Source organism: Streptomyces sp. NPDC101225, from assembly GCF_044767585.1.
Taxonomy (GTDB): domain Bacteria; phylum Actinomycetota; class Actinomycetes; order Streptomycetales; family Streptomycetaceae; genus Streptomyces.
The window spans coordinates 87,665-312,388 of sequence record NZ_JBIWOE010000003.1 but is presented as its reverse complement, the minus strand read 5'-3'; the positions used below and the strand labels follow the sequence as shown (position 1 = coordinate 312,388).

The following is a 224,724-nucleotide window of genomic DNA, read 5'->3' as shown; positions in this document are numbered from 1 at the left end:
CGCCACCCGCGACCGGCGCATACTGGGGTGCGCCAGGCCGGCAGGCCGACAGCCGTAACGAGCCCTACGAAAGGCACAGGTGAATGAGCGAGTCGCAGCTGTGGCACGACGTGGACGACTACTTCACCACCCAGCTCTCGCCGAACGACGAGGCCCTCGACGCGGCCGTGCGCGACAGTGAGGCGGCCGGCCTCCCGCCGGTCGCGGTCACCGCGCCGCAGGGCAAGTTCCTGCAGCTCCTCGCCCAGATCCAGGGCGCCCGTACCGTCCTGGAGATCGGCACCCTCGGCGGCTACAGCACGATCTGGCTGGCCCGCGCGCTGCCCGGGGACGGCCGTCTGGTCTCGCTGGAGTACAGCGCCCGGCACGCCGAGGTCGCCACCCGCAACATCGCCCGCGCGGGCCTCGACCGGATCGCCGAGGTGCGCGTGGGACCCGCCCTGGAGTCGCTGCCCAAGCTGGCCGACGAGAACCCCGCCCCCTTCGACCTGGTCTTCATCGACGCCGACAAGGGCAACAACCCGCACTACGTCGACTGGGCGCTGCGCCTGACGCGCGCGGGCAGCCTGATCGTCGTCGACAACGTCGTACGCGGCGGCAGGGTCGCCGACGCGGGCAGCACCGACCTGGACGTCGTCGGCAGCCGCGCCGCCGTCGAACTGATCGCCCGCCACCCGAGGCTGAGCGGCACCGCGCTGCAGACGGTGGGCAGCAAGGGCCACGACGGCTTCGCGCTCGCACGCGTGCTGGCGTGACCCCGGCCGGCCGCCACCGGAGCGCCGCCGCTCAGAACTCGTGGTAGAAGCCGATGTTGACGCTGCGCGGCGCGCTGCGGTCCTGCACGACGATCTCGCCGTTGCCGCCGCGGGGCAGTGCCACGGTCCCGCCGTAGACGAGGGTCTGGGCGTACTCCCCCACGACCAGGCGGACTTCGGAGGAGGGGTCGGGCTGCGAGCCACGCAGCCAGGTGACCTGCCAGATGCCCTCCGGGCCGCACTGGAACTCCAGGTGGACCCGTGAGACGAACAGCCAGTCGTCGGGCGTCACCAGGCGGCACACGGCCTTGTCCCGGCCCACCCGCAGCACGGCACCGGGCTCGCTCGGCGCATCGGCCATCAGCATGCCTGCCGTGGCCCCCTCTTCCCCGGAGACGGTGGCCATGGTCAGTTCGAGCACGCGCTGCTCCTCATGAAGTGTCGTGACACAGCGGCCGCATACTAAATCGCCCGAGCACATCGCGTCCGGCACAATGGAGTCATGACCGAGCGAAAGCCACCGGGTGTCCCGTTCGAGTCCTGGGTCGACAAGCAGATCCGTGACGCCGAGGGGCGCGGAGAGTTCGCCCGACTGCCCGGCGCGGGCAAGCCGTTGCCCGCCGACACCGCGTACGACGAACTGTGGTGGATCAAGGGGAAGATGGCCCGCGAGGGCCTCTCCGTGCTGCCACCGGGCCTCGCCCTGCGCAAGGAGGCCGAGGACGCGCTCGCGGCGGCGTACGCGGCCCCCTCGGAGCGGATCGCGCGGAAGATCGTCACCGAGGTCAACGCCAAGATCCGCGACATGATGTTCAAGCCGCCGCCCGGCCCCCCGCTGGGTATGAAGCCCTACGACGTCGAAGAGGTCGTACGGCAGTGGCGGGAGCGCCGGGCGCCGGATGCGGACGGGTCGTCCGCGTAGTCACTGGCTGTGCAGGAGCCGTTCCGCCAGCTCGCGGTAGTCGCGCAGGGCCAGCCGGAGCTGTTCGGTGTCGGAGGGGGTGGCCTTGTCCGCCTCGCCGTCCTGCCAGGAGGTGCGCAGGGTGCGGCGGCGCCGGGTGAGCGCCTCCGTGAAGCGGCCGGCGATCTCCTCGACCACGTGGTCGGCCTCCTCGACGGCCTGCCGGGGACCGTCGACGAACCCGGAGACGGCGTTGCGCAGCCGCAGTTCGAGCTTGTCGCACTCGTCGTGGGGCAGCAGACCCGTGCCGGTGCCGGTGCTTGCGCGGTGCCCGCGCCCGGCGGAGCTCTCGCGCCCGGTGCGGTCGTCGCGCTGGGCGGCGCCGGCACTCTCGGTGAGGTCGTCGCGCTCGGTGAGGTCGTCGCGCTCGGTGGTGGCGGTGCGCCCGGTAGTGCCGGGGCGCTCGGTGGTGGCCGTGCGCCCGGTGGTGCCGGGGCGCTCGGTGGTACCGGGGCGCTCGGTGGTGCCGGGGCGGTCGGGTTTCTCGATGTCCCGCGTCGACCTGGTGCCGGGAGCCTGCGTCTCGGTGCCGGCCGCCTCGTGCGGGGTGGGTGCCACGGTCCTGTCGTGGCCCTGCGTGGTCTCGCGGTCCGGGGCGTCGCCCGCACCGCGTCCGGTCGTCGCGTCCGTCATCTCGCTCAACTCCCCTTCGCGTGTCGTCGGTTGAAGGCCCAGGGCAGCGGGCTGCGGCTCTCCCGGCGGCCGTCCGCCCGGTCCGCGCTCCGCGCCGTCGCCTTCTCGGTCCGGTCCGTGCGGTCGGTCCTGGCGCCGTGCCGGTCCGGGGCCGTCAGCTCCTCGAACAGCGCACGGGCCTCGACCATGGCCTCGCGCATCTCCTCCGTGTCGGCCCGGTCGCCGTCCTGCCCGCTCGCGCCCGCGACGCGGTGGACGTGCCGGTAGCCCTCTACGTGGTGGGCGTGGTGGACGGAGAGCGCGGCGAGCTGCTCCTCGTACTGCGCGCCGTTGGGGAAGCCGCGCGTCTCGGCCAGCTCGGCGAGCAGCCGGTCCGCCTCGGCCACCGCCTCCCGCGGCGTGTCGACGAAGCGCTCCTGCGCGGCCGTCCAACGGTCCGTGAACTGCTCGCGCTGCGCCGGGTCCAGCGGCCGCTCGCGCAGCGAGCCGTGCCGTTCCACGCGCCCGCCGAGCTCCTGCTCGGCCGCCTTGGTGTCCCCGTCGTGCCGGGCCAGCGTCCGGTCGTACTCGGGGCCGAAGCGCCGCTTCAGGTCCCGGCCGCCGTGCGAGCCGCGTGCTCGCATGCCGAGGACGGCCGCGACGACGGCCACGGCCGCCACGATCACGATCAGAGCAATGATCAAGCCTGTGGACATGATGCCTTCCGATGGGTCGGCTCGGTCGGCCCAACGGGCCGGTTCTCCGTCCGGGTTGCCCGCACGTCCCCGCTCAAACGGCGGCACCGGGACTCCGCGGACGGCGGGCCGGCCCCGCACCGCCGGGGCACGGACCCCCGGGGCCGCCCATATTCGGTTGCGGCGCGTGCCGGACGCCTCCCGACAATGGCGGGCATGACCTGGACCGTCGCCCCCGAGCCCTACGACTCCCCCGCCGCCCTCGCGCTGTGGCGGGCGTACTACACCGAGGTCAGCGACCGGTGGTATCTGCTGCACGAGCGGCGGCACACCGACCCGGACGAGCTGGAGCGGGAGATCGCCGCCCGCCCGGGGCGCGAACTGACGCCACCCACCGGGCAGTTGCTCGTCGCGCGGTACGGGGGCGAGCCGGCCGGCACGGCGGGAGTGCGGCTGCTGGACGCGGTGACCGCCGAGCTGACCCGGGTGTTCGTGGCCGAGGCCCGGCGCGGCACGGGCGGCGCCCCGCTGCTCGTGCGGGCCGCCGAGGACGCCGCCCGGGATCTCGGCGCCGGGGCCGTCGTCCTCGACACCCGCGGCGACCTCGTCGAGGCGCGCGCCCTGTACGCGCGGCTCGGCTACACGGAGACCGGGCCGCACAACGACGACGTCTACGCCGAGCACTGGTTCCGCAAGGACCTCACACGGCCTGCTCCGGCGCCCCGCTGCGCGGCTGCTCACGATCCGAGCCGCACAGCTCGTCGTTGAGCTCCCCGACCAGCTGGATGAGGTCGGTGGGCCGGTCCGGGCCCCACCAGTCGCCGAGGAGTTCCGCCAGCGACTGCTCACGCGCCTGGTGGAGCCGTTCGGCCACCGCCCGGCCCCGGGCGGTGAGGACCAGGTCCAGGCCCTCGCGACGGGCCAGGCGGCGCTCCTCGACCTGGCGCGCGGCGGCGATGACGACCTGCATCGGCAGCGAGGTGCGTTCGGCGAGCACGGCAGGCTCGGCCCAGCCGTACTTCTTGATCCTCAGCAGCAGCCAGCTCGACGCCGGCTGCAGGTCGTAGCCCGCCCGCTCGGTGATCTTCACGTAGACCTCCCGGCGGCCCTCGCGGATGCCGAGCACCGACAGCGCGCGGCACACCTCGTCCGCGGAGGAGCGTTCGACCGGGTTGCTGGCGAGCGTCTCCGTGATGTCGGGCGCGGTGACCGAGCCGCGCAGCTTGTCCTCCTTGAGGAACCAGGCCAGCACGAAGCCGAGCAGGGCGACCGGGGCGGCGTACAGGAAGACGTCGGTGATCGACTGCGCGTACGCGTGCAGGGCGGCCGGGCGCAGCGCGGGCGGCAGCGAGCCGATGCCGCGCGGGTCGGCCTTGAGCGCGTCCGGCGACACGCCGCCGGGCAGCCGGACGCCCTCGAAGGCGGCCGCCAGCTTGTCGCCGAGGCGGCTCGCGAAGACGGTGCCGAAGATGGCCACGCCGAACGAGGCGCCGATGGAGCGGAAGAAGGTGGCGCCCGAGGTGGCGACGCCGAGGTCCTCGTAGGTGACCGCGTTCTGCACGATGAGCACCAGCACCTGCATGACCAGGCCGAGGCCGAGGCCGAAGACGAAGAAGTCCACGCTCATGGCGGCGGTGGAGCTGTTCTCGTCCAGCCGGTGCAGGAGCAGCAGCCCGATCGTGGTGACGGCCGTACCGGTGATCGGGAACACCTTCCAGCGGCCGGTGCGGCTGACGATCTGCCCGGACGCGGTGGACGACAGCAGCAGGCCGAAGACCATCGGCAGCATGTGCACGCCGGACATGGTCGGCGTGACGCCCTGGACGACCTGGAGGAAGGTCGGCAGGTAGGTCATCGCGCCGAACATGGCGAAGCCGACGATGAAGCTGATGATCGCGGAGAGCGTGAAGGTGCGGATGCGGAACAGCTTGAGCGGCAGCACCGGTTCGGCCGCCCGGCGCTCCACGGCGACGAACGCCACACCCAGCACGACGCCCAGCACGATCAGCCCGATGATCTGCGGCGAGGCCCAGCCCCAGGTCGTCCCGCCGAGCGAGGCGACCAGGATCAGGCAGGTGGCGACCGCGGCGATGAGCAGGGTGCCGAGGTAGTCGATGACGTGCCGCGCCGACCTGCGCGGGATGTGCAGGACGGTCGCGATCACGGCGAGCGCGACCACGCCGACCGGCAGGTTGACGTAGAAGACCCAGCGCCAGGAGAGGTGTTCGGTGAACAGGCCGCCCAGCAGCGGCCCCAGGACGCTCGTCGCGCCGAAGACGGCTCCGAACAGCCCTTGGTAGCGGCCGCGTTCACGGGGCGGGACGATGTCCCCGACGATCGCCATCGACAGCACCATCAGCCCGCCGCCGCCCAGGCCCTGCACCGCCCGGAACGCGATCAGCTCGGGCATGTTCTGTGCCATTCCGCACAGCGCCGAGCCGATCAGGAAGATCACGATCGCGGTCTGGAACAGCTTCTTGCGCCCGTACTGGTCGCCCAGCTTGCCCCACAGCGGGGTCGCGGCCGTCGAGGCCAGCAGATACGCGGTGACCACCCAGGACAGGTGCTCCAGGCCGCCGAGGTCGCTGACGATGGTGGGCAGCGCGGTCGACACGATGGTCTGGTCGAGGGCGGCGAGCAGCATCCCGAGGAGCAGCGCGCCGATCGAGACCAGCACGTTCCCGGGCACGTGCTCCTGGGCGGCGCTGCCGCGCTGCGGGGGCTCGGCGGGTGGCTGTGCGTCTCGCACATCTCCCGTCATACCGTGCGCATCCCCGGCCATGAAGACCTCCCGACGCTCTCGTTACACGTCCATGGTGATCGGTGTGACCGGTTATGGCCTGTCGAGTCCCCTTGGAAGGCGATATTCCGGGGGCCGGTGACAAGGGCGGCCAAATGATCTGGATAACCTCTGGAGTTCGTGGGGGGAGCGTGTGAAGGGAGGGACGGACACGTGACAGACCCGACAGGTCACCGGTGCCCGCAGTGCGGTGCGCCCAGGGGTGCGGACCACACCCCGTCCTGCGGCTGCACACGGCAGGCGTCCGACGCCCTGCGCGACGCCCGCACGGCCGAGCAGGCCGCGGCGGAGGACTTCGATCCGCTGCGCATACGGCCGTACGTGGAACTGGAGCACGACGAGGCCGCGCACGCGGCGGCACCCGTCGCGGCGGCCGAGGCGACGATGCCGCTGCGGGCCGTCTCCGGCGAGGCACCGAGCCCCGGCGATCTGCGCCTGTTCGAGGGGGCGGGCCCCGAGACCGCGTACGCCCGCGCGGAGGAGGCGGCAAGGCGGCCGCGCGGCAGAGGCCGCCTCGTGCTGCTCGGCGCCTGCGGGGCCGTGGTGGCGGTGGTGGCGGCGGCCGGGCTGGCGAGCGGGCTGTTCTCCTACGACAAGCCGTCGCGGGACGGCGCGCTGCCCGAGGACGTACGGGCGAGCGTGCCGGACGCGTCGACGAGTGCGGCGTCCGCGCCCTCGCCCGAGAACGCGGTCCCGGTCCGGCCGTCCGCGTCGTCGTCCGCCACGCCGGCGCCGACCGGCAGTACGAGTCCCTCGCTCTCGGCGTCCCCGTCCGCGTCCGCGTCCTCCTCGGCGAGCACCTCGCCGAACCCGTCCGGCTCGGCCGGCCGGGCCTCCCCCACGGCCACCGCCACACCCAGCCTGACGCCCGGCCTGCAGCCGACCTCGGCCCCCGTCCTGCGCCCCGGCTCGCAGGGCCCGGAGGTGACGGAACTCGAACTGCGCCTGACCCAGCTCGGCCTCTACACGAGGAAGCCGCGCGGCTTCTACGACAAGTGGGTCGAGAGCGCGGTCGGCCGGTACCAGTGGGCCCGCGGCATCCAGGGGGACGAGCAGGGGGTCTACGGAGCCGAGACCCGGGCACGACTGGAGTCGGAGACCCGCAAGCCGTAGCCAGGGGCCAGGGTCAGGGCCAGGGGCCAGGGTCAGGGCCAGGGGCCCCGGACCAGGGGTTGGGGGCCCGGACCAGGGGCCGGGGGCAGGGGCCCCCGGGGGCGGCCGGGCCGTGCCGTCTACCGCACGTACAGCTCGATCGTCCCGTTCGCCGCCGCCTCCACCCGCACCCGGGTGAGATCCGGCACCACGACGTCGGGCTCATGCAGATCGGCGCGGGGCCCGACGCCGACCACCCGCATCCCCGCCGAGCGCCCGGCCAGGATCCCCGCGGCGGAGTCCTCGAAGACGACGCAGTCGGCCGGGTCGACGCCCAGCTCCGCGGCGCCCTTGAGGAAGCCCTCGGGGTCCGGCTTGCTCGCGCCGACCGACTCGGCGGTCACGCGCACGCCGGGCAGCCCGAGACCGGCGGCGGTCATCCGCGCCGTCGCGAGGGCCTCGTCGGCCGAGGTGACCAGGGCGTGCGGCAGGCCGTGCAGGGAGGCCAGGAACTCGGGGGCGCCGGGGACGGCGACGACACCCTCCGTGTCGGCGGTCTCCTCGGCGAGCATGCGCGCGTTGTCGGCGCGGTTGTGCTCCACGGGGCGGTCGGGCAGCAGCAGCGCCATGGAGGCGTAGCCCTGGCGCCCGTGCACCACCTTCATGACCTCGCCCGCGTCCAGTCCGTGCCGCTCGGCCCAGCGCCGCCAGACGCGCTCGACGACGGCGTCGGAGTTCACGAGGGTGCCGTCCATGTCCAGCAGAAGGGCACGGGCGGTGAGGACGGTGGGCACGGTGGTGACCGTCATCGGCAGCTCCAAGACGCAGCGGCGGGGGGCGCGGGCGGGACCCGGGCGGGGCCCGGGAAGACAAAGCGCCCCGCCCGCCGGTCAGGGAAAACGGGCGGGAGCTACTTTGTTTCTCTACGGTACAAAACCTGGCCGGGATGCGCCACCGCTTCCGGCGACAGTTCACCCGCCGTTCAGCTCAGCCGGCCACCGCCTCCCACAGGCTCCACACCCCGAGCACCGTCATCAGCAGCGCCGCGATCTTGGTGAGGAGCGCCAGCGGCACCCGCTTCATCAGGGCCTTCCCGCCGACGATCCCGAGACCGGCCACGACCCACAGCCCCAGCACGGCGCCGAGGCCGACGGAGAGCGGGTCGTCGTAGCGGGCGGCCAGGTTCGCCGTCATGATCTGCGTCAGATCCCCGAACTCGGCGACCAGGATGAGCATGAACCCGGCGCTCGCGACCTTCCAGAAGGTCTGGTTCTCGGGCTTGCGGACCTCCTCGTCGTCCTCGCCCTTCTTCGTCAGCAGCACCGCGGCGCCGCCCAGGAACAGGACGCCCGTCAGCGCGTGCACGATCTGCTGCGGCAGCAGCGTCAGCACGCTGCCGGCCGCGACCGCCAGCACGACGTGCAGCAGGAAGGCCGCGGCGATGCCGGCGAAGACGTACGAGGCGCGATAGCGGGTGCCGAGCACGAGTCCGGCCAGGGCGGTCTTGTCCGGCAGCTCGGCCAGGAAGATCACGCCGAACACGAGCGCGGTGACGGTGATGCTGATCAAGATTCCTCAATCGGTCGGGGCTGCCCCACCGAGAGTGCGTGATCGAAGAGGACACCTCGGCACGGCAGCACACACGGATGTGCACTGCTCTGCCGAAGGTCTCGCTGGCCGGTCCTGATCAGGACCTGCCTCCGGGCGCCGGCTCAGACGAGCTGAGCAGTGTGTCGACGGTCCGGCGAAGAGCTACTCCCCTTCTGCGCCGCCCATGGTACGCGACAGAAGTTCGAACCCGAACCTTGTCGTGTCATGAACACGTCACTAGCTTCTAACCGAACACTCACTCTCCCGCAACACGGCGCGGCGAGCATTCCCTCGCTCGCCCGCCAACGCCCCCACACAGCAAGGGAGTTCGCATGTCGAAAGTCTACGCGCGTCGACGCCTCAGCATACTCGTCGCGCTCACCGGCATGGTGGCCTCGGTCGGACTCTTCAACGGCCCGACCGCCTCCGCCGCCCTCCCCACCCCGGTGAGCGCCGCCACCGCCCGCAGCTACCTCGCCTCCCTCACCGTGGCCGCCGAGAACCGCACCGGCTACAGCCGCAGCCTCTTCCCGACCTGGGACACCATCAGCGGCACCTGCAACACCCGCGAGTGGATCCTCAAGCGCGACGGCACGAACGTCGTCACCAACTCCGCCTGCACCGCCACCAGCGGCAGCTGGTACTCCCCCTACGACGGCGCCACCTGGACCGCCGCCTCCGACGTCGACATCGACCACCTGGTCCCACTCGCCGAGGCCTGGGACTCCGGGGCCGGCAAGTGGACCACCGCCCAGCGCGAAGCCTTCGCCAACGACGTCACCCGCCCCCAGCTCCTCGCCGTCACGGACAACGTCAACCAGTCCAAGGGCGACCGGGACCCCGCCGACTGGATCCCGCCCCGGTCCGCGTACGTCTGCACCTACGTCCGCGCCTGGGTCCAGGTGAAGCACTACTACAAGCTCTCGGTCGACTCCGCCGAGAAGACGGCACTCACGAACTACCTGTCGTCCTGCTGATCGTTACGCACCGGACCTCCCCGCCCACCTCCGTCGTTCCGTACCGTACGGGTCGACGGAGGAGGGTGATCACGTGACCGAACTGCGCCTGGGTCCACTGCTGAGGTACGCCGACGGCTCGACCGCGACCGTATGGGTCGAGGCGAGCCGCCCGTGCACCGCCGAGGTGCGCTGCGCGGACGGCGCCCGCGGCGAGGCGCGCACCTTCCAGGTGGCGGGCCACCACTACGCGCTGGTGCCGGTCACCGGGCTGACCCCGGGCACGACCACACCGTACGAGGTGGTCCTGGACGGCACGCACGTGTGGCCGCTGCCGGACTCCTCCTTCCCGCCCTCCGTCATCCGCACCTCGCTGGAGAGCCGCGACCTCCGCGTCTGCTTCGGCTCCTGCCGCTGGGCCGCGCCCGACGCCGACGTGCACGACCCCGTCGGCCCGGACGCCCTCGACACCCTCGCCGGGCGCATCGCGGCCGACCCGGACGGCGAACGGCCGGACGTGCTCCTGCTCCTCGGCGACCAGGTCTACGCCGACGAGACCTCCGAGGAGACCCGGCGCTGGCTGGCCGCACGACGCGACCTGAGCGACCCGCCCGGCAGCGAGGTCGCGGACTACGAGGAGTACACCCGGCTCTACTACGAGTCCTGGCTCGACCCCGAGATCCGCTGGCTGCTGTCCACCGTGCCGAGCTGCATGATCTTCGACGACCACGACGTCATCGACGACTGGAACACCTCCGCCGCATGGCTGGAGGACATGCGGGCCACGCCGTGGTGGCGGGAGCGCCTGCTCAGCGGGCTGATGTCGTACTGGGTGCACCAGCATCTCGGCAACCTCTCACCGGCCGAGCTCGCCGCCGATCCGCTCTACGCGGCGGTGCGCGAGGCCCCCGACGCCACCGACGAGCTGCGCGCCTTCGCCTGCAGGGCGGACGCCGACGCCACCTCCGTGCGCTGGAGCTACCGGCGCGACTTCGGCCGCGTACGGCTGCTGATGGTGGACAGCCGGGCGGCCCGCGTCCTCCAGGAGGACGGCCGCTCGATGCTCCACCCGGGAGAGGCCGCATGGCTGCGCGAGCAGACACTGGCCGAGCGCGACTCCTACGACCACCTCCTCGTCGGCACCTCGCTGCCCTGGCTGCTGCCGCACCTCGTGCACGACGCCGAGGCATGGGACGCGGCCCTGTCCCGCGGGGAGCGCGGAGAACGCTGGGCGCGGTTCGGGGAGAAGCTGCGGCGCACGGCCGACCTGGAGCACTGGGCGGCCTTCCCGTCCTCCTTCGCCGCGCTGGCCGGCCTGTTCGCCGAGGCGGGTTCCGGGCCGGAGGCGCCCGCGAGCGTGCTGGTCCTGTCGGGAGACGTCCATCACGCCTACGTGGCCGAGCCGAGATGGCCGAACGGCGGGCCGGACGCCCGCGTCCTCCAGCTGACCTGCTCACCCGTCCACAACTCCGTTCCCGGGTACATGCGTTGGGGCTTCCGCTTCGGCTGGAGCGCGCCGGCCCGCGCCCTCGGCCGCCGCCTCGCCCGGCACGGCCGGTGCGAGCGGCCGCCGGTCACGTGGCGCAAGAAGGGCGGACCCTGGTTCGGCAACCAGCTCATGACGCTGACGCTGCGGGGCCGTTCGGCACGGCTGCGGCTGGAACAGGCCCGCGGGGCCGGGACGCTGGTGACGGTGGCGGACACGACGCTGACGCCGGAGTGAGGCACCGGCGTGAACGATCTGTGCCGATCACACGTGCCCCCCATGAATCTCCTGCCACACTCCGGGCGTACGCTGTATGGCTGTCATGGCCGCCCCCGCCGCTCCCTCGCGACGTCGCGGCACAGGGAGGCCCACGGGGGAGTCACGGGGAGTAAGCGGTGCTGGAGAGTGTGGAGTCGCTGACCGGCGGCCCCTGGATCTACGCGATGGTCGCCCTGTCGGTCCTGCTCGACGTGTTCCTGCCGGTACTGCCCAGCGGGGTGCTGGTGATCACGGCGGCCACGGCGGCGGCCGCCGGCTCGGCGACCGGCAAGGTGCCGCACGGGGTCCCCGACATCCTGACGCTGACGTCCTGCGCGGCCGTCGCCTCCGTCCTCGGCGACCTGGTGGCCTACCGGCTCGCCTGGCGCGGCGGCGAACGCCTGGACCGGGCGATCGCCCGCTCACGCCGGCTCACCGGCGCGCAGGAACGTCTCGGCGCGGCACTCGCCCGCGGCGGCGGCGCCCTGGTCGTCCTCGCCCGCTTCGCCCCGGCCGGCCGCTCGGTCGTCTCGCTCGGCGCCGGCGCCGCCCACCGCCGCGTCCGCGACTTCCTCCCCTGGTCCGCCCTGGCCGGCGTGACCTGGGCCGTCTACAGCGTGGCCCTCGGCTACTACGGCGGCCAGTGGCTCGGCACGACCTGGCTGGCGACGGGCGTATCGGTCCTGGCCCTGTTCGCCGCGGGGGCGGGCGCGGCCTTCGTCGTACGCCGCCCGGCGAAGGCCTGACGGCACCCGAGGACGCCGGCCTCAGGCCCGCACCTTCTGGCCGCGCACCTCCAGCCCCGCCAGCAACTCGGCCGTCGCCTCCGCGACGGCGGCGACCGCCTGCTCGAAGACCTCCTGGTTGTGGGCGGCGGGGGCCCGGAAACCGGAGACCTTGCGGACGTACTGGAGGGCCGCGGCCCTGATCTCCTCCTCGGTCGCCTCCTCGGGCAACGCGGGCGGGCGAAGTGTCTTGATGCTTCGGCACATGACACCAGTCTCGCCCAACTCCCGCGCGCCTGCGATGATCCTTTGCCAGGCGGCCACCGACGAGGCGGCCGCCGTCAGCCGCGCGTCCGGCGGCCCGGGCGACCCCGGCCGGGCCATGGCGCGCTACGACGCCTGCCCGGCACGGACCAGGTCCTCCGCGCGGCCGGGCGGCTCGGCATCGGCGTACCGGTGGCGCAGCGGGTCGTACGGGAACCGAGGGACAACACCCGCGGCTGATGTCGAGACCGGTCCGGCGGCTCCGTCCCAGGCGCGGGCGGGCCGCCGCGGCCCCACCACCCCCGGACAAGGGAGATCCAGCGTGGCGATTCAGCGGATGGACAACGTTCTCGTCGTGGTCGAGGACCTGGAGGCCGTGATCGCGTTCTTCGTCGCACTCGGCATGGAGGAGGAGGGCAGGTTCCCGCTCGACGAACGCTGGGCGGGGCGCGTCATCGGGCTGGAGGACGTCCGCCAGGAGGTCGCCATGCTGCGCATCCCGGGCGCCCCCGGCCGCATCGAGCTCGCGAGGTTCCACACGCCGAAGGCGGTCGCCGGCGTCCCGGACGACGCCCCCTCGAACACGCGTGGCATCCGCCGCGTGATGTTCGCCGTCGACGACATCGACGACACCGTCGCCCGCCTGCGCGCCCACGGCGCCGAACTCGTCGGCACGATCGAGCAGTTCGAGAACGTCTACCGGCTCTGCTACGTCCGCGGCCCCGAGGGCATCGTCGTCGGGCTGGCGGAGGAGCTCGGCTGACAACTCGTTCGCGTGAACCCCGGGAAGGAACTCGCATCCCAAAATCGAACAGGCGTAGCATTGCGTCGTGGCAGCGACCTATGACTTTCCGAGTGACCTCCTGGCCGGTCAGGAGGAGCTGCACCAGGTCCGGGCCGAGCTGTCGGCCCTGCTCAAGCGGCTCCCCTGGTCGGTGGTGCCGCTGGACGGCTTCAGCGACGAGAGCGGCTGGCGCAAGATCGAGCGCCCCGCCTCCCCGGGCTGGACGGCCGACGAACAGGCCGAGGTGGAAAAGCTCCGGCAGCGCGAGCACGAACTCGCCGTCTTCGTCAGCACCCACCGCTTCTGGGCGCAGATCACGGGCGCCGACCGCGTCGACGCCCGGACGAGACTGAAGCACGCCCGCGAGACCTGACACAGGAGGACCCCGGCCGCGATCGGCCGGGGTCCTCCTCCGGTGTGGGCGCGGACGGTTTCGAACCGCCGACATCCTGCTTGTAAGGCAGGCGCTCTACCACTGAGCTACGCACCCGTGACAGGCCGACAGCCTACCTTGCCGCGGCCGGTGCCCCGCAAACCCGTATCAGGCCCGGTCAATGCGGGGGTTTACCCCACCCCGGATCCGGGAGCGGCCCGGATCCCGCTGCCGTCTCCCGGTCCGTACGTTCTAAGTGCCTTCATCGTCAGCACGTTCCGAAACGCCTCACGTCGGCGTCACATCAGCGTCTCAGGGGAGATCGTCATGGTCCGTTCCGTCACCGCCCGCGCGGCCCTCGCCGCCGGGGTCGTCGTGGTTCTTGCCGGGGCCGTCGCCGGCTGTGGCGCGTCCGCGGGGGACGACAAGGATCCCGATCACCGGTCGTTCGCGCTGTCGGGGCACACCCTCACCGTCGACTCGGACGACTCGGCGCTGGAGATCGTCGCCGCGGACGGGAATCCGCGGGGGAAGGTCGAGGTCACGCGCTGGTTCCAGGGGTCGGTCGTGTTCGGCAAGGATCCCAAGGTGTCCTGGTCCATGAAGGACGACCGGCTGACGCTGCGGATGAGGTGCTCCGGTGTCGTCGCCGACTGCTCGGCCAAGCACCGGATCGAGGTGCCGCGCGGGGTCACCGTGCAGGTGCGGGACGGCGACGGGAGCGTACGGGCGCGGGGCTTCGAGGACGCGCTGAGCGTGCGTACGGGCGACGGCTCCGTGCACGTCACGGACTCCTCCGGCCCGCTCGACGTGCACACCGGCGACGGGTCCGTGCACGCGGAGGTCTCCTCGCGGAAGGTGCGCACCGAGACCGGTGACGGCTCCGTGCACCTCGAACTGGGGGCCGTACCCGACCTGGTGGACTCCGTCAGCCACGACGGCTCGGTGACCGTCACGCTGCCCGAGGCCACCTACCGGGTGACCACGAGGACCGGCGACGGCTCGGTGGACGTGTCGGTGCCGCGCTCCGACTCCAGCGGGCACGTGGTGTCCGCGCGGACCGGCGACGGAAAGGTCACGGTCCGGACGGCGAACTGACCGGCCTGTGTGTTCGTCCTCAACCGGTGGGAGAATGAAGCGAGGCACCGGCCAGGACGGATGACAGCACAGGAGAGGGATGTGACGGCGACACCTTCGCAGCCGTACCGGCCGTCGGTGCCGCGCGCACACCGTCGGGCGTTCGCACACGGTCAGGCGCTCAGGGACACCCTCGCTCTGGTCGGGCTGCCGCTGCTGGCCGCGCCGGCGCTGGCCGCCGCGTTCGCCGGCGGCGGCACCCGGCGCTGGTTCGGCGGCCGGGCCGAGAGCCAGCGGGCGGAGGCGCAGGCCGCGAAGGACGCCGCGGCGGCCGCGTTCTACGAGCTGGACACCGCCCAGCGCGATCTGCGGATCTCGATCGAGACGATCGTGGCGGTGGACGACTCCCCCGCCGCCCGGCGCGTGGTCACCGACTTCGAGGCGCTGGGGCGGCGGATCGACGAGGTCAGCCATCGGTACATCGAGGCGGTCGACGCGTACGACCTCGACCGTGACGACCTGGAGGCCGCGGCCGCGGCGCAGGCGCGCACCGCGCTCACCCGGGCCAAGGACGAGCTGACGGACGTCAAGCGGGAGCTGGATCGTTTCGGTGACGGTCTCGGGCCGCTGCTCGGCAAGGCCGAGACCCAGCTCGCCCGGCTCGCTCCGGCGGTCGAGCGGGCCCGGCAGGGGCTGCTCGCCGCGTCCAACGCCCTGGACGCCGTACGGGAGACGGGGCTGAAGGCGGACGATCTCGCGGCCCGGCTCGCCGCGCTCGCCCCCGAGCTGACCCTGCTCAACCAGGGGGCGGGGCAGCACGGGGTGCCGCAGACGGTGGAGCGGGCCGAGCGCGTGGCGCGGGAGGCCGCGGCGGTCCGGGCGGAGGCCGAGCGGCTGCCGGCGAAGGCCGCGGAGATCGACCACCGGCTCGTGTCGTTGCGTACGCGCGCGCAGGCGCTGACGACGCGCGCCGGGCAGGTGGATCCGGTGCTGAGCGAGTTGCGGCGGCGGTTCGTGGCCGCGTGCTGGCAGGACCTGCAGCATGTGCCGGAGCGGGCCGGGGAGAACGTCCGGCAGGCCGAGCTGAAGCTGAAGGAGGCGCAGGCCGCGCGGGACGAGCAGCGCTGGCCGGACGCGACCTCGCTGCTGTCGACGGTGCGGGCGCTGCTGAACACCACGGACGAGTCGGTGTCGGCGGCGCGTGACCGGCTGCAGCGGCTCAACGCGGTGCAGAAGGACCCGCAGCAGGAGATCGAGCGCACCCGCTTCGCGATCCGCGACGCGCAGCGCCTGGCGATGACGGGGCGCAGCACGCCGGACCCGGAGCATGCGCGTCCGCTGGACGACGCGGTGGCGCGGCTGGACCGGGCGATCGCGGGTCTGGAGGGGCGCCATCCGGACTACTGGCACTTCCTGACGGAGACGGATGCGGTGCGGCAGACGGCGGCGCGGGTGGTCTCGCAGATCCGGGAGGAGCGCGGGGGCGGGCACTGAGCCGGCGCGCCGGGCAGCGCCGTGCCGGGTGTCGTGGGCCGGTGCGCCGTTCCGGTCGCGGTGCCGGGGCGTGTTTCGAAGGCGGCGTCGTCCGTCCGCCGGGCAGGCGGGAGCTTCGCAGCGGACATCCCTTAGCTGCGGTAGGCGTAGTAGGCGGCGTTCGGGTTTGCGGCGATGACGCTCGACAGCGACCGCCGGTAGGTGTCGTAGCTGTGGTAGGTCATGTAGGGCATGCCGCTCGCGCTGCGGTAGGTGGTCATCATCGAGTGGTCCTTGGCCCCGTCCTTGTCGAAGTCGATCTGCAGCACGTCGCCGACGTCCATCTGGTACGCGTAGGCGAGCGCAGTGGTCCGCTTCGTGGTCTGCGTGAACCAGGACCACTCGTTGACGCCGATCCAGGTGTCGGAGTCGGCGGCCTTCTTGGAGTACCAGGTGCCGTAGTCCGTGGTCGAGTGCGTCACCTGCTTCCAGCCGCCGGCGTGGAGGGACTGGCTGAGGAAGTTGGTGCAGTCCCCGCCGTCGGCGTTGTACTGACGGTAGGCGGTGTTGTAGTTCTTCCAGTACTTCTCGGCGTACGCGGCCATCGCCGTGTACCGGTACCTGGCGCCGCTGCCGAGCCTCTTGGCCTTCGCGGGGGCGGGGTGGGTGAGGGCGGAGCGGGGTGCGTCGATCACGTCGTCCGGGCGGACCACGGCTCCCAGGCCCACCGGGAGGGGCGCGTTGACGGGGCGGGGGCCCTGGCCGGTGAGGCGTTCGCCGGTGAGCTGCCAGGTCCCGTCCTGGCGTGCGGCGAAGGTGAGTTCGTGGTGGGCGACGAAGGCCGTGGTGTCGGGTTCGTCGCCGCGGATCCTCGCGTACGTCAGGGTGGTGCTCTCGGTGACCTGGACGGCGGCGACGCGTCCCTGCAGGCGGATGCTGTCGACGGTGACCTCGGTGTCGGAGCCGGTGTAGGCCTCGCCGAGGGAGGCGAGGCGGGAGCGGGTGCCGTGCAGGGACGTCAGGGCGGCGGTCTCGGAGGTGGACTCCGCGGCCGACAGCGGCAGGCCGCCGGCGGTCGTCGGGGCCTTGCGTGCGGTCGGGGCACCTGCGACGAGGGCCTTCGTGCGGTTGGTGAGCAGGGCGTTCGCGGCGCGGCCGAAGCTGTCGGTGGTCGCCGCCGTCAGGGCCGGTGCCGGCTCGGCCGCGTGGGCGGCCGGCAGGGGCAGCAGGGTGGCGGACAGGGACACGGCGGCGAGGGCGGCGCAACGGCCGGTGCCCGCGACGGTCTTGCTCGGTCTCACTGGGTCTCTCCTTGCGGTGGGGGTGTTTCACCTCACGACCGTCGGCCGGTCGGGCGACTGCGGGGGGGCGAGGCGGCGCCTGCCCTTTCCCTGCGCTGTCCCGGTCACGCGCGAAAGCTACCAGCGATCTTCGCGAAATCTCCGTATCCGAATCCCGCAACGGGATTCACCCGGCGATCGGTTCGGCACTTGAGGGCCGTGGGATGCGGATCGCGTCTGCCGCTCGCGCGCCCGGCTAGTCTGGTGGCATGCCTCGCTATGAGTACCGCTGCCGGACCTGCGGCGACACGTTCGAGATGAGCCGGCCGATGGCGGAGTCGTCCGCCCCCGCGGTGTGCCCCGCCGGGCATGCGGACACGGTCAAGCTGCTGTCGACGGTGGCCGTGGGCGGAACCACGTCCGCCCCGGCCGCGGCGCCGAGGGGCGGCGGGGGCGGTTGCTGTGGTGGCGGGTGCTGCGGTTAGGGCGCGACACGCCCTGGGTGCAGTGACCCGGGGCGTTGCCGACGCGGGAGACCCCGGGGGGCGCACCCGCGTCCGCGCGCGGGGGGCGCACCCGCGTCCGCGCGCGGGGGGCGCACCCGCGTCCGCGCGGCGGCGGCCGTACGCCGGCCCCGGGCCCCGCGCCCCGGGCCCCCTAGGACGCGGCCGCCCGGGTCTCCGTCAGGAACTGCCGGAGGATGCGTTCTCCTGCCAGCACTCCACGCTCGGGCAGTGCCGTGACGGCCGGGGCCGTCCAGTCCGCCTCGGCCAGTTCGCCGTGGCCCGGGCGCCAGCCCTTGTCGGCGGCGAGGAGCAGGTCGGCGTCGAGGAGGGAGTCGCCGGCGGCCAGGGTCAGGTGGGCGCCCGTACGGCGGGCGACCTCCCTCATCGCGGCGCTCTTGGTGAGCGGCTTGGGGACGGCGTAGATCTTGCGGCCCTGGAGCGAGACCGTCCAGCCGCGGTTCTCCGCCCAGACCGCGAGCTCCTTGAGCCAGTCCTCGGGCAGCAGTTCGCGCTCGACGACGAGGTAGGCGAAGAGGTCCTCGGCGATCCGGTGCTTGCGCACCCACGCCGGGTCCGCGGTCGCCAGCAGCCGCTCGCGCACCTCCTCCAGCGGCGCGCACCGCTCGGCGAGGCGTGCGGTCACCCGGGCGTGCCAGTCGGGGTCGGAGACGCCGTCCACCATCAGATGGCCGCCGTTGGCGCAGATCGCGTACGTCGGCTGCGGTCCCGGCAGATTGATGCGCTGGTACTGCTTGCGGGTCCGGGTCGTCGTCGGCACGAACACGGCCGCGTCACCGAGGTCGGTCAGCAGCCCGGCCGCCGTCTCCGTCATGAACGACAGCGGCCTGCTCTCGTGCACCTCCACGCACAGCAGCCGGGGCGCCCGGGCGTCCGGCATGGTCAGCGCGAGGGCCGCCGCGGAGTAGATCAGCGTACGGTCGAGGTCGCTCGCCACCAGCACCGGCATCAGACGTTCACCGCCCTGCCGTCGGCACCCGTCGCGCCGCGGGTGTAGCGGGGGTGGATCAACCCCACGCAGGTGTACGGGAATTCGCCGACCTCCTCGACGGGGACACCGCGCTGTTCGGCCAGCAGCCGTACGTGGTCCAGGTCGGCGCCCGCGCCGGCGCGGGCCAGGATCTTCCACGGCACCCGGCGCAGCAGCACCCGTGTGGTCTCGCCGACGCCCGGCTTGACCAGGTTCACGTCGTGGATGCCGTACTCCTCGCTGATGCGTTCCACGGCCGCCCACCCCTCCCAGCTCGGGGTGCGGTCGCCGGACAGCAGCTCCTTGGCCTGTGTGTCGACGGCGTCCGCGACCTCGGGGAAGCGGGCGGCGACGGCGTCCAGGAAGCCCACCGAGACGTCGGCGCCCGCGAGTTCGCGGTAGAACTTGGCGCCGTGGAAGTCGTGCGGGCCGACCAGGTCCGCGCGCAGCACGGTGCGCGAGATCAGGCCCGAGACGGTCGAGTTGAGGCAGGCGGAGGGGATCAGGAAGTCCTCCCGGGTGCCGTACGTCCGCACGCAGGAGCCGGGGTCGGCCAGGACCGCGATCTCCGGGTCGAACCCGGTGATGCCGTCGGACGCCTCGAACTCCTCGATCGCGGCGGTCAATTCACGGGTGATCGCGCCCTTGCCGGTCCAGCCGTCGACGAACACGACGTCGGCCGGGTCGTGGTGGGCGGCCAGCCAGCGCAGGGCGTTGGCGTCGAGGCCGCGGCCGCGCACGATGGAGACGGCGTAGTGCGGCAGGTCCAGTCCGTGCCGGAACTGCGCCCAGCGCCGCATCAGGACGCCCACGGGGGTGCCGGCGCGGGCGAGCGACACCAGGACGGGCCGGGCCGTGGAGGTCCCCCCGCCGGGGCGGTGCCGGGAGTGGGGGCGCTCGGCGAGCACGATCTCGGTGACGGCGCCCACCGCCTGCGCCAGCCGGCCGGCGGTCGCCTCCAGCGCCGTCTGGTACAGCTCCTGGTACTGCTCGCTCGGCTGGTACTCGACGGGCAGCGACTCGGCGTAGTGCGCGCCACCGCTCTGAATGGCCTCCTCCCGCTCCTCGGTCGGCGCCTCCAGCGTCACGTCCGAGAGGTCCTGGAGCAGCCAGCCGACCTCCTCGGGCGCGTACGAGGAGAAGGCGGGGCCGCGGAGGGGCTCGGGCAGCATGGCGGGCCTTTCGGGGACGTACGAGGGCACGACCGCGAGGACGACGTGCGGGGTGTGCTCCGCCAGCCGGGCCAACAGGCCGTCCGGCGCGTGCAGTTCGGGGGTGTCGGCGGTGGAGTCGACCACGGCGGCCACGGCGTCGAACCCGGCGCCGGCGACGTTGTAGGCGTACCGTTCGCCGGGGCCGTCGGCGGGGTCGTCGTGCGCGGGGAAGACGATGCGGCTGCGTATCGCGTAGCCGGGGTCGTCCACGGCGAGGACCGGTGAGCGGGTGGTCGTGGAGTACCGCACCTCGGCGTCGACGACCTGCTCCAGCTCGCGGGCGAGCCGCAGCGGCGCGTACATCAGCTCCTCGAAGCCGAGGACCAGCACGCGGCGTGCGTCCACCGGGAGCGCCTCCGCGAGACGGGCGGCCATGGCGGGGAGCGCGGTTTCGAGACGGGCCCGGTGGGCGGGGGTGAAGCCGTGCCGGCCGCCGTCCGGGAGGTTGCGCGGCCAGTTCAGCTCCACACGCGTGGCCGGGTGCGGGCGTGTGGGGGCCGGTCGCGCAGTTCCCAGCGACCCTGGGGGGTTGCCGTCGGGGTCGGCGGCCACGCCGGCGTCTTTCAGGGGGGCGGGGAGCTGCGCGACCGGCCACGACGCACCCGCAGCGGACGAACCGCCCGACCCGGCACCGGCAGACTCGTACCGGGCCACCAGCTCCCGCCCCTTCTCCAGCACCCCCTCCGGCAGCCGCACCGTCCCGGACGCGGCGGCCACCAGGTCGACCCGCGCGCCGATCTCCGCCGCGAAGTCCGCGAGCCGCCCCGTGTCGGCGGACGACCGCATGTCCACCAGGGCCACCACAACGTACCGCTGGCGCGGATACCGCTCGTGCAGGTCCCGGACGGTGTTCAGCACCGTGTTGCCCGTGGAGAACTCGTCGTCGACCAGCACCAGCGGCCCGTCCCCCGCCAGCAGCGCGGGATCCTGGGGCAGCAGCAGGTGGGACGTGGCGTGCGAGTGCGACTCCTCGAAGCCGCCGGCGGCCGCCACTCCGGCGACCGGGCGGCGTGTGGAGTGCAGATAGGGCGCGAGGCCCAGACCGTCGGCGACCGAGTGGCCGAGACCCGTCGCGGTCTCCGCGTACCCGAGGACGACCGCCGCGCGGGCCTCCTCACCGAGCAGGTACCGCACCCGGCGGCCGAGCGTGAAGCCGTGTCCGTACACGACGGACGGCGACTGCGGTACGTGCTTGCCGAGCACGTGGGAGACCAGCAGATGGGCCCGCTTGGGGTTGCGCCGCAGCGCCAGCCCGAGCAGGTCGGTCAGCCTGTCGTCCCCCATGAGTTCGACGCCGAGCCGCTCCGCGACCCAGCTGCCGGACCAGACCCCGTTGTTCACCGCGTTGATCATGCGTCCCTAGGTAGTGAGGCTCAGCCGGTCACGCCGGCGGCGAGCAGGTCCACGAAGCTGACGTCCTCGCGTGCGACGCCGAACACCTCGGCCCGCAGCATGGTCCGCTCGGCCCACGCGCGATGCGGCTTCACCTCGTTCATCTTGTTCGTGTACGCCGATCTCAGCACACCCCCGCCGCCGCGCCCGGGCCGCAGGATGTCGACGGCGTCCCCGAACTCCTCGTGGCTGACCACGGACAGCGCGTGCACGGGCAGGACGTGGGAGGGGTGGATGCAGGTCTTGCCGAGCAGGCCGTTGGCCTGGTCCAGGGAGATCTCCCGCAGCAGCCCGTCCATGGCGTGCTCGATCAGTTTCTCGCGCAGCTCGACGGCCTGCCCCTCGAGGAAGGGACTGGTCCGCAGCATCGGCTTGAACATGCGCTCCGGGACCCGGAAGTACTCCCACACCGGACCCGTCACCGTGAATCCGGTGCCGTCGACCCGGCCCAGCAGATTCACCACGTCGGAGATCACGGAGGCCACGACATGGATGTCGTACGCGGTCATGTCGGGGGCCCGGCGCAGGCCGTACGAGGAGCAGAAGTCGGTCACGCCGAGCCGCAGCGCGAGCACGCGGTCGCGGTACTTGTCGACGACGCGGGCGATGCCCTCCAGGCTCTCCACCCGCGACTCGCGGTAGAGCAGCTCGGGCGACTCCAGCACCGGCATCGCGAACAGCCGCCGCCCGCTCGCGGCCTCGGCGCTCGCCAGGGCCTCCAGGAAGGGGATGCCGCGCTCCTCGGTGAACTTGGGGAACACGAAGCCGGACAGCACCCGCACCGACGGCCCGAGCCGATCGACGAGGTAGGGGATCTGCTCGGGGGTGCGGACCCGGACGAACAGCAGCGGGAGGCCGGCGTCGTCCCGCGCGTCCAGCTCGGCGAACTGGCGGACGAGGTTCTCCTCGCCCGCGACCACGTCCGCGTCGTCGATCGAGTCCTCCAGGCACAGCACCATCGAGACCACGCCGTGCGCCGCCTGCTTGAGGATGTCGTCGGCGAGGCGCGGGCGGGTGCTCGGGCTGTAGAGGGTGGCCCCCAGGGCCGCGGCGAGCAGCCGGGCCGGGAAGTTCGCGTCGAACTCGCACGGCTGCTGGTGGAAGAGGCGCTGCCGCACCTCAGGGGCGATGTGCCCGAAATGACGCATTGGACTCCCCCGTGGCGCAAGGTAAAGCTGTGGATTCGTAAAGAGGTGGCCGGTAATAGTACGTAGAGATCCATGTCGGGGGTTCCCGCCGGGCATGAATTTCTGGTAACTCGGCCATGGCGGCGGCGCTGCGGGGCACCGCCGAAGGGGCCGCGGTGCGGGCACCCCGCATTGTCGTGACCAGGACCGAGAGGGCAGGATGACCGCATGACGCACGCGATGCTGAAGGGGTCGAACGTCCCGCTCGAGGCCGGCACGGTCCGGGCGGTGCTGCGCTGGACGCCCGGGCAGGGGGTCCCCGACGTCGACGCCTCCGCGCTGCTCCTGGGCCCCGACGGCCGTGTGCGCTCCGACGAGGACTTCGTCTTCTACAACCAGCCCCGGCACCCCTCCGGGAAGGCGAGGTGGCTCGGCAAGAAAAGGGTCGCCGACGGCCTCACCGACACGATCCAGACGGATCTGGCGGGAGTCGAGTCCGACGTGAGCCGGATTCTGCTGGTCGCATCGGCCGACGACGTCACCTTCGACCGGGTGCAGGGGCTGCGCATCCTGCTGTACGACGCGGCGGGCTCCGAGGACGAGGCGCTGCTGCTTTTCGACATCAAGCCCCAGACCGGCCAGGAGACGGCCCTGATCTGCGGGGAGCTCTACCGCCGGGACGGGCTGTGGAAGTTCCGCGCGCTGGGCGAGGGCTACTCCAACGGCCTGAAGGGACTGGCCACGGAGTTCGGCATCTCGGTGGACGAGTCGGAGGCCGCGGCCGGCTCCACGCAGGCTCCGCCGGCCACCACGGCCGGGCCCGAGTTCGCCCAGCCGCTGCCCCCGGAGCAGCCGACCGCGGTCCCGCCCCAGCCGGCGTACGGCTATCCGCAGCCGCCGCTCGCCACCCAGCCCGCCTACGGCTATCCGCAGCCCGCGGCGGCCGCGGCGGGCACCCAGTCCGGCTACGGCTACCCGCCCCCGGTCACCTCGGCCCCGGACCCGGACTTCCGGCTGCCGCCCCAGGGCCCGCAGTTCATCGGCCGCTGACCGGCCTCCCCGGCGGGGCGCGGGGAACCGCGCGACCGGCCACGGACGGCCCGCGGCGGCCGGTGTCCCCCGCGGGGGGTCAGCGGTCCGCCGTGGACTTGTAGCCCCGGCCCCACTGCAGCCCCCACCCGTACAGGCGGTCCAGTTCGGCCTGGAAGCCGTAGACGAACTTCACCTCGCGGCGGACGACCAGCTCGCCCTTGACGTTCTCGATCATCACGACCGCGCACGAGCGGGCCTGCGGGTGGCGTTCGTCGAGGTGGATCTCGACGCGCGGGCCGTTGCTCGGGTACAGCGTGACGATCGCGTGCGTGCGGTCGAAGGCCGGTGTCTGGTCGTAGATGTAGACGAAGACCAGCAGGCGCTTGATCTGCTCCCGGTGGTCGAGGTTGACGTACATCGTCTCGCCGGACGCCGATCCGAACCGGTCGTCGCCGCTGAGCTTGACGTACGGCGCCGCGTTGACGTCCCCGAAGTAGCCGCCGAGGGGCTGCACGACCCCCTTCGTGCCGTCCATGAGCTCGTACAGGCAGCCCAGGTCGAGGTCGACGTTGACCATGCTCTGGCCGTGGCCCATGATCTCGGCGGGCTTGAGCGCCTTGAAGGGGTGGCGGAACAGGGACTCCCGCGGGGAGCCGCCTATGTCCGAGGTCCGCATCCGCCAGCTGAGGTTGACCCGCAGATGGCCCGTGGCCGCTCCCTGTTTGGTGAGCGAGACCTGATGGTGCCGTTTGGTCAGCTCGATGGAGTTGGTGGCCGCGCTGCCCGAGTCGAAGTCGGCGTCGCGTCCACGCCAGAGTCCGTCGAAGAAACCCATTCCCGCCCCCACCCTCACCCGGATCCCGGCGGACCCGGCCGTCCCTCGAAAGTACCGGCGGGGCGGCCGGAGGCCGGCCGCCCCGCACAGAGCGTTCCCTCACCCGCCGGTGCGACACACCCGACGGGCGAAGCGGGCTGGATCGAACCCGGTGGAGAGGCCGTGCCCTACAGCGGGGCCGAGACCTCGGCCTTCTCGTCCGAGCCCGCGTTTCCCTCGGATTCCGCCAGGGCGCGGTTGCGGCGGACGGAGGACCAGAAGGACCAGGCGATCAGGATGACGCCGACGAGGCCGGTGATGACCTCGTTGATCTCGTACTGGATGGTGACCATCAGGATCACCGCCAGGGCGCCGATCGCGTAGTGCGCGCCGTGCTCCAGGTAGACGTAGTCGTCCAGGGTGCCCTGGCGGACCAGGTAGACGGTCAGCGAGCGGACGTACATCGCGCCGATGCCCAGGCCCAGCGCCATCAGCACGATGTCGTTGGTGATGGCGAAGGCGCCGATCACGCCGTCGAAGGAGAACGAGGCGTCCAGGACCTCCAGGTAGAGGAACATGAAGAAGGCGGCCTGGCCGGCCAGCACGATCGGCGGCTTCTTCCGGCCGGTGCGCTCGGCCTCCTCCTCCGCCTCGTGCTCGCGCTCCTCCTCTTCCTCCAGCCGGTCCTCGAAGAAGCCCGACAGGCCGCCCACCACCATGTAGGTGATCAGGCCGGCGATGCCGGCGATCAGGACCGTCTGCGCCTTGTCGACGTGGCCGCCGCCGTGCTGGTGGGCGTGGGTGGCGAAGGTGAAGGAGGTGATCAGCAGGACGACCAGGGCGATGCACACCGACAGCATGTCGACCTTGCCGAGCTTGGCCAGCGGCCGCTCGATCCAGCGCAGCCACTGGATGTCCCGTTCCTCGAAGATGAAGTCGAGGAAGATCATCAGCAGGAACATGCCGCCGAAGGCCGCGATCGCCGGGTGGGCGTCGGTGACCAGCTCCTGGTAGCGGTCCTTGTTGTTCAGCGCGAGGTCGACGGCCTCGACGGGGCCCATCTTGGCCGTGATCGCGACGATGACGACCGGGAAGACCAGCCGCATGCCGAAGACGGCGATGAGCACGCCGACGGTGAGGAAGATCTTCTGCCAGAAGGCATTCATCTTCTTCAGGATCCCGGCGTTGACCACCGCGTTGTCGAACGAGAGGGAGATCTCCAGGACGGCCAGGATCGCCACGATCCCGAAGGCCTCCCACCCCCCGTAGAAGACCGCCGCGACCAGACCGAGCGCGGTAATCGCGAACGACCAGCCGAAGGTTTTCAGAAGCACTGGCTACCCAATCCTGTAGGTACGGGTCTCCCCCGCGCCGTACTCGGCTTTACGAAACATTGACTCCGAAGTCTAGAGCGATGCCCCGCAGGCCGGACGCGTACCCCTGACCTACTGCACGGAACTTCCATTCGCCCTGGTAGCGATAGAGCTCACCGAAGATCATCGCGGTCTCGGTGGAGGCGTCCTCGCTGAGGTCGTAGCGCGCGAGCTCCTGGCCGTCGGCCTGGTTGACGACGCGGATGAACGCGTTGCTGACCTGCCCGAAGGTCTGGCCGCGCTCGTCGGCCATGTGGATCGAGACCGGGAAGACGATCTTGTCGCACTGGGCGGGCACCTGGCCGAGCTCGACCAGGATCGACTCGTCGTCGCCCTCGCCCTCACCGGTGAGGTTGTCGCCCGTGTGCTCCACCGAGCCCTCGGGGCTCTTGAGCTGGTTGTAGAAGACGAAGTACTCGTCGCCCAGCACCCGCCCGCCGTTGCACAGCAGGGCACTGGCGTCCAGGTCGAAGGGTGCGCCCGTGGTGGAGCGCGCGTCCCAGCCGAGCCCGATCATCACCTGCGTGAGGTTGGGTGCGGCCTTGGACAGGGAGACGTTGCCCCCCTTGGCGAGCGTGACGCCCATGATGCTGGTCCTCCCCGAGATGGTGCTTTTTCCGTTGTCCTGCGCGGCCGGCGCCGCACGCAAACGGTGCGGCGCCGGCCGGTGCGAGCCTGTGACGTGGCCGTCCGGCTCAGACGTTCACGCCGAAGTCCTGCGCGATGCCGCGCAGGCCCGAGGCGTAGCCCTGGCCGATGGCGCGGAACTTCCACTCCGCACCGTGCCGGTACAGCTCGCCGAAGACCATGGCGGTCTCCGTCGAGGCGTCCTCGGAGAGGTCGTACCGCGCGATCTCCGTCTCGCCAGCCTGGTTGACGACGCGGATGAACGCGTTGCGCACCTGGCCGAACGACTGCTGGCGGTTCTCGGCGTCGTAGATCGAGACCGGGAAAACGATCTTCTCGATGTCCGCGGGGACGGCGGCGAGATTGATCTTGATCTGCTCGTCGTCGCCCTCGCCCTCACCGGTGATGTTGTCACCGGTGTGCTCGACCGATCCGTCGGGGCTCTTGAGGTTGTTGAAGAAGACGAAGTTGGCGTCGCTGCCGACCTTGCCCGAGGCGTTCAGCAGCAGGGCGCTGGCGTCCAGGTCGAAGTCGGTGCCGGTCGTGGTGCGGACGTCCCACCCCAGACCGACGATGACCGCGGTCAGGCCCGGGGCCTCCTTGGTCAGCGAAACGTTGCCGCCCTTGCTGAGGCTGACTCCCACGAGTCCCTCCATTGGTGTCCAGGGGCGGAGCGCCCCGCCGTGCGTATGACATCGGATCAACGAGTCGATCCTAGTGAGGGGTTCCCGAACCACGCAGGGCTTGACGCCGAAGAATCACAGGGTGTCGAGCGCCTTGACGTACTCGTTCAGGTCACGGGCGTCCGGCAGCGCGTTGACGACGGTCCAGCGGACCACGCCCTCCTTGTCGATGACGAAGGTGCCGCGCACCGCGCAGCCCTTGTCCTCGGCGAAGACGCCGTAGGCGCGGCTGGCCTCGCCGTGCGGCCAGAAGTCGCTCAGCAGCGGGTACTCCAGGCCCTCCTGCTCGGCGAAGACGCGCAGGGTGTGGATGGAGTCGTTGGAGACGGCGAGCACCTGGGTGTCGCGGTCGGCGAACTTCGGCAGGTTGTCGCGCACCTCGCACAGCTCACCGGTGCACACGCCGGTGAAGGCGAACGGGTAGAAGAGCAGGACCACGTTCTTCCGGCCGCGGAAGTCGGAGAGCTTCACCGTGGCGCCGTGGTTGTCCTTGAGCTCGAAGTCGGGGGCCTTGTCGCCGACCTGGATGGCCATCGCAGTACGTCCCTTTCGGTGGGGCTGTTCGGGTGGCACCCACCCTACGCAGCGATCACCGGGGTACGACGGACGGGCCGGGCGGCAGGCCCGGCCCGTCCGGCGAGGTCACCTCTTGGACTTGGCCGCCTTCGGCGTCACCAGCCGGCTGCCGCTCCAGTCCTTGCCCACGCTGACGCTCTTGGAGGCGGACAGTCCCGCCGTCGTCGCGGCTTCGGAGATGTCGCTCGGCTCCACGTAGCCGTCACGGCCGGTCTTCGGCGTGAGGAGCAGGATCGAGCCACCCTCTTCGATGTACGTGGTGGCGTCCACCAGCGCATCCGTCAGGTCGCCGTCGTCGTCGCGGAACCAGAGCACCACGGCATCGGCGACGTCGTCGTAGTCCTCGTCCACGAGGTCGCTGCCGATGACTTCCTCGATGGACTCGCGGAGTTCCTGGTCTACGTCGTCGTCGTAGCCGATCTCCTGGACCACCTGCTCGGGCTGGAACCCCAGCCTCACGGCAGGGCTCGTCTCCGCGTGGTCCGCGGTCGCGCTCACGGGTTGCCTCCTGATCATGTCTTGGACGGGTTTCCCTCCACACTCCCTGGGAGCTTGGAGGAGTCTCAGCCACGCGCGTGCGCGAAGCATTGGCCGTAGTCCACACGGGCGGGACGGATCGCGCAAGTACCCAGCCGTTCAGACCGCCGAAACGGTGACGATCCTGGCCGTCTCACCGCAACTCCAGGCACGAGGCCGCCGCCCCGCGTGAGCTACACCACACCTTTGTGCCCCCTTTGCGGCTTTGGGAACCCGAAGTCGCTGAGGCGGACCTCGGTTACCTCGCAGTAGAGATGACGTTTGCCCGCCCGAGGTACACGATGGGGAACGGTGCAGGCATACCGACATACAGCTCGAACAGCCCTCTGACAGGTAAGGATCAGCGTGGCTTCCGGATCCGATCGCAACCCGATCATCATTGGCGGCCTTCCGAGTCAGGTTCCTGACTTCGACCCCGAGGAGACCCAGGAGTGGCTCGACTCCCTCGACGCCGCCGTCGACCAGCGAGGCCGTGAGCGTGCCCGCTATCTGATGCTGCGGCTGATCGAACGCGCCCGCGAGAAGCGCGTGGCCGTGCCCGAGATGCGCAGCACGGACTACGTCAACACGATCGCGACCAAGGACGAGCCGTTCTTCCCGGGCAACGAGGAGATCGAGCGCAGGATCCTGAACGCCACCCGGTGGAACGCGGCCGTCATGGTCTCGCGCGCCCAGCGCCCCGGCATCGGCGTCGGCGGCCACATCGCGACCTTCGCCTCCTCGGCGTCGCTGTACGACGTGGGCTTCAACCACTTCTTCCGCGGCAAGGACGACGGCCTCGGCGGTGACCAGGTCTTCTTCCAGGGGCACGCCTCTCCGGGCATCTACGCCCGCGCCTACCTGCTCGACCGGCTCAGCGCGGCGCAGCTGGACGGTTTCCGCCAGGAGAAGTCGAAGTACCCCGACGGCCTGTCCAGCTATCCGCACCCGCGCTCGATGCCGGACTTCTGGGAGTTCCCGACGGTCTCCATGGGCCTCGGCCCGATCGGCGCCGTCTACCAGGCGCGGATGAACCGCTACATGCATGCGCGCGGGATCGCCGACACCTCGCAGTCGCACGTGTGGGCCTTCCTCGGCGACGGCGAGATGGACGAGCCGGAGTCGCTCGGCCAGCTGTCCATCGCCGCCCGCGAGGGCCTGGACAACCTGACCTTCGTGGTCAACTGCAACCTGCAGCGCCTGGACGGCCCGGTACGCGGCAACGGCAAGATCATCCAGGAGCTGGAGTCGGTCTTCCGCGGCGCCGGCTGGAACGTGATCAAGCTCATCTGGGACCGCTCCTGGGACCCGCTGCTCGCCCAGGACCGCGACGGCCTGCTCGTGAACCGGATGAACACGACGCCGGACGGCCAGTTCCAGACGTACGCCACCGAGTCGGGCGCGTACATCCGCGACCACTTCTTCGGCGACGACCAGCGGCTGCGCGCGATGGTCGAGAACATGACCGACGACCAGATCCTGCACCTGGGGCGCGGCGGTCACGACCACCGGAAGATCTTCGCGGCGTTCTCGGCGGCCAAGGCCCACAAGGGCCAGCCGACGGTGATCCTGGCCAAGACGATCAAGGGCTGGACGCTGGGCCCGAACTTCGAGGGCCGCAACGCCACGCACCAGATGAAGAAGCTGACGGTCGGCGACCTCAAGGGCTTCCGCGACCGGCTGCACCTGCCGATCTCCGACAAGGAGCTGGAGAGCGGGGCGCCGCCGTACTACCACCCGGGGCGCGACTCCGAGGAGATCCAGTACATGCACGACCGCCGCAAGGGCTGCGGCGGCTACGTCCCCACGCGCGTGGTGCGCTCCGAGCCGCTCGCGCTGCCGGACGACAAGGCGTACGCATCCGTGAAGAAGGGGTCCGGTCAGCAGTCCATCGCCACGACGATGGCCTTCGTGCGGCTGCTCAAGGACCTCATGCGGGACAAGGAGATCGGCAAGCGGTTCGTATTGATCGCGCCCGACGAGTACCGCACCTTCGGCATGGACTCGTTCTTCCCGAGCGCGAAGATCTACAACCCGCTCGGCCAGCAGTACGAGTCGGTGGACCGCGAGCTCCTGCTCGCCTACAAGGAGTCGCCGACCGGCCAGATGCTGCACGACGGCATCTCGGAGGCGGGCTGCACGGCCTCGCTGATCGCGGCGGGCTCGGCCTACGCCACGCACGGCGAGCCGCTGATCCCGGTCTACGTCTTCTACTCGATGTTCGGATTCCAGCGCACCGGCGACCAGTTCTGGCAGATGGCCGACCAGCTGGCGCGCGGCTTCGTGCTGGGTGCGACCGCCGGGCGTACGACGCTGACCGGTGAGGGGCTGCAGCACGCGGACGGCCACTCGCAGCTGCTCGCCTCGACCAACCCGGCCTGCGTCGCCTACGACCCGGCGTACGCGTACGAGATCGCGTACATCGTGCAGGACGGTCTGCGCCGGATGTACGGCGGCTCCGAGGAGCACCCGCACGGCGAGGACGTCTTCTACTACCTCACCGTCTACAACGAACCCATCCAGCACCCGGCCGAGCCGGCGGACGTCGACGTCGAGGGCATCGTCAAGGGCGTCCACCGCATCGCCGAGGGCACGGCGGGATCGGTCCCGGCGCAGGTCATCGCGTCCGGCGTGGCCGTGCCGTGGGCGGTCGAGGCGCAGCGCATCCTCGCCGAGGACTGGAACGTCCGGGCCGGCGTCTGGTCGGCGACGTCCTGGAACGAGCTGCGGCGCGAGGCCGTCGAGGCCGAGCGGTACAACCTGCTGCACCCGGAGGAGGAGCAGCGGGTGCCGTACGTGACCCGGAAGCTGAGCGGGGCCGAGGGCCCGTTCGTGGCCGTCTCCGACTGGATGCGATCGGTCCCGGACCAGATCGCACGGTGGGTGCCGGGGACGTACCAGTCGCTGGGCGCCGACGGGTTCGGCTTCGCGGACACCCGCGGCGCGGCGCGGCGCTTCTTCCACATCGACGCGGAGTCGATCGTGGTGGCGGTGCTGACGGAGCTGGCCCGCGAGGGCAAGGTCGACCGCTCGGTGCTCAAGCAGGCGATCGACCGGTACCAGCTGCTCGACGTGACGGCGGCGGACCCGGGGGCCGCCGGCGGCGACGCGTAACCGCGGTGTCCCGCTCCGGCCGGCGGCCGGAGCGGGACGCGGTGGCGTGAAGGGCGGCGGACGTGCGGGTCCGCCGCCCTTCACGTTTTCCTTACGATGCGGGCATGGAGCAAGAAACGGCGCAAGCACGCTGGGAACACCACACCCAGCGGCCTCTGCTGGCGCTCGCGTTGGTGTTCGCCGTCGCCTACGCCGTGCCGATCGTGGACAGTTCGGCGGGCCATTCGCTGACCGCGGCCTGCACGGTGGTGGAGTGGATGGTGTGGGGCGCGTTCGCCGCGGACTACCTGGCGCGGCTCGCGCTCGCGGGCGACCGCAAGGCGTTCGTCCGCAGGCACTGGCTGGATTTGTGCGCCGTGGTGGTGCCGATCCTCCAGCCCCTGCGGCTGCTGCGGCTGGTCGCGACGCTGCTGCTGGTGGGGCGGCGGGCCCGGATGGCCGAGCAGATCAGGCTGACGACCTACGTCGCCGGGGCGGTCGTGGGACTGCTGATGTTCGGCTCGCTGGCCGTGCTCTCGGCGGAGCGGGACGCGCCCGACGGGAACATCCGGACGCTGGGTGACGCCCTGTGGTGGTCGTTCACGACGATGACGACCGTGGGGTACGGGGACCACGCGCCGACGACCGGTCTGGGCCGGGTGATCGCCGTCGGGCTGATGCTGTCCGGGATCGCGCTGCTCGGTGTGGTGACCGCGAACATCGCCGCGTGGTTCCTCGCCCGGTTCGAGAAGGACGACGTGGAGGAGCGGCGGCAGACGGAGGCCATCGAGGCGCTGACCGAGGAGGTACGGGCACTGCGGGCCGAGGTGGCGGAGCTGAGGGCGGCGCCCGTCGAGCGGGTCGAGGGATGAGAGCGGGGCCCCCGGTCGTCCCACCGGGGGCCCTTCCCTCTCACACGCCCCGGGTCACAGCGGCCCGTTGCCCGGGGTGGCCGCTCCCGCGAGCCAGATGATCGCCAGGAGCGTGTCGATGGCGCCCAGCACCAGGGCGACCAAGGCCGGAACGGGACCGGAGCGTACCCATTGGCGGCCCATCGCGAGCCGGCCGCAGACCATCGCCACGGGGCCGAGGATGATCCCCAGCACGAAGAATCCCGCGACCGCGCAGATGACTCCGATGATTCCGAGCGTTGCGCGATCCGGCCCGGACCGTGACCACGTCCGGCCACGCGAACGGGGGTGCCTGCGCGTTCCTCGTCCGAAGCCCGCCATCATCAACTCCCTGAACCCCGGGGTCTGTTCGGGGTTCCCACAGCGGGTACCCCCGATCCGCTCCCCCATCCCCGGGCCGCCGGCGCGCCGCCCCCCTCCGGCGGCGCGCCGCGGCACCGGTCGCCCGCAGATCCGTACGGATGTGCCGGCGGAACGTGCCGTACGGCGGGTGTGACCACTGTGACCTGCGGTGCGCTGCCGGAGCGGCGGATCTTTAGCCTCTTCACCCTGATAGGCGAAGTCGGTTCGAGATCCGCCGAGTTGTACGGGAATGCGCCCTCATCGTGCGCCGGCTCAGATGTGGGCGGCGCCCGCACCCGCCTCCGCGTTCTCGCCCCGCCTGGTGAGCAGGGCGACGAAGACCGCCACGGTCGCGACACCGCACGCGACCAGTGACGCGAGGCTCATGCCGGAGATGAACGTGTCGTGCGCGACGTCCGCGATCCTGGCGGCGATCGTGTCCGGGGTGCCCTTGGCGACCGGGGCGACGCCGACCTGGACCGCCTCGGAGGCCTGGCCCAGCTGCGCCGGGGTCAGCCGCGGGAGCCCGGCGTCCTGCCAGTTGCCCGCCAGGTCGCTGTCGACCTTGGAGGCCATGACGGCGCCCAGCACCGCCGTACCGAGACTGCCGCCGATCTGCATCGCCGCCTGCTGGAGACCGCCGGCGACGCCGGAGAGCTCCATCGGCGCGTTGCCGACGATGACCTCGGTGGCGCCGACCATCACCGGCGCGAGGCCGAAACCGAGCAGGGCGAACCAGACCGACATCACGGCGCTGCCGGTGTCGGCCTGGAGCGTCGACATGCCGTACATGGCGACCGCGGTCGCGATCATGCCGCCGGCCAGCGGGACACGCGGGCCGAGCTTGGTGATCGCGACGCCCGCCAGCGGCGAGGCGACGATCATCATGCCGGTGAGCGGCAGCAGGTGCAGGCCGGCGTCGATGGGGCTCATCCCGTGCACGTTCTGCAGGTAGAACGTCACGAAGAACAGGCCGCCCATGAACGCGATGGCCATCAGGATCATCAGCACCACGCCCGCCGACAGCGGGACCGAGCGGAACAGGCCGAGCGGGATCAGCGGCTCGGCGACCTTCGTCTCCCAGAAGGAGAAGAGGACGAAACCGACCGCCGAGGCCCCGATGAAGGCCCATGTCCTTCCATCGCCCCAGCCCCACGCCGGGGCCTTGATCAGGGCCCAGACCAGGCAGAACATCGCGCCCGAGAGCAGGGCGATGCCCAGCAGGTCGAAGGAGCGCGGGGCCTTCTCGGCGCGGTGGTCGCGCAGGATCAGCAGGCCCAGGACCAGCGCGAGGGCGCCGACCGGGACGTTGATGAAGAACACCGACTGCCAGTTGACGTGCTCGACCAGGACGCCGCCGAGGATCGGGCCGCCCGCGGTGGAGGCGCCGATGACCATGCCCCAGATGCCGATGGCCATGTTCAGCTTCTCGGCCGGGAAGGTCGCGCGCAGCAGGCCGAGCGCGGCCGGCATCAGCAGCGCGCCGAACAGGCCCTGCAGGACGCGGAAGGTGACGACCGCGGCGATGCTGCTGGACAGCCCGATGGCGCCGGAGGCCGCGGCGAAGCCGCTCACACCGATCAGGAAGGTCTGGCGGTGCCCGAAGCGGTCGCCGAGCTTGCCCGCGGTGATCAGGGAGACCGCGAGGGCCAGGAAGTACCCGTTGGTGATCCACTGGACGTCGGCGAAGCTCGCCTTGAGGTCCTTCTGGATGGCCGGGTTGGCGATGGCCACGATGGTGCCGTCGAGGGCCACCATCATGACCCCGACGGCGACGGTTATGAGCGTGAACCAGGGGTGGCCGCGCAGCCCGGAGGCCCGCGACGCGTCCGACGGGGCTGCCGGTGCCCTGTCCCCCGACCCCGTCGTGTCGATGGTGGTCTGACTAGTCATGCGATCGAGGCTAATGACAGCCGCTGACAATTGACAAACCAAATCACACGTCAGTAACTGACGCGTATGGAAACACTCCGCCAACGCAAGAAGCAGCGCACCCGGGACGCGCTGCTGCGGGCCGCCGTCGAACTGTTCACCACACGCGGTTACGAGCGGACGACCGTCGACGAGATCGCCGAGGCCGTCGACGTCTCGCAGCGCACCTTCTTCCGCTACTTCGCCGGCAAGGAGGAGGCCGCCCTCGCCCTCCAGGAGCTGGCCGTGGCGCGGTTCGTCGAGGCCGTGCGCGAGCGGCCGGCCGGCGAGGCGCCCATGGAGGCGCTGCGCCAGGCGGTCCTGGAGGGGTGGGACACGCTCGGCGAGGTCATCGAATCCGTCGTCCCGGTCGAGCTGTATCTGCGCATGTACCGGGTGATCGAGTCGACACCGGTCCTGCTCGCCGCCCACCTGCGGCGCAACGAGGAGGTCGAGGACACACTGGCACGCGTGCTCGCCGGTCGCGAGGGCGTCGACGTGGACGCCGATCCGCGGCCGCGGCTGGCGGTGGCGGTGTTCGGCGGGGTGATGCGGGTGACGGAGCGGCGCTGGAGCGCGGGCGGGGAGCTCGGTCTGGACGCGATGCGCGCGTTGACGATCGCGTACCTCGAACAGGTGGGACCCGCGCTTACACAGAACTGGCGGACAACCTGATACACATACGGACACGCCGAGCCGCTCGCCGCGTTATCGAAACGTGATCCCTGTCACTCGGCTCACGCGAGACCCTCCCGTTCTTTTAGTGTGTCCTCCCAGTGACTTCTTTCGAAACTCCCCCGCAACTGAGCGTCGGGCGAGCACTGCTCGCCCTGGCGGTCGTGTTCGTCATGCTGGCCACGACCGGCTGGACGGCGCTGCGCAGCCACCGCGCGCAGACCCCGCTCCGGGCGTCGGTCTCCTCCTGGCAGCACGGCCACCTCCACGGACACCACCTGCCGGACCCCGACGCCTCCCCCGCCCGCCTGGCCCGTTTCTTCGCCTCGCTCACCGCACAGGAGCGCGCGCATCTCGCGCGCCGCTACGCGCTGGCGGTCGGCAACATGAACGGCGCCCCGGTCGAGCTGCGCTACCGCGCCAACCACCACGCGCTCGCCGAGCAGCGCAAGGTCGAGCTCAAGCGCATGCACGACAGCCGCCTGTCGCCCGCCGGGCAGCAGGAGGCGGGCCGCCGTATGCACCGCTACGAGGCGCTGATGAGCGGCGACCGGCACATCCTCGCCTTCGACCCCGCGGGATCGGGGCGGGTCGCGGAGGTGTTCGGAGACCTCGGCACGGCCGAGCGCGTGTCGGTCGTCGTCCCCGGCGTCGACACCGACCTGCTCACCTTCCAGAAGACCAACCGCCAGTACTCGGCGCCGGTCGGCATGGCCCAGTCGCTCTACGGCGCCGAGCAGGAGGCGAGCCCGTCCACGCGCACCGCCGTGATCGCCTGGGCCGACTACACCGCGCCCGCCGGGCTCGGCATCGAGTCGGCGACGGCGATGCGCGCCGAGGACGGCGCGGTGCGGCTCAACGCCCTCGTGCGCGGCCTGCCCGGCAAGGCGCCGGTGTCGCTGTTCTGCCACAGCTACGGCTCCGTGGTGTGCGGGCTCGCCGCGCACGAGCTGCCGCGCCGGGTGGCCGACATCGCGGTGGCCGCCAGCCCCGGCATGCGCGTGAAGAACGCCTCCCACCTGCACACCTCCGCCCAGGTGTGGGCGATGCGGGACGCCACGGACTGGATCCAGGACGTGCCGTACATGGAGGTCGGCGGGCTGGGCCACGGGGCCGACCCGGTGTCGGCCGGGTTCGGGGCGCGGGTGCTGTCGGCGCAAGGCGCGAAGGGGCATGCCGGCTACTTCGAGCCGGGCACGCGGAGTCTTGAGAACTTCGCCGAGATCGGAGTTGGCGCATACCGCTCGGTGCACTGTGCACGGAACGACGGTGCGTGCCGGACGGGTTTGTCCGGCGCCGCCGCCGTCGGACGCGCGTAGAGGCGCAGAAACTGCGGTCCGCGCAGGATGGCGACGAAAGAGCAGGACCCGCATACGATGAGCCGCATGGGTGACGTACTGGCCGGATTTCATGCCGCCTGGGAGTTCGAGTCCGACTCCGTGCTCATCCGTTACGAACGGGGGATTCGAACACCCAAGCTCTTCCAGGCACTGGGTGAGCGTCATGTTCCGATCGAGGCGATCTCCGGGGTGACGCTGGCCCCCGGCAGACGCGGCACGGTCGTCCTGCGCGCCGAGCTGCGTCCCGGCGCCGATCCGCTCCTGGAGGCGGCCGCGGGACAGCTGAAGGAAGGGTGCGATCCCTACCGGCTGGTGCTGCCCGCCGAGCGCGAGACCCTCGCCGAGTACTACGCCGACGAGCTGCGGACCCGGCTGAAGGACGACGGCGAGCCCGCCGAGCGTCATCTGGTGGACCCTCCCGAGCCGCCCCGGCAGTTCAAGGCGTACGACGCGAAGGCCTCCTTCGACGGCAGGACGGTGAACTTCCGCTGGTTCTGGACGGGCGCGTCCTCGGCGAAGTGGAAGGCCGGCGACCAGAGCTTCCCGGTCGCCGAGCTGAGCGGGGTGGAGTGGCGCTCGCCCGAGGCCTTCGAGGGACATCTGCGGCTGATACGCCGCGAGGGGACGGCGGCGCCCGCGCAGCCCGACCAGGATCCGGCCGCCGTGGTCTTCGGGCTCGGGTACGGGCCCGTCCACGAGTCGCTTCCGTTCGCCGCCGCGGTCCTGGCCGCGGTGCGGCGGAACGCAGCCGCGGCCGTGCCCGCCGGGCCGGCGCGGCGCGACCCCGCCGACATCGCCGACCGCATCCGCCACCTGGGCGAACTGCATCAGGCGGGCCTGGTCACGGACGAGGAGTTCTCGGCGAAGAAGGCCGAGCTGCTGGCCGAGCTCTAGGGGGTGTGACGCCCTGGCAGTTCCGGGGCCCGGTCACTCCCTGCCCGCGGACGTGAACGTCATGTCCGCGTACCGTTCGCCCGCGACCCCGGCCGCGATCGGCTCCAGGAGGGCCAGTTCCGCCTCCGTGAGGGCGAGGTGGGTGGCCGCCGCGTTCTCCTCGACGCGGGTGGGCTTGCGGGTGCCGGGGATCGGGATCACCGGCAGGCCGTGGACGGCCGCCTGCCGCTGGACCCAGGCCAGGGCGATCTGGGCCGGCGAGGCGCCGTGGGCCTCGGCCAACGAGCGCACCGGCTCCAGCAGGGCCGCGTTCGCGGCGGCGTTGTCCCCCGTGAAGCGGGGCTGCTGACGGCGGAAGTCGTCCGCGGTGAGCTCCTTGTCGGCGTTGGTGAAGGAGCCGGTGAGGAAGCCGCGGCCGAGCGGGGAGTACGGCACCAGCGCCACACCCAGCTCGCGGGCGGCCGGCACCACGTTCGCCTCGATGTCCCGGCTGAACAGCGACCACTCGGACTGGACCGCGGCGATGGGGTGCACGGCCTGGGCCGCGCGCAGCTCCCGCGCCGTGACCTCGCTCAGGCCCAGGTGCTTGACCTTGCCCTCGCGCACCAGCTCGGCCATGGTGGCGACGGTCTCCTCGATCGGCACGTTCACATCGCGCCGGTGCATGTAGTAGAGGTCGATCACGTCGACGTCCAGGCGCCTCAGGCTGGCCTCGACGGCCTGCCGGATGTAGGGCGCGTCGTTGCGGATGACGCGGCGGGTCGGGTCGTCCGCCGGGATCGACAGGGCGAACTTGGTCGCGATGACCAGCCGGTCGCGGTGGGCCTTGAAGAACGGCGACAGGAACTTCTCGTTCTCGCCCATGCCGTAGGCGTCCGCGGTGTCGTACAGCGTGACGCCCAGCTCCAGGGCCCGCTCCAGGGTGGCGCGCGACGCCTTCGCGTCGACCGGGCCGTAGGCGAAGCTCATGCCCATGCAGCCGAGGCCCTGTACGCCGACCTCCGGGCCGGTCGCGCCGAGCCGTGCGGTCGGGATCGTGCGGTGCGTCATCGAACCTTCTCTGCCTCGTGGGCGCGGGCGCGGTCGGCGTCCGCGTAGAAACTGATCTTCCGGTCGAGCACCGCGAGGGTGTCCTGGAGCTCGGCGATCCGGGTCAGCACGTCCCGGCGGGTGGCCTCCAGCAGCTCGAAGCGCTCGCCGAACGTGTGGTCGCCCGCGCGCACCAGCTCCGCGTACCGCACCATGTCGGCGACCGGCATGCCGGTCAGCCGGAGTTTGCCGACGAGGTCCAGCCAGTCGAGGTCGCGGTTGCTGTAGCGCCGCTGTCCGGTGTGCGAGCGGTCGACGTGCGGCATCAGACCGATCCGCTCGTACCAGCGCAGGGTGTGCGCGGTCAGCCCGGTGAAGGCGACGACCTCGCTGATCGTGTAGCTGTCCTGCCCCTCGGGGCGCCTGTGCGGGTGGGGTGGGGCGCCGCAGGCGTCGGTCCTGGTGGGCGTGGTCTCCATCACCGTCATGCCCTCAACGCTATGGCCTTGGAGTGCACTCCAAGCAAGCGGAACAGGTAAGAAATCGGCGGGGTGCTCCCCCGGGACCGGCCATCGCCCCCCTGGGTGCTCCCGGGCCGCCGGGCCGCTTAGGCTCGTCGGCATGTCCTTGCAGAGCCTCGCGTTGATCGAAAACTGGCCGGTTCCCGCTGCCGCGGCGGGCGTGGTGCGTGCCGACGGGACGGTCCCCGGCACCCACGGCCCCGTCGACCGGCGCTTTCCGCTGGCCTCGGTCACCAAGCCGCTCGCAGCGTACGCCGCCCTCGTCGCGTACGAGGAGGGGGCGATCGAGCTCGACGAGCCGGCCGGGCCGGCCGGCTCCACGGTGCGCCATCTGCTCGCCCACACCTCGGGCCTCGCCTTCGACGAGCACCGGGTGACGGCCCCGCCCGGCGAGCGCCGGCTGTACTCGAACGCCGGCTTCGAGCAGCTCGGCGACCACATCGCCAAGGCGGCGGACATCCCGTTCGCGGAGTATCTGCGCCAGGCGGTGCTGGAGCCGCTCGGCATGACGGGGACGTCGCTGGAGGGCTCCCCGGCGAAGGACGGCGTCTCGACGGTGGCGGACCTGCTGCGGTTCGCGGCCGAGATCCAGGCACCGCGCCTGCTCGACCCGCGCACGGTCGCCGAGGCGATGACGGTGCAGTACCCGGGCACCAAGGGCGTCCTGCCGGGCTACGGCCACCAGAACCCCAACGACTGGGGCCTCGGCTTCGAGATCCGCGACTCCAAGTCGCCGCACTGGACGGGCGCTTCCTCCTCGCCGCGCACCTTCGGCCACTTCGGCCAGTCGGGCACGTTCCTGTGGATCGACCCCGACGCGGGGCTCGCGTGCGCGGCTTTGACGGACCGGGACTTCGGGCCGTGGGCGGTCGAGGCGTGGCCGACGTTCACGGATGCGGTGCTCTCGGAGCTGCGGTGAGGGTCCGCCGTTCGCCGCGGCGGCGTCAGGGCGCCGCCGTCATCTCCCACATCAGCAGCTCCGCCTCGGTCAGCGCCTCCGCCTCCAGGTGCTCGGCGTCCGTGATGCGGGCCGCGTCGCCCTCGGCCAGCCGCTCGGCGCCGAGCGCCACCTCGCCGCGGACGACGTGGACGTAGACGTGGGCGGCGTCCGGGACCGCGGTGCGCTCCCCGGCCCGCAGGCGACGGACGTGCAGCATCGCGCCGGCCTCCGGGACCGCGTACGGCGTCGAGTCGGCGATGCCGCGGACGATCTCGTAGCCGGGGTCGCCGCCCGGCTCGCGGGGGGCCAGCCACATCTGCACGAAGACCAGCGGCCGGTCGTCGTCGTTGCGCTCCACGTGCCGTACGCCGGCCGCGGAGCTGAGGCGCTGCACGTCGCCGGGGCGCACCACGGTCCGGTGGCCCGCGGAGTCACGGTGCGTCAGTTCGCCCTCGACCACCCAGGTGACGATCTCCGTGTGGCTGTGCGGATGCTCGTCGAAGCCCGCGCCCGGGGCCAGGCGCTCCTCGTTGCAGGCGATCACCGCGCCGAAGCGGAGGTTGTCGGGGTCGTAGTGGGGGCCGAAGGAGAAGGCGTGCCGGGACTCGATGCCGGCCGCCGCGTCACCTCCCGGGTAGCGCTCCGCGGCGCGCCGTACGTCCATCACGCACCCCACGGTAGCGGCGCGCGCACCGCGCCGTGGGGCGCACCGGCGACCCGGCGACGCGCACTCCCGTCCGGATAAGGCAGTCTTGTCCCGTGCCCGAACCCGAAACGAGCAAGCCCGAAACCGTTGCTCCCGATGTGCACCCGCATGCCGGAACCCTGAAGCGACTGGAGAAGTCCTCCGGTTCTCTCGCCGCGCAGGCCATCGCGCGCATGGACGAGACGCTGTCGTGGTACCGGGCGATGCCGCCGGAGAACCGTTCCTGGATCGGGTTGGTCGCCCAGGCCGGAATCGCCGCCTTCACCGAGTGGTTCCGGCATCCCGACGCGCCCCAGGCGATCTCGACGGACGTGTTCGGCACGGCTCCGCGCGAGCTGACCCGGGCGATCACCCTGCGCCAGACCGTGGAGATGGTGCGCACCACCATCGAGGTGATGGAGAGCGCCATCGACGAGGTGGCCGCTCCGGGCGACGAGCGCGTGCTGCGCGAGGCACTGCTCGTCTACGCCCGCGAGATCGCCTTCGCCACCGCCCAGGTCTACGCCCAGGCCGCCGAGGCACGCGGTGCCTGGGACGCCCGGCTGGAGTCCCTCGTGGTCAACGCCGTGCTCAGCGGTGAGGCCGACGAGGGCGCGGTCAGCAGGGCCGCCGCCCTGGGCTGGAACGCGCCCGAGCACGTCTGCGTCGTCCTGGGCACCGCCCCCGACGGCGACTCCGAGCTGACCGTGGAGGCGATCCGGCGGGCCGCCCGGCACGCCAAGCTCCAGGTGCTCACCGGCGTGCTCGGCGACCGCCTCGTGGTCATCGCCGGCGGCAGCGACAATCCCCTCGGCGTGGCCAAGTCGCTGATCGGGCCGTACGCCGCCGGGCCCGTCGTGGCCGGGCCCGTGGTGGCCGATCTGCTCACCGCGACCCGCTCCGCGCAGGCCGCCGCCGCCGGCCTCAAGGCCTGTTTCGCCTGGCAGGACGCCCCGCGGCCGGTGCTCGCCGACGATCTGCTGCCGGAGCGCGCCATCGCCGGCGATCCGAGCGCACGCGAGCAGCTGGTGGAGGAGATCTACAGACCACTGGAGGAGGCCGGATCGGCTCTCCTGGAGACGCTCTCGGTCTATCTGGAGCAGGCGAGCAGTCTGGAGGGCGCCGCCCGGATGCTCTTCGTTCACCCCAACACCGTGCGCTACCGGCTCCGACGTGTGACTGACGTCACCGGTTGGTCGCCTTCCGATGTACGCTCCGCGTTCACGCTGCGGATCGCGCTGATCCTGGGGCGTCTGGCCGACGGAGATCTCCCGGCCTAGGCTTTTGTCGGGGGTCCACAAAACCCCCTCGTGTTCTTCGTCCCTGTCCCCACGGGCGGCTTGGGCCGCCCTCAAGAGAGAGTGTGAGAGTGCTCGTACTCGTCGCTCCCGGCCAGGGCGCCCAGACGCCCGGCTTCCTGACTCCCTGGCTCGAACTGCCCGGTGCCACCGACCGCGTCGGTGCCTGGTCGGACGCCATCGGACTGGACCTCGCCCACTACGGCACCCAGGCCGACGCGGACGCCATCCGCGACACCGCGGTGGCCCAGCCGCTGCTGGTCGCCGCCGGCATGCTGTCCGCCGCGGCACTCGGTGCCGTGACGCCCGGCGCCGTCGCCGGTCACAGCGTCGGCGAGATCACCGCGGCGGCCTTCGCCGGCGTCCTCAACGACACGGCCGCGCTGACCCTCGTACGCAAGCGCGGTCTGGCGATGGCCGAGGCGGCCGCGATCACCGGGACCGGGATGTCGGCGCTGCTGGGCGGCGACCCGGAGGTCTCCGTCGCGCACCTGGAGAAGCTCGGCCTGACTCCGGCGAACGTCAACGGCGCGGGCCAGATCGTCGCCGCGGGCACGCTGGAGCAGCTCGCCGCGCTGAACGAGGACAAGCCCGAGGGCGTGCGCAAGGTCGTCCCGCTGAAGGTCGCCGGCGCCTTCCACACGCACCACATGGCCCCCGCGGTCGACACGCTCGCCGAGGCCGCCAAGGAGCTCGAGCCCGCCGACCCGCGGCTCACCTACGTCTCCAACAAGGACGGGCGGACCGTCGCCACCGGCGCCGAGATCGTCGAGCGGCTGGTCGGCCAGGTCGCCAACCCGGTCCGCTGGGACCTGTGCATGGAGACCTTCAAGGAGCTCGGCGCGACCGCGATCATCGAGGTCTCCCCCGGCGGCACGCTGGTCGGCCTCGCCAAGCGCGCGCTGCCGGGTGTGCAGACCCTGGCGCTGAAGACCCCCGACGACCTCGACGCGGCCCGCGCGCTCATCGCCGCAGCATCTGATTCCGCTGCCGGCGCGGCGGGCGCCGAAGCCTGAGCCTAAGGAGCCGTACGAACATGTCGAAGATCAAGCCCAGCAAGGGCGCCCCGTACGCGCGCATCCTCGGCGTGGGCGGCTACCGTCCGACCCGGGTGGTGCCGAACGAGGTGATCCTCGAGAAGATCGACTCGTCCGACGAGTGGATCCGTTCGCGCTCCGGCATCGAGACCCGCCACTGGGCCTCGGACGAGGAGACCGTGGCCGCGATGTCGATCGAGGCCTCCGGCAAGGCGATCGCCGATGCCGGTATCTCCGCCGAGCAGATCGGCGGCGTGATCGTCTCGACCGTGTCGCACTTCAAGCAGACCCCGGCCGTGGCGACGGAGATCGCCGACAAGCTCGGCACGGCCAAGGCCGCCGCCTTCGACATCTCTGCGGGCTGCGCCGGCTTCGGTTACGGCCTCACGCTCGCCAAGGGCATGATCGTCGAAGGGTCCGCCGAGTACGTCCTCGTCATCGGCGTGGAGCGGCTGTCGGACCTCACCGACCTCGAGGACCGGGCCACCGCCTTCCTGTTCGGCGACGGCGCGGGCGCCGTCGTGGTGGGCCCGGCCAAGGAGCCCGCGATCGGCCCGACGGTCTGGGGCTCCGAGGGCGACAAGTCGGAGACCATCAAGCAGACCGTGCCGTGGACCGAGTACGACAGCTCCACGGGCAAGTTCCCTGCGATCACGCAGGAGGGCCAGGCGGTGTTCCGCTGGGCCGTGTTCGAGATGGCGAAGGTCGCCCAGCAGGCGCTGGACGCGGCCGGAATCACCCCGGACGACCTGGACGTCTTCATTCCCCACCAGGCCAACGAGCGGATCATCGACTCGATGGTGAAGACGCTGAAACTGCCGGAGCACGTCACGGTCGCGCGTGACGTACGCACCACCGGCAACACCTCGGCCGCCTCGATTCCGCTCGCGATGGAGCGGCTCCTGGCGACCGGCGAGGCGAAGAGCGGCGACACCGCGCTCGTCATCGGCTTCGGGGCGGGTCTCGTGTACGCCGCGACGGTCGTTACTCTCCCCTAGGCACTCCGTGCCGGACCGACACCCGGTCCGGCCCGGGACACCCAGCCAAACCCTCTGGACCACAAAGAAGGAGCGCCTGACATGGCCGCCACTCAGGAAGAGATCGTCGCCGGTCTCGCCGACATCGTGAACGAGATCGCCGGCATCCCGGTTGAGGACGTCCAGCTGGACAAGTCCTTCACCGACGACCTGGACGTCGACTCGCTGTCCATGGTCGAGGTCGTCGTCGCCGCCGAAGAGCGCTTCGACGTCAAGATCCCCGACGAGGACGTCAAGAACCTCAAGACTGTCGGCGACGCGACCGACTACATCCTCAAGCACCAGGCCTGATCTTCCAGGTCCGGTTGCCTTGCCCCGCCACCCGGCGGTGGCGCCGCTGAATCCCGATCCGTTGGAGAAAGAATTCCCGTGAGCCCGACCAATCGCACCGTGGTCGTCACCGGTATCGGCGCAACCACACCGCTGGGTGGCGACGCAGCCTCTACCTGGGAAGGCCTGATCGCCGGCAAGTCCGGTGTCAAGCCGCTCGAGCAGGAGTGGGCCGCCGAGCAGGCGGTCCGCATCGCCGCGCCTGTCGCCGTGGAACCGACCGAGGTCATTCCCCGGCCGCAGGCCCGCCGGCTGGACCGCTCGGCGCAGTTCGCGCTGATCGCGGCCAAGGAGGCCTGGGCGGACGCCGGCTTCACCGACAAGGCGGGCGAGGACAGCCACGTCGCCCCCGAACGGCTCGGTGCGGTCATCGCCTCCGGAATCGGCGGCGTGACCACGCTGCTGGACCAGTACGACGTGCTCAAGGAGAAGGGCGTCCGCCGCGTCTCCCCGCACACCGTCCCGATGCTGATGCCGAACAGCCCCTCGGCCAACGTGGGCCTGCTCGTGGGCGCCCGTGCGGGCGTGCACACGCCGGTCTCGGCGTGCGCGTCGGGTGCCGAGGCCATCGGCTACGCCATCGAGATGATCCGCACCGGCCGCGCCGACGTCGTCGTCGCGGGTGGCACGGAGGCGGCGATCCACCCGCTGCCCATCGCCGCGTTCGGCAACATGATGGCGATGTCCAAGAACAACGAGGACCCCGAGGGTGCCTCGCGTCCCTACGACGTCGACCGGGACGGCTTCGTCCTCGGCGAGGGGGCCGGCGTCCTGGTCCTGGAGTCCGCCGAGCACGCCGCGGGGCGCGGTGCCCGGGTGTACGCCGAGGCGGTCGGCCAGGGCATCTCCGCCGACAGTCACGACATAGTGCAGCCGGAGCCCGAGGGCAAGGGCATCTCGCACGCCCTGCAGAACCTGCTGGAGCGCACCGACCTGAACGCGGCCGAGATCGTGCACGTCAACGCGCACGCCACCTCGACACCCGCCGGTGACGTGGCCGAACTGAAGGCGCTGCGCAAGGTCTTCGGCGACGACGCCGACCACATGGCGGTCTCCGCGACGAAGTCGATGACGGGTCACCTGCTGGGCGGCGCGGGCGGCGTGGAGTCCGTGGCGACGATCCTCGCGCTGTACCACCGGATCGCTCCGCCGACCATCAACGTCGAGAACCTCGACCCGGAGGCCGAGGCCAACGCGGACATCGTCCGCGGCGAGGCCCGCAAGCTGCCCGTCGAGGGCCGGATCGCCGCGCTGAACGACTCGTTCGGCTTCGGCGGCCACAACGTGGTGCTGGCCTTCCGCACCATCTGAGCGGCGCCCGCGGCGAACCGAAGGGCCCCCACCGGACGGTGGGGGCCCTTCGCGTGTGCGTGCCTCAGACGACCTGGTGCAGCCAGCGCACCGGTGCTCCCTCGCCCGCGTATCTGAAAGGTTCCAACTCGTCGTCCCACGGCTTGCCCAGGAGCTTGGCGATCTCGGCCTCGAGGTCGGTCTCGCCCTGCCGGGCACGGCTCAGGGCGGCGCGCAGGCGGTCCTCGGGGATCAGGATGTCGCCGTGGATGCCGGTGACGGCGTGGAAGATGCCGAGGTCAGGGGTGCAGCTGTAGCGCTCGCCCTCCGCGGTGGGGCAGGGCTCGGCGGTCACCTCGAAGCGCAGCAGATGCCAGCCGCGCAGCGCGGAGGCCAGTTTGGAGGCCGTGCCGGCCTCGCCCTGCCAGGAGAACTCCGAGCGCCAGGTACCGGGCGCGGCGGGCTGCCGGATCCAGTCGAGGTTGACGCGCGTGCCGAGCACTCCGGCGACGGCCCATTCGACGTGCGGGCACAGCGCGCGCGGCGCGGAGTGCACGTACAGAACCCCACGTGTCGTCACCGGCACCTCCGGGCAGAGCAGGTCGATCTGGCGAACTGGCGGACGCGTGGCCGGGCAGCCACGTTGAGGGCGAGGCTACCGTGCGGCGGCGCAAGGAGTGTGACGTACCGTCGGTCCCGATGCGCTGAAACGTCCGCCATTCACCCGGCAGGACGCTTGTACGGGGGTGAACCGTTCCAGGAGGGCGCGGAGCGGGAACCCTCGCACGTTGTCATGAAGGGACACGTCCGTACGACTACCGAGGGGATCTCCGGCGCATGCGGAAGACAAGCCACCGCTCACGGACCGTTCTCGCCGCCGTGGCGGCGATCGTGCTGGGCCTCGCCGGGTGCGACGCCGTCGGTGGCAACTCCTCCGGACCGGCGAGTGCCTCGGCGCACAGGGCGAAGCCGGCCCCCGTGTGGGACGTCAGCCCCCGCTCCATCGCCGCCGTCGGCGACTCCATCACGCGCGGCTTCGACGCCTGTACGGTCCTGTCCGACTGCCCCGAGGTCTCCTGGGCGACCGGCACCAGCTCCGACGTGGACAGCCTCGCGGTCCGGCTGCTGGGCAGGGCCCGCGCGGCGGAGCACAGCTGGAACTACGCGGTGACGGGGGCCCGTATGGCGGATCTGCCCGGCCAGATGGCCCAGGCGGCGACACGCCGGCCCCAGCTGGTGACCGTGATGGCGGGGGCGAACGACGCCTGCCGGGCCAGCACCTCGGCCATGACCTCGGTGGAGAGCTTCCGCGCCGACTTCGAGGACGCGCTGAGCACGCTGCGTGAGTCCCTGCCCAAGACACAGGTCTACGTGGCGAGCGTGCCGAACCTCAAGCGGCTGTGGTCGCAGGGGCGCACCAACCCGCTGGGCAAGCAGGTGTGGAAGCTCGGCATCTGCCCCTCGATGCTGAGCGACGCGGACGCCCTGGACTCGGCGGCGATGCTGCGGCGGGACACGGTGCAGAAGCGGGTGGAGGCGTACAACACGGCCCTGAAGGAGGTCTGCGCGAAGGACGTCCGGTGCCGCTTCGACGACGACGCGGTCTACGACTACCGCTTCGGCACGGAGCAGTTGAGCAAGTGGGACTGGTTCCACCCCAGTGTGAACGGCCAGGCCCGGCTGGCGGAGATCGCCTACCGCAAGGTCACCGCGAAGAGGTCCTGAGGCAGGCGCGGCACAGGGGCGTGACTTAAAGTTCCGAACATGAACGAACTCTTCGGCACACTTTCCGACGGCGCTCCGGTCCACCGCTGGACCCTGGAGCGGGCGGGCATACGGGTCGGGATCCTGTCGTACGGCGGGATCGTGCAGTCGCTGGAGGTCCCGGACCGGGACGGGCGCGCCGCGAACGTGGTGCTGGGGTTCGCCGACCTGGACGGCTATCTCACGCACCCGGAGCCGTACCTGGGCGCCCTGATCGGCCGGTACGCCAACCGGATCGCGGGCGGCCGCTTCCCGCTGGACGGCGCCCTCTACGCGCTCGCGCAGAACAACGGCCCCAACTCCCTGCACGGCGGCGACGGCGGCTTCGACAAGCGGGTGTGGGACGTGACGCCGGAGGGGGCGCACGGGCTGCGGCTGAGCCGCGTCAGCCCGCACGGCGAGGAGGGCTTCCCGGGCCGGCTGGAGGTCTCCGCGACGTACACGCTGGAGGCGGACGGCGCGCTGGCGCTCTCCTACGAGGCGGTGACGGACGCGCCGACCGTGGTGAACCTGACCAACCACAGCTACTTCAACCTCGGCGGCTCGGGCAACGCGGGCGGGCACGAACTTCGGCTCGCCGCCTCCCGCTTCACCCCGGTCGACGAGAACCTGATCCCGAGCGGCGGCCTCGCCGACGTGACGGGCACCCGCTTCGACTTCCGTCAGGCGCGGAAGACCGGCGGGGGCTACGACCACAACTTCGCGCTCGACGGCGGGGTCACCGACACCCCCCGGGAGGTCGCCGAGCTGCACGACCCCGCGTCCGGGCGAAAGGTGACCGTGGAGACCACCGAACCCGGCCTGCAGCTCTACACCGCGGACCACCTGGGCGAGCCCTTCGCCCCCGGCGACGGCATCGCGCTGGAGACCCAGCACTACCCGGACTCCCCGAACCGGCCGGACTTCCCGAGCACGGTGCTGCGGCCGGGCGAGGTGTTCCGGTCCCGCACGACGTACCGGTTCGGCATCCGCTGACCGTGCGGTGCACCTCGCGAGCCCCGGCCCAGGGGTCAGGTCCCGGGCCGGGGCTGTTCGTGGGGAGGCTTGTCCCGGATCAGACGTTAATCGTCACCGTGATCCTGCGGTCCGTGATCGAGCGTCCGACCTGGATCTCGTACGAACCCTTCACAAACGACCAGGCGTGGGCCGCCTCGTCCCAGACCTCGAACGCGCGGCGCGGCAGCTCGACGACCGCCTCGGCGCTCTCGCCGGGCCCGGCCTGGACGCCCGCGAAGCCGGCGAGGCGGCGCGCCGGGCGGGCGGGGTCCGGCTGCACCGGGGCCAGATAGATCTGGACGACCTCGCGGCCCGGACGCTCACCGGTGTTGCGCAGGCGGACCTTGGCGGTGGTGCCGTCGACCTCGACGGAGTCGTAGGTCCAGTCGGTGTAGCCGAGGCCGTGGCCGAAGGGGTACGAGGGGGTCCTGCCCGCCTTCTCCCAGGCGCGGTAGCCGATGAAGAGGTCTTCCGTGTAGGGGAGTTCGCCGTTCTCCGGGACCACCCGGGTGACCGGGGCGTCGGCGAGGGAGCCCCAGGTGGTGGGCAGGCGGCCGCCCGGCTCGTGCGCCCCGGTGAGGACCTCCGCGAGGGCCGCGCCGCCCTCCTGGCCGGGGAACCAGCTGAGCAGGACCGCGGCCACGTCCTCGCGCCAGGGCAGTTCCACCGGGGAGCCGGAGTTGACCACCACGACGGTGCGGGGGTTGGCGGCGGCGACCGCGCGGACCAGGTCGTCCTGGCGTCCGGGGAGGGCGAGGTCCGTGCGGTCGAAGCCCTCGGACTCCACCCGCTCCGTGGTGGCGACCACCACGACGGCCGTGTCGGCGGCGCGGGCGGCGGCCACGGCCTCGGCGATCAGCTCGTCGGCGTCGCGCTGCGGCTCCTGGTGGCACAGGGCGAAGGCGACGACCTTGAAGGGCATGTCGTCCGGCAGCGCGACGACGAAGGTGAGGGAGACCTCGACCGGTTCGCCCGCGGTGAGTTCGGCCTCGGCGCGGGCCACCGGGGCGCCGAAGAACGCCTCGAAGCGGTCGCCGTCCTCGGCGGGATGCTGGACGTCGTCGTAGTACGTCGTGCCCGCCACGGTGAGGGTGAAGTGCCCGCTGCCCTTGGTGCCGAAGGTGTGCGGGCCGCTCTCGCGCGGGGTGAAGGTGCCGGTCAGCTCGACGGTGTGCAGCCGGTCGTGGGTGACGCCCTCGGGGAGGTCCGAACCCATCCACTGGATCGCGCCGTTGGGGGCCGAGCCGGTGCCGATGACGTTCCCCGCCACGTCCCGGCACACGGCCCGCAGCGCGAACCCCTTGTCGGCGACGGCGAGTTCGGTGGCGGGGTCGGCGCCGACGGCGTAGCTGAGCGCGCCCTCGGGCAGGGCGGCGACGAGGCCGTCGAGCGGGGAGACGACGCGGGCGGGGAAGACGGTGGCGGAACCGCCGCCGAGGACACGGGCGTCACGGGCGGCGGCGCCGACGAGGGCGACCGTGCCCGGCTTCAGCGGAAGCGCCGCGTCGTCGTTCTTCACGAGGACGAAGGCGCGGCGGGCGATCTCGCGGGCCAGCGCGGTGCCGTCGACGGCCCCCGGCGGTTCGCTGACGGCCGGCTCGGCGCTCTCCAGGGCGCCGACGCGGGCGGCGAGCCGCAGCACGTTGCGTACGGCCTCGTCGACGAGCGCCTCCTCGACCCTGCCGTCCCGCACGGCCTGCGCGAGGGGCGGGCCGTAGACGGTGTGCGGGCCGGGCATGGCGACGTCGAGGCCGCCCCGGATCGCGCCGGTCGTGGAGCGGGCGGCCGTCCAGTCCGAGACGTTGTAGCCGTCGAAGCCCCATTCGCCGCGCAGGACCTCGTTCACCAGGTGGCGGTGTTCGCTCATGGTCGTGCCGTTGACCGTGTTGTAGGCGGTCATGACGCCCCAGGGGCGGGCGTTGCCGACGATGAACTCGAAGGGGGCGAGATACAGCTCGCGCAGTGCGCGCTCGGAGACCAGGTTGTTGACGGTGAAGCGGTCGGTCTCGGCGTCGTTGGCGACGAAGTGCTTCACGGTGGTGCCGACACCGCCCGCCTGCACGCCGTTCACGTAGGCCGCGCCGATCACGCCGGTCAGATACGGGTCCTCGCTGTACGCCTCGAAGTGGCGGCCGCCGAGCGGGGACCGGTGGAGGTTGACGGTCGGGGCGAGGAGCACGTGCACACCCTTGCGGCGGGCCTCCTGCGCGAGCAGGGTGCCGGCGCGGCGGGCGAGGTCCGGGTCCCAGGTGGCGGCGAGCGCGGTCGGGGACGGCAGCGCCACGGACGGGTCGTCGGCGGTCCAGCGCACCCCCCGGACGCCGATCGGGCCGTCGGACATGACGAGGGACCTCAGGCCGATCTCCGGCAGCGCGGGCAGCGACCAGGTGTCCTGGCCGGCCAGCAGCCGTGTCTTCGCGTCCAGGTCCAGCTTGCCGAGCGCCGCCTCGACGGCCACCTCGCGCGCCTGGTCGGCCGGAGAGGTTCCAGGGTTTCCCGCCATCGGGCTGCCTCCTCGTCGAGTCCTGTCGTGCTGGGACACATCGTGCACCCGGTACCTGTAACGCGGTAGGTTTCGTTATCGTGCCGTAATATGAGAGGGTCGGGGATGCCGTACGGTGACGCCATGAACGCCAGGGTCCGGAGCGAGGAGCGGCGCGCGGAGATCGTCCGGGCGGCGCTGGAGGTGATCGCCGAGCGCGGTTACCGCGGCACCAGCCTGGCCGCGGTCGCCGAGCGGGTCGGGCTCACCCAGCAGGGGCTGCTGCACCACTACCCGTCCAAGGAGGCGCTGCTGGTCGCCGTGCTCAAGGAGCGCGACCAGTGGGACGCGGTGCCGGCCACGCAGTGGCGCGTCGACCTGCTCGCCTCGCTGGTGGAGTACAACGCGATGCGGCCCGGCATCATCCAGACCTTCTCCGCGCTGCTGGGCGAGAGCGTCACCGAGGGGCATCCGGCGCGGGAGTACTTCACCGACCGCTACCGCCGGGTGCGCGCGAGCATGGCGGGGGTGCTGCGCGCCGAGTACGGCGAGCGGCTGCCGAACGGCCTCACGCCGGAGCGCACGGCCCCGCTCCTCGTCGCGGTCATGGACGGCCTGCAGTACCAGTGGCTGCTGGACCCGGAGGCGGTGGACATGCCGGGCGCGTTCCGGGACTTCCTCGCGCTGCTGGGCGAGGAGACCTGACCGCCCCCTACTGGTGCCAGACGACGGCGAGGGTCTTGCTGACCGCGCACACGGCGGCGAAGGCGATCGCCCAGCCCGCCGCCCCGGCGGCCCACAGCGCCACCACGCCGGCCCCGAACCAGAGCAGTTCGAAGCCGACGCGGACCGCGCCGCGCGTCTTGTACGTGGCCTTCTGCGAGCCGAACAGCGCCCACAGCACGACGAGTACGGCCGGGGCGCCGAGGCCCAGCAGCCAGCCGAGCGGGGCCGCCACGTCTCGCGTGAAGCCCCAGACGCCGACGGCCGCGAGGGCGCCGAGCTCGATGAGGAAGAGGACGCCGAGGTTCGCAGCCTTCATGGCGGAAGTATCACCCGGAAGGGATCACTCCGCGGCGGGCACGGCGGCGACGACCTCGATCTCGATCCGCGCCTCGGGGCGGAAGAGCCGCGCGGCCTCGAAGGTCATGCTCGTCGGCGGTGTCCCGGTGAGGAACTCCCGCCGCACGGCGCCGTACTCCTGGAGCCCGCCGATGTCGGTCAGGTACGAGCGGATGCTGATGACATGGTCCAGGGTCGCGCCGTGCGCCGCGAGCAGTGCGACGAGGCCCTCGAAGATGCCCCGCGTCTGCGCGGCGAGCGTGTCGCCCTCGGCGATCTGGCCGGAGACGAACAACAGGGCGCTGCCGTCGGCGTGTTCGACGCGGGCGACCTGCGAGTAGGAGGGACTGGCGGGCTGCGGCGCGGCGGGCGGACTGTCCAGGGTGACCTTCATGCGCCGACGCTAGGCGGGCGCCGCCCGATGCCACAAGCGAATGTCTAGCATGGCTGCCATGCCGAAGACGCATGACGAACCGGATCTGTCCACCCTGTGGCTGCGGGTGTTCCTGGAGGTCGCCCGGACCGGTTCGTTCACGGTGGCGGCGCGGCGGCTCGGCTGGACCCAGTCCGCCGTCTCGCGCCAGGTCGCCACGCTGGAAGCGGCGTTGGGCGGGGCACAGCTCTTCGACCGGCTGCCGCGCGGCGTACGCCTCACGGAGGCCGGCCGCGTGCTCGTCCCGTACGCGGAGACGGTCGCCGGCACGCTGCACGCCGCGGCCCGCGATCTCAGGGCGCTGCGTGAGGTGGCGGGCGGACGGCTGCGGTTCGGGGCGTTCGCCACGGCCGACGCTGCCCTGGTGCCGCACGCGCTGGCCGCGTTCCGCACCCGCCACCCCCAGGTCCGGATCTCCCGCGAGGAGGGCTTCACGGCCGGGCTGCTGGACCGTCTGACCGCGGGCCACCTCGACCTGGCGGTCGTCTCGACGACCGGCGGCGCGCCGCTGGACGCCTACGAACTCCACCACCTCCTCGACGAGTCGCTGTACGTCGCCGTCCCCGCCGGCCACCCCCTGGCCGCCCGCCCGCAGCCGGTGCGTCTCGGCCAATTCGCCGACGCCGACTGGATATCCGGCAGCCCTCAGCCCGAGGGCACCCTCCTGGACGCGGCCCTGCGCCAGGGCTTCCGCCCGCGTGTGACGCATGTCGTCGGCGAGTGGACCGCCAAGCAGGGCTACGTCGCCGCCGGCCTGGGCGTCACCCTGGTCCCGGCCCTGGCCGCCGAGTCCGTGCGCCCGGACGTCGCCCTGCTGCCGGTGCTCGACGAGGGCGCCCCGGCACGGGCCGTGTACGCGGCGACCGTACGGGGCCGGTCGGCGTCCCCGGCCGCGGCGGCGTTCGTCGAGGCGCTGCGGGCGGCGGTGGCCAGGATTCCCACCTGCCTCAACGGCCCCATGGCGTAGACCACTTCACGCGGGTGATACTCCGACCGTCCGCACCACGCTCCCCCACGACGGCGACGGAAGGACCCGAAGGCCTTGAACTGCCTACGCGTTCGGATCGGCATCCTCGGACTCACCCTCATGGCGGGCTTCGCGGCCCCGGCGACCACGGCGACGGCCGAGGCCGCCCCCTCCCCCACCGTCGAGGAGCAGCGGCTCGACAAAGCGGCACCGCGCGAGATCCTCCACCGCTCCGGCTTCGACGACGCGGCACCGCGCCTGGCGGCCGGGTTGGGCACGGCGCGCTCCTACCGCGACGCCCGCCGCCTGGTCGTGCGCGAGGGATCGGCGCTGTGGCGGCGGGCCGTGGACCGGGCGCAGGGCCGGGGCCCGGCGGGCGGCGATCTCAGCCGCGACGACGACCGCCCGCTGTACTGGGCGCGGCTCGGCCTGACGAGGGACGTGCGCACCTGGGCGCCGAGGTTCGCCCTGACCGACGCCCAACGCGCCCGCCTGCTGGACGCGTTGGAGCGGACCTCACGAGGGCAGCGGGACATCCGCCTCCCGCGCGGCAGGGCGGTCGGGCGGATCCTGGTCACCGGCTTCGACCCCTTCACCCTGGACCGGGACATCCGTATCTCCAACCCCTCCGGAGCCACCGCGCTCGCCCTCGACGGCACGGTGGTCCGGACCGCGCACGGTCCGGCGCGGATCGAGACGGTCGTGTTCCCGGTGCGCTGGCAGGACTTCGCGGAAGGGACCGTGGAACGGACGCTGCGGCCCTACCTCGGGAAGGTGGACCTCTTCACCACCGTCAGCCAGGGACGGGTCGGCCAGTTCGACGTCGAGCGGACCAACGGGGCCTGGCGGGGCGGGTTCCCGGACAACGACGACGTCAGCCGCACGGAGACCGTCCCGGTGACCGACCCGGCCACGCAGCCGCAGTGGACGACGACGACCCTGCCGTACCGGCAGATCGTGGCGGCGGACACGGGGCGCTTCCCGGTGTACGACCACACGGAGGTCACCGAGATCCCGGCGGGCGGCACCGATCCCGTCGTACGGCCGAACGGGCCGACGCCCGGGTCGACGGCGCGGGCCGGGGGCGGCGGCGACTACCTCTCCAACGAGATCGCCTATCGCGCGACGCTGCTGCGGGACCGGCTGGGGCTGCACGACGCGCTGCCGGGCGGCCATGTGCACACGCCCGTGCTGCAGTTCGCGAGCGGGAACACGACGGAGATCACCGATCCCGAGTTCGTGCGCAACCGGCTGGACATCGTCGCGCAGGCCCGGGCGATCATCACCGTGGCGGCGGACACGACCTTCGGGAGGTGACCGTCGGGACGTGAGCGTCAGGACGTGACCCGCTCGTCCTCGATCCCGCCCCTGTCGGTCTCCTCGCCCAGCAGCTCCCGTGCCAGCAGCGTGGCCCCCGCGACCGCGCCCGGCATCAGGAACACCGCGACGAAGGGGACCAGGAAGGCGAGTCCGAGGGGCGTTCCGAAGCCCCAGACCAGGGTCCTGCGGGAGCGCAGCAGGCCGAGGCGCGCGCGCAGTTCGACACCGCGCCGCTGCAGGGCCACCGCGGTGAGCTCCTCGGTGAGGAAGAAGCCGGTGACGAAGAAGCCGATCACCGGGACGACGGTCTGCCCGACGAACGGGAGGAAGCCCAGGGCGAAGAGCAGGATGCCCCAGAGCAGGGCGCGGACCACGATCCGCAGGCTGTCGCGGCCCGAGATCCACAGTTCGCGCCACAGGGGGAGGCCGGATGCGGGGGCGGTGCCGTCCGGGGAGACGTCCCGGTCGACCTTCTCGGAGAGGTTCTCGTAGAAGGGCTGGCCGATCAGCAGCGTGATCGCGGTGAACGTGACGACCGCGAGGAGCAGGCCGAGGGCGAACAGGACGGCGGTGAGGAATCCGCGGAACAGCCCCTGCCACGGACTCGCCCAGCCGTCCGCGAACGGCGTCGCCCAGGCGACCCCGTCCTCCCCCCACAACCCGAGCGCGACCAGCGCCGCCGCGTACAGCACGAGGGTTATCAGGCCGGGCAGCAGCCCGAACCCGTACTGCTTCCCGTGCCGGGCCACCCACCGCTGGCCCTTCAGGAGATAGGTGAAGCCGGCCCCGAGATCGCGCATGGGGGGAACTCTACCCAGGCCGCGCCGTCACACCCGGGCCAGGTCAGACCGGCGTGACGGCGACCACGACCCCCTGCTCCGCCGCGGGCGACACCGCCGCGGACACCCGCACCGCGCCCGCCCGCACGACCCGCCCCGCCCGGGCCGCCACGGCGAGCAGCGCCGGCTGGACCCGCTCCAGCCCCGACACCAGCATCTCCTCCCCCGCCACCAGCAGCGGCCGCGCCGCCTTCGTGGTGGCGGCCGCCGCCTCCGCGAGATCGGCCAGCGGCGGAAGCGAGGCCCGCACCAGCCCCGCCCCGGCGGCGGCCGACCGCTCCGCCAGGGCCACCTGCAACGGCATCAGCGGAGCCAGCGCGGCCGTCAACGCGTCCGCGACGCGCCGCAGTTCGGGCGAGGAGTCACGCAGCACGTCCGCCGCCGCGCGCAGCACCGGCGTCACGGCGAGCAGCGCCCCCGCGGCGACACCCGCCGCCGCCGGCAGCAGCGGCGAGGTCGCCTCGACCAGGTCGCCCAGCGCGTCCGCGAACTCCTCGACGGCCGGCTCCACCGCGTCCAGGACCGGCAGCAGGCTGTCGCCGAGCGCGGTCAGCAGCGCCTGCGCCGGTTCGCTCACCGGATGCACCGCCAGCGGCGCCCCGCTCGTGCCCAGCCGGGTCAGGGTGTCGACGATCCGGTAGAACGCCTCCTGCGCCTGGGGCGACGCGCTCGCCTCGGCCAGCTCCGCGGTGGTCTCGCGCAGCACGCGCAGCACCTCGGTGCCCGAACCGTCCCGCGGGTCGAAGGTGTTGATGGCGATCTTCGTGATGTTCCCGGCCGTGTCCAGGAGCTGGCCGGTGATGTCGGTGGTGCTGCGGGCCATGCGCAGCATGTCGTCCCTGCTCGGGAGCGAAGGGATCGTTGCCATGGGCACTCCTCGCCTCACGGTCGGCGGCCGGCGGTCGACCTCAGGATGCCCCTGTTCACAGCCCGGGATGTGGCGTCCGAGGCGTCCGTGACCCGAACTCCCGGTTGGTGCGGTTGAGTCGATCCGGCCCGCCTCGCCGTACGGATCTACGTGCTGCCCGGCGCAGGTGAACGGCGGCCGAGGGTGAGGAGAACGGATGACGCGAGAGATTCACGGCACCGTCGCGACCGGCTTCGAAGCGGTGCGGGAGGAGTTCGCCGCGTTCGTCGCGGGGGAACTGCCGGACTACGAAGGACAGCTGTGCGCCCATGTGCACGGGCGCAAGGTCGTCGACCTGTGGGCGGGCGAGGGCAACGACGGCGAGTCCCTGTACGGCGTGCTCACCGCCACGCAGGGCGCCGCCCACCTGGTCGTCGCGCTGCTCGTGCAGGACGGCACACTCGAACTCGACCGCAGGGTGACCTACTACTGGCCGGAGTTCGGGGCGGAGGGCAAGGCGGCGCTGACCCTGCGCGACCTGCTCACCCAGCGCGCCGGACTCATCGGCCTCGACGGCGGCTTCACCGAGTCCGAGCTGTCCGACGACCGCGTGATCGCCGAACGGCTCGCCGACCAGCGGCCGTTCTGGCGTCCGGGCGCGGCCTTCGGCCACCACGCGCTCGTCATCGGCGCGCTCACCGGAGAGGTGGTCCGCCGGGCCACCGGCCACACCCTCCAGGAGGTCTACGAGGAGCGGGTCCGGGCGCCGTACGCCCTGGACTTCCACCTGGGACTGCCCGAGGCCCTGGAGCCGCGCTTCCGGTCCGTGCTGCCGATGGCGCCGACGCCCAAGCAGCGGGCCGTGCTGGACGCGACGCCGCAGGGGCCGCACATGCTCGCCTCGATCGCCTTCAACACGCATGTGCCCGGGGCGGGTGATCCCGCGGACCAGCCCAACTCCCGTCGTGTGCGCGCCAGGGGACCGGCGTCGGCGGGCGCGGTGGCCGCGGCGCGCGGGCTCGCCGGGCTGTACGCCGCGGCGATCAGCGAGGTGGCCGGCCGGCCGCCGCTGCTGAAGCCGGACACCGTCGCCGAGGTCGGCCAGATCCACTCGGTCGGCCACGACCTGGTGACCCGCACCCATCTGGCCTTCGGCCTCGGCTTCCAGGCGACGGCCGAGACCTGGTACCCGTTCCTGGGGGCGGGGGCGTTCGGGCACAGCGGGGCGGGCGGGGCGCAGGCGTTCGCGGACCCGCGCAGCGGCCTGGCCTACGGCTACACCCGGCGGCGCCGCGCCTGCCCGGAGGGGGCGGCCCCGGAGAACGAGCGGCTGGTACGCGCGGCGCACACGGCGGCACTGGGCGCCTGATCCGGTACGGCACGCCACCACGGGGCCGCATCGCACGGCAGAGGCCGCACCCCACGTCCAAGGGCGCGGCCCCCGTCGTACGCAACGACGGTCTCAGACCAGCGTCACGGTGATGTTGCCGCGGGTCGCCTTCGAGTACGGGCAGACCTGGTGGGCCTTCTCGAGGAGGCTGCGCGCGGCGGTGGCGCCGACGTTCGGGATGCGGGCCGAGATCTCGACGATGATGCCGAAGCCGTCGTCGTTCTTGCCGATGCCGACCTTGGCGGTGACCGTCGAGCCGGAGACGTCGGCGTTCTCCTGGCGGGCGACGACGCCCAGCGCGCCCTGGAAGCAGGCGCTGTAGCCGGCCGCGAACAGCTGCTCCGGGTTGGTGCCGGCGCCGCTGCCGCCCATCTCCCTGGGCGGGTTCACGACGACGTCGAGCGTGCCGTCCTCGGTGGCGACCCGGCCGTCGCGACCGTTCTCGGCGGTGGCGACGGCGGTGTAGAGGACGTCGGTCTGCTGGATGGACATGCGGTTGTCTTCCTCCTCGGGTCCGCCGCGACTCGCGCCCACGATCGACGACGGTTTCGGAAAGAAGTTACCGCATGCCGGAAACCGGGAGAAGGGTTCAGAGCTTGACGATCATCTTCCCGGTGTTGTCGCCGCGCAGGACGCCGAGGAAGGCCTCCAGGTTGTTGCCGATCCCCTCGACGACGGTCTCGCGGTACTTCAGCTGCCCCGAGGCGACCCAGGGGCCCACCTCCTGGACGAACTGGGGCTGCAGGTCGTAGTGGTCGCCGACCAGGACGCCCTCGACGCGGAGCCGGTTCTGCAGGATCTTGACCATGTTGCGCGGGCCGGGGGCCGGCTCGGTCGCGTTGTACTGCGAGATCATGCCGCAGATCACGGCCCGGCCGCGCAGGTTGAGCGCGCCGATCGCGGCCTCCAGGTGCTCGCCGCCGACGTTGTCGAAGTAGACGTCGATGCCGTCCGGGGCGGCCTGCTTCAGCTGCTCGCGCACCGGGCCGTTCTTGTAGTTGAAGGCGGCGTCGAAGCCGTACTCCTCGACGAGCAGCTTGACCTTCTCGTCGGAGCCCGCGGAGCCGACGACCCGCGAGGCGCCCTTCAGCCGGGCGATCTGGCCGACCTGGCTGCCGACGGCGCCCGCGGCGCCGGAGACGAAGACCGCGTCGCCCTCCTTGAAGGCGCCGACCCGCAGCAGGCCCGCGTACGCCGTCAGGCCCGTCATGCCGAGGACGCCGAGATACGTGCTCAGCGGCGCGGCCTGCGGGTCGACCCTGACGGCGTTCTTGGCGTCCATGACCGCGTACTCGCGCCAGCCGAAGACGTGCAGGACGTGGTCGCCGGCCGCCAGGCCCTCGGCGTTCGAGGCGACGACCTCGCCGACCGCGCCGCCCTGCATGACCTTGCCGAGCTCGAAGGGGGCGACGTAGGACTTGGCGTCGCTCATCCGGCCGCGCATGTACGGGTCGACCGAGAGGTACTTGTTCCGCACCAGCACCTGACCGGGACCGGGCGTCGGGACCTCGGTCTCGACCAGGGCGAAGTCCTCGGGCTTGGGCCAGCCGACGGGACGGCTGAGCAGGTGCCATTCGCGGTTGATCATGTCGGGCGCCTTTCCGGGCGTGGGGGAAATGTTTCAGTACCTGAAACAACAATGCGCCTGAATATTTCATGTTGTCAAGTAAAGAGGTATCCTGGTGCCATGCCCACGCCTGAGAAGACCCGCCGCCCCGACGCGCTGACCATGGAGGTCGTCGAGCTGATCGGCACCGTGGTGGCCCGGTTCTACGCGGACTACGAGGAGGCGGCCGGCGAGCACACGCTGACCGGCGCCCAGGCGCGGCTGCTGAGCCTGCTGTCGCTGGAGCCGCTGCCGATGCGGAAGCTGGCGCAGAAGCTGAAGTGCGAGCCGTCGAACGTCACCGGGATCGTGGACCGCCTGGAGTCGCGCGGCCTCGTCGAGCGGCGCCCGGACCCGGCCGACCGCCGCGTGAAGCTGGCCGCCGCGACGGACGACGGCCTGCGGGTCGCCCGCGAACTGCGCGACGGCCTCCGCTTCGCCCGCGAGCCGCTGGCCGGCCTGTCGGACGAGGAGCGCCGGTCCTTGCGGGATCTGCTGCGGCGGATGCTGGCGGCGTAGCCGTCCGGCGCTCGCGGCGGCACCGTGCGCTGCACCGGCCGTCAACCGGGGGCCGTCGCCCCCGGACCCCCGCTCCGGCTCTGGACGGGCACCGTCCTCGCACGCCGGACGGGCCGACCCGCCCGGGCACGGTCTCCAGGCCGGGCCGCCTCAGCTGCACCACCACAGGAACCGCTTGCAGGTGTGGGTCGGCGCGGGCGTCGGGGTCGGGGCCGCCGTGCTGGGGGCCGCCGTCGGGGTCGGGGCCGGGGCGGGACGCGTGGCCGCCGGGGGCGTCGTCGCGGGGGCCGGGTCCGCCGTCGCCGTGGCGGACTCCGCGTCCTTGCCGGCCTTGTCCTTCTCGGCCGTGTCCGTGGCCGACTTCGACGGGGAGGGGGACGCGCCCGCGGACGGGGCGTCCGTCGCCGCGCCCGCCGTGCCGTCGCCCGCCTCGGTGCCGGCCGTCTCCCACGCCGCCGCGCCCTCCGGCGACTCGTCCCGGGCCGCGGCCGGCCGGGGGGTGGAGAAGGGCGCGTCGACGCCCAGTTCGGCGAGGCTGAGGCCACCGGCGGCAAGCGCGCAGGCCACGGTGATCAGCAGGATCCGGCGGCGCCGACGGCGATGGGCGGCGGCTTTGCGGTCACGGCGGCTGGCGGCACCCGCGGGCCCGCCGGCGGCCCGGCCACCGCGCCCGCGGCCCCGTCCCTGCGCGCGCCGCGCGGCCGCACGGCCCACCGGCGCGTCGGTGTCGTCCGCGTCCGCGCCGGAGTCCTCGCCGTCCTCCTCGCCGGAGGCGTCACCCCCCGCGCCGCCGTACGAGCTCTCGGGAACCGCCCCGTACCCCGCGCCCCCGTGCTCGCGCACGCCGTCGCGCCCCGCGTGCGCGCGGAGTTCTTCGAGCTGCGCGCCGCACCCCGGGCAGGCGAGGGCGCCGTTGAGGTGCCGTCGGCACGGGTGGCAGTAATCCATGACGCCGGAAGACTAAGTTCCTCCCGGGTCACGGTCATAGCCACAGCTGTGAAAGTTGTGTGCGGAACTACCCGTTCCGGCGCGGCGAGTTGAGCTCGTCGGGCAGGGCGTGTCGGGCATCTCCCCCGAGGGCGTCGAAACCGCCGCCGCACAGCGCACCGAAAGCGGTGTCGAAACCGTTATGCGTTCGACCCATTGACACCCCCACCGCCCCGTCCTTACTGTCACGCCAGCATTTCGAACGTGTGACGAAATATCGAACACACGTGGCGAGACATCGACGAGACGCCGAACCAGCGAGGGACAACTGCCGTGCGCATCACCGGAATCAGCACACACGTGGTCGGGACGCCCTGGCGCAACCTGACCTACGTCCAGGTGCACACCGACGAAGGGATCACGGGAGTCGGCGAGACCCGCATGCTGGGCCACACCGACGCGCTGATCGGCTATCTGCGGGAGGCGGAGGCCAACCACATTCTGGGCTCCGACCCGTTCGCCGTGGAAGACCTCGTCCGCCGGATGAAGTACGGCGACTACGGCCGGGCCGGCGAGATCGTGATGTCCGGCATCGCGGTGATCGAGACGGCCTGCTGGGACATCAAGGGCAAGGCCCTCGGCGTGCCGGTCTGGCAGCTGCTGGGCGGCAAGGTGACCGACAAGGTCAAGGCGTACGCCAACGGCTGGTACACCACCGAGCGCACGCCCGAGGCGTACCACAAGGCCGCCCAGGGCGTCATGGAGCGCGGCTACCGGGCCCTGAAGATCGACCCCTTCGGCACCGGGCACTTCGAACTCGACCACCAGCAGACCCTCTACGCCGTCTCCCTCATCGAGGCCGTGCGCGACGCCATCGGGCCCGAGGCCGAGCTGATGCTGGAGATGCACGGCCGCTTCTCCCCCGCCACCGCGGTCCGGCTGGCGAGGGAGCTCGCCCCCTTCAAGCCCGCCTGGCTGGAGGAGCCCGTACCGCCGGAGAACCTCAAGGCGCTGGAGAAGGTCGCCGCCAAGGTCGACATGCCGGTCGCCACCGGTGAGCGCATCCACGACCGCATCGAGTTCCGCGAGCTGTTCGAGAGCCAGGCCGTCGACATCATCCAGCCGGACGTCGGCCACATCGGCGGTATCTGGGAGACCCGCAAGCTCGCCGCGACCGCCGAGACCCACTACATGCTCGTCGCGCCGCACAACGTGGGCGGGTCCGTGCTCACCGCCGCCTCGCTCCAGGTCGGCTTCACCTCCCCCAACTTCAAGATCCTGGAGCACTTCAACGACTTCGCGGACGCGGAGATCAAGAAGGTGGTCAAGGGCGCCCCGCAGGTGGACCCGGAGGACGGCTGCTTCCACCTCTCCCACGCCCCCGGCCTCGGCGTCGAGCTGGACGTCGACGCGGCGGCCGAGTTCCCGCAGCAGCAGGCCCGCTTCGACCTGTGGGCCGAGGGCTGGGAGAAGCGCAGCCCGAAGGGCGACCGGTGAGCACCGCCGTCGTCGTCGACGGACCCGGCGAGCACCGGCTCACCGGTCACACGCCCGGTGACCCCGGCCCCGGCGAGGCCCTCGTCCGCGTCCACGCCGTGGGCATCTGCGGCAGCGACCGCGAGGTGTACCAGGGCACCCGGCCCGAGGGGTACGTGCGGTACCCGCTCACGCCCGGCCACGAGTGGTCCGGGACGGTGGCGGCGGCCGGCACCGGGGTGCCGCAGAGTCTCGTGGGCCGCAAGGTCGTCGGCGAGGGATTCCGCAACTGCCAGGTGTGCGACCGCTGCCACGCGGGCGAGACCACGCTGTGCACCGCGGGGTACGAGGAGACCGGGTTCACCCGGCCGGGCGCGATGGCCGGCACGCTCACCCTGCCGGCCCGGCTGCTGCACGTCCTGCCGGACGACGCCGACCTGACGGCCGCCGCCCTGCTGGAGCCCGCCGCCTGCATCGCCGCGGCCGCGCTCAAGGCGAACGTCCGGCCCGGTGAGCGGGTCGGCGTCGTGGGGACGGGCACCCTCGGCATGTTCGCCGTCCAGTTCCTGAGGGCGAGCTCCCCCGCGCGGCTCCTCGTCGTGGGCACCCGCCCGGACCGCGCGGAGCTGTCGAGACGGTTCGGCGCCACCGGGTTCCGCACCAAGGACCAGGAGCTGCCCGGCGACCTCGACGTGGTGATCGAGACCGCCGGCTCCGCGGACGCGGCCCGCACCGCCGCCGGCCTGCTCAGGCGCGGCGGGCGCCTGGTCCTGACGGGCATCCCGGCGCCCGGCGCCGAGGGCCTCGACCCGACCGGCCTGGTCGTCCGGCAACTGGAGGTGCACACCGTCTTCGGGGCGCCGCCGGACGCCTGGGCGCACACGGTGCGGGTGTTCGCGGCCGGTCTGCTCGATCCGCTGCCGCTCGTCACGCACGAACTGCCGCTGGACGCCTTCCCGCAGGCCATCGAGCTGGTCGGGTCCGGTGATCCGAAGGTGGGCAAGGTGCTGCTCCGCCCCTAGCCGTACGCCGGTACGGGGGCGACCTGACGGTCCCCGTACCGGCGTACACCCGGTCCCCTTTTTTTCGCCCAGAGCCGCGAACCTTGTCCGAAATATCGAACACGAAGGACAGCTTGTGACGACCGACGCTTCCGCCACGGCGGCCCGCCGGCCCGGTGAGCAGGCGCTCACCGCGCTCGGCCTGGGCGCGCCCGCCCTCGACCCCGCCGACGCCTCGCCGCACACCTTCCCCGGCGGCGGCCGCTGGCGCACCGAGATCCCCTCGTGCGAGGGTCCCGAAGCGCTGGCCGTCGTGCTCAAGGAGTCCGCGCGCCTGGACGTGCCGATCCACCGGATCAGCCAGGGCAGCGGCGTATGGATGCTGACCGACGCCGAGATCACCGAGATGGTCGAGGCCACGGCCGAACGCGACATCGAGCTCTGCCTGTTCACCGGCCCGCGCGGCAGCTGGGACATCGGCGCCTCCGTGCGGTCCGACTCGCGGGGGGCCGGACTGCGCGCACGGGGCCACGACGCCGTCGCCGGCTGCGTCGAAGACGCCGTACGCGCCACGGAGTTGGGCGTCAAGTGCCTGCTCGTCGCCGACGAGGGCGTGCTGTGGACACTGCACCGGGCCCGCGCCGCCGGGATCGTCCCGGCCGACACCACCCTGAAGGTCTCCGCGCTCATCGGGCCGGTCAACCCGGCCAGTTACGCGGTCTTCGAGCATCTGGGCGCCGACTCGGTCAACGTGCCGAGCGACCTGACGCTCGATCACCTCACCGAGATACGACGGGTGTCCGCCGCCCCCATGGACATGTACATCGAGGCCCCCGACGACCTCGGCGGCTACGTCCGGATGTACGAGGTCGCCGAGCTGATCCGGCGCGGCGCACCGCTCTACCTGAAGTTCGGCCTGTCCAGGGCTCCCGGCATCTACCCGTGGGGCACCCATCTGCGGGACGTGACCCTGGACACCGCCCGGGAGCGGGTACGGCGGGGTCGCCTGGCGCTCGACCTGCTGGCCCGGCACGGGGCCGACGGGGACATGGCGCCGTCGGGTTCCCGGCTCCCGGGTTCCCTCAACCGGTTCCCCGTCGACGGTGCCGCCGGATGACCGACGGGGGCCGCCGGCCGTACGCGGCTGGTCGCGCCCACGCGGCGGAGCCGCAGATCGAAAGCAGCCCCGCGCCCCGTCGGGGCGCCTCACACCGACCTCGCCCAGACATACCAACGAAGAGAAGAACAGGGACGATCACTATGCGCACTCGTAGAAGCGCCCTCACCCTCATGGCCGGAGCCGCCTCGCTCGCGCTCACCCTGACCGCCTGCGGTCAGAACAGCGAGGGCGGCAGCAAGGAGGAGGCGGGCAGCGCCAAGGGCGGCACCATCGGCATCGCGATGCCGACCAAGTCCTCCGAGCGCTGGATAGCCGACGGCAACAACGTCGTCAAGGACCTCCAGGCCAAGGGCTACAAGACCAAGCTGGTCTACGGCGAGGACGACCCCGACCAGCAGGTCTCGCAGATCGAGAACCTCATCACGCAGGGCGTCAAGGGCCTGATCGTCGCGGCCATCGACAACAAGTCCCTGAACAACGTGCTCCAGCAGGCCGCCGACGCGAAGATCCCGGTGATCTCCTACGACCGCCTGATCCTCGGCACCAAGAACGTCGACTACTACGCGTCCTTCGACAACACCAAGGTCGGCGAGCTCCAGGCCAACTACATCGTCGACAAGCTGGGCCTGAAGAACGGCAAGGGCCCCTTCAACATCGAGTTGTTCGCCGGCTCCAACGACGACAACAACACCAAGTACTTCTTCAACGGCGCGATGAGCGTGCTGCAGCCCTACATCGACAAGAAGAAGCTGGTCGTCAAGTCCGGCCAGACCCAGCTCACCAAGGTCACCACGCTGCGCTGGGACGGCACCACCGCCCAGCACCGCATGGAGGACATTCTCACCTCGTCGTACAAGAGCGGCAGGGTCGACGCGGTGCTCTCGCCCTACGACGGCATCTCCATCGGCATCATCTCCGCGCTGAAGTCCGACGGTTACGGCTCCGCGAGCAAGCCGCTGCCGGTCATCACCGGCCAGGACGCCGAGCTCGCCTCGGTGAAGTCGATCATCGCCGGCCAGCAGACGCAGACCGTCTACAAGGACACCCGCAAGCTGGCCGACGTCGCCGCGGGCATGGTCGACGACGTGCTCAACGGCAAGAAGCCCGAGGTCAACGACACCAAGACCTACGACAACGGCACCAAGGTCGTCCCGGCGATGCTGCTCCAGCCGGTGAGCGTCGACAAGACCAACTACCAGAAGGAACTGGTCGACACCGGCTACTACAAGGCGAGCGAGCTTCAGTAGCCCCGGTCGTTGTCGGTCACACCTACGGATGGAAAGGGCACGACCATGGCGGGACCCGTCCTGGAAATGCGCTCGATCGTCAAGACCTTTCCCGGCGTCAAGGCACTGTCGGACGTCACACTGACGGTCCGTCAGGGCGAGGTCCATGCCATCTGCGGCGAGAACGGCGCCGGGAAGTCCACCTTGATGAAGGTGCTCTCCGGCGTCCATCCGCACGGCACGTACGAGGGCGACATCCTCTTCGAGGGTGAGGTCTGCGAGTTCCGGGACATCCGGGCGAGCGAGCAGCGCGGCATCGTGATCATCCATCAGGAACTGGCGCTGGTGCCCTTCCTGTCGATCGCGGAGAACATCTTCCTCGGCAACGAGCACGCCTCGCGCGGACTGATCAACTGGAGGCAGACGCTGAAGCACGCCACCGAGGTGCTGCGCCGGGTCGGTCTGTCCGACCACCCGGAGACCCGCATCGCCGACATCGGCGTGGGCAAGCAGCAGCTGGTGGAGATCGCCAAGGCGCTCTCCAAGAAGGTGAAGCTGCTCATCCTCGACGAGCCGACCGCGGCGCTGAACGACGAGGACAGCGGCAAACTCCTGGATCTCATCCTGGAGCTGAAGAAGCAGGGCATCACCTCGATCATCATCTCCCACAAGCTGAACGAGATCCGCAAGGTCGCCGACTCGGTGACGATCATCCGCGACGGCAGGTCGATCGAGACGCTCGACGTGAAGGCGCCGGAGACCACCGAGGACCGGATCATCTCGGGCATGGTCGGCCGCGACCTCGACCACCGCTTCCCCGACCGCACGCCGTACGAGGGCGAGGTGGACGCGGCCCCGGCGCTGGAGATCCGCAACTGGACCGTGCACCACCCGATCGACCAGCACCGCAAGGTCGTCGACGACGTGTCGGTCCATGTGCGGCGCGGCGAGATCGTCGGCATCGCGGGCCTGATGGGGGCGGGCCGCACCGAGCTGGCGATGAGCGTCTTCGGGCGCACCTACGGCCGGCACGCGAGCGGCACGGTCCTCAAGGACGGCACGGAGATCCGCACCAAGACCGTCGCGGAGGCGGTCGGGCACGGCATCGCGTACGTCACCGAGGACCGCAAGCACTACGGCCTCAACCTCATCGACACCATCAACCGCAACATCTCGCTGACCGCGCTGGACAAGGTCGCCCGGCGGGGTGTGGTCGACGAGCACGAGGAGCGGCAGGTCGCCGAGCGCTTCCGCAGGTCGATGAACATCAAGGCGCCGACCGTCTTCGAGCCGGCCGGCAAGCTCTCGGGCGGCAACCAGCAGAAGGTCGTCCTCAGCAAGTGGATCTTCGCGGGCCCCGAGGTGCTGATCCTGGACGAGCCGACCCGCGGCATCGACGTGGGCGCCAAGTACGAGATCTACACGGTCATCGACCAGCTGGCCGCCGAGGGCAAGGCGGTCGTCTTCATCTCCTCCGAGCTGCCCGAACTGCTCGGCATGTGCGACCGCATCTACACCATGGCCGCCGGGCGGCTCACGGGTGAGGTTCCGCGGGCCGAGGCCACGCAGGAAGTGCTGATGCGCCAGATGACGAAGGACAAAGAGGTAACCCGATGAGCACGGATGTGACGGACAAGGTCCCGGCCCCGGCGCCGCCCGGCAGGAGCGGGGGTTCGGGCTCCGAGGGCCTGCTGCAGCTGATGCTGGGCGGCCTCAGGCGCAACATGCGCCAGTACGGCATGCTGATCGCGCTCGGGCTGATCGTGGTCCTGTTCCAGGTGTGGACCGGCGGCGACCTGCTGCTGCCGCGCAACGTCTCCAACCTGGTGCTGCAGAACAGCTACATCCTGATCCTCGCGATCGGCATGATGCTCGTGATCATCGCGGGCCACATCGACCTGTCGGTCGGCTCGCTGACGGCGTTCGTGGGCGCCTTCGCGGCCGTGCTGACGGTGCAGCACAGCGTGGCATGGCCGATCGCCCTCGTCCTGTCCCTGCTGGTGGGCGCGGCCGCGGGCTCGGTGCAGGGCTATCTGATCGCGTACTTCGGCATACCGTCCTTCATCGTGACCCTGGCGGGCATGCTGCTCTTCCGCGGTCTGACGGAGATCTTCCTGCAGGGCCAGACCCTCGGCCCGTTCCCGGGAGGTCTGCAGAAGCTCGGCAACGGCTTCCTGCCGGAGGTCGGCCCGAAGACCAACTACCACAACCTCACGCTGCTGCTGGGCTTCGCGCTGCTGGCCTTCGTGATCTACCAGGAGATCCGCGACCGCAGGCGTGAGCAGGAGTTCTCGCTGGACGTGCTGCCGCGCAACGCCTTCCTGCTCAAGCTCGCGGCCATCACCGCCGCGGTCCTGGCGGTCACCCTGCTGCTCGCCAGCTACCAGGGCGCGCCGATCATCCTGATCATCCTCGGTGTGCTGGTGGTCGGCTACGGCTACGTCATGCGCAACGCGGTCTTCGGCCGCCACATCTACGCCATCGGCGGCAACCTGCCGGCGGCCAAGCTGTCCGGCGTCAAGGACAAGAAGGTCACCTTCCTTGTCTTCCTGAACATGGGCGTGCTCGCGGCCCTGGCGGGTCTGGTGGTCGCCGCCCGCCTGAACGCGGCGTCTCCGAAGGCGGGCCTGAACTTCGAACTCGAGGCCATCGCCTCGTCGTTCATCGGTGGCGCGTCCATGAGCGGCGGTGTGGGCACCGTCCTCGGCGCGATCATCGGTGGCCTCGTCCTCGGCGTGCTGAACAACGGCATGAACCTCCTCAGCGTCGGCACCGACTGGCAGCAGGTCATCAAGGGCCTCGCCCTGCTGGCCGCGGTCGGCTTCGACGTGTGGAACAAGCGCAAGTCCGGTTCGTAGTACGTCAGCTCGGGCCCCGTCGGCACGGCGGGACCCCACCCTTCACGGGAGCCGCACATGGAACTGAACAGACGCACAGTCATCGCGGGCGCCGCGGCGGCGGGCATCGCCGCCACCACGCTCGGCACGGGCACGGCCGAGGCCTCCTCCCGGGGCCGGGGACCGGTCAAGGAGCTCTTCGGCACGCTGGACGACGGCACCAAGGTCCACCGCTGGTCCCTGGAGAACGGCGGCACCCGGCTGAAGGTCCTCTCCTACGGCGGCATCATCCAGTCCCTGGAGATCCCCGACCGCCACGGCCGCCACGCCAACGTCTCGCTCGGCTACGACAACCTCGCGGCCTACGTCGCCGGCACCACCTTCTTCGGTGCCACGATCGGCCGCTACGGCAACCGCATCGCCAAGGGCCAGTTCACCCTGGACGGCAAGAAGTACCAGCTCAGCGTCAACGACGGGGTGAACAGCCTGCACGGCGGCGCCAAGGGCTTCAACACCAAGGTCTGGGACGTGGAGGGCTTCACCTCCGGCTCCGACGTCGGCCTGCACCTGTACTACACCAGCGTCGACGGCGAGATGGGCTACCCCGGCACTCTCAGGACCAAGGTCACCTTCACGCTGAACCGGCACGGCGACTGGCGCATCGACTACGAGGCCACCACCGACCGGCCGACCGTGGTGAACCTCACCAACCACACGTACTGGAACCTCGCCGGCGAGGGCAACGGCACGATCGAGGACCACGAGCTCACGATCGCCGCCTCCCGCTACACGCCCACCGACACGGGCCTGATCCCCACGGGCGAACTGGCGGCCGTCGCCGGCACCCCCTTCGACTTCCGCCGGGGCAAGCCGGTCGGCCGGGACATCCGCGCCGGCCACCCCCAACAGGTGCAGGCCAAGGGCTTCGACCACAACTGGGTCCTGGACAAGGGCGTCACCGCCCGGCCCGAGCACATCGCCACCCTGCGCGACCCGCGCTCCGGCCGCACCCTGAAGATCGCCACCGACCAGCCCGGCGTGCAGTTCTACTCCGGGAACTTCCTCGACGGCACCCTCGTCGGCACCTCCGGCCGCACCTACCGGCAGGGCGACGGAATGTGCCTGGAGACACAGCACTTCCCCGACTCCCCGAACGAGCCGTCGTGGCCCACCACGGTGCTGCGTCCGGGGCAGACGTACCGGACGACGACGGTGCACTCGTTCGGCGTGTGACACCCGGCACCCGCGCGGGGACGACGGGCGAGGCCGTCCGGTTCCCGAAGTCACACTAGTTTCACATCCGTTGAACAGCGCCACGCACCTCTTCGTATGTAGGGGTGGCCCGCGCTCCCCCGCGCGGGCCACCCGAAACACGACGGGCCCGGCTGCGACCGCCGGGCCCGCCTCATACGGAGGTTCCATGCCCGACAACGTCACCTCGCTGTTCCGCAGCACCGCGGCACACAGCCCTTCGATGGCGGCGTTGACGCGGGAGGGCGGCGACGGGACGGGTCCGGTCGACTTCTGCATTCCCTGCAATCCCTACTTCCCCACCCCGGCGATGTTCGAGGACATGGCGGTCCGGCTGCGCGAGATCGTCACGTACTACCCGAGCAGCGCCGACACGATCACCGCCGAGCTGTGCAACCTGCTGCAGCTGCCTCCGCAGTGCGTGGCGATGGGCAACGGCTCGACGGAACTGATCACCTGGATCGACCACCTGATGGTCCGTGAGTCCCTCGCCGTCCCCGTCCCCACCTTCGGCCGCTGGACCGACCAGCCGATGGAGACCGGCAAGCGGGTCGACATGTTCCCGCTCCAGGAGTCCAGCGGTTTCGCGCTGGACCTCGCCCAGTACGCCGAGTTCATCCGCAAGCGCGGCACCCGGGTCGCGGTGATCTGCAACCCGAACAACCCCGACGGCGGCTTTCTGCCGCGGCACGCGCTGGTGCAGTTCATGGACGCCATGGCCGACCTGGACCTGATCGTCGTCGACGAGTCGTTCCTGGAGTTCGCGGACGCGGAGGCCGAACCGTCGGTGGTCCAGGACGCGATGATCCGCCCGAACGTCGTGGTGCTGCGCAGCCTCGGCAAGAACTTCGGCCTGCACGGCATACGCTTCGGCTACCTGGTCGCCAACCCCGCCCTCGCGGGCCGGGTCCGCTCGATGCTCCCCAAGTGGAACCTCAACTCCTTCGCCGAGCACGTGGTGTTCATGCTGAAGGAGCACGGCGCCGAGTACGCGCAGAGTCTCCAGCAGGTGCGCCGCGACCGCCTGGACATGGCGAGCCAGCTCTCCGCGCTGCCCGGCCTGACCGTCTACCCCTCCCAGGGCAACTTCCTCTTCGTACGCCTCCCCGTGGGCGCCGAAGGCACGGTGGTCCGGGACCGGATGCTCACCGAGCACCGCGTCCTGGTCCGTGAGTGCGGCAACAAGATCGGTTCGTCCAGCCGCTTCCTGAGGCTCGTGGTGCGCCCCCAGGTGGATGTGCGTCGCCTGGTGTCCGGCCTGGAACAGGTGCTCTACGGGACCAGGAGGGGAGCCGCCGTGCCCGAGCTGGGCACAGGGACCAGCTACAGCTCGGGCACGGCGGCCGTGGACCGCCTGGTCAGCGCCACCAACGGGGCCGGTGTGCACGGTCTCGCGGCGATGGCCGGCGGTGTGCCCGCGGAGGCGGGCATGCCGATCACGGCGGCCGCGCAGCACCAGGCGCTCGATCAGGGGGTGCCCGTGCCGATGGCCGCCCAGACGGCCCAGACGGGTCCGCAGCCCGTGGTCGGCATCCCCGCGCCGATGCCCGCCCCCGCCCCGATGCCGCAGGCCCCCGCCCCCGCACCCGCGCCCGCACCGGCGCCGATGCCTGCGCCGATGGCCCCCGCCGTGCCGACCGGCCCGACCCCGCCCGGCGTCCCGGCCCGCGGCGGTCTCACGGCAGCCCAGGTCCGGGGCACCACCGGCCCCCCGCAGGACCTCTCCCCCGCCCCCGCGACCGGCTGGCCCAACGCCCAGAGCTGGCCGAACGCGGCGGGGATGGGACAGACCGGCTGACGCACTAGCGGAGCGCCTCGCCGCGCACCGCGTGCAGCAGCGAGGCACCCAGAGGCAGGTCGTGGCAGGCCGTGAGCTCGAAGCCCGCCGCGGCCAGCAGCCGTCGGTAGTGGTGCTCGTCCCGTTCCCGGCCGCCCACGTTGCACAGCATGTGGACGTCCCAGGCCACCGCCGGGGACGGGACCCCCTCCCGCCCCGGCAACAGGCGCTCCACCACGAGGAGCCGGGCGCCCGGACGCATCGCCCGCGCGCACCGGCGCAGGATGGTCAGGCAGCGGTCGTCGTCCCAGTCGTGCAGGACCCGGGAGAGGAGGTAGACGTCGCCGCCGGCCGGCACCTCCTCGGTGAAGTCACCGGGCACGAAGGAGCAGCGCCCCTCCAGGCCCAGCGCGGCCAGCTCCGTCCGGGCCGCCGCCAGCGCCTGCGGGCGTTCCAGCAGCACGCCGTCCACGTCGGGGTGCGCCCGCAGCACACGGGCGAGCAGCGCGCCGTTGCCACCGCCGACGTCGACCACGCGCCGTACGCCGCGGAAGTCCACCAGCGCGGGAACGGGCGTGAACATCTCCGCGCTCGCCGCCATCGCACGGTGGAACAGCGCTCCCAGCTCGGGGCGTTCGGCGAGGTAGGGGAAGTGGTGCTGCCCGTACCGGTGGGCGAAGGCCTCCTGGCCGGTGCGTACGGAGTGGGTGAGGCCGGCGAAGGAGTCGTAGAACAGGCCGCCGTACAGCAGCGCGAGCGGATGCAGGGAGAACTCGGCTCCGGTGCGCAGGAGTTGGCCGAGGGCGGTGAGGTGGTAGGTGCTGTCGGCCGACGTCAGCAGGCCCAGGGAGGCCAGATAGCGCAGCAGCCGTCGTAGCGCGTCCGGGTCGGTGCCGGTGAGGCCGGCCAGGACGTCGGCGCCCAGGCCCGGCCGCTCGGCGAGGTGGTCGGCGATCCGCAGTGCGGCCATGGTCGCGACGGCCTGGGTGGCCCAGGCGCCGGTCAGCACGCCGAGCAGGGAGACCGCCGGGTCCGGCAGCGGCTCGTGCCGGCCGGGCAGGCGCACCTCGAAGCGCTGATGGCGCCTGCTGCGGAAGTACAGGACGGTCACGTCCTCGTGGCCGTTGTAGCCGCCGCCGTCGGGCACCGCGCCGCCCCGCTCCTGAAGCAGCGTGCGCAGCCCGGCCGGCACCACCGCTCCCGGCGAGGTCAGCGCGAAGGCGTGGTGCGCCTCGTGCCCGGCGGCGCGCTCGTCGGCGGCGACGGCCTCCAGCGGGGAGCCGGGCGGTACCGGCAACGCGAAGATCTCGACGCTGCGCCCGCCGACGGCCACGTGCACGATGCCGACCGGGCTCTCGCCGACGACGGCGCCGTAGCGCCGGGACAGCCGCTCGCGGACCACCACGCTCGGGGTGACGGGCCCCGGCTCCAGGCCACGGGCGCGCAGTTCCTCGCACAGCCCGTCCAGGGAGTCGGGGAAGACGAGCACGGCGGTGTGGTCGAAGACGAGGTGCCGCGCGACGTCGGCCCGGTCCCGCGCGCTCAGCTCGGGCAGCAGCTCGCCCAGGACCTGGTCCGTGTCGTGGGTGCGGACATGGTCGGCCGCGCGCCCGATCCGCTCCAGGTCGGCTTCGGCCAGGCGTGCTTGTACGACAGGGAGGTTCAATGAGGTTCCCGGTGATCGTGGGGGTGCGTGTACCGCGGCGCGTGGTCCGCGGGTCAGATGCCGGTGTAGTTCTCGGCGAAGTGGTCCTGGTGGGCGCGGGAGGTGCGCAGACTCTCCAGGCGGGCGTGCTGGAGGGCCCGCCCGTAGCGGGCCTCGGCGTCGTCACCGGACGGGCCGTGCAGCAGGCCGCTCATCCAGTGCGAGAACTCATGGGCCCGCCAGACGCGGGGCAGACAGTCGGCGGCGTACCCCTCCAGACGGCCCTCGTCCCCGTGGGCCAGGGCCTCCTCGAACGCCCGGGCCAGCCGTTCGGCCTGGAGCACGGCGAGGTTGGCGCCCTTGGCGGCCGAGGGACTGATCAGCCCGGCGGCGTCCCCGGCCAGCCACAGCCGCCCGGCGCCCGGATGCTGCAGCACGTCGGAGCGCAGGTCGACGACGGCCCGCTCCAGGACGCGGCCGGCCGTGAGCGGCCCGAACTCGGCGGTGCGCATCCGCGTCGCGAGCTCGGCCCAGATCCGGTCCTCGTCCCACTCGGCGGGGTCGGTGCCGCGTGGGCACTGGAGGTAGTAGCGGGTGACGGTCCGCGTACGCGCCATGTGGCCCGCGAACCCCCGCTCGTGCAGGGCGTACCCGACGGCCGGGAGGCTGGGCGGGGCCGCGGCCAGCACGGCCAGCCAGGAGACGCCGTGGTCCCGGCGGGCCGTGGCCACCCCCTGCGCGGTGAGGGCCCGGCGGGCGACGCCCCGGTGCCCGTCGCAGCCGGCGACGTAGCGTCCGGTCACGTCCGCGGCGCCGCGCACCCGCACCCGGCCCGCCGAGATCTCCTCGGCCTCGGCCCCGAACCGGAGTTCGCCGCCGCGCCGCAGATACTCGGCCACCAGGTCCCGCACCAGATCCTGCTGGGGGTAGACGGTGTGCACCTCGCCCTGCCCGAGCCGCCCGTAGTCGAGCGTGAACTCGCCCCGTCCGCTGCGGAACAGACAGGTTCCGTGCTCCCGTCCCCGGGCCCGCACCCCGGCGTCCAGGCCGTTGTCCGCGAGCACCCGCACGGAGTGGGCCGCGAGGAAACCGGCCCTGGCCCGCCCCTCCACGGCCTCGCGGCCCCGGCGCTCCAGGATCACGCAGTCGACGCCCCGGTCCAGCAGCAGATTCCCCAGGACCAGTCCCGCGGGACCGGCCCCGACGATCACCACACCGAACTGTTCCCCCGTGTCGAACCGTTTCCCCATGCCCGCCTCTGAAGTTGTGCTTTCGGCCAAAGGGTTTCATATCACCCTGTTCTTCACCGAACGCACACACATAAGGCCGATTAGCCCGTAAGGGTGGAGCACCGGCCGCCGGCCCGTATGCCACCGGCCAACCACCGCTCCGGCCCGGCGGGTTGACGCCGGGCCGGGCGCCGGGCGTTCCCGAGCGGGCGCCCGACCGGGGCGGACCGCGGCGCGCGGGCCGCCCCTCGGCCGTGCGTCAGGCGGCCGGGCACTCCTTCCACGCGAGGTGGTAGACCGTGCTGATGTCACCGTCCGTCGAGTCCATGGTCATGAAGCTGACCTTGTCCGGGGAGGTGGAGCCGGCCGCCACCCGCAGCTCCGTGTTGATGTTGAAGTTGCGCTGGACCCCGCAGGGCGCCCAGACCAGTTGGGCCCAGTCGGTGGAGTCGGTGGCCTGCCAGTTGTCGTCGTAGGGGCCGTTGAAGGGATGGCTCTTCTGCGCGGTGTTCGGTGAGCCCTGGAAGTAGTACGAGGCCTTCTGCGTGCCGCTCGCGCCGGGCTGCAGCGAGGCGAAGCCCCGGTAGTCGGCGCTGGCGATCGCGTAGGTGAAGCCCTGCGGGACGTGCACGACCAGGTTGAGCTGGCAGTTTCTGCGGAACGCCGTGGGATCGGAACCGCCGCCCGCCTGGGCGAGGTACGCGCTGTAGGTGACGGTGAAGGCCGTGTTGTCCTCGGAGACGGCGACCGCGGTCGTGCCCTGCGGGCAGCCCGAGCCGTTCACCGTGGCGACCTTGATGATGATCTTGTCCGGGGGCGGGTCCTCGAACCCGCCGGAAGGGTTGTGCGCGGGTATCGCGGTGGTGAGCAGAGCGGCTACCGCACCGCTCAGCAGGAGTCCACCAGCCATGATCTCTCCGGCTTCTGTGAGTGGGGGGTGACGTGCCCGCGGCCTATGGAGAACCCGTGAGGCTCCTGTGAAGACCGGAGGCGAACGCATCGTAGGAAAGCGCGGAACCGGCGGTCAGGGCGAACTCAAGCCATTCACCGCCGTGGATTTCACAGAGCGTCCGTGTGAGCGAACTCCATGGAAAAAATGGGGGTGTTGAGACATCCACCACCTCCCGGACGGCCACGGCCACGACCACGGCCCGGCGCCGGGCGCCTGGACGAAGGCGGCGGAGTAACGGAGGCTCAGGCGCCGACGGGCTGCGGCTCCGCGGCGGGTTCGGGCATGCCCGCCCTCTCCCTGCGGTGGGCGCGGACCGAGTGGATCAGGGCGACCGCCCACAGCGCCAGCAGGACGGCGTACACGCACACGGCCGGCGCACCGGACGCGGCGCCCCAGGCGTCCAGCAGGGTGCGGGCGTTGAGCAGCACGATGAGCCCGCCGACCGCCGAGCCCAGGATGCGCGGGGCGACGAAGCGGGCCAGCCAGGCGGCGACCGGGGCGATGGCCGTGCCGCCGAGGAGGAACGCGAGCACCCACGGCCAGTTCACCCCGTGCGAGCCGAGGGAGAACAGGAAGCCCAGGCTCGCGGCGACGGCCACCAGCGCCTTGCTGGCGTCGACGGAGCCGATCACCTTGCGCGGTTCGAGCCGCCCGCTGGCCAGCAGGGCGGGGGTGCCGATCAGTCCCCAGCCGCCCCCGCCGGTGGCGCCGAGGAAGCCGGCGGCGAGGCCGACCGGGACGAGGAACCGTTTGCCCAGGGGCCGGCCGAGCTTGCCGCGCGGCACCCCGTGCACGGTGAAGTGGTAGGCCACGTAGAGACCGAGTGTGAGCAGGATCACGGCCATCACCGGCTCCGCGACCGCCGTCGACATCTCCGCCAGCAGGGTCGCCCCCGCGAACGCCCCCACCGCCCCCGGCACCCCGATGCGCGCCACGACCTTCCAGTCGACGTTCCCGAACCGCGCGTGCGAGACGCCCGACACCAGCCCGGTGCCTATCTGCGCGAAGTGGACGACGGCCGAGGCCGCGGCCGGGCTCGCCCCCAGCCCCAGCAGCAGCACGGTGGAGATCACCCCGTGCGCCATCCCGAGGCTGCCGTCCACCAGCTGGGCACCCAGCCCCGCGAGAGCGAGCAGGATCAGCGTCTGCATAGGAGGTCCCGTCGTGTGTCGTCGTCCCGTTGATTCCCTGGTTTTCCCATCGGCCTAGTAGGAATCAACGCCTCCTGATGCTAGGACGTCAAGCTGAGGACACCCTTTGAGACGGCGGCGGTGAGCCGGCGCGCCCGGCGGCTACGGGTTCTCCCAGGCCGCCGGCTCCGCCGCCAGCATGCGGACCTGGTCCGGAAGGGCGTCGGCTGCGATGTCGGCGACGGTGACGCCCTCCAGGATGCGGCGCACATTGGCGCGCAGGGCGATCCACAGGGGGAGCAGGGGCTGGGCGGAGCCGGTGTACTCCAGGCCCGTGGGACGCTCGCCGCGGACGGAGACGATCGGGCCGTCGACGGCGCGGATGACGTCCGCGACCGTGATCTTCGACGCCTCGCGCGCGAGGCGGTAGCCGCCGTTGCCGCCGCGCCGGCTGTCGACGACGCCGGCCCGCCGCAGGTCGCCGAGGATGCCCTCGAGGAACTTGTGCGGAATGTCCTGCGCGGCGGCGATCGCCTCCGCCTTCACCGGTCCGCCGTCCTGCCGAACGGCGAGTTCAAGAACCGCCCGTACCGCGTAATCCGCCCGTGCCGAGATCCTCATACGACCATTGTGCTGGCTGGGGCCGTACCCGAAGACCGCGTGCGCGCCCGACGGCCGGCCCCACAAGCAGGGGCCGTGCTCCTACGCCAGCCGGATCACGTTCCACGACAGCGGTTCGAGTGTGGTGCTGAGGGTGCCGTCCGTGAGGGCGGTGCCCTCGGCCGCGTGGGGCTCGACGCGGCCGGGGTCGTCGAGGGTGTTGCGCGCGTCCGGGTCACCGTCCGCCAGGACGCTGTGCTCGACCACCGACGTCAGGTCCAGGCGGTTCAGTGCGATGTCGAGGGGCAGGGACTCGGTGCGGCTGCGGTTGACGGCGAAGACGGTGACGCTGCCGTCCTCCGCCCGGACCGCGGTGGCGTGCAGCAGGTCCGTCTCGCCGTACTTCTTCGTCTCGTACGTCGGGGAGTCGACCCGCACGTCGAGGACCTGGCCCAGGCCGTGCCGGGCGGCCTGCGCGAAGGGGAAGAAGGTCGTCTGGCGCCAGGCCGGGCCGCCCGGCTCGGTCATGATCGGGGCGATGACGTTGACGAGCTGGGCGAGGCAGGCGACGGTGACGCGGTCCGCGTGCCGGAGCAGGGCGATGAGCAGCGAGCCGAAGACGACGGCGTCGGTGACGCTGTAGTTGTCCTCCAGCAGGCGCGGCGCCTCGGGCCAGTCGTGCTGCTCGAACGTCTTGGCGCGCGCCTCCCACTCGGGCAGGTACCAGACGTTCCACTCGTCGAAGGAGAGGTTGATCCTCTTCTTCGACTTCAGCCGCGCCCCGACGTGGTCGGCGGTGGCGACGACGTTCTCGATGAAGGACTCCATGTCGACGGCCGAGGCCAGGAAGGAGTCGACGTCGCCGTCCTCGGGCCAGTAGTAGGCGTGCAGGGAGACGTAGTCGACGAGGTCGTACGTCTCCCTCAGGACCGTCGCCTCCCACTCGGCGAAGGTCGGCATCGCCTGGCTGGAGGAGCCGCACGCGACCAGTTCGACGCCCGGGTCGGCCTGGCGCATCGCGCGGGCGGTCTCGGCGGCGACGCGGCCGTACTCCTCGGCGGTCTTGTGACCGGTCTGCCAGGGGCCGTCCATCTCGTTGCCCAGGCACCACAGCCTGATCCCGAAGGGGTCCTTGTCGCCGTGGGAGACGCGGAGGTCCGAAAGGGCCGTGCCCTCGGGGTGGTTGGCGTACTCCTGGAGCTCCAGGGCCTCGGCGACGCCCCGTGTGCCGAGGTTGACCGCCATCATGGGCTCGGCCCGGGGGCCGAGCCTGCGCAGGAAGGCGATGTACTCGGAGAGGCCGAAGCGGTTGGTCTCGGTGGAGTGCCAGGCGAGGTCGAGGCGGCGGGGGCGCTCCTCGGCGGGGCCGACGGAGTCCTCCCACCGGTAGCCCGAGACGAAGTTTCCGCCAGGGTAGCGGACCGCGGTGACGCCCAGTTCGCGGACGAGGTCCAGCACGTCCTGGCGCAGGCCGGCCTCGTCGGCGGCCGGGTGGCCCGGTTCGAAGATGCCGGTGTAGACGCAGCGTCCGAGGTGTTCGACGAAGGATCCGAAGAGACGGGGGCTGACCTCGCCGACGGTGAAGGCGGGGTCGAGGGTGAAGCGGGCGCTGTGCATGGTGGCCTTTCGCAGAGGGTGGTTCCGGTTCGATTGCGTGTGCGGCTGCGGGGGCGGGGGCGTTCGGGCCGGCCGTGCCCCCGCACGCCCTTTACTGGCCGGCCAGGCCCGTGTGGGCGCTTGTCGTCATGCGCTCGCACCTTCCTGCGCGGCGGTGTGGCCGTCCATGGGGTTCTTCATGGCGGGGAGCTCGCCGAACTGCTCCCTCATCCGCATCCGCCGCGCGGCCGCGGCGGGCCTGGCCGAGCCCATCGTCGAGGAGACGACGATCGGGCCGAGGTCCTGGGCGAGGATGCCGGCCGACCCGGCGAACCCCGCCTTCGGCTCGGTGGCCTGGTGGTCCATGGCGGACACGTACGCGTGCCGCGGGGTGAGCTTCCGGTACGCGGGCGTGGACAGCGTCGGCGTGTACGCCGGGATGTGGCCGCCGGCCGCCCACTGGAGGGCGTGCTTGACGACGTGCGCCGCGAGCCGGTGCGCGCCCTCGTCGGCGGCGCCGCCGCGGCCGGCCTGGTGCGGCAGGACGAACGAGTGCGACTCGGCGCGGGTGGCCCGTCCGCCGAAGACGGGCCGCAGCGGGGTGGCCCCGCAGTCGGTGCCCGCGCCGGGACGACGTAGCCGTCGGTGACCGGCATCGCGATCATGTCGGAGCCGTCGCCGCCGCTGAAGAGGTTCCAGTACCGCACCCGGGTGTCCGCACCGGACGCGAGTGCGTCGGCGCCGGCGCCGAGTGCGGCGAAGCCGGAGCTGCCGGCGACGGCGACTCCGCCGGCGGCTGCCAGGAGGTGCCTGCGGCTGAGGTCAGGTCGTCCCATTGCCTTGCCCTATCCGTGCGAGTTGCCTGCCCTGTCCGTGCGAGATCCCGTGCCCGTCCGGGATACGGGGGTGAGGTGATGCTGTTCGATATGTCGAATTATGCTCGTAACTTCGAACGGGACCGTAAGGAGGAAGCGCTTGCCAGTCAATGCTTCGGACATGACTTTCCGGCCAGGGAGGTCGTTCCGGCTTCAATTTCCGGCGCAGGATCACCTGACGTGGACCGGACCGGCCGCGTAGTCTCGGACCGCCTGTTGAGCGGCGGGAGGCGTCGGAAGGGGGGAACGGTGGACATCGCGGGCGCGCGGAGGAAGGCGGTCCGGATCGCTGCTGGACTGCGGCGCTCGCGGCGGGTGACCGGAATGCGGGAGTTGACCGAGGGCCTCGGCGCCGCCGTCCGGGCGAGACCCGAACCGCCGTCCGGCTCCCATGACCTGTGCCGGGTGCTGTGCAAGGAGATGAGCGCGCTGCGCGGCGGACGGCCCGTCGAGCTGCGCTTCGAGCGCTTCCCCGACGAGATAGAGGTCACCGGGCTCTGGGTGGAGTTCCAGGACTTCGACCTGGTCATCGTCGAGGAGCGGGCCGAGGCGGTGCAGCAACTGGTCATCCTGGGGCACGAGTTGTGGCATCTGCACGCCGGGCACAGCCACCATCACGTGGCCGGGGCGGCGCTGGCGGGCCGGAGCGCGTGGACCGACGTGGCGCTGTCCGTGGCGGCGCGCGACGGCTCCCGGGTGGCCGACGAGGCCGAGGCCGACGACTTCGGGCACCGGCTCGCCGCCGCGTTCCGGCCACTGCTGTCCGGGCGGGACGCGGAGGCGCCGCTCGACCCCTTCCAGCGGTCCCTGGGGTACCGGGGGCGCAGGGGCACGGCGCGGTGACGCCGGGCGCGTCACCACTCGCCTGGTCCCCCGCGGCGTTCGTCAACGAGTTCTACCCGTCCTTCTGGTGGATCCCGGCCGGCGTCCTGATCGCCGCCCTGGCCATCAAACTGCCCACCATCGTCCGGTTGTGGAGCGACCCGCTGCTGCGCGCCGTGGGCGGTGTGCTGCTGCTGGCCTGCGCGGTGTTCGTGTCCGTGGCGCCGTCGACGATCGCCTGGGTCAACCGGGTCACGGGCGTGCCCAACATCTCGGCGCCCTGGGTGTATTCGCTGCTGACCGCGTTCTGCGGCTCCTGCCTGCTGCTGATCATCGCCTGGCGCAACGGCCTGGGCGACCGCTCCGCCTCGACCGTGCGCGCCGTGCGCTGGGTGGTCGCGGGTTCCCTCGGGGTGATCGTCGCGCTGTGGGCGCTGTTCGCGCTCGCGGACGCGCCCGTGGAGCGGCTGCGCGACCTGGACACGTACTACGCCGACACGCCGTACATGCGCGAGATGATCCTGCTCTACCTGCTCGCGCAGACCGCGGCGACCGTGATCACCTCGGGGCTGATCTGGAACTGGATCCGCACCGACGGGCTCGACGCGTGGCTGCGCTGGGGCCTGAAGTTCCTCGGCGTCGGCTACGCCGCCCAGCTCTCCTTCTACGCCGTCAAACTCCCCGCCGTGGTGGCCCGCTGGTTCGGGCGGGACCTGGACTGGCTGAGCACCGGCGCGGCGCCGCCCCTGGCCTGTCTCTCCGCGATCCTGATCGCGATCGGCTTCATCCTGCCGCACGCCGGCCAGTACCTGCACGAACGCTGGCGCGTCCGCCTGGCCCACCACAGGCTGCGCCCGCTCTACGTCCTCATGCGCACCGTCGACGGCGGCGGCATCTCGTTCGTCCTGCGCACCGCACCCGAACTGCGGCTCATCCGCCGGGAGACGTTCATCCGCGACGTCCTGCTCCCGCTGGCCCGGCACATCGACGAGGACCGGCGCCGCCGGACGTACCGGACCGCCCTCGCCCTCGGCCACACCCCCGGGGACGCCAAGGCGCTCGCGTCCGCGGCCGCGATCCAGGACGCGGTGGAGAGCCGGCGCCGGTCACCGCGGGCCGAGCCCGCCCACGACCCCGACACCACGGATCTGCTCCACGACATCGCCACGGTCTCCCGCGCCTTGCGGCGGACGGAGGAACTGACGGCGATACGGGGGCGGTTGGCGGCGGACGGTGCGGCGGGACGGGAGCACGGCGACGCTCCCGCCCTGCCCTGACGTGCCGCCGCGTGCAGTTCCGTGCCGCCGGGGGGGCGGCTCCCTGCCGCCGCGGGCCGCTCAGCCGGTGAACGGCGGCTGGGGCAGGCCCTTTCCGGCGCCGGGGACGACCAGGAGGGAACCGGCCACCGGGTGGGGCCGGTCGAGACCCACGCGGGCCGTCGTGATGTACAGGTCCGTCAGGTCCGCGCCGCCGAAGGCGCAGGCCGTGACGCGGGGCGTCGGCAGTTCGATCACCCGGTCGAGCTCGCCGTCGGGGGTGTAGCGGCGCACCGCACCGCCGTCCCACAAGGCGACCCACACGCAGCCGTCGGCGTCCACGGTCAGCCCGTCGGGGAAGCCGGCGCCCTCCTCGACCTGGGCGAACCGGCGCCGGTCCACGACACGGCCGTCCTCGTGGTGGAAGACGTCGACCTGCCGGGTCGGCGAGTCGACGTAGTACATCAGCCGGCCGTCGGGGCTCCAGCCGGTGCCGTTGCTGACGGCCACGTCGTCGAGGACGGTCACGGCGGCGCCGTCCCCGGTGATCCGGGACAGCGTGCCGCCGCCCGGCGCCTCGTCGTAGCGCATGGTGCCGGCCCAGAGGGAGCCGTCGGGGGCGACGGCGGCGTCGTTGCCGCGCCGGCCGGGCACGGGTTCGTGGTGCAGCCAGCGGAAGGTGCCGTCGGGGTCGACGAGCCCGACGCCGTCGCGCAGGTTCAGCACGAGCCCGCCGCCGGCCCGCGGCTTCGCGGCGCCGACGTGCTGCTCGGTGGTGCGGACGCCGCGGCGCCCGGAAGCCGGCTCGTACGTGTGCACGCGCGAGCCGAGGATGTCCACCCAGATCAGCCGCTCCCGGACGGCGTCCCAGGTGGGCCCCTCCCCCAGGCCGGCCTCGGCCGGTACCGCCACCTCGAACCTGTGCGTCATGCCAGGCTCCGGTGACCGAGCCGCTCCGAGAGCTCGACGGCGCCCTTCGCGGCGAGCTGCTCCAGCTCGGCGCGCCGCTCGTCGCTCCAGCGGATCATGGGGACGGAGATGGAGAGGGCGGCGACGACCTGCCCGGTGCGGTCCCGCACCGGCGCGGCCACGCAGCTGACGTCCGGGTTGGACTCACGGCTCTCGACCGCGATCCCGCGCTGCCGGATCTGCGCGAGGGCCTCGCGCAGGGCACCCGGCTCGGTGATGCTGTTGGGTGTCATCGCGACGAGCTCGGCGTCGTCCGGAATGCGCGAGGTGAGCTCCGGCTCCGGAAGGGAGGCCAGCAGCATCTTGCCCACGGAGGTGCAGTGCGCCGGGAGCCGGCGCCCCGCGGCGGACACCATACGCACCGCATGGGTGGAGTCCACCTTGGCGATGTAGATGACGTCGGTGCCCTCCAGGATGGCCACGTGCACGGTCTCGTCGCAGGTCTCGGCGACGGACCGGGCGACCTGCTGGCCCTCGGCGGCGAGGTCCAGCTGCTCGGCGTACCGGCTGCCGAGCTGGTACGGCCGCACCCCGAGGCGGTAGCGTCCCGGCTGCCCGGGCACCTGCACGATGTAGGACCGGGCGGCGAGCGTGGTCACCAGCTCGTGCACGGTGGTGCGCGGCAGCTGCAGCCTGCGCACGATGTCGGGGGCGGAGAGCGTCCCGTCCCCGTCGAGGAAGAGCTCGAGAATGTCGAGAGCCCGGGTCACGGCAGGTACGAGGCGTCCCACGACCGGTCCCCTCCCTTGGTATCTGAGGCGTCTATGTTCGAGATTTCAACAGACGATCGGCATGACGAACACAGGCTAGTCATAGAGCGTTTGCCCCGGCAATGGTTCTGCGGATCCCGAGCATTCCGGTGACCCCGGGAACCGGCCAGAATGCCTGACAGCACGGTTCTCCCCGACCGTCCCGACATGATCGGAGTGCCCGTGGAGGTGCTGGTGACAGGGGGCAGCGGGTTCGTCGGCTGCCACCTGGTGAAGCGTCTGCTGGAGCGCGGGCACCGGGTCCGCACCACCGTCCGCAGCACGGCGGACGCCCGCAAGGTGGCGCCCCTGGAGAGCCTCCGGGAGCGGTTTCCCGGGCAGCTTGACCTGTTCGAGGCCGATCTTCTCGCGGACGGCGCGTTCGACGAGGCGATGGAGGGGTGTGAGGTCGTCTTCCATGTCGCCTCGCCCTTTCTGATGCCGGAGAAGATCAAGGACGGGCGGCGGGACGTCGTCGAGCCCGCGCTCGCCGGGACGCGGAACGTGGTCGGGAGTGTGGAGCGGACGCCCGGTGTGCGCAGGTTCGTGTTCACCTCCACCGTGGGCGCCGTCTTCGGTGACTACGCCGACGTGCTGGAGATGGAGGGGCAGGTGTTGCGGGAGAGGTACGTCAACACCACCAGCACCGTCGAGAACAATCCGTACCACTACGCCAAGACCGTCGCGGAGCTGGCCGCCTGGGAGGCCGCGAAGGCGCAGGACCGGTGGCGCATGGTCGCCGTGAACGCCGGCCTCGTGCTCGGGCCCTCCCTCACCCCCGCCTCGCAGTCGGGCAGCCTCTTCCTCCTCGACGAGCTCTTCAAGGGCTACTTCTGCTACGGCGCCCCCGACTTCAGCTTCACCACGGTCGACGTCCGGGACCTGGCCGACGCCCACATCGCCGCGGCCGAGCGGCCGGACGCGCAGGGGCGGTACATCGTCGCGGCGGAACGGATGACCTCCTTCCACGAGATGGCACGCATCATCCGGGGGCGGTACCCCGGAAACCTGCGGCTGCCGCGAACCCGCCTGCCGCACTGGCCCGTTCGCCTCCTCGGCCCCGCCTTCGGGCTGAGCCAGGACTACATCCGCAAGCACCTCGGCATCCGCTTCGAGGTCGACAACGGCCGGAGCGTGAGCGAACTGGGCATCCGCTATCGCCCCGTGGCGGAGACCTTGCTCGATCACTACGCGGCCTGGCGGGCACAGCGCGCCTCCCGGTAGCCCCGGTCACCGGCGCCCCGCCTCCCCCAGCACTCCCCTCAACCGCTGCGCCCTCAGCACCAGTTCCAGCTCGAAGCGGCGGTCGGGGTCGTCGATCTCGTCGCCCCAGAGCTCGCGGATCTGACGCAGGCGGTAGCGGACCGTCTGCGGATGGACGCCCAGCCGGGCGGCCACCTCCGGCGCCCCGCCCCGCGTCTCCAGCCACGCCAGCAGCGTCTGCGCGAGCCGGCGCCCGTGCGTCGGCCCGCAGTGGGTCAGCGGCGCGAGGCACCGCAGCGCCAGATCGTCGAGCAGCTCCTCGGGCTGGAGCAGCACCAGCGCCTCCGTGTGCTCGGTGCAGTACAGGACGTCCCCGGCGGGGAGCAGATCCCGTTCCATCAGACGGACCGCCGCCTCGGCCCAGCGCAGCGACTTCGCCGCGTCGGCCAGCGGTACGGGCGGTCCGATCGCCCCGGACCAGCCGGTCAGCGCCCGGTGCAGTAATTCGGGCCGGCCCGCCGCGTCCGGTTCGGGGACGACCATGCGGGGCTGCTCGTACTCCATGTCGAGCAGCACGCCCTGTCCGACGGCGGGCGCGACCGCCTCCCGCGCCGGACGCAGCAGCACCCCGACCGCGACCTTGCGCGGCAGCTGCCAGCCGACCCGCGCGGCCCGCTCGGTGAGCGCCTCGGCCGGATCGCCCCGGTGGTGTTCGGCCAGCAGCAGCTCCATCAACCGCCGCTGCAGCCGCAGCCGTTCACCGGCCTGGCGGGCGGCCGCCTCGGCGTAACCCCGTACGGACTGATCGACCAGGCCGTCCAGATACTCGTACCCCGCGTCGACGAGCTCGTACATCGCGGGCGGCGGGATCTCGACGCGCTGGCCGATCTCGGCGAAGCGGCGCCAGGCCAGGCGGACGCCCAAGCGGTAGATCGCCTGCAGCGAGTCCAGGGAGCGGCCGTGCAGGCCCTCGCCCCGCCCGAACTCCTGGAACACGCCCGGCGGGACCGAGGGGCGGCCCTCCGACCGTTCCAGGTGCTGGACGAAGACCTCGATGGCGCGCCGGATGCCGACCAGGGCCATCGGCTCGCCGGACTCGTCGAGGACGACGGGCAGGTGGGGGTACTCGCGGCGGATCTCGCTCAGGATCTCCTCGGCGAGCGAGGGCGCCTCCGCCATGGCGATCGCGGCGAAACGGCGGACCTGGAGACGCGGGACGTCGTGCCAGGCCGAGCGGCTCGTCAGGGCCGGGGAGCGGGCGGGCGCCACCGTCAACTCCCCTGCCGGGCTTGCTCGTAGGTGATCAAGGGGGTGTTGGGCTGGTCGGGGGTCGCGTCGAGCAGCGCGACGATGCCGAGGGCCGCACCCACGGCGAGGGCCGCGGCGGCCAGGACGGTCAACGCGGCGGCGAGCAGTCTGGACATCGCAGGGTCAGCCTCTCTGTCCGAAAGGTCGTCCCCACCCGGCGGTCCCACACCTGCCTGTCGAGCCAGTCTCGACAAGCATTGACACCGCGTCAAGAGGCGCCTACGGTCTCCGGCCACATGGAGCGGCCCGAACTGGAGACATCCACCCCCCTGGAGTCCGGATGCGCCGTACAGCCTCCCCTCTTTCGCTGATCCTTCTGGGACTCGGCGTGTTCTTGCTGGTCCTGGCGCCGATGCTGGTCTGGTACGTGGAGCCGCGGGCCGCCGTGAACCCGATCGACATCGACACCACGGCCGTCTACCGCGGCACCGGCAGCTACTTCGACACCGACGCGGTGGAGACCCTGCACGACCAGCGGATCACGGTCACCCAGCAGGTGCGCGGCAACGTCGAGGACAGCGAGAAGAGCGGGCGGGCGGTGTGGGACGTGACGACGGCGGTCGACACCGACAAGTCGCTGCCGGCCGCCGATCCGCACGACGCGCTGGAGTTCTTCCTGAACCGGTGGGTGACCGACCGGCGCACCAACCAGCCGGTGCACTGCTGCCAGGAGAACCCGTACTTCGAGGGCGACTCCTATCTGAAGTTCCCCTTCGACGTGCACAAACGCTCCTACACCTGGTGGGACAACTCCCTCGGCGACACGGTCGTCCTGCACTACGCGGGCACCAGGAAGATCCAGGGCTACCGGGGGTACCGCTTCACCGGCTCGGTCTCGCCGACGAAGATCGGCACCCGGCTGGTGCCGGGCGCGATCGTCGGGCAGCAGAACAAGCCGCAGGTGCTGGCCGAGGAGTGGTACTCCAACCACGGCGTGCAGCTCGTCGTCGACCAGCGCACCGGCCGGGTGCTCTACGCCCAGGTCGGCCCGCGTCGCACGCTGCGCGCGCCGGGGTCGGCGAAGGACGCGGTCGTGCTGCTGGACAGCCGGAAGCTGGCGTTCACCACGGCGACGCAGAAGGACCAGGTGAAGCAGGCCAAGACGGAGAGCGGCCGGCTGCGCATGGTGGGGCGGACGTTGCCGGTCGGCGCCGCTGTGGCCGGATTCGTCCTGGCGGCAGTGGGTGTGGTTCTGGTGGTAAGAGGGCGCAAAGGTCGCCATCGTCCCGACAAGGGAGGAACTTCACCGGCTCAGCTCACGAAGTGACATGACGTCAGTTCTAATAAAGCCGCAAATTGTCACCCCGGTGAGTAGCCGTGGAGAACGGGTGGGCGAAAACTGTCCAACCCCACCCGAGCACAGGCTGTCCACATGCCCCGCCCATGAAGAACTCAGTCCCCCCACAGCAAGTCCGGAAACCACCGCTGAGTTCCGCACCCTGAGACGAGTTGGAGCACCCATGCCCCAGCACGTGCCTTCCCCTCCCCCACTCACGAACGCACTCGAGCGGGGGGACCGTCGCACCGATCACCTCCGGGCGGCGCAGCACCGTCCGGTACACCCCCCACAACCGCGCCGAATCGTTTTTCTCGCCCACCGTGATCTGGACAATCCGGCCGCCGGCGGCTCCGAGCTGCTGGTCGACCGGCTGGCCGACGGGCTCACCGCCCTCGGTCACCAGGTGACGCTGATCTGCGGCGGTCCCGCGGTGTTCCGGGACTACCGGGTCGTGTCCGCCGGCGGGGAGTTCGGCCACTATCTGCGCGCACGCTCCGCCTTCGCCCGTCAGGTCGGCGAGACCGATCTGCTGGTCGAGGTCTGCAACGGGATGCCGTACCTGGCACCTCTGTGGCACCGGGGCCCCACCCTGTGCCTGGTCAACCACGTCCACTCCGACCTGTGGAAGATGCGGTTCGGCGGGCCCCTGCTGCCCGCCGCCCGGCTCGGCCGAAGACTTGAGCAGTGGGCGCTGACCGGTGCCCAGCACCGGAGCCTGCTGGTCGCCGTCTCCCCCTCGACGGCGCATGCCCTGCGGGGAATCGGCGTGGAACGGGACCGGATCCGGGTCGTCCACAACGGCGTGGAGGAGCCGGGGCCGCGCGCCGACCGTTGCCCCGAGCCGCTGTTCGTGGCGGTCGGCCGCCTCGTCGAGTACAAGCGGATCGATCTGCTGCTCAGACTCTGGGAACGGGTGCGGCCCGTCACCGGCGGCCGGCTGGTGATCGTGGGCGACGGGCCCGAGCGGGCCGGTCTGGAGCGACTGGCCGGGCCCGGCGTGGAGTTCGCGGGCCATGTCTCCGAGGCGGAGAAGCACCGGCTGCTGTGCGCGGCATGGCTGCTGCTGCACCCGTCCGCCGTGGAGGGATGGGGTCTCGTCGTCACCGAGGCGGCCGCCCGGGAGACCCCGACGATCGCCTTCGACGTGCCGGGGCTGCGGGACTCCGTCGTGGACGGGGAGACGGGTGTGCTCGCGCACGGCGAGTCCTCCTTCGCCGCCGCCTGGTGCACGCTGTCCCTGTCCGGGGCACGGCGGGAGGCGATGGGCAAGGCCGCGCGGGACCGCGCGGCGCGCTATCGCTGGCACCGGACGGTGAGACAGTTCCGGGCCGTGGCCGCCGAGGCGGTGCGGGGCTGGGCGCCATGACGCCCCTGCGCCGGGTCGGTGCGGCCGGTGCACGGCTGCGGGCCCGTCGTGGCCTGTCGCGCAGTTCCCCCCGCCCCCGAAGGGGCGCTGCCGGGGGCCCGTCCATGAAGGACCCCTCCTTTCGGCGTTCGCTCGCTCTGTGGCGTGCCTTCCGGCACGAGCAGGACGATCCGCAGAGGTGCTACGCGCTGCTGGCCCGTGACGCCGTCGATCAGGTCGAGGGCTACGGCGGGGCCGTCCACGAGCGGACCGTCGTCGACGTCGGCGGGGGCGGGGGGTACTTCACCGAGGAGTTCCGGCGGCGGGGCGCGCACGCGTATCTCTTCGAGCCCGACGTGCGGGAGCTGGGTGAGAAGCCGCCCGACGGGACCGTCATCGCGGACGGCTATCTGCTGCCGCTGTCCGACGGGGCCGCCGACGTGACCTTCTCGTCGAACGTGCTGGAGCACGTGGCCGATCCGCAGACGTTCCTGAGCGAACTCGCCCGGGTGACGCGGCCCGGCGGGCTCATCTACGTCTCCTTCACCAACTGGCTGTCCCCGTGGGGCGGTCACGAGTGGGCCCCCTGGCACTACTTCGGTGCCGAGCGGGCCCGCGCCCGCTATCTGCGCCGTACCGGAAGACCCGCCAAGCACACCCTCGGCGAGAACCTCTTCGCCGTGCACATCGGCACGACCCTGCGGCAGGTCCGCGCCCGCGACGACGTCGCCATCGTCTCGGCACGCTCCCGCTACTGGCCCCTTCTCGCCGAGACGGTCGTCAAGGCGCCCGGCCTCCGCGAGGTGGCCACCTGGAACCTCCTTCTCATCCTCCGGCGGTGTCCCCCATGACGACCACGGTCCAGGCTCCTCCCCCGGCAGCCGTCCCCACCTCCACGGCCGCCTCGGGCCCGCCGGAGGGCCCGCGGTCGCGGCGCTGGCTGCTGGGGTTCTGGGCCGTGGCGTTCGTGCTGTTCGCGGCGGTGCATCCGGGCCGCCAGACCTTCGACACCAAGCTCGGTGTCACGGTCGACCCGGGTGCCTTCTTCTCCGACCTGGGGCAGCTCTGGCACGACCAGGGCTCCTTCGGCGGGATCCAGGACCAGTACGCCGGCTACCTCTGGCCGATGCTGCCCTTCTACTGGCTGGCGCACGTCCTGCACCTGCCGGTGTGGCTGGCGGAGCGGCTGTGGATGTCGCTGCTGGTGTCCGTCGCCTTCTGGGGTGCGCTGCGGCTGGCCGAGCGGCTCACCGTGGGCAGCCGCGGGTCCCGGCTGCTCGCCGCGGTGGCGTACGCCCTGTGGCCGGTGTTCACCATCGTCGTCGGGTCCACGTCGGCGGCCGTGCTGCCCGGCGCCTTCCTGCCCTGGGTGCTGCTGCCGCTGACCGACGAGCGCTACTCGGCACGGGTCGCGGCCCTGCGCTCGGCGCTCGTCGTGCCGTTCATGGGCGGCGTCAACGGCGCCTCGACGCTGGCCTCGCTGCTTCCGGTCGGGCTCCATCTCCTGTCCCGCCCGCCCGGACCACGCCGGCGCAAGCTGATCGCCTGGTGGGTGCCGGGCGTGATCGTGGCGACGGCCTGGTGGTGGATACCGCTGCTGATGCTCGGCGTCTACGGCGAGAACTTCCTTCCGTACGTGGAGAGTTCGCAGACCACGACGTCCACGATGGCGGCGACGGAGGGGCTGCGCGGGGCCGGCAACTGGGTCGCGTACCTGCATTTCGGCGAGGCGTGGCTGCCGGCCGGCTGGACCGTCGCCTCCTCGGTCGTCGTCATCGTCTGCTCGGCGCTGGCGGCCGGCCTGGGGCTCGCCGGCCTCGCCCGACGCGACATGCCGGAACGGCGGTGGCTGGTGCTGACGGTGATCTCCGTCGTGCTGGTGCTGTTCGCCGGGTACGGCGGCGCGTTCGGCGCGCCCTTCCACGGGACCGTGCAGGACTGGCTGAACGGCTGGCTGGTCCCCTTCCGCAACATCTACAAGTTCCAGACCGGCCTCGCGCTGGCCCTGGTCCTGGGTCTCGCCCATCTGGTGGGCGTGGCGGCCGTGCGGCGCGGCGCGCGGCCGGTGCGCGGGCGCCGCTTCGCCCCGCTGATCGCGGCCGTCCTGATCCTGCCGGGCCTCATGTGGCCGTACCTCAACGGCTCCCTGCTCGGCCCCGGCTCCTTCCAGGAACTCCCCACGTACTGGAAGACCACCGCCGACTGGCTGCAGAAGTACTCCCCCGACTCCCGCGCGCTGGTGGTGCCCGCCACCGCGCACGGCCTCTACAGCTGGGGCGCGCCGATCGACGAGCCCCTCGACGTCCTCGCGAAGTCACGCTGGGCGCAACGTGACTTCGTCCCCTTCGGCACCCCGGGCAACCGGCGCACGATGGACGCCGTGGAGCAGGCCCTGGCCACCGGGAGCGATGTCCCGGGCCTGGCCGACTACTTGAGCCGGGCGGGCATCCACTACGTCGTCGTACGCAACGACCTCGACCCCACCCAGGCCGACACGGTGCCGACCTCGACCGTGAAGCGGACGCTGGAGCAGTCCGGCTACGAGCGGGTGACGGGCTTCGGCCCGGTGATGACCGGCGGCGTCATCGCCCATGACGCGCCGCTCCAGGTGGAGGGGCTGTATCCGCGGCAGCGGGCGGTCGAGATCTACCAGCCGTCCGGTACGGACGTGCCACGGCCGGGCCAGGCGCATCTGCTGCCCGTGTCCGACACGGCCGTCGTCTCCGGCGGACCCGAGTCGCTGCTGCCCCTCGCCGCCGAGCTGCGCGGCCGGCCGGCCGTGCTGACCGGCGACAACCACCCCGGCCTCGGCACGCCGCCGCTGCAGATCACCGGCGACGGGCTGCGCCGCGCGGACACGCGGTTCGGGCTGGTCACCGCCAACACGTCCTACACGTACACGAGTTCGCAGCGCAACGCGCCGAACGCCGTGCAGGACGCGGGGCGGAAGCCGCACCAGATCCTGCCCGTCACGGGCCTCGGCCACCAGACGGTCGCCCAGCTGCGCGGCGCCCGCTCCGTGACGGCGTCCTCCAGCGGCAACTGGCTCTTCCACCTCCCCCAGTACGACCCGGTGAACGCCTTCGACGGCAACCCGGACACGGCGTGGGCGGAGGGCTCGCCGGGTTCGGCGGACGGGCAGTGGCTGCGTATCGCCTTCACGGACCCCTACGCGATGCCGTCCTCGTTCAAGGTGACCCCGCTGCCGCAGGAGAGCGTGCGCTCGGCGGCGACCAAGGTGCGGGTGGAGACCGAGAAGGGGGCGGTGACCAGCTTCCTGCGCCCGAACGGCCAGACGCAGAGCGTCAAGGCGCCCAAGGGCACGACGCGTTGGATGAAACTGACGATCACCGAGTCGGTGGCCCGCCGCACCGGTCTGACCGGCGCGGGCTTCTCGGAGATCGGCCTGCCCCATGTGCGGGTGACCCGCCTGCTGCGGCTACCCACGGACGCGGCGTCCACCGACGCCGCCGCCGAGCAGGTCTCGCTGCACCGCGCCGCCGACCCCACCGGCCTCTCCGCGACGGGCATGGAGGCGGGCCTGCACCGCCGCTTCTCCACGGCCACGGCGGGGACCTTCGGGATCCGGGCGAGCGCGGTGCCGGTACCCGGCGAGGCGCTCGACAGGCTGCTCTACGAGGTCGCCCCCGACCAGCAGAACCGCATCGTGGCGACCGCCGACTCGACGGCGCCGCTGGGCGCGGGCGTGTCGGCGCGCAACCTCACCGACGGCGATCTGACGACGGCGTGGATCGCCGGGGACCGCCCCACGATCCATCTCGGCTGGAGCGGGAAACAGCCGATCGGCGAGGTGGTCCTGGCCCCGGCGGGCGGACTGTCCACCCGCCCGACCCAGGTGGACATCAGCTCACCGGACGGCGCGACGATCGCCGGCGTCGACGACAACGGCGTGGTCCGCTTCGACCCGATCACCACCGACCACCTGGACATCACGATCACCCGGACCGCGCCGCTGACCCTGCACAACCCGGTCGCCGACGAGGACCTCCAGCTGCCGGTGGGGCTGACCGAGGCCTACGTCCCGGCCCTGGACCGGTACCGCACCCCGCAGCCGAGCGACAGCCGGACCTTCTCGCTGCCGTGCGGGCGGGGACCGGACGTGGCGGTGGACGGCGAGCTGTACCAGACGGGCGTGAAGGGGACCGTACGGGACCTGCGCGAGCACCGGCAGGTGACGGTGACGCTCTGTCAGCGGGGCCGTGGCGACACGGGGTTGGAGCTGTCCGCGGGCAGCCACCGGCTGGAGGCCGGGGACGCCGGGCCGCTCGTCCTGACGGATGTCACGCTGACCCGCGGCACGGTCGCCGGGCCCACCGCCGCGCCCCGGCGGCTGACGATCAGGGACTGGCTGGGCGACCGCCGCGAGGTGGCCGTCGGCTCCGGCGCGGCCGTCTACCTGACGACGTACGAGAACTTCAACGACGGCTGGCGGGCCACCCTGGGCGGCAAGGAGCTGACCCCGGTCCGCCTCGACGGCTGGCAGCAGGGCTGGCGCATCCCGGCGGGAGCGGGCGGCACCGTCAAGCTGACGTACGGGCCCGCGACGACCTACCAGGGCGGGCTGATCGGCGGCGCGGCCGGTCTCGCGGTCCTGGTGGGCCTGGTCGTGTGGCGCCGGCGCGCGCCGAACCCCGACCCGCTCCAGCCGGTGCCGCCGCTGCCCGGGCTGTGGCTCGGCACGGTGGCGCTGACGGCGGTGGGCGTCGTGATCGCCGGGTGGCTCGCGCTGCTGGTGCCCGCGCTGGCGCTGCTCGCCCGCCGGCGGCACGCCCTGCTGGTGCCGATCGCGTTCGCCGCCCTCGCGGGGGCCGGCATCGCGGCGGCGACGGGCGCCGGCGAGCCGGCGGGCGCGGGCCGCGGCGCGTTCGGGCACGCCGCTCAACTGCTGGCGCTGATCGGGCTGTTCGCGGGCGTGGCGAGCGTACGGGAGCCCGGCGAGGGACCGGGCTCCACGGCGGTGCTGCCCTTCGTGCCCGGACCGGACCCAACACCCGCCCCCGAGGCACCAACCCGCCCGAGGAAGGGCGATCCGGCATGACCGCACTCGACCATCCCGCCCGCGCGGACGGTCCGGCCCGTCCGCCCGGCCGTATCCCCTTCCCCGTCGTGGACGAGGTCGCCCGGCACTGCCTCCAGGAGGAGGAGCCGGAGACCGTCCACATCGAGGTGCACCTGCCGGGACACCTCGACCGCGAGCGGCTGCGCGCCGCGTTCGGGGCGGCGCTGCGCCGGCACCCGCGCATCCTGATGCGCGAGGCCGCCGGCCGCTGGTACCGGCGCCGCTACGAGTGGGAACTGACCGCCGACCCGGAGGTGGAGGTGGTGAGCTTCCCCGCCGCGGACCGCCGCGCCCTCAGGGACGCCCGGACCCGGGCGCTGACGGCGGCTCCCCCGCTGTCCCTCTCGCCGCCGATACGCCTGGAGGTGGTCGAGGGGGCGGGCCCGGCGGAGGGCAGCGAGGCCACCGACGGCGTCGGCGTACCGCCCCACCGGCCCGACGAGCCGCCGCCGTCCCGGCCCAGGGGCACCGTCCTCTTCCTCACCATCAACCACACCGCCCTCGACGGCCCCGCCTGCCTCCGCGTGCTCGCGACCGCCGCCGAGATCTACGGCGGCCGCGACAACTCCCCCGCCGCACCCCCCGTACGCACGCCGGACGCCCCCCACGACCTCGGCGACACCCCCTCCAACTGGTCCCCGCCGGCCCGCGTCGCCCCCGGCACGCCCGAGCCCTCCCCCGGCAACGGCCTGCTCGTCACCGAGCTGCCCCTCCCGCACCGCCCCAAGGGCTCCCCGTACACCGTGAACGACCAGCTCATGGTCACCACCGCCCGCACGGTCGCGCACTGGAACCGCGAACACGGCGCCCGCCCGCGCCCGCTGCGCATCACCATGCCCGTGGACGACCGCCCCCGGGACGCCACGATGCCCATCGGCAACGGCACCCGGCTGGTGGAAGTCACCTTCGCTCCGGAGGAGTTGACGGCCGACGGCCCCGAGGGCACGTCCGCCCTGCTGCGCCGCACGGCCACCCGCACCCGCGCCCTGAAGTCCCTCCCCCGCCCCCAGCTCGGCCACGGCGCCGCCCTGCTGACCGCGCCGGTCACCCCCGTGGCCTGGCGCGCCGCCCTCACCCGCGGCCTGCGCAGGGCCGCCGCGCCCTGGACGTCCACCACCCTGCTCAGCAACATCGGCCGCATCCCCTACCCGCTGGACTTCGGCGAGGAGGCGGGCCGCGCGCACGCGGTCTGGTTCTCGGCGCCCGCGCGCATGCCCCGCGGCCTCACCGTCACCACCGCCTCCACCGCAGGCCGCCTCCACGTCGCCCTGCGCTGGTCCCGCGCCCTGCTCAGCCACGGCGACGGCGCCCATCTGCGGGACCTGTTCGAGCACCACCTGCACTCCACGGAGGTGACCCCGTGACCACCGCCCCCGTGCACCACCCGGACCTGCGCGACTTCTACGAGGATCCCGCCGTCCCCGTCGCCTCCGGCCCCTCCCGCAGCCTCCGCCAGGCCCGCATGCTGGCCGCCGCCCTCGGACCGGCCGGGCGCACCCCGTGCACCGTCCTCGACGTCGGCTGCGGAGACGGCACGGCGGCCGCCACCGCGGCCCCGCTGCTGCGCGGCCATCGCGTCGTCGGCGTCGACTGGTCCCAGGACGCCCTGGACCGCGCCCGCACCCGCCTGGCGTACGCCGTCCGCGGTGAACTCACCGGCGGCGGGCTGCCGTTCCGGTCCGGCTGCGCCGACGCCGTGCTGTTCAGCGAGGTCGTCGAGCACCTGGTCGACCCCGACTCGGCCCTGGACGAGATCCGGCGGGTCCTGCGCCCGGGAGGCCATCTGATGCTCTCCACCCCGAACCTGGCCGCCTGGTACAACCGCGCCCTGCTGCTGGCCGGGGTGCAGCCCGTGTTCTCCGAGGTCAGCCTGCGCGCCGTGCACGGCCGGCCGGGCCGGGAGGTGGTGGGGCACCTGCGGCTCTACACCGCCCGCGCACTGCGGGAGTTCGTCACCGCGACCGGCTTCGAGGTCGTCGGGCTGAAGGGCGCGCCCTTCCACGGTGTGCCGCGCCCGCTGCGCGCCCTCGACCGGCTGGCCTGCTGCAGACCACCCCTCGCCTCGATCCTTCTCCTGCACGCGCGGAAGACCTAGGGGGCACACCATGTGGTGGGGAGTGGCCGCGGCCCTGATGGCGAACACCCTGTACAGCCTCGGTTTCGTCCTGGAGAAACGGGCGCTCACCTCCCTGCCGGAGGTGACGATCCATCAGCCCGCCCGGCTGCTGCGGCTGGTGCTCGGCAGCCCGCTGTGGATCGGCGGATCACTGGCGCTGGCCGCCGGCTTCGGCGCGCAGCTCGTCGTCTACCGCACCCTGCCGATCGCCGCCGCCCAGGGCATCTTCGTCTCCGGCCTGGTCCTGCTGGTGCTGCTCTCGGCCCGGCTGCTGGGTGAGGAGACCACGGGCCGGGAGCGCTACGCCCTCGGCGCGATCCTCGCCGCGCTGCTCATGGTCGTGCTGTCGCTGAAGGAGGGCGGCCCGGGCGCCGACACGGTCAGCCGCAGCGCACCGTATCCGCTGATCCTGCTGGTGTGCGTGCCGTCGCTGGCCTGCGGGGTGTGGCTCTACGGCTCCGCGGAGCGCCGTACCCGCAAACGGCACCGCGCGCCGACCACCGGCGTGGAGTACGGGGTGGCCGTCGGCCTGCTGTACGGGGTCAGCTCGCTCGCCATCAAGGGGGTGTCGAGCTATCTGACGTACCTGGCGTCCGGCGGGGTGGGGCGCGCGGTGGCGGGCGTGCTGCGCTCCCCGTACCCCTATCTCCTGCTGTTCACCGGCGCGTTCGGCCTGGTGATGTCGCAGGCCGCGCTGCAGCGCTGCCGGGCCTCGCTGATCGTGCCGGTGTGCACGACCGTGACCTGCCTGTTCACGGCGGTGCTCGGCACGCTCTCGTTCGGCGAGGCGCTGCCGCACGACCCGCTGCGGCTCTCGCTGCGCCTGGCGGGCACCCTGCTGGCCGTCTCCGTTCTGCTGACCATGCCCAAACACGACTCACAGGAACCTCAACCCCCCATCCTGACCAAGGAGTTGACTCCTCCATGAAGCCCGACGACCCGCTGCTGCGCATCCTGGCGTGTCCGCTCGACAAGGGCCCGCTGCACCTGCTCGTGCCGGACGGGCCGACGGGCGACGAGGCCCTCTACAACCCGCGCCTGCACCGCCGTTACCCGATCGTCGACGGCATCCCGCAGCTGCTGCCCGCGTCCGGGGAGCAGGTGTCGGACGACGAGCACGAGGCCCTGCTGGAGCGGATGGCCCGGTGATGTCCCCCACCCTGGCGGCCCGCCTGGCCCCCCTGCTGCCCACCCGTCTGGTGGCCGCCGCCGCCCGCGCGGTCTACCCGCGCTTCGAGCCCGAGCTGGCCCGGCTGGCCGACCTGTGTCCCTCCGGCTGCGGCACCGCCGTGGACGTCGGCGGCTGGTACGGCCCGTGGACCCGGCGCCTGGCCGGCCGGGCGCGCCGGGTGGTCACGGTGGAACCGGTGCCGCACCTGGCGGACCTGCTGTCCGCCACCGCCCCGGCCAACGTCCGCGTCGTCCGGGCCGCCGCCTCCGACCGCCCCGGCACCGCCCGCCTCTGGCTGCCGCCGGACGACGCCGGCGACCGGGGCGTGTCCTCCCTGGTCCGCCGCGACATCCACGCCCATGCCCTGCACGTCTCCTGCATCACCCTCGACGAACTCGGCCTGCGCGACGTCGGCTTCATCAAGATCGACGTGGACGGCAGCGAGCTCGCGGTGCTGCGTGGGGCGACCGGCCTGCTGGCCCGCGACCGCCCGGCCCTCTTCGTGGAGCTGGAGTCGCGCATCCAGCCGATCGCCCCCGTCGTCACCTATCTCTCCCTGCTCCGCTACGACGGCTGGGTGCTGCCCGGCTCGGCGTGGGTGCCGCTGGCGAAGTTCCCGCTGGAGGAGCACCAGGCCGCCGCCTCGCACGTCGTCTCCCAGGGCCTGCTGGGCCGCGTCCTGCCCTTCCGCAGCCACCTGCGCTACGTCAACTCCGTCCTCTTCCTCCCGGACGGCCGACGCCCCGGTGCCGGTCCCATGGGCGACCATGGGTCCCATGCCGTCCGCCAAGCGCCCCGCTAGCCCCTTCACCCCGCTCGACTTCCAGCTGGTCCTGCTGCGCCGCATGGCCGACCACAATCCGGACCTGGTGGAGGACGCCCGGCACGCACTGGGCGTCTCCATCGCCGCCATGAGAGAGGCCAACAAGCGCTGGCAGGCGATGCTGCACTCCCCTCGCGGGCGTGCGGCCGCCTCCCGCTACCGCTCGGTGCTCGGCGCCCCCGAGTCCGTGCTCGGCCGCCGGATCGGCGACCTGGACTGCGAGGCCCTGCTGTGGCCCGTCCCCCTCTGGCCGGACCTGCGCTTCGAGGTCCTCCTCGCACCGAACGGCGCCGTGTGGAACGAGTGGCTGATCCGCGCCCCCGGCGCCCCGGGACCGGACCTGAAGACGCTCGACGACCTCACCCCGTGGTCCTGCACGGTCGACGAGGTGGCCCGTGCCTTCGCCCCCGCCCGCCCCCTGGAGGGCACGGCCCCCACCCGCTGGGGCCTGGCCTTCACCGCGCCGGACGCGCAGGGGGTGCCGCGGAAGGCGGCGGCCGAGTTCACCTGGGGACTGCTGCAGCGGACGGCGACCGGCGCCTGATCCCCGTGGGCGGCCGCCTCCCGTGCCGCTACGCCGCGGCCGCCAGGATCGCGTCCCGGACCACGGCCACCGAACCGGGATGCAGCCCGAGGAACAGGTTCGGCTCGACGAGCTCCAGCTCCATCAGCACCGGCCGCCCGTCCTGCCCGTCGACGATGTCCGCGCGCGCGTACAGCAGCTCCGCGGCCTCCGGTACGGCGGCCAGCGCGCCTTCGGCGACCGCGAGCTCCGCCGGCGCCGGGCTCCACGGGACGAGGTCGGGGTGGGCCACCTTGTCGGCGTCGTAGGCGGTGCCCGGCGCCAGCACGGCGCCCTTGCGGGAGGCGTGCAGGAACCGGCCGCCGAAGAACTGCAGCGCCCGCTCCCCGCTGACGTCGATGCCGGCCAGATACGGCTGCACCATCGCGGTCAGCCCCTCCTCGTGCAGACGCGCGAGGTGCCGTAGGGCCGTGTCGTGGCCGTCCGGCCGGTACCGCGCGGCGTACCGCGCGCCCGCGCCCGAGGCCGGCTTGATGACGTACTCGTGGTCGACGGGCAGGTCGGGCGCGTCGCCGGGCGCGAGGTAACGGGTGGCCACGACGGGCACGCCCGCCGCGGCGAGATCCCCGAGGTAGCGCTTGTCGGTGTTCCAGCGCACCACCTCGGCCGGATTGGCGAGCCGGGTGGCCGCGGCGGTCTTCTGCGCCCACGCCACGAACTCGCCCGCGCGCCAGCTGTAGTCCCAGGTCGACCGGATGACGACGAGGTCGAACCCGCCCCAGTCGGTGTCAGGGTCGTCCCAGGGCGCGGCCACGGCGTTGGCCCCGGCCGCCCGCAGCTCCCGCACCAGCAGCGGAAGGTCACGGTCCTTGCCGGGCCGGGGCCCGGGATCGTAGGTGGCGAGTGCGACGCGGGGCACGGCGGTCTCCAGTCTCGTACGTCATCCGGTACGTCCTCGGGCGGCGGCTCGCCTCGCAGGCTAACCGGGCCCCCGCAACCGGACCAACCGGATTGACCTTCCCCTTCGGTGAAGCCCCAGCATCGGCGGCAGGAACGCGGAGAGGACTGTGCGGTGCGGACGGACATGCTCACGATCGGCGCCTTCGCGCGGGCCAGCCGCCTGTCGCCGAAGGCGCTGCGCCTGTACGACGAGCTGGAGCTGCTGCGCCCGGCCCGGGTCGACCCCCACTCCGGCTACCGCTACTACGCGGTGGAGCAGCTGGAGCGGGCCCGGCTGGTGGCCTGGCTGCGGCGGCTGGGCATGCCGCTCGCCGGTATCCGTGAGGTCTGCGCCCTCGGCCCGGCGGACGCGGCGCGGGCGATCCGCGCCCACTGGTCGCAGGTCGAGGCGGAGACGGCACAGCGGCGGGATCTGGCCGCGTTCCTCGTGGATCACCTGCTGGACGAGTCGAGGAAGGACATCACCATGCTTGAGCTGCGTCATCGCGCCCACTCGGACCGGGGCCGGGTCCGCCCCGCCAACCAGGACACGGCGTACGCGGGCACCCGGCTGCTCGCCGTCGCCGACGGGTTCGGCCCCGCGGGCGCGCCCGCGAGCGGCGCCGCCGTGCGGGCGCTGCGGGTCCTGGACCGGGAGGAACTGCCCGCGGGCGACGTCCTCAACCTCCTTCAGGACGCCGTGCGGGGCGCGACGGAGGCGGTCCGGGAGGCGACGGAGGGCACCGACGCCAACGGCACGACCCTGACCGCCCTGCTGTGGACGGGCTCCCGCCTCGCCCTGGTCCACATCGGCGACAGCCGCGTCTATCTGCTCCGCGACGGGGCCCTGTTCCGCATCACCCACGACCACACCGTGGTCCAGTCGCTGATCGACGAGGGGCGTCTGACGCCGGAGGAGGCCACCGCCCACCCCCAGCGCTCCCTGCTGCTCAAGGCCCTGGGGACGGCCGCCCCGGACCTGCGTCTGCAGGACGCGGAACCCGGCGACCGCTACCTCCTGTGCTCCGACGGCCTCCCGGCCGTCCTCCCCGACGCACGCATACGGCGGCTGCTCGCCGCCGGGACCCCGGACGAGACCGTACGGGCCCTGGTGGACGCGGCGAACGAGGCCGGCGGTCCGGACAACGTGAGCTGCGTGGTGGCGGACGTGGTGCGGACCGACGCCTGAGCGTCGGCGGCGGGCCGGCTGGTGTAGGAACGGAGGTGTCGTTCCCGCACCAGCCGCCCCGCACGGATGGAGTGCTTCGCGTGTCCCCTCTCTTTCCCGCCCTGGAGAGCCCGAGCGAGGTGGTCGCCCTCACCTTCGCCGACCGCACCCTGAGCTACGCGGAGCTCGCCGCCGCGACCGGCGCCCTGGCCGCCCGGCTCCCGCTCGGGGGCCGGGTCGCCGTGTGGGCCACCCCGGCGCTGGAGACCGCCGTGGCGGTGGTCGCGGCGCTGCGGGCCAAGGTGGCCGCGGTGCCGCTGAACCCGAGGTCGGGCGAGAGGGAACTGGGGCACATCGTGTCCGACAGCGCGCCCTCCGCGGTGCTGGCGGCCGCGGGGGACGTGCTCCCCGCGGCGCTGCGGGGTCTGCCGCGGATCGAGGTGGACGTGCACGGCGGCGGAGGTCCCGCCCCCGCGCCGTCCGCCGCCGACGAGGACCCCGCCCTGATCGTCTACACCTCCGGCACCACCGGCCCGCCCAAGGGTGCGGTGCTGCCCCGCCGGGCGATCGCCACCACGCTGGACGCGCTCGCCGACGCCTGGCAGTGGACCGGTGACGACGTGCTCGTGCACGGACTGCCGCTGTTCCATGTGCACGGCCTGGTGCTGGGCGTCCTGGGCCCGCTCCGGCGCGGCGGCTCCGTCCGGCATCTGGGCCGCTTCTCCACCGAGGGCGTGGCGCGCGAGCTGAACGGCGGCGCGACCATGCTGTTCGGGGTGCCCACGATGTACCACCGGATCGCCCAGGCGCTGCCGCGGGAGCCGGAGCTGGCCGAGGCGCTGGGCCGGGCCCGGCTGCTCGTCTCCGGCTCCGCCGCCCTCCCGGTCCACGACCACGAGCGCATCACGGCCGCGACCGGGCGGCGGATCGTCGAGCGGTACGGCATGACCGAGACCCTGATGAACACCAGCGTGCGCGCGGACGGCGAGGCCCGCGCCGGAACGGTCGGCGTACCGCTGCCGGGCGTCGAGCTGCGGCTCGTGGAGGAGGACGGGTCGCCGATCACCTCGTACGACGCGGAGACGGTGGGCGAGATCCAGGTGCGCGGCCCGAACCTGTTCACCGGCTACCTCAACCGGCCCGACGCGACCGCCGCGGCCTTCACCCCGGACGGCTGGTTCCGCACCGGGGACATGGCGGTGCGCGACCCCGACGGCTACGTCCGGATCGTCGGCCGCAAGGCCACCGACCTGATCAAGAGCGGGGGTTACAAGATCGGTGCGGGCGAGATCGAGAACGCCCTGCTGGAGCATCCCGGGGTGCGGGAGGCGGCCGTCACCGGGGAGCCGGACGCGGACCTCGGTGAGCGGATCGTGGCGTGGGTGGTGCCGGCCGACCCCCAGGCGCCGCCGAGCGCGCAGGAGCTGGCGGACCATGTGGCCGGCCGGCTCGCCCCGCACAAGCGCCCGCGCGTCGTCCACCACCTCGGGGCGCTGCCCCGCAACGACCTGGGGAAGATCATGAAGCGGGCGCTGACCCGTGACTGAGCGCCTGTCCGCCCGTGCCTTCCTGAAGCTGGTCGCGGACGACTCCACCTTCGCCGAACTCCCCGGCCCGGCACGGGAGTCCGCGCCCGACGGGCCGCTCGCCTGGGAGGGCTACGACGCCTCGCGCGCCCGCGCCGCCGAGCGCACCGGCGAGCAGGAATCCGTCGTGTGCGGCACCGCGAGCGTCGCGGGCACGCGGGCGGTGCTCCTCTCCTTCGAGTTCGGTTTCCTCGGCGGCTCGCTCGGTGAGCGCACCGGCGACCGGCTGGAGGCGGCGTACCGCCACGCCCGTGAACACCGGCTGCCGGTGGTCCCGTTGGTGGCGACGGGGGGCAGCCGGATGCAGGAGGGCATGCTCGCGCTCGCCCAGCTGCAGCGGGTGGCGCGCCAGTCGCAGCTCACCCGGGAGGCGGGGCTCGCGCAGATCGCCGTGGTGCGGGACCCGACGACCGGTGGCGGCTGGGCCACCCTGGGCGCGGGCGCCGACGTGGTCCTCGCCCTGCCCGGTGCCCAGGTCGGCTTCGCCGGCTCCCGGGTACGGCCGCCGGACGCGGATGCGGCCGCGTACACCGCCGAGGCGCAGGTCGCGGCGGGGTCGGCGGACGCGGTGGTCCCCGCGGCGGAACTGCGGGAGACGCTGGGCACCTGGCTCCGGCTGGTGACGTCGCCGGCGCGCGAGGCGCCCGTGCCCGCGGCCCTCGGCGCGGGCGGTCTCCCGGAGTCCGGCCGGGAGGCCGTGCGGCGGGCCCGCTCTCCGCTGCGCCCGCGTGCGCAGGCGTATCTGGACGCCACTTTCCGCCGGCGCACCGTCCTCGGCGGCGACCGCTGCGGCGGCACCGACCCCGAGGGCATGCTCTGCGGCTTCGGCGACCACGAGGGCCGTGGCGTCGCCTACGCCGCCCAGACCGGGACCGCGACCCGCCCCGCCGGCTACCGCACCGCCGCCCGGCTGATCCGCCTCGCGGACCGGCTCGGCATCCCGGTGCTGACGCTGGTGGACACCCCGGGCGCGGCCAACGACGCGGAGGCGGAGCGGCAGGGCGCGGGGGCCGCGATCGCGGAGGTGTTCGCCGCGGTGGCGGCCGCCCGCACGCCGGTCACGACGCTCGTCATCGGCGAGGGCGGTTCGGGCGGCGCGCTGGCGCTGGCCGCGCCGGGCAACACCTGGGCCACCCCGGACAGTTACTTCTCGGTCATCGCCCCCGAGGCGGCGGCCGCCATCCTGAAGCGGCCGCCCGCCCGGGTCGGCTCCACCGCGGACCAGCTCCGCCTGCGTCCGCAGGACCTGGTGGAGCTGGGTGTCGTCCGGGGCGTCGTAGGGGTCAGCGCACCCCCACCGCCCGGATGATCTCCTGCGTCACCGAGCCGCCGCGGTCGTCGTGCGCCGAGGCCCGCAGGGAGATGTACGAGGCGTCGCGCGGCACGGCCAGCGTGCCGCGGCCGCCGGTGAGCGCCACCGCCCGCCACGACGTGCCGTCGTCGTACGACACCTGGAGCTTCCGGTCGCCGATCGTGCCGGTGCCGGGCGCGCCCCGCACGTACTGCGCGAAGACCCTCACCGGCAGCCGCCTCCCGCCGGGCACGTTCCCCGCGAGGTCCGTGCCGACGTCCAGGCCGAGGTTGATCAGGGGCAGGAGGGTCCAGCGGTCGGCGGGCGTGGCCGCGGATCTGACGGTCCACTCGGCGTGGCCCCGGGTGGACAGCTTCCAGCGGCCGGCGTCGAGTGCCGTGTCCGTGACGACCTTGTAGGTGTGCTCGTCGGCGGGCGCGTCGTAGACGTACGCGCCGGAGCCGGTGCGCCGGTCGACGAGCGCCCCGTCGAGCTGGACCTCGGTGGACTGCGTCATACCGCTGCCGTCGCTCCACACGTCCCCGAACCCGGTGTGGTCGGGCCCCGAGTCGCCCCAGCCGGGTGTGTTGAACTGGAGCTGGTTCCCGGCGCGTTGCTGCCCCCAGCCGAGCCCGGTGCCGAGCCAGGGGTGCCAGACGGGCCGGAACCAGTTGAGGGTCCGGTGCGTGCCGCCGTCGTAGTCGACGAGTCCGCCGCGCTCCTCGAGGGCGCCGTCGGCGGCCGTCACCGACTCGTGCCAGAGCTGCCCGGGGCCGGTGGACACGTAGTCGGTGCGTTCGGCCGGGTAGTCGATCCGCTCCTGGAACCCGAGGCCGATGGGGAAGGTGTCGGTGATCGAGTACCGGAACTCGCCGCCGTCCACCGGCTTCGCGGCGTGGAACCGCGTCCTCAGCGTGGCGAGGTCGTGGCCGCCGGGCGCGTAGGTCAGGTCGCGGTCCGGCACGGCTTGCCGGTGCCCCTGCGCGAGGTCGTAGACGTACGGGGTGTCGCGCGTGCCCGTCATGACGGCGCGGCCGGCCGCCCGCAGCCGCGCCGCGTCGGCGGCGTCGACCGTGGCGATCTGCAGCGGCCGGTCGCTGTTGTCGGCGCCGCCCCACCAGGTGTTGAGCCGGCCGGCGACGTCGTCCGTCACGAACAGCGCCTTGGCGCCCGCGTCCTGCGCGGCCTGGGCGAGGGCGGCGGGATCGGCGCCGTCGGCGAGCCGGGCCAGCACCGCCTTGCCGCGCACCCCCGCGAAGGGGCCGTCGCCCACGTCCACGAGGGGCAGTGCGGTGTGTCCCTCGATGAGCGTGCCGCCCGCCTGGACGACGGCCTCCGCGACGCCCTCGACCGTCAGCAGCGGCTTGCCCAGCCGCCACACGGTCCGGTACTCGAAGCCGCCCCGGGTGACCTTCGCGGTCGGCGCCGCGAAGATGCTGTCGTACGTCACGGGCACCTGGACGGCACCGAACAGGTCGGAGCCGTTCGCGTGGCGGTCGTACTCCATGAGCAGCTGCCGGGTCTCGGTACGCCGGCCGACCGCGGCCCTGACCTCCCTCAGCCTGCGTCCGTCGAGGGTGACGTCGCGGTCCCGGTCGAGGGTGATCTCGGGCGCCGCGAGGAAGCCGAGCCCGAGCGAGTCGGCGCCGTGGCTGCCGTGCACGTCGAGGAAGGAGGTCAGGCTGTACGTCCCCGGCCGCAGCCGCAGCGTGAGCGTGCCGGAGTCGCCGACGTGCGCCGGCGTCGCGTCCGCGCCCTCGGCCAGCCGCTGCACCGCGAGGTCGGCGGGGGTCGCGGCTCCGTCGCGGTCCTTCACATGGACGGTGAGCGTGTACCGCTCCTCCTCCTTGACCAGCCCGAACACGGTGTGCGCGACGGGCGTCCCGGCGACGGAGGCCACGATCTGCCCGCTGGTGTTCCCCACCGCGGCCTTCGAGCCGTCACCGGTGACGGTCGTGGACGCGGTGCCGTGCGCCGGGACGGTGAGGGCGGTGTCGGCGAGCGTGGCGACACCCGCCGGGGCGCCCTGGGCCGACAGGTTCACCTCCACCGCCTCGTCGGAGGAGTTGGCGTAGGTGACGGTCTTGGTGACCGGTGTGTTCGCGGCGTAGGGCCAGCTGTAGAACCCGAGGTCGGCGCTGCCGGTGGCGGTGATGCCGGCCTGGACGGCCGCGGGTACGCTCACCCGGCCCGCGCCGAGCAGATAGGCGGACGCGTCCAGCCGCGCGGAGGTCGACATCAGGGCGTCCTTGAGCTGCGCGCCGTTCCAGTCGGGGTGTTCCTGGGCGAGCAGGGCGGCGACTCCGGCGACGTGGGGCGTCGCCATCGACGTACCGCTCATGGTGGTGTAGTAGCCGCTGCCGTCGACGAGTTGGGAACGGGCGGCGAGGATGTCGACGCCGGGTGCGCAGAGGTCGGGCTTGAGGGCGTTGTCGCCGTGGCGCGGCCCGGCGCTGGTGAAGTAGGCGGCCTGGTCGCCGGCGTCGACGGCCCCGACGGTGAGCGCGGCGTCGGCGGCGCCGGGCGAGCCGATGGAGGAGGGGGCGCCGGTGTTGCCCGCGGCGATCACGAAGAGGGCGCCGGTCTCCTTGGAGAGGGTGTCGACGGCCTGCGCCATGGGGTCGGTGCCGTCGCTGGGCTCGGTGGAGCCGAGGCTCATGGAGACGATCCTGGCGTGCACGTCCCGCGCGGCCCACTGCATCCCGGCGATGATCTGGGACTCGCTGCCCGATCCCTGGTCGTCGAGCACCTTGCCGACGGCGAGGGTGGCCTCCGGGGCGACGCCCCGCTCCTTGCCGCCGGAGGCGGCCCCGCTGCCGCCGACGGTCGACGTGACGTGCGTGCCATGGCCGTTGCGGTCGGCCACGTCCTCGCCCTCGACGAACGACCGGGTGACGGAGACACGCTGGGCGAGGTCGGGGTGGGAGGTGTCGACGCCCGAGTCGAGGACGGCGACGGTGACCCCCTTGCCGGTGAGTCCGGCGTCCCAGGCGGTCGGCGTCCCGATCTGCGCGTTGCTCTCGGCCATGTCGGCGGTGACGCGCCCGTCGAGCCACAGCCCCTTGACGCCGTCCTGCCGGGTGAACGCCCGCCAGAACCCGCGCCCCTTGTCGGCCTCGACGGCGGCCCCCCGCACACTGGCCAGGGTCCGCGTCCGCTCGGCCTCGCGGGGCGTGACGGCCTTCGCCCCCTTCGCGTACGTCACGATCAGCGGCAGCTCGCCGGTCTTCTGGTCGGTGAGTTCCTGGCGTATCAACTCGCTGACGTCGAACAGCCGTTGATCGAGGGTGTGGGCCCGCAGATAGGGACGTGCCTCGTCCGGTACGACGGTGATCTCGCCGTTCGCGCTCCGGGTGCGGACGGCGCCCGTCGCCCCCGGGGGACGTTCCACGGACACCGTCTTCCTGCCGTGCCCGAGATCGGTGACGGTCACCTTGTCGCCGGTGACGAGGGTGACGGTACGGGCGGCGGCCGCCGGGAGTGCGGTCCGGGACACGGCCGGTGCGGTCCCGGCCGCCGCCCCCGAACCGGCCGGCAACACGGCGATCACGAGCCCCGCCGACAGGAGGACCGCCCCGCGTCTGACTGGTCGTCTGCTCATCCACGCCTCTCTTCGTCCCGCTGCTGTCCGCTGCGTCGAGCGCCGTCGCGTGCTGCGAAGAGTCTCGGGGGGCTTGTGGTGGATGGGGGGTGCGCGGGTTTGGCGGATGGGCGCATTGGCGGTTTCCCGCCAGGCTCGCCGAAGCGGCACGACCGAATCCGCTGCCGCACCCAACACCCGTCTCAGCAGGGGAGTTCGACCCCCGACACCCGATCCCCGCCCCGGACGGACGGCGGGTGCCCGGCCCCGGCCAACCGCCGCGCGCTCCAGACTCCCCGGCGCACCCGCGCCCACGGGCGGGCCGGCCGGCTCCACCGTCGCGGCGCCCGGCGGGCCGCGAGAGACCGCGTCCTCGCCGGCACCCTGCGGGAGGCGGTCCGGCCCTGTAACCAGCCCGGCCCTATAACCAGCCCCGACGCACTTATCCGGGATTTACATCGGTATATAAGCCGCAAAACCCCCATTCAGCGGCACCCCCGCCCGGCCCCCCATAAAAGGCGCGCCACACCCCCGCAGCCGCACGATGCCTATGAGGCCCGCCGCCCGGCGGCACCTTCACGGTCTGCGCTCTCGGGAGGACCTTGTATGACCGCCAGTCTGGAGCAGCTGCGACGCTGCCATTTCGCCGTCGACCTGGGGGCGGCCCGGACCCGTGTCTACGTCAAGGGTTCCGGCCTCGTCGTCGACCAGCCGTCCGCCGCCGCCGTGAACACGCGCACCGGCGCCCTCATCGCGGTGGGCGAGTTCGCCGAGAAGATGAAGGGCCGCACTCCCGAGTACATCCGTGTCGTCCGCCCGGTCTCCGGCGGCACGGTCGTCGACATCGAGATGGCGCAGCGCATGCTGCGGCAACTGCTCGGCGACAAGATGCGCCGCGCCCTGCGCCGCAAGCCCTTCCTGCGCGCCGCGGCCTGCACCCCGCACGACGCCGACCCGCTGGCCCGGCGGGCGGCGGTCGAGACGCTCGTCGGGCTCGGCGCGCGCCGTGTGGAGCTCGTGGACACGCTCATCGCGGCCGCCGTGGGGTGCGGACTGCCCGTGGAGCAGCCCGAGGCCACCATGATCATGGTGTGCGGGGCGGCGACCACCCAGGTCGCCGTGCTCTCGCTCGGCTCGATCGTCACCGCCGAGCGCATTCCCGTCGGCGGTGAGGCCGTCGACCACGCGATCGTCCAGCACCTGCGCCACGAGCACGAGTTGATGCTGCCCAGCCAGTCCGTACGGCCGCTGCAGATCGCCCTGTCCGGCAACGGCCTCACCCGCCAGGGACCGGAGTCCACCGAGATCCACGGGCGGGACGTGGCCACCGGACTCGCCCGCAGCGTGCGGGTCGACACCGCCGCGGTGCGCGACGCGATCGAGACCCCGCTGACCGCCGTGCTCGACGGCATCGGCCGGGTGCTGCGCGGCTGCCCGCCCGACCTGGTCGCCGACCTCGTCGACAGCGGGATCACGATGGTGGGCGGCAGCGCGCTGCTGCCGGGCCTGGACCAGATGCTGCGCCAGGCCACCAAGCTGCCCGTGCACATCGCCGAACGGCCCGACATCTGCGCCGTCCAGGGTCTGGGCTACATGGTGGAGGGCAAGATCGAGCCGCTGACGCTCGAACCGATCGCCGGCAGATGAGCGGCGGAAGCCGCACGGCATGGCCGGCACCCGCCTCCCGCCGCTGATCGAGGCCGTGCTCAGCGTCGGTACCGACCTCGAACTGCGCGCCACCCTCCAGCACATCGTGGACAGCGCGGCCGAACTGACCGGCGCCCGCCACGCGGCGCTCGACACGGTCGACCCCGGCCGGGACGGCCTCACCGGCATCCGCACCGCGGGAGCCGTGCCACGCTGCCCCGAGAGCCTGCGCGTGCCCATCCGCGTCCAGGACGAGCACTTCGGCGACCTGCACCTCGCCGGGAAGCGGCAGGCCGCGCCCTTCACCACCGAGGACGAGCAGCTGCTGCACGTCCTCGCCACCCAGGCCGGCATCGCCATCGGCAACGCCCGTCTCTACGAGGCCGCCCGGCAGCGCGAGCGCTGGATCGAGGGCGCCGCGGCCGTCACCACCGCCCTGCTGAGCGGCGAGAGCGCGGCCGACGCGCTGACGACCGTCGCCGAACGCGCCCGGATCCTCGCCGACGCGGCGGCGGGCGTGATCCTGCAGCGCACCGACGAGGGCGGCATGGAGATCGTGACCGCGTCGACATACCAGGACCCCGGCGACATCGTGGGTGCCGTCATCCGGCCCGGCAGCCCGGTCCTCGAGCAACTCCTGGGCGGGGAGCCGGTGTTCATCGACGACTCGGCGACCGACCCCCGCATGACCACGCATGTAAGGCACCGGTTCGGGCCCAGCATGATGCTGCCGCTGCAGGCGGACGGGCGGCTCATCGGTACGCTCGCCCTGCCCCGCCGCCGTGGCGACCGGCCGTACACCGCCGTCGAGCGCCTGCTGGCCTGCCAGTTCGCCTACCAGGCGGCCGCCGCCCTCGTCCTCGCCGACGCGCAGCACGGCCGCGAGCGCCTCGCCGTCTACGAGGACCGCGACCGCATCGCCCGCGACCTGCACGACCTCGTCGTCCAACGGCTGTTCGCCACCGGCATGATGCTGGAGTCCACCCAGCGCAGAAGCCCCGGCGGCGACGTCCGGGAGACCCTCGCGCGGGCCGTCGAGGAGCTCCGGTCCACCGTCCAGGAGGTCCGTACGGCGATCTTCTCCCTCCAGCAGCCGCCCGCCGAGGCGCCGGCCACCCTCCGCGGCAGGGTGCTCCGCGAGACGGCGGGCGCGGCGGCCGTGCTCGGCTTCCAGCCGTCCACGCGGTTCACCGGGCCCGTCGACAGCCTCGTCCCGGGCCAGGTCGCGACCCGCCTGCTCGCCGCCCTGCGCCGGGCCCTCGCCACCGCCTCCCGCCGCCCCGGCGTCTCCCGGGTCGAGGTCGCCGTGGACGTGACGGCCGGGCTGGCGGACGGCCGCGCCGGCGTACGGCTGACGGTGCGTGACGACGGCGCGCGGGAGGACGGCGCACCGGCCGACGGCGCCGGCAGGACCGTGACGTGGCAGGCCCCGCTGTGACCGGTGGTGCCCGACGGGCGTGCGCGGTCAGCGGGCGGCCCGGCGGCGGACCGCGGTGCCGCCGGGCCCGGTGTGCACGCGGACGAGGCCCGCGACGAGGTCGGCCACGAGCGGCCCGCGTCCGCCGCGGGCCCCGGGGAGCGGCCGGCCTTCCGTGTCCGGGTTTACCGGGCGAAGACCCGGGCACTGCGAAGGGAAGCACCGCCGGGTCCCCGCGGAGCCGGGTCCACGGTGACTCTCCGGCCGGCAGCCGGCGGCGGCAGGGCACGCGACGTCACGAGGGCGGGCAATCGGAAGGACGTCACGCACGTGAAGGACGCAGTCGGGGACCATCGAGGCGGGACATGACCTCAGCGACGCACACACCGCTCACGAAGCGGCTGACCGTCCTGGCCATCGACGGCCGCGTGGACGCGGGCCGGGCCGTGCTGACGCCCCGCGGGGAACTCGTCGACGGGTGCGCGGACACACTGTCCAGAACGCTGAAGGACCTGCCGGCGGACACCAGCCGCCTCGACATGGACATGGGCAGGGTCGTCTTCATGGACACCGCGGGCCTGCAGTTCCTGGACCTGCTGGGCTCCTACGGCCACCGGCACCGGATACCGGTGCGGACCGCGCACTGGAACGGCCAGCCGCGCCGCATCCTGGAGCTCGCCGGCCTCGACACCACGGACCCCCTGCACCGCACGGCGCCCGCGGCCGCCCGGGAATCCGGCACCCCCGCCGCCTCGGCGGTCGCCCTGGAGCGCGAGGAACAGCTGGCCTCGCTGCGGGAGGAGGTGCGTCAGCTGCGCCGGGCGATCTCCTCCCGCCCGGTCATCGACCAGGCGCGCGGCGTCCTGATGGCCACCCACTCCTGCACGTCGGACCAGGCGTGGAACATCCTGCGCGAGGCATCCCAGCTCTCCAACACCAAGCTGCGCACGGTCGCCGACGCGGTCACGGCCGCCGCGGGGGGCGAGGGCACGCCGCCGCCCGGGCAACTGCGTGTGGCCCTGCGCACCGCGATCGCACACTGCCTGGGCTGAGCCCGCGCCGACCCGACCGGGCCGCTTCGGCACCATCGGCGAACGGCGTCTTCCGGCCACGCCCAGGGTCGTCGATCAGTACGGCAGCACCCGCCCCGACGGCGTCCTGCGGTCGATCGGGGTGTCGCGGGGCGCACTGGGCCGGCGAATGACGCGGACACGGATCTGGCGGTTCATGACGCCCTCCTCGAGCCTCTCGGCCTACTGGCTGATGTGAACCAGCCTGGTCCGCGCGGCCCTCCGGCACATCGTGCCCACGGAGGCATCCGCTCTGCCTCCGCGGCAGGAGCGGGCCCGCCGTCCGCTACTCCCCGGGGAGGAGACGCCCCCTAGGCGTCTCTCCCTCTCTTCTTCTCCTGCGATCCGGTCCCTGTAACCCCCCGACCGTTCAACGATCGTTTTTTGGCCGATAAACGATCGTTGAGAGAGGCGAAAGTGCCTCTAGGCTGCGAGGCGCCGCACGAAGCTGTCGACCCGGGCTCAGGGAACGCATGACGAAGCACATGGTGGAGCCGCCCACGCACCTCCCCGAGACCCTTCGGCGTCTCGAGGCACTCGCCGACGAGCAGGGCCTGACCCGGTCCGACGTGCTCGACCCGCGCGAACTGGCCGCCAGCACGGCCCTGTCCGAAAGCACCGTGCGCACCCTGCTGGCGGGCGGTACCACTCCGGCCGACAAGGTCAACGACCGGGTCTGCGCCCGTCTCAGGTCGCTCGCGGACGCCCATCTCGCCCGAACAGGCGGCCGGATGTCGGATCTCGCCGCCGCCGTCCGCGAGCATCTGGGTGTCTCCGAGTACTGGGCCCGTCAGGTCTGCGCCGGCAAGAAGGTGCCGAGCGTCGAATTCCTGCACGGCCTGGTGGAGTTCTTCGGTGTCGAGGGCGGCGAGGCGTTCTTCACCGCCCCGGCCCCCGACGCCCTCGAACGCGTCCTGCTGCCCGCCCTGCGGAGGTTGGAGCGCCGGTCCGAACAGCCGGACCCGGTACGGGCCCTGATGGACCGCTACGGAGTGCGGGCCGCGGACCTGCGGCGCCACGGCGCGATGACCCCGGAGCAGCTGGACCGCCTGCTGGAGGGTGTCATCCGCTCCGCGGTCCCGCACGAGGCGCCGGCGCACGAGACGCTGGAGAGGGACAGCCTGCGATGACCACCCGGGCGATGAAGTCCCTGCTCTCCGCGCTGGGCCGGGAGGCGTCGAAGTCGATCCCGCGGCCCTCGGAGCCGCGGACCGTGATGGAGGGGTTCTGCCGCGCCATGAGCGTGCGCGTCGACCGCCCCGTGCAGCTGGTGTTCCGGGCCTTCCCACCGGAGATCCCCGTGTCGGGCATGCGCCTGGACTGCGGGGACCGGTCCATCATCGTGGTCGAGGAGAGCACCGTCCCCGAGGCCCAACTGGTCATCCTGGGCCATGAGTTGTGGCACGAGGAGCAGGGTTCCTGCGAGGACCACGCGGTCGGCCCGGCGGCCGCCCGGGCCCTCGACCGCGGCCAGGCCCCCGAGATGCTGCGGCGGGCCGCCCGGCAGATCCTCGCCTCCGAGGAAGTGCCCCGCGAGGTCTGCCGTACGGTGGCGGCCCGCTCGGCCTGCGCCGACGACCACGAGGTGGACGCCGAGACCTTCGGCCTGCTGTTCGCCCGTGAGGTGCGCACCTGGATGAACGGCCGGTACGCGCAGGGACCGGTCACGCCGGCCACCGTGGAGGGCCGTATCAACCTGTCGCTGAGCAACCGCGGCGGGCGCCTGCTCTGATGGACCACTTCCACATCCCCTACGCCGTGCCGACCGCGCTGCTGGCGACGGCGCTGCTGGTCAAGCTCCCGACGTTCGTCCGCGCCTGGCGCGACCCCGACGTACGGGCCACCACCCTGCTGCTGACCTGGGCGACGGCCGTCCTGGTCGTCATCACCCCCGTCAACATCCAGCGGCTCAACGAGCTGACGGGTGTCCCCAACATCGCCTCGCCCTGGGCCTATTCGTTCCTCACCGCGTTCTGCGCCACCGGCCTGACGATGATCATCCGCTGGCGCGAGGAGCCCTCGGACCGCCGCCGGCGCCGGATGCGGCGCATCTACTGGATCTACGCCGGCGTGGTCGTCGCCCTGTGGGGGACCTTCCTGCTGGCGCACGCGCCCGAGCCGCGGATCTACGACCTGGACACCTACTACGCCGGCACCCCGTGGATGCGCGAGCACATCCTGCTCTACCTGACCGCGCACATGGTGTCGTCGCTGGTCGCCGCCTCCATGCTGTGGAAGTGGTTCCCGGAGATCGAGAACCGCTGGCTGCGCACGGGCGTCGTCCTGCTCCAACTCGGCTTCGCCTGCGGCCTGCTCTTCGACGCGGTGAAGCTCACGGCGATCGGCGCCCGCTGGTCGGGCACCGACTGGGACGTCCTCAGCACCCGGGCGGCTCCGCCCTTCGCCCTGCTGGAGGCCGCCCTGGTGGCCCTCGGATTCCTGGTGCCGCAGGTGGGCCCCTTCTTCCAGAGGTGGGTCCGCGACCAGCGTGAACACCTGCGGCTACGGCCGCTGTCGCGGGCCGTGCACGTCCTGGGGGCGTCCGCGGCACCGGCCCGCCTCGGCCTCTGGGCCCCGCTGGACCTGCGCCTGATGCAGCGCCGCCAGCGTATCCACGACGCGCTGCGCCTGCTCAACCCGCACTTCGACCAGGGCCTCTACCGGCGCGCCTACGAGGCCGCGCTGCGCGAGCACGACGAGGTGAGGGCGCGCGGTACCGCCGGTGCCGTCGCGGTTCTCGCCGCCGTCGACGCCCGGCGGGCGGGAGCGCCGGGCGCGACCGGCGCCGGCTCCGCACCGACCGGCACGCTGGTGACCGGCGACCTCGAGTCCGTCTCCCGGGCGCTGCGCCGCCCGCACACCGTCGACGCCCTCCGGCGACGGCTGAACAGCACAGAAAGCACGAGCACCCATGCCTGACAGCCCCACCGCCCGCCGGCCCCGTGCCGTCGTCGTCGGCGGCAGCATCTCCGGCCTGTTCGCGGCGGCGGCGCTCGCCGAGTTCGCCGACGTCACCGTCGTCGAGCGCGACACGCTTCCCGAGGGGCCCGAGCCCCGCCGCGGCGTCCCCCAGGCCCGGCACGCGCACCTCGTGTGGACCGGCGGGGTAACCGCGTTCGACGAACTGCTGCCCGGCCTCGTGCGGGAGATCGTCGACGCCGGCGCCCATCTGCCGCACATCATGGGCGACATGGTCTCCCGGGCCCCCAACGAGGTCTGGTTCCGCCGCTTCACCTCCACCGAGCACCGCATCCTGGTGTGCTCGCGCGATCTGCTCGACGCGGTGGTCCGGGCCCGCGTCCTCGGCGACGACCGCATCACGCTCCGCGGGAGCACCACCGCCCTGTCCCTGGAGGGCGACGCCGCCCGGGTCCGCGGCGTCCGGGTCCGCACCGGCGACGAGGACCTCACGCTCGCCGCGGACCTCGTCGTGGACGCCTCCGGCCGCGGTTCCCAGGCCCCGCGCTGGCTGACCGAACTCGGCCTGCCCCAGGTCACCGAGCGCGAGGTCAACGCCGGGGTCGCCTACGCCACCCGCCTCTACCGGGCCCCGGGCCGGGCGGCCGGCGCCTTCCCGATCGTCAACGTCCAGGCCAACCCGGCGAAGGCGCCGGGACGGGGCGGCATCATCCTGCCCGTCGAGGACGGCCGCTGGATCGTCACCCTCTCCGGCACCCGCGGCGGCGAACCCGGCGCCGACGCCGACGCCTTCGCGGACTTCGCCCTCACCCTCGGCGACCCCGTGATCGGCGAACTGATCAAGGACGCCGAGCCGCTCGGCGGCGTCGCCACCACCCGCAGCACCGCCAACCGCCGCCGCTACTACGAGAAGATGCGGCCCTGGCCCGACGGCTTCACGGTCCTCGGCGACGCGATCGCCGGCTACAACCCGGTCTACGGCCACGGTGTCACCGTCGCCGCCCAGTGCGCGCTCGCCGTCCGCGCCGTCCTGCGCTCCACCGCGCTCACCGCCCCCGGCACCGCCCGCCGCCTGCAGCGTGCCGCGGCCCGCCCGGTCGGTGCCGCCTGGAACCTCGCCGTCGGCCAGGACGTGTTCTATCCGGGTGCCGCGACCGCGCCCCCGACCGCGGTGGAACGCGGCCTGGCCCGGTTCATCGACCGCGCGGTCGCCACCGGCGCCCGCAGCCCCCGCGCGCTGGGCGCCCTGCTGGACGTCATGAGCCTGTCGAAGCCGGCGCCCCGCCTCTTCTCGCCGGACATGCTGATCCCCCTGCTCCTCGGCCCGCGCACCCCGCACCTCCAGGACCCGCCGCTGACCGACGAGGAACGCCGTTCGACCGCCCCCTGACCGGCTTTGCGTCCGTGCCGGGGGTTGCCGGGGACCGGCCGCCGGGGCGCACACTGGAGCCATGCCCAGACGCCCGCCCCCGGGCACCGTCCCGTGGCACCGTGCCCTGCGGACGCTCGCGCGCCTGCATCACCACCCGGCACCGGCCCGCCCCTCGCGCCCGGCCCAGCTGCACGGCCTGCTCACGGTCCTGGACGAGGCGGTGAGCGCGCAGACGCCGGCCGACGCGGCGGTGGCGGCCTGCGGCGAACCGGGACCGGTCTCCCGCCAGACGGCGCGCTCCTGCGGGCAGCAGAGCATCACCCTGCACCGGCTGCGCGCCCGGCTGCAGGACCTGCACCTGACCGAGCCGGACCTGGTGGCGGTCCAGGCGCACGCGGCCCGGCTGCTGGCCTTCGACCTGTGGATGCTGCGCGAGTCCCTCAACCTGGCCTTCACCCTCCACCCCACCCCGCGCACCGAGGCCGCCCGGCTGCGCCTCAACGGCCTGGGCCGCCATGCCGACGACCTGCGGCGGCTGCGCGACGGCCTGCGCGCCGAAACGGCGTAACTCGCCGCGCGCACAGGCCACCCGGGTGCCACACCCCGCCCAACGGCCGTCCGCGCCACGGCTTTCCCTCAACTCCGGCTGCCCGCAGGTCCGTTGCCGAGCGCCCCGGCCCGCCCGCGGACGCTCCGCCCGGCGAACCCCGCCGACGTCCCTGATGAACACCGGCGCGCCCTGGGGTTATTTGGGGTGTTTGTCACTAATCTCCGGTGGCTGTAAGGAGTCGATCCTTCACGTCTCGCATCTGCCTCTTCACCGGAGATGACATGCACAAGCTCCACAAGGCCGCCGTCCTGCTCGCCGCCCTCGGCAGCGTCGGCATCCTGGCCGCCGGCACCGCACACGCCGACGGCACGGGCCAGGGCGGCGGCGTCGGCGCCGGCGGCCGGCTCAGCGTCCAGCAGAGCACCACCTGCCGGTCCCACGACCTGAACATCGACGTCCTCGGCACGGTCGGGCTGCTCGACGGCGTGCTCGGCAACGGCCTCAACGGCGAGGGCGACCCGGCGGCCCAGAACGCCCAGCTCGGCTCGAAGATGGGCTGCGACAACCGGGCCTTCTGACCGGGGCCCGGCACGTCACCGGATGACACAGGCGGTCGGCCACGGGGCCGGCCGCCTGTCGGGCGCTCGGCACGCGGCGGCCCGTTGCCGGGCCCGGCCGCGGTCAGCCCGCTGACGGGGGCAGCCGGGTGAGGGTCGTCCCGTACGTCCCGCACGGCGAGCCGGCCCCGGTGGACGTGGGAGACAGGGGGGCGGTGCCGCCCGTACAGGTGTGGTGGTCGGGGACGAAGGCCGCGCTGGGCTTCTCGCGGAGGACACGGGTGCCGGCCACCCGGAGCGCGAGCTCGCCGGGGCGGCGCACGGCCGGACCGTGGTAGCCGATCGCGCCGTGCGCGATCCGGTAGTGCGCCGTGACGGCGCCGGTGGCACGCAGCTCCACGGACCGGCCGTGGAGCGTCCCCGTCTCCCGGGCCCCGCTGCCGTGGCCGACGACCAGGGCGCGGTCGGGCCGGAACGTGTACGTGCGGCCCTCGCCGGTCAACCACACCGGCCCCGCTTCGAGCGTCAGGCGCTGCCGGGCCGAGGACACCCGCCGACCGCCGAGGAGGCACGGGTCGTTCTTCCGGCCGGACGAGCCGGACGAGCCGGAGGAGCCGGAGGAGCCGGAGGAGCCGGAGGAGCCGGCCGGCCCGGAGGGTCCGGGCGCCGTGGAGGCGCCCTGTCCGTCCGGCAGCGGACGTGCGGCCGCCGCGGGCGCCGGCGGCCGCCAGAGGCGGTAGTCGTACGGGACCGCGGCGACCGCCGCCGCGAGGGGAAGCGCCGCCGGCGGACCGAGCGCCGCCGGCACGAGCACGGGGTGGCGCGGGACGTCCCGCACGGCACGCACGGCGCCGCCCCCCTGCCGCCGCCGGCGTACCAGGTACGGCCGGACCGCGGCACCGAGCACGCCCGCGGGCAGCGCGGCGACCGCACCCCAGGCGACGGCCTCGTGCAGATGAAGGACCGCATAGGCATCGGGCCGGAACGCGCCCGGGCCGCAGGCGCCCGAAGCGGCGTCGGTCACGGCGACGCACAGGAGGGTCCCCCGGCTGACGTAGTGGCCCAGCGTGCCGAGGACCGCGGCGACGGTCACGGCCGAACCGCAGGTCGGTTCCGGCCCGCGGGAACGGTCCCGCCGTCGCGCCGGGACCGGGCCGGACCGCGCGGGCGCAGGCGGTGGGCCGGCGGCCCCGGTGTCTGCGGTCACCCGGGTGTCTGCCCGGCCGGCCCGTCGCCCACCACCGCCGCGGCCATGAGTTCGGCCCTGTCCTGAGGCATGCCGCCGTGGCGTACGAGCGTGTGCGCGACGATGCGCCGTACCTCGCGCCACTGCTCGGGGGCGAGGCGGGCCGCCGCGGCCGCTTCGCCCGTCGAACGGGCACCCGGCGCTTCCTCCCCGGCACGGGGCTCGGCCGCCGGACGGGTGAAGAGGCCGCGGACCAGCCCGCGCGACGCGCCGACCGCCTTCTCCCCCAGATACGCCCCCACGGCGGACGCCGCGGCCAGCAGGACCGGCGTCAGCAGTTCCTGGGCACCCGGCGTGCCGAACCGCAGGAGCCCGCCTGCCTCCGACCCGCGGCCGGGCGCCAGCGCCCGCTCCGGATCACTGAAGTACGCCGCGCACAGCATGACGAACGCCCGGCGTTCGGCCGCGACCTGTTCCGGCGCCACGGAGGCGGCCCGGTCGAGCATGCCCCGTGCGGCTTCCACCACGTCCACCGCTCCGGAGTCGTACACATGACGCGATGTCTTCACGCCGCCCCCTGACCCGAGTTGCCGCGGGGCCGGGCAGCGGTCCCCGGCCCGGATCGCCTGCTCGCCCCTGGAGCAGCCGACCTTAGGGGCGAGGCGACACAGGGCCGGAGGAACTCAAAAAACGGCGATGCCCCATATCGGGATGATGTATGGGCCTTCGGCGCGCCGCGGGCCGCGGGCGGTGGTGCGCGGCGGGAAGCCCACGACCAGGCGGTTTCACTTCCTCGTGGGTGCCGCGACCAGGAGAAGAAGGACGGTGCCGCCCGCGGTCACCAGGACGTCCCGCGCCGCGTGGACCATCAGGCTGGACCGCTTTTTCACCGCCCAGTGCGACCCCGCGTAAAGAGGCACATCCGTCACGAGTTCCTCGTCGTATGCGAAGGAAAGACCTTCTATCTCACCGGCACCCCGCCGCCCGCCCGGCAGCCGCCACCGACCCGTGCAGGAACCGAGCTGTGTGCAGTGCACCTGGCCCAGCGTCTTCGCGGGATCGCCCGCCACGAACCGGTGGACGTCCCTCGCCGCGAACACCGTGGGGACGGCGAGGGCGCACAGGAAGACGAGCGACACGGCACCGCGCCAGGTCTTCAGGGCTCTCATCGGGACGGCACCCCACCGCCGACCGCCCATGCCCGACTCCCCTTCCGTCCCGTCCGCGGGTGACCCTCGACACGCCGAGGGTCGCACGGAAGGGCGGTGTGACGGGAGGGGCGGACTGCCGGGCCTGGTCCATGGCCGCACCCACGCCCACCGCTCGTACGGGGTCGTGCCGGCGGCCATGTGGGGTGTACGCGCGGGCAGTTGCCGCCGACCGGGCAAGGGCGTGACGTTTGCTCAGGTCAGATCGATTCTGCTCGCGTGGCGCGTGGTGGGGCGGGTGGGACTCGAACCCACGGCCGACGGATTATGAGTCCGCTGCTCTAACCGGCTGAGCTACCGCCCCATAGCGGCGTGTCGCGCACATTTGTGCGCGCCGTCTGCCGCAGCATAGCCGCTCATACGATCTCCTGCTTCGTATGGTCGACTTCGCCTGCCCTTGAGGACTCCGCCGTGACCTGCACGGTTCCCGGGCGCGAGGGCCGGACATGAAAAAGGACCCCGGAGGGGTCCTCGTTCAGCATGCTCCCCCGACTGGACTCGAACCAGTAACCTGCCGGTTAACAGCCGGCTGCTCTGCCAATTGAGCTACGGAGGACCGAGCTCCCCCGACTGGACTCGAACCAGTAACCTGCCGGTTAACAGCCGGCTGCTCTGCCAATTGAGCTACGGAGGAATGCCTCGTTGCATCGAACGTACCTACCTGGGTATTCGCCAGGGGGCGGGCGCTCGCTGCGACACATACATTAGCGCAAGCAGGGGGGTGCTCCGCCAATCGGTTCCCCCGGCACCGACACCGCGCCAGAGACCTGCACGAGGAGAGGGTGGCCGCCATGCGCTACAAGCTGACGTTCGTCGTCGGACTGGCCCTTGGTTACGTACTGGGCACGCGCGCCGGGCGCGAGCGCTACGAGCAGCTGAAGAAGTCGGCACGTCAGGTCGCGCAGAACCCCGCGGTCCGCAACACCGCGGAGTCGGCGGCGCAGCAGGGGCGCGAGTTCGCGGGCAAGGCGTACCACGTGGTGAGCGACAAGGTCGGGGACCGCGTGCCGGAATCGGTGGCCCAGCGGGTGCGCTCGCTGCGCGAGCGCGGCGGCGACGGCGCGGCGCAGGACGACTGGGGCACCAGCAACACCTAGGGGTGCACCCGGCCCTGGACGGGCCGTCCGCGGCACATGGTTTCTCCTCGGCTGCGAGGGGCCTGTGACGCCCCGCGCCCGCACGCCGCACGGCCCATAGAATTTTCGTCATGGGGATAGTCGCCGGGCTGGACAGTGCGCCCGATTTCACTCGTATCGTCGTCTGCGATTCGGACACGGGTGCCGTGCTCAGGCAGGGGTACGCCCCGCACCCGGTCGAGGGCGCGGACGGCGGGGGCGCCCGGCCCTCGGACGTCGACCCGCAGGCCTGGCTGCTGTCCCTGGGTGAGGCGGCCGGCGGCGGACTTCTCGAAGGCGTGCAGGCCATCGGCGTGTCGGCGCAGGCGAACGCGCTCGTGCCGCTCGACTCCCAGGGCGGCACGGTGCGGCCCGCGATCGTCGGCGGGGACAAGCGGGCGCAGGTCGCGGCGGCCGATCTGATCGACGCGCTCGGCGGGCGCGAGGCGTGGGCGCAGGCGGTGGGGAGCGTGCCGCAGGCCGCGCAGCCGGTGACCAAGCTGCGCTGGCTGGCGAAGAGCGAGCCCGACGCCGCCCTGCGCACCGCGATCCTGATGCAGGCCCACGACTGGCTGGTGTGGCAGCTGCTGGGGCGGCCGGTGCGCCGGACCACCGACCGGGGCGGCGCCTCCGGAACCGGGTACTGGTCGGCGGCCACCGGTTCCTACCGGACCGACCTGGTCGAGCTGGCGCTCGGCCACCAGGTCATGCTGCCCGAGGTGATCGGCCCGGCCGAGGCGGCCGGTACGACGCCCGAGGGGCTGCTGATCTCGGCGGGGACGGGCGAGACCATGGCCGCCGCGTTCGGGCTGGGTATCGGGCTCGGTGACGCGGTGGTGTCGCTCGGCGCCTCCGGGTCCGTCATGGCGGTGCACCCCGAGGCGCTCTTCGACAGCAGCGGGATGATCACCTCCCTCGCCGACGCGACCGGTATGCATCTGCCCGTCGTCACCACGCTGAACGCCGTACGGGCCCTGCGCGGGACGGCCGAACTGCTCGGGCTGCCCGACCTGGAGAGCCTGTCCGACCTGGCGCTGAAGTCGACGCCCGGCTCGCACGGACTCGTCCTTCTTCCGTATCTGGAGGGCGAGCGGACGCCGAGCCTGCCGCACACCGCGGGCACGCTCGCCGGGCTGCGGCGGGAGTCGATGAAGGCGGAGCACCTGGCGCGGGCGGCGTTCGAGGGCATGCTGTGCGGGCTCGCGGACGCGCTGGACGTGCTGCGCGGCCGGGGTGTCGAGGTGCGGCGGATCTTCCTGCTGGGGGCGGCCGCCGAGCTGCCCGCCGTGCAGGCGGTGGCGCCGATGCTGTTCGGGGCGCAGGTCGTGGTGGTGCAGCCCGCGGACTACGCGGCCATCGGCGCCGCCCGGCAGGCGGCCTGGGCGCTCGGCGCCTCGCAGGGCACCCTCGATCCGCGCAATCCGCCGGCCTGGCAGGGCGCCGCGGCACAGGTCCTCGAACCGGGCGACGAGCTGGCGGTGGGTCAGGCGGTGCGGCAGCAGTACGTCTCCGTGAGGGACCAGACACACCCCGGAGCTTTCCGCCCGTAAGACGGTAAAGCGCACTGCTGTCGGCTTAATCGGTTGAGGTAACGCGGGTGGAGTGTCCGACGATAGGAGCCTCGGGCATCAAGCCCGCCCCATCGCCGACTCCGAGAGACGTAGCGTGCTCATACGACTACTGCGGACCTATCTGAGGCCCTACAAGAAACCCATCGCCCTGCTGGTGCTGCTGCAGTTCCTGCAGACCTGCGCCACCCTGTACCTGCCCACGCTGAACGCGCACATCATCGACAACGGCGTCGTGAAGGGTGACACCGGCTACATCCTCTCCTTCGGCGCCCTGATGATCGGCATCTCGCTGGCGCAGGTCGTGTGCAACATCGGTGCCGTCTACTTCGGCGCCCGGACCGCCGCGGCGCTCGGCCGGGACGTCCGGGCCGCCGTCTTCGACCGGGTGCAGTCCTTCTCCTCGCGGGAGGTCGGCCACTTCGGCGCGCCCTCGCTGATCACCCGTACCACCAACGACGTGCAGCAGGTCCAGATGCTGGCCCTGATGACGTTCACGCTCATGGTGTCCGCGCCGATCATGTGCGTGGGCGGCATCGTGCTGGCGCTCGGCCTGGACGTGCCGCTGTCCGCGGTGCTGGTCGCGGTGGTGCCGACCCTGGGCATCTGCGTGACGCTCATCGTGCGCCGGCTGCGCCCGCTGTTCCGGTCCATGCAGACCCGGCTGGACACGGTCAACCGGGTGCTGCGCGAGCAGATCACCGGCAACCGCGTCATCCGCGCCTTCGTCCGGGACGAGTACGAGAAGGACCGGTTCCGGAAGTCCAACGCCGATCTCACCGAGATGTCGCTGAAGACCGGCAACATGCTCGCGCTGATGTTCCCGATCGTGATGACGGTGGTGAACCTGTCGTCGATCGCGGTGGTGTGGTTCGGCGCGCACCGCATCGACAGCGGCGGGATGCAGATCGGCGACCTGACCGCCTTCCTCGCCTACCTGATGCAGATCGTCATGTCCGTGATGATGGCCACCTTCATGTTCATGATGGTGCCGCGCGCGGAGGTGTGCGCCGAGCGGATCCAGGAGGTCCTGGGGACCTCCTCCAGCGTGGTGCCGCCGGTGGCGCCGGTCACGGAGCTGCGCCGGCACGGGCACCTGGAGGTCCGGGGGGCCGGGTTCCGCTATCCCGGCGCCGAGGAGCCCGTGCTCAGGGCGATCGACCTGGTGGCCCGGCCCGGCGAGGTGACCGCCGTGATCGGCTCGACCGGCAGCGGCAAGTCCACGCTGCTCGGACTGGTCCCCCGGCTGTTCGACGCGACCGACGGCGAGGTCCTGGTCGACGGCACGGACGTGGCCTCCCTCGAACCGAAGCTGCTGGCCAGGACGGTCGGCCTCGTACCGCAGAAGCCGTACCTGTTCGCGGGCACGGTGGCGACCAATCTGCGCTACGGCAATCCGGACGCCACGGACGAGGAGCTGTGGCACGCGCTGGAGGTCGCGCAGGCCAAGGACTTCGTCAGCCGGCTGGAGGGCGGGCTCGACGCGCCCGTCGCGCAGGGCGGCACGAACGTCTCCGGCGGGCAGCGGCAGCGGCTCGCCATCGCCCGCACGCTCGTCCAGCGCCCGGAGATCTACCTCTTCGACGACTCCTTCTCCGCCCTCGACTACGCCACCGACGCTGCGCTGCGGGCGGCGCTCGCCGAGGAGACCGCGGAGGCGACCGTGGTGATCGTCGCCCAGCGGGTGGCGACCATCCGGGACGCCGACCGGATCGTGGTCCTCGACGAGGGCCGGGTCGTCGGCACGGGCCGCCATCACGAGCTGATGGCCGACAACGAGACGTACCGGGAGATCGTGCTCTCCCAGCTGACGGAAGCGGAGGCTGCCTGATGGCCGGGCCGATGGCGCGGATGATGGGCCAGGGCGGCGGTCCCGACAACCGCTCGATGGACTTCAAGGTGTCGGGCAAACGCCTGATCGCCCAGTTCAAGCCGGAACGTCTCACCATCTGCGTGCTGCTGCTGTGCGTGGTGGTCAGCGTGGGCCTCAACGTGATCGGGCCGAAGATCCTCGGCAAGGCCACGGACCTGGTCTTCTCCGGCATCATCGGGCGGCAGATGCCGGCCGGTGCGAGCAAGGAGCAGGTCCTCGACTCGATGCGGGCGCGCGGCCAGGGCCAGATCGCCGACATGCTGCGCGGCACCGACTTCACCCCGGGCCAGGGCATCGACTTCGACGCCGTGGGCCGCGTACTGCTGCTGGCGCTGTGCACGTTCGCCGTCGCCGGTCTGCTGATGGCGGTGGCGACCCGGCTGGTCAACCGGACGGTCAACCGGACGATGTTCCGGATGCGCGAGGACGTGCAGACGAAGCTGTCGCGCCTTCCGCTGTCGTACTTCGACAAGCGGCAGCGCGGTGAGGTGCTGTCCCGGGCGACCAACGACATCGACAACATCGGGCAGACGCTGCAGCAGTCGATGGGGCAGCTGATCAACTCGCTGCTGACGATCATCGGTGTGCTCGCGGTGATGTTCTGGGTGTCGTGGCTGCTGGCGCTGGTCGCGCTGGTGACCGTGCCGCTGTCGTTCCTCGTCGCCACACGCGTGGGCAAGCGCTCGCAGCCGCACTTCGTGCAGCAGTGGCGCTCCACCGGCAAGCTCAACGCCCACGTCGAGGAGATGTACACCGGCCACACGCTGGTGAAGGTGTTCGGCCGGCAGGACGAGTCGGCGCGGCAGTTCGCCGAGCAGAACGACGCGCTGTACGAGGCCGGGTTCAAGGCGCAGTTCAACAGCGGGATCATGCAGCCGCTGATGATGTGCGTGTCGAACCTCAACTACGTGCTGGTGGCGGTCGTCGGCGGTCTGCGGGTCGCCTCGGGTGCGCTGTCCATCGGTGATGTGCAGGCCTTCATCCAGTACTCGCGGCAGTTCTCGATGCCGCTGACGCAGGTCGCGTCGATGGCGAACCTGGTGCAGTCGGGCGTCGCGTCGGCCGAGCGGATCTTCGAACTCCTGGACGCGGAGGAGCAGGAGGCGGATCCGGTCGAGGGCCGGCGGCCCGAGGAGCTGCGGGGGCGGGTGGAGCTGCAGAACATCTCCTTCCGCTACGAACCCGACAAGCCGCTGATCGAGAACCTGTCCCTGAAGGCCGAACCGGGGCACACGGTCGCGATCGTCGGCCCGACGGGCGCCGGCAAGACCACCCTGGTGAACCTGCTCATGCGGTTCTACGACGTCTCCGGCGGGCGGATCACCCTCGACGGCGTCGACATCGCGTCCATGTCCCGGGACGAACTGCGCTCCGGGATCGGCATGGTGCTGCAGGACACCTGGCTGTTCGGCGGCACGATCGCGGAGAACATCGCGTACGGGGCGTCCCGGGACGTCACCAGGGGCGAGATCGAGGAGGCGGCGCGGGCCGCGCACGCCGACCGGTTCGTGCGGACGCTGCCCGACGGGTACGACACCGTGATCGACGACGAGGGCACGGGGGTCAGCGCCGGCGAGAAGCAGCTCATCACCATCGCGCGGGCGTTCCTGTCCGACCCGGTGATCCTGGTGCTCGACGAGGCCACCAGCTCGGTCGACACCCGGACCGAGGTGCTGATCCAGAAGGCGATGGCCAAACTCGCGCACGGGCGTACGTCGTTCGTGATCGCGCACCGGCTGTCGACCATCCGGGACGCGGACACGATCCTCGTCATGGAGAACGGCTCGATCGTCGAGCAGGGCGCGCACGACGACCTGCTGGCCGCGGACGGGGCGTACGCGCGGCTGTACAAGGCGCAGTTCGCCCAGGCGGTGGCCGAGATCGACTAGCGGTGCCGGTCGATCGGGTGTGACGGGGGGGCCGCCGGGAGGCGGCCCCCTTCTCAGTCCAGGTATCCGCGCAGCTGGTCCGCGAAGGCGTGGTCGCGGAGCTTGTTCAGGGTCTTCGACTCGATCTGCCGTATGCGCTCCCGTGTCACTCCGAAGATGCGGCCTATCTCCTCCAGCGTGCGCGGGCGGCCGTCGGCCAGGCCGTAGCGGAGCTGGACGACCTTGCGCTCACGCTCGCCGAGCGTGGACAGCACGGCCTCCAGGTGCTCCCTGAGCAGCAGGAACGCCGCCGACTCCACCGGTGAGGTCGCGTCGCCGTCCTCGATCAGGTCGCCGAGGGCCACGTCGTCCTCCTCGCCCACGGGGGCGTGCAGGGAGACGGGTTCCTGGGCCAGCCGCAGCACCTCGCTGACCCGCTCGGGCGGCAGGTCGAGATGGGCGGCGACCTCTTCCGGGGTCGGCTCGTAGCCCCGTTCCTGCAGCATGCGGCGCTGGACGCGGACGACCCGGTTGATCAGTTCGACGACATGGACCGGGACGCGGATGGTGCGGGCCTGGTCGGCGAGGGCCCGGGACATGGCCTGGCGGATCCACCAGGTCGCGTACGTGGAGAACTTGTAGCCGCGGGCGTAGTCGAACTTCTCGACTGCCCTGATGAGGCCGAGGTTGCCCTCCTGGACCAGGTCCAGCATGGTCAGGCCGCGGCCGACGTAGCGCTTGGCCACGGAGACCACCAGGCGCAGGTTCGCCTCGATGAGGCGGCGCTTGGCCATCCGGCCCATGACCACCAGACGGTCGAGGTCGAGGGTCAACTGGCCGTCGAGACTGGGGGTGTTGCTCAGCTTCTCCTCGGCGAACAGGCCGGCCTCGACCCGGCGGGCGAGTTCGACCTCCTCGGCCGCGGTGAGCAGCGGGATCCGGCCGATCTCGCGCAGGTACTGGCGGAACAGGTCGGAGGACGGGCCGCCGGTGTCGGCGCGGACGCGCTCCACGACGGGCGGCTCCACCGGCTCGGTGGACTCGCCCTCCAGCGCCCCGGTGGGCGGTTCGGCCGGCTCGGGCGAGCCTTCCGGGTCCGCCTCGGGGTGGTGCATGACACGGGTCTGCGGGGGGACCGCGACCAGGACGTCGGTCTCGGCGTCCGGCTCCGTGTCCGTGCTGGTGTCGGTCTGGGTGAGGGTCTGGGTCTGCACGGGGGCGACCTCCAGGATGATCGCTGCAGAGGTGAGCGGCAGCGGTACGTCGGGGGCGGAGTCTGCGGCCACGCCGCTGTCCGTCCCGTACGCGATGAGCGGAACCGCGGGGTTGTGGGACCCGTGTGGGACGGATCGGCCGCGCTCCGAGGACTCAGGCACCGCACCCCAGTGTGGAGTACGACACATCGCCGCCACGAGGGGCGTGCGGTGACTTTTTGCAATCGGGCCGTGACCGCGCGGTTACCCAGGCGTTCGGCGGTGCTCAGAGCGCAGCGGCTCCGTGCTCCCGCAGCGTTTGGTCGTACTGCTGGAGTACCCACAATTCGTTCTGAACCGCAGCCAACTGCGCCGGATCTCCGCCCGCGGAGGCCCGGGCCATCTGCGACTGGACGTCGCGGATGCGGCGCTCCACGGCGCGGCGCCTGACCTGGACCAGCACCGTGCCCGCGTACACCTCGTCGACGGTGCGGCGCATGATCGGCTCGACGGCGAGCTCGGTGACCATGGCGCGTACCGCGTCGTCGGGCGCGGCCTCGCGGACCCGGACCAGGTACTCCTGGGGGTCCCGCGTGCCGTCCTCCGCGCCGCCCGCCTCCATGATCGCCAGGCGTACGGCGGCGTAGGGTGCGGCGGTGAACTCGTCGACGCCGTACGCGTCGAAGGCCGGGGAGACCAACTCCGGTTGCTGGAGGGCCAGTTTGAGCAGTTCGCGTTCGGTGGCGTAGACGGGGTTGCGGAGGTTGAGGGCGGGCCCGGCGTTCCTGGGGCGGGGGGCTGCCTCGTACGCCTGCGGGCCGCGGGCCGCCGGGGCCGGGCCGCCCTTGCCGCCGCGGTCGCGGGCCCAACGGGCCAGCTGCGCCACCCGCTTGACCACGAACTGGGTGTCGAGGATGCCGAGCAGGCCGGCCAGTTGCACGGCGACCTCGTGCTGGGCGCCGCTGTTCTTGATGCGGGCGACGATCGGGGCCGCCTCGTCCAGGGCCGCGGCCCGGCCGGCGGGGGTGTCGAGGTCGTAGCGGACGACGATCTGGCGCAGCGCGAACTCGAAGAGCGGGGTGCGGGGTTCGACCAGGTCCGTCACCGCGTCGTCGCCCTTCGCCAGACGCAGCTCACAGGGGTCCATGCCGTCCGGCGCGATCGCGATGTAGGTCTCGGCGGCGAACTTCTGGTCGTCCTCGAAGGCGCGCAGGGCCGCCTTCTGGCCGGCCGCGTCGCCGTCGAAGGTGAAGATCACCCGCGCGCTGCCGTTGTCCATCAGCAGCCGGCGCAGGATCTTGATGTGGTCGCCGCCGAAGGCCGTGCCGCAGGTGGCGATCGCCGTCGTCACGCCGGCCAGGTGGCAGGCCATGACGTCGGTGTAGCCCTCGACCACCACCGCGCGCGACGCCTTGGCGATGTCCTTCTTGGCGAGGTCGATGCCGTACAGGACCTGGGACTTCTTGTAGATCGCGGTGTCGGGGGTGTTGAGGTACTTGGGGCCGTTGTCCGCCTCGTACAGCTTGCGGGCGCCGAAGCCGACGACGTCGCCGCCGATGTCGCGGATCGGCCACATCAGCCGGCCGCGGAAGCGGTCGATGGGGCCGCGGCGGCCCTCCTGGGCGAGGCCGGAGAGGACCAGCTCCTTGTCCGTGAAGCCCTTGCCGCGCAGAAAGCGGGTGAGGTGGTCCCAGCCCTGGGGGCTGTAGCCGACGGAGAAGTGCTCGGCGGCCGCCTGGTCGAAGCCGCGCTCGGCGAGGAACGCGCGGCCGGTGTCGGCCTCGGGGCTGGTGGCCAGCTGCTCCACGTACCACTGCGCGGCGATCTTGTGGGCCTCGACCAGGCGGATGCGTTCGCCGCGCTGGTGGGAGGGGTTGTACCCGCCCTCCTCGTAGCGCAGCGTGATGCCGGCCTGCGCGGCCAGGCGCTCGACCGCCTCGGAGAAGGAGAGGTGGTCGACCTTCATCACGAACGTGATGGTGTCGCCGCCCTCCTGGCAGCCGAAGCAGTGGAAGAGTCCCTTGCCCGGGCTGACCTGGAAGGACGGCGACTTCTCGTCGTGGAACGGGCACAGGCCCTTGAGGTTGCCCCCGCCCGCGTTGCGCAGCTGGAGGTACTCGGACACCACGGCGTCGATCGGGACCGCGTCCCGTACCGCCTTCACGTCCTCGTCGTTGATCCGTCCTGCCACGTGGTGATTCTACGGGGCACAACCGACACTCCTGACGGGGACGGACCGGCGCCTAGGAGGCGAGGCCTGCGAGCGGAACGTGCGGGTCCGCCAGCGCCTCCGTGTCCACCCGTGCCTGCGAGCGGATCAGCTGCTGGACGGGGTCCTTGACGTCCCACACGTTCACGTTCATCCCGGCCAGCACCCGGCCGTCCTTGATCCAGAACGCGATGAACTCACGCTTCGCGGCGTCTCCCCGGATCACCACTTCGTCGTACGAGCCCGGGGGCGCCCAGCCGTTGTACTCCATCCCCAGGTCGTACTGGTCCGAGAAGAAATAGGGCACGCGGTCGTAGGTGACGTCCCGGCCGAGCATGGCGCGGGCGGCCGCCGGGCCACCGTTGAGGGCGTTGGCCCAGTGCTCGACGCGCAGACGGGTGCCGAACAGGGCGTGCGGGAAGGAGACGACGTCGCCGGCCGCGTAGATGTCGGGGTCGGAGGTGCGCAGCCGCTCGTCGACCACGATGCCGCCGCCGTGCTCGCGGCCGGCGATCTCCAGGCCCGCCGCCTCCGCGAGGCCGGTGCGCGGGGCCGCGCCGATCGCCGCCAGGACGTCGTGGGCGGGGTGCTCCTCGCCGTCGTCCGTGCGGGCGGCCAGCACCATGCCGTCCTGGCCCACGATCTCGGTGAGCTGCACGCCGAAGTGGAAGCGGACGCCGTGCTCGCGGTGCAGGTCGGCGAAGAGGCTGCCGAGCTCCGGGCCGAGGACGGCGTGCAGCGGGGTCTGCGCGGGCTCGACGACGGTCACCTCGGCTCCGTACTCGCGGGCCGCCGCCGCGACCTCCAGGCCGATCCAGCCGGCCCCGGCGATCACGAGGTGGCCGTTGTCCCGGCCGAGGGCGGCCAGCACGCCCTTGAGCCGCTCGGCGTGGGCGAGGCGGCGCAGGTGGTGGACGCCCGCGAGGTCGGTGCCCGGGACGTCCAGCCGGCGCGGCTCCGCTCCCGTGGCCAGCAGCAGCCTGTCGTAGCGGACCAGTGTGCCGTCCTCGCCGAAGCGGACCGTCTTCGCCGTGCGGTCGATGGCCTCGACGGTCTCGCCGAGGTGCAGTTCGATGTCGTTGCGGGCGTACCAGGCCGGTTCGTGGACGAAGACGCTGTCGCGCTCCTCCTTGCCCAGCAGGTAGCCCTTGGACAGGGGCGGGCGCTCGTAGGGGTGGTCGCGTTCGTCGCAGATCAGTATCACGCGCCCGCTGAAGCCCTCCGCCCGGAGCGTCTCGGCCGCCTTCGCGCCGGCGAGGCCGCCTCCGACGATGACGAATGTCTGATCCGCGTCGACCACTTGATGCCTCCTACGGGGTGTCTGAGGGGTGTCCCCTCGGATAACACAGCGGGTGCCGCCACCTGCGAGCGTCCCGCACGCAGCGTGATGGGGGAAGAGGGAGTGGCCCGATCAGGCCACGCAGGGTCACATTCGGGTGTGTTCGGTGTCACCCGCGTCCCGCCGGTCTCACGGGTTCCCCGTCAGGCGCGCGTGAAGCGACCGGGCCGAGGCGTCCGTGAGGGAGGCGATCTGGTCCACGACGACACGCTTGCGGGCGCGGTCGTCGCCGGCCTGGTCGAACAGGGCGCGGAACTGCGGGTCCAGGCCGTCCGGGGCGCGGCGGGTGAGCGCCTCGGCCAGCTCGGCCACCACGATCCGCTGGTCGGCCCGCAGCCGCTCCTGCTCGGCGCGCTGCATGACGTACCGGTCCGCGACGGCCTTGAGGACCGCGCACTCCAGCCGCGTCCGGTGCGGGACGACGAGCTCGGCACCGTAGCGGGTCAGGCGCCCGGAGCCGTACCGCGCGCGCGTGGCGGCCTCGGCGGCGAGGCAGAAGCGGCCGATGAGCTGGCTGGTGGCGTCCTTGAGGCGGGCCTGGGCGACGGCCGAGCCGTCGTAGCCGTGCGGCCACCACTCCTGGTCCTGGAGGCGGTCGAGGGCGGCGGACAGCTCGGCGGGGTCGGTGTGCGCGGGCGCGTAGCGGCCGACGGCGACGGCGAAGACCGCCTGCCGTTCGGGCTCGGCGTGCAGGCAGTTGGGGTCGATGTGGCCGGCGTGCAGGCCGTCCTCGACGTCGTGCACCGAGTACGCCACGTCGTCCGACCAGTCCATGACCTGGGCCTCGAAGGTGGCGCGGGGGCCGGGGGCCTCCTTGCGGACCCAGTCGAAGACGGGGCGGTCGTCCTCGTAGACACCGAACTTCCGCGAGCCGGGGTCGGCGGGGTGGGCGCCGCGCGGCCACGGGTACTTGGTGGCCGCGTCGAGGGTGGCGCGGGTGAGGTTGAGGCCGACGGAGCGGGAGCCCGCGTCGGTGAAGCGCTTGGGCTCGATACGGGTGAGCAGCCGCAGCGACTGGGCGTTGCCCTCGAAGCCGCCGACGTCCTCGGCGAACTCGTTGAGCGCCTGTTCGCCGTTGTGCCCGAAGGGCGGATGGCCCAGGTCGTGGGAGAGGCAGGCGGCCTCCACCAGGTCGGGGTCGCAGCCCAGGGCCGCGCCCAGCTCGCGGCCGACCTGGGCGCACTCCAGGGAGTGGGTGAGCCGCGTCCGCGGACTGGCGTCCCATGCCTGGCTGCGGGTCCCGGGGGTGACCACCTGGGTCTTGCCGGCCAGCCGGCGCAGGGCGGCGGAGTGCAGCACCCGTGCGCGGTCGCGCTGGAAGGCGGTGCGTCCGGGGCGCTTGTCGGGCTCCGGCACCCAGCGCTCCACCGCGGGCGCGTCGTACCCGGGCGGCGGGACGTGGTTCTCGTGAGCCTGCGGTGCGATGCCTGCGATGCCTTCCATGCCCCCGACAGTAGAGCCCGGGGCCGACAATCGGGACGTCAGTGACCGTTTCAGGCCGAGGCGAGCTCGGGGTGCGTCACCGTGCCGGGCGTCGCCGACGCCTGGTCGTAGCGGTGCAGGACGAGGCGGGCCATCGCCGGGTGGGTGCCCAGCGGGGCCGAGGCGAGCCACGGGGCCGCCTGGGCGCACTCGGTCGCGAAGCGGCCCGGTGCCGCGAAGTAGGAGGCGACGGCGACCCGGTGACGGCCGGCGGCGGCCAGGGCGCGCAGCGCGTCCGGGACGGTCGGCGCGGCGGTGCTCGCGTAGGCGGGGACCACCGGGACACCCAGGCGGTCGGCGAGCAGCTGGGCCGTGCGGCCGGTGTCCACCTTCGACTCCGGGTCGCGCGAGCCGGCGGCCGCGAGGATCACCGCGCTCCCGCGGCGCGCCGCCTCGTCCGTTCGGGTGCGCCAGCCGGCCTCGACGAGCCGGGAGTACAGGGCCTCCACGAGCAGCGGATGCGGGCCGAGGGCGCCGGCCACGCGTGTGTGTGCGGCGGACGCGGCGGCCATCCGGGGGATGTCCCGCTTGATGTGGTGGCCGCGGCCGAGCAGCAGCGGGACGAGGACGGCCTCGCCGGTGCCCAGGGAGGCGAGGGTGTCGGGGAGGAGCGGTTCGTTCAGTTCGATGTGGCCGAGGTGGACGGGCAGGCCGGGGCGCTCGTCCCGGATCCGGTCCAGGAGCGCGTGGACGGTCTGCAGTGCGCGCGGGTCGCGGCTGCCGTGTGCCACCACCACGAGGGCGGGAGGGCCGGGGCGCCGCCTGCCGCTGAGCGAGACGAGGCTGAGCTGGCTGGCGAGCTGCGTGCTGATCCGGTCCATGAGATGGGCCGTGCTGCCGAGGTGCGCCGCCGGGAACTGCACGGCCGCACCCGGCTCGGTCATGGACTCGTCGCGAGGAGGGTTCGACGGCGTCATGGACCAAGGATCGGTGCCGCAGGTTGCCGATCCGTTGCGCGAGAATGACGGACGTTTTCCGGCCGTTCACCGTGCGACCTGTGGGGTTTGTGAGCCGGTCCGACCTGGGCTTTCACTCTCCGGGTGAGACCGGTCACTCGGCGTGCGCGTGAACCGCGCGGCCTGACAGGACGTCTTTGGCTGTCGACACACGGGCTTCGCAGGCCACACGGGAGGGAACCGTCCGATGCGCCGACCCACGTTGCGCAGACCGCTGCCCCGCACGCGTACCGGCCGACGGCGGCTGGTCCAGGCCGTGATGGCCGGATGTGTGCTGGCCCTGCTGCCGGCGACCTGGATGTACACGGTCACGGGCGACCGGCTGCGGACCGCGGAGGACGTGCCGCGCACCGAGGTCGCCGTCGTCTTCGGCGCGGGACTGTGGGACGGCGAGCCCTCCCCCTACCTCGCCCACCGCCTGGACGCGGCCGCGCGGCTGTACCGCGCGCACCGCGTCGAGGTCGTCCTGGTCACCGGCGACAACAGCCGTGAGGACTACGACGAGCCCGACGCCATGCGCGGGTACCTGACCCGGCACGGCGTCCCCGACGGGCGGATCGTCAGCGACTACGCCGGCTTCGACACCTGGGACTCCTGCGTGCGCGCGAAGAGGATCTTCGGCGTCGACCGGGCCGTGCTGATCAGCCAGGGCTTCCACATCCGGCGGGCGGTCGCGCTGTGCCAGGCGGCGGGTGTGCGGTCGTACGGCGTCGGGGTGCCGGACAAGCACGACGTGACCTGGTACTACGGCGGCACGCGGGAGATCTTCGCGGCGGGCAAGGCGGCTCTTGACGCGGTGTTCCGGCCGGACCCGCGCTTCCTCGGGCCGAAGGAGACGGGCGTGCCGGCGGCGCTGGCGAGCGCCCGGTGACGAGGCGGGCCCCGCGCCCCTCACGCCGGGCGGACGGCAGCGGGGAGGCCGCCGTCCCGACGGCGTAACAGGGGGCCGTCCCGCACGTAACACGGCCGAAGCACGCTGGGGCCCATGCAGACCACCGCGACGCCCACGCACTGCCCGTACTGCGCCCTGCAGTGCGGGATGAATCTGACACCCGTGCCCCGGGAGCACCTCCCGGGCCGTCCGGGCGCAGGCGGAGGGACGGTCGAGGTGAGCGAGCGCGCGGATTTCCCGGTGAACCGGGGCGCGCTGTGCGGCAAGGGCCGTACGGCGCCGGACGTGCTGTCGTCCCGGGTGCGCCTGACCTCCCCGCTGGTGCGCTCCGGGGGCACGCTCACGCCCGCCACCTGGGACGAGGCGCTGGACCGGATCGCCGAGGAGCTGCGCCGGACGCGTACGGAACATGGCCCGGACGCGGTCGGCGTCTTCGGCGGAGGCGGTCTGACCAACGAGAAGGCGTACGCCCTGGGCAAGTTCGCCCGGGTGGTGCTCGGCACCTCGCAGATCGACTACAACGGGCGCTTCTGCATGTCGTCGGCGGCGGCCGCCGGCACGAAGGCCTTCGGGCTGGACCGCGGGCTGCCCTTCCCGCTGGAGGACATCCCGAGGACCGGCTGCGTGATCCTCGTCGGGTCGAACCTCGCCGAGACCATGCCTCCGGCGCTGCGGTTCTTCCGCGAACTCCGGGAGAACGGCGGCACCTTGGTCGTCGTCGACCCCCGCCGCACGAAGACCGCCGAGCAGGCCGACCTGCACCTCGCGCCCCGCCCGGGCACGGACCTCGCCCTCGCGCTCGGCCTGCTGCACCTGGTCGTGGCCGAGGGGCGGGTCGACGAGGCGTACGTCCAGGACCGCACGGCCGGCTGGGAGGAGGCGCGGGCCGCGGCGATGGCGCACTGGCCCGAGTACGTGGAACGGATCACGGGGGTGTCCGTTCCCGAACTGCGCGAGGCGGTCCGGCTGTTCTGCGAGCCCGAGGCCGCGATGGTGCTGACCGCGCGCGGGCCCGAGCAGCAGGCCAAGGGCACCGACACGGTGGGCGCGTGGATCAACCTGTGCCTGGCCACCGGCCGGGCCGGGCGTCCGCTGTCCGGGTACGGCTGCCTGACCGGGCAGGGCAACGGGCAGGGCGGACGCGAACACGGCCAGAAGTCCGACCAGCTGCCCGGCTACCGCCGGCTGGACGATCCTCAGGCACGGCGTCATGTGGCCGAGGTGTGGGGCGTGGACCCCGACAGCCTGCCCGGACCGGGCCGCAGCGCCTACGAGTTGCTCGACGCCCTGGGTACGGACATCAGGTCGCTGCTGCTGATGGGGTCGAACCCGGTGGTGTCGGCGCCGCGCGCCGCGCATGTCGAAGAGCGCCTCAGGTCGCTCGGCTTCCTCGCCGTCTGCGACGTCGTGCTGTCCGAGACGGCGGCTCTCGCGGACGTCGTGCTGCCCGTGACGCAGTGGGCGGAGGAGACCGGCACGACCACCAGCCTCGAAGGGCGCGTCCTGCTGCGCCGGCAGGCCGTCAGCGCCCCCGACGGCATCCGCGGCGACCTGGAGGTCCTGCACGAACTGGCCGGCCGGCTCGGCGTGCAGAAGGGCTTCCCGACCGACGCCGAGGAGGTCTTCGAGGAACTGCGCCGGGCCAGCGCGGGCGGACCCGCCGACTACTCCGGCATCACCTACCGCAGGCTGGTGGAGGAGAACGGGGTGTTCTGGCCCTGCCCCGGGCGGGCGCCGGCCGACGAGGGGGCCGCGGACGCCGTCCACCCCGGCACCCCGCGCCTGTTCCTCGACCGGTTCGCCACCCCGGACGGCCGGGCCCGGTTCGTCCCCGTCTCGCACCGGGCGTCCGCCGAGGAGCCGGACGAGGAGTACCCGGTGCTGCTGACCACGGGCCGGGTGGTCGCCCAGTACCAGTCCGGCGCCCAGACCCGCCGCGTGGCGGAGCTGAACGCCGCCGCGCCGGGCCCGTTCGTGGAGCTGCACCCGCGGCTGGCGGCGCGGCTCGGGGCGGCCGAGGGCGACCCGGTCGCGGTGGTCTCCCGCCGGGGCCGCGCGGTGGCGCCGGCCCGCATCACCACCTCGATCCGCCCGGACACGGTCTTCATGCCCTTCCACTGGCCGGGCGAGGGCCGCGCCAACACCCTGACCAACCCGGCGCTCGACCCGACCTCGCGGATGCCGGAGTTCAAGGCGTGCGCGGTGCGGCTGGAGGCCGTGCGGACGTGAGGGTCACCTGAGCCGCCAGTCGCCGCTCCCGATCGGCTTCCCGCGGGCGCGCAGGCGTGCGGCGACGGCGGGGGCGGCCACGTAGACCCAGGCGCGCACCGGCGGCCTCGCGCCGTCGCGCCGTACCTCGCGCTCGACGCGCTCGTAGAGGTTGTGCGGGTCGCCGGGCGCGTACTCCTCCAGCCGGTCGAGGTCCGCCAGCAGTTCCTCGTGGGCCCGGGGCAGTGCGGTCACCAGCTCGCCGTGCACGACACCGCCGCGCTCCTCGACGGCGTACGGGTAGCCCGGTCCGTCGTAGAGCACCGCGCCGTCGAGCCGTCCCGGCTCCTCGGACCGGGTGCGGCCGCGCAGGAACAGGTCGTGGTTGGCCTCGTTGCGGAGCAGGGTGCCGTAGACGAAGAAACGGAGACTCACAAAAACGATTCTCTCTCCTCACATACCTCCTCGTACGCGCTCTGGACCTTGATCTGTCATGGCCTCTTAAATCTCAGTCAACAAGCGCCTCCGTCCCCCCACGCGCCCTCCGGCGCCTTTTCGAGGAGATCCATGAGCCGGATACGTATCGACGTCCGGGGCTCCCGTCGTCTCGCCGCTCTCGGCGTGGCCGCGACGACCGCCACCCTGCTGGCCGCCGCACTCTCCCCCACCGCCGTCGCCGACGACCGGCCCACCAGGGCGGGCGCGATCGAGAACGCGGCGTCGGTGCTGCTGCAGCACGCCGCGAGCCTCGGGCTCACCTCCGACGAGGGCACGAAGGTGCGGGACGTGATCGTCGACAGCGATGGCGCACAGCATGTGCGCTACGAACGGACGTACCGTCAGCTGCCGGTGCTGGGCGGCGACTTCGTGGTCCACATGGCGCCCGACGGCGCCTACCGCAGCGCCGACCGCGCGACGCGGGGCACGATATCCCTCGCCTCCACCGACCCGTCCATATCGAAGCCGAGGGCGGCCGGCCTCGCGGCGAACGCGCTGCGTGCGGTCAACCTCGGCGAGACGCTGAAGAAGCTGACTGCCAGGCCCCGGCTGGTCGTCGACGCCCTGCACGGGGCGCCGAAGCTGGCCTGGCGGACGAACGTCGTGGCGCAGGACTCGATGGGCAACCCGGTCTCCCGCACCGTCCTCACCGACGCGCGCACCGGCTCGCAGATCGACGCCTGGGACGACATCGAGACGGCGACGGGCGACGGCAGGTCGCTCTACAGCGGCACGGTCGCGCTGGAGACGACGCGGTCGGGGTCGACGTACCAGCTCAAGGACCCGACGCGGGGCGGCACTTACACGGGTGACGCGGCCGGTCAGTCGGACCTGTGCATCCTGACCAGCATCTGCATCAGCCGCGCCCCCTCCACGGTGTTCACCGACGCGGACGACCACTGGGGCGACGGCACCACCTCCGACCGCGCCTCTGCCGCCGTGGACGCCCAGTACGGCACCGACATGACCTGGGACTTCTACAAGAACGTCTTCGGCCGCGACGGCATCGGCAACGACGGCAAGGGCTCGTACAACCGCGTCCACTACGGCAACAAGTACAACAACGCCTTCTGGGACGACACCTGCTTCTGCATGACCTACGGCGACGGCGACGGCACGACGCTCGGGCCGCTGGTCGGGCTGGACGTGGCCGGCCACGAGATGACACACGGCGTCACCTCCAAGACGGCGGGGCTGACGTACTCGGGCGAGTCCGGCGGCCTGAACGAGGCGACGTCCGACATCCTCGGCACGCTGGTGGAGTGGTACGCGGACAACCCCTCCGACCCCGGCGACTACCTGATCGGCGAGAAGATCGTCCGCTCCGGCTTCGGCGGCGACGCGCTGCGCTACATGGACAAGCCGTCCAGGGACGGCCGGTCCGCGGACTACTGGAGCAGCTCGGTCGGCAACCTCGACGTCCACTACTCCTCCGGGGTCGCGAACCACTTCGCGTACCTGCTGGCCGAGGGCAGCGGCGCGAAGACCGTCAACGGCGTCAGCTACGACTCCCCCACGTACGACGGCACGTCGGTGAAGGGCATCGGCCGCGCCAAGCTGGGCCAGATCTGGTACCGCGCGCTGACGGTCTACATGACGTCGTCGACGAACTACGCGGGGGCGCGCACCGCGACGCTGAACGCCGCGAAGGATCTCTACGGGGCGGGCAGCGCGGAGTACGCCGCGGTGGGCGCGGCGTGGAGCGCGGTCAACGTGAACTGACCGGCCGGCGGCGGAAACACGGCGGCGGCGCGGCTCCGGGCCGCACCGGCGCCGCGACCGCGAAGACGCCCGCCGACGAGCTCGCCCCCGACCCGGCACCGCTCCCCCGCCTGATCGCGGCCCCGGTCCGGCGGCCCGGCGGCCTCCGCCCCGGCAACCTCCGCACCCGGCGGAGTGCGGGCGGGGAGGGCTGGGGCGGGCTGCGGAAGAGGGCCGGTGCGGGGACGAGGCCGGTCCTGCCGTCGCTAGCGCCCGTACGGCCGCTTCTCCCGCGCCTCCCTCAACCCCCTGCCCCACCAGACCAGTTGGTCCAGCATCACCTTCGCCGCCGCGTCCGCCGCCGTGGGGTCCTTCAGGCGTCCCCCGTCGAAGGCCGAGCGGGCGTTGTGGAAGGACACCGTGTCGCGCAGCGACACCGCGTGCAGCTCGGCGAAGACCTGGCGCAGGTGCTCGACCGCGCGCAGGCCGCCGGAGACACCGCCGTAGGAGGCGAGGGCGACGGGCTTGGCGCGCCATTCGGCAAAGTGCCAGTCGATGAGGTTCTTGAGGCCCGCCGGATAGGAGTGGTTGTACTCGGGGGTGAGGACCACGAAGGCGTCCGCGGCGGCCAGTTGGGGGGTGACGGCGGACAGCGCCGCGGTCGCCTCGGGGGTCGGGGCGAGGGTCGTGGGCAGGTGGGTGCCGGCCACGTCGACCACCTCGACGGCCAGGTCGTCGCGGTCGCGCATGCGGTCGAGGAGCCAGTCGGCGACGACCGGCCCGAACCGGCCGTGCCGGTTGCTGCCGACGACGAGGGTGACGGCCAGGGGGGCTTCGGGGGCTTCGGGGGCTTCGGTGATCTTCATGCACCACACCCTCCGACCTCAAGCTTCCTTGAGGTCAAGCCCGTGCCGTGAGAGCCGGGTCACCCGTTCACCCGCGCGCCCTGCGCCCAACGGGTGCTCTTCGGGCAGGGGCCCACGGACCCCGGTGACCTGCGGGAAGTCCGCCCGAACGCCCTCCTCGCGCACCCGCCTGACACCCATTCACCACATTTCCGGCACCCCCTCAGGGAGCGGTTCCGGCCCACTGCCACTTACCTCGGAGGGGCAGAGGACACCGAAGGACACCGAAGACAGCTCGAAGGAGCACCGATGCGACGTACCGCCCGTCTGCTGACCGGCACCGCGCTCGCCGTCGCCGCCGCGGGCTTCGTGGCCGCGCCCGCCTACGCGGGCGGCACCGGCAGCCTCGAGGTGTTCCCGTACTCGGCCGTGCCCGGCGGCGAGGTCACGGTCAACACCGCGGACTGCGCGGCCGGTACGGCGACGGGCGACGCGGGCGCGCTGGGCGCGGGCCCCTTCACCCTGGCGCCGAGCGCGCACGAGGACGAGGCGATCGGACGGTTCCGGGTGCCCTCGAGCGCGCAGCCCGGCACGTACGAGATCGTCGCGAAGTGCGCCGAGGGCGGCCGGCAGGTGAAGGGCGACCTGGTGGTGACCCTGGCCGCGGCGCGCGGACAGGCGCCCCACGGAAGTGTGAAGACGGGGGTCGGCGGCGCTCTGGGCCCCGATCCCGTGCAGACCGCGGCCGGCGTGGCGGCTCTCGCCGTCGCCGCCGCGGGCGGTACCTGGCTCCTGCATCGCCGGGCGAGAGGCGACGGGATCTGACGGACACCCTCCGCTGTCCGTCAGCCGGTACCGCTTGTCCCTCCCCCTCCGGGTCCGACGCCCCTCGCGGCCCGGAGGGGGAACGGGTCCCCCCGGACGGGTCCGCCCGTCCCGTCCTTCTGCCGTCTGGAGGCACGCGTGCGCCGCATCAGCAACACCGCGATAGGTGCCGTGACCGTGGCCGCCCTGTGCGCGGGCGCGTGGCTGCTGAGCACGGACGCCCGCACGCACGCGCCGCCGCAGCCCTCCGCCGCCGAGGCCCGCACCGGCCCCGGCGGCGAACCGCCCGCCGCGACGGCGCTGCCGCCCTCGGCGCCGAACCGCATCCGCATCCCGTCGATCCACGTGAACGCCCCGCTCGTGGGGCTCGCGCTCACCCGCGACGGCAGCCTCGACGTGCCGCCCGCCGCGAAGCCGAACCTCGCCGGCTGGTACGAGGCCGGCACCACCCCCGGCGAGCGGGGCACCGCCGTCGTCGCCGGCCACGTCGACAACGCCGACGGGCCCGCCGTCTTCTACGACCTCGGTGCCGTGCGGAAGGGCAGCCGCATCGAGGTGGACCGGTCCGACGGCGGCATGGCCGTCTTCTCCGTCGACGCGGTCCAGGTCTACGACGCCCGCCACTTCCCCGACCGGAAGGTCTACGGCCCCGCGAGCCGCCCCGAACTCCGCGTGATCACCTGCGGCGGCGGCTACTCACGGGCCACGGGCTACGAGGGAAACGTCGTCGTCTTCGCCCACCTCACCGGCACCCGCTGACGACCGCCGCCCCGGGCGCACTCACCGCCCGCCCCCGGCGGCGACCGCCGCCGCGATCGTGCGCGCGCAGTCCAGGGCCTCGGTGTGCGTGGTGTCGACCTCGATGTCGTAGGTCACGCCCTTGTGGACCAGGGCCGCCTGCCTCCCGGCCATGCCGGGTGGGCGGTCGCCCCGGGTGAGTTCGCGGGCCGCGGCGGTCCCGGGAGCGCAGTGGACGCCGGTCCAGAGCACGTGCAGGCCGTCCAGGGCCGTGCGCCACCGGTCCTGGGAGTCGGCGCCGCCGAGGAAGACGTCGTCGACGAGGACGCGGGCGCCCGCGCGGGCCGTCGCCGCGACGCCCGCCCGCCAGGCCGACTCCAGCCTGCGGAACTCCGCTCCGACGCTCACCTCCCCGTCCGGTGCGAAGTCGATCCCGGCGAGCGAGTCCCGCAGGGACGCGGGCAGCTGGCCGACGAACGTGTCGATCGCGAAGGCCAGCCACGGCTCGGGCAGGACCACCTGAAGGCACCGCACGATCCCGGACTTGCCGGAGCTCGATCCGCCGTTGAGCACGATCACCTGGGGAGTCATCGTGTCACCGTAGCGGCCTCACACCGCCCTCCGGCGCCTCCGCCAAACCCTCACACCAGGCCCCCGCGTCCGAGGAGGGCAGCGTTCCCCGCGGGAAACAGCGGTGATGCCGCCGGGTAACACCGGCACCGCAGGCTCCTGGACATGACCTCGAATACGCGTGTGGTGGTGATCGGCGCCGGCCTCGCGGGCGTCCGTCTCGCCCGGCGGCTCGGTGAGCTCGGCACGCCCGTGACGCTGATCGGCGAGGAGGAGCACCGCCCGTACAACCGGGTGCTGCTCGCCGAGGTGCTGGCCGGGCGCTACAGCCCGGATGTCATCGCGCTGCCCGCGCCCGCGGAGCTCGTCCGCGGGCGGGTCACGGGCATCGGCCGCGAGGTGAGAGCCGTGCACCTCGCGGACGGCTCGAAGATCGCATACGACGCACTGGTCCTGGCGACCGGCTCGAACCCCGTGCTCCCGCCCCTGCGCGGCCTGTTCAGGGACGCCCACCGGCACAGTGCGCCGGACCACGTGCTGCCCGAGGGCGTGCACGCGTTCCGGACCATGGACGACTGCCTGGGCCTGTCCAAGGCGGTTCGGCCCGGTGTGCGCGCCGTCGTCATCGGCGGCGGGCTCCTCGGGGTCTCCGCCGCCCGTGCGCTCGCCCGGCGCGGCGCCCAGGTCGTGCTCGCCCAGCAGGGCGAGCGGCTCATGGAGCGTCAGCTCGACCCGAACGCCTCGAAGCTCGTCGAGCGGCACCTGGCGGACCTCGGCGTCGAGGTGCACACCGAGTGCCGCGTGCGCGACGTGCGCTGCGTGGCGGGCGCGGTCCGCTCGGTCGAGATGCACGACGGGTACGCCCTCGACGCCGACCTGGTGGTCCTGGCCTGCGGAGTCCACCCGCGGGTCGGCCTCGCGCAGGACGCGGGGCTGGAGGTCCGCAAGGGAGTCGTCGTCGACGACGAACTGCGCACCTCCGACCCGCGCATCCGGGCGATCGGCGACTGCGCCCAGCACGACGGCACGGTGTACGGCCTCGCCACTCCGGCCCTGGAACAGGCCGAGGTCCTCGCCGAGTCGCTCTCCGGCCGGACGCACGCCCGCTACACCGGCACCCGCGCGCTGACCCGGCTGACCCTGGCCGGCGAGGGCTTCTTCGACCTCGCCGCCTTCGGCGAGACCGAGGCGCGTCCCGGGGACGACGTCGTCCAGCTCGCGGACGCCACCCGTGGCACCTACCGCAAGGTCGTCGTCCGCGACGACCGCCTCATCGGCGGGGTTCTCGTCGGCGAACTCGGCAGCGTCGGCGCGCTCGCCCGCGCCTGGGAGGGAGCGGAACCGCTCCCCGACGACGGCCCGCTGCTCCACCTGCTCACCCATGACGGAGGCTCCTGAATGACCGCCGCCCCGGAGGCCACGGAGGCCACCCCCACGATCGTGCTCGTCGGCCACGGCATGGTCGGCCAGCGTTTCCTCGAAGCGCTCGCCGAGCGGGGCCTGACCGCCACGCACCGCGTGGTCGTGCTCTGCGAGGAGCCGCGCCCCGCCTACGACCGGGTCGCCCTCACCTCGTACTTCTCGGGCCGCAGCCCCGAGGAACTCTCCATGACCGACATGGAGTTCATCAACGGCCACGGCATCGAGCTGTACGTCGGCGACCCGGCCGAGACGCTCGACCGCGAGGCGAGGACGGTCACGGCCCGCTCCGGCAGGGTCTTCGCCTACGACACCCTGGTGCTGGCCACCGGCTCGTACCCGTTCGTGCCGCCGGTCCCCAACAAGGACGCCGAGGGCTGCTTCGTCTACCGCACGATCGAGGACCTGCTCGCCATCGAGGAGTACGCGAAGAGCCGGGCGACGGTCGGCGCGGTGGTCGGCGGCGGCCTGCTGGGCCTGGAGGCGGCCGGCGCCCTGAAGGGGCTCGGACTCACCTCCCACATCGTGGAGTTCGCGCCGCGCCTGATGCCGGTGCAGGTGGACGACGGCGGCGGCGCGGCCCTGCTGCGCACCATCGAGGAGATGGGCCTGAGCGTGCACACGGGCGTGGGCACGCAGGAGGTCGTCGTCGACGAGAGCGGTGCCGTCACCGGCATGAAGCTCTCCGACGGCTCCGAACTCGCCACCGACATGGTGGTGTTCAGCGCCGGTGTGCGGCCGCGGGACCAGCTCGCCCGCGCCTCGGGCCTCACCGTCGGCGAGCGCGGCGGCATCGCCGTCGACGAGCAGTGCCGTACGGTCTGCGACCCGCACGTCTTCGCGATCGGCGAGTGCGCGCTGGCCTGCGACGGCCGGGTCTACGGCCTGGTGGCCCCCGGCTACGAGCAGGCCGAGACGGCCGCCGCCACGATCGCCTCGGACGAGGCGGCTTTCACCGGCGCCGACCTCTCCACCAAGCTCAAGCTCCTCGGCGTGGACGTCGCGTCCTTCGGCGACGCGCACGGCACCACCGAGGACTGCCTGGACGTCGTCTACTCCGACTCCCGCGCGGGCCTCTACAAGAAGCTCGTCGTCGGACGCGACGGCACGCTGCTCGGCGGCATCCTGGTCGGCGACGCGGAGGCGTACGGCACCCTGCGGGCCCTGACCGGATCGGTCCCTCCCCTCTCCCCCGAGTCGCTCGTCCTGCCCGCGGGGGCGGGCTCGGGGGCCCAGCTCGGCCCGTCGGCGCTGCCCGACGAGGCGGTCGTCTGCTCCTGCCACAACGTCTCCAAGGGCGCGATCCGCGGCGCGGTGACGGAGCACTCCTGCACCACCGTGCCCGAGGTGAAGAAGTGCACCAAGGCCGGCACCGGCTGCGGCAGTTGCGTCAAGGTGCTCGGCCAGCTGGTCACCGCCGAGCTGGAGGCGGGCGGCATCGAGGTCGACAAGGGCCTGTGCGGCTGCTTCGCGCAGACCCGCGAGGAGCTCTACGAGATCGTCCTCGCCCTGCGCGTCAACACCTACCAGGACCTGCTCGACCGCTACGGCCGCGACGGCGCCCGGGGCGGCGAGGGCTGCGAGATCTGCAAGCCGGCGATCGGCTCGATCATCGCCTCCCTCGCTCCCACGATCGGCGCCAGCGGCTACGTCCTGGACGGCGAGCAGGCGGCGCTCCAGGACAGCAACGACCACTTCCTCGCCAACCTCCAGAAGAACGGCTCGTACTCGGTCGTCCCGCGCATCCCCGGCGGTGAGATCACCCCGGAGGGCCTGATCACGATCGGCGAGATCGCCCGGGACTTCGGCCTCTACACGAAGATCACCGGTGGCCAGCGGATCGACATGTTCGGCGCCCGGGTCGAGCAGCTTCCGCTGATCTGGATGCGGTTGGTGGACGCCGGCTTCGAGTCGGGCCACGCCTACGGCAAGGCGCTGCGCACGGTGAAGTCCTGCGTGGGCCGGACGTGGTGCCGCTACGGCGTCCAGGACTCCGTCCGCATGGCGATCGACCTGGAGCTGCGCTACCGGGGGCTGCGTTCGCCGCACAAGCTCAAGTCGGCCGTCTCCGGGTGCGCCCGCGAGTGCGCCGAGGCCCAGTCGAAGGACTTCGGCGTGATCGCCACCGTGGGCGGCTGGAACCTCTACGTCGGCGGCAACGGCGGCGCGACCCCGCGCCACGCGGACCTCCTCGCCCAGGACCTGACGGACGCCGAACTGGTGCGTCTCATCGACCGGTTCCTGATGTTCTACATCCGCACCGCCGACCGCCTGGAGCGCACCGCGACCTGGCTGGAGCGCCTCCCCGGCGGCCTGGACCACGTACGCGACGTGGTGGTGAGGGACTCCCTCGGCATCTGCGAGGAACTGGAGTCGCTGATGGCCGACCACGTGGCGAACTACGCCGACGAGTGGGCGACCACCATCAACAACCCCGACAAGCTGGCCCGGTTCGTGTCGTTCGTGAACGCGCCCGACGCCCCCGACCCGGTCGTCGGCTTCGTCCCCGAGCGCGACCAGATCAAGCCCGACCTGCCGCTGCTGTCCATCGGCCTGCGCCCCGCCGACAGCCTCCTGGAAGGAAGCGCCCAGCGATGACCCTGGCACCCGAGACCACCGATCTGAAGATCGAGATCCGGCTGGAGGACGGCTGGCTGGAGGTCTGCGACCTCACCCGGCTGGTTCCCGGACGCGGGGTGGCCGCCCTGCTGCCCGACGGCCGCCAGGCCGCCCTCTTCCGCGACCGCGACGGCAAGCTGTACGCGATCGACAACCGCGACCCCTTCGGCGGCGCCGCGGTCCTCTCCCGCGGCCTGACCGGCTCCCACCAGGGCCGCCCCTACGTCGCCTCCCCCCTGCTCAAGCAGCGCTTCGACCTGCTGTCGGGGCAGTGCCTGGACGACGCGTCGGTGCGGGTGGCGACGTACGAGGTGCGGGCGGCCTGACGGGCCGCCTCGTCCGACGGGCCGTCGACCGGTCCGGCAGGCTCACGCCCTCAGCCGGTCGTACACCACGCCGGTCAGCCGCTCGGACGCGGCCCAAAGGCGCTCCCCCATCGCGTCGTCGAGCGTCCAGGGCGCCCGCCACGACGGTGCGGGCGCCCCGCGCCACATCAGGAACGAGGGCCCGGTGAAGGAGTCGGGCCGCACGCCGGGCGCCGTCGCGGCGTAGAGGGCGGGCAGCGCGCCGGCCTCCGCCGACTGCGCGAAGGCGCGGTTGCCGAGTTCCATCATCCGGCCGACGAGCCGGCGCCCCTCCATCCGGGGCGCGGTGGACTGGAGATTGGTGGCCGCGTAGCCGGGGTGGGCGGCGGCCGCCACCACGTCGGCGCCGTGCGCCGCCAGCCGGCGCGCGAACTCGTGCGTGAAGAGCAGGTTGGCGGACTTCGAGCGGCCGTAGGCGATCCAACGCCGGTAGCGGTGCTCGCTGTTGAGGTCGTCGAGGTCGATGTTGGCCAGCGCGTGCATCTCGCTGGAGACGGTCACCACCCGGGCGCCCGGCGTCGCCAGCAGCAGCGGCAGCAGCCGTCCGGTGAGCGCGAAGTGCCCGAGGTGGTTGACCCCGAACTGCGTCTCGAACCCGTCCGCGGTCGTCCCGTACGGCAGCGCCATCACCCCGGCGTTGTTGACCAGCACGTCGATCCGGTCGTAGGGGAAGCGCTCCGCGAACGCGCGTACGCGGCCCAGGTCGCCGAGGTCGAGCCGCCCGAACCCGACCTCGGCGCCCGGCACGTCGGTCACGAGCGCGTCGCCCGCGGCGGTCCCCCGTGCCTCGCTCCGGCACGCGAGCACCACGCGCGCCCCCTTGCGGGCGAGTTCCCGGGCGGTGACGTAGCCGAGCCCGCTGTTCGCCCCCGTGACGACGGCGACGCGGCCGGTCTGGTCGGGGATGTCCTCGGTGGTCCAGCCGGGCATGGCCTGGCTCCCTTCGGGGTGCACGAACGGTGCCTTCCTCTGTCCTGCGTCCTGGCGCACGGCGGTCCGCCGTGACACAGAACTTTTTCCGCTGCGGGCGCATCGAACCCAGTGACCACCATCCACCCATTCGCCCGATGGAGGGGGAAACGCCATGCCAGTGCGCTCTCGACACTTCACCCGGCGCGGGGCGGCCGTCTCACTGACCGCCGCACTCACCGCGCTCGCCACCGCCGGCCTCACCTGGAACGCCTCGGCGACGACCGCGGCCCGGACGGCCGCGAGCAGCGTGCACACCTGCACCGTAGGTGACCTGTATCTCTCGCTGGGCCGCAAGGAAGGCGCGGCGGGCTCGCTGTACCAGCCGATCACGTTCACCAACACCGGCCGCGGCAGCTGCGCGCTGCGCGGATACCCGGGCGTCAGCGTGCTGGACTCCCAGCACGGGCAGATCGGCGCGGCGGCCACCCGCAGCGGCCGTTCCTACGCCACCGTCGTGCTCGCACCGGGCCACTCCGCCTCCGCGGTCATCCGCACCACGAACGGCCCGGTCGGCGGCGCGTGCCGGCCCACCGGCACCTATCTGCGCGTCTACCCGCCGGCCTCCTACCAGCCGGTGCTCATACCGGCCCACTGGAAGGTCTGCTCGGGCACCTTCCAGGTCGGTCCGGTCAACACCCAGGGCGCCTTCTGAGCGACCCGGGACGAGCACCGCGAAGGGGCGGCACCTCCGCACAGGTGCCGCCCCTCCTTTCGTGAACCGGAACCGCCGTCCATCGGTCTTGAGGGTCGGGGACGGACGGCGGCTCCGGGGTCCGGGGAGGGTCAGCGGTGGTCGCTGCCCTCGGACTGCGTGGCCGCGCGCCCGGCCTCCAGGCGCGCCACCGGGATCCGGAACGGCGAGCAGGAGACGTAGTCCAGGCCCGCCTGGTGGAAGAAGTGGACCGACTCCGGGTCGCCGCCGTGCTCGCCGCAGACGCCGAGCTTCAGGTCGGGGCGGGTCTCCCGGCCGGCCTTCGCCGCCAGCGTGACCAGCGAGCCGACGCCGTCCTTGTCGATCGTCTCGAACGGGCTGACGCCGAAGATGCCCTTCTCCAGGTACGCGGTGAAGAAGCTCGCCTCCACGTCGTCCCGGCTGAAGCCCCACACCGTCTGGGTGAGGTCGTTGGTGCCGAAGGAGAAGAACTCGGCGGCCTCCGCGATCTGGCCGGCCGTCAGGGCGGCGCGCGGCAGCTCGATCATCGTGCCGATGGCGAGCTTGAGGCGCGTGCCGGTCGCGGCCTCGACCTCGGCGATGACCTGGTCGGCCTCCTCGCGGACGATCTCCAGCTCCTGGACGGTGCCGACGAGGGGGATCATGATCTCGGCGCGCGGGTCGCCCTTGGCGGCCTTGCGCTCGGCGGCCGCCTCCGCGATGGCGCGGACCTGCATGGTGAACAGGCCGGGAATGACCAGGCCGAGGCGGACGCCGCGCAGGCCCAGCATCGGGTTCTGCTCGTGCAGCCGGTGCACGGCCTGGAGCAGGCGCAGGTCGTTCTCGTGGGACTCCTGGCGGGACTCGGCGAGGGCCACCCGCACCGACAGCTCGGTGATGTCCGGCAGGAACTCGTGCAGCGGCGGGTCCAGCAGGCGGACGGTGACGGGCAGGCCGTCCATCGCCGAGAACAGCTCGACGAAGTCCTTCTTCTGCAGCGGCAGCAGCGCCTTCAGGCTCTCCTGCCGCTCCTCCTCCGTGTCGGCCAGGATGAGGCGCTCGACCAGCTCACGCCGGTCGCCGAGGAACATGTGCTCGGTACGGCACAGGCCGATGCCCTGGGCACCGAAGCGGCGGGCGCGCAGCGCGTCCTCGGCGTTGTCGGCGTTGGCGCGCACCCGCAGCCGGCGCTTGCGGTCGGCGAACGCCATGATCCGGTGCACGGCCTCGACCAGCTCGTCGGCGTCCTGGGCACCGGCGTGCATCCGGCCCTCGAAGTACTCGACGACGGGGGACGGGACGACCGGGACCTCGCCCAGGTAGACCTTGCCGCTGGAGCCGTCGATGGAGATGAGGTCGCCCTCCTCCACCACGCGCCCGCCGGGCACGGTCATCCGCCGCCGCTTGGTGTCGACCTCGAGCTCCTCGGCGCCGCACACACAGGTCTTGCCCATGCCGCGCGCGACGACGGCCGCGTGGGAGGTCTTGCCGCCGCGGCTGGTGAGGATGCCCTCGGCCGCGATCATGCCGTCGAGGTCGTCGGGGTTGGTCTCGCGGCGGACCAGGATGACCTTCTCGCCGGAGCGGGACCACTTGACGGCGGTGTAGGAGTCGAAGACCGCCTTGCCGACCGCGGCACCGGGCGAGGCGGCGATGCCCCGGCCGACCTGCTCGGTCTTCGCCTCGTCGTCGAAGCGCGGGAACATCAGCTGGGCGAGCTGCGCGCCGGAGACGCGCTGGAGCGCCTCGGTCTCGTCGATCAGGCCCTGGTCCACCAGCTGGGTCGCGATCCGGAAGGCGGCGCCCGCGGTGCGCTTGCCGACGCGGGTCTGCAGCATCCACAGCCGGCCGCGCTCGATGGTGAACTCGATGTCACAGAGATCCTTGTAGTGGTTCTCCAGGGTCTCCATGATCTGCATCAGCTGGTCGTACGACTTCTTGTCGATCTGCTCCAGCTCCGCGAGCGGGACGGTGTTGCGGATGCCCGCGACCACGTCCTCGCCCTGCGCGTTCTGCAGGTAGTCGCCGTAGACGCCCTGATGGCCGGAGGCGGGGTCGCGGGTGAAGGCGACGCCGGTGCCGGAGTCGGGGCCGAGGTTGCCGAACACCATGGAGCAGACGTTGACGGCCGTGCCGAGGTCGCCGGGGATGCGCTCCTGGCGGCGGTAGAGCTTGGCGCGGTCGGTGTTCCAGGAGTCGAAGACCGCGTGGATGGCGAGGTCCATCTGCTCGCGCGGGTCCTGCGGGAAGTCCCGGCCGGCCTCCTTCTTGACGATCTTCTTGAAGGTGGTGACCAGCTTCTTGAGGTCGGCGGCCTCCAGTTCGGTGTCGACCGTGACCTTCTTGGCGTCCTTGGCCTTGTCGAGGGCCTCCTCGAAGAGCTCGCCGTCGACGCCGAGGACCGTCTTGCCGAACATCTGGATGAGGCGGCGGTAGGAGTCCCAGGCGAAGCGGTCGTCGCCGGCCTGCCGGGCCAGGCCCTGCACGGACTTGTCGGAGAGCCCGATGTTCAGGACGGTGTCCATCATGCCCGGCATGGAGAACTTGGCGCCGGAGCGGACGGAGACCAGCAGCGGGTCGTCGGCCTGGCCGAGCTTCTTGCCCATGCGGGCCTCGAGGGCGTCGAGGTGCGCACTCACCTCGTCACGCAGTGCCGCCGGCTCCTCGCCGCTGTCGAGGTAGACCTTGCAGGCTTCCGTCGTGATCGTGAAGCCGGGGGGAACGGGGAGTCCCAGGTTGGTCATCTCGGCGAGGTTCGCGCCCTTGCCACCCAGGAGGTCCTTGAGGTCCTTGTTTCCCTCGGTGAAGTCGTAGACGAACTTCGCTACGTGGGGTTCTTTGTTTTCCGACACGGTCTCGGCTCCCTCGAGGACGCGGTGGCTGCCCTGACGGCGAGGAACATACCCAGATCGAAGGCGTCTGGGTACGTCTACGCACGCGTCATGCGCCTGTAACCACTCGTCCGCCAGCGGATCGAAAGTCAAAGCTTGGCAAGCGAAGAAGCCTCGATGTTTTCACCTCTTGAACACACCAAGGCCCACAGGCGCACTTTTGCGCTCACCTGAGCAGCCTTTCGCCCGTCTGATTTCGATCGATGAACGATCAGGGGGTGGCACCGAGTGCCACACCTTCGTGAAGTGCAGCCGGTCAAGATCCGCTCATCTGAGCGCCACCCTTATCAAGGGTGGCAAGAATCACGCTCCCACAGACGGCCGGATACCACCATGCGGACGGCTCCCGAGACGGAGCGCGGGACGGAAACAGGGACGTCACACGCCCATCGCCCGCAGCCGCTCCTCCGCCCGTTCCGGGGCGTACAGGTGCTCCACGACCAGCGCACCCGCCCCCACCAGCCCCGCCCGCTCCCCCAGCCGCGAGATGACCACGTCGAGGTGGGCCGTGGAGCGAGGCAGCGCCCGCCGGTACAGCAGTTCCCGCACGCCCGTGAGGAAGGGGGTTCCGGCCAAATCCCCCGCGATCATCAGCACCCCGGGGTTCAGGAGCGTGACGACGATCGCCAGGACGTCGCCGACCTGCCGCCCGGCCTCCCGCGCCAGCCCGACCGCCTCGGGGTGCCCGGCCGCCAGCAGATCCCGTACGTCCGCTCCCGAGGCCGCGGGCACCCCGGCCTCCCGCAGCCGCCGCGCGACGGCGCCACCGCTCGCGACGGCGGCCAGGCAGCCGCGGGAGCCGCACCGGCACAGCGCCTCCGCGCCCACCCGGATGTGCCCGATGTCCCCGGCGCCGCCGTCGATGCCCCGGTAGATCGACCCGCCGACCACCACTCCGGCGCCGATGCCGGTCGACACCTTGACCAGGACGAACGCCGAGCAGTCCGGGTGCGAGGCGCGCTGCTCGCCGTACGCCATGAGGTTCGCGTCGTTGTCCACCAGCACCGGCACCGGCCCGGCGCCCGCGTGCTCGCCGAAGGAGGCGGCCAGCCGGCCTCTTATGTCGTAGCCGCCCCAGCCGGGCATGATCGGCGGCTGCACGACCCGGCCGGTCTCGCTGTCGACGGGCCCGGGCACCGCGAGCCCGATCCCGCAGACGGCCTCCGCACGCTGCCCGGCCTTCTCCAGCAGCTCGGCGAACCAGCCGCCGAGTCGGCCGAGCACGGCCTCGGGGCCGTCCTCGATCACGAGCGTCCCCGAGTGCTCGGCGAGGATCTCGCCGCTCAGGGAGAGGACGGCCGCACGGGCGTGCCGGGTGTCGAGGTCGGCGGCGAGGACGACGGCGTGCTCGTCGTCGAACTCCAGCGTGATGGAGGGGCGGCCGCCGAGGGGCGAACCGACCGGGCCGCCGGCACCCTCGCGCAGCCAGCCCGCGCGGAAGAGGCGGTCGAGGCGCTGGCCGACGGTGGCCCGGGAGAGGCCGGTGGCCTGCTGGAGTGCTCCGCGCGTGGTCGCGCGTCCGCTTCGTACCAGTTCGAGCAGATCGCCGGCGCGAGCCTGGCCCCGTCCCGTCATGCGCACCCCCTTGTGCTCATCAAGCCTGCATTACATAGTGAGTTTTGCATGTTAAGTAGACGTAACTCTACGATGGCCGCGACCGTACCGATCTGCCGGACGTCTTTTCGGGGAGCCCCGCGTGAATCGCACTGCCCAACTCGCCGGCCGCGCCGCGGCACCCTTCATTGCATACGATCCGCCGCCGGCGCCGGGTTCGCCGCACGACCGGGCGGTGCGCGTCCTGGAGGACAACTGGACGGGGACGTCCACCGTCCCCTCGCGCAGCCTGTACCCGCACCAGTGGTCGTGGGACTCCGCGTTCATCGCGATCGGCCTGCGGCACGTGTCGCCGTTACGGGCGCAGACCGAGCTGGAGACACTGCTGGGCGCCCAGTGGGAGGACGGGCGCGTCCCGCACATCGTCTTCAACCCCTCCGTCCCCCTCGACGCGTACTTCCCGAGCCCCGACTTCTGGCGCTCCTCGACCGCGGGGCGCCCGGCGGGCGCCCCGCGCACCGTACAGACCTCCGGCATCGTGCAGCCACCGGTGCACGCGCTGGCGGCCTGGCTGGTGCACCGCGCCGACCCGGGGCTGTCCCGTGCGCGCGGCTTCCTGGCCCGGGTGTACCCGCGGCTCGCGGCCTGGCACCGCTATCTGCTGCACCGGCGGGACCTCGGCGGGGGCGGGCTCGCGTCCGTCGTGCACCCCTGGGAGCAGGGCATGGACAACAGCCCCTGCTGGGACGCCCCGCTGAGCCGCGTCACGCCCGCCCCGGCCCGCTCCTTCCGCCGTGCCGACCTCGACCACGGGGCCGCCGAGGACCGGCCGACGGATCTGGACTACGGACGGTACGTACGGCTGGCGGCGGACTACAGGGAGCGCGCGTACGCCGACGGCGGCGGACAGTTCGCGGTGGAGGATCCCGCCTTCAACGCCCTGCTCATCGCCTCCGAGCACGCGCTCGCGCGGATCGCCGGGGAGCTGGGCGCCACGGCGACGGCCCGGCACGCGCGCGCGGAACGTCTGACGGCGGCCCTGGTGGAGCGGCTGTGGGACCCGGCGAGCGGGATGTTCCTGTGCCGGGACCTGCGCTCCCCCACCGGCGCCCTGATCCCCGAGCGCGGTGTCTCCGGCCTCGTACCGCTGCTGCTGCCCGGCCTGCCGCGGCACGTCGTCGCGGCGCTGCTGCGCACCCTGGGCGGCCCGCACTTCGGGGTCGGCGCCGTCACCCGGCTCGTGCCCAGCCACGACCTCCTCGGCGAGACCTTCGACCGGCACCGCTACTGGCGCGGTCCCGCCTGGTTCAACACGAGCTGGCTGCTGGAGCGCGGGCTGCGCACGCACGGCGAGCGGGACCGGGCCGACGCCCTGCGCGACGCCGTCCTCGACCTCGCGGCCGCCTCCGGGTTCGCGGAGTACGTGGACCCGTACACCGGCGAGGCATGCGGCGCGAGCGGGTTCGGCTGGACCGCCGCGCTCGCGCTGGATCTGCTCCACGAGCGCCCCGGACACGGCGTGTCCCCCGCGGGCGCCGGCACGTTCGACAGGAGTGACAGGGCAGTCACGGGAGGGGACCGGGGATGACGGACCGACAGCATCTGCTCGTGCACGGCGCGACGTTCGCGGCCGTCGGCGACGGCGGCGACATCAGCGGGGTGCGGGGATCCGGCTCGCCCGACGGGCTGTTCGTCCGCGACGCCCGGCATCTGAGCCGCTGGCAGCTGACGGTCGACGGCGCGGTGCCGCAGACGCTCACCCCGGTCGCGGACGGGGACACCACGCGCTGCGTGCTCGTCCCGCGCGGCGGCCGCCAGGAACCGCCCGCGTACACGGTCTTCCGTGAGCAGGCCCTCGGAGACGGCGCGTTCGTGGAGTCCCTGCGGGTGACCAGCAACCGCCCGGTGCCGACGACGGTCCGCCTCGCGGTCACCGCGGACGCCGACTTCACCGACCAGTTCGAGCTGCGCTCCGACTACCGCACCTACGCCAAGACCGGTGCCGTCCGCTCCCGCCAGGTCCTCGACGACGGCGTGGAGTTCGGCTACCGGCGCGGCGAGTGGCTCTCCCGTACGACGGTGACGGCCGAGCCCGCGCCGGACGGCGTCGAGGAGACCGGCACCGGCGCCCGCCGCCTCGTGTGGGCCCTGGACCTGGAGGCGCACGGCACGACGGAGCTGCTGCTGCGGGTCGCGGCCCGCCCGCACGGGGCGACGAGCGGGCCGCGGGTCCCGGCGTCCCCGAGCGCCGCGAACGACGAACTCCTCGCCCTGGAGGGCGAGTTCGTGGAGGGCGTGTCCTTCCCGACCGGCTGGCCCGAGCTGGCGGCGGCCTGCGCCCGGGGACTCGCCGACCTCGCCTCCCTCCAGGTCACCGCGACCGGCCCGGACGGCGAGGAGCTGCGGGTGCCGGCGGCGGGGGCGCCGTGGTTCCTGACCCTGCTGGGCCGTGACGCCCTGCTCACCTCGCTGTTCGCGCTCCCCTACCGCCCGCAGCTGGCCGCCGCCACCCTCCCCGCCCTCGCCGCCGCCCAGGCCACCGAGACCGGCGCGGACTCGGTGTCCCAGCCCGGCAAGATCGTGCACGAGGTGCGCCACGGCGAGCTGGCGCACTTCGGGCAGGTGCCGTACGGGCGCTACTACGGCTCCGTGGACGCGACGCCGCTCTTCCTCGTCCTGCTGGGCGCCTACGTCGAGCAGACCGGGGACGCGGCGCTCGCCCGCAGGCTGGAGTCCCACGCCCGCGCGGCCGTCGGCTGGATGCTCGACCACGGCGGACTGACCTCGCGCGGCTATCTGGTCTACCGCGCCGACCAGGGCGGCCTCGCCAACCAGAACTGGAAGGACTCCCCCGGCGCGATCTGCTCCGCCGACGGCACCCGGGCCTGCGGCGCCGTGACGGCGGCCGCGGCGCAGGGGTACGCCTACGACGCGCTGCGCCGCACGGCGTGGCTCGCGCGCACGGTGTGGGAGGACGAGACGTACGCGGCGCTGCTGGAGCAGGCCGCCGGCGATCTGCGCGACCGGTTCCAGCGGGACTTCTGGATGCCGGACCGCTCGTTCTTCGCCCTCGCCCTCGACGGCGACGGCCACCAGGTCGACGCGCTGGCCTCCGACGCCGGGCATCTGCTGTGGTCGGGGCTGCTGGACAAGGAGTACGGGGAGGCCGTGGGGCGGCGGCTGCTGGAGCCGGACTTCTTCTCGGGCTGGGGTGTTCGGACGCTGGCCGCGGGACAGGCGGCGTACCACCCGCTGTCGTACCACCGGGGTTCGGTGTGGCCGCACGACAACGCCCTGATCACGCTCGGGCTCGCCCGGTACGGGCTGCACGACGAGGCACGCACCGTGGCCCACGCGCTGGTGGACGCGGCGACGGCCGCGGGGCACCGGCTGCCGGAGGTCCTTGCGGGGTACGGGCGGGACACGCACGCGGAGCCGGTGCCGTATCCGCACGCGTGCGTACGGGAGTCGCGGTCGGCGGCGGCGCCCCTCGCTCTGCTGACGGCGGTCGGCGGCGCCTAGGAGTCGGTGCGATCGGTGCGTGGGCGGCTGCGGGTGCGTCGTGGCTCGTCGCGCGGTTCCCCGCGCCCCTGAACGGCGCTCGCCGAACCGTTGGCAAGGCGTTTGCCCGGTGTTTGCCGTCGGCCGCTGAACAGGGGCCCGGTACCGGCCGTACGGACTGGTGGCGGGTCCCAGCCTCCCCAGCGTGGCCCGCCACTCCGCTTCACGGGCCACGCACGGAAGGACCTTCGGGTTGTCCCAGGACACGAGCACGCGCAAGACGACCGATGTGGCAGGGGCACCCGAGGACGCGTCCGAGGCGACCACGAGGCGAGAACCCGGCAAGGAGCTGGTCCTCGCCGCCAGGACGGCTCCCCCCGCCCCGACGCTCCTCTCCCGCCTCCGCGCCCTTCCCCGTCCGCACCCCCGGCGGGCCTGGCGGCGCTGGAAGGCCGCGCACCCCGGGCCGGCTCAGGTCATCGGCATCGCGGCGACGGCGCTCGCCCTGGTCCTCGTCGTCGCGGCGCTCGTGATGCCCAACCGGTGGGAGACCTTCCGCACGGCCGAGTTCGTCCGGCTGCCGGTGGAGGCGCTCCTCGGGGCGGCCGTGCTGACCGCTCTGCCGCGCAGGCCGCGGCTGGTCGCGGGCGTGCTGTTCGGGCTGGCGCTCGGCGTGCTGACCGTGCTGAACCTGCTGGACATCGGCTTCTACCAGTACCTCGGCCGCGGCTTCAACATCATCCTGGACTGGCCGCTGCTCACCGACGCGCAGTCGTACCTGGGCGACACGCTCGGCAGGGGAACGGCCGAACTCGCCGCAATCGGCGCCGTCCTGCTCGTCGCGCTCATCCTCGCGGTGATGGTGCTCGCGGTGGTCCGCGTCGGCGGCCTGGTGGGCCGCAACCCGGGCCACTCGACCCGCGCCCTGCTCGTGCTGAGCGCGTTCTGGATGGTGTGCGCGAGCCTGAACCTGCAGAACGCCGGCGTGCCGCTGTCGGCCGAGCACACCGTCACGATGCTCAAGTACCGGGCGGAACGGGTCCGGGACGCGATCCGGGACGAGGCCGCCTTCGGCAGGACGGCGCGGGCGGACACCTTCGGCAACACGCCGCCCAGCCAGCTGGTGCCGGATCTGCGCGGCAAGGACATGGTCTTCACGTTCATCGAGAGCTACGGCCGCAGTGCGATCGAGGACCCGGTCGAGGCGCCCGGCGTCGACGCGACGCTCGACGCCCGCACCGAGGCGCTGGCCAAGGTGGGCTTCCACGCCAAGAGCGGCTGGCTGACGTCGGCGACGTACGGCGGCAGCAGCTGGCTCGGCCACTCCACGACCATGTCGGGCCTGTGGATCAACAACCAGAGCCGCTACCGGACCGTCACCGCGGGCAACGGCGAGCACCTCACCCTCACCAAGGCGTTCCAGAAGACGGGCGCCTTCGACACGGTCGGCGTCATGCCGGGCGTGCAGAAGGGCTGGCCGGAGGCGAGGTGGTACGGCCTCGACAAGGTCTACAACGCCTTCCAGCTGGGCTACCGGGGACCGAAGTTCAGCTGGTCGACGATGCCCGACCAGTACGCCCTGGAGCAGTTCCAGCAGCGGGTGCACAGCAAGAAGCCGGCCGACGGCAAGTCGCGGATGTCGTTCGTCATCCTGACCTCCAGCCACCAGCCGTGGGCCCCGATCCCCACGATGGTCCCCTGGGACCGGCTGGGCGACGGCAAGGTCTTCGACGCCGTCCACGACGCGGGCAAGAAGCCGTCCGACATCATCACCAGCTCGCCCAAGTCGCAGGCGGAGTACGGCAAGTCGGTCCAGTACTCGGTGACGGCCCTGACCGAGTGGCTGGAGCGCTACGGCAAGGACAACACCGTCCTGGTCTTCCTCGGCGACCACCAGCCCATCGCCCGCGTCAGCGGCAACCACGCCAACCGGGACGTCCCGATCTCCATCGTCGCCAAGGACCCCAAGGTCCTCGACAAGATCGCCGACTGGGGCTGGACCGACGGCCTCCGCCCCGCCCACGACGCCCCGGTCTGGAAGATGAGCGCCTTCCGCGACAAGTTCCTGACGGCCTACGGCTCGACCCCGCACCCGACGAAGGGCTGACAGCAGGCGCCGCGGGTCCGAGGGGCGCGGCAAACCGCGCGACCGCCCCCACCGACCCGCGCCCGCCGCACCACGCAACGACCCCGGCGGCTTCGCGCACCTCCGCGGACTGCAACCGCTCAGCCGTCCGCTCGGCAGCACTCCGTGCCCAGCGGCCACTGCTCACGCCCCCGGCGGCCCCGCGCGCCCCGCAGGCACGACGCGCAGCCGCCGGACGTCACACGCACTCGCCCGGCGCCACCACACCGAGCAGGAACCGCCCCCGCACGGCCGCCGCGGGCCTGCCTCAGCCGCCGGAGGTGTCCAGCTCCGCGTCCTCGCCCACGCCCGCGCAGTCGTAGGGGTCCTTCAGCCAGCCGTCCGGCAGCACGACCCGGTTGTTCCCGGACGTCCGCCCGCGCGGCCCGTCCGCACCGGCCGGCCACGTCTGATCCAGATCCAGCTCGTCCAGCCCGGAGCGCAGTTCCGCCAGCGAGGAGGTGATCGCGAGCCGCTTGCGCATCTCGCTGCCGACCGCGAACCCCTTCAGGTACCAGGCGACGTGCTTGCGGAAGTCGACGACGCCCTTCGACTCGTCCCCGATCCACTCGCCGAGCAACCCGGCGTGCCGCACCATGACGTCGGCCACCTCGCGCAGCGAAGGCCGGGCCACGTCCTGCGCCCGTCCCTCGAAGGCCGCCACCAGATCGGCGAACAGCCAGGGCCGCCCCAGGCACCCCCGGCCCACGACCACCCCGTCGCACCCGGTCTCCCGCACCATCCGCAGCGCGTCCTGCGCCGACCAGATGTCGCCGTTGCCGAGCACCGGAATCTCCGGCACGTGCTCCTTCAGGCGCGCGATGGCCGACCAGTCCGCCGTGCCGCCGTAGTGCTGGGCAGCCGTACGGCCGTGCAGCGCGATCGCCGTCACGCCCTCCTCGACGGCGATCCGCCCGGCGTCGAGATACGTGAGGTGGTCGTCGTCGATGCCCTTGCGCATCTTCATGGTGACGGGACGATCACCGGCCCCCGACACGGCCTCCCGCAGAATCGCGCGCAGCAGATGGCGTTTGTACGGCAGCGCCGACCCGCCGCCCTTCCGTGTCACCTTCGGCACCGGGCACCCGAAGTTCAGGTCGATGTGGTCGGCCAGGTCCTCCTCGGCGATCATGCGGACGGCCTTGCCGACGGTGGCCGGGTCGACGCCGTACAGCTGGATGGACCGCGGCTTCTCACTGGCGTCGAAGTGGATGAGCTGCATGGTCTTCTCGTTGCGCTCGACCAGCGCCCGGGTCGTGATCATCTCGCTCACGAACAGGCCCTTGCCGCCGCTGAACTCCCTGCACAGGGTGCGGAAAGGCGCGTTGGTGATCCCGGCCATGGGGGCGAGCACGACTGGCGGCGTGACGGCGTGCGGACCGATGGACAGCGGGTGGGACATCAGCGGACTCCGGACGGCATACGGCGGTGATCGGGCACGGGCAAGCGTCCATTGTCCACCAGAAGCCATGATCTTGTAACGGTCATTAGTTAGACGCACTATCGAAACAGTCGTACGATGACAGGCATGCCAGAGCTCAGCCCCCGACGACGTCTCCTGGTGCTCGCGATCTGCTGCATGAGCCTGCTGATCGTGAGCCTCGACACCACCGCCCTGAACGTCGCCCTGCCGTCGATGCAGCAGGAACTGGACGCCCCCACCTCGGGACTCCAGTGGACGATCGACGCCTACACCCTGGTCCTGGCCTCGCTGCTGATGCTCGCGGGCTCCACCGGTGACCGGGTGGGCCGCAAGAAGGTCTTCATGGCGGGCCTGGTCGTCTTCTCCATCGGCTCGCTGCTCTGCTCCCTCGCCCCCAGCCTGGACGCGCTGGTGGCGTTCCGCATGGTCCAGGCGGTGGGCGGCTCGATGCTCAACCCGGTCGCGATGTCGATCATCACCAACACCTTCACGGACCCCCGTGAGCGGGCCCGCGCGATCGGCGTGTGGGGCGCGGTCGTCGGCATATCGATGGCCGCCGGCCCGCTGGTCGGCGGTCTGCTGGTGGAGTCGGTCGGCTGGCGCTCGATCTTCTGGGTCAACCTGCCGGTGGGCCTGGCCGCGCTGCTGCTCACCCTGCGCTTCGTGCCCGACTCCCGTGCGCCCAAGGCCCGCCGCCCCGACCCGGTCGGCCAGCTCCTGGTCATCGCGCTGTTCGGCTCCCTGACGTACGCGATCATCGAGGCGCCGGACTCCGGCACCGGTTCCATCCTGCCGTTCGTCCTCATCGCGGCGGCCGCGCTGGCCGGACTGCTCCGGTACGAGCCGCGCCGCGACGAACCCCTCATCGACCTGCGCTTCTTCCACTCCGTGCCGTTCAGCGGCGCGACGGTGATAGCGATCAGCGCCTTCGCCTCGCTCGGCGGCTTCCTGTTCCTGTCGACGCTGTACCTGCAGAACGTGCGCGGGCTGACCGCGCTGCACGCCGGCCTGTGGATGCTGCCGATGGCGGTGCCGATGTTCCTGTGCGCGCCCCTGTCCGGACGGCTGGTCGGCAGTCGCGGGCCGCGGCTGCCGCTGGTGATCGCGGGGATCGCGATGACCGTGAGCGCGGTGCTGTTCGCGGCGTTCGACGCGGAGACGTCCGACGTGACGCTGTTCGTGGGGTACGTGCTGTTCGGTGTCGGCTTCGGGTTCGTGAACGCGCCGATCACCAACACGGCCGTGTCCGGGATGCCGCGGGCCCAGGCGGGGGTCGCCGCGGCGGTCGCCTCCACCAGCCGCCAGCTGGGGCAGACGCTCGGGGTCGCCGTCGTCGGCGCGCTGCTCGCCTCCGGCGTGGCGGGCCCCTCGTACCGGTCGCGGTTCGTGGCGGCGTCCGTGCCGGGGTGGTGGGTGCTGGTCGCCTGCGGCGCGGCGGTGCTGGTGCTCGGTGTCGTGACCAGTGGCCGCTGGGCACGGGGTACTGCCGAGCGGACGGCCGAGCGGTTGCAGTCCGCGGAGGTGCGCGAAGCGGCCGGGGTCGTGGCGTAGCCCGCCGGGTGCGGGCCGGTGGGGAGCCGGCCGCGCAGTTCCCCGCGCCCCTGAAAACCACAGCCCGCCCGCCTTCGCGAGTGGCCACGCGCAGCCGCCGGGGCGTCACCTCGCACGGCACACGCGGGCCGGTGGGGCCCGTCGCGCAGGCCCCCGCGCCCCCCAAACCACAGCCCGCCCGCCTTCGCGAGTGGCCGCGCGCAGCCGCCGCCCGGGGGGGGAGGGCCGGGTGGATCGGTGCCGGCGCCTCACGGAGCGGCAGTCAGCCGACTCGGGTGGTCGGCTTCTCCCGTGCTATGCGCCGGAGCTTCTCCAGCCGCTCCCTCGACACCTCGTCCACCGGCGCGTACGTCACCAGCCTGGGGCCCGCTTCCGGGCCGAGCCACAGATCGGTGTGGTCGACCGTGATGCGGCCCACGTAGCGGTTGTCGAACTCCTTGCGCTTGCTGCGGTGGGCGACGACCTCATGGCGGTCCCACATCGCGCAGAAGTCCGGGGACTCCGCGCGCAGCCGCTTCAGCAGCATCTTCCAGGCGGGTTCGGCGAGATGACCCGCCATCGTGGCGCGGAAGCGGGCGGCCATCAGGCGCTGGGCCTCGTCGAGGCGGACGATCGACGCGCGCCAGTCGGCGTTGGTGTAGGACAGGACCATGCAGTTGCGGTCCTCGGCCGGCACCTCGTCCAGGTCGCACAGCAGCAGACCGTACGTGCGGTTGTAGGCCAGGATGTCGTAGCGGCTGTTCTGCACGCAGGCCGGGACCGGCTCCAGCTGATCCAGGATCGCGCGCACCCCGGGTGTGATCGACGGGCAGTCCCTCGCCGGGGTCGGGTCGACCTGTCCCGCCAGCCGGAAGAGGTGGGCCCGCTCGCTGGGGTCCAGGAAGAGCGTGCGGGCCAGGGCGTCCAGGACCTGCACGGAGACCTGGATGTCGCGGGCCTGCTCCAGCCACGTGTACCAGGTGACGCCGACGGCGGCGAGGTGCGCGACCTCCTCCCGGCGCAGACCCGGCGTGCGGCGCCGGCGGCCCCGGGGCAGGCCGACCTGCTCGGGGGTGATGTGCTCGCGCCGGTGCCGCAGGAAGGCGGCGAGTTCGTGCCGCCGTACCGAACCGGCGTCCCTGGTCGCGGGGGTGTCCGGGCTGCGTACCGCCTCGTCCTGGGCCATGGTCGTCATCCCTCCAGACTGCCGCCGCACGGACCCTGTTGCCAGGTACTCCTGCTACCAGGATAAGAAGACTCTGGTACCCGTCTGGGGCCGGCCGCAGGCTCGGGAACGTGACCGAAACCATCACCACACCCACCGTACGGACGCCGGCCGCGACACCGTCGCTCGGCGGCCTCGGACTCTTCACCGTGCTGCTGGCAGCGGCACTGCCACTCATCGACTTCTTCATCGTCAACGTCGCCCTGCCCACCATCGGCCAGGACCTGCACGCGAGCGAGTCCGTCCTCGAACTGGTCGTCGCCGGATACGGGCTCGCCTACGCCGTCCTGCTCGTCCTCGGCGGACGGCTGGGCGACCTGTTCGGGCGGCGCCGCTTCTTCCTCGGCGGCATGGCCGCCTTCGGCCTGACCTCGCTGGCGTGCGGGCTCGCGCCCAGTGCCTGGACGCTCGTCGCGGCCCGCGTCGCCCAGGGCGCCGCGGCGGCCGCGATGCTGCCGCAGGTGCTCGCCACCATCCAGTCGGCGACGGCCGGACCGCGCCGGGCCAAGGCCATGGGGCTCTACGGCGCCACGGCCGGGCTGTCCATGGTGGCGGGGCAGATCCTCGGCGGGATCCTGGTGGCCGCCGACCTCTGGGGCACCGGCTGGCGCTCGGTGTTCTTGGTGAACGTGCCCGTGGTCGTCGTCGGCCTGGTGCTGGCCGTGCGCGGGGTGCCCGAGACCCGCTCGCAGCACCCGGAGCCGGTGGACGGGCCCGGCACGGTCCTGCTCACCGCCTCCCTGCTCGCCCTGCTCGCTCCGCTCACCGAGGGCCGCTCGGCGGGCTGGCCGCTGTGGACGTGGCTGTCGCTGGCCGCCTTCCCCTTCGTGGCGGCGGCGTTCTACGCGGTCGAGCGCCGGGCGGACCGGCGGGGCCGTACGCCGCTGGTGCCGCCGAGCCTGTTCGCCCTCACCTCGCTGCGCCGCGGGCTGGTGATGATCGTCCCGTTCTCCGTCGGCTTCAGCGGGTTCATGTTCGTGATCGCCGTCGCCCTGCAACGGGGCGCGGGGCTCGGGCCGGTGCCCGCGGGGCTGGCGCTCGCGCCCATGGCGGTCGTCTTCTTCTTCGTCTCGCTCGCCGGACCGCGGCTCGTCGCCCGGTACGGCACCCGGGTGGTGACCGCCGGCGCGGTGGTCCAGGGACTCGGTGTCGGGCTGATGGCGCTGGCCGCCTGGCGGGCCTGGCCGGACCTCGGCCTCACCGAACTGCTCCCCGGCGCGGCGCTCGCGGGTGCCGGCCAGGCGCTCCAGCTGCCCATCGTCTTCCGGGTCGTCCTCTCCGAGGTGCCGGGCGCGCGGGCCGGTGTCGGCAGCGGCGTGATGATGACCACCCAGCAGTCGGCACTGGCGCTCGGGGTGGCCGCCCTGGGCACCCTCTTCCTCTCCCTCGTCCCGGCCCACGGGATGCGGAACGCGCTGGTCACGACGCTCCTGGTGCAGCTGGCCTGTGTGGCGCTGACCGGGCTGCTGAGCCTGCGGCTGCCGCGGACCATCGGGTGAGCGCGGGCCCGCGGGCCCGGCGGCGGTGGCGGGGAGCCGCTCACGGATTGGCCAACTCGCTGTGAAGAAAACCCTGTTGATGTTGGTCTTGCTGCACACTCCTGTGTCGGAGGCGAGGCAGCATGCTGGAGATCAAGACGAGCAAGGTGAGCCGCTGGGACCAGCACGGACGTGAGCACGTCGTCCGGGTGCAGCGGACCGGAGTGCAGCGCACGATCAGATGTGACACCTGCGGCTGGCGCAAGGCCGCGCAGTTCCTGCCCTGGCTGAAGGCGCAGGAGCACCTGGCCGAGGCCCACCAGGCGACGGTGGACCCGGCCGACGCATAGGGCCGCCCGGCGGACGGGGCCGCTCTCCGGCCGATGACATTCCGTCGCCGCGGCAGTCGTAGAAGGCGTAGACGGTACGACGACCACGCACCGGAAGGCCGCCCATGAGCGCTCTGCACGACATCCTGAACCGGCACGTCGAGGCGGGCACCCTGCCCGGTGCCGTGGCCCTGGTGGCCCGCGGTGACGACGTCGAGGCGGTGACCGTCGGGTCGGTGGACACCGACGGCACCGCACCGATGACCCGGGACTCGATCTTCCGGATCGCCTCGATCACCAAGCCGATCACGGCCGCGGCGGTGCTGATGCTGCTCGACGACGGCGTGCTCGAACTGGACTCGCCCATCGCGAAGTGGCTGCCGGAACTGGCGGCGCCGGTGGTGGTGCGCACCCCGTCGAGCCCCGTCGAGGACGTCGTCCCGGCGGCGCGGCCGATCACGGTCGAGGACCTGCTCAGCTCCCGCACCGGCTGGGGCTTCCCCGCCGACTTCACGCTCCCCGCGGTGCAGTCGCTGTTCACGGTGCAGAAGGACGGCCGCACCCTTCGGTCCTGGCCGGAGGCGGGCGCCTGGCTGGGCCTGCTCGCCCGGGTGCCGATGCTGCACCACCCAGGTGAGGCCTGGCTCTACGGCACTTCGTCCGACCTCCAGGGCATTCTGATCGCCCGCGCCGCGGGCCGGAGCCTTCCCGACTTCCTCGCGGACCGGATCTTCGAGCCGCTGGGCATGACGGACACGGCGTTCGAGGTGCCGCCGTCGAAACGGCACCGCTTCACCACGGCGTACTCGACGAACCCGGACGGCACCCTCGAGCTGTTCGACACCCCGGACGGCGAGTTCAGCAGCGTCCCCGCCTTCCACTCGGGTGGCGGCGGCCTGGTCTCCACGGCCGACGACTGGCTGTCCTTCGCCCGCCTGCTGTTGCGCTCCGGCATCACCCCGGACGGCCGCCGGCTGCTCTCCCCCACGTCGGTGAGCCGCATGACCACGAACCACCTGACGGCCGCGCAGCGCGACAGCGTGCAGCTCTTCCTCGAGGGCCAGGGCTGGGGCTACGGCGGCCAGGTCGACGTCACCCCGGCCGACCCCTGGAACGTCCCCGGCCGCTACGGCTGGGTGGGCGGCACGGGCACCACGGCCCACGTCGTCCCGCCGACGGCGACCGTCTCCGTCCTGCTCACCCAGGCAGCCATGCAGAACCCGACCCCGACCCCGCTGATGCGCGACTTCTGGCGGTACGTGGCGGGCGGCTAGGGGGTGACACGCCCTAGGTCTGTTGCGCAAGGCCCTACGCCCGCAGCCCCCGCACCACCAGGTCCACCACGGCCTCGAACTCTCCCTCCACGCCCGGCAATTCCCACTCGTTCGCATAGCAGGGGTCGTGGAAGCGGCCCGTCGCCTGGAACAGGGCGCGCGCCGCCACCGCCGGGTCCGCGACCGTGAACGTCCCCGCCTCCGCGCCGGCGCGGACGATGCGGGTGAGCTGGGCGGTCAGCTCCGTGATGTGGTCGCCGACCACCTGGCCGGACTCACCGACCAGGACCGAGTACGTGGCGAAGAGTTCCGGATCGGCGCCCGCCTTGCGGCGCTTGGCGGCGAAGAGGGCCGCGCACCACTCGCGCAGCCGGGCCTCCGGGTCGCGTTCGGCGTCCGCGGCGATACCGGCCAGGACCTCCGTCGTGCGGTCCAGCCACCGCTTCGTCACCGCTTCCCGCAGCGCCGCCTTGGTACGGAAGTGGCGGTAGACGCTGCCGTGGCTGACGCCGAGTGCGCGGGCCACGTCCACCACGGTCGCCTTGGCGGGTCCGTGGCGGCGCAGCACCTCCTCGGTCGCTTCGAGGATGCGCTCGGCGGTCAGCGTCTGCGGAGTCGGTGACATGGCCCAGACCGTACCTGGCGAGGCACTCAGTGCTCGGTCCCGAGGTGTGCCATCTGCGCGGACGGATAGCGGTCGCCCGCCGCCGCGCCCGCCGGGACGGCCTCCTCGATCGCCGTCAGGTCGGCCTCGTCCAGTGTCACGTCCAGCGCGCCCAGCGACTCGGTCAGCCGCTCCCGGGTCCGTGCGCCGACCAGCGGCACGATGTCCTCGCCGCGGGAGAGCACCCAGGCGATGGCGATCTGCGCGACGGTCACGCCCTTGTCGTCGGCGATCTTCCGCAGCGCCTCGACGAGGTCCAGGTTGTGCCGCAGGTTCTCGCCCTGGAAGCGCGGCGCCCTGGCCCGGAAGTCGGTCGCCGCGAGCTGCCGGTCACGGCTGAAGTGGCCGGAGATCAGGCCCCGGGAGAGCACACCGTAGGCCGTGATGCCGATGCCCAGCTCCCGCGTGGCCGGCAGGATCTCCCGCTCGATGTCGCGTGTGATGATCGCGTACTCGATCTGCAGGTCGGAGATGGGCGCGGTGGCGGCGGCCCGCCGGATGTCGGCCGCGCCCGCCTCGCTCAGGCCGATGTGCCGCACGTACCCCTTCTCGACCAGCTCCGCGATCGCGCCGACGGTCTCCTCGATCGGCACGTCCGGGTCGACCCGGGCGATCCGGTAGACGTCGATGTGGTCGACGCCGAGCCGCTGGAGCGAGTACGCGGCGAAGTTCCGCACCGCGGCGGGCCGGCCGTCGTAGCCGCTCCAGCCGCCGTCCGGGTCGCGCAGGGCGCCGAACTTCACGCTGGTCAGGGCGCGTTCACGCAGCCGGGCGGGGGCCGTGCGCAACGCCTCGCCGAGCAGCATCTCGTTGTGGCCCATGGCGTAGAAGTCGCCGGTGTCGAGCAGCGTCACGCCCCGGTCGAGGGCGGCGTGGACGGTGGCGATGGACTCCGCCCGGTCCGCGTCGCCGTACAGCGCGGACATGCCCATGCAGCCGAGGCCGAGGGCGGAGACCTGGGGGCCGGTGGTTCCGAGCTTGCGTGTCTGGATCGTCATGCCGTCCACCCTGCCATGACAGATGACAGATTTCAATATCTGTCATTCCAACTTTCCCAGCCTGGTCCAGACCTATTGACGGGAGGTCTGGACCACGAGCACTGTCATGCCTACGACACCTGTGCGTACCCGCCCCGACCCCCACCGGGAGGCCCCGCATGATCCGCCGCACAGCCCGCCTGCTCGCCGCCGCCCTCGCCGCGGCGGTCCTCACCCCGCTCACCTCGATCGCCACCGCGCCCGCCGCCTCCGCCGCCGACTCCTGCGCGGTGAAGTCCAGGCCCGCCGGCAAGGTCCTCCAGGGCTACTGGGAGAACTGGGACGGCTCCGCCAACGGGGTCCACCCGCCCTTCGGCTGGACCCCGATCACCGACTCCCGTATCGCCGCGCACGGTTACAACGTGATCAACGCGGCCTTCCCCGTGATCCGTTCGGACGGAACGGCCCTGTGGGAGGACGGCATGGACTCGGGCGTGAAGGTGGCGACACCCGCGGAGATGTGCGCGGCCAAGGCCGCGGGCGAGACGATCCTGATGTCGATCGGCGGCGCGACGGCGGGCATCGACCTCAACTCCACCGCCGTGGCGGACAAGTTCGTCTCGACGATCGTCCCGATCCTGAAGAAGTACAACTTCGACGGCATCGACATCGACATCGAGACCGGCCTGACCGGCAGCGGCAGCATCTCCCAACTGTCCGCCTCCCAGGCCAACCTGATCCGCATCATCGACGGCATCCTGGCGCGGATGCCCTCCACCTTCGGCCTCACGATGGCCCCGGAGACGGCCTACGTCACCGGCGGCAGCATCGTCTACGGCTCGATCTGGGGCGCGTACCTGCCGATCGTGAAGAAGTACGCGGACAACGGCCGCCTGTGGTGGCTGAACATGCAGTACTACAACGGCAGCATGTACGGCTGCTCCGGCGACTCCTACTCGGCCGGCACCGTGCAGGGCTTCACCGCCCAGACCGACTGCCTCGCCAAGGGCCTCGTGGTGCAGGGCACGACGATCAAGGTGCCCTACGACAAGCAGGTCCCCGGTCTGCCCGCGCAGCCGGGGGCGGGCGGTGGCTACATGTCGCCGTCCCTGGTCTCCCAGGCCTGGAAGCACTACGGCACCTCGCTCAAGGGCCTGATGACCTGGTCCGTCAACTGGGACGGCTCGAAGAACTGGACCTTCGGCGACAACGTCAGGTCGCTGCAGGGCCGCTAACGCGCCGTCAGCGCCAGCTTCGCACCCAGCGCCAGGAACGACCCCGCGAAGCTCCGCCGCAGCCACGTCATCACCCTCGGCCGCGAGGTGACGTGGCTGCGGACACGGGCGGCGAGCACCCCGTAGACGGCGAAGACGACGAACGTCGCCAGCATGAACACACCGCTCAGGCCCAGCATCCGCGGCAGGGCGTGCGGGGCGGACGGGTCCACGAACTGCGGCAGGAACGCGAGGAAGAAGACCGTCAGCTTCGGGTTGAGCAGATTGATCAGCACGCCCCGCACGATCACGCGCCCGGCGGACACCGGCGCGGCCTCCTGGTCGACGTCGATCGTCCGCTTGTCCCGCAGGGTCGCCACGGCCATGTGGAGGAGATAGGCCACACCCGCGTACTTGAGTGTCTGGAAGGCGGCGGCACTCGCGTTCAGCAGCGCGGCCATCCCCGTGACCGTGGCCAGGATGTGCGGCACGATCCCGAGCGTGCAGGCGAAGGCCGCGACGACGCTCGCCCGCCGTCCTCGCGAGAGCCCGGCGGCGAGGGTGTAGACGACACCGGTGCCGGGGGTGGCGACGACGACCAGGGTGGTGAGGAGGAAGGCGAGGCTCATGGAGCCAGCCTGACCATGGAGCGGCCCCCGATACAGGACCAATGCGGGGCCTGTATCGGGGGCCACCCACTCCCTAGGCGCCGATCAGGTGGCTCGCCAGGTACCCCTCGATCTGGTCCAGCGACACGCGTTCCTGCTTCATCGAGTCGCGCTCGCGGACGGTCACGGCGTTGTCGTCCAGCGTGTCGAAGTCGACGGTGACGCAGAACGGCGTGCCGATCTCGTCCTGGCGGCGGTAGCGGCGGCCGATGGCGCCGGCGTCGTCGAACTCGATGTTCCAGTGCTGGCGCAGCGCCTGCGCGAGCCCCTTGGCCTTCGGGGACAGCTCCGGGTTGCGCGACAGCGGAAGGACGGCGACCTTGACGGGGGCGAGGCGGTGGTCCAGGCGCAGCACCGTGCGCTTCTCCATCTTGCCCTTGGCGTTCGGCGCCTCGTCCTCGACGTAGGCGTCGAGCAGGAAGGCGAGCATCGCCCGGCCGACACCGGCCGCCGGCTCGATGACGTACGGAGTCCAGCGCTCGCCGGCCTCCTGGTCGAAGTAGGAGAGATCCTGGCCGGATGCCTTGGAGTGGGCGTTCAGGTCGTAGTCCGTGCGGTTGGCGACGCCCTCCAGCTCACCCCACTCGCTGCCACCGAACTGGAAGCGGTACTCGATGTCGGCGGTGCGCTTGGAGTAGTGGGAGAGCTTCTCCTTGGGGTGCTCGTACCACCGCATGTTCTCCTCGCGCAGGCCCAGGCCGGTGTACCAGTTCCAGCGCTGCTCCATCCAGTACTCCTGCCACTTCTCGTCCTCGCCCGGCTTGACGAAGAACTCCATCTCCATCTGCTCGAACTCGCGGGTGCGGAAGATGAAGTTGCCGGGCGTGATCTCGTTGCGGAAGGACTTGCCCATCTGCGCGATGCCGAACGGCGGCTTGCGGCGCGAAGTGGTCTGCACCTGGCCGAAGTTGGTGAAGATGCCCTGAGCGGTCTCGGGGCGCAGGTAGGCGATGGAGCCGGAGTCCTGGGTGGGGCCGAGGTGCGTCGACAGCAGACCCGAGAACTGCTTGGGCTCGGTGAACTGGCCCTTGTTGCCGCAGTTCGGGCAGTTCACGTCCGCCAGGCCGTTCTCCGGCAGGCGCTTGTGCTTGGCCTCGTAGGCCTCCTCCAGGTGGTCCGCGCGGAACCGCTTGTGGCAGGAGGTGCACTCGGTGAGCGGGTCCGTGAAGGTGGCGACGTGGCCGGAGGCGACCCAGACCTCGGGGGCCAGGATCACGGACGAGTCGAGACCGACCACGTCCTCGCGCGAGGTCACCATGTAGCGCCACCACTGACGCTTCAGGTTCTCCTTGAGCTCGACACCCAGCGGCCCGTAGTCCCAGGCGGCGCGCTGGCCGCCGTAGATCTCACTGCACGGGAATACGAAGCCACGGCGCTTGCTCAGGCTGACGATGGTGTCGATCTTGTCGGCGGCCACGGTGCTCTCTTCATTACGACGACGGACGACGAAGCGAGGCGCTTCACAGCGAATGCTTCAGGGTACCGGCGGGGGCTGCCCCTCAATCAAATCGGTCCGACTTCGCCGCTTGTTGACAACGGTTTCCATGTTAGTTGAAAATGAATGTCATGAACGTACGACGACGCCTCATACCCATCGCCGCGGCCGCCGCCACGGCCCTCGGTCTCGCCACCCTCTCCGCCTGCTCGACCGAGAGTTCCGCCGCGGGCGGCACGGACAGGTTCGACGTCGTCGCGTCGTTCTATCCGCTGACCTTCCTCGCGGAGCGGATCGGCGGCTCCCACGTCCACGTCACCTCCCTGACCCAGCCCGGCCAGGAGCCCCACGACCTGGAGATCAGCGCCCGGCAGACCGCGCGGCTCCAGACGTCGGACGCGGTGCTCTACCTCAAGAACCTCCAGCCCTCCGTCGACGACGCGGTGGCCCAGTCCGAGGTCAGGACCAAGATCGACGCCGCCTCCTTCACCTCGCTGGAGGAGCACGGCAACGAGGTCGGCGGGCACGCCGCCGCCCACGACCACTCCGCGAACGAGGAGAGCTCCGGCCTCGACCCCCACATCTGGCTCGACCCGGTCCGGTACGCCGAGGTCGCCAAGGGCGTCGGCAGGGCCTTCGAGAAGGCCGACCCGAAGCACGCGGCGGACTACCGGAAGAACACCGCCGCCCTGGTGAAGCGGCTCGACAACCTGAACACGCGGTTCGCCGACGGGCTCGCGCACACCAAGTCCAAGGTCTTCATCACCACGCACGCCGCCTTCGGCTACCTCGCCGAGCGCTACGGCCTGACCGAGGAGGCCATCAACGGCCTCGACCCCGAGTCCGAGCCGAGCGCGGCCCGGGTGAAGGCGCTGGAGAAGATGGCGAAGGCCGACGGCGTGACCACCGTCTTCTACGAGACGCTCGTCAGCGACAGCACCGCGCGGACCCTCGCCTCCGACACCGGGCTGCGGACGGACGTGCTCGACCCGATCGAGGGCATCACCCCCAAGTCCCGCGGCAAGGACTACTTCTCCGTCCAGGAGGCCAACCTCAAGGCCCTGCAGCAGGCTCTGGGCACCTCATGAGCGGGGACGGCACGGCCGGCGGACCCGTCGTGTCCCTGCGCGGCGTACGGGCCGAGCTGGGCTCGCGCCCCGTCCTGCGCGGCATCGACCTGAGCGTGCGCCGCGGGGAGGTGGTCGCGCTGCTCGGCGCGAACGGCTCCGGCAAGTCGACGGCGGTCCGCACGCTCATCGGGCAGGTACCGGTGAGCGCGGGCGAGATCGAGCTGTTCGGCACCCCGCGCAGGCGGTTCGGGGACTGGGCCCGGGTCGGGTACGTCCCGCAGCGCACCACCGCCGCGAGCGGGGTCCCGGCCACCGTCACCGAGATCGTGTCGTCCGGGCGGCTGTCCCGGGCCCGCTTCGGCGTGCTGCGCAGGGCCGACCGCGCGGCGGTGCGGCGGGCCCTGGAGCTGGTCGGCATGGCGGACCGGGCGAAGGACTCCGTGAACGCCCTCTCCGGCGGCCAGCACCAGCGCGTGCTGATCGCCCGCGCGCTCGCCGCCGAGCCGGAACTGCTGATCATGGACGAGCCGATGGCGGGCGTGGACCTGGCCAGCCAGGAGGTCCTGGCGCGGACGCTGCGCGCCGAGGTCGCCCAGGGCGCGACCGTGCTGCTCGTCCTGCATGAACTCGGGCCCCTGGAGCCCCTGATCGACCGGGCCGTGGTCCTGCGCGACGGCTGCGTGCTGCACGACGGCCCGCCCCCGCGGGCGGTGGGGCACCATGCCCTGCCCGGCCACGACCACGTACACCCCCACGCGCCGACCCGTACAGGACTGCTGAGCTGATGGACCTCCTCGACTACGCCTTCATGCAGCGGGCCCTGCTCGCCGCCGTCCTGGTCGGCGTCACCGCCCCCGCGATCGGCATCTACCTCGTGCAGCGCCGCCAGGCCCTGATGGGCGACGGCATCGGCCATGTGGCGATGACCGGCGTCGGCCTCGGCTTCCTGCTCTCCGCGTCCCCGGTCTGGATGGCCACCGCCGTCTCCGTCCTCGGCGCGGTCCTCATGGAGCTCATCCGCTGGTACGGCCGCACCCGCGGCGACATCGCCCTGGCGATGCTCTTCTACGGCGGCATGGCCGGCGGCGTGATGTTCATCAACCTCGCACCCGGCGGTTCCAACGCGAACCTGACGTCGTACCTCTTCGGATCCCTGTCCACGGTCTCCCCGTCGGACGTCACCGCCATCTGCCTGCTCGCGGGCTTCGTGGTGCTGGTCACCCTGGGACTGCGCCGGCAGCTCTTCGCGGTCAGCCAGGACGAGGAGTTCGCGCGGGTCACGGGTCTGCCGGTGCGCGCCCTGAACCTGCTCACCGCGGTGACGGCGGCCGTGACGGTCACGGTCGCGATGCGGGTGGTGGGCCTGCTGCTGGTGAGCGCGCTGATGGTCGTGCCCGTGGCGGCGGCCCAGCAGCTGAGCCGCAGCTTCGCGGCCACCTTCGCGATCGCGGTGGCGATCGGGGTGACGGTGACGATCGGCGGCACGGTCACCTCCTACTACCAGGACGTGCCGCCCGGCGCGACGATCGTGCTGCTGACCATCGCGGCGTTCGTCGCGCTGACGGCGCTCTCGGCCCCGCAGGCCCGGCGCCGCGCCCGTGCGGCCGCCGCCGCGCACCCCTCCGGGGACCCGGCAGCGTGCGCGATTCCGGCCGCGCGGGGCTCGGACGGCAAGGTCGGCGTCTGACCGCGCACGGCCCGGACTGGCACAATGTCCGGGCAGACGCAGGCCGACCAAGGAGGAACCGGTGACGACCGCTGGACCGCCCGTGAAGGGCCGTGCGACCCGCCAGCGGGCCGCCGTGGCGGCGGCCCTGGACGAGGTCGAGGAGTTCCGCAGCGCGCAGGAGCTCCACGACATGCTGAAGCACAAGGGCGACTCCGTCGGGCTGACCACGGTCTACCGCACCCTGCAGTCCCTCGCCGACGCGGGCGAGGTGGACGTCCTGCGCACGTCCGAGGGCGAGTCGGTGTACCGCCGCTGCTCCACCGGCGAGCACCATCACCACCTGGTCTGCCGCGTCTGCGGCAAGGCCGTCGAGGTGGAGGGGCCCGCGGTGGAGAAGTGGGCGGAGGCGATCGCGGCGGAGCACGGGTACGTCAACGTCGCGCACACGGTCGAGATCTTCGGCACGTGCGCGGACTGCTCCGCCGGCTGAGCGCTCGTTCGGCCGCGGGCGGCTCGCCGCGCCGCCGAGGGGTGCGGCGGGCTCAGCCGTCGCCGCCCCGCATCTCGCGCTCCATCTTCAGCAGCTCCTCGTTCGGTACGGCACCGCCGAAGCGGCGGTCGCGGGAGGCGAACTCGACGCAGGCGCGCCACAGGTCACGGCGGTCGAAGTCGGGCCACAGGACGTCCTGGAAGACCATCTCGGCGTAAGCGCTCTGCCAGAGCAGGAAGTTGGAGGTGCGCTGCTCGCCGCTGGGCCGCAGGAACAGGTCCACGTCCGGCATGTCCGGGTAGTACAGGTACGTCGCCAGGGTCTTCTCGGTGACCTTGGCCGGGTCGAGCCGGCCCGCCTTCACGTCCTCGGCGAGGGCCCGCGCGGCGTCCGCGATCTCCGCCCGGCCGCCGTAGTTCATGCAGAAGTACAGCGTGAGCAGGTCGTTGTCCTTGGTCTGCTCCTGGGCGATCTGGAGCTCCTTGGCCACCGACTTCCACAGCTTGGGCATCCGGCCCACCCAGCGCACCCGGATGCCGAGCTCGTCGAGCTGGTCGCGGGACTTGGCGATGAACTCGCGGTTGAAGTTCATCAGGAAGCGGACCTCGTCGGGCGAGCGCTTCCAGTTCTCGGTGGAGAAGGCGTACAGCGAGACGCTGCCCACCCCCATCTCGATCGCGCCCTGCAGCACGTCCACGACGCGCTCGGCGCCGACCTTGTGGCCCTCGGTGCGCGGCAGCCCGCGCTCCTTCGCCCACCGGCCGTTCCCGTCCATGACGATCCCGACGTGCCGCGGGACCAGCTCGCCCGGCAGCTTCGGCACGCGGGCGCCCGACGGGTGCGGCTCCGGCGCCTTGTACTCACGCCGCCGGCGTCCCAGGATCCCGCGTACTGCCATGTGTTTCTCGTCTCCTTAGACGGCTTGCCGTGCCGGGCGCTTCACTTCTCCACGTAACGAAGCGAACGCAGCCCGCGTTCCAGGTGCCAGTGCAGGTAGGCGGAGACCAGTCCGCTGCCCTCCCTGACGTACCGCGGCTCGGACGCGTCCGCGGTCTCCCAGTCTCCCGTAAGCAGCGCGGCAAGGAGCTCCAGGGTCTGCGGTGAGGGTACGACGCTGCCCGCCACCCGGCAGTCGACGCAGATGGAGCCGCCCGAGGCCACCGAGAAGAACCGGTTCGGGCCGGGCATTCCGCACTTCACGCAGTCGTTGAAGCTGGGGGCGTAGCCGTTGACCGCGAGGGAGCGCAGCAGGAAGGCGTCGAGGATGAGGTGCGGGGCGTGCTCGCCCCGGGCCAGGGTCCTGAGCGCGCCGACGAGCAGCAGATACTGCTGCACGGCCGGCTCGCCCTCGTGGTCGGTGAACCGCTCGGCGGTCTCCAGCATGGCCGTGCCCGCGGTGTAGCGGGCGTAGTCGGCGACGATCCCGCCGCCGTACGGCGCGATGGTCTCGCTCTGCGTGCACAGGGGCAGGCCGCGCCCGATCAGCTCGCTGCCGCGCGCGAAGAACTGCACGTCGACGTGGGAGAAGGGCTCCAGCCGGGCACCGAACTTGGACTTGGTGCGCCGCACGCCCCTGGCCACGGCACGTACGCGCCCGTGACCGCGGGTGAGCAGGGTGATGATCCGGTCCGCCTCACCCAGCTTCTGGGTGCGCAGCACGATGCCGTCGTCGCGGAACAGACTCATGAGGCCATTCTCCCGTACGGCCGCGCTCAGCGGGCCCGGTCGGGGTGGCTGATGGCGTCCCAGGGGACCAGGTTCCAGGGGCTGGCCCCGTTCGCCGGGTCGAGCAGCGCGCCCAGATGCGCGTCGGCGGCGGACTGCGGGGCGGGGACGGCCCCCTCCCGGGCACCGTCCAGCCCGTCCTGCCAGACCTTCCTGCCCAGCAGGTAGTGATCGGCGTACTCCTGCCAGGAGGCGTACGTCCGCACCACCGACGGCACGATGTTCTTCAGCGCCGTCCACGCCTCGGCCTCGGTGATCAGTCCGGCGCCGAAGCCGAGCCGCGCCGTGTCCACGTACAGGGCGGCGTCCCAGGCGAGCGGAGCGACGCCGAAGAGCTGCTGGGCGCGGGCCCGGTAGCCGCTGCGCGAGAGTTCGTCGAGCCGGCCGGCCAGTTCCTCCCGCGAGCCGATCTCCCACTGCTCGGCCAGCCAGCGGCGGGCGCCGTCGTCGTCGATGCGCGTGAACGGATACAGCGTGGTCCGCGAGGCACCCCGGTCCCGGCTCACCGGCGCGCTCAGGGACACCATCCAGAGCTGATGCAGGGTGAGGGGGGTGGGGTAGCGGGAGGTGGCCTTCGGGTCGGCCCACCGCCTGCCGCCGCTGCGCTCCCTGCGCCGTCTCCACTTCCCCAGGCCCATGCGCCCGCACCCTACGTCACGGCACTTCGCCCCGGCTGCGTGCGTTGGCGTAGGCGGTGGCCGCGCTGGGGCGCTCGGCGGTGGTGGCCCCGCGCACGGCACCGGGGTCCGCGTCCCACTCCCTGCCGCCGCCGTACGGTCTCAGTTGCACGTACGGTCCTTCGTGTCCCATGACGATTCCCACCTTTCCCGTACGTGTGTCTACGACGTGCGTACCGACGGAGGGTTTCATTTCCTCTCCTTGACGACCGTAACGAATGCGATGGACCATTACTGCACCACCATTTCTCGCTCCCCTCTCTTTTCCCGTTTCACGCTTTCCCTCTCCAGCATGGCCCGTTCCGCCTACACTCGGCAGGAGTCTGCCCACTACAAGTGGGGTGCAGTGCAAGGGGGTTGGCCATGGCCAATGGTTCGCGGCAAGCGGTGTGGGAGTTCTTCGGGGCGGAGCTCAAACGGCGGCGCGAGGCGGCCGGGTTCACCCAGGCGGACCTGGGGTCACGGGTCTTCGTATCCGGCGCCTACATCGGCCAGTTCGAGCAGGCCATTCGAAAACCCCAGCTGGATATCGCGACCCGGATTGACGAGATCCTGCAAACCGACGGTATTTTCGAGCGTCTGTGCCGGAAGCTCATCAACGACGACCGGTACGCGGATTACTTCGCCGAGGTGGTGGAACTCGAACGACTGGCCACGAAGATCTGCGAGTTCGCGCCCACGGTGCTGCCGGGACTGTTGCAGACGGCCGCTTATGCCGGGGCGGTCACCGTCGCGGCGAACCCCTTTGTCACCGACGCGTACGTGGAGGAGAAGGTCACGGCACGCCTGGAGCGCCAGCACATCCTGAAGGACGCCACGACGCCGGAATACTGGGTGATCCTGCACGAGAACGTCGTGCGTACACCGGTGGGCGGGCCGGAGGTCATGGCCAGGCAGCTGGAGCACGTCGCGGAGCTCATGCAGCGGCGGACGGTGTGGGGCCACGTGGTTGCGAACGAGACAGGTGCGTACGCGTCGATGACCGGAGATCTGCGGCTCATGGAGTTCGAGGCCGCCCCGCCCGTCGCCTATACAGAGACGTCGTTTTCGGGAACGTTGATCGACGATCCGGCTGTGGTGAAGCGCGCAGAGCGCGCATACGATCTGCTCAGGGGGGCCGCGCTGTCGCCGGAGGCGTCCCTCGCCCTCATCGACTCGGCGGCTGAGGACTACAGACGATGCCTGAGCAGGACCTAAGCAACGCCCATTGGCGCAAGAGCACTTACAGCAACGGTGAAGGCGGCAACTGCGTCGAGGTCGCCGACGGAGTCCCCGGTCTCGTTCCCGTCCGGGACAGCAAGGTGGAGCACGGGCCCGTCGTGGTCGTGCGGGCCGCCGCCTGGGCCGCGTTCGTCGGCTACTGCCGTACGGAGACCAGCCCCGCCTCGTAGGCCATGATCACCAGCTGGACCCGGTCCGCGCGTCCAGCTTCGTCAGCAGCCGCGTCAGGTACGTCTTCGCCGTGGCCACGCTGATGCACGGCTCCGCGGCTGTCTCGGCGTTGGACCAACCGCTGCCGACCACGTGAGGACCTCGCGTTCGCGGGCGGCGCTCCACGCGGTCCCGGGCGTCTCGCCCTCGCCCACGGTGTAGACGACGCCCCGGTGCCCGAGGCCGGCGGCGGCCGCCGCCGGACGGGACGGCAGCACCGTCGCCGCGGCCGAGAGGGCCGCGGCCCCCGCGAGAAACCGTGCGCGGCTGATCCCCTTCGTCTTCTCCATGCCGTTCACTGTGGCGGGCACCGGCGCGCCCCGCCGTCCGCCGATGGTCCACGGCCGCGCAACCAAGGAATGACGTACGGCGTCGATCATGGGTAGGACGACCCCGGACCACCCGCGGTCACGGACCGAAGGAGAACACGATCCCAGGCCGACGCACCCTGCTCACCGCGGGCACCGCCACCGCCGCCGCGCTCCTGACGAGCGCGCCCGCCCACGCCGCCACCGACCGCCTGCGCGCGCTGGAGCGGCGGCACGGCGCCCGGCTCGGCGTCTTCGCGTACAACGTCCGTACGGGACGGTCCGTCACCCACCGCGCCGACGAGCGCTTCCCGATGTGCTCGCCCTTCAAGACCCTGGCCGTCGGCGCCGTCCTGCGCGATCTGGACCGGCACGGCGAGGTCCTCTCCCGCCGTATCCACTACACGCGCGCGGACCTGGTGGACGGCGCCCCCGTCACGGGCACGGAGGAGCACCTGGCGCACGGCATGACGGTCGCCGAACTGTGCGACGCGGCCATCCGGTACAGCGACAACTCCGCCGCCAACCTCCTGCTGCGCCTGCTCGGCGGCCCGACCGCGATCACCCGCTTCGCCCGCTCCCTGGGCGACCGGGTGACCCGCCTGGACCGGTGGGAGCCGGACCTCAACTCGGCCGAGCCGGGCCGCCGTACGGACACCACGAGCCCGCGCGCGATCGGCGGCAGCTACGCCCGCCTGGTCCTCGGCCACGCCCTGAACGGCCCCGACCGCGCCCGTCTGACCCGCTGGCTGCTGACCAACACGACCGGCGACCACCGCATCCGCGCGGGCCTGCCCGCCACCTGGACGGTCGGCGACAAGACGGGCTCCGGTTCCTACGGCACCACCAACGACGTGGCCGTCACCTGGACTCCCGACGGCGCCCCGGTCGTGCTGGCCGCCCTGTCGACGAAGCCGCGGCAGGACGCGGCCTGGGACGACAGCCTGCTCGCCGGGGCGGCGGCGGTCGTGGCCGCGGCCCTCGGCTAGGGGGTGGCGTCAGGGCGGCTCGGGTGGAACCGCCGCACGTACCGCGACTGCCACGGCGTCTCCACCGCGCGCCGGTCGTAGTGCGCGCGCACGTACGCCACCGCCTCACCGGGCGGTACCCCGTCCAGCACCGCCAGGCACGCCAGGGCCGTCCCGGTGCGGCCGCGGCCGCCGGCGCAGGCGATCTCGACGCGCTCGCCGGCGGCCCGCTCCCAGGCCTCGGTGAGCGCGGCGCGGGCGGCCGCACGGTCGCTGGGCAGCCGGAGGTCCGGCCAGCGGATCCAGCGGAACTCCCAGGTCACGGGCGGGGGCCGGCGGCCGAGGAGGTAGAGGGCGTAGGAGGGCGTGGGCGCCTCCTCGGCAAGGGGGTGCCGCAGTCCGCGGCCCCGCACCAGGCGGCCGGAGGGCAGCTGGAACACCCCGGGGTCGGCGGCCGGCCAGATGTCCGTCATCGCGCCAGGGTACGGGCCTCGGTGCCTGCGGAAGACGGTCCGCAAGGCTCCGGGCCGTGCGGCACCGGCGTGTGCCGAGGGAGGCGCAGGCGGACGAGGTGTGCGCGGCGGGCATGCCGGATTTCTCGGCCGCGTCGAGCGCGGAGCGCCGCTTCCGCTGCCACCATCCTGTGCAGGAGGACGGGTCGACCCGCGACCTCGTACGCCGGAACCATCCCACGGAGCCCTTATGACGTTGCCCGCCCCGCTGACCGGTGTCGTCCCGCCCGTCTGCACGCCCCTGACACCGGACCGCGAGGTGGACGTCCCCTCCCTGCTCAGGCTGGTCGAGCATCTGCTGGCGGGCGGGGTGCACGGGCTGTTCGTGCTGGGGTCCTCCTCGGAGGCGGCGTATCTGCGCGACGCGCAGCGCCGGCTGGTGGTGGAGGCGGTGACCGGCCATGTGGGCGGTCAGGTGCCGGTGCTGGCCGGGGCGATCGACATGACGACGCCGAGGGTGCTGGACCACGTGGCGTCGGTGACCGCCGCGGGCGCGGACGCGGTGGTGGTGACGGCGCCCTTCTACGCCCGCACCCATCCCGCCGAGATCGCCCGCCACTTCCGCCTGGTCGCGGCCGCGTCACCCGTGCCGGTGATCGCGTACGACATCCCGGTCGCCGTGCACACCAAGCTGCCCGCGGGTGTCGTCCTCGACCTGGCCGCCGACGGCGTGCTCGCGGGCCTGAAGGACTCCAGCGGCGACCTGGCCGCCTTCCGCGACGTCGTCACCGGGGCGCGCCACCTCTCCGGCTTCAGCGTCCTGACCGGCTCGGAACTGCTCGTCGACGCGGCCCTCGCGCTCGGCGCCCACGGCGCGGTCCCCGGTCTCGCCAACGTCGACCCGCACGGGTACGTCCGCCTCGACCGGCTGTGCCGGGCCGGGGACCGCGAGCGGGCCCGCGACGAACAGGAGCGCCTGTGCGCCCTGTTCGGGCTGGCCGGCGTCGGCGACCCGGCCCGGATGGGCGGCGGTTCGTCGGCCCTCGGCGCCTTCAAGGCGGCGCTGCACCTGCGCGGCGTCATCGCCTGCCCGGCGACCGCGGAGCCCCAGGTGCCGCTGTCTCCGGCGGAGGTCGGGCAGGTCGGCACGTTCCTCGCCGGGGCCGGGCTGCTCTAGGGGGTGCCGGCCGGCAGCCGCCGGAACTCGATCGTCTCGTACGCCCCGGTCGTCCCCGTCTCGTACAGGATGCCCACCGTGTGCCGGCCGAGCTGCACCAGGTCGGAGTAGGCGGCCGGCTGCCGCGAGAGCGTCAGGGCCTTGGTGAAGGTCGCGCCGCCGTCCGTGCTGCGCCAGATCGCCATCGCCCGGCGGGCGGTCGGCACGGACGGGCCGGAGAAGAGCAACGGCGCGTCCGGGCCCCGAAGTTGGAGGACGCTGCCCTCGACCACCGGGACGTCGTCGAGCGTGTGCTGCACCGCGTAGGGGCGGTCCAGGGTCTCGCCGCCGTCGCCGGAGTACGTGTCGAGGCGGTTGCCGGTGCTCGTGCCGTTCTGGTCGCGGGAGCCGAAGTACAGCCTGCCGTCGGGGAGCTGGGTGGCCGTGGACTCGTTGGCGTTGTCCACGCCGTCGTAGGAGGCGTCGACGAAGCCCGGCCGCCAGGTGCGGCCGCCGTCGTCGCTCAGGAGGGCGTGGGCGCCGTAGTACCTGGCCTCCTGGCCGGTGTCGGGGGAACCGGCGGGCGGGGCCGCGGAGTGGTCGGCGGGGACGACCAGGCGCCCCGCGTGCCGGCCGCGGGTCAGCGCGACCGCGTGGCCCGGTCCCGTCGCGTACCAGCGCCAGCCGGCCGGCTTCACCTCGCCGGTGATGTCGCGCGGCGCCGTGAAGTGCCGCCCGTCGTCCCGGCTGCGCTGCACGAAGACCCGTCTGCTCTGCCGAGGCGTGACCTCGCCCCGCATGATCTGCGCCTCGGTGACGGCACCGCTGTTGAAGCACGTGACGAGGACGACGTCACCGGTGCGGGGGTCGACGACGGGTGCGGGGTTGCCCCGGGTGTCGCCCCTCCCGGCGGCCACCACCCGCAGCGGGCCCCAGGTGCAGCCGCCGTCGCCGGAGCGCCGCAGGACGACGTCGATGTGGCCGGTGTCGCCGGCGCCGTGGTGGCGCCCCTCGGCGAAGGCGAGGACCGTGCCCCGGCCCGTGGTGACGGCCGCCGGGATGCGGAAGGTGTCGTAGCCGTCCTGCCCCGACGCGTAGGGCAGCGACGCGGTGCAGCCGGTGGCGGCGGAGGCCGGGGGGAGTGCGGTGAGCGGCGTGAGGAGCACGGTGGCGGCGAGGAGGGTGCGGCTCAGGAAGGTCACCGTCAGGTCGTTCCCGGAGTCACCAGTCCCGACTCGTAGGCGACGATGACGAGCTGCGCCCGGTCCCGCGCCCCCAGCTTCCCCATGATCCGGCTGACATGGGTCTTCGCCGTCAGCGGGCTGAGCCCCAACGCCTCGGCGATCTCGGCGTTGTTGAGCCCGCGCGCCAGCAGGGTCAGCACCTCCCGCTCCCGGTCGGAGAGGCATTCCGGCCCGCCCGTCGCGGGCGCCGACGGACTGCGCAGGAACCGCTCGATCAGCCGCCCCGTGGGTCCCGGGGAGAGCAGCGCCTCGCCCGCGGCCACCGTGCGGATGGCGTCGAGGAGTTCGGCCGGACGGGTGTCCTTGACGAGGAACCCGGAGGCGCCCGCGCGCAGTGCCTCCACGATGTTCTCGTCGGTGTCGTAGGTGGTGAGGACCAGCACACGCACCCCCGACAGGTCCCCGTCGGCGGCGATGAGCCGGGTCGCCTCGATGCCGTCCAGGTCCGGCATGCGCAGGTCCATCACCACCAGGTCGGGGCGCTCGCTGCGGGCCAGTGCCACGGCCTCCCGGCCGGTGCCGGCCTGCCCGACGACGTCCATGTCCCGCGCCGACTCGACCAGCATGGCGAACGCGGCCCGCACCAGCCGCTGGTCGTCGGCGAGCAGCACGCGGATCGTCATCGGGTCCCCTCCACGGCGGTCGCCATCGGCAGGACGGCGCTCACCGCGAACCCGCCCCGGGCCCGCGGTCCGGCGTCGAGTGTGCCACCCACGCTGCGGGCCCTCTCCCGCATCCCCATCAGCCCGAAGCCGGGCGGGTCGCCGGGGGTGGGGCCGGTGCCGTCGTCGGTGACGGACAGGCGCAGGGCGCCGTCCCGCTCGTACAGCTCGACCCGTACGGCGGGTTCGGGTCCCGCGTGCCGTACCGCGTTGGTCAGCGCCTCCTGCACGATCCGGTAGGCGGCCGCGCCGACGGCGGGCGGCGCCTGCCGCACCCGTACCGACTGCTCGACCCGCGCACCCGCGAGGCGGGCCGCCTCCACCAGGTCGGGCAGGCCGTCGAGGCCGGGCAGCGGGCCGCGGCCCTCGCCGTACTCGGCGGCACGCAGCACCTCCAGGGTGGTGCGCAGTTCGGCGCGTGCCGTGCGGCACGTCTCCGCGATCTCGTCCAGCGCCTTGGCGATCGTCTGGCGGTCGAGGCGCTCGGGGTCGGCGGCCAGGACGTGCGCGGCGACGGACGTCCGGACGCCGATCAGCGTGATGGTGTGGGCGAGCAGGTCGTGCAGATCGCGGGCGATGCGCAGCCGCTCCTCGGCGACCCGGCGGCGGGCCTCCTCCTCGCGGGTGCGCTCGGCGCGTTCGGCGCGTTCCACGATGCCGGCGACGTACTGGCGGTAGTAGCGGACGTCGACGCCGCAGAAGAGCACGGCGATCACCCAGCCGGAGATCCGCAGCAGCTCCACGGCCTGATGGGCGTTCACGGTGAGCATCACCGTGAAGGCGACGGCGAGGACGGCGACGCCCGTCAGGATCGTGCGCAGCGGGCGGCCGGTGACGGCGACCGTGTAGAGCGCGACCACGGTGGCCGGGGTCGCCGCGCCGTGGTTGTTGTCCATCGCGTGGTACGGCATCAGGAGCACCACGCCGGCGGCGAGCACCAGCAGCGGGCGGCGGCGCCGCCAGACGAGGGGCACGTGGGCGGCGAGCAGCAGCGTCCAGCCGAGCGCGTCGGGGCGGCGGGCCTGGTCGGTGGAGAGCGCCACGCACACGGCCACCGCGGCGAGGACCGCCGCGAGGACCGCGTCGTTGCGGGTGCCGTGGGGGGCGGTCCGCGGGTCCCGGTTGAGCACCGCGATGATGCGGTCGCCGAGGCCGGGCCGCCCCGCTGTCGTGTTCTCCTGCACGAGGTTCATCATCCGTGTTTCACACCGGCTCGTGCTGCCTCTGGGGCCGTACCGGTTGCGGCGCCCGCGACAGCCGGCCCGGCCACCACACCGTGCGGCGCAGCAGCACGCTCGCCGTCGTCACCAGGTACGTCCGCACCAGGAAGGTGTCCAGCAGCACGCCCACCGCGATCACGAAGCCCAGCTCGACCAGCGGCACCAGCGGCAGCGTGGTCAGCACGGCGAAGGTCGCGGCCAGCACGACGCCCGCGGAGGCGATGACCCCGCCGGTGGTGCGCAGCGCGGTCAGCGCCGCGGTCTGCGGCTCGGCGCCCGCCAGGGACTCCTCGCGCATGCGGTGCATGAGGAAGATGCCGTAGTCGACGCCGAGTGCCACCAGGAAGACGAAGGACAGCAGGCCGAGACCGGAGTCGGTGCCGTCGAAGCCGAGCACCGGCCCGAACACCAGCCCGCCGATGCCGAGCGCCGCGCCCCACACCGCGACCACCGCGACGAGCAGCATCAGCGGCGCCACGAGGCTGCGCAGCAGTCCTACGAGGATCACGAACACGGCGGCGAGCACGAGCGGCACGACCACCTCGCGGTCCCGGGCCTGGCTGTCCGCCAGGTCGAGCTGCTGGGCGCTGGGACCGCCGACGTAGCTGCCGTAGGTGTCGTCCAGCCCGGCGCGCAGGGCCTCGATGGTCCTCGTCTCGCCCGGCGACTCGGGGGCGGCGGTGGCGAAGACGGAGATCTCCGTCCAGCCGGAGCCGCTGCGCCCGGGCGCCGCCTGCGCGACCCCGTCGGTGCCACGGGCCGCGGCCAGCACGGCGCCGGTCTTCCCGGTGGGCGCGATGACGGTGATCGGCCGGCTGCTGCGCCCCGGGAAGGCGCGGGTGAGGGTCTGGGTCGCGGAGATCGACTCGGGCTTCTCGGTGAAGGAGTCCTCCTGCTTGAGCGTGCCGGGCAGGTTGAGCGCGCCCAGGGCGAGGGCGCCGAGCAGGACGGCCCCGAGGGTGAGCACGGCGGCCGGGCGGCGGGTGGCGGAGCCGGCCATCGCCGCGAACAGCGAGCGCCGTGCCTTCGGTGTGCTGCCGAACGCCGGGATCACCGGCCAGAAGACGCGGCGGCCGAGGAGGACCAGCAGGGCGGGCAGCAGGGTGAGCATCGCGACCAGCGCGGCGAGCACGCCCACCATGCCGACCGGGCCCATGCCACGGCTGCTGTTGAGGTCGGCGGCGAGCAGGCACAGCAGTCCGGCGGCCACGGTGCCGGAGGAGGCGAGGACCGCCGGGCCGCAGCCCTTGAGGGCGGCGCGCATGGCGTCGTAGGGCCGCTCGTGGCGCCGTAGCTCCTCGCGGTAGCGGGAGATGAGCAGCAGGGCGTAGTCGGTGCCCGCGCCGAGCACGAGGACCGTCATCACGCCGCCGCTCTGGCCGGTGATGGTGATGCCGAACCCCTCGTGGAGGCCGTAGGCGGCGGCCATCGCCATGCCGGCGGCGACTCCGGCGCAGGCGAGGGGCACCAGCCACAGGAAGGGGCTGCGGTAGATCAGGATCAGCAGGGCGGTGACGACACCGAGGGTGGCGTAGAGCAGGGTGCCGTCGATCGAGCCGAACACCTTGCTCATGTCGGTGTTCAGGCCGCCGGGCCCGCCGACCTCGGCGCTGAGTCCCGCACCGCCGTCGGCGATGTCCCGCACGCCGTCGACGAAGGCGTCCCGCGCCTTGTCGTCCTGGCCGGGCCCGGTGCTGGAGACCGGGTACATGAGCGTGGCGCCGTCGCGCGAGGGGACGGCCTTCGGGGTCCCGGTCAGCTGGTACTTCGCCCCGATCTCGGCGACCTGCGCGCCCGCCTTCTGCCGGTCGGCGGCGGTGAGGCCGCCGTCGCGGTGGTAGACGAGCACCAGGTCGGTGGCCTGGCCGCCCGGCAACTCGTTCTGGATGCGGGCCACTTGGGTGGAGTCGGCGCTGTCGGGCAGATAGTCGACGGACCGGTTCTGCTGGACGTCGCCGAACTTCCCGGCGAACGGTCCGGCGAGCACCAGGGCCGCCAGCCACAGGCCGAGCACCACCCAGGGCACGGCACGCCGGCTCCCTGTTCGCGTCCTTGCGGCCCCCATGGACGGGCCTCCCTCCGGTCGGGATGTCTGGGTCGTCTCCAGACTCCCGGCGCGCGGGGGCGGCTTCGTCGGGCGCACGGGCGAGTTGCGCGCTACTGCCGCGGGCGGCCTCGCGGCGGCATTACTCCCACGGGAGTACCGGGACGGCGTACGCGCCGCTCAGGACGTCGCGTCCGGCGGGCGTGCCGGCCCGTCGGCCAGACCCACGCGAGCGCCTCGCGGCGCCGGGTCGGCAGCCGGGTCACGACGGCGTGCGCGCCGCGTCCGGCGGCCGGGTCACGTCCCCGCGAACGGTCAGCGCCACGCCACCCTGCCCGGCACATCACACCCCGCCGGACGAGAACGGACCCACCACCGACAACGACGCGAGCCCCCGCAGCACCGGATCACGACGGCGTACGCGCCGCCGCCAGCAGGCGGGTCACGTCGTCCCCGCAAATGGTCAGCGCCGCACCCACCGTGCTCAGCACATCACGCTCCGCGGGCGTGTACGGGCCGTCGGCGAGAGCGATGCGGGCCCCCTGCAGCAGAATCGACTCGCGGCCGACGGCAGCCAGGTGCGGGGCGAGCGGGTCCAGCGCCTCGTGCAGTTCGATGGCGAGTCCGGCGCCGCAGGGCTCGCCGTAGACCCGGCCGGTGTCCGCGGCCAGCGCGTCGACGAGGGCGCTGAGCTGGTCCTCGGTGCAGTCGTCGAAGCCCGCCGCGCGGACCGTGCCCGCGGCGGCCTGCAGGGCGGTGCGCGCACAGGTGCCGCCCGCGGTGAGCACCGCCAGGGCGACCGTGTGCACGGCGTCGCGGAGCATCGCGGAGAAGCGGGTGGTGGTGGGGTGGTCAAGGGCGTCGGTGCCGAAGTGGCGACGGCAGGAGGCGCATTCGACGACCGGCGCGGTCTCGCCGCGCGGCAGCACGGGCACGCCCAGGACGATGAAGCGACGGTGGCCCGTCAGGCGCTGGTAGTTGCGGTCGCCGCCGCACCCGGGGCAGAAGAACTCGCCGTCGCCCACGGGCGTCCACGCGGTGCGGGTGCCCAGCAAACGCGCAGGCCTGGCGGCTCGGCCGTCTCGTCCCCGTACTGGCAGCACGTCGCACCTCCTCACCCCGCGGCCCCATCGCCGCGCTGGCGTGATGTTAGCCACATCCTTGAGCCATAGTCAGTACCCCGGACGAGACCTTTCCGTGACCTCCACGAACAGATGGCCGATAAACGACGGCGCCCCGGCCGCCGTGCACAGCGGTCGGGGCGCCGGGAAGGCCCGGTCGGAGGGGTCAGCGGGCGGCTCGGTTGACGGCGGAGACGACCGCCTTCAGCGAGGCACGCGTGGTGTTCGCGTCGATCCCGATGCCCCACAGGACCTTGCCGTCGATCGCGCACTCGATGTACGAGGCGGCCTGCGCGGACGCGCCCTCGCTCATCGTGTGCTCCTGGTAGTCCAGCAGGCGTACGTCGATGCCGATGGACTGCAGGGCGTCGAAGAAGGCCGAGATCGGACCGTTGCCCGATCCGGCGAGGACGGTGTCGGTGCCGTCGACGGTGGCCTCCACCGTGAGGGTGTCCACGCCGTCGGTGTCGGTGGTCGACTGGCCGTTGTTGACCTGGATGCGGCCCCAGGGGTTCTCGGGGTTCGGCAGGTACTCGTCCTGGAAGACCGACCAGATGTCGGAGCCGGTGATCTCGCCGCCCTCGGCGTCCGTCTTGGCCTGGATCAGCTTCGAGAACTCGATCTGCATCCGGCGCGGCAGGTCCAGCTTGTGGTCGTTCTTCAGGACGTAGGCGATACCGCCCTTGCCGGACTGCGAGTTGACGCGGATGACGGCCTCGTAGGACCGGCCGACGTCCTTGGGGTCGATCGGCAGGTACGGCACGGCCCACTCGATGTCGTCGACGGTGACGCCCTTGGCGGCCGCGTCGGCCTCCATCGCGTCGAAGCCCTTCTTGATGGCGTCCTGGTGGGAGCCGGAGAAGGACGTGTAGACCAGGTCGCCCACGTACGGGTGGCGCGGGTGGACCTCCATCTGGTTGCAGTACTCCCACACACGGCGGATCTCGTCGATGTCGGAGAAGTCGATCTGCGGGTCGACGCCCTGCGAGAACAGGTTCATGCCCAGGGTGACCAGGTCGACGTTGCCGGTGCGCTCGCCCTGCCCGAACAGGCAGCCCTCGACGCGGTCGGCGCCGGCCATCACGGCCAGCTCGGCGGCGGCGACGGCGGTGCCGCGGTCGTTGTGCGGGTGGACCGAGAGCACGACGTGCTCGCGGCGGGACAGGTTGCGGTGCATCCACTCGAAGCGGTCCGCGTGCGTGGAGGGCGTCGAACGCTCCACCGTGGCGGGCAGGTTGAGGATGATCTCGCGGCCCGGGCCGGGCTGGTAGACGTCCATCACCGCCTCGCAGACCTCCAGCGCGAAGTCCAGCTCGGTGTCGGTGAAGATCTCGGGGCTGTACTGGTAGCCGAACGTCGTGCCGTCAGCCTCCGGGCCCAGCAGCTTCTCGGCGTACTCCATCACCAGACGGGTGCCGTCGACGGCGATCTGCTTGATGTCGTCCTTGGAGCCGCGGAAGACGACCCGGCGGAAGACCGGGGCGGTGGCGTTGTAGAGGTGGACGTTCGCGCGCCTGGCGCCCTTCAGCGACTCCACGGTCCGCTCGATCAGGTCCTCGCGGGCCTGGGTCAGTACGGAGATGGTGACGTCGTCCGGGATCGCGCCCTCGTCCTCGATGATCGAGCGGACGAAGTCGAAGTCGGTCTGGCCGGAGGCGGGGAAGCCGACCTCGATCTCCTTGTAGCCCATCTTGACCAGCTGGTCGAACATCCGGCGCTTGCGCTCGGGCGACATCGGGTCGATCAGGGCCTGGTTGCCGTCACGCAGGTCCGTGGAGAGCCAGCGGGGGGCGGCGGTGATCCTCCGGCCGGGCCAGGTGCGGTCCGGGATGTCGACCTGTTCGTAGCGGCCGTACTTGTGGATCGGCATGGTGCTGGGCTGCTGGCGGTTCGCCATGATTGCGGGGCTCCTCGAGGTGTCCGAAGGACGGCCGACGACGCAACGCGAAGCACCGCGGGGAGGGAGTCGACCTGGACTACAGGCCCTCGCCGCGGCAGCTAAGAAGAAGCAGCCCGAAACGCATGATGCTCCGCATGCTAGCCGAGCCCCTCCGGATGCGGGGCGCCGTATCAGTATGCGGGACCCGGACAGCAAATGGGGCAAAACGTGCGCCATACCACTCCGTCACGGAGCGTGCGGGCCGCTGTCCCCATATTTCACCAATCATGGTTGCGGGTAGTGACACTGGAATGACTCAGTGCAATGGTGCCGGGCATGACGAAGACCAACGGGGGCTTCGAGCCCGTCTTCTGCACCGTCGTACCTCCGCACATCCTCGACAAGCTGGCCCAGCACGAGGACTCCGCACTCGCCGCGACCGCGCGCAGGACACTGGAGCGCGACGCCTACGAGCGCACCCACCGCCGGATGACCACGGTCATCGGCGCTCCGACCGTCGCCCCGCCCGCCGGCGCGGCGAGCGACCAGCCGCACCGCACGATCTACGACGCCCGCCACCACACCGACCTGCCGGGGAAGAAGATCCGCGCGGAGGGCTCGGACCCGGGCAAGGACGCCACCGTCAACCGCGCCTACGCGGGCCTCGGCGCCACCTTCGAGCTGTACCTGAAGGCGTACGAGCGCTTCTCGATCGACGGCGACGGCCTGCCGCTCGACGCGTCCGTCCACTTCGACAACGACTACAACAACGCCTTCTGGAACGGCGAGCAGATGGTGTTCGGCGACGGTGACGGCGAGATCTTCCTCGACTTCACCATCCCGATCGACGTCATCGGCCACGAACTCACGCACGGCGTCACGCAGTACACGGCCAACCTCACGTACTTCGGCCAGCCCGGCGCCCTCAACGAGTCGCTGTCCGACGTCTTCGGCTCGCTGATCAAGCAGTACACGCTCGGTCAGACCGCCGCCGAGGCCGACTGGCTGATCGGCGCGGGCCTGCTCGCCCCGCGCGTCACCGGCAAGGCGCTGCGCTCCATGAAGGCACCGGGCACGGCCTACGACGACGACGTCCTCGGCAAGGACCCGCAGCCGGGGACCATGGACGACTTCGTGCGCACCGGCCGCGACAACGGCGGCGTCCACATCAACTCCGGCATCCCCAACCACGCCTTCTACCTGGCCGCGGCCGCGCTCGGCGGCAACGCCTGGGAGAAGGCGGGACAGGTCTGGTACGACGTCCTGACCGGCGGCGAGCTGAAGAAGGACGCCCTGTTCGCGGACTTCGCGAAACTCACGGTCGCCGCGGCCAAGGCCCGCTTCGGCGAAGGGGACGAACTTCAGGCCGTCCTGAAGGCCTGGGAGCAGGTCGGGGTGCGGACCTCGTAGTTCCGTACTAGACACGGACCCATGCGAATTCGAGTGAGGCGCACGGGTGGATTCGCCGGCATCGAGCGCCAGGCCGAGGTGGACACCTCCGGGCGGAGCGATGCCGGGGAATGGCACTCCCTGGCCGAGCAGGCCGTGGCCGGCGGGCACAGCAAGCCGCCCGCCGGCGTTCCCGACGGGTTCAGCTACGAGATCACCGTGGACGGCAGAACGTTCTACGCCGCGGACCCCCGGCTCACCGAGGAGCAGCGGACGCTGATCTCCAGGGTGCTGAAGGAGGGAGCCTGAGCTCGTAACAGGTCGTCCGTGCGCGGGCGTTGACTTCCGTTACCGGGGGTACGGATGATCCGCGCATGGCGACTGAACCGTTCGACGCGGACACCCCGATGCCCCGTTTCCCGGCCGGATTCCTGTGGGGCGTGTCGACCTCGGCCCATCAGATCGAGGGGGCGGTGGACCGGCGCGAGCCGTCCGTGTGGGACGTCTTCACCGCCGAACCGGGCCGGGTGAAGGACGGCTCCACGGCGGCGGTGGCCTGCGACCACTACCACCGCTACCGCGAGGACGTGGCCTTGCTGGCCGGCCTCGGCGTGGACGCGTACCGCTTCTCGATCTCCTGGCCGCGGGTGCGCTCCGAGGGCGGCCTGGACTTCTACGACCGGCTCGTGGACGAGCTGTGCGCGGCGGGCGTGCGGCCCGTCCCGACCCTCTTCCACTGGGACCTGCCGGTCGCGCTGGACTGGCTGGAGCGGGACACGGCGGCGCGGTTCGCGGAGTACGCGTCGGTGGTGGCCGAGCGGCTGGGCGACCGGGTACAGAAGTGGATCACCCTCAACGAGCCCGCGGAACACACCCTGCTGGGCCATGCGCTGGGCGCGCACGCGCCGGGCAGGCACCTGATGTTCGACGCGCTCCCGGTCGCCCACCACCAACTGCTCGCCCACGGCCTGGCGGTACGGGCCCTGCGCGCGGCCGGCGCCACCGACATCGGGATCGCCAACTCGCACGGCCCGACCTGGCCGGCGTCCGGGCAACCGGCGGACGTGGAGGCGGCGGACTTCTACGACCTGCTGCTCAACCGCCTGTTCGCCGATCCCCTGCTGCTCGGCCGGTACCCGGACGGGCTGGGCGAGCTGATGCCCGGCGACGTCGAGTCCGACCTGAAGGTCATCGCGGAGCCGGTCGACTGGTACGGCGTCAACTACTACGCGCCGACCCGGGTGGGCGCCCCGCAGGGCGCGGACATCGACTTCGGCGGCCTCACCATCCCGGCCGAACTCCCCTTCTCGGTACGGCAGATCGAGGGTGTGCCGGTGACGGACTTCGGCTGGCCCGTGGTCCCCGAGGGTCTGACGGAACTGCTCACCGGCTTCCGCGAGCGCTACGGCGACCGGCTCCCTCCGGTCGTCATCACCGAGAACGGCTGCAGCTACGAGGGCGTCGACGACCAGGACCGGATCGCGTACCTGGACGGCCATCTGCGGGCGCTGCACCGGGCGTGGGAGGCGGGCGTGGACGTGCGCGGGTACTTCGTGTGGTCGCTGCTGGACAACTTCGAGTGGGCGGAGGGGTACGCGCGCCGCTTCGGGCTGGTGCACGTGGACTACGCGACGCAGAAGCGCACGCCGAAGGCGTCGTACGACTGGCTGCGGGGCGTGCTGCGGGCGCAGGGATGACCTCCCTGGAGCGTCCGGTTCCGGCCGCGCTCGCCGAGCCGACCCGGCGGGTGGGGCGGGGCTGGACGGCCTCGCTCTCGCTCGCCAACGGGGCGATCTGGGTGGGCTGGTACGGCCCGCTGCAGATCCTGCTGGCCTCCCAGGCGAAGGACTTCGCACCGGGCTCCGGCATGTCCAAGGAGACGATGCTGGCCTGGGTGACGGGGGCGGGCGCGGCGGTGTCGCTGGTCGCCAACCCCGTCTTCGGCGCGCTCTCGGACCGGACCACCTCGCGCCGGGGCCGCCGTACGCCCTGGATCGTGGCCGGCACGGCGGGCGGCGCCCTGTCGCTGCTGCTGCTCGCGGGCGCGGACGGCGTGTGGACGATGGCGGCGGGCTGGTGCCTGGTCCAGCTGACGCTGAACGCGGCGTTCGCGGCGGTGACGGCGGCGGTGCCGGACCGGGTGCCGCGCCTGCAGCGCGGCTCGGTGGGCGGCTGGTTGGGGGCGGCCCAGATCCTCGGAGTGGTCGGCGGGACGGGGCTCGCGACGGTGGCCGGGGGCATCGGCGCCGGGTACGCGGCGTGCGCGGTGTTCACGGTGGTGGGCGTGCTGCCGTACGTCGTGGGCCACGAGGACCTGCGGCTGGCGGCGGCGGACCGGCCCGCCTGGTCGTGGCGGGGCTTCCTGGCGGGGTTCCGGCTGAGCCCGCGCCGGTATCCGGACCTGGGCTGGGCCTGGCTGACCCGCTTCCTGATCAACCTCAGCAACGCCCTCGTCCTGCTGTACCTGCTGTACTACCTGCGCGACCGCCTCCACTCCTCCGATCCCGACGAGGGCGTGCTGATCCTGACCGCCGTGAACGGCGTGACGCTGCTCGCCACGGTCGTCGTGGGCGGCGTCTGGTCGGACCGCTCGGGACGCCGCAAGCCGTTCGTGATCTGGTCGGGCGTGCTGATGGCGGTGGCGACGGCGGCCCTGGCGAGCTGGCAGACCTGGCCCGGCGCGATCGTGGCGGCGGCGGTCCTCGGGGTCGGATTCGGCGTGTTCACCTCCGTCGACTTCGCGCTGATGACGGACGTCCTGCCGAAGGCGTTGGACCGCGGGAAGGACCTGGGCGTGATCAACATCGCCAACGCGCTGCCGCAGGTCGCGGCGCCCGCCCTCGCCGCGCCGATCGTGACGTACCTGGGCGGCTACCGGGTGCTCTACCTGGTGGCGGCCGTGATCGGTCTGGCGGGGGCGGTGCTGGTCGGACGGATCAGGGGCGTGGAGTGAGCGGTCCTGGGCCGGCTAGAGGGCGCCGGCGTCCCGGGCCGTCCAGACGCTCGGGTACATGGGGCGGAAGCCGAGGTCGCGGCGGATGCGCCGGTTGGACATGATCCCGTGCCACGGGTCGGGGTCGGTGTTCTCGTACAGCGCTGCGGGCACCTCCAGGCCGTTGAGCCCGTACAGCTCGACCGTCGTGACGGGGGCGTCGTCGGCGATGTTGTAGATCCGGCCGTCGATGCCCGGCGCGTACAGCAGCCGCATCAGGCCCTGGGCGACGTCCGCGTGATGGGCCATCTGCAGGCGCTGGTGCGGGGCCCAGTTCGGCGCCCAGTGCATGACGTTGGCGAGGTGCGGGTCGCCCTCGCCGTAGACGAAGGGGAGCCGTCCGATCCGCACGGCCAGGCCCTCCATCGCGAGCAGTTCGCGCTCGGCCTCGGCCTTCGACGCGGGGTAGGCGCCCCACAGCGCGCCACCGGGCCGGCTCTCGTCCTCCTCGGTCAGCGGGCGGCCCCGGCCGGTGCCGTACACATTGCCCGTGCTGACCTGCACGAACCGCTCCACGCCGGCACCCTGCGCGGCCCGTCCCAGCGCCACCGCCGCGTCCCGGTTGACGGCCCACGCCTCCTCGTCGGGCACCCCGCGGAAGGAGGCGGCGACGTTCACGACGGCGTCCACCCCGGCGAGCGCCTTGCCGAGCGTCTCCTCCTCGCGCATGTCCCCCACGGCCACCTGGGCGCCCAGCTCCGCGAAACGCTCACCGCGGGCCGCGTCCCGCACCAGGACCCGCACCTGCTCCCCCGCCTCCCGCTGCGCCAGCAGCCTGGGCACGAAGCGCCGCCCGACCTGTCCCGTCGTCCCGGTCACCAACGTCAGCATGATGTGCTCCTCACACGTTCTGTCGTCCGTTCTCGGTGACCAGCCTCGGCGCACGGGGCGGCGGCCGGGAGAGACCTCTTCATCAGGGGATCGGCACTCCCTGGATAAGCCGGCCGCCCTCCCGCACCCTGGAGAGGTGAACCGCGCCGAACTCGCCGACTTCCTGCGCCGCGGCCGTGCCCGCCTGGACCCCTCCGACGTGGGCCTCGCGGCCGGGGCCCGGCGCCGGACGCCCGGGCTGCGGCGCGAGGAGGTGGCCCAGCTGGCCGGCATGTCCGTGGACTACTACACGCGCCTGGAGCAGTCCCGGGGCCCGCGCCCGTCCCGCCAGATGCTCGCCGCGCTGGCCCGCGCGCTGCGGCTGACGCGCGACGAGCGCGACCACCTCTTCCACCTGACCGGCGAGGAACCGCCCCGCCGGGAGGCGACGAGCAGCCACGTGCGCCCGGGGCTGCTGCTGGTCCTGGACCGGCTGCACGACTGCCCGGCCCTGGTGGTCACCGACTGCGGCGAGGTCCTGGCGCAGAACGCGATGTCGCGGGCGCTGAGCGGGGACCTGCTCGCCCGCCCGCCCCGCGAGCGCAACATGCTCCGCCGGTTCTTCCTGGACCCCTCGGCCCAGGGGCTCTTCCCGCCCGAGGACCGCCCGGAGCGCGCCCGCGAGCAGGTGGCCGGCCTGCGCGCGGTGGCGGCGGCCCGCCCCACGGACCCGGAGCCCGCCGCGCTGGTCGCCGAACTACGCGCAGGCAGCGAGGAGTTCGCCCGTCTCTGGGACGAGCACCAGGTCGCCGTCCGGCGCGCCTCGACCAAGCGCTTCCGGCACCCGACGGTCGGTGTCCTGGAACTCGACTGCGAGGTCCTCGTCAACTCCGACCACAACCAGCAGCTGGTCGTCCACACCGCCCGCCCGGGCACGGAGTCCTACGAGCGGCTGCGGCTGCTGCGCGTGGTGGGCCTGCAGGACCTGACGCCGTCAGAAGCCGAGGCGCCGTAGCTGCTTGGGGTCCCGCTGCCAGTCCTTCGCCACCTTGACGTGGAGGTCGAGGAAGACCGGCGTGCCCAGCAGCGCCTCGATCTGCTTGCGGGACTTGATCCCGACGTCCTTGAGCCGCTTGCCCTTGGGGCCGATGACGATGCCCTTCTGGCTGGACCGCTCGATGTAGAGGTAGGCGTGGATGTCCAGCAGCGGCTTGTCCGCGGGCCGGTCCTCGCGCGGCAGCATCTCCTCGACGACCACCGCGATGGAGTGCGGCAGCTCGTCGCGGACGCCCTCCAGCGCCGCCTCCCGGATCAGCTCGGCCACCATGACCTGCTCGGGCTCGTCGGTGAGATCGCCCTCGGGGTAGAGCGCCGGGCCCTCGGGAAGCAGCGGGATGAGCAGGTCGGCGAGCAGGTCGACCTGCCGGTCCCCGACGGCCGACACCGGCACGATCTCCGCCCACTCGATGCCGAGCTCCTTGCCCAGCTGGTCGATCGCGATCAGCTGCTCGGCGAGGGTCCTGGCGTCGACCAGGTCGGTCTTGGTGACGATCGCGACCTTCGGGGACTTCCTGATCCCCGCGAGTTCCTTCGCGATGAACCGGTCACCGGGGCCGATCTTCTCGTTCGCCGGCAGGCAGAAGCCGATGACGTCGACCTCCGCCCAGGTCGTGCGGACGACGTCGTTCAGCCGCTCGCCCAGCAGCGTCCGCGGCTTGTGCAGCCCCGGGGTGTCGACCAGGATCAGCTGGGCGTCCTCCCGGTGCACGATGCCCCGCACGGTGTGCCGCGTCGTCTGCGGCTGGTCGGCGGTGATCGCCACCTTCTGCCCGACCAGAGCATTCGTGAGGGTGGACTTGCCCGCGTTGGGGCGGCCGACGAAGCAGGCGAAGCCGGCCCGGTGGACGGTCTCGCCGGACGCTTCGGATGACTGGGTACGAACGCTCATGCCCAACATTCTCCCTGATCCAAGAGGGAGCGCCGTACCACGCCCCCCACACCGCCGTCGCGGTGAGCTTTTCGAAACCCGCACGCAACGAAACACCGCGGAAACACACCCGTGCACAACCGGAAACGCGCGGCGGTGACGCTCTGACGAGCCCCCGCCCGAGGGGACGTGCCCCCACCGCGACGGAGACGCCCGTGACCCTCGCCGCCCCGCACGCCGACACCGGCGACACCGCCTGGCTGCTCGCCGCCACCGCCCTGGTCCTGCTGATGACGCCGGGCCTGGCCCTCTTCTACGGCGGCATGGTCCGCACGAAGAGCGTCCTCAACATGCTGATGATGAGCTTCGTGTCGATCGCCCTGGTCACGGTGGTCTGGCTGGCCGGCGGCTATGCGCTGGCCTTCGGCGACGACGCCGGCGCCGGGCTGATCGGCGATCTGCGGCACGCGGGCATGGCCGGTCTCGGCCCGTCCAGCCTGCACGGCACCGTCCCCACCCTGCTCTTCGCGACCTTCCAGCTCACCTTCGCGATCATCACGGCGGCGCTGGTCAGCGGCGCGATCGCCGACCGCGCGAAGTTCTCCGCCTGGCTGGTCTTCGTGCCCGTCTGGGCGCTGCTCGTATACGTTCCCGTCGCGCACTGGGTGTGGGGCCCCGGCGGCTGGGTGCTGGACCGGCTCGGCGCACTCGACTTCGCCGGCGGGATGCCCGTCGAGATCACCTCCGGCGCCTCGGGCCTCGCCCTCTGCCTGGTCCTCGGCCCGCGGCTCGGCTTCAGGAAGGACGCGATGCGCCCGCACAACCTGCCCATGGTGATGCTGGGCGCGGGCCTGCTCTGGTTCGGCTGGTTCGGCTTCAACGCAGGCTCGGCCCTCGGCGCCAACGGGCTCGCCGCGGCCGCCTTCCTCAACACCCTCGCCGCCGGCTGCACCGGCCTGCTCGGCTGGCTCTTCGTGGAGCAGAAGCGCGACGGCCACCCCACCACCCTGGGCGCCGCGTCCGGCGCGGTCGCGGGCCTGGTCGCGATCACCCCGTCCTGCGGCTCGGTCTCCCTGCTCGGCGCGCTGGTCGTCGGCCTCGCCGCCGGCGTCGTCTGCTCGTACGCCGTGAGCTGGAAGTTCAAGCTCAACTACGACGACTCCCTCGACGTGGTCGGCGTCCACTTCGTCGGCGGCATCATCGGCACCCTGCTGATCGGCGTCTTCGCGCAGAAGGCGATGACCGGCGGCCCCGAGGGCCTCCTCTACGGCGGCGGGCTCACCCAGCTGGGCAGGCAGCTGGTCGGCGTGGTGGCCGTGGCCGCGTACGTCTTCCTGGTCACGTACGCCATCGGCAAGGTCATCGACAAGGCGATGGGCTTCCGGGCGAGCGAGGAGCACGAGCACAAGGGCCTGGACCTTACGGTGCACGCCGAGACGGCATACGATCACGGCGTCCTGGGCCACGGCGCCCCGGTCTCGTCCTCCGTCCTCTCCTCCGCCCAGAAGGTCAAGAGCCAGGCATGAAGCTGATCACCGCGATCGTCAAGCCCCACCGCCTCGACGAGGTGAAGACCGCGCTGCGGGAACTCGGTGTGCACGGGCTGACCGTGACCGAGGCCAGTGGATACGGCCGGCAGCGCGGGCACACCGAGGTCTACCGCGGCGCCGAGTACCAGGTCGACCTGGTCCCCAAGGTGCGGATCGAGGTGGTCGTCGAGGACGCGGACTCCGACGCCGTGATCGACGCGATCGTCAAGGCCGCGCAGACGGGGAAGATCGGGGACGGGAAGGTGTGGGCCCTGCCCGTCGAGACGGTCGTACGGGTCCGGACGGGCGAACGCGGTCCCGACGCCCTCTGACCACCAGGACGGTCCCGACGGCGACCACCACGAGCAGCACCACGGCCACCACCCACGGCAGCGCGAAGAAGGACGCGCTCGCCGACTCCCGGGTGTGCGGCGCGCTCGCCGTCAGCGTCACCTCGCCCCAGTCGAGTTGCGGCGCGCCCCGCCATGGCTCGGTGAGCTCCACCCGCTGGCCGGGCAGCAGTTCGGCGGGGACGCGGGTGAGGGCGCGGGAGAGCAGGGTGCGGCCGAACAGGCCCTCCGCGCGCAGCTCCACCTTGGGGTTCAGGGTGACGTTGCCGGTGTTGTGGAGGGTGTAGGAGACCGTCGCCGTGCTGTCGCCGAGACCGGGGACGAGGGGCTGGTGGTGGACGACGTGGACGTTCTCGACGGCGATCGCGGGCAGGGCCGGGCCGCTGACGCGGAGGTAGACGCGGGCGCCGACGGCCCGCCGCACGCCCAGGGCGAGTGAGCCGCGGCCCTTGTCGACCCGTTCGTCGAGGGCCACCAGCGCGCCCGGGTGGTCACCGGGTTCGGCGCCTTCCGGCACGCGCAGGGTGAAGGGCACGGTGACCTTGCCGTGCGCGGGGACGGTGACCCGGGGCCGCGCGGGCTTCGCCCACGCGCCGACGCCCCGCTGCGTCTCGGTCACGGTCTGCACGGCGAATCCGCCGTCCCGCGCGGTGTTGTAGGCGTCGGCCGCGTACAGCCGGAGGGTCAGCGGCTTCGCCGTCCTGTTGGCGACGACCACCTTGTCCTTGAGGGTCGTCCCGGGATCGGCGGAGAGGTAGAAGTACGGGCGCGCGGCGATCTGCGAGGAGGCCGGGTACACGGACCAGCTGCCGTTGTCGGCGGCGCGCGCGGGTGCCGCGGGTACGGCGAGGACGGCGGAGGCGGCGAGGAACAGGCCGAGAACGAGGGCGTACGGCGTGCGCATGGGTGCGGACCCCCACGGCGAGGAGTGGGACGGGCGGGTGCGGGCGCCCGTGCGGTCAGGTGAGCGTCAGGGTGAGCACGCCCGTGTAGGTGCCGGGAGGCGTGAACGCCGGGACGTCCAGGGAGAGCCCGGCGTCCGCGGTGAACTCACCGCCGGTGAGTGTGCCGTCGGAGGTGGACGCCAGGGTCGCCCCCGCACTGCCCACCGTGCCCGGCGAGCCGGCCTGACAGGTGCTCGGGCTGCCCGCCTTGGTGGCGCACGCGGGCGTCCAGCTCAGCCTGCCCGCACCGATCTTGGCGCCGGGACCGGTGAAGTCGGTGACCTTGCCGGTCAGGGACCAGCCCGCGGGCCCGCCGCGGAAGTCCTTGACGGTGACGGAGTTCAGGGCACCGGTCGAGGCCCCGCCCTCGCCGAAGTCGACCGCCGACAGGGCGACGGAGTCCCCGGCCTGGGACATGGACAGCGTGCCGGCCTTCACCGTGGTCGTCAGCTTCTGGCTCCCGTCGGGGACGGGGGTGGTGTCGTTGACGACGTAGGCGGCGGGCCCGGCGCCCTGGGCGGCGCTCCACGCGCTGCCCTCGTACGCCACGACACCCGTCGTCGTCGTGTCGTTCACGACCAGGGAGCCGCTGAAGGCGCCGTCGGTGCCCGCGGTGACGGTGGCCGTGTCCGCCGTCTGGGTGTCCCCGGAGCGCCCGGCGAGCGTGACGGTGGCCCCCGGGGTGAAGTCGGTACCGCTGACCGTGACGCTGTCGCCCGCGTTCCCCGAGGCCGAACTCAGCGAGATGGCACGGTTGTTGGCGGGACTGGAGTCCGTCGCGGTGACCGTCTCGGAGACCGGTGCGGGTGCGTTGGTCACCGTGCAGGGGGTGTCCAGTTCGAGGATGTAGCTGGTGTGGATGTTGTAGTCGCCCGGCGAGAGCGTGATCGCGCCGGGCGCGGTGACCTTGAAGGTGCCGGTCATGGAGAACGACGGGAAGGCGCCGTTGCCCGGCACCGGGTCGTTCTTCTTGGGGCCGGCGACGGTGACGTCACCGGTCTGCGCACCGCCGAGCGTGACCTTGCCGGTGGGCGTCATGATGTCGGCCGGCAGGGCGATGGCGGTGGGGTTGCTGGCGGCGGGCGTGACGACGGTGTAGGTGACGGTGACGGTGTCACCGACCTTCGGGGCGGTGTTGTCCACCGTGACGGCGGCCGTCGTCGTGCCGTCGATCGGCGGGATGCCGGCGACGGCGGGCGGGATGCAGTGCGTGGCGAAGTCCACGTTCGTGGCGGCGCCCGCCGGACAGGCCAGCGCGCCGCCCGCGGAGACCGCGAGCGCGGTCGCGCCGAGCAGTGCGGCCCAGCGGCGTCTTCGGTCTGCTCTTCGGGTGGTCGGATCCATGGGTGGTGCCCCCTCTCTCTGGTGCGCTCACTGGGGGCATTGATGTGTGGATCGCGTGAGAAGTCAATGGAGATGCCGGAACTGAACTGATGGACCGTCAGTTCCACAGGTTCGGGAACCGACGGTCCGTACCCGCTCGTCCGGCGCCGGCCGGCCGCGCCGGCTCAGTCGAACACGAACGGTCCGGGCGACTGCGGCCCGGTCGCCGTGCAGGTGATGGTGATGCCGAAGACGGTCATCCGCAGCGAGCCGCCGTTGGCGTCGAGGCTGTCGCCGGAGGCCACCGTGCCGGTGAGCGGACCGACGCTGACGGGATCGCCCGCCGCCATCGCCGGGTTCCTGGTGCCGGTGAACGCGGTCGTGCCGCCGCCCGCCTCGGCCATGGTCAGCGTGGAGGAGATCGAGTCCTGGGACAGGGCGATCGGGGCGGTGATCGCGGACGACGTGAGGGTGATGGTGGCCGACGTGCCGTCCTGGGTGGCCGTGAGGGTGGCCTCGCCGCCGCCGAAGAAGCCGCAGTCGGCGGTGATCGTCGCCGACTGCGGGGTGACGGCGAGGGCGCTGGGTGCGAACGCGAGCGAGGCGGCCGCGAGGGCCCCCGCCGCCATGGCCGCACCTGTGCTGATACGTCTGGCTCTCATGGAGATCCGGTTCCCTTCCCGTGTCTGGGAATTGCCATGTGGGGATGGTGGGGAGAGGTCCGGACGGGCCGCCGGGTCGGCGTGGTGCGGTACGCCGGGTGGGGGGTGGCGCGTTGGATCTGACGGTCCGTCGGAACTACCGGTTCCATTGATGCGCGTGGGGCGGACACACGGCAAGGACGAATTCCGGACGACTCTGAAGCGGCCGGTTTTCAGCCCGCGGTGACGGTGCTGCGGACCGCTCCGTCCGGCCCGGCCACCAGCACCGGGGTCCGCGGACCGCCCAGGTCCGCCACCGCGGCCCGGTCCTCGTCCGCGGCCGCCCCGGCCTCGGTCACCACGGCCGCCGCCTCCAGCGACTTCGCGCCCGAGGCCACCGCCATGGCCACCGCCGTGCGCAGCGCGCTCAGTTTCAGCGACGGAAGATCGACGGTCCCGGCGACGTACGTGCGCCCCGTCTCGTCCCGTACGGCCGCCCCCTCGGGCACGGCGTTGCGGGCCCGCGCGGAACGGGCCAGGGTGACGATCTTGCGGTCCTCGGGGTCGAGCGCGCTGCTGTCGGTCATGAGCCGAGCATACGGAGCACCGGGGCCGCCATCCGGCCACGGGGTGCATCGGCACGCTCAGGGACGGTCGAGCCGCAGTCGCTCCGCGCGCGGCAGACCGGCCACCACCAGGTCGTAGGAGTCCTCCACGAGCTCCCGGACGAGCCGCTCGGGGAGCTCGCCGTCGACGGTGACGGTGTTCCAGTGGCGCTTGTTCATGTGGTAGCCGGGACTGATCAGCCCCGCGTACTCGGCGCGCAGCCGCACCGCGTCCTCCGGCTCGCACTTGAGGTTCACGGTCAGCGGCCGCGCCTCGAGGTTCGTCAGCGCGAACATCTTGCCCAGCACCTTGAAGACGGAGGTCTCCGGGTTGAACGGGAAGTCCTCCACCGCGGCGTTGAAGGACAGGCAGAGGTCGCGCAGCTCCTCGGGGCTCACTCCTCCTTCGCCTCCTCCTCGGGTGCGACGGGCGGCGCCAGCGGCTCCACCAGGACCGTCACGATCTTGTTGCGGCGGCCGGAGGCGGCCTCGGCGGTCAGGCGGAGCGCGCGGCCGTCGGGGAGGTCGACGACCGACGAGGCCTCGGCGATGGGGACGCGGCCGAGGGCCTTGGCCAGCAGGCCGCCGACGGTCTCCACGTCCTCGTCGTCGAACTCGTCGAGGCCGTAGAGCTCCCCGAGGTCGGTGATGTCGAGGCGGGCGGTGACGCGGTAGCGGTCCTCGCCGAGGTCCTCGACCGGCGGAAGCTCGCGGTCGTACTCGTCGGTGATCTCACCGACGATCTCCTCCAGGATGTCCTCGATGGTGACGATGCCCGCCGTGCCGCCGTACTCGTCGATGACCACCGCGACGTGGTTGCGCTCCTGCTGCATCTCGCGGAGCAGGTCGCCGGCGTTCTTGGTGTCGGGCACGAAGGCGGCCGGCCGCATGGCCGTCGAGACGAGCTCGGACTCGGCGTCGCGGCTGATGTGCGTCTTGCGGGCCAGGTCCTTCAGATACACGATCCCGACGATGTCGTCCTCGCTCTCGCCGGTGACCGGTATGCGCGAGAAGCCGGAGCGGAGCGCGAGGGTGAGGGCCTGCCGGATGGTCTTGTAGCGCTCGATGACGACCAGGTCGGTGCGCGGGACCATGACCTCCCGCACGAGTGTGTCACCGAGCTCGAAGACCGAGTGCACCATGCGGCGCTCCTCGTCCTCGATCAGCGACTCCTTCTCCGCGAGGTCGACCAGCGCCCTGAGCTCCGCCTCGGAGGCGAACGGGCCGCGCCGGAAGCCCCTGCCGGGGGTGAGGGCGTTACCGATCAGGATCAGCAGGTTCGGGATCGGGCCCATGATCCGGGCCAGCGGCAGCAGCACGTACGCCGCCACCGTCGCCGTGTTCAGCGGGTGCTGGCGGCCGATGGTGCGCGGCGAGACGCCGACGGCGACGTAGGACACCAGGACCATGACGCCGATCGCCACCAGCAGGGCCCGGGTGGTGCCCGGGAACTCCTGGAGGCAGGCGTACGTGACCAGCGCCGCGGCCGCCATCTCGCAGGCGACGCGGACCAGCAGCGCGACGTTCAGATAGCGCGTCGGGTCGGCGGCGATCTGCGCGAGCTTCGCGCTGCCGCGCCGGCCGGAACGCACCGCCTCCTCGGCGCGGAAGCTGGAGACGCGTGCGAGGCCCGCCTCGGCGCAGGCGGCGAGCCAGGCGACGACGACCAGGGCGATGGCGCCCGCGACGATCTCGGCGCTCATGAGACGGTCGGGGCCGGGGACGGGCCGGTCAGGCCCTTCTCCGCGCGCCAGCCGTCCACGATGGCCGCCTGGAGGCCGAACATCTCGGCCTTCTCGTCGGGCTCCTCGTGGTCGTACCCGAGGAGATGCAGCACTCCGTGGACGGTCAGGAGCTGCAGCTCCTCGTCCATGGAGTGCTGCGTCGGCGCCTCGTCACCCTGCTTCTTGGCGACCTCGGGGCACAGCACGATGTCGCCCAGGAGGCCCTGCGGGGGCTCCTCCTCGTCCTTCGACGGAGGACGCAGCTCGTCCATGGGAAAGGACATGACATCCGTGGGCCCCGGCAGATCCATCCACTGCACGTGCAGCTGCTCCATGGCGTCGGCGTCCACGACGATCACCGAGAGCTCGGAGAGCGGGTGGATGCGCATCCGCGCGAGCGCGTAGCGGGCGATGTCGAGGATCGCCTGCTCGTCGACCTCGGTGCCGGACTCGTTGTTGACGTCGATCGACATGGTGCTGCTCGGTCTACTTCCCCTTGTGCCCGGACTGCCTGCCCCGGCCGCCCTTGTGGCCGCCGTTCTCGGTGCCGTGCTTGCTGTCGTACTTCTCGTACGCGTCGACGATACGGCCCACCAGCTTGTGCCGTACGACGTCGTGGGACGTGAGGCGGGAGAAGTGGACGTCCTCGACGCCCTCCAGGATGTCCTGGACCTGGCGCAGGCCCGACTTGGTGCCGCTGGGCAGGTCGACCTGCGTCACGTCACCGGTGATCACTATCTTCGAGTCGAAGCCGAGCCGGGTGAGGAACATCTTCATCTGCTCGGGGCTCGTGTTCTGGGCCTCGTCCAGGATGATGAAGGCGTCGTTCAGGGTACGGCCGCGCATGTAGGCGAGTGGTGCGACCTCGATGGTGCCGGCGGCCATCAGGCGCGGGATCGAGTCGGGGTCGAGCATGTCGTGCAGCGCGTCGTAGAGCGGGCGCAGATAGGGGTCGATCTTCTCGTAGAGCGTGCCGGGCAGGAAGCCGAGCCGCTCGCCGGCCTCGACCGCCGGACGGGTCAGGATGATGCGGTTGACCTGCTTGGACTGCAGGGCCTGCACCGCCTTGGCCATGGCGAGGTAGGTCTTGCCGGTGCCGGCGGGGCCGATGCCGAAGACGACCGTGTGCTTGTCGATCGCGTCGACGTACCGCTTCTGGTTGAGGGTCTTGGGGCGGATGGTGCGGCCGCGGGAGGACAGGATGTTCTGCGTCAGTACCTCGGCCGGGGTCTCCTGGCCGTCGCTCGTCCCGTTCTCGCTCGCCTTCAGCATGGCGATCGAGCGTTCCACTGCGTCCTCCGTCATCGGCTGCCCGGTGCGGAGCACCAGCATCATCTCGTCGAACACGCGCGAAATGAGGGCGACGTCCTTCGAGTCGCCGACCGCGCTGATCTGATTGCCCCGGACATGGATGTCGGCCGCCGGGAAGGCCGTCTCGATCACGCGCAGAAGGGAGTCGCCGGACCCCAGAACGGTGACCATCGGGTGCTGGGCGGGGACGGTGAACTCTGCTCGTGCCTGCCCCTGCGCGGGGCTGTGAGCTGTGGGTGTCTGAGTCATGGGCCGGCTCGTAGGCCTTGCTCGTCCTCCTCGTTACGGCACGCTAGCCGCTGGGGCTGCCTGGCGATTTCAAGGGTACGCCGGGGCGGTGACAACGCCGTAGGGCTTTTCCGTGCCCCGTGTTTCACAGGGCCGCGCCCGCTACGCGGACCTGAAACCGATCGTCGGCACCGCCCGGCGCAGCGGCCACGGCCGCGCCTCCTCCTCCGGCACGAGCCTCTGCAGGAAGGCGTACCGGCGCAGGGCGGCCGGGTCCTGGCTCCGCACCGACTGCACCTCGCGCCACCAGGCGCCGATCTCGGACCAGCCCGGCGCGGACAGGGAGCCGCCGAACTCCTGCACCGACAGGGCCGCCGTGAGGCCCGCGAAGGCGAGGCGGTCGGCGAGGGGCCAGCCGGCGAGCGTGCCGGCGACGAAGCCCGCCACGAAGACGTCGCCCGCGCCGGTGGGGTCCAGGGCCTCCACCGCGATGGCGGGGACCTCGGCGGTCTCGCCGGTACGGCGGTCCACCGCGTACGCCCCCTCGGCGCCGAGGGTGACCACCGCGAGCGGTACGTGTTCGGTGAGGGCGTGGGCGGCGGCGCGGGGGCAGGTGGCGCCCGTGTACCGCATCGCCTCCTCCGCGTTCGGCAGGAAGGCCTCGCAGTGTTCGAGGTCGGCCAGGCCCGCGAGGTCCCAGGCGCCGCTGTCGTCCCAGCCGACGTCGGCGAAGATGCGGGTGCCGCGGGCGGCGACCTCGGCGATCCAGGGGGCGCGCCTGCCGGGGGTGAGCGCGGCGATGGCGGCACGCGCGCGGGGGGTGAGGTCGTGGTTGCCGGCCTGGTCGAGCACGGCCTCGAAGGGGGGTTCGTGGCCGTGGGAGACCATCGTGCGCTCGCCCTCGTACGCCATGGAGACGGTGACCGGGGAGTGCCAGCCGGGGATGGTGCGGGAGGCGGACAGGTCGATGTGCTCGCCCTGCTCCAGCGCGTCCCAGCAGTACTCGCCGTAGTGGTCGTCGCCGAAGGCCGCGGCCAGCGACGTCCGCAGGCCGAGACGGGCCAGTGCGGTGGCCATGTTCGCCACGCCGCCGGGGCTCGACCCCATCCCGCGCGCCCAGGACTCGGTCCCGCGCACCGGGGCGGAGTCGAGCCCGGTGAAGATGATGTCGAGGAAGACGGTGCCGGTGAGATACACGTCCCAGGGCGGATCGTCCGGACGGCGCAGCGCGGCCAGGGGGTCGACCTGGGCCTGGCACTGGGGTCCTCGGGTGATGGGCGACGGTCCCTTCCCGGTGGGCGTGATCACGGTGCGCTCCCTGACATGGTGCGGATCAGGCCAGTGTGCACCACCCCGCCGACAGCGCGCCGCCGCCGCGGCCCCGCCCGCTCAGGCCGCCGCGCCCCCCGGCCGCGCCGTCCGGGCGGCCCCGGGAGTCGCCTTCCGGGCCGGGGCGGCGGCGGGTGCCGGGCGCGCGCGGACGCGGTCGTTCTCGGGGCTTGCCGCGGACACGAGCGGCTCCGGTCGTGAGCAGGGGAAGGGGAGGGTGCCGGTCAGGGGGCCGGGGCGGGGCCAAGAGGGTGGTGCGGCGCGGCATCACCAGCGGGGGACGGTGGGGGTGACCCACCGGGGGTCCGCGGCGCGCATCGCCGCCGCGTCGTCGCGCTCGCGCAGCGTGCCGTCGTCGTCGAGCCACCGCCGGTGCAGCGACTGGAGCTTCGCGCGGTCGAGTTCGACGCCGAGGCCCGGCGCGTCGGAGACGGCGACCTTGCCGCCGGCGAAGGTCAGCCGCTCGGTGAGCACGTCCTCGGACTGCCAGGGGTAGTGGGAGTCACAGGCGTGGTGGAGGTTCGGCACGGTGGACGCGACATGAGTCATCGCGGCCAGGCTGATCCCCAGGTGGGTGTTGGAGTGCATGGAGACACCGACGCCGAAGGCGCGGCAGACGGCGGCGAGTTGCTGGGTGTTGCGCAGCCCGCCCCAGTAGTGGTGGTCGGACAGGACGACCTGGACGGCGCCCTGGGTGAACGCCTCCTCGATCTCGGCGAACGTCGTCACGCACATGTTGGTGGCCAGCGGCACGCCCGTGGCGGCGGCCACCTCGGCCATCGCCGGGGTGCCGAGCGCCGGGTCCTCCAGGTACTCGAGGACGTCCCCGAGCTCCGCGGCCACCTTCAGCGAGGTCTCCACCGACCAGGCGCCGTTGGGGTCCAGGCGCAGCGGGTGCCCGGGGAACGCCTCGGCCAGCGCCCGGATCGCGGCGATCTCCTGGTCGGGCGGGAAGACGCCGCCCTTGAGCTTGAAGGAGGTGAATCCGTACCGCTCCGTGAACGTCCGGGCCTGCTCGACGACCCCGGCCGGGTCGACCGCGGCACCCCAGTCGTCCTGCTCGCAGACCACGCCCTCGGGGTGGCCGGCCCACCTGTAGAACAGGTAGGCGCTGTACTCGACCGCGTCGCGCACCTTGCCGCCCAGCAGCGCGTGCACGGGCAGGCCGAGCGCCTTGCCGAGGGCGTCCAGACAGGCGACCTCGAAGCCGGAGACGACGGACAGCCGCAGCTTGTCGGCGGTCTGCACACCGCGCAGCCCGCCGACGTCGACCTGCCCGCAGATCCGGGTGCCGTCCACGGCGACCTCGTCCGCGATCGTGAACAGCCCGTTCAGATCGGTGACTTGACGCCCCCTCAGCTTCCGGGCGAACGGCCGTGCCAGCTCCAGGTACTGGGTGTCGCCGTACGTCTCGCCCACACCGGTGATCCCGTCGGCCGTCACCACCTCCACGACGAGGCGCGGGGTGTACGGCTGGTGCACGCCCTGCGTGTTGAGCAGCGGCGGGTCGGCGACCAGGATCGGCGTCAGCCGTACGTCGGTGATGGTGAGGTTCACAGGGAGGCTCCTACGAGGTCGAGTCCGGTGGACAGCAGGGTCGCGAGGTCCGCCAGGTCGGCGGCCGAGGGGTCGGCGAGCGGGGCGCGCACGGGGCCGACGGGCCGGCCGCGCAGCCGGGCCGCCGCCTTCACCAGTGACACGGCGTATCCCGGTACGCGGTCGCGGAGTTCGACGAGCGGGACGTAGAAGTCGCGCAGCAGTGTCTCGACGGTGGCCAGGTCCTCCTTCCGCAGCGCCGTGAAGAAGGTGTTCGCGATCTCCGGGGCGAAGGCGTGCACGGCCGAGGAGTAGGCGGGGACGCCGACGGTGGCGTAGGCGCGGGCCTGGATCTCGGCGGTGGACGCGCCGTTGAAGAAGAGGAAGCCCTCCGGGGCGGCGAGGGTGAGGCGCTGGAGGCGGTCGAGGTCGCTGTGGCCGTCCTTGAGGCCGATGACGTTCGCAATCCCGGCGATGCGCCGCAGCGAGTCGGCGGTGAAGGCGACCTGGCCGCGCTGGTAGGCGATGAGCGGCAGCCGGGTACGGGCCGCGATCCGCTCCAGCTGGGCGACCAGGCCGTCCTGCGGGGCGGCGACCAGGTAGTGCGGCAGGACGAGGAGCGCGTCGGCGCCGGCCTCCTCCGCGATGCGCGCGAACCGCGCGGCCTGCGCCCAGCCGTAGCCGACACCGGCGACGACGGGCACGCGCCCGCCCGCCTCCTCGACCGCGACGGTCACCACCTGCCGGTACTCGTCCTCGTCCAGCGAGAAGAACTCGCCGGTGCCACAGGCCGGGAAGACGGCGCCGGGCGCGGTGGCGAGCTGGGCCGCGAGATGGGCGCGGCAGCCCTCCGGGTCGAGCGAGCCGTCGTCGTGGAACGAGGTCAGCGGGAAGGAGAGCACCCCGTCCTCCATCCCGTCCCGCAGCCTCCCGACAGCCGTCCTCGTCCCGGTCACAGCATCTCCCCATATAGATGTCGTCTACGTATAGAGACAGAGCTTAGATATGCGAACGGCGGCCGTCAACGGGCCGACGCCGGCCGCCTACCATCGCCCCATGTCGGAGACTGATGGCGTCCGCGAGGTGAAGTCGGCCGCACGGACGGTCGAGCTGCTGGAACTGCTCGCTGCGCGCGGCGACCGGCCCGCCCGGCTGCAGGAGCTGGCGGACGAGCTGGGCGTGCCGCGCAGCTCGATGTACGCGCTGCTGCAGACCCTGATCGGCCGGGGCTGGGTGCGCACGGACATCACCGGCTCGCTCTACGGCATCGGCATCCACGCCCTGCTCACCGGCACCAGCTACCTGGACTCCGACCCGCGCGTGCGCATCGTGCGCCCGTATCTCGACGAGGCCTCCGACACGCTCGGCGAGACGATCCACCTGGGGCGGCTGGACGGCCGCGACGTGGCGTACCTCGCGACCCGCGAGTCGCACGAGTACCTGCGCACCATCAGCCGGGTCGGCCGCCGGCTGCCGGCCCACGTCGGCGCGCTGGGCAAGGCGCTGCTGGCCGAGCGGGGCGACGCGGAGCTGCCCGAGGGGCCGTACCCGGCGGCGACCCCCCACACCCACACCGGCAGAAAGGCCCTGGCCGCCGATCTCGCCGAGATCCGCGCCCGCGGCTACTCGGTCGACCGAGAGGAGGGCGTCCTCGGCATCGTCGGCTTCGGCTTCGCGCTGCGCTACGAGGCTCCCGCCCAGGACGCGATCAGCTGCTCGGTGCCGGTGGCCCGGCTGACGCCGGAGCACCAGGAGCGGATCGTCGCGGTGATGCGGGAGATCCGGCTGAAGATCGAGGCGAGCGCGCCCGGCGCGGGAGGCTCGGCGCACTGGCGTTGACGCGCCCCTCCGCACGGACGGCGGACGCCCGCGCACCGCGTGCGGGGCGCTCGTCCACCCGGCCTGTCTTCGCGGTGGCGCTCGGCGCCGGGCTGCCGGGCCTGACGGCCGCGGGCGCCGTCGGCCCGCGGTTGTTCGGCCGGGCCGTCCCGGTGGGCGCCGGCACCGCCTGATCGCCGGCTGCGTCGTGCTCGGCGCGTCCGCGACCGACCTCGGCACGTTCGCGGGCGGCGAGATCGCCTGGAACCCGCTCCACCCGGTGGCGCTGTCGTACGTGATCGGCCTCGCCGCCCTCCTGGACCGGCGCGGGCGGTGGGCGGTCCTGGTCGGCTAGCCGGCGCTGTGGCCCGGGAACTCGTACGCCTCCACCTCGGCGAGACACCTGGCCCGCCGCTCCTCGTCGTCCTCCAGGAAGGACGCGAGGAAGGAGTTGCGGGCCAGCTCGCGCAGGCGGTCCTCGGACAGGCCCAGGGTGGCGCGCACGGCGGTGAAGTTGTCACCGGCGTAGCCGCCGAAGTAGGCCGGGTCGTCGGAGTTGACGGTGCACATCAGGCCGGCGTCGAGCATCGCGGGGAGCGGGTGGTCGGCGAGGGCGGCGACCGTGCGCAGCCGGACGTTGGACAGCGGGCACAGGGTCAGCGGGACGCGGTCGCGGACCAGCCGCTCGACCAGCGCCGGGTCCTCCATGCACCGCAGCCCGTGGTCGACGCGCTCGACGCCGAGCACGTCCAGCGCCTCGGTGACGTACTCCGGCGGACCCTCCTCGCCGGCGTGCGCCACCCGCCGCAGGCCGAGCGCCGCGGCGGCCTCGAACACCTCGCGGAACTTCACCGGCGGGTGCCCCACCTCGGCCGAGTCGAGGCCGACACCGGTGATCCGGTCCAGGTACGGCTTGGCCGCGTGCAGGGTCTCGAAGGCCGACTCGGCGGACTCGTCCCGCAGGAAGCACAGGATGAGCCGCGTCGAGACGCCGTGGTTCGCCTCGCTGCTGCCCAGCGCGCGCCACAGCCCGTCCACCACCGTGCCCATCGCCACGCCCCGTGCCAGATGTGCCTGCGGGTCGAAGAAGATCTCCGCGTGCCGCACGCCCTGCGCCGCGGCGCGGGCCAGGTAGGCGTTGGCGAGGTCCTCGAAGTCCCGCTCGGTGCGCAGGACGGCCATGAGCCCGTAGTACAGGTTCAGGAAGGACTGCAGGTCCTCGAAGCGGTACGCCTCGCGGAGCTCGCCGGTGTCGGCGTACGGCAGCTCGACGCCGTTGCGCGCCGCGAGCTCGAAGGCCAGCTCCGGCTCCAGGGTGCCTTCGATGTGGAGGTGCAGTTCTGCTTTGGGGAGGGGCATCGAAGTATCGTACGGGTGTTTTACCGGCGTTTCGGAACCGGTACCCGCAGCAGATCGTGCGCGACGGTCAGCTCCCCCTCGAAGCCCGCGGCCCGTGCCTGCCGCTCGAACTCCTCCGGTTCCGGGTAGCGCTGGCTGAAGTGCGTGAGCACGAGATGCCGTACGCCCGCCTCCCGTGCCACGGCCGCCGCCTGCCCGGCGGTGAGGTGGCCGTGCTCATGCGCGAGGGCGGCGTCCTCGTCGAGGAAGGTCGACTCGATGACGAGCAGGTCGCAGCCCTCGGCGAGCGCGTGGACCCCGTCGCACAGCCGGGTGTCCATGACGAACGCGAACCGCTGGCCGCGCCGCACCTCGCTGACGTCCGCCAGCGTGACGCCGTTGAACGTGCCCTCCCGCTGCAGGCGCCCGACGTCCGGGCCGGTGATGCCGTGCGCCGCCAGCCGCCCGGGCAGCATGCGGTGGCCGTCGGGCTCGACGAGCCGGTAGCCGTAGGACTCGACGGGGTGGGAGAGCCGGCGCGCTTCGAGGGTGTACGAGGCCGTCACGGCGAGGACGCCGTCCGCGTCGACCGGTGCCTCGGTGAGCGCGACCGTCTCCCGGTAGGCCGTCGCGTACCGCAGCCGGTCGAAGAAGCGCTGCCCGGAGGCCGGGTAGTGCGCGCTGATCTGGTGCGGCACCCGGTCGAGGTTGATGCGCTGGACGACACCGGCCAGGCCCAGCGAGTGGTCCCCGTGGAAGTGGGTGACGCAGATCCGGTTCAGGTCGTGCGCGGCGACGCCCGCCCGCAGCATCTGGCGCTGCGTGCCCTCGCCGGGGTCGAAGAGCAGGCCCTCGCCGTCCCAGCGCAGCAGATAGCCGTTGTGGTTGCGCTGCCGGGTCGGCACCTGGCTGGCGGTGCCGAGGACCACCAATTCACGTACGGACACCGGTGGTTATCCGGGGGGCCACTGCATGCCGCGGCCGCCGAGGATGTGGGCGTGCACGTGGAAGACGGTCTGGCCGGCGCCTGCGCCCGTGTTGAAGACGATGCGGTAGCTCTCCAGCTTGTCCTCGTCGGCGATCTCCTGGGTCGCGAGCAGCAGGTCGGCGGCGAGGGCCGGTTCGGCGGCGGCGAGCGCGGCGGCGTTCGGGTAGTGGGCCCGGGGGATCACCAGGACGTGGGTGGGTGCCTGGGGGTTGATGTCCCGGAACGCGACGGTGGTTTCCGTTTCCCGGACGATCGTCGCCGGGACATGACCTTCGACGATCTTGCAGAACAGGCAGTCGTCCTGCGGCTCCCCTGGCATGTGCTCTCCTCAAGCCGGCCGATCGCGTACGGGGGCATCGTATCCAGGCCCTGTCCCCAGGGGGTCAGTCCAGGCTCGGCGGCGTCTTGGCGGGGGTCTCCGCGAGGGCCTCCAGAGCGATGCGGATCGCCTCGTCGAGCTGGGGGTCCCGGCCCGCCGCGTGGTCCTGCGGGCTCTGGATCACCTCCACGTCCGGGTCCACGCCGTGGTTCTCCACGCCCCACTCGTAACCCTCCAGCCAGAACGCGTACTTGGGCTGGGTGACGAGCGTGCCGTCGACCAGCCGGTAGCGGCTGTCGATGCCGATCACCCCGCCCCAGGTCCGCGTCCCGACGACCGGGCCGATGCCCAGGGCCTTGATCGCCGCGTTGACGATGTCGCCGTCGGAGCCGGAGAACTCGTTGGCCACGGCGACCACCGGACCGCGCGGCGCGTCCTGCGGGTAGCTGTAGGCGCGCATGCCGCGGGGCAGGGCCCAGCCGACGATGCGCCGCGCCAGCTTCTCCACCACGAGCTGGGAGGTGTGGCCGCCGCGGTTCTCCCGGACGTCGACGACCAGGCCCTCGCGGGCCACCTCGACGCGCAGGTCGCGGTGGATCTGGGCCCAGCCCGGGGCCTGCATGTCGGGGACGTGGAGGTAGCCGAGGCGGCCGCCGGAGCGCTCGTGGACGTGGGCACGGCGGTCCGCCACCCACGCGTGGTAGCGCAGGGGTTCCTCGTCGGCCGTCGGGACGACCACCGCGTGCCGCGCCTCACCGCCGCCGGCCGGGGAGACGGTCAGTTCGACGGGCTTGCCGGCCGTGCCGACGAGCAGCGGGCCGGGCCCGGTGACCGGGTCCACCGGGACGCCGCCCACCGCCACGATCGCGTCGCCCGCCCGCACCGCGACGCCGGGTGCGGCGAGCGGGGAGCGGGCGGCCGGGTCGGAGGTCTCCGTGGCCAGGATGCGGTCGATGCGCCAGCCGCCGTCCTCGTGCCGCGAGATGTCGGCGCCGAGCAGGCCCTGCCGGGGCCCGTGGCCGTGGCCGCCGCTCGGGACGACGTAGGCGTGGGAGGTGCCGAGCTCGCCCTGTACCTCCCACAGCAGGTCGACGAGGTCGTCGTGGGTGGCGATCCGCTCCAGCACGGGCCGGTAGCGGTCCAGGACGTCCGGCCAGTCGACGCCGCTCATGTCGGGCCGCCAGAAGTGGTCCCGCATGATGCGGCCGGTCTCCTCGTACATCTGCCGCCACTCGGCCGACGGGTCGACGGTCTGCCGGACCCGGGAGAGGTCGACCGTGACGTTCGTGTCGCTGTCGTCGTCGTTCGAGGCCCGCCGGTCGCTGGGGACCACCTTCAGCCGGCCGTCCGTCCACAGCAGGACCCGCTTGCCGTCACCGCTCACCGCGAAGTGGTCGGCGTCGGCGGCCAGATGCTCCAGGCGGTGCTGCGCGAGGTCGTAGCGCTCCAGCTCGGTCCGCGGGTCGGGATCGTCCGGAGTGGCCCGGGAGGAGCCGAGGACGCCCTGCACCGGGTGGCGCAGCCACAGCACGCCGTCCCGGGCCGCGCGCAGGTTGGAGTAGCGGGCGGCCTCGACCGGGAACGGCACGATCCGGTCGGCGAGGCCCTCCAGGTCGATGCGGGTGGCCGGGGCGCCCTCGCTGTCGGGGGTCTCGTCCTTGTCGGCCGTCTCGAAGGGCCGGCCGTGCCGCTGCGGCCCGAAGGGCGAGGGGGTCGTCGCGGCCAGCGTGATCAGGTGCGGGCGGTCGCCGACCACGAACGCCAGGTCGAAGACGTGCTCGTCGTAGACCGGGTCGAAGGAGCGGTTGGACAGGAACGCGAGGTGCTTGCCGTCGAGGGTGAAGGCGGGGGCGTAGTCCTGGAAGCGGAGCGGGGTCGCCTCGGTGACCGAGAGGTCGGTGGTGTTGGCGAGGCGGAGCTGGCGCAGCGGGCGCGGGCCGGGGTGGGACCAGGCGAGCCACGCCGAGTCGGGTGAGAAGACCAGGCCGGAGACGTCTCCGTCGTCGCTGCGGTCGATCTCGCGGACCTCGCCGGTCTCGCGCTCGACGAGCAGCACCCGGCCGTCGTGCGCGGCGACAGCGGCCCGGCTGCCGTCGGGTGCCATGGCGAGCCCGAGGACCCGGCCGAGCTGCCCGGCGGCGAGCCGGCGCGGAGTGGCGCCGGGAGCGAGGCCGGTGGCGGGCGCGAACTCCAGCGCGTCGTCGCCCTCCGCGTCCGTCACCCACACCACCCACTCCTCGCCCTCCGCCCGGAAGGTGCGCGGCAGCCGGGCCCGTACGCCGGGTGCGGCGGCCAGCGCGCGGGCCGGGCCCGAGCGGTGGGTGACCCAGTGCACGGCGCCGCGGACGGCGATCGCGCTGCCGCGCGCGGTGTGGTCGGGCGCGCCGGAGCCGAACCAGTGGGCGGCGTCCAGATGGAAGGGGTGCCGGCCGCCCCGCTGCCCGCCGAGCCGGATGTCGAGCCGGCGCGGCTCGGCCCCTTCCAGGTCGTCGAGGATCCACAGTTCACCGGCGGACGCGTAGACGACCCGGGTGCCGTCCCCGGCCGCGTGCCGGGCGTAGAAGCCGTCGATCGGGGTGTGCCGGCGCAGATCGGAGCCGTCGGCGAGGGAGGAGTACAGCGCTCCGGTGCCCTCGTGGTCGGAGAGGAAGGCGATGCGCTCCCCCGCCCACACCGGGAACTCGAGGTTCCCGTCCAGGTCCTCGTGCAGGCGTACGAACTCGCCCCGGCCCTCGCGGTCGATCCACAGCTTCCCGGCCGTCCCGCCCCGGTAGCGCTTCCACCAGGCCGCCTCCCGCCCCATCGGCGCGGACAGCAGCACGGTGCCCGGCCCGTACGCGACACCGCCGACGGGCCCGTACGGCAGCAGGTCCGACGGTCCGCCGTCGAGCGGGACGGCGTGCGCCCAGGAGCGGCGCAGGCTGGCCTGGCCGTGCGTGGTGATCGCCAGGACCCGGCCGTCGGGGGTCCAGCCGCGCACCTGGGTGCGCCAACTGCCCCAGTGCGTCAGCCGCTTGGCCGGTCCGCCGTCGACCGGCGCGATGTGCACCTCCGGGGCGCCGTCGCGGGCGGAGGTCCAGGCGACGGTCGTGCCGTCGGGCGAGATGCGCGGCGCGGAGACCGGCACGTCGTCGGCGCTGACCCGCCAGGCCCGGCCGCCGTCGAGGGGCGCGAGCCAGATGTCGTCCTCTGCGGCGAAGGTCACCAACTCGCCGTGCACATGCGGGAATCGAACATAGACGGAGGAGGCTGCGGAGGCCGGTGAGGCGGGCTGAGTCACCCGATCACCTTAAGCAGGTGCGGCTCGCGCAACCAGACCTTTCGATCACTTGCCCTCCACGGGCCAGCACTGCGGATCGCCCTTGCACCAGATGGTCTTGGTGACCGTCACGGTGACGGTGGCCCCCGGCTGCTGTCCGTTGGAGGGGATGTTGATGATGGGCGACGGCGTCGCGTTGCAGTTGCCGAGCCCGCTCACGTGGAACCAGACCTTGTTGCCGACCTTGGCGGTCAGATCACCGCGCACACAGGCCCCGTCGACGGCCCGCGTGACCTTGCCGGTGACGGTGATCTCCTGCCCGCCCTTGGTCTGCCCCTGGCAGTCGACGTTGGCGACGGTGGTCCGGCTCGCCGAGGGGGCCGGGCTCGACGCCTGGTTGTTGCTGCCGTAGTTGGCGGTACAGCTGAGCCACTGCACGTCCACATGCTGCGCCTTCAGCGCCGCTGTCGCGGTCTGGTCCGTCGTGTACGCCACCGCCGCGGCGCTCATTCCGTTGGGGTCGCACGCCACGGCCCCGCCCACGACTGCCACCGCACAGGCCGTCGCGGCCGCGACCCGCCGTCCCCGCGGCCGCCGCCAGATCTGCCTCAACGCCCCCATGGACGGCAGCCTGCCACCGGTCGCCGTCCGGCGGTAGAGCGCATACGGTCACAAAAGCGCCGGTGCGGCACGGGTCAGCCGCGCAGCAGCAGCCACTCCTGAAGTTCCACCAGGTTGCCCTCGGGGTCCTTGAGGTGGGCCACCCGCATCCGTTCGGTCATCGGGGACGGGCCGTGCAGGAGGGTGGCGCCGCGGGTGGTGATCTGCTCGCAGTAGGTGTCGAGGTCGTCGACGCGCAGGACCACCAGGGAGCGGTGGCCGGTCGCCGTGTCGCCCAGCTCGTTCAGGACCTCGGCCATCATCGACCGGTCCTGCAGGGCGATCCCCGCCGAGCCGGTGGCCGGGCTGAACTTCTCGTACGGCCCCTCGGCCGCGCCCGACTGCGGCTTGAGGCCGAGCACCTCGCAGTAGAAGCGGTAGCAGCCGGCGAAGTCGCTGACGAGGAGCCTGACCTGGGCAAGTTCCACGGTGTTCCCCCTGGGGCTTTCAGGACCAGCGGCCGGTACGGCCGAGGAGCAGAGCGGTCGCCGCGGTCCCCGCGGTCGATGTACGCAGCACGCTACGCCCGAGCCGGTACGCCCTCGCGCCCGCCTCCTCGAAGAGCGTCAACTCCTGCTCCGAGACACCCCCTTCGGGGCCCACGACCAGCACGATCTCACCCTCGGCGGGCAGGTCGGCGGTCGCCAGCGGCTCACTGGTGTACGCACGGTCCTCGTGGAGCACGGCGGCGAGGGCGGCTTTGGCCAGAAGTGCGGCAACCTGCTCGGTCGTTGCCGCGTCCGCGACCTCCGGGAAGCGCAGCCGGCGGGACTGCTTGCCCGCCTCACGGGCCGTGGCACGCCATTTGGCCAGCGCCTTCTGACCCCGCTCGCCCTTCCACCGGGTGATGCAGCGGGCCGCCGACCAGGGCACGATCGCGTCGACGCCGGTCTCGGTCATCGTCTCGACGGCCAGCTCGCCGCGATCCCCCTTGGGCAGGGCCTGCACGACGGTGATCCGGGGCGCGGGCTCGGGCTCGAACGGCAGCTCGGAGACTTCGACGAACAGCCGGTCCTTGCCCTCCGTCCGCACCACCGCACCGGCCGCGCCCCGGCCCCGGCCGTCCGTCAGCACCACGCCCTCGCCGGGCTGCAGCCGCCGTACGGACACCGCGTGGCGGCCCTCGGGGCCGTCCAGCCCGACGACCTCCCCGGCGGTGACGCCCTCCAGCGACGCGATCACGAACACGGGTGCGGTCATCGCATGTCCCCCTTGGCCGACAACGCTGTCCTGGCCGCGTCGAGCTCGGCGGCGAGGACCTCCACCAGCCGGCCGGCCGGAAGCTCCCGCGCCATGCGGTGGCCCTGCCCCGCCCACAGGGCCATGCCCTGCGCGTCGCCGGACGCGGCGGCCTTCTTGCGCAGCGGCGCCGTGAGGTGGTGGATCTCCGGGTAGGCGGCGGGGGCGTACGGGCCGTGCTCGCGCATGAAGCGGTTGACCAGGCCGCGGGCCGGGCGGCCGCTGAACGCGCGCGTCAACTCCGTACGTACGAACAGGGGGTTGGTCAGCGCCTGCTTGTGGACGGCGGTGGCGCCGGACTCCGGGGTGGCGAGGAACGCCGTGCCGAGCTGGGCCGCGCTCGCGCCCGCCGCCAGCACCCCGGCGATCTGCCCGCCGCGCATGATGCCGCCGGCGGCGACGATCGGGATGCTCACGGTCTCGCGCACCTGGGCGACGAGGGAGAGCAGGCCGACACCGGCGCCGTTGTTCTCCGGGGCGTCCCGGTGGGTGCCCTGGTGGCCGCCGGCCTCCACGCCCTGCGCGATCACCGCGTCCGCGCCCGCGTGCTCCACCGCCAGGGCCTCCTCCGCGGTCGTCGCGGCGACCAGGGTGAAGGTGCCGGCGCGGTGCAGGGAGTCGATCACCTCGCGGCTCGGCACGCCGAAGTGGAAGGAGACCACCGGCACGGGGTTGTCGAGCAGCACCGCGAGCTTGGCGTCGAAGCCGTCGTCGCGGCCGCTGTCCGGGTCGCCGAGCTCCGTCTCGTACCAGGCGGCCTCACCGGCCAGCTGGTGGGCGTAGATCTCGATCGCGCCGGGGTCGGCGTGGTCGGGCTGCGGCAGGAACAGGTTCACGCCGAAGGGGCGGGTGGTCAGCCCGCGCAGTTGCTTGATCTCCTGGTACATGCCGTCGGCCGTCTTGTACCCGGCGGCCAGGAATCCCAGCCCGCCCGCCTCGGACACGGCCTGCGCGAGATGGGGCACGGAGACGCCGCCCGCCATGGGGGCCTGCACGATCGGATGAGGGAAGAGATCGGTCAGCGCGGAGGACATGACGGCATGTTGTCACGTCCTCCGAACAAGTCCGAATCCACCCGTCCCCTCCGTGCGGGCCGCCCGTGCCCTGCGGACGGGCGGCCGTGACGGGTGGGGCCCGGCGGCCGCCGAACGCGTCCTCCGGGACCCCCGGCAGCCCGCCCACCTCGCGTCAGCGGCCGTTGAACGCGTCCTTCAGGCGCGAGAACAACCCCTGCTGGCCCGGCTGGAACTGCCCCTGCGGGCGCTCCTCGCCGCGCAGCTTGGCCAGTTCGCGCAGCAGCCGCTCCTGGTCGGGGTCGAGCTTGTTCGGGGTCTGGACCTCGACGTGCACGATGAGGTCGCCGCGCCCGCCGCCCCGCAGGTGCGTCACGCCCCGGCCGTGCAGGGGGATCGACTGGCCGGACTGGGTGCCGGGCCGGATGTCGACCTCCTCCATGCCGTCCAGCGTCTCCAGCGGCACCTTGGTGCCGAGGGCCGCCGCGGTCATCGGGATCGTCACCGTGCAGTGCAGGTCGTCGCCGCGCCGCTGGAACGTCGAGTGCGGCAGCTCGTGGATCTCGACGTAGAGATCGCCGGCCGGGCCGCCGCCGGGGCCGACCTCGCCCTCGCCCGCGAGCTGGATGCGGGTGCCGTTGTCCACACCGGCCGGGATCTTGACCGTGAGGGTACGGCGGGAACGCACCCGGCCGTCGCCCGCGCACTCCGGGCAGGGGCTGGGCACCACGGTGCCGAAGCCCTGGCACTGCGGGCACGGCCGCGAGGTCATGACCTGGCCCAGGAAGGACCGGGTGACCTGCGAGACCTCACCGCGGCCACGGCACATGTCGCAGGTCTGGGCGGTGGTGCCCGGCGCCGCGCCCTCCCCGTTGCAGGTGGAGCAGACGATCGCCGTGTCGACCTGGATGTCCTTGGTCGTGCCGAAGGCCGCCTCGTCGAGCTCGATCTCCAGCCGGATCATGGCGTCCTGGCCGCGGCGGGTGCGCGAGCGCGGACCGCGCTGCGACGCCGTGCCGAAGAAGGCGTCCATGATGTCGGAGAAGTTGCCGAAGCCACCCGCGCCGAAGCCGCCCGCACCGCCGCCCTGGGCCTGCGAGAGGGGGTCGCCACCGAGGTCGTAGACCTGCTTCTTCTGCGGGTCCGACAGCACCTCGTAGGCGGCGTTGATCTCCTTGAACCGCTCCTGGGTCTTCGGGTCCGGGTTGACGTCCGGGTGCAGCTCGCGCGCGAGCCGCCGGAAGGCCTTCTTGATCTCTTCCTGCGACGCGTCGCGGCGCACGCCTAGAACGGCGTAGTAGTCCGTGGCCACTTACGACTCCGCCAGGATCTGTCCGACGTACCGTGCCACTGCGCGTACCGCTCCCATCGTTCCCGGGTAGTCCATGCGGGTCGGTCCGACCACGCCGAGCTTGGCGACTGCCTCGCCGCCCGAACCGTAGCCCACCGACACCACAGAAGTGGAGTTGAGTCCCTCGTAGGCGTTCTCATGACCGATGCGTACGGTCATGCCCGAATCTCCGGCCTCCCCCAGCAACTTGAGGAGCACGACCTGCTCCTCCAGCGCCTCGAGCACGGGGCGGATGGTGAGGGGGAAGTCATGTCCGAAGCGCGTGAGATTGGCGGTGCCGCCGATCATCAGCCGCTCCTCGTTCTCCTCGACGAGTGTCTCCAGGAGGGTGGAGAGCACCATCGAGACCGTACCCCGGTCCTCGACGTCGAAGCCCTCGGGCAGGTCCTCGACCAGTCGCGGGACGTCCGCGAAGCGGCGGCCCGCGACCTTGCTGTTGAGCCGCGCCCGCAGATCCGCGAGCGAGGCCTCCCCGAACGGCGCCGGGCAGTCGACCATGCGCTGCTCGACCCGGCCGGTGTCGGTGATCAGCACGAGCATCACGCGCGCCGGCGCGAGCGAGAGCAGCTCCACGTGCCGCACCGTCGAGCGGGTCAGCGAGGGGTACTGCACGACGGCGACCTGCCGGGTCAGCTGCGCGAGCAGCCGCACGGTCCGCGCCACCACGTCGTCCAGGTCGACCGCCCCGTCGAGGAAGTTCTGGATGGCCCGCCGCTCGGGCCCGGTCATCGGCTTGACGCCGGCGAGCTTGTCGACGAAGAGCCGGTAGCCCTTGTCGGTCGGGATGCGCCCGGCGCTGGTGTGCGGCTGGGCGATGTAGCCCTCGTCCTCCAGGGCCGCCATGTCGTTGCGCACGGTGGCCGGGGAGACGCCGAGGCTGTGCCGCTCGGTCAGGGCCTTGGAGCCCACCGGCTCCTCGGTGCCGACGTAGTCCTGGACGATGGCACGCAGTACCTGGAGTCGTCGTTCACTCAGCATCGCGCACACCTCCAGAAAGTCGTCCCCGGGCGCTTCGCCTGGCACTCTGTCCATCCGAGTGCCAGAGTTCCCCGGCCCAGTGTACGGCGGTGGGGTACGCCCCGGGCAAGGCAGTCCCTGCCGGACCGGCCCGTACCGCTAGCGTCGCGGTATGACGGTGACTTGGGAAGAGCTCGGGTGGGAGCGGGTGGCGGCCGGGGTCGGGCGCCGCCGTCTGCCGCGCTGGGACTGCACGGCGGGCCTGGTCGTCGGCGAGGGCACGGCGCTCCTGATCGACGCGGGCTCCAGCCTCGCGGAGGGCACGCGGCTGCGCACCGAGGCACAACGGCTCACCGGTCACCGTGTGACCCATCTCGCCCTGACGCATCCGCACTTCGACCATGTCTTCGGGGCGGCGGCGTTCGCGGGCACGCAGACGTACGGCGCGGTGGGCATGGACACCCTGTTCGGGGCACGGCACGCGCGCGAGGAGCTGCGCTCGGACGCGGTGGGCAACGGTCTGGACGCGCAGGCGGCGGAGGAGGCCGTGGACGCGCTGACCGGTCCCCGGCACCATGTCTCCGGCGAGTGGACCCTCGACCTGGGCGGCGGCCGGCAGGTTCTGCTGGCGAACGTGGGTCCCGGCCACACCGCCCACGACCTGGCGGTGCTGGTGCCCGGCTCGCCGGAGGTGGTCTTCTGCGGCGACCTGGTCGAGGAGTCCGGCGAGCCGCAGGCCGGTCCCGACGCCGTACCGTCGCACTGGCCCGCCGCGCTCGACCGGCTGCTCGCGCTGGGCGGCGAGGACGCGCTGTACGTGCCCGGTCACGGAGCGGTGGTGGACGCGCGCTTCGTGCGGGCTCAGCGGGACGAGCTTGCGGCGCGTTTCGGCGTGTCGTGACCGCCGGCGGGCCGGTTCTCCTATCGTCGTCCGAATGCGCCAGTACTCCGCCGACCTCACCCCTCCGTGGAAGAAGTCCAAGCCGGTCCCGGAGGTGGCGGCCGAGCCGGGGCTGGTGGTCGAGGAACCCGGCACCGGTTTCTGCGGCGCGGTGATCCGCTGCGAGGCGGGCACGGTGACGCTGGAGGACCGCTTCGGCAAGCACCGGGTGTTCCCGCTGGAGCCGCGGGGGTTCCTGCTGGAGGGCCGGGTGGTGACGCTCGTGCGCCCGTCCGGCGCGGCTCCGGTGCGTCCCGCCCGTACCGCGTCCGGTTCGGTGGCCGTCCCCGGCGCACGCGCGCGGGTGGCGCGCGCCGGGCGCATCTACGTCGAGGGCCGGCACGACGCGGAGCTGGTCGAGAAGGTGTGGGGCGACGACCTGCGCGTCGAGGGCGTGGTCGTGGAGTACCTCGGGGGCGTCGACGACCTGCCGTCGATCGTGGCCGAGTTCGACCCCGGCCCGGACGCGCGGCTCGGCGTCCTGGTCGACCATCTGGTGCCGGGGACGAAGGAGTGGCGCATCGCCGCGTCGGTGACCGGTGAGCACGCGCTGGTGGTGGGCCACCCGTACATCGACATCTGGGAGGCGGTGAAGCCGGCCTCCCTCGGCATCGAGGCGTGGCCGCGCGTCCCGCACGGGCAGGACTGGAAGACGGGCGTGTGCCGCGCGCTGGGCTGGCCGCCGGAGAACACCGGGGCCGTGTGGCAGGCGATCCTGAAGCGGGTCGGCTCCTACAAGGACCTGGAGCCGGAGCTGCTGGGACGGGTGGAGGAACTGATCGACTTCGTCACCGGGTAGCGGTGAGGTTCGATGCCGGGGGGGCGTCCCGAACTCACCGGCGTCGTCTCCCCGACCCGCCGGCCCCGTGAGCAGGACGCGCTCGCCCGGGTGATCAGTCCACCAGGTCCCTGACCACCGCGTCCGCCAGCAGCCGGCCGCGCAGCGTCAGCACGGCCCGGCCCTCCTCGTACGGGCCCCGCTGCAGCAGTTCGTCCGCGAGCGCGCGGCGTGCGGCCGCGAGCCCCTCCGGCCTCAGCAGGTCCAGCGGCGCCCCCTCCCGCAGCCGCAGCTCCAGCAGGATCCGCTCCACCCGTCGGTCCTCCTCCGACAGCAGCTCGCGCCCCGCCCCCGGGGACCGGCCCTGCGCCAGTGCCGCCGCGTACGCGCCGGGGTGCTTCACGTTCCACCAGCGCACCCCGCCGACGTGCGAGTGCGCGCCGGGGCCCGCGCCCCACCAGTCGGCACCGCGCCAGTACAGCTCGTTGTGCAGGCAGCGGGCCTCGGCGGTGGTGGCCCAGTTGGAGACCTCGTACCAGTCGAAACCGGCCGCGGACAGCACGTCCTCCGCGATCAGGTACCGGTCCGCGTGGACGTCGTCGTCCGTCGTCGGGATCTCGCCGCGGCGGATGCGCCGGGCCAGCCGGGTGCCCTCCTCGACGATCAGGGCGTACGCCGACACATGGTCCGGGCCCGCGCCGATCGCCGCCCGCAGCGTCGCCCGCCAGTCGTCGTCCGACTCCCCCGGGGTGCCGTAGATCAGGTCCAGGTTGACGTGCTCGAAGCCGGCCGCGCGGGCCTCGGCCACGCACGCCTCGGGGCGGCCCGGGGTGTGGGTGCGGTCCAGGATCCTCAGCACGTGCTGCCGCGCGCTCTGCATGCCGAAGGAGATGCGGTTGAAGCCGCCCTCGCGCAGGGCCGCCAGATAGGCCGGGTCGACCGACTCCGGGTTCGCCTCCGTGGTGATCTCGGCGTCCGGCGCGAGGCCGAACTCGTCGCGGATCGCGCCCAGCATCCGTACGAGATCGCCCGCGTCCAGCAGCGTGGGCGTGCCGCCGCCCACGAAGACGGTGCGCACCGGGCGCGGGTCGTCGCCGAGGACCTTGCGGGCCAGGCGGACCTCGTCGGCCAGGATGTCCGCGTAGTGGTCACGGGAGGCGAGGACGCCGCCCGTGCCGCGCAGCTCGGTGGCGGTGTAGGTGTTGAAGTCGCAGTAGCCGCAGCGGGTCGCGCAGTACGGGACGTGCAGGTAGAACCCGAGGGGGCGGTCGGCGGCAGCGGTGAGCGCGGACGCGGGGAGGGCGCCGTCGGCGGGGACCGGCTCGCCGTCGGGAAGGGCGGAAGGCATGCCCTCCATTGTCCAGTACCGCGGGCGGGAGCTACTCCGCCTGCAGCACCAGCAGCGCCAGGTCGTCCTCCGGCGGCCTCCCGCCGAACTCGTGCACGAGCCGGCGGATGCGCTCCGCGATCAGCTGGGCGCTCAGGCCCGCGCACCCGGCGAGGGCGTCCGCGAGCCCGTCGGCGTCGTCGAACATGCGGGAGCCGTCGCGGCGTTCGGTCACTCCGTCCGTGACGCACAGCAGGCTGTCGCCGGGCCGCAGCTCGAAGGTCTCGCTGGTGTAGGTCTCGTCCTCGACGACCCCGAGGAGGGTCTGCGGACGCGCGGCCGTACGGACGTCCCCGTGCGGGCCGAGCAGCAGCGGGAGCGGGTGCCCGGCGGAGGCGAGGGTGCAGCGGACACCGCCGTCGAAGGGCGCCAGCTCGCCGTAGAGGAGCGACAGGAAGCGGGTCTGCGGTCCGTCGCCGGGGGCGGGCGGCCTGACCAGGGCGCGGGCGGCGGCGTCCGCGGCCTCGGTGGCGTCGTCGAGGAGCAGCCGGTTGAGGCGGTCGAGGACGTCCGCGACGCGGTAGCCCTCACGCGCGAGCAGGCGCAGCCAGGGGCGGGCCAGTCCGATGACGACGGCGGCCTCCGGGCCCTTGCCCTGGACGTCGCCGACGGCGAAGCACCAGCGGCCGTCGCCGGCCGGGAAGAGGTCGTAGAAGTCGCCGCTGGGGCCGCCCTGGTCGCACGGCTCGTAGACGAGGGCGCTGCGCACGCCGGGGATCTCGGCGACGGCGGCGGGCAGCAGCCCGCGCTGGAGCACCTGGCTGATGGTCGCCTGCCGGGCGTACTGGCGTGCCGCGCCGATGGCGAGCGCCACCCGGCGGCTGAGGTCCTCGATCAGCCCGGTGACCTCGTCGGGGAAGCGCAGCAGCCCGGCCCGTCCGATGACGAGCGTGCCGAGCGGGCGGCCGCCCGCGATCAGGCGGTAGGCGAGTGCCGTGCCGTGCTCGTCGCGCACCCCGAGCGCCTCCCCGGGCCAGGGGTGCGGTACGGGTCCGGACCGTAACGGGCCGGCCGGGTGGGGAGGGTCCTTCTCCAGCGAGCGGCGCAGTTCCTCGATGCGGTTCTCGCTGCCGTGCCAGACACGGGCGAGCCGGGGCCCGGCCCCCGCCGTGCCGTCGGCCCAGCCGCGGCCCATGGCCTCGTCCTCCAGCCACACCGCGCACCAGTCCGCGAGCCGCGGCACGATCAGCTGCCCGGCGAGCGCGGCGACCAGGTTCTCGTCGAGCTGCCCGGCGAGCAGGTCGGAGGCCTCGGCGAGAAAGGACAGGGCGCCCCGGTGGAGCCAGTCCCGGTCGCGCTCGGCGCGCTGCGGGTCGGGCGCGAGGATCTCCGCGGCGCGCAGCCCGCGCTCCAGGGCGAGCCGGCCGTCGTACGCCTCCGCGCCCGCGGCCGTGCGCGCCTCGGCGGTCAGCCGCGCCCACACCGTCTTGGTGCCCCTGCGGAAGGTGACGCCCCAGGATTCGGCGAGCGAGGCGACCAGGCGCAGTCCGCGGCCGTACTCCGGTGTCTCGTACGGCACCTCGCTCTGCGCGTCGCGGGGCGCGCGGGAGGGGTGGTGGTCGGCGACCTCCACGACCACCGCCCCGGTGTCCTGTTCCAGCCGGCACTCCAGCACGACCTCGGTGCCCGCGTGCACGACGGCGTTGGTGACGAGTTCGCTGGCGACGAGCACGGTGTCGTCGACGAGACGGTCGGTGAGGAGGTCGGCGCCGGGCAGACGGGCCTCGGCCCACTCCGCGGCCGCGGCACGCACGAGCGCGCGGGCCGATCCGGGCGCGAGGGGGCTTCCGGGGAGGGTCGTGCCCGTCCGCGCGCAGGATTCCGCGCCCTCGTGTGCGCTCGTGCACCCAGGCGCCGGCGCCCCGCAGGCACAGGGAGCGGTGTCCCGTTGCGTCGGAATGGCCCCCATGGACAGCTCCCCGAACGGTTCGGACGAATACGCCTCAGTCGATGCCGACAGAGTGACAGACTGACCACGCCCATAAGCGCCGAGTTACCGAAGTGGGCCGCCATGAGTGAGAACAGTGCTACACGTGCGCTCGAAGACGGACAAAAAGCGGCACAAGTCCGAGCATCCGAGCTGCGCCCGCTGCTCGCCGCGATGACCGCGGCCCGGGACGGTGACTTCAGGAAGGTGCCCGAGACCGGTCACGGCATCGTGGCCGAACTCACGGCGGCCTTCAACCAGATCGTGGACCGCAGCACGCATTTCAACGGGGAAGTGCAGCGCGTGAAGCGGGAGTTGGTGCGCCACGGGCGGCTCGACGAGCGGGTTTCGGCCAGTCCGGGCCAGGGCGCGTGGACGTCGCGGGTCAACGACGTCAACCAGATCCTGGACGCCCTGGTGGCCCCGGCGGCCAACGCCACGCGGGTGCTGGACGCGGTGGCGGGCGGTGACCTCACCCAGCGGGTCGACCTGCACGACGGCAGCCGGCAGTTACGGGGTGACCTGCGCCGGCTGGGCCGTGCCGTGAACAAGATGGTCGACCAGCTCTCGCTGTTCACGGGCGAGGTGACCCGGGTCGCGCGGGAGGTGGGCACCGAGGGGCGGCTCGGCGGACGCGCCAAGGTGACCGGGCTGTCGGGCAGTTGGCGGGCCGTGACCGAGGCCGTCAACACGATGGCGTCCCGGCTGACCGCCCAGGTGCGTGACATCGCCGTGGTGACGACGGCGGTGGCCCGCGGCGACCTGACCCGTACGGTCACCGTCGAGGCGACCGGCGAGCTGCTCGAACTGAAGCTGACGGTGAACACGATGGTCGACCAGCTGTCCGCCTTCGCCGACGAGGTGACCAGGGTCGCCCGCGAGGTCGGCACCGAGGGTCAGCTCGGCGGCCGGGCCCAGGTGCGGGGCGTGTCGGGCGTGTGGAAGGACCTCACCGACAACGTCAACTTCATGGCCTCGAACCTGACCTCGCAGGTGCGCAACATCGCCCAGGTCACCACCGCCGTCGCCAACGGCGACCTGAGCCAGAAGATCACCGTCGACGCCCAGGGCGAGATCCTGGAGCTGAAGTCGACGATCAACACGATGGTCGACCAGCTCTCCGCCTTCGCCGACGAGGTCACCCGCGTCGCCCGCGAGGTCGGCACCGAGGGCAACCTCGGCGGCCGGGCCCAGGTGCGCGGCGTCTCCGGCGTCTGGAAGGACCTCACCGACAACGTCAACTTCATGGCGGACAACCTGACCTCGCAGGTCCGCAACATCGCGCTGGTCTCCACCGCCGTCGCCCAGGGCGACCTGGGCAAGAAGATCACGGTCGAGGCGAAGGGCGAGATCCTGGAGCTGAAGTCGACGATCAACACGATGGTCGACCAGCTCTCCGCCTTCGCCGACGAGGTCACCCGCGTCGCCCGCGAGGTCG

Annotated in this window: 203 protein-coding genes, 4 tRNA genes and 3 pseudogenes; 105 read left to right on the top strand and 105 right to left on the bottom strand. The window is 72.5% G+C overall.

Annotated elements, in window-relative coordinates:
- Positions 1-83: 83 nt before the first annotated feature.
- Positions 84-755, top strand: a complete 672-nt coding sequence (locus tag ACIRPX_RS06295; RefSeq protein ID WP_404188999.1) for an O-methyltransferase — start codon at positions 84-86, stop codon at positions 753-755.
- Between the two features lie 31 nt (positions 756-786).
- Here the strand turns inward: ACIRPX_RS06295 and ACIRPX_RS06290 are convergent, their stop codons facing one another.
- Positions 787-1,176, bottom strand: a complete 390-nt coding sequence (locus ACIRPX_RS06290; protein ID WP_404188997.1) for a hypothetical protein — start codon at positions 1,174-1,176, stop codon at positions 787-789.
- Between the two features lie 81 nt (positions 1,177-1,257).
- Here ACIRPX_RS06290 and ACIRPX_RS06285 point away from each other — a divergent pair, with 81 nt between their 5' ends.
- Positions 1,258-1,677, top strand: coding sequence for a DUF1992 domain-containing protein (locus tag ACIRPX_RS06285; protein WP_404188994.1), 420 nt, complete (start codon positions 1,258-1,260; stop codon positions 1,675-1,677).
- On the opposite strand, the gene ACIRPX_RS06280 is transcribed toward ACIRPX_RS06285, so the two are convergent.
- Both ACIRPX_RS06280 and ACIRPX_RS06275 read right to left on the bottom strand, forming a co-directional pair.
- Complete coding sequence (locus tag ACIRPX_RS06280; protein ID WP_404188992.1) at positions 1,678-2,349, bottom strand: hypothetical protein; 672 nt, start codon at positions 2,347-2,349, stop codon at positions 1,678-1,680. It lies immediately after the preceding gene.
- Positions 2,350-2,354: 5 nt separating this feature from the next.
- Positions 2,355-3,044: a hypothetical protein gene (locus ACIRPX_RS06275; RefSeq protein WP_404188990.1), complete on the bottom strand. Its 690-nt coding sequence runs from the start codon at positions 3,042-3,044 to the stop codon at positions 2,355-2,357.
- Between the two features lie 195 nt (positions 3,045-3,239).
- Between ACIRPX_RS06275 and ACIRPX_RS06270 the strand changes: the two genes are divergently transcribed.
- Positions 3,240-3,791, top strand: coding sequence for a GNAT family N-acetyltransferase (locus ACIRPX_RS06270; RefSeq protein WP_404188987.1), 552 nt, complete (start codon positions 3,240-3,242; stop codon positions 3,789-3,791).
- Here ACIRPX_RS06270 and ACIRPX_RS06265 read toward each other — a convergent pair.
- Complete coding sequence (locus tag ACIRPX_RS06265; protein WP_404188984.1) at positions 3,724-5,805, bottom strand: DHA2 family efflux MFS transporter permease subunit; 2,082 nt, start codon at positions 5,803-5,805, stop codon at positions 3,724-3,726. The two genes, ACIRPX_RS06270 and ACIRPX_RS06265, sit on opposite strands and share 68 nt — an antisense overlap.
- A 171-nt stretch (positions 5,806-5,976) precedes the next feature.
- Here ACIRPX_RS06265 and ACIRPX_RS06260 point away from each other — a divergent pair, with 171 nt between their 5' ends.
- Complete coding sequence (locus ACIRPX_RS06260) at positions 5,977-6,936, top strand: peptidoglycan-binding domain-containing protein (RefSeq protein WP_404188981.1); 960 nt, start codon at positions 5,977-5,979, stop codon at positions 6,934-6,936.
- 119 nt (positions 6,937-7,055) lie between these two features.
- Here ACIRPX_RS06260 and ACIRPX_RS06255 read toward each other — a convergent pair whose 3' ends face one another.
- Together ACIRPX_RS06255 and ACIRPX_RS06250 are read right to left on the bottom strand one after the other, a co-directional pair.
- A complete protein-coding gene (locus ACIRPX_RS06255; protein ID WP_404188978.1) occupies positions 7,056-7,724 on the bottom strand; it encodes an HAD family hydrolase in 669 nt (222 codons plus the stop codon).
- 178 nt (positions 7,725-7,902) lie between these two features.
- On the bottom strand, positions 7,903-8,484 hold the full coding sequence (locus ACIRPX_RS06250; RefSeq protein WP_404188975.1) for a TMEM165/GDT1 family protein: 582 nt from the start codon (positions 8,482-8,484) through the stop codon (positions 7,903-7,905).
- A 353-nt stretch (positions 8,485-8,837) separates the two neighbouring features.
- Here ACIRPX_RS06250 and ACIRPX_RS06245 point away from each other — a divergent pair, with 353 nt between their 5' ends.
- The 3 genes from ACIRPX_RS06245 to ACIRPX_RS06235 all read left to right on the top strand — a co-directional run bounded on the left by ACIRPX_RS06245 (position 8,838) and on the right by ACIRPX_RS06235 (position 11,951).
- Positions 8,838-9,482 (top strand): HNH endonuclease family protein, encoded by a 645-nt coding sequence (locus ACIRPX_RS06245; protein ID WP_404188973.1) that lies wholly within the window; start codon positions 8,838-8,840, stop codon positions 9,480-9,482.
- Between the two features lie 73 nt (positions 9,483-9,555).
- Complete coding sequence (locus ACIRPX_RS06240; RefSeq protein WP_404188970.1) at positions 9,556-11,184, top strand: alkaline phosphatase D family protein; 1,629 nt, start codon at positions 9,556-9,558, stop codon at positions 11,182-11,184.
- A gap of 158 nt (positions 11,185-11,342) precedes the next feature.
- Positions 11,343-11,951 carry a DedA family protein gene (locus ACIRPX_RS06235; RefSeq protein ID WP_404188967.1) on the top strand — a complete coding sequence of 203 codons (609 nt, stop codon included), beginning with the start codon at positions 11,343-11,345 and terminating at the stop codon, positions 11,949-11,951.
- 21 nt (positions 11,952-11,972) lie between these two features.
- Here the strand turns inward: ACIRPX_RS06235 and ACIRPX_RS06230 are convergent, their stop codons facing one another.
- Entirely contained in the window at positions 11,973-12,197 is a 225-nt protein-coding gene (locus ACIRPX_RS06230) for a DUF2277 domain-containing protein (protein ID WP_404188965.1), read from the bottom strand.
- A gap of 319 nt (positions 12,198-12,516) precedes the next feature.
- Between ACIRPX_RS06230 and ACIRPX_RS06225 the strand changes: the two genes are divergently transcribed.
- Entirely contained in the window at positions 12,517-12,957 is a 441-nt protein-coding gene (locus ACIRPX_RS06225) for a VOC family protein (protein WP_404188962.1), read from the top strand.
- A gap of 67 nt (positions 12,958-13,024) precedes the next feature.
- Positions 13,025-13,351, top strand: coding sequence for a hypothetical protein (locus tag ACIRPX_RS06220; protein WP_404188959.1), 327 nt, complete (start codon positions 13,025-13,027; stop codon positions 13,349-13,351).
- Positions 13,352-13,396: 45 nt separating this feature from the next.
- Here ACIRPX_RS06220 and ACIRPX_RS06215 read toward each other — a convergent pair.
- A tRNA-Val gene (locus tag ACIRPX_RS06215) sits at positions 13,397-13,468 on the bottom strand.
- Between the two features lie 210 nt (positions 13,469-13,678).
- On the opposite strand from ACIRPX_RS06215, the gene ACIRPX_RS06210 reads away from it, so the two are divergent.
- Together ACIRPX_RS06210 and ACIRPX_RS06205 are read left to right on the top strand one after the other, a co-directional pair.
- Positions 13,679-14,449 (top strand): DUF4097 family beta strand repeat-containing protein, encoded by a 771-nt coding sequence (locus ACIRPX_RS06210; RefSeq protein WP_404188956.1) that lies wholly within the window; start codon positions 13,679-13,681, stop codon positions 14,447-14,449.
- Positions 14,450-14,530: 81 nt separating this feature from the next.
- Positions 14,531-15,922, top strand: coding sequence for a hypothetical protein (locus ACIRPX_RS06205; RefSeq protein ID WP_404188953.1), 1,392 nt, complete (start codon positions 14,531-14,533; stop codon positions 15,920-15,922).
- A gap of 131 nt (positions 15,923-16,053) precedes the next feature.
- Here ACIRPX_RS06205 and ACIRPX_RS06200 read toward each other — a convergent pair whose 3' ends face one another.
- On the bottom strand, positions 16,054-17,202 hold the full coding sequence (locus ACIRPX_RS06200; RefSeq protein WP_404188951.1) for an amidase domain-containing protein: 1,149 nt from the start codon (positions 17,200-17,202) through the stop codon (positions 16,054-16,056).
- A 248-nt stretch (positions 17,203-17,450) separates the two neighbouring features.
- Between ACIRPX_RS06200 and ACIRPX_RS06195 the strand changes: the two genes are divergently transcribed.
- Complete coding sequence (locus ACIRPX_RS06195) at positions 17,451-17,666, top strand: zinc ribbon domain-containing protein (RefSeq protein WP_404188949.1); 216 nt, start codon at positions 17,451-17,453, stop codon at positions 17,664-17,666.
- A 172-nt stretch (positions 17,667-17,838) separates the two neighbouring features.
- Here ACIRPX_RS06195 and ACIRPX_RS06190 read toward each other — a convergent pair whose 3' ends face one another.
- From ACIRPX_RS06190 to ACIRPX_RS06180, 3 genes are read right to left on the bottom strand one after another with little or no spacing between them, the layout of a single operon-like run.
- Positions 17,839-18,654 (bottom strand): HAD family hydrolase, encoded by an 816-nt coding sequence (locus ACIRPX_RS06190; protein ID WP_404188947.1) that lies wholly within the window; start codon positions 18,652-18,654, stop codon positions 17,839-17,841.
- The gene (locus ACIRPX_RS06185; RefSeq protein WP_404188945.1) at positions 18,654-21,242 is read right to left on the bottom strand and encodes a phosphoribosyltransferase; all 2,589 of its coding nucleotides are present in this window, start codon (positions 21,240-21,242) and stop codon (positions 18,654-18,656) included. Before ACIRPX_RS06185 ends, ACIRPX_RS06190 begins: the two co-directional genes overlap by 1 nt.
- Positions 21,243-21,262: 20 nt before the next feature.
- On the bottom strand, positions 21,263-22,429 hold the full coding sequence (locus tag ACIRPX_RS06180) for an HpcH/HpaI aldolase/citrate lyase family protein (protein WP_404188943.1): 1,167 nt from the start codon (positions 22,427-22,429) through the stop codon (positions 21,263-21,265).
- 207 nt (positions 22,430-22,636) lie between these two features.
- Between ACIRPX_RS06180 and ACIRPX_RS06175 the strand changes: the two genes are divergently transcribed.
- Positions 22,637-23,458: a TerD family protein gene (locus tag ACIRPX_RS06175; RefSeq protein WP_404188936.1), complete on the top strand. Its 822-nt coding sequence runs from the start codon at positions 22,637-22,639 to the stop codon at positions 23,456-23,458.
- 79 nt (positions 23,459-23,537) lie between these two features.
- On the opposite strand, the gene ACIRPX_RS06170 is transcribed toward ACIRPX_RS06175, so the two are convergent.
- From ACIRPX_RS06170 to ACIRPX_RS06145, 6 genes are all read right to left on the bottom strand, one after another.
- Entirely contained in the window at positions 23,538-24,275 is a 738-nt protein-coding gene (locus ACIRPX_RS06170; RefSeq protein WP_404188933.1) for a Tellurium resistance, read from the bottom strand.
- Positions 24,276-24,442: 167 nt separating this feature from the next.
- Positions 24,443-25,588 (bottom strand): DUF475 domain-containing protein, encoded by a 1,146-nt coding sequence (locus tag ACIRPX_RS06165; protein ID WP_404188931.1) that lies wholly within the window; start codon positions 25,586-25,588, stop codon positions 24,443-24,445.
- Positions 25,589-25,637: 49 nt separating this feature from the next.
- The gene (locus ACIRPX_RS06160) at positions 25,638-26,213 is read right to left on the bottom strand and encodes a TerD family protein (RefSeq protein WP_384249247.1); all 576 of its coding nucleotides are present in this window, start codon (positions 26,211-26,213) and stop codon (positions 25,638-25,640) included.
- A 109-nt stretch (positions 26,214-26,322) separates the two neighbouring features.
- Positions 26,323-26,898: a calcium homeostasis/redox stress adaptation protein gene (locus ACIRPX_RS06155; protein ID WP_404188928.1), complete on the bottom strand. Its 576-nt coding sequence runs from the start codon at positions 26,896-26,898 to the stop codon at positions 26,323-26,325.
- Positions 26,899-27,012: 114 nt separating this feature from the next.
- Positions 27,013-27,471 (bottom strand): peroxiredoxin, encoded by a 459-nt coding sequence (locus ACIRPX_RS06150; protein WP_404188925.1) that lies wholly within the window; start codon positions 27,469-27,471, stop codon positions 27,013-27,015.
- A 108-nt stretch (positions 27,472-27,579) separates the two neighbouring features.
- A complete protein-coding gene (locus ACIRPX_RS06145) occupies positions 27,580-28,011 on the bottom strand; it encodes a DUF3052 domain-containing protein (protein ID WP_181362360.1) in 432 nt (143 codons plus the stop codon).
- A 384-nt stretch (positions 28,012-28,395) separates the two neighbouring features.
- Between ACIRPX_RS06145 and aceE the strand changes: the two genes are divergently transcribed.
- A complete protein-coding gene (aceE, locus tag ACIRPX_RS06140) occupies positions 28,396-31,143 on the top strand; it encodes a pyruvate dehydrogenase (acetyl-transferring), homodimeric type (protein ID WP_404188922.1) in 2,748 nt (915 codons plus the stop codon).
- Positions 31,144-31,247: 104 nt separating this feature from the next.
- Positions 31,248-31,994 carry a potassium channel family protein gene (locus tag ACIRPX_RS06135; protein ID WP_404188919.1) on the top strand — a complete coding sequence of 249 codons (747 nt, stop codon included), beginning with the start codon at positions 31,248-31,250 and terminating at the stop codon, positions 31,992-31,994.
- 54 nt (positions 31,995-32,048) lie between these two features.
- Here the strand turns inward: ACIRPX_RS06135 and ACIRPX_RS06130 are convergent, their stop codons facing one another.
- Both ACIRPX_RS06130 and ACIRPX_RS06125 read right to left on the bottom strand, forming a co-directional pair.
- Positions 32,049-32,357, bottom strand: a complete 309-nt coding sequence (locus ACIRPX_RS06130; protein ID WP_404188917.1) for a small hydrophobic protein — start codon at positions 32,355-32,357, stop codon at positions 32,049-32,051.
- A gap of 291 nt (positions 32,358-32,648) precedes the next feature.
- Positions 32,649-34,268: an MFS transporter gene (locus ACIRPX_RS06125; protein WP_404188914.1), complete on the bottom strand. Its 1,620-nt coding sequence runs from the start codon at positions 34,266-34,268 to the stop codon at positions 32,649-32,651.
- Between the two features lie 66 nt (positions 34,269-34,334).
- Between ACIRPX_RS06125 and ACIRPX_RS06120 the strand changes: the two genes are divergently transcribed.
- The 3 genes from ACIRPX_RS06120 to ACIRPX_RS06110 all read left to right on the top strand — a co-directional run bounded on the left by ACIRPX_RS06120 (position 34,335) and on the right by ACIRPX_RS06110 (position 37,195).
- Positions 34,335-34,961, top strand: coding sequence for a TetR/AcrR family transcriptional regulator (locus tag ACIRPX_RS06120; RefSeq protein WP_404188911.1), 627 nt, complete (start codon positions 34,335-34,337; stop codon positions 34,959-34,961).
- Between the two features lie 101 nt (positions 34,962-35,062).
- A complete protein-coding gene (locus ACIRPX_RS06115) occupies positions 35,063-36,280 on the top strand; it encodes an alpha/beta hydrolase (RefSeq protein WP_404188908.1) in 1,218 nt (405 codons plus the stop codon).
- A gap of 57 nt (positions 36,281-36,337) precedes the next feature.
- Positions 36,338-37,195, top strand: a complete 858-nt coding sequence (locus ACIRPX_RS06110) for a DUF4429 domain-containing protein (protein ID WP_404188905.1) — start codon at positions 36,338-36,340, stop codon at positions 37,193-37,195.
- 33 nt (positions 37,196-37,228) lie between these two features.
- Here ACIRPX_RS06110 and ACIRPX_RS06105 read toward each other — a convergent pair whose 3' ends face one another.
- Together ACIRPX_RS06105 and ACIRPX_RS06100 are read right to left on the bottom strand one after the other, a co-directional pair.
- Positions 37,229-38,245: an aldo/keto reductase gene (locus ACIRPX_RS06105; RefSeq protein WP_404188902.1), complete on the bottom strand. Its 1,017-nt coding sequence runs from the start codon at positions 38,243-38,245 to the stop codon at positions 37,229-37,231.
- On the bottom strand, positions 38,242-38,712 hold the full coding sequence (locus ACIRPX_RS06100) for a MerR family transcriptional regulator (protein WP_404188900.1): 471 nt from the start codon (positions 38,710-38,712) through the stop codon (positions 38,242-38,244). Before ACIRPX_RS06100 ends, ACIRPX_RS06105 begins: the two co-directional genes overlap by 4 nt.
- A 133-nt stretch (positions 38,713-38,845) precedes the next feature.
- Between ACIRPX_RS06100 and ACIRPX_RS06095 the strand changes: the two genes are divergently transcribed.
- Complete coding sequence (locus ACIRPX_RS06095; RefSeq protein ID WP_404188896.1) at positions 38,846-39,664, top strand: serine hydrolase domain-containing protein; 819 nt, start codon at positions 38,846-38,848, stop codon at positions 39,662-39,664.
- A gap of 25 nt (positions 39,665-39,689) precedes the next feature.
- On the opposite strand, the gene ACIRPX_RS06090 is transcribed toward ACIRPX_RS06095, so the two are convergent.
- Entirely contained in the window at positions 39,690-40,349 is a 660-nt protein-coding gene (locus ACIRPX_RS06090) for a pirin family protein (protein ID WP_404189277.1), read from the bottom strand.
- Positions 40,350-40,444: 95 nt separating this feature from the next.
- Between ACIRPX_RS06090 and ACIRPX_RS06085 the strand changes: the two genes are divergently transcribed.
- From ACIRPX_RS06085 to fabF, 5 genes are all read left to right on the top strand, one after another.
- The gene (locus ACIRPX_RS06085) at positions 40,445-41,650 is read left to right on the top strand and encodes a PucR family transcriptional regulator (RefSeq protein ID WP_404188893.1); all 1,206 of its coding nucleotides are present in this window, start codon (positions 40,445-40,447) and stop codon (positions 41,648-41,650) included.
- A gap of 89 nt (positions 41,651-41,739) precedes the next feature.
- Complete coding sequence (locus ACIRPX_RS06080; protein WP_404188891.1) at positions 41,740-42,684, top strand: ACP S-malonyltransferase; 945 nt, start codon at positions 41,740-41,742, stop codon at positions 42,682-42,684.
- Between the two features lie 20 nt (positions 42,685-42,704).
- Positions 42,705-43,703, top strand: coding sequence for a ketoacyl-ACP synthase III (locus ACIRPX_RS06075; RefSeq protein ID WP_404188889.1), 999 nt, complete (start codon positions 42,705-42,707; stop codon positions 43,701-43,703).
- 81 nt (positions 43,704-43,784) lie between these two features.
- Positions 43,785-44,033 carry an acyl carrier protein gene (locus ACIRPX_RS06070; protein ID WP_015660680.1) on the top strand — a complete coding sequence of 83 codons (249 nt, stop codon included), beginning with the start codon at positions 43,785-43,787 and terminating at the stop codon, positions 44,031-44,033.
- A 78-nt stretch (positions 44,034-44,111) separates the two neighbouring features.
- A complete protein-coding gene (fabF, locus tag ACIRPX_RS06065; RefSeq protein WP_404188887.1) occupies positions 44,112-45,383 on the top strand; it encodes a beta-ketoacyl-ACP synthase II in 1,272 nt (423 codons plus the stop codon).
- A gap of 64 nt (positions 45,384-45,447) precedes the next feature.
- Here the strand turns inward: fabF and ACIRPX_RS06060 are convergent, their stop codons facing one another.
- Entirely contained in the window at positions 45,448-45,942 is a 495-nt protein-coding gene (locus ACIRPX_RS06060; RefSeq protein WP_404188884.1) for a DUF3145 domain-containing protein, read from the bottom strand.
- A 257-nt stretch (positions 45,943-46,199) separates the two neighbouring features.
- On the opposite strand from ACIRPX_RS06060, the gene ACIRPX_RS06055 reads away from it, so the two are divergent.
- Both ACIRPX_RS06055 and ACIRPX_RS06050 read left to right on the top strand, forming a co-directional pair.
- Positions 46,200-47,087: an SGNH/GDSL hydrolase family protein gene (locus ACIRPX_RS06055; RefSeq protein WP_404188881.1), complete on the top strand. Its 888-nt coding sequence runs from the start codon at positions 46,200-46,202 to the stop codon at positions 47,085-47,087.
- 39 nt (positions 47,088-47,126) lie between these two features.
- Entirely contained in the window at positions 47,127-48,101 is a 975-nt protein-coding gene (locus ACIRPX_RS06050; protein WP_404188878.1) for an aldose epimerase family protein, read from the top strand.
- Positions 48,102-48,180: 79 nt separating this feature from the next.
- Here ACIRPX_RS06050 and ACIRPX_RS06045 read toward each other — a convergent pair whose 3' ends face one another.
- Entirely contained in the window at positions 48,181-50,625 is a 2,445-nt protein-coding gene (locus ACIRPX_RS06045) for a beta-glucosidase (RefSeq protein ID WP_404188876.1), read from the bottom strand.
- Positions 50,626-50,730: 105 nt separating this feature from the next.
- Here ACIRPX_RS06045 and ACIRPX_RS06040 point away from each other — a divergent pair, with 105 nt between their 5' ends.
- Positions 50,731-51,309, top strand: a complete 579-nt coding sequence (locus tag ACIRPX_RS06040; RefSeq protein WP_404188873.1) for a TetR/AcrR family transcriptional regulator — start codon at positions 50,731-50,733, stop codon at positions 51,307-51,309.
- Positions 51,310-51,316: 7 nt separating this feature from the next.
- On the opposite strand, the gene ACIRPX_RS06035 is transcribed toward ACIRPX_RS06040, so the two are convergent.
- On the bottom strand, positions 51,317-51,646 hold the full coding sequence (locus tag ACIRPX_RS06035; RefSeq protein ID WP_404188871.1) for a YrdB family protein: 330 nt from the start codon (positions 51,644-51,646) through the stop codon (positions 51,317-51,319).
- Between the two features lie 24 nt (positions 51,647-51,670).
- Entirely contained in the window at positions 51,671-52,060 is a 390-nt protein-coding gene (locus tag ACIRPX_RS06030; RefSeq protein WP_404188868.1) for a RidA family protein, read from the bottom strand.
- 49 nt (positions 52,061-52,109) lie between these two features.
- On the opposite strand from ACIRPX_RS06030, the gene ACIRPX_RS06025 reads away from it, so the two are divergent.
- Together ACIRPX_RS06025 and ACIRPX_RS06020 are read left to right on the top strand one after the other, a co-directional pair.
- Positions 52,110-53,066 carry a LysR family transcriptional regulator gene (locus ACIRPX_RS06025; protein WP_404188865.1) on the top strand — a complete coding sequence of 319 codons (957 nt, stop codon included), beginning with the start codon at positions 52,110-52,112 and terminating at the stop codon, positions 53,064-53,066.
- A 75-nt stretch (positions 53,067-53,141) separates the two neighbouring features.
- Complete coding sequence (locus tag ACIRPX_RS06020) at positions 53,142-54,383, top strand: pyroglutamyl peptidase (RefSeq protein ID WP_404188862.1); 1,242 nt, start codon at positions 53,142-53,144, stop codon at positions 54,381-54,383.
- A 17-nt stretch (positions 54,384-54,400) separates the two neighbouring features.
- On the opposite strand, the gene ACIRPX_RS06015 is transcribed toward ACIRPX_RS06020, so the two are convergent.
- Both ACIRPX_RS06015 and ACIRPX_RS06010 read right to left on the bottom strand, forming a co-directional pair.
- A complete protein-coding gene (locus tag ACIRPX_RS06015; RefSeq protein WP_404188859.1) occupies positions 54,401-55,186 on the bottom strand; it encodes an EI24 domain-containing protein in 786 nt (261 codons plus the stop codon).
- 43 nt (positions 55,187-55,229) lie between these two features.
- Positions 55,230-56,093 carry a hypothetical protein gene (locus tag ACIRPX_RS06010; protein WP_404188856.1) on the bottom strand — a complete coding sequence of 288 codons (864 nt, stop codon included), beginning with the start codon at positions 56,091-56,093 and terminating at the stop codon, positions 55,230-55,232.
- 196 nt (positions 56,094-56,289) lie between these two features.
- On the opposite strand from ACIRPX_RS06010, the gene ACIRPX_RS06005 reads away from it, so the two are divergent.
- Positions 56,290-57,441 carry a serine hydrolase domain-containing protein gene (locus ACIRPX_RS06005; protein WP_404188854.1) on the top strand — a complete coding sequence of 384 codons (1,152 nt, stop codon included), beginning with the start codon at positions 56,290-56,292 and terminating at the stop codon, positions 57,439-57,441.
- Positions 57,442-57,534: 93 nt separating this feature from the next.
- Here the strand turns inward: ACIRPX_RS06005 and ACIRPX_RS06000 are convergent, their stop codons facing one another.
- On the bottom strand, positions 57,535-57,954 hold the full coding sequence (locus tag ACIRPX_RS06000) for an organic hydroperoxide resistance protein (RefSeq protein WP_404188851.1): 420 nt from the start codon (positions 57,952-57,954) through the stop codon (positions 57,535-57,537).
- Between the two features lie 97 nt (positions 57,955-58,051).
- Positions 58,052-59,050 (bottom strand): NADP-dependent oxidoreductase, encoded by a 999-nt coding sequence (locus tag ACIRPX_RS05995; protein WP_404188849.1) that lies wholly within the window; start codon positions 59,048-59,050, stop codon positions 58,052-58,054.
- A 99-nt stretch (positions 59,051-59,149) separates the two neighbouring features.
- Here ACIRPX_RS05995 and ACIRPX_RS05990 point away from each other — a divergent pair, with 99 nt between their 5' ends.
- Positions 59,150-59,587, top strand: coding sequence for a MarR family winged helix-turn-helix transcriptional regulator (locus ACIRPX_RS05990; protein ID WP_404188846.1), 438 nt, complete (start codon positions 59,150-59,152; stop codon positions 59,585-59,587).
- A 150-nt stretch (positions 59,588-59,737) separates the two neighbouring features.
- Here ACIRPX_RS05990 and ACIRPX_RS05985 read toward each other — a convergent pair whose 3' ends face one another.
- Positions 59,738-60,535: a hypothetical protein gene (locus ACIRPX_RS05985; RefSeq protein ID WP_404188843.1), complete on the bottom strand. Its 798-nt coding sequence runs from the start codon at positions 60,533-60,535 to the stop codon at positions 59,738-59,740.
- Positions 60,536-60,847: 312 nt separating this feature from the next.
- Between ACIRPX_RS05985 and ACIRPX_RS05980 the strand changes: the two genes are divergently transcribed.
- The 8 genes from ACIRPX_RS05980 (at position 60,848) to ACIRPX_RS05945 (ending at position 71,223) form a co-directional block, all read left to right on the top strand.
- The gene (locus ACIRPX_RS05980; protein WP_404188840.1) at positions 60,848-62,011 is read left to right on the top strand and encodes a mandelate racemase/muconate lactonizing enzyme family protein; all 1,164 of its coding nucleotides are present in this window, start codon (positions 60,848-60,850) and stop codon (positions 62,009-62,011) included.
- A complete protein-coding gene (locus ACIRPX_RS05975) occupies positions 62,008-63,012 on the top strand; it encodes a zinc-binding dehydrogenase (RefSeq protein ID WP_404188838.1) in 1,005 nt (334 codons plus the stop codon). The genes ACIRPX_RS05980 and ACIRPX_RS05975 overlap by 4 nt, the downstream gene beginning before the upstream one ends.
- A gap of 115 nt (positions 63,013-63,127) precedes the next feature.
- Complete coding sequence (locus ACIRPX_RS05970) at positions 63,128-64,108, top strand: hypothetical protein (RefSeq protein ID WP_404188835.1); 981 nt, start codon at positions 63,128-63,130, stop codon at positions 64,106-64,108.
- Between the two features lie 143 nt (positions 64,109-64,251).
- A complete protein-coding gene (chvE, locus tag ACIRPX_RS05965) occupies positions 64,252-65,358 on the top strand; it encodes a multiple monosaccharide ABC transporter substrate-binding protein (RefSeq protein ID WP_404188833.1) in 1,107 nt (368 codons plus the stop codon).
- A 45-nt stretch (positions 65,359-65,403) separates the two neighbouring features.
- Positions 65,404-66,954 carry a multiple monosaccharide ABC transporter ATP-binding protein gene (mmsA, locus tag ACIRPX_RS05960; RefSeq protein ID WP_404188830.1) on the top strand — a complete coding sequence of 517 codons (1,551 nt, stop codon included), beginning with the start codon at positions 65,404-65,406 and terminating at the stop codon, positions 66,952-66,954.
- Complete coding sequence (gene mmsB / locus ACIRPX_RS05955) at positions 66,951-68,195, top strand: multiple monosaccharide ABC transporter permease (protein WP_404188827.1); 1,245 nt, start codon at positions 66,951-66,953, stop codon at positions 68,193-68,195. Before mmsA ends, mmsB begins: the two co-directional genes overlap by 4 nt.
- Positions 68,196-68,252: 57 nt before the next feature.
- A complete protein-coding gene (locus ACIRPX_RS05950) occupies positions 68,253-69,407 on the top strand; it encodes an aldose epimerase family protein (protein WP_404188824.1) in 1,155 nt (384 codons plus the stop codon).
- A gap of 187 nt (positions 69,408-69,594) precedes the next feature.
- Positions 69,595-71,223: a pyridoxal phosphate-dependent aminotransferase gene (locus ACIRPX_RS05945; protein ID WP_404188822.1), complete on the top strand. Its 1,629-nt coding sequence runs from the start codon at positions 69,595-69,597 to the stop codon at positions 71,221-71,223.
- Between the two features lie 4 nt (positions 71,224-71,227).
- Here the strand turns inward: ACIRPX_RS05945 and ACIRPX_RS05940 are convergent, their stop codons facing one another.
- The 7 genes and pseudogenes from ACIRPX_RS05940 to ACIRPX_RS05910 form a co-directional block, all read right to left on the bottom strand.
- Entirely contained in the window at positions 71,228-72,868 is a 1,641-nt protein-coding gene (locus tag ACIRPX_RS05940; RefSeq protein WP_404188819.1) for a methyltransferase, read from the bottom strand.
- A 53-nt stretch (positions 72,869-72,921) separates the two neighbouring features.
- Positions 72,922-74,097 (bottom strand): 4-hydroxybenzoate 3-monooxygenase, encoded by a 1,176-nt coding sequence (locus tag ACIRPX_RS05935; protein WP_404188817.1) that lies wholly within the window; start codon positions 74,095-74,097, stop codon positions 72,922-72,924.
- 238 nt (positions 74,098-74,335) lie between these two features.
- Complete coding sequence (locus tag ACIRPX_RS05930) at positions 74,336-74,986, bottom strand: DUF4360 domain-containing protein (RefSeq protein WP_404188814.1); 651 nt, start codon at positions 74,984-74,986, stop codon at positions 74,336-74,338.
- Between the two features lie 284 nt (positions 74,987-75,270).
- Positions 75,271-76,179, bottom strand: a complete 909-nt coding sequence (locus ACIRPX_RS05925; RefSeq protein WP_404188812.1) for a sulfite exporter TauE/SafE family protein — start codon at positions 76,177-76,179, stop codon at positions 75,271-75,273.
- Positions 76,180-76,320: 141 nt separating this feature from the next.
- Positions 76,321-76,779, bottom strand: coding sequence for an RrF2 family transcriptional regulator (locus ACIRPX_RS05920; protein ID WP_404188810.1), 459 nt, complete (start codon positions 76,777-76,779; stop codon positions 76,321-76,323).
- 81 nt (positions 76,780-76,860) lie between these two features.
- Complete coding sequence (locus ACIRPX_RS05915; protein ID WP_404188807.1) at positions 76,861-78,375, bottom strand: alpha-N-arabinofuranosidase; 1,515 nt, start codon at positions 78,373-78,375, stop codon at positions 76,861-76,863.
- 126 nt (positions 78,376-78,501) lie between these two features.
- Positions 78,502-79,190 (bottom strand): annotated as a pseudogene (locus ACIRPX_RS05910) (hypothetical protein).
- 288 nt (positions 79,191-79,478) lie between these two features.
- Between ACIRPX_RS05910 and ACIRPX_RS05905 the strand changes: the two are divergent.
- Positions 79,479-80,072 (top strand): toxin-antitoxin system, toxin component family protein, encoded by a 594-nt coding sequence (locus tag ACIRPX_RS05905; protein ID WP_404188804.1) that lies wholly within the window; start codon positions 79,479-79,481, stop codon positions 80,070-80,072.
- Positions 80,069-81,328, top strand: coding sequence for a DUF6545 domain-containing protein (locus ACIRPX_RS05900; protein ID WP_404188801.1), 1,260 nt, complete (start codon positions 80,069-80,071; stop codon positions 81,326-81,328). The genes ACIRPX_RS05905 and ACIRPX_RS05900 overlap by 4 nt, the downstream gene beginning before the upstream one ends.
- Before the next feature lie 60 nt (positions 81,329-81,388).
- Here ACIRPX_RS05900 and ACIRPX_RS05895 read toward each other — a convergent pair whose 3' ends face one another.
- Both ACIRPX_RS05895 and ACIRPX_RS05890 read right to left on the bottom strand, forming a co-directional pair.
- Positions 81,389-82,237 carry an SMP-30/gluconolactonase/LRE family protein gene (locus ACIRPX_RS05895; protein ID WP_404188798.1) on the bottom strand — a complete coding sequence of 283 codons (849 nt, stop codon included), beginning with the start codon at positions 82,235-82,237 and terminating at the stop codon, positions 81,389-81,391.
- On the bottom strand, positions 82,234-83,007 hold the full coding sequence (locus tag ACIRPX_RS05890; protein WP_404188795.1) for an IclR family transcriptional regulator: 774 nt from the start codon (positions 83,005-83,007) through the stop codon (positions 82,234-82,236). The genes ACIRPX_RS05895 and ACIRPX_RS05890 overlap by 4 nt, the downstream gene beginning before the upstream one ends.
- Before the next feature lie 186 nt (positions 83,008-83,193).
- On the opposite strand from ACIRPX_RS05890, the gene ACIRPX_RS05885 reads away from it, so the two are divergent.
- The gene (locus tag ACIRPX_RS05885; RefSeq protein ID WP_404188792.1) at positions 83,194-84,249 is read left to right on the top strand and encodes an NAD-dependent epimerase/dehydratase family protein; all 1,056 of its coding nucleotides are present in this window, start codon (positions 83,194-83,196) and stop codon (positions 84,247-84,249) included.
- Positions 84,250-84,255: 6 nt separating this feature from the next.
- On the opposite strand, the gene ACIRPX_RS05880 is transcribed toward ACIRPX_RS05885, so the two are convergent.
- Positions 84,256-85,497 carry a PucR family transcriptional regulator gene (locus ACIRPX_RS05880; RefSeq protein ID WP_404188789.1) on the bottom strand — a complete coding sequence of 414 codons (1,242 nt, stop codon included), beginning with the start codon at positions 85,495-85,497 and terminating at the stop codon, positions 84,256-84,258.
- 2 nt (positions 85,498-85,499) lie between these two features.
- Entirely contained in the window at positions 85,500-85,652 is a 153-nt protein-coding gene (locus ACIRPX_RS05875) for a hypothetical protein (protein WP_404188786.1), read from the bottom strand.
- A gap of 164 nt (positions 85,653-85,816) precedes the next feature.
- Here ACIRPX_RS05875 and ACIRPX_RS05870 point away from each other — a divergent pair, with 164 nt between their 5' ends.
- The 10 genes from ACIRPX_RS05870 (at position 85,817) to ACIRPX_RS05825 (ending at position 97,894) form a co-directional block, all read left to right on the top strand.
- On the top strand, positions 85,817-86,803 hold the full coding sequence (locus tag ACIRPX_RS05870) for a DUF3068 domain-containing protein (protein ID WP_404188783.1): 987 nt from the start codon (positions 85,817-85,819) through the stop codon (positions 86,801-86,803).
- A gap of 193 nt (positions 86,804-86,996) precedes the next feature.
- Entirely contained in the window at positions 86,997-88,181 is a 1,185-nt protein-coding gene (locus ACIRPX_RS05865) for a glycosyltransferase family 4 protein (protein ID WP_404188780.1), read from the top strand.
- A 104-nt stretch (positions 88,182-88,285) separates the two neighbouring features.
- Positions 88,286-89,011, top strand: a complete 726-nt coding sequence (locus ACIRPX_RS05860) for a class I SAM-dependent methyltransferase (RefSeq protein WP_404188777.1) — start codon at positions 88,286-88,288, stop codon at positions 89,009-89,011.
- Positions 89,008-93,219: an alpha-(1->3)-arabinofuranosyltransferase gene (locus tag ACIRPX_RS05855; RefSeq protein ID WP_404188774.1), complete on the top strand. Its 4,212-nt coding sequence runs from the start codon at positions 89,008-89,010 to the stop codon at positions 93,217-93,219. Before ACIRPX_RS05860 ends, ACIRPX_RS05855 begins: the two co-directional genes overlap by 4 nt.
- Positions 93,216-94,604, top strand: a complete 1,389-nt coding sequence (locus tag ACIRPX_RS05850; protein WP_404188771.1) for a condensation protein — start codon at positions 93,216-93,218, stop codon at positions 94,602-94,604. Before ACIRPX_RS05855 ends, ACIRPX_RS05850 begins: the two co-directional genes overlap by 4 nt.
- Complete coding sequence (locus ACIRPX_RS05845) at positions 94,601-95,335, top strand: class I SAM-dependent methyltransferase (protein WP_404188769.1); 735 nt, start codon at positions 94,601-94,603, stop codon at positions 95,333-95,335. The genes ACIRPX_RS05850 and ACIRPX_RS05845 overlap by 4 nt, the downstream gene beginning before the upstream one ends.
- A gap of 22 nt (positions 95,336-95,357) precedes the next feature.
- Positions 95,358-96,284 (top strand): hypothetical protein, encoded by a 927-nt coding sequence (locus tag ACIRPX_RS05840; RefSeq protein ID WP_404189275.1) that lies wholly within the window; start codon positions 95,358-95,360, stop codon positions 96,282-96,284.
- Entirely contained in the window at positions 96,281-96,505 is a 225-nt protein-coding gene (locus ACIRPX_RS05835; protein ID WP_404188767.1) for a Trm112 family protein, read from the top strand. The genes ACIRPX_RS05840 and ACIRPX_RS05835 overlap by 4 nt, the downstream gene beginning before the upstream one ends.
- The gene (locus tag ACIRPX_RS05830) at positions 96,505-97,329 is read left to right on the top strand and encodes an FkbM family methyltransferase (RefSeq protein WP_404188764.1); all 825 of its coding nucleotides are present in this window, start codon (positions 96,505-96,507) and stop codon (positions 97,327-97,329) included. Before ACIRPX_RS05835 ends, ACIRPX_RS05830 begins: the two co-directional genes overlap by 1 nt.
- Positions 97,304-97,894 carry a hypothetical protein gene (locus ACIRPX_RS05825; protein ID WP_404188762.1) on the top strand — a complete coding sequence of 197 codons (591 nt, stop codon included), beginning with the start codon at positions 97,304-97,306 and terminating at the stop codon, positions 97,892-97,894. Before ACIRPX_RS05830 ends, ACIRPX_RS05825 begins: the two co-directional genes overlap by 26 nt.
- A gap of 28 nt (positions 97,895-97,922) precedes the next feature.
- On the opposite strand, the gene ACIRPX_RS05820 is transcribed toward ACIRPX_RS05825, so the two are convergent.
- Positions 97,923-98,792: a RimK family alpha-L-glutamate ligase gene (locus ACIRPX_RS05820; RefSeq protein ID WP_404188758.1), complete on the bottom strand. Its 870-nt coding sequence runs from the start codon at positions 98,790-98,792 to the stop codon at positions 97,923-97,925.
- A gap of 165 nt (positions 98,793-98,957) precedes the next feature.
- Between ACIRPX_RS05820 and ACIRPX_RS05815 the strand changes: the two genes are divergently transcribed.
- The 3 genes from ACIRPX_RS05815 to ACIRPX_RS05805 all read left to right on the top strand — a co-directional run bounded on the left by ACIRPX_RS05815 (position 98,958) and on the right by ACIRPX_RS05805 (position 102,875).
- A complete protein-coding gene (locus tag ACIRPX_RS05815; RefSeq protein WP_404189274.1) occupies positions 98,958-100,001 on the top strand; it encodes a MerR family transcriptional regulator in 1,044 nt (347 codons plus the stop codon).
- A gap of 80 nt (positions 100,002-100,081) precedes the next feature.
- A complete protein-coding gene (locus ACIRPX_RS05810) occupies positions 100,082-101,527 on the top strand; it encodes an acyl-CoA synthetase (RefSeq protein WP_404188755.1) in 1,446 nt (481 codons plus the stop codon).
- Positions 101,520-102,875, top strand: a complete 1,356-nt coding sequence (locus tag ACIRPX_RS05805) for a carboxyl transferase domain-containing protein (protein WP_404188753.1) — start codon at positions 101,520-101,522, stop codon at positions 102,873-102,875. Before ACIRPX_RS05810 ends, ACIRPX_RS05805 begins: the two co-directional genes overlap by 8 nt.
- Here ACIRPX_RS05805 and ACIRPX_RS05800 read toward each other — a convergent pair.
- A complete protein-coding gene (locus ACIRPX_RS05800) occupies positions 102,850-106,458 on the bottom strand; it encodes a S8 family serine peptidase (RefSeq protein ID WP_404188750.1) in 3,609 nt (1,202 codons plus the stop codon). The genes ACIRPX_RS05805 and ACIRPX_RS05800 overlap by 26 nt on opposite strands.
- A 585-nt stretch (positions 106,459-107,043) precedes the next feature.
- Between ACIRPX_RS05800 and ACIRPX_RS05795 the strand changes: the two genes are divergently transcribed.
- From ACIRPX_RS05795 to ACIRPX_RS05755, 9 genes are all read left to right on the top strand, one after another.
- Entirely contained in the window at positions 107,044-108,084 is a 1,041-nt protein-coding gene (locus ACIRPX_RS05795) for a rod shape-determining protein (RefSeq protein WP_404188747.1), read from the top strand.
- Between the two features lie 19 nt (positions 108,085-108,103).
- A complete protein-coding gene (locus ACIRPX_RS05790) occupies positions 108,104-109,522 on the top strand; it encodes a GAF domain-containing protein (protein WP_404188745.1) in 1,419 nt (472 codons plus the stop codon).
- A gap of 344 nt (positions 109,523-109,866) precedes the next feature.
- Complete coding sequence (locus ACIRPX_RS05785; RefSeq protein ID WP_404188742.1) at positions 109,867-110,553, top strand: ANTAR domain-containing protein; 687 nt, start codon at positions 109,867-109,869, stop codon at positions 110,551-110,553.
- Positions 110,554-111,044: 491 nt separating this feature from the next.
- Entirely contained in the window at positions 111,045-111,701 is a 657-nt protein-coding gene (locus ACIRPX_RS05780; RefSeq protein ID WP_404188740.1) for a hypothetical protein, read from the top strand.
- Positions 111,698-112,303: a toxin gene (locus ACIRPX_RS05775; protein ID WP_404188737.1), complete on the top strand. Its 606-nt coding sequence runs from the start codon at positions 111,698-111,700 to the stop codon at positions 112,301-112,303. Before ACIRPX_RS05780 ends, ACIRPX_RS05775 begins: the two co-directional genes overlap by 4 nt.
- Positions 112,300-113,490: a DUF6545 domain-containing protein gene (locus ACIRPX_RS05770; protein ID WP_404189272.1), complete on the top strand. Its 1,191-nt coding sequence runs from the start codon at positions 112,300-112,302 to the stop codon at positions 113,488-113,490. Before ACIRPX_RS05775 ends, ACIRPX_RS05770 begins: the two co-directional genes overlap by 4 nt.
- On the top strand, positions 113,483-114,880 hold the full coding sequence (locus ACIRPX_RS05765) for an FAD-dependent oxidoreductase (protein WP_404188735.1): 1,398 nt from the start codon (positions 113,483-113,485) through the stop codon (positions 114,878-114,880). Before ACIRPX_RS05770 ends, ACIRPX_RS05765 begins: the two co-directional genes overlap by 8 nt.
- A gap of 61 nt (positions 114,881-114,941) precedes the next feature.
- The gene (locus ACIRPX_RS05760; protein WP_404188733.1) at positions 114,942-115,430 is read left to right on the top strand and encodes a hypothetical protein; all 489 of its coding nucleotides are present in this window, start codon (positions 114,942-114,944) and stop codon (positions 115,428-115,430) included.
- A 263-nt stretch (positions 115,431-115,693) separates the two neighbouring features.
- On the top strand, positions 115,694-115,990 hold the full coding sequence (locus ACIRPX_RS05755) for a hypothetical protein (protein ID WP_404188731.1): 297 nt from the start codon (positions 115,694-115,696) through the stop codon (positions 115,988-115,990).
- A 103-nt stretch (positions 115,991-116,093) separates the two neighbouring features.
- On the opposite strand, the gene ACIRPX_RS05750 is transcribed toward ACIRPX_RS05755, so the two are convergent.
- From ACIRPX_RS05750 to ACIRPX_RS05725, 6 genes are all read right to left on the bottom strand, one after another.
- Positions 116,094-117,062 carry a hypothetical protein gene (locus ACIRPX_RS05750; protein WP_404188728.1) on the bottom strand — a complete coding sequence of 323 codons (969 nt, stop codon included), beginning with the start codon at positions 117,060-117,062 and terminating at the stop codon, positions 116,094-116,096.
- 110 nt (positions 117,063-117,172) lie between these two features.
- The gene (locus tag ACIRPX_RS05745) at positions 117,173-117,724 is read right to left on the bottom strand and encodes a hypothetical protein (RefSeq protein WP_404188726.1); all 552 of its coding nucleotides are present in this window, start codon (positions 117,722-117,724) and stop codon (positions 117,173-117,175) included.
- Between the two features lie 216 nt (positions 117,725-117,940).
- Positions 117,941-118,324: a hypothetical protein gene (locus ACIRPX_RS05740; RefSeq protein ID WP_404188723.1), complete on the bottom strand. Its 384-nt coding sequence runs from the start codon at positions 118,322-118,324 to the stop codon at positions 117,941-117,943.
- Positions 118,325-118,590: 266 nt separating this feature from the next.
- A tRNA-Ile gene (locus ACIRPX_RS05735) sits at positions 118,591-118,667 on the bottom strand.
- 179 nt (positions 118,668-118,846) lie between these two features.
- Positions 118,847-118,919, bottom strand: a tRNA-Asn gene (locus tag ACIRPX_RS05730).
- A gap of 5 nt (positions 118,920-118,924) precedes the next feature.
- Positions 118,925-118,997, bottom strand: a tRNA-Asn gene (locus tag ACIRPX_RS05725).
- A gap of 157 nt (positions 118,998-119,154) precedes the next feature.
- On the opposite strand from ACIRPX_RS05725, the gene ACIRPX_RS05720 reads away from it, so the two are divergent.
- From ACIRPX_RS05720 to ACIRPX_RS05705, 4 genes are all read left to right on the top strand, one after another.
- Positions 119,155-119,460 carry a YtxH domain-containing protein gene (locus ACIRPX_RS05720; protein ID WP_404188720.1) on the top strand — a complete coding sequence of 102 codons (306 nt, stop codon included), beginning with the start codon at positions 119,155-119,157 and terminating at the stop codon, positions 119,458-119,460.
- Positions 119,461-119,570: 110 nt separating this feature from the next.
- Positions 119,571-121,028, top strand: coding sequence for an FGGY family carbohydrate kinase (locus tag ACIRPX_RS05715; protein WP_404188717.1), 1,458 nt, complete (start codon positions 119,571-119,573; stop codon positions 121,026-121,028).
- A gap of 115 nt (positions 121,029-121,143) precedes the next feature.
- A complete protein-coding gene (locus tag ACIRPX_RS05710) occupies positions 121,144-122,877 on the top strand; it encodes an ABC transporter ATP-binding protein (protein WP_404188714.1) in 1,734 nt (577 codons plus the stop codon).
- Complete coding sequence (locus ACIRPX_RS05705; RefSeq protein WP_404188711.1) at positions 122,877-124,808, top strand: ABC transporter ATP-binding protein; 1,932 nt, start codon at positions 122,877-122,879, stop codon at positions 124,806-124,808. Before ACIRPX_RS05710 ends, ACIRPX_RS05705 begins: the two co-directional genes overlap by 1 nt.
- Before the next feature lie 53 nt (positions 124,809-124,861).
- Here the strand turns inward: ACIRPX_RS05705 and ACIRPX_RS05700 are convergent, their stop codons facing one another.
- The 5 genes from ACIRPX_RS05700 to ACIRPX_RS05680 all read right to left on the bottom strand — a co-directional run bounded on the left by ACIRPX_RS05700 (position 124,862) and on the right by ACIRPX_RS05680 (position 131,894).
- A complete protein-coding gene (locus ACIRPX_RS05700; protein ID WP_404188708.1) occupies positions 124,862-126,163 on the bottom strand; it encodes a sigma-70 family RNA polymerase sigma factor in 1,302 nt (433 codons plus the stop codon).
- 103 nt (positions 126,164-126,266) lie between these two features.
- Complete coding sequence (gene dnaG / locus ACIRPX_RS05695) at positions 126,267-128,171, bottom strand: DNA primase (protein ID WP_404188705.1); 1,905 nt, start codon at positions 128,169-128,171, stop codon at positions 126,267-126,269.
- 52 nt (positions 128,172-128,223) lie between these two features.
- Complete coding sequence (locus tag ACIRPX_RS05690; protein WP_404188702.1) at positions 128,224-129,489, bottom strand: NAD(P)/FAD-dependent oxidoreductase; 1,266 nt, start codon at positions 129,487-129,489, stop codon at positions 128,224-128,226.
- 168 nt (positions 129,490-129,657) lie between these two features.
- Complete coding sequence (locus tag ACIRPX_RS05685) at positions 129,658-130,971, bottom strand: deoxyguanosinetriphosphate triphosphohydrolase (protein ID WP_404188700.1); 1,314 nt, start codon at positions 130,969-130,971, stop codon at positions 129,658-129,660.
- Positions 130,972-131,021: 50 nt separating this feature from the next.
- Positions 131,022-131,894 (bottom strand): sirohydrochlorin chelatase, encoded by an 873-nt coding sequence (locus tag ACIRPX_RS05680; RefSeq protein ID WP_404189269.1) that lies wholly within the window; start codon positions 131,892-131,894, stop codon positions 131,022-131,024.
- Positions 131,895-132,153: 259 nt separating this feature from the next.
- Here ACIRPX_RS05680 and ACIRPX_RS05675 point away from each other — a divergent pair, with 259 nt between their 5' ends.
- Entirely contained in the window at positions 132,154-132,837 is a 684-nt protein-coding gene (locus tag ACIRPX_RS05675; protein WP_404188696.1) for a vancomycin high temperature exclusion protein, read from the top strand.
- Between the two features lie 114 nt (positions 132,838-132,951).
- On the top strand, positions 132,952-135,087 hold the full coding sequence (locus tag ACIRPX_RS05670) for a molybdopterin oxidoreductase family protein (protein WP_404188693.1): 2,136 nt from the start codon (positions 132,952-132,954) through the stop codon (positions 135,085-135,087).
- 3 nt (positions 135,088-135,090) lie between these two features.
- Here the strand turns inward: ACIRPX_RS05670 and ACIRPX_RS05665 are convergent, their stop codons facing one another.
- The gene (locus ACIRPX_RS05665) at positions 135,091-135,501 is read right to left on the bottom strand and encodes a gamma-glutamylcyclotransferase family protein (RefSeq protein WP_404188690.1); all 411 of its coding nucleotides are present in this window, start codon (positions 135,499-135,501) and stop codon (positions 135,091-135,093) included.
- A gap of 132 nt (positions 135,502-135,633) precedes the next feature.
- Here ACIRPX_RS05665 and ACIRPX_RS05660 point away from each other — a divergent pair, with 132 nt between their 5' ends.
- Positions 135,634-137,286 (top strand): M4 family metallopeptidase, encoded by a 1,653-nt coding sequence (locus ACIRPX_RS05660; RefSeq protein ID WP_404188686.1) that lies wholly within the window; start codon positions 135,634-135,636, stop codon positions 137,284-137,286.
- Positions 137,287-137,531: 245 nt separating this feature from the next.
- On the opposite strand, the gene ACIRPX_RS05655 is transcribed toward ACIRPX_RS05660, so the two are convergent.
- Entirely contained in the window at positions 137,532-138,131 is a 600-nt protein-coding gene (locus tag ACIRPX_RS05655) for an NADPH-dependent FMN reductase (RefSeq protein WP_404188683.1), read from the bottom strand.
- 288 nt (positions 138,132-138,419) lie between these two features.
- On the opposite strand from ACIRPX_RS05655, the gene ACIRPX_RS05650 reads away from it, so the two are divergent.
- Complete coding sequence (locus ACIRPX_RS05650) at positions 138,420-138,935, top strand: hypothetical protein (RefSeq protein WP_404188680.1); 516 nt, start codon at positions 138,420-138,422, stop codon at positions 138,933-138,935.
- Positions 138,936-139,073: 138 nt separating this feature from the next.
- Positions 139,074-139,694: a class F sortase gene (locus ACIRPX_RS05645; RefSeq protein WP_404188678.1), complete on the top strand. Its 621-nt coding sequence runs from the start codon at positions 139,074-139,076 to the stop codon at positions 139,692-139,694.
- A gap of 21 nt (positions 139,695-139,715) precedes the next feature.
- Here the strand turns inward: ACIRPX_RS05645 and cpt are convergent, their stop codons facing one another.
- The gene (gene cpt, locus ACIRPX_RS05640) at positions 139,716-140,264 is read right to left on the bottom strand and encodes a chloramphenicol phosphotransferase CPT (RefSeq protein WP_404188676.1); all 549 of its coding nucleotides are present in this window, start codon (positions 140,262-140,264) and stop codon (positions 139,716-139,718) included.
- A 144-nt stretch (positions 140,265-140,408) separates the two neighbouring features.
- Between cpt and ACIRPX_RS05635 the strand changes: the two genes are divergently transcribed.
- The 3 genes from ACIRPX_RS05635 to nirD are packed head-to-tail and all read left to right on the top strand — an operon-like array spanning position 140,409 to position 144,607.
- Positions 140,409-141,641: an NAD(P)/FAD-dependent oxidoreductase gene (locus ACIRPX_RS05635; RefSeq protein WP_404188673.1), complete on the top strand. Its 1,233-nt coding sequence runs from the start codon at positions 140,409-140,411 to the stop codon at positions 141,639-141,641.
- Positions 141,642-144,260, top strand: a complete 2,619-nt coding sequence (gene nirB, locus ACIRPX_RS05630) for a nitrite reductase large subunit NirB (protein WP_404188670.1) — start codon at positions 141,642-141,644, stop codon at positions 144,258-144,260.
- Positions 144,257-144,607 carry a nitrite reductase small subunit NirD gene (gene nirD / locus ACIRPX_RS05625; RefSeq protein ID WP_404188667.1) on the top strand — a complete coding sequence of 117 codons (351 nt, stop codon included), beginning with the start codon at positions 144,257-144,259 and terminating at the stop codon, positions 144,605-144,607. Before nirB ends, nirD begins: the two co-directional genes overlap by 4 nt.
- A 42-nt stretch (positions 144,608-144,649) precedes the next feature.
- On the opposite strand, the gene ACIRPX_RS05620 is transcribed toward nirD, so the two are convergent.
- Positions 144,650-145,576 carry an oxidoreductase gene (locus ACIRPX_RS05620; protein ID WP_404188664.1) on the bottom strand — a complete coding sequence of 309 codons (927 nt, stop codon included), beginning with the start codon at positions 145,574-145,576 and terminating at the stop codon, positions 144,650-144,652.
- Between the two features lie 154 nt (positions 145,577-145,730).
- Between ACIRPX_RS05620 and ACIRPX_RS05615 the strand changes: the two genes are divergently transcribed.
- The gene (locus ACIRPX_RS05615; RefSeq protein WP_404188661.1) at positions 145,731-146,270 is read left to right on the top strand and encodes a DUF4232 domain-containing protein; all 540 of its coding nucleotides are present in this window, start codon (positions 145,731-145,733) and stop codon (positions 146,268-146,270) included.
- Between the two features lie 131 nt (positions 146,271-146,401).
- On the opposite strand, the gene ppdK is transcribed toward ACIRPX_RS05615, so the two are convergent.
- Both ppdK and ACIRPX_RS05605 read right to left on the bottom strand, forming a co-directional pair.
- Positions 146,402-149,122, bottom strand: coding sequence for a pyruvate, phosphate dikinase (ppdK, locus tag ACIRPX_RS05610; protein WP_404188658.1), 2,721 nt, complete (start codon positions 149,120-149,122; stop codon positions 146,402-146,404).
- Between the two features lie 417 nt (positions 149,123-149,539).
- Complete coding sequence (locus ACIRPX_RS05605) at positions 149,540-150,736, bottom strand: ROK family protein (protein ID WP_404188656.1); 1,197 nt, start codon at positions 150,734-150,736, stop codon at positions 149,540-149,542.
- Positions 150,737-150,857: 121 nt separating this feature from the next.
- Between ACIRPX_RS05605 and ACIRPX_RS05600 the strand changes: the two genes are divergently transcribed.
- The 3 genes from ACIRPX_RS05600 to ACIRPX_RS05590 all read left to right on the top strand — a co-directional run bounded on the left by ACIRPX_RS05600 (position 150,858) and on the right by ACIRPX_RS05590 (position 156,323).
- On the top strand, positions 150,858-152,303 hold the full coding sequence (locus ACIRPX_RS05600; RefSeq protein WP_404188653.1) for an MGH1-like glycoside hydrolase domain-containing protein: 1,446 nt from the start codon (positions 150,858-150,860) through the stop codon (positions 152,301-152,303).
- The gene (locus tag ACIRPX_RS05595; RefSeq protein WP_404188650.1) at positions 152,300-154,237 is read left to right on the top strand and encodes a glycogen debranching N-terminal domain-containing protein; all 1,938 of its coding nucleotides are present in this window, start codon (positions 152,300-152,302) and stop codon (positions 154,235-154,237) included. The genes ACIRPX_RS05600 and ACIRPX_RS05595 overlap by 4 nt, the downstream gene beginning before the upstream one ends.
- Positions 154,238-154,469: 232 nt before the next feature.
- Positions 154,470-156,323 (top strand): CDP-alcohol phosphatidyltransferase, encoded by a 1,854-nt coding sequence (locus ACIRPX_RS05590; RefSeq protein ID WP_404188647.1) that lies wholly within the window; start codon positions 154,470-154,472, stop codon positions 156,321-156,323.
- A gap of 286 nt (positions 156,324-156,609) precedes the next feature.
- Here ACIRPX_RS05590 and dusB read toward each other — a convergent pair whose 3' ends face one another.
- A complete protein-coding gene (gene dusB / locus ACIRPX_RS05585) occupies positions 156,610-157,743 on the bottom strand; it encodes a tRNA dihydrouridine synthase DusB (protein WP_404188644.1) in 1,134 nt (377 codons plus the stop codon).
- Between the two features lie 126 nt (positions 157,744-157,869).
- Between dusB and ACIRPX_RS05580 the strand changes: the two genes are divergently transcribed.
- Positions 157,870-159,315: an MFS transporter gene (locus ACIRPX_RS05580; RefSeq protein ID WP_404188642.1), complete on the top strand. Its 1,446-nt coding sequence runs from the start codon at positions 157,870-157,872 to the stop codon at positions 159,313-159,315.
- A 262-nt stretch (positions 159,316-159,577) separates the two neighbouring features.
- On the opposite strand, the gene ACIRPX_RS05575 is transcribed toward ACIRPX_RS05580, so the two are convergent.
- The gene (locus tag ACIRPX_RS05575; protein ID WP_404188640.1) at positions 159,578-160,489 is read right to left on the bottom strand and encodes a helix-turn-helix transcriptional regulator; all 912 of its coding nucleotides are present in this window, start codon (positions 160,487-160,489) and stop codon (positions 159,578-159,580) included.
- A 101-nt stretch (positions 160,490-160,590) separates the two neighbouring features.
- On the opposite strand from ACIRPX_RS05575, the gene ACIRPX_RS05570 reads away from it, so the two are divergent.
- The 3 genes from ACIRPX_RS05570 (at position 160,591) to ACIRPX_RS05560 (ending at position 163,600) form a co-directional block, all read left to right on the top strand.
- Positions 160,591-162,018, top strand: coding sequence for an MFS transporter (locus ACIRPX_RS05570; RefSeq protein ID WP_404188638.1), 1,428 nt, complete (start codon positions 160,591-160,593; stop codon positions 162,016-162,018).
- Positions 162,019-162,140: 122 nt separating this feature from the next.
- Positions 162,141-162,347, top strand: a complete 207-nt coding sequence (locus ACIRPX_RS05565; protein ID WP_404188635.1) for a hypothetical protein — start codon at positions 162,141-162,143, stop codon at positions 162,345-162,347.
- A gap of 104 nt (positions 162,348-162,451) precedes the next feature.
- Positions 162,452-163,600, top strand: a complete 1,149-nt coding sequence (locus tag ACIRPX_RS05560; RefSeq protein ID WP_404188633.1) for a serine hydrolase domain-containing protein — start codon at positions 162,452-162,454, stop codon at positions 163,598-163,600.
- A 34-nt stretch (positions 163,601-163,634) separates the two neighbouring features.
- On the opposite strand, the gene ACIRPX_RS05555 is transcribed toward ACIRPX_RS05560, so the two are convergent.
- Both ACIRPX_RS05555 and ACIRPX_RS05550 read right to left on the bottom strand, forming a co-directional pair.
- Positions 163,635-164,225 carry a TetR family transcriptional regulator gene (locus tag ACIRPX_RS05555; protein ID WP_404188630.1) on the bottom strand — a complete coding sequence of 197 codons (591 nt, stop codon included), beginning with the start codon at positions 164,223-164,225 and terminating at the stop codon, positions 163,635-163,637.
- A gap of 26 nt (positions 164,226-164,251) precedes the next feature.
- Entirely contained in the window at positions 164,252-165,262 is a 1,011-nt protein-coding gene (locus tag ACIRPX_RS05550; RefSeq protein WP_404188628.1) for an aldo/keto reductase, read from the bottom strand.
- Between the two features lie 158 nt (positions 165,263-165,420).
- On the opposite strand from ACIRPX_RS05550, the gene ACIRPX_RS05545 reads away from it, so the two are divergent.
- The gene (locus tag ACIRPX_RS05545) at positions 165,421-166,476 is read left to right on the top strand and encodes a chitinase (RefSeq protein WP_404188625.1); all 1,056 of its coding nucleotides are present in this window, start codon (positions 165,421-165,423) and stop codon (positions 166,474-166,476) included.
- Here the strand turns inward: ACIRPX_RS05545 and ACIRPX_RS05540 are convergent.
- Together ACIRPX_RS05540 and ACIRPX_RS05535 are read right to left on the bottom strand one after the other, a co-directional pair.
- Positions 166,473-167,084 carry a LysE family translocator gene (locus tag ACIRPX_RS05540; RefSeq protein WP_404188623.1) on the bottom strand — a complete coding sequence of 204 codons (612 nt, stop codon included), beginning with the start codon at positions 167,082-167,084 and terminating at the stop codon, positions 166,473-166,475. The genes ACIRPX_RS05545 and ACIRPX_RS05540 overlap by 4 nt on opposite strands.
- Before the next feature lie 73 nt (positions 167,085-167,157).
- Positions 167,158-168,540, bottom strand: coding sequence for a glycine--tRNA ligase (locus ACIRPX_RS05535; RefSeq protein WP_404188620.1), 1,383 nt, complete (start codon positions 168,538-168,540; stop codon positions 167,158-167,160).
- 149 nt (positions 168,541-168,689) lie between these two features.
- On the opposite strand from ACIRPX_RS05535, the gene ACIRPX_RS05530 reads away from it, so the two are divergent.
- The 4 genes from ACIRPX_RS05530 to ACIRPX_RS05515 all read left to right on the top strand — a co-directional run bounded on the left by ACIRPX_RS05530 (position 168,690) and on the right by ACIRPX_RS05515 (position 171,787).
- On the top strand, positions 168,690-169,646 hold the full coding sequence (locus ACIRPX_RS05530) for a metal ABC transporter substrate-binding protein (protein ID WP_404188617.1): 957 nt from the start codon (positions 168,690-168,692) through the stop codon (positions 169,644-169,646).
- Complete coding sequence (locus ACIRPX_RS05525; RefSeq protein WP_404188614.1) at positions 169,643-170,413, top strand: metal ABC transporter ATP-binding protein; 771 nt, start codon at positions 169,643-169,645, stop codon at positions 170,411-170,413. Before ACIRPX_RS05530 ends, ACIRPX_RS05525 begins: the two co-directional genes overlap by 4 nt.
- The gene (locus ACIRPX_RS05520) at positions 170,413-171,315 is read left to right on the top strand and encodes a metal ABC transporter permease (protein ID WP_404188610.1); all 903 of its coding nucleotides are present in this window, start codon (positions 170,413-170,415) and stop codon (positions 171,313-171,315) included. The genes ACIRPX_RS05525 and ACIRPX_RS05520 overlap by 1 nt, the downstream gene beginning before the upstream one ends.
- A gap of 61 nt (positions 171,316-171,376) precedes the next feature.
- Entirely contained in the window at positions 171,377-171,787 is a 411-nt protein-coding gene (locus ACIRPX_RS05515; RefSeq protein ID WP_404188607.1) for a Fur family transcriptional regulator, read from the top strand.
- A gap of 52 nt (positions 171,788-171,839) precedes the next feature.
- Here ACIRPX_RS05515 and ACIRPX_RS05510 read toward each other — a convergent pair whose 3' ends face one another.
- From ACIRPX_RS05510 to ACIRPX_RS05495, 4 genes are read right to left on the bottom strand one after another with little or no spacing between them, the layout of a single operon-like run.
- Positions 171,840-172,685, bottom strand: a complete 846-nt coding sequence (locus ACIRPX_RS05510; RefSeq protein ID WP_404188605.1) for an isoprenyl transferase — start codon at positions 172,683-172,685, stop codon at positions 171,840-171,842.
- Positions 172,686-172,726: 41 nt separating this feature from the next.
- Positions 172,727-173,473, bottom strand: a complete 747-nt coding sequence (gene recO / locus ACIRPX_RS05505; protein WP_404188602.1) for a DNA repair protein RecO — start codon at positions 173,471-173,473, stop codon at positions 172,727-172,729.
- A gap of 26 nt (positions 173,474-173,499) precedes the next feature.
- Complete coding sequence (locus ACIRPX_RS05500; protein ID WP_404188600.1) at positions 173,500-174,150, bottom strand: DUF1266 domain-containing protein; 651 nt, start codon at positions 174,148-174,150, stop codon at positions 173,500-173,502.
- A 16-nt stretch (positions 174,151-174,166) separates the two neighbouring features.
- A complete protein-coding gene (locus ACIRPX_RS05495) occupies positions 174,167-174,382 on the bottom strand; it encodes a hypothetical protein (protein WP_404188598.1) in 216 nt (71 codons plus the stop codon).
- A 170-nt stretch (positions 174,383-174,552) separates the two neighbouring features.
- Here ACIRPX_RS05495 and ACIRPX_RS05490 point away from each other — a divergent pair, with 170 nt between their 5' ends.
- Together ACIRPX_RS05490 and ACIRPX_RS05485 are read left to right on the top strand one after the other, a co-directional pair.
- A complete protein-coding gene (locus tag ACIRPX_RS05490) occupies positions 174,553-175,386 on the top strand; it encodes a Scr1 family TA system antitoxin-like transcriptional regulator (RefSeq protein ID WP_404188595.1) in 834 nt (277 codons plus the stop codon).
- A complete protein-coding gene (locus ACIRPX_RS05485; protein WP_404188593.1) occupies positions 175,368-175,580 on the top strand; it encodes a DUF397 domain-containing protein in 213 nt (70 codons plus the stop codon). Before ACIRPX_RS05490 ends, ACIRPX_RS05485 begins: the two co-directional genes overlap by 19 nt.
- Here the strand turns inward: ACIRPX_RS05485 and ACIRPX_RS05480 are convergent.
- Positions 175,547-175,733, bottom strand: a pseudogene (locus tag ACIRPX_RS05480) (response regulator transcription factor); the annotation flags it as partial. The gene ACIRPX_RS05485 and the pseudogene ACIRPX_RS05480 sit on opposite strands and share 34 nt — an antisense overlap.
- A gap of 317 nt (positions 175,734-176,050) precedes the next feature.
- Here ACIRPX_RS05480 and bla point away from each other — a divergent pair.
- Positions 176,051-176,917 (top strand): class A beta-lactamase, encoded by an 867-nt coding sequence (gene bla / locus ACIRPX_RS05475; RefSeq protein ID WP_404189267.1) that lies wholly within the window; start codon positions 176,051-176,053, stop codon positions 176,915-176,917.
- On the opposite strand, the gene ACIRPX_RS05470 is transcribed toward bla, so the two are convergent.
- Positions 176,914-177,369, bottom strand: coding sequence for a protein phosphatase (locus ACIRPX_RS05470; protein WP_404188591.1), 456 nt, complete (start codon positions 177,367-177,369; stop codon positions 176,914-176,916). The two genes, bla and ACIRPX_RS05470, sit on opposite strands and share 4 nt — an antisense overlap.
- Before the next feature lie 229 nt (positions 177,370-177,598).
- Here ACIRPX_RS05470 and ACIRPX_RS05465 point away from each other — a divergent pair, with 229 nt between their 5' ends.
- Positions 177,599-178,525 (top strand): dihydrodipicolinate synthase family protein, encoded by a 927-nt coding sequence (locus ACIRPX_RS05465; protein WP_404188588.1) that lies wholly within the window; start codon positions 177,599-177,601, stop codon positions 178,523-178,525.
- Here ACIRPX_RS05465 and ACIRPX_RS05460 read toward each other — a convergent pair.
- The 6 genes from ACIRPX_RS05460 to leuA all read right to left on the bottom strand — a co-directional run bounded on the left by ACIRPX_RS05460 (position 178,522) and on the right by leuA (position 186,692).
- Positions 178,522-179,706 carry an exo-alpha-sialidase gene (locus ACIRPX_RS05460; protein ID WP_404188585.1) on the bottom strand — a complete coding sequence of 395 codons (1,185 nt, stop codon included), beginning with the start codon at positions 179,704-179,706 and terminating at the stop codon, positions 178,522-178,524. The genes ACIRPX_RS05465 and ACIRPX_RS05460 overlap by 4 nt on opposite strands.
- A gap of 2 nt (positions 179,707-179,708) precedes the next feature.
- Positions 179,709-180,371, bottom strand: a complete 663-nt coding sequence (locus ACIRPX_RS05455; RefSeq protein WP_404188582.1) for a response regulator — start codon at positions 180,369-180,371, stop codon at positions 179,709-179,711.
- The gene (locus ACIRPX_RS05450; protein ID WP_404189264.1) at positions 180,368-181,603 is read right to left on the bottom strand and encodes a sensor histidine kinase; all 1,236 of its coding nucleotides are present in this window, start codon (positions 181,601-181,603) and stop codon (positions 180,368-180,370) included. The genes ACIRPX_RS05455 and ACIRPX_RS05450 overlap by 4 nt, the downstream gene beginning before the upstream one ends.
- Before the next feature lie 10 nt (positions 181,604-181,613).
- The gene (locus ACIRPX_RS05445; RefSeq protein WP_404188580.1) at positions 181,614-183,695 is read right to left on the bottom strand and encodes an MMPL family transporter; all 2,082 of its coding nucleotides are present in this window, start codon (positions 183,693-183,695) and stop codon (positions 181,614-181,616) included.
- Between the two features lie 386 nt (positions 183,696-184,081).
- A complete protein-coding gene (locus tag ACIRPX_RS05440) occupies positions 184,082-184,777 on the bottom strand; it encodes a TerB family tellurite resistance protein (protein WP_404188577.1) in 696 nt (231 codons plus the stop codon).
- Positions 184,778-184,961: 184 nt separating this feature from the next.
- Positions 184,962-186,692 (bottom strand): 2-isopropylmalate synthase, encoded by a 1,731-nt coding sequence (gene leuA / locus ACIRPX_RS05435; RefSeq protein ID WP_404188574.1) that lies wholly within the window; start codon positions 186,690-186,692, stop codon positions 184,962-184,964.
- Between the two features lie 318 nt (positions 186,693-187,010).
- Here leuA and ACIRPX_RS05430 point away from each other — a divergent pair, with 318 nt between their 5' ends.
- From ACIRPX_RS05430 to ACIRPX_RS05415, 4 genes are all read left to right on the top strand, one after another.
- Complete coding sequence (locus ACIRPX_RS05430) at positions 187,011-188,084, top strand: M4 family metallopeptidase (RefSeq protein WP_404188572.1); 1,074 nt, start codon at positions 187,011-187,013, stop codon at positions 188,082-188,084.
- Positions 188,085-188,105: 21 nt separating this feature from the next.
- Complete coding sequence (locus ACIRPX_RS05425; RefSeq protein WP_404188570.1) at positions 188,106-188,372, top strand: protealysin inhibitor emfourin; 267 nt, start codon at positions 188,106-188,108, stop codon at positions 188,370-188,372.
- Between the two features lie 65 nt (positions 188,373-188,437).
- Positions 188,438-189,760 (top strand): GH1 family beta-glucosidase, encoded by a 1,323-nt coding sequence (locus ACIRPX_RS05420; protein WP_404188567.1) that lies wholly within the window; start codon positions 188,438-188,440, stop codon positions 189,758-189,760.
- Positions 189,757-191,016 carry an MFS transporter gene (locus ACIRPX_RS05415; protein ID WP_404188564.1) on the top strand — a complete coding sequence of 420 codons (1,260 nt, stop codon included), beginning with the start codon at positions 189,757-189,759 and terminating at the stop codon, positions 191,014-191,016. Before ACIRPX_RS05420 ends, ACIRPX_RS05415 begins: the two co-directional genes overlap by 4 nt.
- Before the next feature lie 15 nt (positions 191,017-191,031).
- Here the strand turns inward: ACIRPX_RS05415 and ACIRPX_RS05410 are convergent, their stop codons facing one another.
- Positions 191,032-191,886 (bottom strand): NAD-dependent epimerase/dehydratase family protein, encoded by an 855-nt coding sequence (locus tag ACIRPX_RS05410; protein ID WP_404188561.1) that lies wholly within the window; start codon positions 191,884-191,886, stop codon positions 191,032-191,034.
- Between the two features lie 136 nt (positions 191,887-192,022).
- On the opposite strand from ACIRPX_RS05410, the gene ACIRPX_RS05405 reads away from it, so the two are divergent.
- Positions 192,023-192,880, top strand: coding sequence for a helix-turn-helix transcriptional regulator (locus ACIRPX_RS05405; protein ID WP_404188558.1), 858 nt, complete (start codon positions 192,023-192,025; stop codon positions 192,878-192,880).
- On the opposite strand, the gene era is transcribed toward ACIRPX_RS05405, so the two are convergent.
- Complete coding sequence (gene era / locus ACIRPX_RS05400; RefSeq protein WP_404188555.1) at positions 192,860-193,813, bottom strand: GTPase Era; 954 nt, start codon at positions 193,811-193,813, stop codon at positions 192,860-192,862. The genes ACIRPX_RS05405 and era overlap by 21 nt on opposite strands.
- Before the next feature lie 194 nt (positions 193,814-194,007).
- Here era and ACIRPX_RS05395 point away from each other — a divergent pair, with 194 nt between their 5' ends.
- Entirely contained in the window at positions 194,008-195,318 is a 1,311-nt protein-coding gene (locus tag ACIRPX_RS05395; RefSeq protein WP_404188553.1) for an ammonium transporter, read from the top strand.
- Complete coding sequence (locus ACIRPX_RS05390) at positions 195,315-195,653, top strand: P-II family nitrogen regulator (RefSeq protein WP_404188551.1); 339 nt, start codon at positions 195,315-195,317, stop codon at positions 195,651-195,653. Before ACIRPX_RS05395 ends, ACIRPX_RS05390 begins: the two co-directional genes overlap by 4 nt.
- Here ACIRPX_RS05390 and ACIRPX_RS05385 read toward each other — a convergent pair.
- The 11 genes from ACIRPX_RS05385 to ACIRPX_RS05335 all read right to left on the bottom strand — a co-directional run bounded on the left by ACIRPX_RS05385 (position 195,547) and on the right by ACIRPX_RS05335 (position 206,226).
- Positions 195,547-196,575 (bottom strand): WxL protein peptidoglycan domain-containing protein, encoded by a 1,029-nt coding sequence (locus tag ACIRPX_RS05385; protein WP_404188548.1) that lies wholly within the window; start codon positions 196,573-196,575, stop codon positions 195,547-195,549. The two genes, ACIRPX_RS05390 and ACIRPX_RS05385, sit on opposite strands and share 107 nt — an antisense overlap.
- Before the next feature lie 55 nt (positions 196,576-196,630).
- Positions 196,631-197,959, bottom strand: a complete 1,329-nt coding sequence (locus ACIRPX_RS05380; protein WP_404188545.1) for a beta-xylosidase — start codon at positions 197,957-197,959, stop codon at positions 196,631-196,633.
- A 164-nt stretch (positions 197,960-198,123) separates the two neighbouring features.
- Complete coding sequence (locus tag ACIRPX_RS05375) at positions 198,124-198,600, bottom strand: hypothetical protein (protein WP_404188542.1); 477 nt, start codon at positions 198,598-198,600, stop codon at positions 198,124-198,126.
- 212 nt (positions 198,601-198,812) lie between these two features.
- The gene (locus tag ACIRPX_RS05370; protein ID WP_404188539.1) at positions 198,813-199,166 is read right to left on the bottom strand and encodes a cytidine deaminase; all 354 of its coding nucleotides are present in this window, start codon (positions 199,164-199,166) and stop codon (positions 198,813-198,815) included.
- A gap of 57 nt (positions 199,167-199,223) precedes the next feature.
- Entirely contained in the window at positions 199,224-199,583 is a 360-nt protein-coding gene (locus tag ACIRPX_RS05365; protein ID WP_404188536.1) for an MmcQ/YjbR family DNA-binding protein, read from the bottom strand.
- Positions 199,580-200,887 (bottom strand): hemolysin family protein, encoded by a 1,308-nt coding sequence (locus ACIRPX_RS05360; RefSeq protein ID WP_404188534.1) that lies wholly within the window; start codon positions 200,885-200,887, stop codon positions 199,580-199,582. Before ACIRPX_RS05360 ends, ACIRPX_RS05365 begins: the two co-directional genes overlap by 4 nt.
- Entirely contained in the window at positions 200,884-201,381 is a 498-nt protein-coding gene (ybeY, locus tag ACIRPX_RS05355; protein ID WP_399134086.1) for an rRNA maturation RNase YbeY, read from the bottom strand. The genes ACIRPX_RS05360 and ybeY overlap by 4 nt, the downstream gene beginning before the upstream one ends.
- A 13-nt stretch (positions 201,382-201,394) precedes the next feature.
- Complete coding sequence (locus ACIRPX_RS05350; protein WP_404188529.1) at positions 201,395-202,468, bottom strand: PhoH family protein; 1,074 nt, start codon at positions 202,466-202,468, stop codon at positions 201,395-201,397.
- A 141-nt stretch (positions 202,469-202,609) separates the two neighbouring features.
- Complete coding sequence (locus tag ACIRPX_RS05345) at positions 202,610-203,755, bottom strand: carbohydrate kinase family protein (RefSeq protein WP_404188527.1); 1,146 nt, start codon at positions 203,753-203,755, stop codon at positions 202,610-202,612.
- A 288-nt stretch (positions 203,756-204,043) separates the two neighbouring features.
- Positions 204,044-205,333, bottom strand: coding sequence for a glucarate dehydratase family protein (locus ACIRPX_RS05340; RefSeq protein WP_404188524.1), 1,290 nt, complete (start codon positions 205,331-205,333; stop codon positions 204,044-204,046).
- Positions 205,330-206,226: a 5-dehydro-4-deoxyglucarate dehydratase gene (locus ACIRPX_RS05335; protein ID WP_404189261.1), complete on the bottom strand. Its 897-nt coding sequence runs from the start codon at positions 206,224-206,226 to the stop codon at positions 205,330-205,332. Before ACIRPX_RS05335 ends, ACIRPX_RS05340 begins: the two co-directional genes overlap by 4 nt.
- Before the next feature lie 142 nt (positions 206,227-206,368).
- Here ACIRPX_RS05335 and ACIRPX_RS05330 point away from each other — a divergent pair, with 142 nt between their 5' ends.
- Together ACIRPX_RS05330 and ACIRPX_RS05325 are read left to right on the top strand one after the other, a co-directional pair.
- Positions 206,369-207,151 (top strand): IclR family transcriptional regulator, encoded by a 783-nt coding sequence (locus ACIRPX_RS05330; RefSeq protein WP_404188521.1) that lies wholly within the window; start codon positions 206,369-206,371, stop codon positions 207,149-207,151.
- A gap of 65 nt (positions 207,152-207,216) precedes the next feature.
- Positions 207,217-207,482 (top strand): annotated as a pseudogene (locus tag ACIRPX_RS05325) (MFS transporter); the annotation flags it as partial.
- Here the strand turns inward: ACIRPX_RS05325 and ACIRPX_RS05320 are convergent.
- The 10 genes from ACIRPX_RS05320 to hrcA form a co-directional block, all read right to left on the bottom strand.
- A complete protein-coding gene (locus ACIRPX_RS05320; protein ID WP_404188518.1) occupies positions 207,482-208,489 on the bottom strand; it encodes an adenosine deaminase in 1,008 nt (335 codons plus the stop codon). The pseudogene ACIRPX_RS05325 and the gene ACIRPX_RS05320 overlap by 1 nt on opposite strands.
- A 20-nt stretch (positions 208,490-208,509) precedes the next feature.
- Positions 208,510-209,415, bottom strand: coding sequence for a ribonuclease Z (locus ACIRPX_RS05315; RefSeq protein WP_404188515.1), 906 nt, complete (start codon positions 209,413-209,415; stop codon positions 208,510-208,512).
- 6 nt (positions 209,416-209,421) lie between these two features.
- On the bottom strand, positions 209,422-209,775 hold the full coding sequence (locus ACIRPX_RS05310; protein ID WP_404188513.1) for an HIT domain-containing protein: 354 nt from the start codon (positions 209,773-209,775) through the stop codon (positions 209,422-209,424).
- Between the two features lie 64 nt (positions 209,776-209,839).
- Complete coding sequence (locus tag ACIRPX_RS05305) at positions 209,840-213,055, bottom strand: S41 family peptidase (protein ID WP_404188511.1); 3,216 nt, start codon at positions 213,053-213,055, stop codon at positions 209,840-209,842.
- 45 nt (positions 213,056-213,100) lie between these two features.
- Positions 213,101-213,655, bottom strand: a complete 555-nt coding sequence (locus tag ACIRPX_RS05300) for a hypothetical protein (protein WP_404188508.1) — start codon at positions 213,653-213,655, stop codon at positions 213,101-213,103.
- Positions 213,656-213,729: 74 nt separating this feature from the next.
- Positions 213,730-214,122, bottom strand: coding sequence for a VOC family protein (locus ACIRPX_RS05295; protein WP_404188506.1), 393 nt, complete (start codon positions 214,120-214,122; stop codon positions 213,730-213,732).
- A gap of 19 nt (positions 214,123-214,141) precedes the next feature.
- A complete protein-coding gene (locus ACIRPX_RS05290; RefSeq protein ID WP_404188503.1) occupies positions 214,142-214,894 on the bottom strand; it encodes a 16S rRNA (uracil(1498)-N(3))-methyltransferase in 753 nt (250 codons plus the stop codon).
- Positions 214,891-215,967, bottom strand: coding sequence for a nitronate monooxygenase (locus tag ACIRPX_RS05285; protein ID WP_404188501.1), 1,077 nt, complete (start codon positions 215,965-215,967; stop codon positions 214,891-214,893). The genes ACIRPX_RS05290 and ACIRPX_RS05285 overlap by 4 nt, the downstream gene beginning before the upstream one ends.
- Before the next feature lie 154 nt (positions 215,968-216,121).
- The gene (gene dnaJ / locus ACIRPX_RS05280; protein WP_404188499.1) at positions 216,122-217,258 is read right to left on the bottom strand and encodes a molecular chaperone DnaJ; all 1,137 of its coding nucleotides are present in this window, start codon (positions 217,256-217,258) and stop codon (positions 216,122-216,124) included.
- Complete coding sequence (gene hrcA, locus ACIRPX_RS05275) at positions 217,259-218,275, bottom strand: heat-inducible transcriptional repressor HrcA (RefSeq protein ID WP_404188497.1); 1,017 nt, start codon at positions 218,273-218,275, stop codon at positions 217,259-217,261.
- A gap of 151 nt (positions 218,276-218,426) precedes the next feature.
- On the opposite strand from hrcA, the gene ACIRPX_RS05270 reads away from it, so the two are divergent.
- Positions 218,427-219,155: an MBL fold metallo-hydrolase gene (locus tag ACIRPX_RS05270; protein WP_404188495.1), complete on the top strand. Its 729-nt coding sequence runs from the start codon at positions 218,427-218,429 to the stop codon at positions 219,153-219,155.
- A gap of 34 nt (positions 219,156-219,189) precedes the next feature.
- The gene (locus ACIRPX_RS05265; RefSeq protein ID WP_404188493.1) at positions 219,190-219,993 is read left to right on the top strand and encodes a DUF3097 domain-containing protein; all 804 of its coding nucleotides are present in this window, start codon (positions 219,190-219,192) and stop codon (positions 219,991-219,993) included.
- Positions 219,994-220,087: 94 nt separating this feature from the next.
- Here ACIRPX_RS05265 and hemW read toward each other — a convergent pair whose 3' ends face one another.
- Positions 220,088-221,320, bottom strand: a complete 1,233-nt coding sequence (hemW, locus tag ACIRPX_RS05260; RefSeq protein ID WP_404188490.1) for a radical SAM family heme chaperone HemW — start codon at positions 221,318-221,320, stop codon at positions 220,088-220,090.
- Positions 221,321-221,351: 31 nt separating this feature from the next.
- Positions 221,352-223,268, bottom strand: a complete 1,917-nt coding sequence (locus ACIRPX_RS05255; protein WP_404188487.1) for a SpoIIE family protein phosphatase — start codon at positions 223,266-223,268, stop codon at positions 221,352-221,354.
- A 102-nt stretch (positions 223,269-223,370) separates the two neighbouring features.
- Here ACIRPX_RS05255 and ACIRPX_RS05250 point away from each other — a divergent pair.
- Positions 223,371-224,724, top strand: a 1,354-nt coding sequence (locus ACIRPX_RS05250) for a HAMP domain-containing protein (protein WP_404188484.1), incomplete at its 3' end; no start/stop codon positions are given.

Coding starts and splice junctions, on each gene's coding strand:
- ACIRPX_RS06295 (WP_404188999.1), top strand. CDS start 84: ATGAGCGAGTCGCAGCTGTGGCACGACGTGGACGACTACTTCACCACC.
- ACIRPX_RS06285 (WP_404188994.1), top strand. CDS start 1,258: ATGACCGAGCGAAAGCCACCGGGTGTCCCGTTCGAGTCCTGGGTCGAC.
- ACIRPX_RS06280 (WP_404188992.1), bottom strand. CDS start 2,349: ATGACGGACGCGACGACCGGACGCGGTGCGGGCGACGCCCCGGACCGC.
- ACIRPX_RS06275 (WP_404188990.1), bottom strand. CDS start 3,044: ATGTCCACAGGCTTGATCATTGCTCTGATCGTGATCGTGGCGGCCGTG.
- ACIRPX_RS06270 (WP_404188987.1), top strand. CDS start 3,240: ATGACCTGGACCGTCGCCCCCGAGCCCTACGACTCCCCCGCCGCCCTC.
- ACIRPX_RS06265 (WP_404188984.1), bottom strand. CDS start 5,805: ATGGCCGGGGATGCGCACGGTATGACGGGAGATGTGCGAGACGCACAG.
- ACIRPX_RS06255 (WP_404188978.1), bottom strand. CDS start 7,724: ATGACGGTCACCACCGTGCCCACCGTCCTCACCGCCCGTGCCCTTCTG.
- ACIRPX_RS06245 (WP_404188973.1), top strand. CDS start 8,838: ATGTCGAAAGTCTACGCGCGTCGACGCCTCAGCATACTCGTCGCGCTC.
- ACIRPX_RS06230 (WP_404188965.1), bottom strand. CDS start 12,197: ATGTGCCGAAGCATCAAGACACTTCGCCCGCCCGCGTTGCCCGAGGAG.
- ACIRPX_RS06210 (WP_404188956.1), top strand. CDS start 13,679: ATGGTCCGTTCCGTCACCGCCCGCGCGGCCCTCGCCGCCGGGGTCGTC.
- ACIRPX_RS06195 (WP_404188949.1), top strand. CDS start 17,451: ATGCCTCGCTATGAGTACCGCTGCCGGACCTGCGGCGACACGTTCGAG.
- ACIRPX_RS06190 (WP_404188947.1), bottom strand. CDS start 18,654: ATGCCGGTGCTGGTGGCGAGCGACCTCGACCGTACGCTGATCTACTCC.
- ACIRPX_RS06185 (WP_404188945.1), bottom strand. CDS start 21,242: ATGATCAACGCGGTGAACAACGGGGTCTGGTCCGGCAGCTGGGTCGCG.
- ACIRPX_RS06180 (WP_404188943.1), bottom strand. CDS start 22,429: ATGCGTCATTTCGGGCACATCGCCCCTGAGGTGCGGCAGCGCCTCTTC.
- ACIRPX_RS06175 (WP_404188936.1), top strand. CDS start 22,637: ATGACGCACGCGATGCTGAAGGGGTCGAACGTCCCGCTCGAGGCCGGC.
- ACIRPX_RS06170 (WP_404188933.1), bottom strand. CDS start 24,275: ATGGGTTTCTTCGACGGACTCTGGCGTGGACGCGACGCCGACTTCGAC.
- ACIRPX_RS06160 (WP_384249247.1), bottom strand. CDS start 26,213: ATGGGCGTCACGCTCGCCAAGGGGGGCAACGTCTCCCTGTCCAAGGCC.
- ACIRPX_RS06150 (WP_404188925.1), bottom strand. CDS start 27,471: ATGGCCATCCAGGTCGGCGACAAGGCCCCCGACTTCGAGCTCAAGGAC.
- ACIRPX_RS06135 (WP_404188919.1), top strand. CDS start 31,248: ATGGAGCAAGAAACGGCGCAAGCACGCTGGGAACACCACACCCAGCGG.
- ACIRPX_RS06130 (WP_404188917.1), bottom strand. CDS start 32,357: ATGATGGCGGGCTTCGGACGAGGAACGCGCAGGCACCCCCGTTCGCGT.
- ACIRPX_RS06125 (WP_404188914.1), bottom strand. CDS start 34,268: ATGACTAGTCAGACCACCATCGACACGACGGGGTCGGGGGACAGGGCA.
- ACIRPX_RS06120 (WP_404188911.1), top strand. CDS start 34,335: ATGGAAACACTCCGCCAACGCAAGAAGCAGCGCACCCGGGACGCGCTG.
- ACIRPX_RS06110 (WP_404188905.1), top strand. CDS start 36,338: ATGAGCCGCATGGGTGACGTACTGGCCGGATTTCATGCCGCCTGGGAG.
- ACIRPX_RS06105 (WP_404188902.1), bottom strand. CDS start 38,245: ATGACGCACCGCACGATCCCGACCGCACGGCTCGGCGCGACCGGCCCG.
- ACIRPX_RS06100 (WP_404188900.1), bottom strand. CDS start 38,712: ATGACGGTGATGGAGACCACGCCCACCAGGACCGACGCCTGCGGCGCC.
- ACIRPX_RS06095 (WP_404188896.1), top strand. CDS start 38,846: ATGTCCTTGCAGAGCCTCGCGTTGATCGAAAACTGGCCGGTTCCCGCT.
- ACIRPX_RS06090 (WP_404189277.1), bottom strand. CDS start 40,349: ATGGACGTACGGCGCGCCGCGGAGCGCTACCCGGGAGGTGACGCGGCG.
- ACIRPX_RS06075 (WP_404188889.1), top strand. CDS start 42,705: ATGTCGAAGATCAAGCCCAGCAAGGGCGCCCCGTACGCGCGCATCCTC.
- ACIRPX_RS06070 (WP_015660680.1), top strand. CDS start 43,785: ATGGCCGCCACTCAGGAAGAGATCGTCGCCGGTCTCGCCGACATCGTG.
- ACIRPX_RS06055 (WP_404188881.1), top strand. CDS start 46,200: ATGCGGAAGACAAGCCACCGCTCACGGACCGTTCTCGCCGCCGTGGCG.
- ACIRPX_RS06050 (WP_404188878.1), top strand. CDS start 47,127: ATGAACGAACTCTTCGGCACACTTTCCGACGGCGCTCCGGTCCACCGC.
- ACIRPX_RS06045 (WP_404188876.1), bottom strand. CDS start 50,625: ATGGCGGGAAACCCTGGAACCTCTCCGGCCGACCAGGCGCGCGAGGTG.
- ACIRPX_RS06040 (WP_404188873.1), top strand. CDS start 50,731: ATGCCGTACGGTGACGCCATGAACGCCAGGGTCCGGAGCGAGGAGCGG.
- ACIRPX_RS06035 (WP_404188871.1), bottom strand. CDS start 51,646: ATGAAGGCTGCGAACCTCGGCGTCCTCTTCCTCATCGAGCTCGGCGCC.
- ACIRPX_RS06030 (WP_404188868.1), bottom strand. CDS start 52,060: ATGAAGGTCACCCTGGACAGTCCGCCCGCCGCGCCGCAGCCCGCCAGT.
- ACIRPX_RS06025 (WP_404188865.1), top strand. CDS start 52,110: ATGGCTGCCATGCCGAAGACGCATGACGAACCGGATCTGTCCACCCTG.
- ACIRPX_RS06015 (WP_404188859.1), bottom strand. CDS start 55,186: ATGCGCGATCTCGGGGCCGGCTTCACCTATCTCCTGAAGGGCCAGCGG.
- ACIRPX_RS06010 (WP_404188856.1), bottom strand. CDS start 56,093: ATGGCAACGATCCCTTCGCTCCCGAGCAGGGACGACATGCTGCGCATG.
- ACIRPX_RS06005 (WP_404188854.1), top strand. CDS start 56,290: ATGACGCGAGAGATTCACGGCACCGTCGCGACCGGCTTCGAAGCGGTG.
- ACIRPX_RS06000 (WP_404188851.1), bottom strand. CDS start 57,954: ATGTCCATCCAGCAGACCGACGTCCTCTACACCGCCGTCGCCACCGCC.
- ACIRPX_RS05995 (WP_404188849.1), bottom strand. CDS start 59,050: ATGATCAACCGCGAATGGCACCTGCTCAGCCGTCCCGTCGGCTGGCCC.
- ACIRPX_RS05990 (WP_404188846.1), top strand. CDS start 59,150: ATGCCCACGCCTGAGAAGACCCGCCGCCCCGACGCGCTGACCATGGAG.
- ACIRPX_RS05985 (WP_404188843.1), bottom strand. CDS start 60,535: ATGGATTACTGCCACCCGTGCCGACGGCACCTCAACGGCGCCCTCGCC.
- chvE (WP_404188833.1), top strand. CDS start 64,252: ATGCGCACTCGTAGAAGCGCCCTCACCCTCATGGCCGGAGCCGCCTCG.
- mmsA (WP_404188830.1), top strand. CDS start 65,404: ATGGCGGGACCCGTCCTGGAAATGCGCTCGATCGTCAAGACCTTTCCC.
- mmsB (WP_404188827.1), top strand. CDS start 66,951: ATGAGCACGGATGTGACGGACAAGGTCCCGGCCCCGGCGCCGCCCGGC.
- ACIRPX_RS05950 (WP_404188824.1), top strand. CDS start 68,253: ATGGAACTGAACAGACGCACAGTCATCGCGGGCGCCGCGGCGGCGGGC.
- ACIRPX_RS05945 (WP_404188822.1), top strand. CDS start 69,595: ATGCCCGACAACGTCACCTCGCTGTTCCGCAGCACCGCGGCACACAGC.
- ACIRPX_RS05935 (WP_404188817.1), bottom strand. CDS start 74,097: ATGGGGAAACGGTTCGACACGGGGGAACAGTTCGGTGTGGTGATCGTC.
- ACIRPX_RS05930 (WP_404188814.1), bottom strand. CDS start 74,986: ATGGCTGGTGGACTCCTGCTGAGCGGTGCGGTAGCCGCTCTGCTCACC.
- ACIRPX_RS05925 (WP_404188812.1), bottom strand. CDS start 76,179: ATGCAGACGCTGATCCTGCTCGCTCTCGCGGGGCTGGGTGCCCAGCTG.
- ACIRPX_RS05920 (WP_404188810.1), bottom strand. CDS start 76,779: ATGAGGATCTCGGCACGGGCGGATTACGCGGTACGGGCGGTTCTTGAA.
- ACIRPX_RS05915 (WP_404188807.1), bottom strand. CDS start 78,375: ATGCACAGCGCCCGCTTCACCCTCGACCCCGCCTTCACCGTCGGCGAG.
- ACIRPX_RS05895 (WP_404188798.1), bottom strand. CDS start 82,237: ATGACGCACAGGTTCGAGGTGGCGGTACCGGCCGAGGCCGGCCTGGGG.
- ACIRPX_RS05885 (WP_404188792.1), top strand. CDS start 83,194: ATGATCGGAGTGCCCGTGGAGGTGCTGGTGACAGGGGGCAGCGGGTTC.
- ACIRPX_RS05875 (WP_404188786.1), bottom strand. CDS start 85,652: ATGTCCAGACTGCTCGCCGCCGCGTTGACCGTCCTGGCCGCCGCGGCC.
- ACIRPX_RS05870 (WP_404188783.1), top strand. CDS start 85,817: ATGCGCCGTACAGCCTCCCCTCTTTCGCTGATCCTTCTGGGACTCGGC.
- ACIRPX_RS05865 (WP_404188780.1), top strand. CDS start 86,997: ATGCCCCAGCACGTGCCTTCCCCTCCCCCACTCACGAACGCACTCGAG.
- ACIRPX_RS05860 (WP_404188777.1), top strand. CDS start 88,286: ATGAAGGACCCCTCCTTTCGGCGTTCGCTCGCTCTGTGGCGTGCCTTC.
- ACIRPX_RS05855 (WP_404188774.1), top strand. CDS start 89,008: ATGACGACCACGGTCCAGGCTCCTCCCCCGGCAGCCGTCCCCACCTCC.
- ACIRPX_RS05850 (WP_404188771.1), top strand. CDS start 93,216: ATGACCGCACTCGACCATCCCGCCCGCGCGGACGGTCCGGCCCGTCCG.
- ACIRPX_RS05835 (WP_404188767.1), top strand. CDS start 96,281: ATGAAGCCCGACGACCCGCTGCTGCGCATCCTGGCGTGTCCGCTCGAC.
- ACIRPX_RS05830 (WP_404188764.1), top strand. CDS start 96,505: ATGTCCCCCACCCTGGCGGCCCGCCTGGCCCCCCTGCTGCCCACCCGT.
- ACIRPX_RS05825 (WP_404188762.1), top strand. CDS start 97,304: ATGCCGTCCGCCAAGCGCCCCGCTAGCCCCTTCACCCCGCTCGACTTC.
- ACIRPX_RS05815 (WP_404189274.1), top strand. CDS start 98,958: ATGCTCACGATCGGCGCCTTCGCGCGGGCCAGCCGCCTGTCGCCGAAG.
- ACIRPX_RS05800 (WP_404188750.1), bottom strand. CDS start 106,458: ATGAGCAGACGACCAGTCAGACGCGGGGCGGTCCTCCTGTCGGCGGGG.
- ACIRPX_RS05795 (WP_404188747.1), top strand. CDS start 107,044: ATGACCGCCAGTCTGGAGCAGCTGCGACGCTGCCATTTCGCCGTCGAC.
- ACIRPX_RS05790 (WP_404188745.1), top strand. CDS start 108,104: ATGGCCGGCACCCGCCTCCCGCCGCTGATCGAGGCCGTGCTCAGCGTC.
- ACIRPX_RS05785 (WP_404188742.1), top strand. CDS start 109,867: ATGACCTCAGCGACGCACACACCGCTCACGAAGCGGCTGACCGTCCTG.
- ACIRPX_RS05780 (WP_404188740.1), top strand. CDS start 111,045: ATGACGAAGCACATGGTGGAGCCGCCCACGCACCTCCCCGAGACCCTT.
- ACIRPX_RS05775 (WP_404188737.1), top strand. CDS start 111,698: ATGACCACCCGGGCGATGAAGTCCCTGCTCTCCGCGCTGGGCCGGGAG.
- ACIRPX_RS05765 (WP_404188735.1), top strand. CDS start 113,483: ATGCCTGACAGCCCCACCGCCCGCCGGCCCCGTGCCGTCGTCGTCGGC.
- ACIRPX_RS05760 (WP_404188733.1), top strand. CDS start 114,942: ATGCCCAGACGCCCGCCCCCGGGCACCGTCCCGTGGCACCGTGCCCTG.
- ACIRPX_RS05755 (WP_404188731.1), top strand. CDS start 115,694: ATGCACAAGCTCCACAAGGCCGCCGTCCTGCTCGCCGCCCTCGGCAGC.
- ACIRPX_RS05740 (WP_404188723.1), bottom strand. CDS start 118,324: ATGAGAGCCCTGAAGACCTGGCGCGGTGCCGTGTCGCTCGTCTTCCTG.
- ACIRPX_RS05720 (WP_404188720.1), top strand. CDS start 119,155: ATGCGCTACAAGCTGACGTTCGTCGTCGGACTGGCCCTTGGTTACGTA.
- ACIRPX_RS05715 (WP_404188717.1), top strand. CDS start 119,571: ATGGGGATAGTCGCCGGGCTGGACAGTGCGCCCGATTTCACTCGTATC.
- ACIRPX_RS05705 (WP_404188711.1), top strand. CDS start 122,877: ATGGCCGGGCCGATGGCGCGGATGATGGGCCAGGGCGGCGGTCCCGAC.
- ACIRPX_RS05685 (WP_404188700.1), bottom strand. CDS start 130,971: ATGGAAGGCATCGCAGGCATCGCACCGCAGGCTCACGAGAACCACGTC.
- ACIRPX_RS05680 (WP_404189269.1), bottom strand. CDS start 131,894: ATGACCGAGCCGGGTGCGGCCGTGCAGTTCCCGGCGGCGCACCTCGGC.
- ACIRPX_RS05675 (WP_404188696.1), top strand. CDS start 132,154: ATGCGCCGACCCACGTTGCGCAGACCGCTGCCCCGCACGCGTACCGGC.
- ACIRPX_RS05670 (WP_404188693.1), top strand. CDS start 132,952: ATGCAGACCACCGCGACGCCCACGCACTGCCCGTACTGCGCCCTGCAG.
- ACIRPX_RS05660 (WP_404188686.1), top strand. CDS start 135,634: ATGAGCCGGATACGTATCGACGTCCGGGGCTCCCGTCGTCTCGCCGCT.
- ACIRPX_RS05655 (WP_404188683.1), bottom strand. CDS start 138,131: ATGAAGATCACCGAAGCCCCCGAAGCCCCCGAAGCCCCCCTGGCCGTC.
- ACIRPX_RS05650 (WP_404188680.1), top strand. CDS start 138,420: ATGCGACGTACCGCCCGTCTGCTGACCGGCACCGCGCTCGCCGTCGCC.
- cpt (WP_404188676.1), bottom strand. CDS start 140,264: ATGACTCCCCAGGTGATCGTGCTCAACGGCGGATCGAGCTCCGGCAAG.
- ACIRPX_RS05635 (WP_404188673.1), top strand. CDS start 140,409: ATGACCTCGAATACGCGTGTGGTGGTGATCGGCGCCGGCCTCGCGGGC.
- nirB (WP_404188670.1), top strand. CDS start 141,642: ATGACCGCCGCCCCGGAGGCCACGGAGGCCACCCCCACGATCGTGCTC.
- nirD (WP_404188667.1), top strand. CDS start 144,257: ATGACCCTGGCACCCGAGACCACCGATCTGAAGATCGAGATCCGGCTG.
- ACIRPX_RS05620 (WP_404188664.1), bottom strand. CDS start 145,576: ATGCCCGGCTGGACCACCGAGGACATCCCCGACCAGACCGGCCGCGTC.
- ACIRPX_RS05615 (WP_404188661.1), top strand. CDS start 145,731: ATGCCAGTGCGCTCTCGACACTTCACCCGGCGCGGGGCGGCCGTCTCA.
- ACIRPX_RS05605 (WP_404188656.1), bottom strand. CDS start 150,736: ATGACGGGACGGGGCCAGGCTCGCGCCGGCGATCTGCTCGAACTGGTA.
- ACIRPX_RS05595 (WP_404188650.1), top strand. CDS start 152,300: ATGACGGACCGACAGCATCTGCTCGTGCACGGCGCGACGTTCGCGGCC.
- dusB (WP_404188644.1), bottom strand. CDS start 157,743: ATGTCCCACCCGCTGTCCATCGGTCCGCACGCCGTCACGCCGCCAGTC.
- ACIRPX_RS05580 (WP_404188642.1), top strand. CDS start 157,870: ATGCCAGAGCTCAGCCCCCGACGACGTCTCCTGGTGCTCGCGATCTGC.
- ACIRPX_RS05575 (WP_404188640.1), bottom strand. CDS start 160,489: ATGACGACCATGGCCCAGGACGAGGCGGTACGCAGCCCGGACACCCCC.
- ACIRPX_RS05565 (WP_404188635.1), top strand. CDS start 162,141: ATGCTGGAGATCAAGACGAGCAAGGTGAGCCGCTGGGACCAGCACGGA.
- ACIRPX_RS05560 (WP_404188633.1), top strand. CDS start 162,452: ATGAGCGCTCTGCACGACATCCTGAACCGGCACGTCGAGGCGGGCACC.
- ACIRPX_RS05555 (WP_404188630.1), bottom strand. CDS start 164,225: ATGTCACCGACTCCGCAGACGCTGACCGCCGAGCGCATCCTCGAAGCG.
- ACIRPX_RS05550 (WP_404188628.1), bottom strand. CDS start 165,262: ATGACGATCCAGACACGCAAGCTCGGAACCACCGGCCCCCAGGTCTCC.
- ACIRPX_RS05545 (WP_404188625.1), top strand. CDS start 165,421: ATGATCCGCCGCACAGCCCGCCTGCTCGCCGCCGCCCTCGCCGCGGCG.
- ACIRPX_RS05540 (WP_404188623.1), bottom strand. CDS start 167,084: ATGAGCCTCGCCTTCCTCCTCACCACCCTGGTCGTCGTCGCCACCCCC.
- ACIRPX_RS05530 (WP_404188617.1), top strand. CDS start 168,690: ATGAACGTACGACGACGCCTCATACCCATCGCCGCGGCCGCCGCCACG.
- ACIRPX_RS05525 (WP_404188614.1), top strand. CDS start 169,643: ATGAGCGGGGACGGCACGGCCGGCGGACCCGTCGTGTCCCTGCGCGGC.
- ACIRPX_RS05520 (WP_404188610.1), top strand. CDS start 170,413: ATGGACCTCCTCGACTACGCCTTCATGCAGCGGGCCCTGCTCGCCGCC.
- ACIRPX_RS05510 (WP_404188605.1), bottom strand. CDS start 172,685: ATGGCAGTACGCGGGATCCTGGGACGCCGGCGGCGTGAGTACAAGGCG.
- recO (WP_404188602.1), bottom strand. CDS start 173,473: ATGAGTCTGTTCCGCGACGACGGCATCGTGCTGCGCACCCAGAAGCTG.
- ACIRPX_RS05500 (WP_404188600.1), bottom strand. CDS start 174,150: ATGGGCCTGGGGAAGTGGAGACGGCGCAGGGAGCGCAGCGGCGGCAGG.
- ACIRPX_RS05495 (WP_404188598.1), bottom strand. CDS start 174,382: ATGAAACCCTCCGTCGGTACGCACGTCGTAGACACACGTACGGGAAAG.
- ACIRPX_RS05490 (WP_404188595.1), top strand. CDS start 174,553: ATGGCCAATGGTTCGCGGCAAGCGGTGTGGGAGTTCTTCGGGGCGGAG.
- ACIRPX_RS05485 (WP_404188593.1), top strand. CDS start 175,368: ATGCCTGAGCAGGACCTAAGCAACGCCCATTGGCGCAAGAGCACTTAC.
- ACIRPX_RS05470 (WP_404188591.1), bottom strand. CDS start 177,369: ATGACGGACATCTGGCCGGCCGCCGACCCCGGGGTGTTCCAGCTGCCC.
- ACIRPX_RS05465 (WP_404188588.1), top strand. CDS start 177,599: ATGACGTTGCCCGCCCCGCTGACCGGTGTCGTCCCGCCCGTCTGCACG.
- ACIRPX_RS05455 (WP_404188582.1), bottom strand. CDS start 180,371: ATGACGATCCGCGTGCTGCTCGCCGACGACCAGCGGCTGGTGCGGGCC.
- ACIRPX_RS05450 (WP_404189264.1), bottom strand. CDS start 181,603: ATGAACCTCGTGCAGGAGAACACGACAGCGGGGCGGCCCGGCCTCGGC.
- ACIRPX_RS05445 (WP_404188580.1), bottom strand. CDS start 183,695: ATGGGGGCCGCAAGGACGCGAACAGGGAGCCGGCGTGCCGTGCCCTGG.
- leuA (WP_404188574.1), bottom strand. CDS start 186,692: ATGGCGAACCGCCAGCAGCCCAGCACCATGCCGATCCACAAGTACGGC.
- ACIRPX_RS05430 (WP_404188572.1), top strand. CDS start 187,011: ATGACGAAGACCAACGGGGGCTTCGAGCCCGTCTTCTGCACCGTCGTA.
- ACIRPX_RS05425 (WP_404188570.1), top strand. CDS start 188,106: ATGCGAATTCGAGTGAGGCGCACGGGTGGATTCGCCGGCATCGAGCGC.
- ACIRPX_RS05420 (WP_404188567.1), top strand. CDS start 188,438: ATGGCGACTGAACCGTTCGACGCGGACACCCCGATGCCCCGTTTCCCG.
- ACIRPX_RS05415 (WP_404188564.1), top strand. CDS start 189,757: ATGACCTCCCTGGAGCGTCCGGTTCCGGCCGCGCTCGCCGAGCCGACC.
- ACIRPX_RS05410 (WP_404188561.1), bottom strand. CDS start 191,886: ATGCTGACGTTGGTGACCGGGACGACGGGACAGGTCGGGCGGCGCTTC.
- era (WP_404188555.1), bottom strand. CDS start 193,813: ATGAGCGTTCGTACCCAGTCATCCGAAGCGTCCGGCGAGACCGTCCAC.
- ACIRPX_RS05390 (WP_404188551.1), top strand. CDS start 195,315: ATGAAGCTGATCACCGCGATCGTCAAGCCCCACCGCCTCGACGAGGTG.
- ACIRPX_RS05385 (WP_404188548.1), bottom strand. CDS start 196,575: ATGCGCACGCCGTACGCCCTCGTTCTCGGCCTGTTCCTCGCCGCCTCC.
- ACIRPX_RS05380 (WP_404188545.1), bottom strand. CDS start 197,959: ATGGATCCGACCACCCGAAGAGCAGACCGAAGACGCCGCTGGGCCGCA.
- ACIRPX_RS05375 (WP_404188542.1), bottom strand. CDS start 198,600: ATGAGAGCCAGACGTATCAGCACAGGTGCGGCCATGGCGGCGGGGGCC.
- ACIRPX_RS05370 (WP_404188539.1), bottom strand. CDS start 199,166: ATGACCGACAGCAGCGCGCTCGACCCCGAGGACCGCAAGATCGTCACC.
- ACIRPX_RS05360 (WP_404188534.1), bottom strand. CDS start 200,887: ATGAGCGCCGAGATCGTCGCGGGCGCCATCGCCCTGGTCGTCGTCGCC.
- ybeY (WP_399134086.1), bottom strand. CDS start 201,381: ATGTCGATCGACGTCAACAACGAGTCCGGCACCGAGGTCGACGAGCAG.
- ACIRPX_RS05350 (WP_404188529.1), bottom strand. CDS start 202,468: ATGACTCAGACACCCACAGCTCACAGCCCCGCGCAGGGGCAGGCACGA.
- ACIRPX_RS05335 (WP_404189261.1), bottom strand. CDS start 206,226: ATGGAGGACGGGGTGCTCTCCTTCCCGCTGACCTCGTTCCACGACGAC.
- ACIRPX_RS05330 (WP_404188521.1), top strand. CDS start 206,369: ATGTCGGAGACTGATGGCGTCCGCGAGGTGAAGTCGGCCGCACGGACG.
- ACIRPX_RS05320 (WP_404188518.1), bottom strand. CDS start 208,489: ATGCCCCTCCCCAAAGCAGAACTGCACCTCCACATCGAAGGCACCCTG.
- ACIRPX_RS05310 (WP_404188513.1), bottom strand. CDS start 209,775: ATGCCAGGGGAGCCGCAGGACGACTGCCTGTTCTGCAAGATCGTCGAA.
- ACIRPX_RS05300 (WP_404188508.1), bottom strand. CDS start 213,655: ATGGGGGCGTTGAGGCAGATCTGGCGGCGGCCGCGGGGACGGCGGGTC.
- ACIRPX_RS05290 (WP_404188503.1), bottom strand. CDS start 214,894: ATGACCGCACCCGTGTTCGTGATCGCGTCGCTGGAGGGCGTCACCGCC.
- ACIRPX_RS05285 (WP_404188501.1), bottom strand. CDS start 215,967: ATGTCCTCCGCGCTGACCGATCTCTTCCCTCATCCGATCGTGCAGGCC.
- hrcA (WP_404188497.1), bottom strand. CDS start 218,275: ATGCTGAGTGAACGACGACTCCAGGTACTGCGTGCCATCGTCCAGGAC.
- ACIRPX_RS05270 (WP_404188495.1), top strand. CDS start 218,427: ATGACGGTGACTTGGGAAGAGCTCGGGTGGGAGCGGGTGGCGGCCGGG.
- ACIRPX_RS05265 (WP_404188493.1), top strand. CDS start 219,190: ATGCGCCAGTACTCCGCCGACCTCACCCCTCCGTGGAAGAAGTCCAAG.
- hemW (WP_404188490.1), bottom strand. CDS start 221,320: ATGCCTTCCGCCCTTCCCGACGGCGAGCCGGTCCCCGCCGACGGCGCC.
- ACIRPX_RS05255 (WP_404188487.1), bottom strand. CDS start 223,268: ATGGGGGCCATTCCGACGCAACGGGACACCGCTCCCTGTGCCTGCGGG.